The sequence below is a fragment of the Pseudomonas oryzihabitans genome, from assembly GCF_001518815.1.
Lineage (GTDB): Bacteria > Pseudomonadota > Gammaproteobacteria > Pseudomonadales > Pseudomonadaceae > Chryseomonas > Chryseomonas oryzihabitans_E.
Map to the genome: position 1 here is coordinate 3,557,581 of NZ_CP013987.1, position 228,253 is coordinate 3,785,833.

The window sequence follows — 228,253 nt, forward strand, 5'->3', positions numbered from 1 at the left end:
GCCCCCTGCCTGCTTGGAAAAAAACCTCGCGCGCTAACTGCCTGGGTGTGCGTTAAAGCCCCTCTTCACCGCGCCGATAGGGCAAGGCAAGCTAAACCCAAAGCGGCGACTGCCGTGGTGAAGACTGCCCGGATCGACGAGCTCCGGTCGGGCAGCCTTCGTTCAGTCGCGCTGGATTTCCTGCCGAGGCAACGGAATGAACAACTGGTTGGGACTCGACTTTCTCGTCGCCCCTCTCACCCAAGACCAGGTGCACCTGCACGGCCAGCATGACGCCTGGTTGGTGGCGCTCGCCTACCTGGTCGCGGTCAGCGCCTGCTATGTCACCCTGGTGTTCGCCGAGCGCATCGGCCAGACCCGTACCATGGCCCGGCGACGTGCCTGGAGCCTGATGGGCGCCCTGAGTTTCGGCTTCGGCGTCTGGGGCATGCACTTCATCGCCATGCTGGCCTTCACCGTGCCTACCCGGGTGCATTACGACCTCTTCGTCACCCTGGCCTCGCTGCTGATCGTGGTGCTGGCCGGCCTCATGGCCATGCCCGCCCTCAGCCAGCCCGACCTTACCCTCGGCCAGCGGCTCAAGGCCGGTCTGGTGCTGAGCGTGGGCATCGTGCTCATGCACTACACCGGCATGGCCGCCGCCCATACCGAAGCGGTGGTGCTCTATCGTCCGGCGCCCTTCCTGCTGTCGATCGCCATCGCCGTGGGCGCCAGCTTCGCCGCCCTGCAACTGATCCAGATCTTTCGTCGCCACTACACTGGCATCTACCGCTGGCTGCGCATGGCCACCGCCCTGGTGATGGGCCTGGCCATCGCCGCCATGCACTTCACCGGCATGTGGTCCATGGTGCTGATCGCGCCCGCCCAGGCCGAGGGGCCGCTACAAGGGGCCAGCAATTCCTGGCAGCTCGGCGTGGGCATCGCCATCATCGCCCTGCTGCTGGTGATAGGTGGCCTGGGCGCAGCCTGGGCGGATCGCCAGCTACAGCGCAAGGAAAACGACCTGGAGCGGGTCAACTCCCTGGTCGGCCAGCTCGACGAAGCCCGGGCCTCACTGCAGCAGGCGGCGCACTACGACCCTCTCACCGACCTGCACAATCGGCGCTCCTTCAACCAGGCCTTCGCCGAGATTCTCGACCGCCATGCCCAGCAGAATCGCAGCCTGGCGGTGATGTTTCTCGACATCGATCACTTCAAGCGCATCAATGACAGCCTCGGTCACGACGCTGGCGACCAGTTGCTGGTGGCCATGGCCAAGACCATCCGCGACGCGGTCCGCGACGGTGACCTGGTAGCCCGCTTTGGTGGTGACGAATTCTGCATCCTGGCCAGCCTCGCCGGGCCGGACGAGGCACGCCATCTCGCCCAGCGCATCCTGGAGCGACTGCGCAATCCGATCACCATCGGCAGCCGCCCGCTGGTGATGACCACCAGCATCGGCATCAGCCTCTATCCCCGCGACGGTGGCTGTTGCGAAGAGCTGCTCAAGAGCGCGGACCTGGCGCTCTATCTGTCCAAGGGTAACGGGCGCAACACCTACAGCTTCTTCGACGAGACCCTGCGCGAGAAGATCTCGCTGCAACTGGAGCTGGAGGCCGAACTGCGTGAGGCACTGGTCGAGGAGCGCGGTCTGCAGCTCTACTACCAGCCGATCCTCGACGTCGCCAGCGGCCACCTGGACAAGGCCGAAGCCCTGATTCGCTGGGATCATCCCCGCCTTGGCCTGCTGGCGCCCAACTTCTTTCTTGGCGTCGCCGAGGCCAATGGCTTCATCGAGGAGCTGGATGCCTGGGTACTCAAGCGTGCCTGCCGGGACCTTGCCGACCTGACCGCCGCGGGGCTCACCGACCTGCGCATCGCGGTCAACTGCTCGGCCCTGAGCCTGAGCAACGACGCCCTGCCCGGCCAGATCGCCTGGCGCCTGGACGATCACCGGTTGTCACCACGACGACTGGAGCTGGAGGTGACCGAGAACGCCCTGGTCAAGAATGTCCAGCCCACCGCCGAGTTGCTGCAACGCATCCGCGACCTGGGCGTGACGGTATCCATCGACGATTTCGGCACCGGTTATTCGTCGTTGGCCTATCTCAAGCGCCTGCCCATCGACACCGTGAAGATCGACCGTTCCTTCATCACCGGGCTGGTCGAGGGCAATGCCGACCACCAGATCGTCCAGGCCATCATCGGCATGGCTCGGCCACTCAAGCTCAAGGTCACCGCCGAGGGTGTCGAACACCTGGAGCAACTGCGCCTGCTGTGCGCCCTGGGCTGCGATTTCATCCAGGGCTATCACATCAGCCGGCCGGTACCCTTGGCCCAGGTACCCGAGGTGATCGCGCGCTATGCTAGCGGGATCTGTCCGCTAGAGGCCGCTGCCGAGGCCGGGGCGGACGCCCTGGCCCTGGCAAAGGCGCTCGGCTAGGCGCGACGATAACGCAGCCAGACGCTGCCATCGTCCTGGGCCTCGGCCGCGTCCAGCTTGAGGTACAGCGGCTGCTGCCAGACCTGCTCGGCGATTTCAAAGGACGCCGGGTGCGCGCCGCGACCATCCACCAGCGGGATGATCAGCACGCTGATCTCGTCTACCAGGCCGGCGGCGACAAAGGAGCCGCTGACGTGGGGACCGCCCTCCACCACCAGCCGCTCGATGCCCAGCTCGGTGTTGAGCAGTTCCAGCACCGCCGCCAGGTCCAGCTCCTGCTTGCCGCCGAAGACATAGGAGGCACCGATGCTCTGCAGATGCGCCAGGTAATCGTCGCTCACCGCTTCGGAGAGCACCGCCACCACGTGGGAATCCAGCGCCTCGTTCTTTTTCCAGGCCACCTTGCCCTGGGGATCGATGGCGATGGCGTACTTGCCGGCGTCGCGCCTGGCGAAATGGTGGATGCGCGGGATGGGCGCCTGGGCGACGCCCGTGGGATAACCCTCGCCGTGGGCGATCTCTTCCATGGTCACCCGGCCGCAGGCCCAGGCATCGAAGTCGAAGCGCTCGGCCAGGCGCTCGTAGGTCGTATCGGCCTGTTTCTTGAGGGTACGGTCCCAGCCGTCGGTGAGGGCGTGACCATCGACCGACGACATCATATGGCAGATCACATAGGGCTTCATGGGGGCTCCCGGCAATGGCGTGTCGCCATGACACGTCCTGCAGAAACCGACCGACCCGGCGTCGGCGGAGTTCAGCCCAGCTGGCTGCACACATGAAAAACCCGCCGGAGGGCGGGTTTTCGTGGAGCTTGCGGCGTTACTTCTCGACGAAGGCGCGCTCGATCAGGTAGTCGCCCGGATCGCCCATGCGCGGCGAGATGGTCAGGCCGAATTCGTTCAGCACGGCGCTGGTCTCGTCCAGCATGCTCGGGCTGCCGCAGATCATGGCGCGGTCGTCCTGCGGATTGATCGGCGGCAGGCCGATGTCCGCGAACAGCTTGCCGCTGCGCATAAGGTCGGTCTGACGACCCTGGTTGCGGAATTCCTCTCGGGTGACCAGGGGATAGTAGATCAGCTTCTCGCGGACCAGGTCGCCGATGAATTCGTGCTCCGGCAGGGTCTTGGTGATGAAGTCGGCATAGGCCAGCTCGTTCACGTAGCGCACGCCGTGGACCAGGATCACCTTTTCGAAGCGCTCGTAGGTTTCCGGATCCTGGATGGTGCTCAGGAAGGGCGCCATGCCGGTGCCGGTGCTCAGCAGATAGAGGTGCTTGGCGGGCTTGAGGTCACTGAGGATCAGGGTGCCGGTGGGCTTGCGGCTGACCATCAGGTTGTCGCCTTCCTTGAGGTGCTGCAGGCGCGAGGTCAGGGGGCCGTCCGGCACCTTGATGCTGAAGAACTCCAGGTGCTCTTCGTAGTTGGGGCTGGCGATGCTGTAGGCACGCATCAGCGGACGACCACCTTCGGTCTCCAGGCCGATCATCACGAACTGACCGTTCTCGAAACGCAGGCCCGCATTGCGGGTGGTCTTGAAGCTGAACAGGGTGTCGTTCCAGTGATGAACGCTCAGGACGCGCTCGGTGTACAGGTTGCTCATCGATGACTCCAGGAAAAATCGGTACAGCCCGGGGCTGGATAGAAATTGCGCGACAGTTTATAGAGGGGGAAAATATCCGTGAAATGAATAATTCGAATATAGGTTATCCAAAAGGCAGATATGAGATTCACGTTGCGTCAACTCGAGGTCTTCGTCGCCGTGGCCCGCCAGGAAAGCGTTTCCCGGGCGGCCGAGGCGCTCAGTCTGTCGCAGTCGGCCACCAGTACCGCCCTGGGCGAACTGGAACGGCAATTCGACTGCCGGGTGTTCGACCGCGCCGGCAAGCGTTTGACACTCAACGCCCTGGGTCGTCAGCTGCTGCCCAAGGCGGTGGCCCTGCTGGACCGCAGCGCCGAGGTGGAGAATCTGCTGCGCGGCAAGACCGGCTTCGGCTCCCTGGAGGTCGGCGCCACCCTCACCATCGGCAACTACCTGGCCACCCTGCTGCTGGGCGACTTCATGCAGCGGCATCCCGATTGCCGGGTCCGCCTGCATGTGCACAACACCGCCAGCGTGGTGCAGCGGATCGCCAACCATGACATCGACCTCGGCCTGATCGAGGGCGATTGCCAGCACCCGGACCTGGAGGTGCAGCCCTGGATCGAGGATGAACTGGTGGTGTTCTGCGCGCCCGGACACACCCTGGCGGGTACCCAGGCCGCGCAGGCCGAGTTGGAAGCCCAGGCCTGGATCCTGCGCGAACAGGGCTCCGGTACCCGGCTGACCTTCGACCAGGCCATGCGCCATCATGCCCAGCCACTGGACGTACGCCTGGAGCTGGAGCACACCGAGGCCATCTTGCGGGCGGTGGAATCGGGGCTGGGTATCGGTTGCCTGTCACGGCTGGCGCTGCGCGACGCCTTCGCCCGCGGCACCCTGGTACCCATCGAGACCCCGACGCTGGATCTGCGCCGGCAATTCTGTTTCATCTGGCACAAGCAGAAGTACCAGACCGGGGCCATGGTCGAATTCCTCGACCTCTGCCGGCAGCTGACCCTGGGCCTGAGCCGCAGCGATCAGATCGACACCGCGCGGCCCCGGCCAGGGCGCTAGTTACTGGCCCTGGTAGATCCGGCGATTCTCCAGCTCCCGCTGCTCGTGGCGGCGGTGGGCGCGCAGCGCCAGCAGGGCGAGGATGCCGATGACCAGGCGATAGCCCTGGGAATAGAGGTCCAGCTCGGCGGTGGCCGACTCGCCCAGCACGCCGCTGATCAGGCGTACCACGAACAGCGTCAGCTGCACGAAGGCCACCAGTAGCAGGCCGGCCGACAGCCACTCCGCCCGGCGAAAGGCCAGCACGGCGAACAGCGCCAGGGCGAACTGCATGCCGCCATACCAGACCCGCGCCTCGGCCACCGACGCCGAATCCATCAGCACCATGCCGCGGGCATTGGCCATCTCGTAGGGATAGAACCAGTGCGCCAGGGCGAGTCCAAACCAGACCAGGGCCTGCAGACCCAACACCAGACGTGCGAAGCTAAGCTCGGACATTCCCCGTTTCTCCTTGGGGCCAGAGGTGGATGACAGTCGCTCCAGTGTAGCCAGTGTGGTGTTCCAGAGGTTAACTGCACACTTTTTTGGCGGCGCCTTTTCGGCCGCAGCGGCGGACCGTCCTGGCGGCGTTGCCACTCCTCGCCATAGCCCTGCCATGACTCGTCGGGGCGCCTCGCCAATGCAAAATCACTCGCCAATTCTTGCGCGAACCGCTGAAACACCACACTAGCCGAGGCGCCCCGCGCAGGGAGCGATCCGCACTGCCGATGCAGACCGCCATATCCGGGTTAGGGTTCGCTCGAAGGGCTGGGGTAAGCTGCAGAGACTCTTCGTTTTCGGCTCGGATCGCGAGCCCGCTGCCCAGGTGACCGCCATGCCCGCCGCCTTGCCCGCCCAGCCGCCGCTGGTGCTGTCCATCCAGTCCCATGTCGCCTATGGCCACGTCGGCAACGCCGCCGCCACCCTGCCGCTGCAACTGCTCGGCCTGCAGCCAGTGGTGGTCAACACGGTGCAGTTCTCCAATCACACCGGCTACGGCGAGTTCAAGGGCCAGGTCTTTCCGCCCGAACACATCCACGACGTACTCGACGGCCTGCGCGCCCGCGGCGTCCTGGAGCGCTGCGTGGCGGTGCTTTCCGGCTACCTGGGCGACGCCGCCATCGGCGAGGTGATCCTCGGGGTGGTCCAGGAAATCCGCCGCCAGCGCAGCGACCTGCACTATCTCTGCGACCCGGTGATGGGCGACGTCGGCCGTGGCATCTTCGTCCGCCCCGGCATCCCCGATTTCCTGCGCCGCCGCGCCATCGAACAGGCCAGTCTGATCACCCCCAACCACTACGAATTCGAATTGCTGCACGGCCAGCCATTGGCGGATACCGCCGACGCCGTGAACGCCGCCCGCCTGCTGCTGGGGCGCCCGGGCCAACCAGGGCCGGCGACCATCGTCATCACCAGCCTGCGCACCCCGGACCTGCCCGCCGACGTCCTCAGCACCCTGGTGGTGGAGGCCGCGGATGCCTGGCTGGTACAGACGCCCTACCTGGACCTGCAACCACTGCCCAACGGCATGGGTGACGTCTTCTCGGCGGTGCTGCTCGGCCAGTTGCTGAACGGCCAATCGACGCCCGTGGCAGCCTCCCACGCGGTCAGCGCCCTCTACGCCCTGGTCGCCCGCACCGCTCCCGGCAGCCGCGACCTGCCCCTGATCGCCGCCCGCGACCAGATCGTGCGTCCAAGCGAGCTGTTCGAGGCGCAACGGCTTTCGTAGGTTGGGTTGAGCGTTAGCGAAGCCCAAGGGCGTCACGTTCGAGCCTGCCTGTTGGGCTTCGACGACGGAGCCGTCTCAACCCAACCTACGGCCAGTGGTTCGAGGCGCAATGTCGTGCGTAGGTTGGGTTGAGCGTTAGCGAAGCCCAACGGTGCCACGTTTGCAGCGCTCTGTTGGGCTTCGACGATGGAGCCGTCTCAACCCAACCTACGGCCAGTGGTTCGAGGCGCAATGTCGTGCGTAGGTTGGGCTGAGCGTCAGCGAAGCCCAACGGTGCCAGGCTCGACCTTGCTCTGTTGGGCTTCGACGATGGAGCCGTCTCAGCCCAACCTACGGGCGACCCTTCCTGCGCCATACCGCCCCCTCTCCCCTCGGGAGAGGGCTGGGGTGAGGGAAGCCCAGTCACCGCACCCTCACGATGACTGCATATGCCGCTCGCGCTGCTCCTGGCGTTCCTTGGCTTCGACGCCAAGGGTGGCGGTGGGTCTCAGCAGCAGTCGTGCCAGGCCGATGGGTTCGCCGGTATCCTGGCACCACCCATACTCATCACGGGCCAGGCGCTCCAGGGCCTCGTCGATCTTGTCCAGCAGCTTCTTCTCCCGCTCCAGCTGGCGCAGTTGCCATTGCCGCTGCTGCTCGGCGTTACCGACATCGGCCGGATCGCCGTGGGCGTCCATGCCACGCAGGTCTTCCACCTGCTCGTCGATCAGCCGCTGCAGATCGCCACGCTGGTCGAGCAGCAGCCGACGAAAGAAGTCGCGCTGGGCCTCGTTCATGTAGGCCGACTCGGGTTGGGCCAAGAGTTCTTCAGGGGTCATGCGACAGTGCTCCTCGATACAAGTGTTATATTATAACACTTCACGAGTGCTCTAGCCTGGGTCTTGTACCTAGCGAAGCCTTCACAAAAATCTCGTAGTGCCTTTGCCAAACCACTACACAAAGCCAAAAGGCTATGAGAAAGTAGCGCCACAACCTGTATGACAACCTTACAACCACAACAGCAGGTCTCCATGTTCGCCAAGGTCCCCGCCAATGTGCTGAGCGATAACGTCGCTCAACAGCTGCTGGACAAGATCGAAGCCGGTGTCTTCGCCCCCGGTAGCAAGATCCCCAGCGAAGCCCTGCTCTCCGAAGCCTTCGGCGTCAGCCGTACCGTGGTACGCGAAGCCATTTCGCGGCTGAAGAACGAAGGCGTGCTGCAGCCCCAGCAGGGGCGCGGCATCTTCGTTACCACCCACGCCAGCATCCGCCCACTGCGTATCGACGCCGACGAAGCCAGCCTGCCAGGTAGCGTCTTCCACCTGCTGGCCCTGCGCCGCGCCGTCGAGGCAGAGATCGCCTCCGAGGCCGCCATCAACCGCAGCGAGGCCGATCTGGTGGCCATCGACGAGGCCTTGGCCGCCATCGACGAAGACGTCGCCGACGGCCATGACGGGGTACGCGCCGACGTCGCCTTCCACCGCACCATCGCTCAGGCCGCCGGCAACCCCTACTTCATCAAGACCCTGGAATTCGTCAGCCAGTACCTGGAGACGGCCACGCGCATCACCCGTACCAACGAGGCGCGGCGCGAGGACTTTTCCCGCCAGGTGCACGAAGAACACCAGGCCATCGTTGCCGCCATCCGCCTCGGTGACCCCCTGGCCGCCGCCAACGCCGCCCGCCAGCACATCTACAACGCCGCCCGCCGCCTGCGGCAGGCCGGCTTCGCCTGACCACCTTTCTGGAGAACAACAAGATGCAAGACAACGTTGGTGTCATCGGCCTCGGGGCCATGGGTCTGGGCGTCGCCCGTTCGCTGCTGCGCGCGGGTTTCGCCGTGCACGCCTGCGATGTGCGTGCCAGCGTGCTGGAAAGCTTCGCCAGCGAAGGTGGCGTCGCCTGCACCTCTCCCGCGGCCCTGGCCGACAGCTGCGACATCCTGATCACCGTGGTGGTCAACGCCGAGCAGACCGAAGCCGTGCTGTTCGGTGAAGGCGGCGCGGTGGCGGCCCTGCGGCCGGGCAGCCTGGTGATCGCCTGCGCCACCGTGGCCCCGGCCTACGCCGTGGAGCTGGGCGAGCGCCTGGCAGAGCGCGGCATCCTGCTCTTGGACGCCCCGCTCTCCGGGGGCGCCGCCAAGGCCGCCAGTGGCGAGATGACCATGATGACCTCCGGCACCGCGGAAGCCTATGCCAAGGGCGATGCGGTCCTGGCCGCCATGGCCGGCAAGGTCTATCGCCTGGGCGATGCGCCTGGCCAGGGTTCCAAGGTCAAGATCATCAACCAGCTGCTGGCCGGGGTGCATATCGCCGCCTCTGCCGAGGCCATGGCCCTGGGCCTGCGCGAAGGCGTCGATCCAGACGCCCTCTACGAGGTCATCACCCACAGCGCCGGCAATTCCTGGATGTTCGAGAATCGCGTGCCGCACATCCTCAAGGCTGACTACACCCCGCTGTCCGCCGTGGACATCTTCGTCAAGGACCTGGGCCTGGTGCTGGATACCGCCCGCACCTCGAAATTCCCGCTGCCGCTGTCGGCCACCGCCCACCAGATGTTCATGCAGGCCTCCACCGCCGGCCATGGTCGTGAAGACGACTCGGCAGTGATCAAGATCTTCCCGGGCATCGAGCTGCCCAAGGCCGCGGAGTGATCCCAATGAGCCAGACCGAGACCCGCCCGCTGCTGGGCTGCATCGCCGACGACTTCACCGGCGCCACCGACCTCGCCAACATGCTGGTGCGCGGCGGCATGCGCACCGTGCAGGTGATCGGCGTGCCCGCGGCCGACGCCGAACTCGAAGCGGCCGATGCCGTGGTGGTCGCGTTGAAATCCCGCACCACGCCGACCGCCGAGGCGGTGAGCGAATCCCTGGCCGCCCTCGCCTGGCTGCGCCAGCGCGGCTGCCGGCAGTTCTTCTTCAAGTACTGCTCGACCTTCGATTCCACCGCCGAAGGCAATATCGGCCCGGTGGCCGAGGCGCTGCAGGAGGCGCTGGACTGCGACTTCACCCTGGCCTGCCCGGCCTTCCCGGAAACCGGGCGCACCCTGTTCCGCGGCCACCTGTTCGTGCAGGACCAGCTACTCAGCGAATCCGGCATGCAGCATCACCCGCTGACGCCCATGGGCGACGCCAATCTGGTGCGGGTGCTGCAGGCGCAGAGCCGCGGCACCGTCGGACTGCTGCGCTATGACCAGGTCGCCAAAGGCCCGGAGGCCGTGCGCGCAGCTATCGACGAGTTGCGTCGCTCGGGTCATCGCCTGGCCATCGCCGATGCCCTGTCCGACGCCGACCTGCATACACTGGGCGCGGCCTGTGCCGAGCTGCCCCTGGTCACCGGCGGCTCGGGCATCGCCCAGGGCCTGCCGGAGAACTTCCGCCGCGCCGGCCTGCTCCAGGCCCATGATGCCGCCGCCCTCGACCTGCCCGCCGGTGGCGAGGCGGTGCTGGCCGGCAGCGCCTCCCAGGCCACCAATGGCCAGGTCGCCGCCTGGCTGGAAGCCGGTCGTCCCGCGCTACGCCTGGACCCGCTGGCCCTGGCCCGGGGGGACGACTCCATCGACGCCGCCCTCGCCTGGGCGCGGGAGCAAGGCCAGGCCGTGCTGATCTATGCCACCAGTCCCGCCGACGAGGTCAAGGCCATCCAGCGCGAACTGGGCGTGGCACGCGCCGGTGAACTGGTGGAACGTGCCTTGGGATTGATCGCCCGCGGCCTGTTCGATCAGGGCGTGCGCCGCCTGGTAGTGGCTGGCGGCGAAACCTCCGGCGCCGTGGTCCAGGCCCTGGGCGTGCAAAGCCTGCGCATCGGTGCCCAGATCGATCCGGGCGTGCCGGCCACCCTCGGCCAGGTGCAGGGCGAACCCCTGGCCCTGGCGCTCAAGTCCGGCAACTTCGGCAGCCGCGACTTCTTCGCCAAGGCGTTGCGCCAGCTGGCAGGAGAGCAGGCATGAGCGTCGAAGCCCGTCTCCGCGAAGAAATCTGCACCGTCGGCGCCAGCCTCTATGCCCGCGGCTACACCGTGGGCAGCGCCGGCAACATCAGCGCCCGCCTGGAAGACGGCTGGCTGATCACCCCCACCGACGCCTGCCTGGGTCGCCTGGATCCGGCCGCCATCGCCAAGGTCGGCCTGAATGGCGACTGGGTCTCCGGCGACAAGCCGTCCAAGACCCTGGCCCTGCATCGTCAGGTCTATGATCGCAACCCAGGCGTGGGCGGCGTGGTGCACACCCACTCCACCCACCTGGTGGCCCTGACCCTGGCCGGCGTCTGGCGCCCCGACGACATCCTGCCGCCGATCACCCCCTACCAAGTGATGAAGGTCGGCCATATCCCGCTGATCCCCTATGCCCGTCCCGGCGCCGCCAGCGTCGCCGAGCAGGTGGCGCAACTGGCCAACCGGGTAAGGGGCGTGATGCTCGAACGCCTCGGCCCGGTGGTCTGGGAGAGCAGCGTGAGCAAGGCCAGCTTCGCCCTGGAGGAGCTGGAAGAAACCGCGCGGCTGTGGCTGCTGACCGAGCCGCGACCGGCGCCGCTCGATGCTGCCGCCCTGGCCGAACTGGCGGAGACCTTCGGCGCCGTCTGGTGACCTGAAGCCCGCGCTACCGCAATACCCCCACGATGGCCCTTGCCGGCCGTCGCGGGATCGGCTTGCCCTGGAAAAACAACAATAGCGAGGAAAGTGCCATGTCTTACGTCGTCAGCCCTACCCGCCTGGAGTCCCGTTCATGAGTCCATTGCTCCTGGTCCTCATCGCCGCGGCGGGCATCGCCCTGCTGCTGTTCCTGGTCCTCAAGTACAAGTTCCAGCCCTTCGTGGCGCTGATGCTGGTGAGCATCCTGGTGGCCCTGGCGGCCGGGGTGGAACCGTCCAAGCTGGTGGCCACCATCGAAGGCGGCATGGGCAAGATCCTTGGCCACATCGCCATCATCATCGCCCTGGGCGCCATGATCGGCCGCATCATCGAACTCTCCGGCGGCGCCGAGGCCCTGGCCAAGACGCTGATTGAGCGCTTCGGCAACAGACGCACGCCACTGGCCCTGACCCTTGCCGGCTTCCTGGTCGGCATCCCGGTGTTCTTCGAAGTCGGGGTGATCGTGCTGATGCCGCTGGCCTATGGCATCGCCCGCACCGCGCGCAAACCGCTGATCGTCTTTGCCCTGCCAATGTGCGCCACCATGCTCACCGTGCACGCCATGCTGCCGCCCCATCCGGGCGCCGTTGCCGCCGCCGGCCAATTGGGCGCCGACCTGGGTCGGGTGCTGCTGTTCGGCCTGCCGCTCACCGCCGTGCTGGCCCTGATCGGCTGGTGGGTGGCCGGGCGCATGACCCGTCGTCACTACCCCATGACCGACGACATCCGCAGCGACGTCTATGGTCCGCAGATCACCGACACCCATCTGCAGCAGTGGGGCCGCGGCCAGGACATGGCCCCCGGCCTGCCCAGCCTCGGCGCCGCCGCGGTCAAGGTCGACGAGACCCCGGCCGGCCTCGCCGCCGGCCTGCCGCCCGCCCCGGCCCCCGGCTTCGGCCTGGTGGTGACCCTGATCCTGCTGCCCATCGTGCTGATCCTGCTGGGCACCCTGGCCACCAGCTGGCTACCGGCCGGCAACCTGCTGCGCGACATCTTCACCGTGATTGGCGCGCCCCTGGTGGCGCTGCTGATCGACACCCTGCTGTGCGCCTATGTGCTGGGTTTCCGCCGCGGCTGGTCGCGCGAGCAGGTCTCGGACGTCATCGGCTCGGCGCTGCCCGGCGTGGCCATGGTCATCCTCATCGCCGGTGCCGGCGGCGTCTTCGGCAAGGTCCTGGTGGACACCGGTATCGGCGCGGTGGTCTCGGAGCTGCTGCGCGCCACCGGCCTGCCGGTGCTGGCGCTGGGCTTCGTGCTGACCCTGCTGCTGCGCGCGGTCCAGGGTTCCACCACCGTGGCCCTGGTCACCACCGCCGGCATCCTCGGCCCGCTAATTGCCACCCTGGACCTCTCGGCCAACCACATGGCCCTGCTCTGCCTGGCCATGGGCGCCGGTGGTCTGGCCGTGTCGCACATCAACGACGCCGGCTACTGGATCTTCACCAAGCTGGTCGGCCTGAGCGTCGCCGACGGCTTGCGCACCTGGACCGTCCTGACCACCCTGCTGGGGTGCCTGGGTTTCACCATCACCCTGCTGCTCTGGCCCTTCGTCTGACCTGGGAGACCCTCATGCCTCGTTTTGCCGCCAACCTCAGCATGCTCTACCCCGAGCATGCCTTTCTCGACCGCTTCGCCGCCGCCGCCGCGGACGGCTTCCAGGCCGTGGAATACCTCTTCCCCTACGAGCACAGCGCCGCCGAGATCAAGGCGCGCCTGGACGCCGCCGGCCTGACCCAGGTGCTGTTCAACGCCCCGCCCGGTGACTGGGCGGCCGGCGAACGCGGCCTGGCTGCCCTGCCCGGCCGCGAAGCCGAATGCCGCGCCGGTATCGACCGCGCGCTGGAATACGCCGCCGTGCTGGGCAATCGCCTGGTACACGTCATGGCCGGGCTGCTGCCCGCCGAGGTCGACCGGGCCCGCGCCCGCGACACCTACCTGGGCAACCTGACCTATGCCGCCGAACAGGCGGCCAAGGCCGGGGTGACGATCCTCATCGAGCCCATCAACGGGCGCGACATGCCCGGCTACTTCCTCAATCGCCAGGACGACGCCCAGGCCATCCGCCAGGCCATAGGCGCCAACAATCTCAAGGTGCAGTTCGACTGCTACCACTGCCAGATCGTCGAGGGTGACGTCAGCAAGACCTTCGAACGAGACTTCGCCGGCATCGGCCATGTGCAGATCGCCGGAGTGCCCGATCGCCACGAACCAGACCTGGGCGAGTTGCACTATCCCTACCTGTTCGAGCGCTTCGACGCCCTCGGCTACGACGGCTGGATCGGCTGCGAATACCGTCCGCGGGGCGACACCTCGGCCGGGTTGGAGTGGCTGCGCAAGCTCAAGGCCTGAGTCCAATACCTCGCGCTGCCTGCGCCCCTGTTGGGCTTCGACGATAGAGCCGTCTCAGCCCAACCTACCCTCCCGTAGGTTGGGTTGGGCAACGAAGCCCAACACTGCGCCCTTCCAGCTTGTAGCGTGGACAACGGCGCAGCCTTGTCCACCGTCAGGCACCTAGGCCCACAGGAAAACGCTGCGCGGTTTTCCACGCTACGGTTCTATGGCTCCATCGCGGCCATGCCAGTGCGCCGTAGCGACCGCTCCTACAGAGCTGATGTTCCTGTAGGAGCGGCCCATGGCCGCGATAGACCCACCCGCCCCTACACCTCCACCACCGCCAACGGCTGACCCAGCCGCCTCCGGAATTCCTCCAGGAAGGCCGGGGCGAAGGCTCGGGCCGGCCAGTGGTTGAAGATGAAGCCCAGGTCGGAAAAGGCGCAGGGCTGGGGGAAGTCGAAGCCGTTGATGTCGTCTTCGTGGTCGCATTCCGGGCAGGCGAAGTTATCGCTTTCCGCCGGCATCCAGACTTCCAGGTGTTCGAACAGCGCCTCGCCGATCTCGCGGCGGCAGGCGGGGCAGCGCGCCCGACCTTCGAAGCCGTCCAGCGGAGTGAAGATGCAGCGTTCGGTGACGATTTCCAGGCCGCCGTCGGCGAAGTCGCGCGGATCGTCCATGCCTGGCGCCAGGCGCAGCACCTCGGTCAGTCGCGGACCCGGCGCATGGCCACGCCGGCCGCGACTGGGCAGACAGGGCGAGGCCTCGGCCCTGACCACGCCGCTGGCGGCGAGCCAGCCGAGAATCTCCACGGCGGTGCGCTCCACCCGCGGATGGCTGGAAATGCGGGGAGCGAGGATGGTCTGGCGCAGGGTCATGGAACGCGTGTCTCGAAGGAAGGGGCGCGCAGCTTAATGGGCTGCTCGCCCCGCGCCCAGAGCTGCTAAGGTGGGGCCGACGAAAGCCACAGATAGCGCCCCATGTTCAAGGATCCCTTCGCCCGCCTCGGTCTCGACCGCGAGGTGCTCAGCGTCAGCCAGCTCAACAGCCGCGCCCGGGTGCTGCTGGAAGACGTCTTCGCCCAGGTCTGGGTCGAGGGCGAGATCTCCAACCTGGCCAAGCCGGCCTCGGGCCACCTGTACTTCACCCTCAAGGACGGCCAGGCCCAGGTGCGCTGCGCGCTGTTCCGCCAGCACGCCAGCCGGGTACGGCAAGCCCTGCGCGACGGCCTGGCGGTCAAGGTACGCGGCAAGGTCTCGCTGTTCGAAGGCCGCGGCGACTACCAGCTGATCCTCGACAGCGTCGAGCCGGCCGGCGACGGCGCCCTACGTCTGGCCTTCGAGGCCCTCAAGGAACGTTTGGCCGCCGAAGGCCTCTTCGCCACCGAACGCAAGCGAACGCTGCCCGCCCATCCCCAGCGCATCGGCATCGTTTCCTCGCCTACTGGCGCGGTAATCCGCGACATCGTCAGCGTCTTCAAACGGCGGGCACCTCAGGTCGAACTGACGCTGATTCCTACCGCGGTGCAGGGCCGCGAGGCCACTGCCCAGATCGTCCGCGCCTTGCAACTGGCCGACCGCCAGGGCTTCGACGCCCTGATCCTGGCCCGCGGCGGCGGTTCGCTGGAAGACCTCTGGTGCTTCAACGAAGAACCCGTAGCCCGCGCTCTGGCGGCCTGCCAGACCCCGGTGGTGAGCGCCGTGGGCCACGAGACCGATGTCTCCATCGCCGACTTCGTCGCCGATGTCCGCGCACCCACCCCTTCGGCCGCGGCGGAATTGCTCGCCCCCCATAGCGCCGACCTGCGCCAGCGCCTGGACGGTCTGCACCGCCAGTTGCTCCTGCGCATGCGCGAGCGCCTGGCCCGCGAGCGACTGCGCCTGGACGCCTGCAGCCGGCGCCTGCGTCATCCTGGCGAGCGCCTGCGTCAGCAGGCCCAACGCCTGGATGATCTGGATCTGCGTCTGCGGCGCGCCTATGTCATCGCCCAGAATCGTCGACGCGATCGCCTGGCCCACCTGGATACCCGCCTGGCCGGCCAGCATCCCGGGCGCCAACTGGCCTTGCTGCGCCAGCGCCTGGAGCAGCTCGCCGAACAACTACCTCGGGTCATGCAACGACAGCTGAAGGAACGTCAGCAACGCCTGGCTGGCGTGGTCCAGACCCTACAGATCGTCAGCCCGCTGGCCACCCTGGGCCGCGGCTACAGCATCCTCCTCGACGAACGCGGCCAGGCCGTGCGTGCGGCCGGCCAGGTACAGCCCGGTCAGAGGCTCCATGCCCGCCTGGCCGAAGGCGAACTGGAGGTACGGGTGCTGGACAATCACCAGGCACCGGTCACCCTGTCGTTGCTGGACTGACGCTGGCGCCTCAGGGCGCCTTGGTCCCCGGATTGCCATGCTCCACGGTGCGATCAGGCGACTGAGTGGCCGGATCGCTGCCGGGCGCGCTTTTCTGTACCACCTCGCTGCGCTGGGGCGGCGGGGTCTCCGGTGATTTGTCGCAACCGGCGAGTACCGCACTCAGGGTAAGCAGGGCCAGGCTGCTGGCGATGGGACGGAACATGGTCTTCTCCTCTGGGGTTTCAGGGAGGACCCCGGGATTTCCACGGACGTTCCCGCGCGGGCCAACGGCCAGCCGGCTGTCGGCCCTGGCGATCTTCCAGGCGGGCGGCGCAGTCGTACCTGCAGGACCGGTCCCTCCGGTCGCCCACCAGGATCCCACCATGTCCAGACCCGCCCTCAGCCGCCTCGCCTTGGCCACGCTATTGACCGCCCTGCCCCTGGCACCTGCCGCCTTTGCCGCCGAGTCCAGCGCCAAGCTGGAAAAGGTCGCCAGCTTCGACCATCAGGTCACTGGCGTTACCGTCAGCGAGAACGGTCGGATCTTCGTCAACTTCCCGCGCTGGACCGAGGACAGCGAAGTCTCGGTAGCTGAACTCAAACCCGACGGTAGTTTGGTGCCCTATCCGGATCCGGCCTGGAACGGCTGGCGCAATGCCAAGCGCGATGAGCTGACGCCAGGCAATCACTGGGTGTGCGTGCAATCCGTGGTGGCCGACGGCCGTGGCAATCTCTGGGTCATCGACCCGGGCGCCCCAGCCCAGGCTCTGGTGGTGCCAGGGGCACCCAAGCTGGTGAAGATCGACTTGGCCAGCAACCAGGTGAGCAAGGTCTACGCGCTGGACGAGAGCGTGGCGCCCCAGGGCAGCTACCTCAACGACGTCCGTCTCAGTCCGGATGGCCGCCATGCCTACATCACCGATTCCGGCGCACGCGGGGCCCTGGTGGTGCTGGACCTGGACAGCGGCAAGGCGCGCCGCGCCCTGGATGGCGATCCCAGCACCCAGGCCGAGAAGGGCGTCAAGGTCAAGGCTGACGGCAAGCCGCTGATGCGTCCGGATGGCCGTGGCGTGGAATTCTCCGCCGATGGTATTGCCCTTTCCCCGGCCGGTGACTATCTCTACTGGCAGGCGGTCAAGGGCAACACCCTCTATCGCATCGCTACCGCCAGTCTGCAGGGCGATGAGCTCGCCAGCCTGCCGGCCAAGGTGGAAAAGGTCGGCGAGAACGGCCCGGCCGATGGCCTGCTGATGGATCCGCAAGGGCGTCTCTATGTCAGCGCGGTGGAAGAGCATGCGGTGAAGGTCCGCGAGAACGGTCAGCTCACTACCCTGGTACAGGACAAGCAGCTGATCTGGCCGGACACCTTTGGCCGCGGCCCGGATGGCACCGTCTATGTCACGGATTCGCGCATCCCCGAGATGAATTTCTTCGATCCAAAACAGAAGCCGGCGCTGGAAACCGTGCTCTACAAGATCGTCCCCAACTGATGAAGAATGCCGCGGGTGCCTTGCCCGCGGCCCTTGCCTGCCCCAGCATGGGTGTTTTCGTCGCTAGAAATTCCCATGTCCCGCCTGCTGCCGCTGCTCTGCTGCCTGTTCCTCGCCCTGCCCGCCCATGCCGGTACCTACCTGCAACGCCTGCTGGACAAACCCGTGCCGGGCGGCGTCGCCGTGGTCCCTATCCCGGGTGACGCCGCGCCGCGGGTGCGCTACCAGGGCAAGCCGGTGCTGGTGGTCAAGGACGGCAACGGCTGGGTAGCCATCGTCGGTATCCCCCTGGGCACCGCAGCAGGCCGCCAGCCATTGGAAGTCATCGGCGCCACGCCCCTGGCGTTCACGGTCGGTAGCCGGCACTACGCCGAGCAGCGCATCACCCTGAAGAACCAGCGCCAAGTCACGCCCAATCCCGAAGACCTGAAGCGTTTCGAGCGCGAACTGGCCGAACAGCAGGCCGCCTACCGATTGTTCTCGTCCAACCAGCCCAGCAACCTGCTGCTGGACAAGCCCGTGGACGGTCCGCTCTCCAGTCCCTTCGGCCTGCGCCGCTTCTTCAACGGCCAGGAGCGTAACCCGCACTCGGGCCTGGACTTCGCCGTGCCTGCCGGCACCCCGGTCAAGGCCCCGGCCGCCGGCAAGGTGGTACTGGTGGGTGACTACTTCTTCAACGGCAAGACGGTGTTCGTCGATCACGGGCAGGGCCTGATCAGCATGTTCTGCCACCTCTCGCGCATCGACGTGCAGGTCGGCCAGGAGGTCCCGCGTGGCGGCGTGGTCGGTCGCGTCGGCAGCACCGGCCGCGCCACGGGTCCGCACCTGCACTGGAACGTCAGTCTCAACGACGTACGGGTCGACCCGAGCATCTTCATTGGCGCCTTCAAGCCCTGACCGGCAGCAAACAATTGGTTGCAGTCGGGGGCATTGCCAGGCGTCCGGCGCTGGCTTAAAAGGGACGCCCTCCTCCGCCCCGACCTGGAACCGCCGCCATGACCCCAAGACCCCGCTTCGGCAGCGCCCTCGGCAGCATCCTGCTGGTCACCGCGGCCTGCTACCTGCTGGTGGGCTTCTCCCAGGGCTTCGTGCTGTCGGCCTGGTCCTGGCGCACCTGGCTGGTCTTCGCCGTCATGGTGACGATCTATCCGGTCGGCCTCTTCGCCGGCTGGTGGAAAAAGCGCGAGGCAGTGGAGCCTTAGGTTCCTAGCCCCAGCCGTGGCGGGCATAGGCCCGCGCGAACCGTTCCTCTCGCGAACTGAACAGATCGCCGTCCGCCAGGCCGCTCGTGGCCAATAGCCGGTCCTCCAGCTCGGCCTGGCTTTCCAGCCGACCGTCCGGGTGGATATGAGTGACCGCCAGGCCCCGCTGCATCAGACAGGGCGCTACCAGCAATCCACGGTGACAGGTCAGGGGATCGCGCTCCGCGCACAGCAGGGCGATCCGCCAGCGCGCCTGACCTTGCTCCAGGCGTAGCAGTCCCCGCTGAAACAGCGCACTGGCGGCCAAGCGGTCATAGCGCACCTGCCCATCCTCGTAGTGCGCCGGATCCGGGCTGCGTGCGCCCAGCTCCTGGCCCAGGAACACATAGGCGATCCCGGCGGCCGCCAGCCCTTCGCGCAAGGCCTCTCGGCGATATTGGGGCACGTGTCGGCTATAGGGCTGCGAGCGCACATCGGCCACGGCCGTTACCTCCTGCGCCTGCAGCAGTTCGATATAGCGCGCCAGTGGGTGATTGGAATGCCCGAGGGTCAGGATCATGGCGTTTCAGCGTAAGGGATCGAGGCGATACAGGCCGCCGATGGGGCACTCCATCCGACTGCCCCGGGCATCGGTGGACACCAGGAAGTCGCCCGGACGCAGGCCAGCGGCCCGCGAGCGATAGCCCAGCCGATTGCCGGCGGCCAGGTTGCGGCAGGGTACGGCAAAGTCCACCAGATAAGCACGGCCAAGCCCGGTCCCCAGCGCCAGATGCCCGGCATCCAGGTAATGCCAGCCGGAGAGATCGAACCCCAGGATGGTGTCCAGGGCAGCGCCCTGCCGATAGCCCAGGTCGGCCAGGCGATCATCCAGAGTCGGCGGACCGAAGGGACGCCCGGCGCAACCGGCGAGCAGCAGTGTCGCGGCGACGGTAAGAACAGCAGCTAAGGGACGCATGGATATCTTCCTGAAAGGGCTGAACCTATGACCGACCGCAGATGACGAATACGGCAAGCAGGGCCCAGCTTTGCTAACGTGGCGTTCGTAGTATCCCGTCAAGAGACCCCCTATGCCCACGGCCCTGACCCGACTGATCGACGACCTCGAAAAACACCCCCAACTGCTCACCCTGGTAGCCTGCCTCGGCCTCCTGCTGGCCGCCTGGGTCCTCAACTGGATCGTCAAGCGCATCCTGGTGCGCGGCTTCTATCGCCTGCTGCGCAGCACCTCCTTCGGCCAGGATCACGAACTCAATCACCACAGAGTCATCGGCCGGCTGGCCAACATCGTCCCGGCCCTGGTGCTCTCGATCGGCATCGAGCTGGTGCCGGGTCGCCCCGACGCCCTGGTCACCGTGGTGCAGAACGTCTGCAGTGCCTTCATCGTGCTGACCATCGCCCTGGCCCTGGGCAGCGCCCTGAACATGGTCAACGTGCTCTATTCGCGGCGCCCTTCGGCGCGGCTCAAGCCGATCAAGGGCTACGTCCAGGTCAGCAAGATCGTCATCTACGCCATCGCGGTCATCCTGATGATCGCCACCCTGATCGACCGCTCGCCGCTGATCCTGCTCTCCGGCCTCGGTGCCATGGCCGCGGTGCTGCTGTTGATCTTCCAGGACACCCTGCTCTCCCTGGTGGCCAGCGTGCAGATCTCCAGCAACGACATCATCCGCGTCGGCGACTGGATCGAAATGCCCCAGCTCAACGCCGATGGCGACGTCATCGACATCGCCCTGCACACGGTCAAGGTGCAGAACTTCGACAAGACCATCACCACCATCCCCACCAAGAGATTCATCACCGACTCCTTCCGCAACTACCGCGGCATGCAGGAGGCCGGTGGCCGGCGCATCAAGCGGGCGCTCAACATCGACCAGAACAGCGTGCACTTCCTCAGCGACACCGAGCGCGAGCACCTGCACCGCTTCAACCTGCTGGATGACTACCTCACCGCCAAGGAAGAGGAACTGGCGGAGTGGAACCGCAAGCTGGAAAAACGCGGCCAGGAACCGGTCAACACCCGCCGGGTGACCAACCTGGGTACCTTTCGCGCCTATGTGGAGCGCTACCTGCGTGCCCATCCCGGGGTCCACCAGGGTATGACCCTGCTGGTACGCCAGATGCCGCTCTCCGGCGAGGGTCTGCCGGTGGAGATCTACTGCTTCACCAACACCACGGTGTGGGCGCAATATGAGGGCATCCAGGGGGACATCTTCGATCACCTGCTCTCCATCCTCCCGGAATTCGGCCTGCATGTGTTCCAGCACCCGAGCGGACGCGACTTCCGCGGGCGCCTGGTACCGCGCGAGGCCATGACCTCCCTAGGCGAACCGGGCACTCCGGCGCCCTGATCGTCCGTCCCCGGCCTAAGGAAAGACCATGATCATCGTCCACCACCTGAACAACTCCCGCTCCCAGCGGGTGCTCTGGCTGCTCGAAGAGCTTGGCGTCGATTATCGGGTACAGCGTTACGAACGCGCCGCCGGCGGGCTGTTCGCGCCACCGGAATTGCGCAAGGTACATCCCCTGGGCAAGTCGCCGATAATCGTCGACGGCGACCTGACCCTGGCTGAATCCGGCGCCATCGTCGACTACCTGGCACGGCGCTATGGACCGCAACTGCTGCCGGCCCAGGACAGCCCCGAGTTCGTGCGCTACACCTACTGGCTGCACTACGCCGAGGGCTCGGCCATGACACCGCTGCTGCTCAAGCTGGTGTTCGACCGTATCGCCACCTCGCCCATGCCCTTCTTCGCCAGGCCCATCGCCAAGGGCATCGCTGCCAAGGCCACCGCGAGCTTCATCCAGCCGCAACTGGACCTGCACCTGGACTACCTGGAAAGCCAACTGGGCGCCAGCGGCTGGTTCGTCGGCGACCGCTTCACCGCGGCCGACATCCAGCTCAGCTTCCCCCTGGAGGCCGCCGCCAGCCGCGCCGGCCTGGACAACGGCAAGCGCCCCAAGCTGGTGGACTTCCTCAAACGCATCCACGCCCGCCCGGCTTATCAACGGGCGCTGGAGCAGGGTGGGTCCTACGTCTACGCCTGAGGCTCGAACCCCGTAGGTTGGGCTGAAGCGGCTCCATCGCCGAAGCCCAACAGGCGCAGGGTGCCATGGTGTTGGGCTTCGCTGACGCTCAACCCAACCTACGCCGCATCCGGCTGCATCGATAGGTCCCCCTCTCCCCCTGGGAGAGGGCTGGGGTGAGGGAAGCCCCCATAGTGTGAAAAACCGCGCCAGCGTTTTCCACTGACGTCCCAACGTCCTTACCACGTCTACGCCTGAGGCTCAGACGCCGATGCCCGCACCCGTAGGTTGGGCTGAGGCGGCTCCATCGCCGAAGCCCAACAGGCGCAAGGTGCCTTGGGTGTTGGGCTTTGCTGACGCTCAACCCAACCTACGCTGCATCCGGCTGCCTCGACAGGCCCCCTCTCCCCCTGGGCGAGGGTTGGGGTGAGGGTCCCCTCCCTCACTGCCGCATCGGCATCCGATCGACCGTGCCGAACAAGGCCTTGAGCGACCACCCCTGCTCTTCGCTCACCTTGACACCACCATCCTTGCCCACCAGATAGAGCGTCGCCGGCTGCCCAGCGCGCGCGTCCAGCGCCTGGAGCAGCGCCTGGCTCTGTTCCGGGCGCAGCGGCTGGTCGTTGCGGCTGCCGGCGCCGGCCACCACGGTATAGAGCACCATGTCCCGTTCGACGAAGGCTTCGCGATTCGCTGGCTGCGCCAGTTCCTCGCGGAGCTTCACCACCTGGGGATCATTGGCCGTCGGCGCGACCAGGATCAGCGGTCGGGTCTGCCAGCGTTCCGCCTCCAGGGGGTTGTCGGCCGCCTGGGCCGTCGAGACCAGACCGGCGATCAGGGTGGTCGCCAGGCCTACCAGCGCAAGGGTCTTCATGGACGCTTTCCTTCCGTTCGGTTGCCAAGAGTCGTCCAGCATTGACCTCGGTCCGGCGTCAGGGATCGCCCTGGCGATTTCGGGTTACACAAAAACCGCGAGTTCCGTTGTTCATAAATCACCAATAGGTAGCCCTACATAGCAATAAATGGTCGACTATAGAGTCTAGACGACCATTCCTGCCAATTTTAAAAAGAACATTGCGAGCACTACCTCGAGCGGACTAACGTTAGCCCCATGCACAACGCCCATACCCTCATCCTCCTCCGGCAGCACCGCTGCCTGCGACTGGTCAGTCCACGACTGCGAAGCTCGACCGCGCTCGCTTCGTAAGTCCCGACCACGCCCAAGGAAAGAATCGCCATGACCATGCTCCAAGATCCCTCACAGAAGTACCGTCCCTTCACGCCCATCGCCCTGCCCGACCGCACCTGGCCGGACAAGGTCATCAACAAGGCGCCGATCTGGCTGTCCACTGACCTGCGCGACGGCAACCAGTCGCTGATCGAGCCGATGGACGCCGAGAAGAAGATGGCCTTCTTCAAGTGCCTGATCGCCGTGGGCCTGAAGGAGATCGAGGTGGGTTTCCCCTCCGCCTCCCAGACCGACTTCGATTTCGTCCGCGAGCTGATCGAGGGTGGACACATCCCCGACGACGTCACCATCCAGGTGCTGACCCAGGCCCGTGATGACCTCATCGAGCGCACCTTCGAGTCGCTCAAGGGGGCCAAGCGCGCCATCGTCCACTACTACAACGCCTGTGCACCCAGCTTCCGCCGCATCGTCTTCAACCAGGACCAGGCGGGCGTCAAGGCCATCGCCGTGGCCGCTGGCCAGACCATCGTGCGCCTGGCCGCCGAGCGTCCGGAAACCCAGTGGGGCTTCGAGTATTCCCCCGAGGTGTTCAGCTCCACCGAGACCGACTTCGCCGTCGAGGTGTGCAACGCGGTGATCGCGGTGTTCGCACCGACCCCGGCCAACAAGCTGATTCTCAACCTGCCGGCCACCATCGAGTGCGCCACGCCCAACAACTACGCCGACCAGATCGAGTGGTTCGGCCGCCACATCGACCGCCGCGATAGCGTGCTGATCAGCGTCCACACCCACAACGACCGCGGCACCGGCGTCGCCGCCTCGGAACTGGCGGTGATGGCCGGCGCCGATCGGGTCGAAGGCTGCCTGTTCGGCAACGGCGAACGCACCGGCAACGTCTGCCTGGTGACCCTGGCGCTCAACCTCTACACCCAGGGCGTCAACCCAGAGCTGGACTTCTCCGACATCGACGCCGTGCGCAAGACCGTCGAGGAGTGCAACCAGCTGCCGGTGCACCCGCGCCATCCCTATGTCGGCGATCTGGTCCACACCGCCTTCTCCGGCTCCCACCAGGACGCCATCCGCAAGGGCTTCGCCCAGCAGAAGCCGGATGCGCTCTGGGAAGTGCCCTACCTGCCCATCGACCCGGCCGACATCGGTCGCGACTACGAGGCGGTCATCCGCGTCAACAGCCAGTCGGGCAAGGGCGGCATCGCCTTCCTGCTGGAACAGGAATACGGCATCAGCCTGCCGCGCCGCATGCAGATCGAATTCAGCCAAGTGGTGCAGCGCGAGACTGATCGCCTGGGCCTGGAGATGACCGCCGCCCAGATCCACGGTCTGCTCGAACAGGAATACCTGCAGGCCAAGAGCCCCTATGCGCTGGTCAGCCACAAGCTGCGCGAGGAAGACGGCACCTCCACCGTCGACATCAAGGTCGCCGTCGACGGTCGCATCGAGCACTGGCACGGCACCGCCAAGGGTCCGCTGGAAGCCCTGGTCGCCAGCCTGCCCCAGACAGTGGAGATCATGGACTACCACGAGCACTCCATTGGCGCCGGCGCCAACGCCAAGGCCGCCTCCTACATCGAGGTCCGCCTGGAAGGCCAGCGTCCCCTGCATGGCATCGGTATTGACGAGAACATCACCACGGCCAGCTTCCGTGCCCTGCTCAGTGCCCTGAATCGCGCGGTTACCCAGGCGCAGGCCAAGGCGGCCTAATACTGACATTCGTCAAACTTAAGGGAATGCCCGTCGGCGTTCCCTTTTTTTATGGCGCCTCTGCATCGATACTGGCCGCTTCGAGGAATTTCCGCTTCCGCCGTGCAGCGCCACGCCGAAAGCGGTCCGTTACGGACGGTCGATGAACGTATCTTCGCTTCGGGTTCACCCCGCCCTGGGTAGCGCCTTGGCACTCAGCGGCGTGTTCCTGATCGCTTCTCTGCTGTGCATAACGCTTGCCCGTCAAGATGCCAGTTCGGTGCCCACCCTGTGGTTACCCAACGGTCTGGCCCTGGCATGGCTGCTGCGCCGTCAGCCGCAAGAGTGGCCGCTACTGTCCATTGCGGTGGTAGCCGCCGCTGTACTGGCGGATCTGCTGAGTGGTGGAACGACACTGCATGGCCTGGGGTACGGCCTGAGCAGCCTGGCCGAGATCCTGCTGGGCGCCATGCTGTTACAGCGGCAACGTCTGGCGTTCGATCGCAACATCGCCGCCATGGGCCGCCTGCTTATCCATGGCGTTCTCCTGCCGCCCCTCCTGGGCGCGGCCCTGGGTACCCTGATCATGAGTCTGGCAGGGGAGAACGAGTGGCTGACCGTGGCCGTCCACTGGTACATCGGTGACGCGCTGGGCCTGCTAGTAGTACTACCATTGGCCTTCCTACAGTGGCCGCTGACCTTGACGGTCTTCACCCGGCACGGCCTCGGGGAGTTTGTCGCGCTCCTCGTGCTGAGTCCCTTGCTGGCCATCTGTATCCTGAGTTACCTGCCCTATCCCTTCGTCTATCTGGCAATGCTGCTGTTGATGCTGACCATGCGCCTCACGGTAGAGGGTACGGCGCTCATCGGTGGGCTCAATATCTTCCTGCTGGGCAATCTCATTGCCTACGACCATGTCATCGATCTGACGGGCGCATCCCTGGTTACCCAGGCGCTCACCTATATCCCGGTGGCGCTGATGCAGATCCCCCCGCTGCTGCTGGCGTCCGCGGTGCAACAGAGTCGCCATCAGCATCAACGACTGCTGCGCAATCAGGCACGCTATCGGCACGCCATGCAGACGGCGCCCTATGGGATGGCGCTGGTGTCCACCCAGGGCCTGTTATCGGACGTCAATCCGGCTCTGGAAAGCATGCTGGGTTACTCACGCCATGCCCTCGAAGGCCAGCCACTGGGCGACCTGCTGGCCGAGCCCCATGCCGAACCCGACCTTGGCGAGCACGAGCAGACATTGCAACTCCGCCACCATGACGGCCACGCCCTATGGGTGATGATGGCCTGTTCGCCCGACCACGACGACCAGGATCTGCTGACGGGTTATCTGCTGCAGGTTCGTGATATCGATGCCGAGCGGCGCGCCGATGAGATCAATGCGCACCTGCGCGAACGCTTGCAACTGGCGATTCGCGCTAGCAACGTCGGCATCTGGGAGTGGGACAGCCGCAGTCGTCAGTTCATCGCCGACACCAAGGTCCATCAGCTCTACGGATTGCCGCTGATCGATGGCTATCACGAACTGACGACCTGGATCGGGGCCTTGCATCCTGAGGATCGCGAGGCCTCCATGACCCTCTTCCGCGAGTCGATCCGTAACCTTTCCTCCTACGAACACGAATTCCGCATCGTCCGTCCGGACGGTGTCGAGCGCCGGATCCTCTCCGAAGTGATCGCCATCGAAAGCAGCGAGGGCCACTGCCGCATGGTCGGCAGCAACCGCGACGTCACCGAGCACCACCGGTTGACCACGGCACTCTACGAAGAAAAGGAACGACTGCAGGTCACCCTCGCCTCCATCGCCGACGCCGTCCTGACCACCGACGTGGACGGTCGCGTCCTCTTTCTCAATCCGGTCGCCGAGCAGCTGACCGGCTGGTCGCTGGCGGACGCCCAGGGGCGGCCCCACGAAGAGGTGTTTCTCATCCACGACAGCCAGAGCGATGCGATCCTGCCCAGCCCGGTGGCCCGCTGCCTGCGCGACCAAACCATCACCTCGCTGGACGAAGGCGCCGTGCTGCTCAGCCGGCACGGTGAGCGACACGAGGTACAGGATTCCGCAGCGCCGGTGCGCACGGTGGATGGCCGCATCATTGGCGCGGTGCTGGTATTCCAGAACGTCACCCATGCGCGCAACCTGCAGCGCGAACTGAGCTACAACGCCTCCCACGACACCCTCACCGGCCTCTTCAACCGCCTGAAGTTCGAGCAGGAACTGGACGCCGCCTGGCAACAGGCCCAGGCCGGCACCACCCAGCATGCCTTGTGCTTCATCGACCTGGATCGCTTCAAGGTGGTCAACGACTCTGCTGGCCATGCCGCCGGCGACCTGCTGCTGCGCGAGCTGGGCACCCTGCTGCGTGACTCCCTGCGCGGCTCCGATGCCGTGGCGCGTATCGGCGGCGACGAATTCGCCCTCTTGCTGCGTGACTGCGATCTGGTGCAGGCCGAGGCCGTCGCCGAAAAGCTCATCGCCAGCATCGGCGCCGTGCGCTTCAACTGGCAGAACCGGGTCTACGACGTCGGCGCCAGCGCCGGCATCGTCGCCATCACCGCCGAGACCCGCAGCCCCGCCGAATTGATGAGTCAGGCCGATGTGGCCTGCTACACCGCCAAGCACGCCGGGCGCAATCGCGCCGCGCTCTATCGGGCCGGCAGCGAAGATGTGGAACGCCAGCACCGCGAGATCCTCATGGCCAGCGGTCTGCGCGAGGCCCTGGAACAGCATCGCTTCGAACTGCACGCGCAGCCTATCGTCGCCACGCGCGACAGCGGCCGCGACGAGCAGCATGTCGAACTGCTGCTGCGCCTGCGCGACGTCCAGGGCCAGCTGATTTCCCCGGCCACCTTCATCCCGGCCGCCGAACGCTTCGGCCTGATGAGCAACATCGACCGCTGGGTGGTGCGCCAGGTATTGATCGAACTGGTGCCCTGGCTGCAGGCGCGTCCCCAGCTGCACGTGGGCATCAATCTCTCGGGCAACAGCCTGAGCGACCCGGGCTTCCTGCCCGAACTGCTGGAGCTGATCGCCGCCTCGCCGCTGGATCCACAGCGCCTGCTGTTCGAGCTGACCGAGACAGCGGTCATCAACAAGCTGTCGGTGGCCTCCGCACTCATCAGCCAGGTGCGCGAACGCGGCTGCCGCATCGCCCTGGACGACTTTGGCGCGGGACTCAGCTCCTTCACCTACCTGAAGCACTTCCGCGTCGACTACGTGAAGATCGACGGCAGTTTCATCCGCAATCTCGATCAGGATCCTCTGGATCGCGCCATCGTCGAGTCCATCAACCAGGTCGCCCATCACCTGGGGGCCGAGACCATCGCCGAGTTCGTCGAATCCCGGGCCACCTTCGAGCTGCTCGGTACCATCGGCGTCGACTACGCCCAGGGCTATGCGCTCGGCAAACCCATCCCCCTGCTGGAGTGGTCAGGGCCGCCGCGTCTCGAACCTTGAGCCGCGGCCATCGGTCGTAACCTGCATGTCTTCCCTATCCAGATGAGGATCCCATGCAAAAACGTACCCTCGGCCACTCCGACCTGCAGGTCCCGCCCCTCTGCTTCGGTGGCAACGTCTTTGGCTGGACGCTGGACGAAGCCCAGTCCTTTCGTATGCTGGACGCGCTGCTCGACGTCGGCCTGGATTTCATCGACACCGCCGACGTCTATTCGCGCTGGGCGCCAGATAACCGTGGCGGCGAGTCCGAGACCCTGCTCGGCAAGTGGTTCGCCCGGAGCGGCAAGCGCGATCAGGTGATCCTGGCCACCAAGCTGGGCATGGACATGGGCGAAGGTCGCAAGGGCCTCAAGGCGAGCTATGTGCAGGAAGCGGTGGAAGCCTCGCTCAAGCGCCTGCAGACCGATCGCATCGACCTCTACCAGGCGCATTGCGATGATCAGGACACGCCCCTGGAAGAGACCCTAGGGGCCTTCGCCCGCCTGGTGGAACAGGGCAAGGTGCGGGTGATCGGCGCCTCCAACCATGGTGGCCAGCGCCTGCGCGAAGCGGCCCAGGTCGCCGAGCGCCTGGGCGTGCCGGGCTACCAGAGCCTGCAGCCGCACTACAATCTGCATGCGCGCAAGGACTACGAGACCGATCTGGAGCCGGTGGTCCAGGAGCTCGGCCTGGGCGTGATCAGCTACTTCTCCCTGGCCAGCGGCTTTCTTACCGGCAAGTACCGCACCAAGGATGATCTCCAGGGCGCGCGGGCAGAGATGGTCAAAGGCTATCTGGACGAACGCGGCATGGCCATTCTCGCCGGTCTCGACGAGATCGCCGAAAAGCACGACGCCACCCCGGCCCAGGTCGCACTGGCCTGGCTGATCGCCCGTCCCAGCATCACCGCCCCCATCGCCAGCGCCACCTCCCAGGCCCAGCTCGACGACCTGATCGCCGCCACTCGGCTACAGCTGCCCGCCGATGACATCACCCTGCTGGATCAGGTCAGCACCTATCGCGAATGACGCACCCAGGCCCCGCAGTAGACTCCTATCGCGGCCATGCCGGTGCGCCATAACGGCCGCTCCTACCATTCAAGTTCGATGTAGGAGCGGCCCATGGCCGCGATGACTGCAGCCGGAGATATGAAATCAAGACGTCAGTCTTGACCTTGCGAGCTCACGGATAGGAGCGCCTGCCCGGATAACCCCCTCTCCCTGCGGGAGAGGGCTGGGGTGAGGGCAACATCTCTCACCCAGCGCCAGTGGAAAAGGCTGCGCCGTTTTCCACGCTACGTATCAGCTGGAGGCTGCCGAAGCCAAACGCCTGCTCGGATAACCCCCTCTCCCTCCGGGAGAAGGCTGGGGTGAGAGCAACATTTCTCAGCCAGCGCCAGTGGAAAAGGCTGCGCCGTTTTCCACGCTACGTATCAGCTGGAGGCTGCCGAAGCCAAACGCCTGCTCGGATAACCCCTCTTCCTCCGGGAGAAGGCTGGGGTGAGCGCAACATCTCTCAGCCAGCGCCAGTGGAAAAGACTGCGCCGTTTTCCACGCTACGTATCAGCTGGAGGCTGCCGAAGCCAAACGCTAGCTTGGATAACCCCCTCTCCCTCCGGGAGAGGGTTGGGGTGAGGGCAACATCTCTCAGCCAGCGCCAGTGTAAAACGCTACGCCGTTTTCCACGCTACGTATCAGCTAGAAGCTGCCGAAGCCAAACGCCTGCTCGGATAACACCCCCCTCTCCCTCCGGGAGAGTGCTGGGGTGAGGGCATCGCGATCCGCTACCGCACATAATCCAACGGCAACGCCGTGCTGTACTTGATCTGCTCCATGGCGAAGCTGGAGCTGACGTCCAGCAGGCCGGGTACCTGAATCAGGCGCTTGTAGACACCGTCGTAGGCGGCGATGTCCGGCACCACGATGCGCATCAGGTAGTCGGTATCGCCGGCCATGCGATAGAGCTCCACCACCTCCGGAATGGCCGCCACCGCCGCATGGAAGCGCTGCAGCCAGTCCATGGCGTGCTGGTTGGTGCGCACCGAGACGAATACGGTCACCCCCACATTGAGCTGCCGTGGATCGAGCAGCGCCACCCGGGCACGAATGACGCCCTGCTCCTCCAGCTTCTGGATACGCCGCCAGCAGGCGGTGGTACCCAGGCCGATACGTTCGGCGATATCGGCCACTGGCCGGGTGCTGTCTTGCTGTAACACCTCAAGAATGGCGCGATCGAAGCGATCCATGGAATATTTTTCTCTAAAGCGGCCTTCTCCTGAAATTATATTCGCACCTGACTACCAACGAGCAGCCAGAAAGCAAATTTCTTCGAGGCTCGTGGCGTTAGCCTAGACGCATTCAAACGCCCGAGGCCGCCATGGACGCTTACCCCCTGTATTTCGATTACGCCGCCACCACCCCGGTCGACGAGACCGTCATCGAAGCCATGCTCGGCTGCATGGGTCGCCAAGGCGTCTTCGGCAATCCTGCCTCGCGTGGTCATGCCTTCGGCAACGACGCCCAGCGCGCCGTGGACAATGCCCGCCAGCAGGTAGCCGAACTGGTCGGCGCCCGGCCCGAGCAGTTGATCTGGACCTCCGGCGCCACCGAATCCAACAATCTCGCCCTGCTTGGCGTGGCCCGCCGCCGAGGCCATGGCCATCTCATCACCAGTTGCCTGGAACACCGGGCGGTCCTGGACACTGCAGCACAGCTGGAAGCCGAGGGGTTCGCCGTCACCTACCTGACCCCGGACGCAGCAGGTCTCATCACCCCCGACGCCGTCGCACAGGCTTGGAGGGAGGACACCTGCCTGGTTTCGCTGATGTTGGTGAACAACGAGCTCGGCACCCTGACCGACATCGCCCATATCGGCCAGCAGGTCCGTGCCCGGGGTGCCCTCTTCCACGTGGACGCCGCCCAGGCCACCGGCAAGGTCGCCATCGATCTGGCCAGCCTGGAGGTCGATCTGATGTCCTTTTCCGCGCACAAGACCTATGGCCCCAAGGGCATCGGCGCTCTCTATGTCGGTCCGCGTGCCGAAGGCGCCTTGCAGGCGCAGATCCATGGGGGCGGCCATGAGCGCGGGTTGCGCTCAGGGACCCTGGCCACCCACCAGATCGTCGGCATGGGCACGGCCTTCGCCCTCGCCGGTCAGGCCATGGCGCGGGAGAACGAGCGTCTCGGCCAGTTGCGCGAGCGGTTCCTGGCCGGCGTCCAGACCTTGCCCGGCATGCAGCTGAACGGCTGCGCCCGGCAGCGCATCCCCCATACCCTCAACCTGACTTTCGCTACGCCGCTCGACACCGCGGCGCTGCAGCGTCAGCTGGCCTTCTCCACCACGTCGGCCTGCAGTTCGGCCAAGGCGGCGCCCTCCCATGTATTGCTGGGCCTGGGCCTAAGCGCCGAGCAGGCTGCGCGCAGCTACAGATTCAGCCTGGGCCGCTACAGCAGCGAGGCGGACGTGGACCAGGCCGTCGCCCTGATCCACCAGCACGCCGCCCAGCCAGCGCCCTTCTGGGCCTGATCAGGCCAGGTGGAAGACGTCGGCATCGCGCTGCGCCGGAAAGCGCTCGCGATAGGCTGTGAGGGCGGTAGCCGAGAGCGTCGTGTGGAAGATGCCGGCTACTGCGCCGGCTTCCACCAGGGGTTCACCCTGGAAGTCCAGCACCTGGCTGTCACCGGCATAGGGATGGCCATTGCCGTCACTGCCGATGCGATTCACCGCCGCGACATAGCAGAGATTCTCGATGGACCGCGCTGGCAGCAGCCGATTCCAATGCCCACGCCGAGGCGCTGGCCAGTTGGCCACGTAGAGCAGCAGGTCGGTATCGTCCTGAGCGCGACTCCAGACCGGGAATCTCAGGTCGTAGCAGATCAGCGGCCGGATCCGCCACCCCTTGAGCGTCAGCACCAGGCGCTGCTCGCCAGGCGCGTAATGCTCGTGCTCACCGGCCATGCGAAAGAGATGACGCTTGTCGTAGTGCAGTAGCTCGCCTTCGGGCGTCGCCCACAGCAGCCGGTTGCGATGCCGTCCATCTTCATCCTGCACGATCAGGCTGCCCGTCACCACGGCGCCGATACGCCGGGCCTGTTCGCGTAGCCACACGGCGGTCGGCCCATCGGCGGGCTCGGCGAGGACCGCCGACTCCATGGAAAAGCCGGTGGTGAACATCTCCGGCAGGATGACCAGATCGGTCTCTCCTACCCGTGCCAGCAGTTGCTCGAAGTGGGCACGGTTGGCGGCCGGATCGTGCCAGACCAGTTCAGTCTGCAGCAGCGCCAGACGCAGGTCCTGGCCGGGGGTCAGATCGCGCATAGCCGCTCCGCTGCCTGCCGCAGGGTGTCTTCGCGCTTGGCGAAGCAGAAGCGCACCAGGCGCAGGTCCGCGGGCGGCGCCTGGTAGAACACCGACAGCGGAATGGCGGCGACGCCGTGCTCGCGGGTCAGCCATTCGGCCATGGCCACATCGTCCAGATCCGGGCGAATGTCGGAATAGTCGACCACCTGGAAATAGGTGCCGGCGGCGCGCTGGAAGCTGAAGCGCGAGTTGCCTAGGAGGTCGCAGAAGAGATCCCGCTTGGCCTGGTAGAAGCCCGGTAGTTCGCTCAGGTGCTCGGGATGAGCGGCCATGAAGTCGGCCAGGGCACCCTGGATCGGCGTAACCCCACAGAAGCTCACGTACTGGTGGACCTTGCGCAACTCGGCCGACAGTACTGGCGGCGCCACCACATAGCCGGTCTTCCAGCCGGTGACGTGATAGGTCTTGCCAAAGGAACTCACCACGAAGGCGCGGGCATAGAGCTCGTCATGGGCGATGACGCTGGCATGGCGCTCGCCGTCATAGACCAGATGCTCGTAGACCTCGTCGCTGACCAGATAGAGATCACGACCGCGAATCAGGTCGGCCAGGCGGTCCAGTTCCGCCGCGCTGACCAGGGCCCCGCTGGGATTGTGCGGGGTATTGAGCACGATGGCGCGGGTGCGGGGGCTCAGGGCCGCCTCCAGCGCCGCCCAATCGATGCCGAAGCCTGGGAGCGCCAGGGGCACGTGCACACAGCGCCCACCCGCCAGCTGCACCGAAGGCTCGTAGCTGTCATAGCAGGGATCGAAGACGATGACCTCGTCACCTGGCCGCACCAGCGTCTGCAAGGCGCAGAACAGCCCCTGGGTGGCCCCCGGCACGATGGTGACCTCGGCGTCGGCATCCACCTCACGGCCATAGAAGTGGGCGACCTTGGCGGCCACCTGCTGGCGTAGCGCCGGCAACCCGGTCATGGGTGCGTACTGGTTGTGCCCGGCCGCCACATGGCGACCGACCGCGGCCAGCAGTTCGGCGGGTCCGTCGAAGTCGGGAAAGCCCTGGGACAGATTCAGCGCACCGGTCTGGGCGGCGAGCTGGGACATGCGGGTAAAGATGGTGACGGCGAGGTCGGGAAGCTTGCTCTGGATCATCGCGCGGGCACGGGTCTGGTTGAAAGGAGATCGGCAGCCTGCGATTTTTTCCCGGCGAGGGCAAGAGAGGTAGCTTGGAAAGGGAGCGGTTCGGTTCGCGCGCCCAGCTAGACGCTCGACCCAACGCTCATCGCGGCCATGGGCCGCTCCTACAGAAGCTCGAATCCTGTAGGAGCCGCCCATGGCCGCGATCAACAGAACCTCGGGTTCCTTAGAAGCCGGACCGCCATGCCCTCGATAAGGCTGATCGCGTAGCGTGGAAAACGGCGCAGCCTTTTCCACGGGTGAAGCCGCGGGGACGTCCTCACCCCAACCCTCGCCCCCAGGCAGAGGGGGTAGCTCAGTGCATCCGGTCGCATCAGCGCACCGCCATAGCTGTGATGAGGATGTCCACCAAGATGGGTCAGGTAAAGGCCCTCATCCATACATCCCCTGGCCCTCTCCCTCTGCGAGAGGGCCAGGGTGAGGGTAACTGCACAGCCCTTTCCACTGGAGCATCCACTACGGGAATGCTGACAGAGCGCCCAACGAAAAAGGGGGCTATCAAGCCCCCTTCCTTTCGCAGCGTCCTACGGTCTAGCGCCGCTTGTCCTTGCGCTTCTTCTCGGCCTTCTTGTGGTGGCTCATCAACCGGCGCTTCTTGTTGACCTGGCGCTCGGTGAGGGTGTTCTTCTTGCCCTCGAAGGGGTTCTCGCCACCGCGGTACTCGATCCGGATCGGCGTACCCACCAGCTTGAGCACCCGGCGATAGGTCTTCTCTAGATAGCGGGTATAGGACTTGGGTACCGCATCGGTCTGGTTGCCGTGGATGACGATCAGCGGCGGGTTGGCGCCACCCAGGTGGGCATAGCGCAACTTGATGCGCCGGCCACTGACCATCGGCGGCTGGTGCTCCTGCACCGCGTCCTCGAGGATCTGGGTCAGGCGACTGGTCGGCCAGCGGGTGGTGGCCGAGGCGAAGGACTGCTGCACCGACTTGTACAGGTGACCCACGCCGGTGCCATGCAGCGCCGAGATGAAGTGGATGTCGGCGAAGTCGACGAACAGCAAGCGGCGTTCCAGTTCGGTCTTGACGTAGTCGCGCTCGCCGGACTCCATGCCGTCCCATTTGTTGAGAGCGATCACCAGGGCACGACCGGTCTCCAGCACGAAGCCGAGCAGGTTGAGGTCGTGCTCGACCACGCCTTCGCGCGCGTCCATGACGAAGATCACCACGTTGGCGTCCTGGATCGCCTGCAGCGTCTTGACCACCGAGAACTTCTCGACCGCCTCGAAGACCTTGCCGCGACGGCGCACGCCAGCGGTGTCGATCAGGGTGTAGCGTTCTTCGTTGCGCTCGAAGGGGATGTAGATGCTGTCCCGGGTGGTGCCGGCCTGGTCATAGACGATCACCCGCTCTTCGCCGAGCATGCGGTTGACCAGGGTCGACTTGCCCACGTTGGGACGGCCGATGACGGCAATCTTGATGCCGGTGGTCTCGTCGATGCCCTGGACGCGGCGGAAGACGTCACCGCCCTCTTCCGCGGCGGCACGGACCTGCTCCTCGGAGAGCTCCTCGACTTCGACCTCGTCCTTGGGAAAGACGCCCAGGGCGGCTTCCAGCAGGTTGTTCACGCCACGGCCATGGGCCGCTGCGATGGGATAGGCGTCGCCGATGGCCAGGGGGCTGAATTCCGCCCGGGCGATATCCGGGTCGACGGTGTCGACCTTGTTGGCCACCAGGAAGGTGCGCTTGTTTCGCTTGCGCAGGTGCTCGGCGATCATCTGATCGGCAACAGTCATCCCTTCGCGGGAGTCCACCAGGAACAGCACCGCATCGGATTCTTCGATGGCTTGCAGCGATTGCTCGGCCATTTTCAGGTCGATGCCTTCCTCATCACCGGAGATGCCGCCGGTGTCGACCACGATGTAGGTGCGCCCCTGCCACTTGGCTTCGCCGTACTTGCGATCACGGGTCAGGCCGGCGAAGTCGGCGACGATGGCATCGCGAGTCTTGGTCAGGCGGTTGAAAAGCGTGGATTTGCCGACGTTCGGCCGCCCCACCAGGGCAATTACGGGAACCATGCGGCTCTCCCAGAGCAGAAAACACGATGGCCGCTACCGAACTTCACGGTAGCGGCCATCGGTTGAGGATAATAATTTCTAGCGCAGACGATAGGCGACGAGTTTACCGCCATTGCCGTAAACGTAGAGCATGTCGCCGACGACCAGTGGCCGTACCCGGACGCCGTCACCATCGACCTTGGTCCGGCCAACGAAACGACCATCGACCTGGCTCAGCAGATGGATGTAGCCGGCATAGTCGCCCACCACCACATTGCTCGACCAGACCACCGGACCGGTGAGCTGGCGACGGGCCAGATCGGCGTTGGTCCACAGGGCGGAGGTCGAGGATTCCTCGACCGCTTCGACGGTGCCGTTGTCCAGGCTCAGGTAGACGTTGCCGAAGCCTTCGGCCACGCCGTCGTAGCTGGAGGCATCGCGCTGCCAGAGGATCTGGCCGTTGGCCGGATTGAGCGCGGCCACGCGACCGTTGTAGCTGACCACATAGAGGGTATCGCCCGACAGCGACAGGCCACCGTCGACGTCGACGATCCGCTCCAGTTCGGAACGGCCCTTGGGCACGGCGATCTGCTGTTCCCACAGCGGCAGGCCGCGCTGCACGTCCAGGGCGACGACCTTGCCGCTGGCGAAACCGGCCATGACCACCTGGTTGGCGATCAGGGGGGCACCGGTGCCACGCAGACTCAGCACCGGCTGGGTGTCTTCGTAGATCCAGCGACGAGTACCACTGCCCAGCTCGAAGGCCTGCAGCTTGTCGTCCTGGGACTGCACCACCACCACGTCGTCGTTGACGACCGGCGCCGATAACACTTCGCTGGATGCCTGGGCACGCCACTTCTCGTCGCCACTGCTGGCGTCGAGGGCGATCACCTGGCCCCGCAGGGTGCCGACCAGCACCAGACCGGAGCCCACGCCGACACCACCGGACACAGGCAGGTCCAGATCCTTCTTCCACAACACCTGGCCGGTCTCGCGATTCATCGCCATGACCCGGCCATCGGCATCGGCGGCAAAGATGGTTTGGCCGTCGACGGCAGGGACCAGGCGGTTGTATTCCTTGCCCTGGCCGTCGCCCACCGAGCGACTCCAGACTTCATCCAGGCGGACTTCCGCCTTGATGTCCTTGAGCTCGGCGGGGGGCAGTTCCTTTTTACCGGTGCTGCTGCACCCGACGACCGCAAGGGCGAGGCCCAGTACCGCGATAGGCTTCCAGCGCAACATCAGGCGTCTCCTTTGGCGAGATCATCGAGTTTCATCTGCAGCACGCCTTCGGCTGCATCGTTGGGCAACGCGGCGCGGGCTTTTTCATAGGCGGCACGCGCTTCGGCGGGCTTCTTCAGCGCCACCAGGAGATCACCGCGCAATTCTTCGCGATTGGCGACATAGGCCTTGGGCGCCTCGCCATCCAGCAGCTTGAGACCCTCTTCGGCCTTGCCCTGGGCAGCCAGCACCCGGGCCAGGCGCTGGCGCGCCAGCTCGCCGAGTTCGGCGTCATGGGGCTTGTCCACCACGGCCTTGAGCTCGGCGGCCGCGTCGTCCAGGCGATTGTTCTCCACCGCCACCTTGGCGACGAAGAGACTACCGTACTGGGCGTAGGCAGTACCGGAATAATCCTGCTTGAGCTTGCCGTAGGTGTCCGTCACCCGGGCGGTGTCGACCTTGCCACCGGGAGCCAACGTGGCTTCCACCAGTTGCTGATAGAGCACCGAAGCGCCTTGCGCCTGGCTGTTCTGGTAACGCTGCCAGCCCTGCCAGCCGAGCACCGCCACCAGAGCGATGACACCACCCGCCACCAGCGGCTTGCCGTTACGCTGCCACCAGGCCTTGGCGACCACCAGATTGTCGTCGTCGATGGAACTCAAATCCGTTCTCCTCAATTCCCGCGACCGGAACCGGCCAGGGGCAAAATCTCGTCCAGACGGGCGGCCAGGGCCGCGAAATCGACCTTTTCCTGGGGCGCATCGCCACGCAGCGGCTTGAGTGCCACCTGTTGCGCGGCCAGTTCGTCTTCACCCAGGATCATGGCCCAGAGCGCGCCGCTCTTGTCGGCCTTCTTGAACTGGCTCTTGAAGCTACCGGCACCGGCATTGACCAGCAGACGCAGGTCCGGACGGGCATCGCGCAACTGTTCTGCCAACTTCAGGCCGGCCAGCTCGGCCGCCTCGCCAAAGGCGCACAGATAGAGATCGGCGGGTCGCTGCAGATCGCCAGGCAGGCATTCCAGGGTATCCAGCAGCAGCACCAGGCGCTCGACCCCCATGGCGAAGCCGACACCCGGGGTGGGCTTGCCGCCGAACTGGGTGATCAGGCCGTCGTAGCGGCCACCGGCACAGACGGTGCCCTGGGCGCCCAGCTTGTCGGTGACCCACTCGAAGACCGTACGGCCGTAGTAGTCCAGGCCACGCACCAGCTTGGGGTTGATCTGGTAGCGGATCCCGGCGGAGTCCAGACGGGCCTTGAGGCCGTCGAAGTGCGCGCGGGACTCGTCGTCCAGGTAGTCGGCCAGGGTCGGGGCGTCCTGCAGCAGCGCCTGGGTCTGGGCGTTCTTGCTGTCGAGGATGCGCAGCGGATTGGTGGTCAGGCGGCGCTGGCTGTCTTCGTCGAGCTGCTCGAAGCGTTCCTGCAGATAGGCCACCAGGGCTTCGCGATAGCGGGCGCGATCGGCGCTGGAACCCAGGCTGTTGAGCTGCAGGGTCACGGCGTCGGTCAGGCCCAGGCGTTGCCAGAGGCGCGCGGTGAGCACGATCAGTTCGGCATCGATGTCCGGACCGGGCAGGTTGAACACCTCCACGCCGATCTGGTGAAACTGGCGATAGCGACCCTTTTGCGGCTTCTCATAACGGAACATGGGCCCGGCGTACCAGAGCTTCTGCACCTGGCCACCACCGGTCATGCCGTGTTCGAGCACGGCCCGCACGCAACCCGCGGTGCCTTCCGGACGCAGGGTCAGGGACTCCTCGTTGCGGTCGAGGAAGGTGTACATCTCCTTGTCCACCACGTCGGTGCCCTCGCCAATGCCACGGGCGAAGAGTTCGGTGAACTCCATGATGGGCAGACGGATCTCGTGGTAGCCATAGCCGTCGAGCAGCGTCGCGAAGGTACGTTCCAGGTAGCGCCAGGCCGGAGTCTGCTCCGGCAGGATATCGTTCATGCCACGGATGGCTTGCAGGGACTTGCTCACGAAAGGGCCTTATTCCTTGATCTTTCAGCTGCGCGCGATGAGCGCGGCATCCGCTTCGGCCTTTTCGGCCGCCTTGCGGCGGATGAGCCCTTCCAGCTCGTCCACCAGATTGTCGTTGTTCAGCTTGGACGCCGGCTTGCCATCGATGTACACCAGGTTGTTCGGCGTACCTCCGGTCAGGCCGACATGGGCTTCCTTGGCTTCGCCGGGACCGTTGACCACGCAGCCAATCACCGCGACGTCCAGGGGCACCAGCAGGTCCTCCAGGCGCCCTTCCAGCTCGTTCATGGTCTTGACCACATCGAAGTTCTGCCGCGAGCAGCTCGGGCAGGCGATGAAGTTGATGCCCCGCGAACGCAGGCGGAGGGATTTCAGGATGTCGAAACCGACCTTGATCTCCTCGACCGGATCGGCCGCCAGGGAGATGCGGATGGTGTCGCCGATGCCTTCGGCCAGCAGCATGCCCAACCCTACGGCGGACTTCACCGTGCCCGAGCGCAGGCCGCCGGCTTCGGTGATGCCCAGGTGCAGTGGCTGCTCGATACGGGTGGCCAGCTGGCGGTAGGCCGCCACGGCCATGAAGACGTCACTGGCCTTCACGCTGACCTTGAAGTCGGGATAGTCCAGCTTCTCCAGATGGTCGACGTGGCGCATGGCCGACTCCACCAGGGCTTCCGGAGTGGGCTCGCCATACTTCTTCTGCAGATCCTTTTCCAGCGAACCGGCATTGACGCCGATGCGGATCGGGATACCGCGCTCGCGGGCCGCATCGACCACCGCCTTGACCCGGTCTTCGCGACCGATGTTACCGGGGTTGATGCGCAGGCAATCCACACCCAGCTCGGCCACGCGCAGGGCGATCTTGTAGTCGAAGTGGATGTCGGCCACCAGCGGCAGGCTGACCCGCTGCTTGATGCGACCAAAGGCTTCGGCGGCGTCCATGTCGGGGACGGAGACACGTACGATGTCGGCACCGGCGTCCTGCAGACGCTGGATCTGGGCCACGGTGGCGTCGACGTCGCAGGTTTCGGTGTTGGTCATGCTCTGCACGGCGATGGGAGCATCGCCGCCGACCGGCACCGAGCCGACCCAGATCTTGCGGGACAGCCGACGTTTGATGGGCGATTCGCTATGCATGCTGGTTTCCCATGAGGTCGCCGGACGTCATTGTCCGGCCTGACCGAGTTTGATGCGGGCGGTCTCGCCCTTGGTGAAGGGCGCAAGGTCGACGACCTGACCGTTGTAGGTGATCTGGGCACCGCGCGCGAAGCCGAGACGAATGTTCACGGGCGGTTTGATCGAGGCGTAGTCGAGGCTCTCGCCACCCTTTTTCACACCGCTGAAGAGAATCTTGCCCGTGCTGTCGCTGACCTGCGTCCAGCAGTTGGCCGTGAAGCGGATGCTCAGGCTATCGCTACCCGTAGTAGGCGAGGCCGAGGCAGCCGCCGCAGTCGTCGGGCTGGCCGACGGCGTGGTAGCTGGTGCAGTGGTGGCTGGCGCGCTCGTCCCCGTCGTCGGCGTCGGTGCCGGCATCTCGCTCGGCGTGGTCATGGCGGCGATGGCGTTGGTGTCGGGCGTGGGCGTACCCACCGGCGACGGCACGCCCGGCGCCGGTGGCTGGGTGGCGACCGGGGGCTGCTCTTCCGGCTCGTCGATGGGATGGATCTCGGTCTTGCCATCGGCGCCCTCGACCTCGACATGCTCCATGCTCACGGCACTGCTGCTGGAGGCCTGACGGCTGCGCTCCTGCCACCAGAACAGACCCATGGCGATGAACAGCACCACCAGGATGAAACTGACGAACCTGAGGACATTGCGCGACAGCCGCACCGGCTCGTCGAGGCGTCCCAGGCTGTGGACCGTACTGCCCTTGGCATCGGTGCCGGTATAGCCATCGAAGGTACGCACCAGTTCGACCTGGTCCAGGCCAAGTAATTTGCCATAGGCCTTGGTGTAGCCGCGGGCGAAGGTGTGCCCCGGCATCTGCTGATAGTTGCCGGTTTCGAGCTGCTCGATGATGCGCTCGCTAAGATTGAGATTCTGGGCGACCTGAGCCTGGCTCCAGCCAAGCGCCAGGCGCTTTTGACGCAAGATCTCACCGGGATTACCCCGTCCGGCGTGTACCGCTTCGGATTGCACTGCGGTCATTTCTGCTCCGACTGAAGTTGACGATATTCAGGTGAGTTCGGGTACAGGCGCTTCAGCTGCAGGGCATAACTCGCGGCGGTGTTGCGGTCGTTGAACACTTCGGCGAGGCGGATCCCGAGCAAGAGGCTGCGGGCATCCTGGGGGCTGAGCTGGCTGAAGGCCTGGTAATAGTTCCGGGACGGCACATAGTCGCGCGTCTGGTAGGCCAGTTGAGCCAATTCGAACAGAGCCCTGGGCTGATTGCGATCCAGTCGCAGGGATTTTTCCAGATTTTCCTTGCCCAAGTCGACCTGATTGAGTCGCAGGGCGGTCAGGCCGAGATTCTCGAACACCCGGGCGCGCTCGGGGTACAGGCTGTCCTCGGCGGCCTGGGTGAAGCGCTCATAGGCATCCTTGTAGCGCCCCTGCTCATAGAGGAAGCTGCCGTAGTTGTTGAGGATGCGTGCATCGTGGGGCCGCTCGCGCAGAGCCAGGCGATACTCCTGATCCGACAGTTCCGTCTCGCCCTGGGCCTGGAAGACCAGCCCCAGCGCGGCATGGGCGTCGGCGCTGGAGGAATCCAGCTCCAGGGCCTTTTTCAGCGGCACCTTGGCCTGTTCGGTATTGCCCTGCTGGACATAGCCGAGGCCGAGCTGGATATAGGCATCACGCGCCTGCATCCGCCCCTGGCGGGTATCCATGGGATTGCGATCACCCTCGGTCACGCAGCCGGCGAGGCCGCCGACCACCAGGGCGAGCGCGACAGCCGCAAAGCGCGTGATCGCCATGGTCGCGCCCTCAGCCCTGGAGTGGCGTCACGGTTTCGGCACCGTCGAGCTGGCGGACGGCAATGTAACGCTGGCTACGGCGGGTACGGTCCATGACCTGCCCCACCAGCTGACCGCAGGCGGCGTCGATATCGTCGCCACGGGTGGTACGCACCGTGACGTTGAAACCGGCCTGCTGCAGCAGCTCCTGGAAACGACGGGTGGCGTTCTTGCTCGGCCGCTCGTATCCGGAGTGCGGGAAGGGATTGAAAGGAATCAGGTTGATCTTGCAGGGCACGTTGCGCAGCAGCTCGATCATCTGCAGCGCGTGCTCGGGCAGGTCGTTGACGTCCTTGAGCAGGGTGTACTCGATGGTCAGGACACGCTTCTCGCCCAGTTGCCCGATGTATCTCTGGCAGGCATCGAGCAGCATGGCCAACGGATACTTGCGGTTGATCGGCACCAGCTCATTGCGCAGCTCGTCGTTGGGCGCGTGCAGCGACAGCGCCAGGGAGACGTCGATGTGCTTGGCCAGCTCCTCGATCATCGGCACCACGCCCGAGGTGGACAGGGTGACCTTGCGCTTGGAGATGCCGTAGCCGAGGTCGTCCATCATGATGCGCATGGCGGAGACGACGTTGTCGAAGTTCAGCAACGGCTCGCCCATGCCCATCATCACCACGTTGGTGATGGCGCGGTCGATCTTGGCCGGTACGCTGCCAAAGGACTTGTTGGCGATCCACACCTGGCCGATCACTTCAGCGGCGGTGAGGTTGCTGTTGAAACCCTGCTTGCCAGTGGAGCAGAAGCTGCAGTCCAAGGCGCAACCAGCCTGGGACGACACGCACAGGGTGCCACGGCCGTTCTGCGGAATGTAGACGGTCTCGACGCAGCTGCCGGAGGCGACGCGGATCACCCACTTGCGGGTGCCGTCGCGGGAGATATCTTCGCTGACGATCTCGGGCCCACGGATCTCCGCGGCAGCCTTGAGCTTTTCCTTGAGCGCCTTGCCCAGGTTGCTCATGGCGTCGAAATCGTCGATGCCGAAGTGATGGATCCACTTCATGACCTGGCCGGCGCGAAAGCGCTTCTCCCCGATGGACTCGAAGAACGACTCGAGTTGCGGCTGGGTCAGGCCCAGCAGATTGACCTTATCGGTGGCTGTGGTCATGGGATCACCTCGACGAAATCTGTTTGAAGCCCGCGCGAGGCGCGGGCGGTGCCAGGAAGGCGGGCTGGCCGCTTCCCTGGCCGGCGCTCATCCTTAGCGGATGCGCTCGCAGACTTCGGTAGCTGCGAAGAAGTAGGAGATCTCGCGAGCGGCGGACGCTTCGGAATCCGAACCATGGACGGCGTTTTCGTCAATGGAGACGGCGAAGTCGGCACGGATGGTACCGGCGTCGGCTTTCTTGGGATCGGTAGCGCCCATCAGCTCACGGTTCTTGGCGATGGCGTTGTCGCCTTCCAGCACCTGAACCACGACCGGACCGGAAGTCATGAAGGAGACCAGATCCTTGAAGAAGGGACGCTCTTTGTGTTCGGCGTAGAAGCCACCGGCCTCGCGCTCGGACAGCTGGACCATCTTGGCAGCGACGACGCGCAGGCCAGCCTTCTCGAAGCGGGTGACGATCTCACCGACGACATTCTTGGATACGGCATCGGGCTTGATGATCGACAGGGTACGTTGAACAGACATGTGAACTCCGAATGTGGGAATAGAGCAAAAACGAAACCCGCGGATTATACGCGGGTCCCGGTGAAAAGCGTAGCGCGGTACGGGCGATGCGTCAGGCGGACTCGTCGATCCAGGCGGCCTGGATGGCCTCCAGCACCTTCTCGCCACCGCGCTGGGGATCGTCGTCGAACTCCGGCAGGTCCACGACCCAGTTACGCAGCTTGACGAAGTTCACGTAGCGCGGATCCACGTCGGGATGGGCGTCGTTGAGTTCGATGGCGATATCCAGCACATCGGTCCATTTCAGTGCCATGACAGCTGTCCTCAGTGACCTTCGGAAACCTGGTTGATGGTGTAGCGCGGAATCTCCACCACCAGGTCTTCGCTGCCAACTACCGCCTGGCAGGACAGGCGCGAACGCATTTCCAGGCCCCAGGCCTTGTCCAGCATGTCGTCCTCGAGTTCATCGGAAGGTTCGAGGGAGTCGAAGCCTTCCTGGACGACCACGTGACAGGTGGTGCAGGCACAGGACATCTCGCAGGCGTGCTCGATGTCGATGCCGTTGCGCATGGCCGCGGCGATGATGGTTTCGCCTTCGCTGGCTTCGAAGACCGCGCCCTCGGGCAGTGCTCGGCGTGGGGCAGCAGGGTGATCTGCGGCATGATGGAACTACTCCTCGATATCGTTGAGACGGCGACCCGCCAGGGCCGCCTTGACCGAGGCGTTCATCCGCCGGGCGGCGAAGGCATCGGTCACCTGAGAAAGACGCTTGGTCTGCTCTTCGAGCGCCTGGACGTCAGTGGCTTCCAGCAGCTCGGCCAGCCGGCCAATTTCCAGCTCGATCACCTGACGCTCCTCGGCGTCCAGCAACCGCTCGCCATCGGTGGCGACCGCGGCGGTGACCGCCTCGATCAACCGCCGCGCCTCGACCTGCTGCTCACGCAGCGCGCGGGCCTGCATGTCGTCGCCGGCGTGACGGAAGGAATCCTGCAGCATATTGGCGATCTCGCCATCGGTCAGACCGTAGGACGGCTTGACCTGGACACTGGCTTCCACCCCACTGGACAACTCACGCGCACTGACGCCGAGCAGGCCGTCGGCGTCGACCTGGAAGGTGACGCGGATCTTGGCCGCACCGGCGACCATGGGTGGGAAGCCGCGCAGCTCGAAGCGGGCCAGCGAGCGGGCGTCCTTGACCAGTTCGCGCTCGCCTTGCAGCACATGCACCAGCATGGCGGTCTGGCCGTCGCGATAGGTGGTGAAGTCCTGCCCCCGCGCCACCGGGATGGTAGTGTTGCGCGGAATGATCTTCTCCATCAGGCCGCCCATGGTCTCGAGCCCCAGGGACAGCGGGATGACGTCCAGCAACAGCAGTTCTTCGCCGGCACGATTGCCGGCCAGGGAATCGGCTTGCAGGGCAGCGCCGATGGCGACCACGCGATCCGGATCGATATCGGTGAGCGGGGTGCACTCGAACAGTTCGCCCACGGCTTCGCGCACATAGGGCACGCGGGTGGAACCACCGACCATGACCACGGCGGAGATCTCCACCGGCTCCACTTCCGCATCACGCAGGGCACGGCGGCAGGCCTTGAGGCTGCGCGCGACCAGCGGGGCGATGAGCTCCTGGAAGGTGCTGCGCTCCAGCACGCCCGACCAGTCGCCATGGCTGACCTCGACGCGCTCGGCGGCCGACAGGGCTTCCTTGGCGGCGCAGGCGCTCTGCAGCAGACGCCGCTGAGTGCCCGGATCCAGATCGCTGGACAGGCCGGCCTGCTGGACGATCCAGCCGGCGATGGCATGATCGAAATCGTCGCCACCCAGGGCACTGTCGCCGCCGGTGGCCATGACTTCGAAGACACCACGGGTCAGGCGCAGAATGGAGATATCGAAGGTACCGCCACCCAGGTCATAGATAGCGACCACGCCCTCCTCGCCCCGATCCAGGCCATAGGCTACGGCCGCGGCGGTGGGTTCGTTGAGCAGGCGCAGCACGTTCAGCCCGGCGAAGCGGGCGGCGTCCTTGGTGGCCTGACGCTGGGCATCGTCGAAATAGGCCGGCACGGTGATGACGGCGCCGACCAGTTCGCCGCCAAGGCTGGCTTCGGCCCGCTCGCGCAGCACCCGCAGGATGTCCGCGGACACCTCGACCGGACTCTTGCGCCCGGCGGCGGTATCGATGAACGGCATTTCCGATTCACCAGCGACGAAGCGATAGGGCAACTGCTCACCCAGCTGCTTGACGTCGGCGATACCACGCCCCATGAGGCGCTTGACGGAAAGGATGGTATTGAAGGGATCTTGGGCGGCAGCGGCCTTGGCGCCCGCCCCCACTTCCACACCGTCGACGGCGTAGCGCACGGCGGACGGCAGGATCACCTCGCCCTGCAGATCGGGCAGGGTCTCGGCCACGCCACTGCGGACGGCGGCCACGAGGGAATTGGTAGTGCCCAGATCGATGCCCACCGCCAGCTTGCGCTGGTGCGGCTTGGGCGCCATTCCGGGTTCGGCTATCTGCAATAGAGCCATTGGCTAGTCGGCTTATGGTTGTCGGTGCCTGAGCGACACCTGTGATTAATCGTCCAGACGCTCTTCGAGCTGGCGGATCTCGCTGGCCAGCTTGTCGAGAAACTGCATGCGACGGACCAGGCGTTCGGCAGGCTCGCGCTGGGCGGGATCCTGCCAGATCGCGGCAAAGGCCTGCTCGATGTCGCGCTGCGCGTCCTTGAGACGCTGGCGGAAGGCGGGAATGCTCGCGCTGTCGCCGGCGTCCTGCAGGTCTTCCAACTCCTCGCGCCACTGCAATTGCTGCATTAGGAAATCGGTATCCTGGATGGTCGCTTCGAGCGGCATCTCGTGCCCTTCGAGCTCCAGCAGATAACGCGCACGGCGCGACGGCGCGCGCAGCACGTGATAGGCCTCGTTGAGCTCCGCCGATCGCTCCAGCGCCTGGCGACGTTCGCGCTCGGGCGCATCGGCGAAACGATCCGGATGGATCGTGCGGGCCAGGTCGCGATAACGCGAGGCCAGACCCGCTTGATCGATCTCGAAGGCAGGCACGAGCTCGAACAGCGCAAAGTGACAGGGCTTACCCATGGAAGGCCTCAGATGTTGAAGCTTTCGCCGCAGCCACACTCGCCACGCACGTTGGGATTGTTGAACTTGAAGCCCTCGTTGAGGCCTTCACGCACGAAATCCAGCTCGGTGCCGTCCAGGTAGACCAGGCTCTTGGGGTCGATGATGACCTTGACGCCATGGCTTTCGAACACCTGATCCTCGGCCGCGAATTCGTCAACGAACTCGAGTACGTAGGCCAGTCCCGAGCAACCCGTGGTACGAACGCCCAGGCGGATGCCCTCACCCTTGCCGCGCCCATCGAGGGACCGCTGCACGTGACGGGCGGCGGACTCGGTCATGCTGATCGCCATGGATCCTCCTTAGAGCAGGCCTTTCTTCTGCTTGTAGTCGCTTACCGCCGCCTTGATGGCGTCTTCGGCAAGCACCGAGCAGTGGATCTTCACCGGCGGCAAGGCCAGTTCTTCGGCGATCATGCTGTTCTTGATCGACGCCGCTTCCTCGATGCTCTTGCCCTTCATCCACTCGGTGGCCAGGGAGCTGGAAGCGATGGCGGAGCCACAGCCGTAGGTCTTGAACTTGGCATCTTCGATGATGCCCTGCTCGTTGACCTTGATCTGCAGACGCATCACGTCGCCGCAGGCCGGAGCGCCGACCATGCCGGTACCGACATCGGGATCAGCCGCGTCGAACTTGCCGACGTTGCGCGGGTTTTCGTAGTGGTCGATGACCTTTTCACTGTATGCCATGGTTCAATCCTCGCTTATCAGGGTGGGTCAGTGGGCTTGCCACTCGACCTGACTCAGGTCTACGCCTTCTTTGAACATGTCCCACAGCGGAGACAATTCGCGCAACTTGTTGACGGCTTCGGTGACCTTGCTCGCGGCATAGTCAACGTCTTCTTCGGTGGTGAAGCGACCGAAGGTGAAACGGATGGAGCTGTGCGCCAGCTCGTCATTGCGGCCCAGGGCACGCAGGACGTAGGACGGCTCCAGGGACGCCGAGGTACAGGCCGAACCGGACGACACCGCCAGATCCTTGAGCGCCATGATCAGCGACTCGCCTTCGACGTAGTTGAAGCTCAGGTTCAGGTTATGCGGTACACGATGGATCAGGCTGCCGTTCAGGTAGACCTCTTCCAGGCCTTCGAACTGACGGTAGAAGCGATCGCTCAGGGCCTTGATACGGACGTTTTCCTGCGCCATCTCTTCCTTGGCGATGCGGAAGGCTTCGCCCATGCCGACGATCTGGTGGGTCGCCAGGGTGCCGGAACGCATACCGCGCTCGTGACCGCCACCGTGGGTCTGGGCCTCGATACGAACGCGCGGCTTGCGGCTGACGTAGAGCGCGCCAATGCCCTTGGGACCATAGGTCTTGTGCGCCGAGAAGGACATCATGTCGACCTTGAGCTTTTGCAGATCGATGTCGACCTTGCCGGTGGACTGAGCGGCATCGACGTGGAAGAGCACACCCCGGGAGCGGGTCAGCTCGCCGATGGCAGCGATGTCGTTGACGGTGCCGATCTCGTTGTTGACGTGCATGATGGACACCAGGGTGGTGTCGTCACGCAGGGCCGCCTCGACCATGTCGGGGGTGATCAGGCCATCTTCGCCCGGCTCGAGGTAGGTCACCTCGAAGCCTTCGCGCTCGAGCTGACGGGTGGTGTCCAACACCGCCTTGTGCTCGATCTTGGAGGTGATCAGGTGCTTGCCCTTGTTCTGGTAGAAGTGCGCGGCGCCCTTGATGGCCAGGTTGTCGGACTCGGTGGCACCGGAGGTCCAGACGATCTCGCGCGGGTCGGCGTTGACCAGTTCGGCCACCTGACGACGGGCGTTTTCCACCGACTCCTCGGCCTTCCAGCCGAACAGGTGGGAGCGCGATGCGGGGTTGCCAAAGTTGCCGTCCACCAGCAGGCACTCGCTCATCTTCTGAGCGACGCGCGGATCGACGGGCGTGGTGGCGGAATAGTCTAGGTAGATCGGCAATTTCATCGGTTACTCCTAATCAGACGGGCGTCTCTGCTCAGTCGATGGTGGACGCTTCGATTTTTTCGACCGCTAACGGCGATTGCTTGCTGGCACAGACCTTGTTGTCCTGACGCTTGGCAACCTGCTGGATCTCGTTGCGGGCGACCAGGTCAGCCAGGGTGATGCCACTGAGAAAGGTGTGGATCTGATCGCTCAGATCGCACCAGAGGTGGTGGGTCAGGCAGGTATCGCCCTGATGACAGCCACCGCCGCCCTGGCAACGGGTGGCATCCACGGATTCATTGACGGCATCGATCACCTGCGCCACATGGATACCGCCCATGTCGCGCGCCAGCTGATAACCACCGCCCGGACCGCGCACGCTGTTGACCAGCGAACCACGACGCAGACGTGCGAACAGCTGTTCCAGGTAGGACAGCGAGATGCCCTGCCGCTCGGAAATGTCGGCCAGCGACACCGGCCCCCGCTGAGCGTGCAGCGCCAGGTCGAGCATGGCGGTTACGGCATAGCGGCCTTTGGTAGTCAGTCTCATGACGAACTCGAGCGGGTTGCATCGGATGAGCTCGATTATCGGATTCCCGACAAAAAAGGTCAACTATAAAACCAACCAAATCACTCAGGCATTATCTATCGGAGGGATAGTCCGCGGGTGGGATTCGCCACGGGCGGCTTTCTGGGTTTCGGTCAGGATGCCGCGCAGGATGTTCATCTCCAGCTTGCTGATACCGGACCGCCCATAGAGGCGCCGCAAGCGACTCATCAGGTGGCGCGGCTTGGCCGGATCAAGGAAGCCGATCTCCACCAGGGTCTGCTCCAGGTGCTCGTAATAGAGCTCCAGCTCTTCCACCGTCACCGGCTGGGTGTTGAGCATGGCGGTAGCTTCGACCTTGTTCATCTTGGTCGGCTGGTTCTGCGCGGCGAGCCAGGCCATGCGCACTTCGTACACCAGCACCTGGACCGCCGCGGCAAGGTTGAGCGAGCCGAAGGCCGGGTCCGAGGGGATGTGCACATGATAATGGCAGCGCTGCAGCTCTTCGTTGGTGAGGCCGGCGTATTCACGCCCGAACACCAGGGCCACTTCGCCGCCCTGCTCCACCTGGGCCAGGGAAGTGGTGGCGCATTCGCGTGGATCCAGCAGCGGCCAGGGGATACGACGATCTCGGGCGCTGGTGCCCAGCACCAGGCTGCAACCGGTCAGGGCCTCTTCCAGGGTGTCGACGACGATGGCGGCATCGAGCACGTCGTTGGCCCCGGAGGCACGGGCATTGGCTTCGCCGCTGGGAAAATCCTCGGGATCGACCAGATAGAGGCGCGACAGCCCCATGTTCTTCATAGCCCGGGCGGCACCGCCGATATTGCCGGGATGGCTGGTGTTGACCAGAACGACGCGGATGTTATTCAGCACGTGGCTATCCTCGAGCGGACGCGGGAAATCGGCGCCGTATACTACGCCCACACGCGCCCGCTTGCCACGAATACCCCTTCCAGCGCCGCGAAGTCTGCTATCATTGCCGGCTTTCCTTATACAACCCAGGTGATTTATCCATGCAGCCCATGCTGAACATCGCACTGCGCGCGGCCCGCAGCGCCGGTGAATTGATTTTCCGTTCGATTGAGCGCCTGGACGTTATCGCCGTCGACGAAAAAGGCGCCAATGACTTCGTCTCCGAAGTCGATCGCGCTGCCGAGCAGACCATTCTCGCCATCCTGCGCAAGGCCTACCCCACCCACGGTTTCTACGGTGAGGAATCCGGCTACCTGGCAGGCGAAGGCGAAGGCGCCGACTACGTCTGGATCGTCGACCCGCTGGATGGCACCACCAACTTCATTCGTGGCGTTCCGCACTTCTCGGTGAGCATCGCCTGCAAGTACAAGGGCCGCCTGGAACACGCCGTGGTCCTCGATCCGGTACGCCAGGAAGAATTCACCGCCAGCCGTGGCCGCGGTGCCGCCCTGAACGGTCGTCGCATCCGCGTCACCAACCGCCGCAGCCTGGAAGGCGCCCTGCTGGGTACCGGCTTTCCCTTCCGTGCCAATGACGTCGACCACCTGGACAACTACCTGGGCATGTTCCGCAGCCTGATCGGCCAGACCGCGGGCATCCGCCGCGCCGGTTCCGCCGCGCTGGACCTGGCCTATGTCGCCGCCGGTCGTTTCGATGCGTTCTGGGAAATGGGCCTGTCGGAGTGGGACATGGCTGCGGGCGCCCTGCTGGTGCAGGAAGCCGGTGGCTTGATCGGCGACTTCAACGGTGGCCACGACTTCCTTGAGAAGGGTCACATCGTCGCCGGCAATCCCAAGTGCTTCCGTGGCCTGCTGACCCAGATCCAGCCGCACCTGCCGGCGTCGCTCAAGCGCTGAGCAGGTACCGGTCATGAAAAAGCCCCTGTCGGCGATGCTGACAGGGGCTTTTTCATGCCTGCCGCAGAGAGGCTCCGCGGCAGGCTGGCCAGGGTTACTTGACCACTTTCAGACTCGGCCGCGCGGGAGCCGGCTTCGGCGCCTCGGGCTCGCTACCGCCGTTGTCGGGACCCTGGTCATCCGGCGGGCTGGGCTCGCTGTCGAAGACCATGCCCTGGCCATTCTCCCGGGCGTAGATGGCCAGAATGGCACCGATCGGAACGTAAAGATTGTAGGCCACGCCGCCGAAGCGGCCGTTGAAGCTCACGGCTTCGTTGTCCATGTGCAGGTCACGCACGGCACTGGGCGAAGCGTTCAGCACGATCTGGCCGTCGTTGGCATAGCCCGGCGGCACGCGCACCTCGGCGTAGTCGGCGTTGACCAGCAGGTGAGGCGTGCAGTCGTTGTCCACGATCCACTCATAGAGCGCGCGGACCAGGTAGGGGCGACTGGAATTCATGGGGTTCTCCTCTAGCGCATCTCACGCTCGGTGACCGAAAGACTGGATCGGAAACTGTCGCGCGCGAACATACGATCCATGTAGTCCTGCAGCGGCTTGGCCGCTCGGGGCAATTCGATGCCCAGGCGCGGCAGTCGCCACAGGATGGGGAGCAGGCAACAGTCCACCAGGGAAAAGTCGTCGCTCAGAAAAAAGGGTTTTTCCGCGAAGATCGGCGCCACGCCGGTCAGGCTTTCCCGCAGCTCTTTGCGCGCGACAGCGAGATCGGCGCCCGGCGCAGCCTGCAGGATGGCGTCCACCAGGGTGCACCAGTCGCGCCCGATGCGGTGCATCAGCAGCCGCGACTGACCGCGGGTGACCGGATAGGCCGGCAGCAGCGGCGGATGCGGGTAGCGTTCTTCTAGGTACTCCATGAGCACCTCGGTACCGTAGAGCACCAAGTCGCGATCCATCAGCGTCGGCACGGTGCCATAGGGATTGTGCTCCGCCAGCTGCCGGGGACACTCGCCGCGGCGCACGGCGATGAACTCGCACTCGACGTTCTTTTCCGCCAGGATCAGACGGATCCGGTGGCTGTAGTGATCCTCGGGATCATGGAAACAGGTCAGGCGGGTTATGGCGCCCATGGGTCCCTCCCCCGTCAGGGGCGAAGCTGCAAAGGGGGGATTATCTCGCACCTTGCCGCCTGCCACCTAGTCTCATCGCTCACTGTCGGGCAATCGCCGCCAGAATTCGCGCTTGAGCCAGAAGGCCAGGACGGCGAACAGCAGCAGATAACCCAGCACCCAGGGCGCGAGACGCCAGGCCAGGCTGCGCTCGGGCGCCGCCGAATAGCTCAGGTAGGCGACCAGGTCCTCGACGGTGCGGGCGAACTGCTCGGGCGTCTGGGCGCCGCTGCCCGGCTCGAGGCGCAGCACGCAGCGTCCTTGGCTGCAGTCGTGCAGCTGACGCCCGCGCAGGGCGGCCAGGACGTCCGGCATGCGGGTGCCGGGCGCCGTGAGGTTATCGACGCCGAGCGGACGTCCGGGCGCCACATAGAACTCCTGCAGGAAGGCACGCAACCAGGCATCGCCACGCACGGCGGCGATGAGAGTGAGATCCGGCGGCACGCTGCCAAAGGCGCGGCGGGCGTCCTCGGGCTTGAGCAGGCCGAGCATGGGCGCGCTGGCGGTACGCCCGGGCGCCCAGCTAGCGAGATCGAGGTGGAGATCGGCGGCGACGCGGTCGAAGCGCTGGTACTCCTGGCCGTGGCAGGCCAGGCAATAGCGACCGAAGGTGATGGCCCCCGCCCGGGGATCGCCTTCGGCGCCGAAGGTCAGACCGCTGCAAAGCAGCAGCAGACCCAGTAGCAGGCCACGCATCATGACCTGAACTCCGGCGGCGTTCGCGGACGACCCAGGCGGCTGTACCAGGGCATGCCTAGCAGACTGGCGAAGTAGAGCCCGGCAGCCAGACGCGCCAGCAGCAGGCGCTCGTCGGTGAGGGCTGCCACGCCCAGCACCCCCAGAGTGGCAAAGGCCAGGCACGCCACATACAGCCCCAGCCGCGCCGGCCAGGCCTTGCGGCGTACCGAGCGGACCGCGCTGCGATCCAGCCAGGGCAGCACGAACAGCAGGGCGATGGCCAAGGCGGCCAGGCCAAGGCCGCCGGCTTTGCTCGGTACCGCCCGCAACAGCGCATAGAAAGCGGCCAGGTACCAGGGCGGGGCGATGTGCGCGGGCGTCACCAGCGGATCGGCGGGTTGCTGATTGGCCGGCTCCAGCACCAGCCCGCCCAGGTCAGGCGCCAGGAGCACCACGCCCAGGAACACCAGCAGGAAGACCGCCAGGCCGCAGAGGTCCTTGAGGGTCAGGTAGGGGTGGAAAGGCACCCCTGCCGCGCCACGCAGGTCGCGATCATCGCCCTCGGGACTGTTCGATCCGGTCTGGCGCAGGGCGACGATGTGCAGCGTCACCAGCATGACAATCAGCAGCGGCAGCCCTACCACATGCAGGGCCTGGAAGCGGCGCAGGGTGGCATCGGACAGCACCACCCCGCCCCGCAGCAGATCGGCCAGGGGCGGGCCAACCACCGGCAGCGCCTCGACCGCGCTGAGGGACACCTGGGCGCCCCAGTAGGAGAGCTGCCCCCAGGGCAGCAGATAGCCGAAGAAGGCCTGGGCCAGCAGCAGCACATAGAGCAGCACGCCAAAGGTCCAGACCAGTTCGCGCGGCGCGCGATAGGAGCCATAGAGCAGGCCCCGCAGCATGTGCAGATAGAGGCAGACGAACAGCGCCGAGGCACCCACCGCATGCAGATAGCGGATCAGCCAGCCGAAGGGCACCTCGCGCATGAACAGCTGGACCGAGGCGAAGGCGCCCTTCACCGTCGGCTCGTAGCCGAACAGCAGCCAGAGCCCCGTCAGCACCTGCAGCGCCAGAATGAAGACCAGCAGCGAACCGAACAGATAGAAGACGTTGAGGTTGCGAGGTACCCGGTATTCGCTGATATGGCGTCGCCAGAAGGCTCCGATCGGCAGCCGTCGCTCCAGCCACCCGGGCTCGTTGTCGTTCATGTCGCCCCCTCCCCATCGCTGCCGATCACCAGCAGGTTGTCGCCCCGGAAATGATAGGGCGGCACGGCGAGATTCAAGGGCGCGGGCTGGTCACGATAGACCCGGCCGGCGAGATCGAAGTGGGAGCCATGGCAGGGGCACAGATACCCCCCCTCCCGGTCCGTCCCGGACGGCGCCAGGGAGGGAATGCAGCCGAGGTGGGTGCAGATGGCGGAGACGACGAAAATGTCCGGCCGCCGCGATCTCAGGCGCGGATCGACATAGGGTGGCTGGCTGGATTCCCGGGAATCCGGGTCGGCCAGCCCTGCCTGGTCCGCCAGGAGTCGGGCCTGGTCCGCGGCGCTGCGACGCAGGACGCAGACCGGCTGGCCGCGCCACTGCAGCGTGAGCTGTTCGCCTTCGCGCAACGCTTTGAGATCCACCTCGACCGGCGCCGCCGCCACCTCCGCCGAACGACTGGGCCGCAGGGCGCAGACGAAGGGCACACTGCCCGCCACCAGTCCCAGGCCGCCCACGGCAGAGGTGGTGGCGATCAGCAGACGGCGGCGTTGGGCATCGGGCGAGTCATTGGTCACGTCAGGCTTCCCGGCTCCATGTCCAGCGTCACCCCGAAGCGCTCCCGCACCGAGACGCGAATGCGCTCCGCCAGGGCCAGGACGTCACGGCTGCTGGCGCCGCCGAAGTTGACCAGCACCAGCGCCTGGGCGGCATGCACCCCCACTGGGCCCTCGCGATGCCCCCGCCAGCCAGCCTGGTCGATCAGCCAGCCGGCGGCCAGCTTGACCGTGCCGTCGGCCTGGGGATAGGTCGGCAGGGACGGATAGCGTTGCTGCAGCGCGGCGGCTTCGGCGGCCGTCACCACGGGATTCTTGAAGAAGCTGCCGGCATTGCCCAGCACCGCGGGGTCGGGCAGCTTGCTCTGGCGGATGCTGCAGATGGCCGCACTCACGGTCTCAGGCGTCGGCTGCGTGACGCCGGCCTCGGCCAGGGCCTGGCGCACCGGACCATAGTCGAGCACCAGCCGCGGCTGGCGACTGAGATGGAAACGCACCCGCAGCACGATCCAGCGGCCGGCCTCGGCCTTGAAGCGGCTCTCGCGATAGGCGAAGGCGCAGTCGTCCGCGGTCAGGTCGTGAAGTTCGCCACTGTGGCGATCGAGCGCCGTCACCCCGGCGCATCTGTCCTTGAGCTCGACGCCATAGGCGCCGATGTTCTGGATCGGTGAGGCACCGACGGTGCCGGGGATCAGGCTGAGATTTTCCAGGCCGTACCAGCCGTTGGCCAGGGTGGTCATGACGAAGGGATGCCAGGGTTCACCGGCTTCGGCCTCGACCAGCAGGGCATCGCCCTCCTCCGCCAGCAGGCGAATACCGCGGGACGTCAGCCGCAGCACCAGACCCTCGACCCGTTCGGGCAGGACCAGATTGCTGCCACCGCCCAGCACCCGTAGCGGCACGCCAAGCTGCTGCGCCAAGGCCAGGGCCTCGTGGACCTCGGCATCGCTCGCGGCTTCCAGATAGCGATCGGCTTCCGCCACCAGGCCGAAGGTGTTGAGCCCCTGCAAGGGGACCTGCTGTTGCACCTCAGCGACCATGACGGGCAGCCACCTCGGCGACCAGGCCATCGCAGGCACTTTCCAGCAGGTCCAGGACGCGCTCGAAGCCGGCCGCGCCGCCGTAGTAGGGATCCGGCACCTCATCCACCGCCAATCCCTGACGCGCCAGGAACAGCTCGGGTACCGCACCCTGGTCGGGGCGCAGCTGTTCCAGCCAGGCGAGATTGTCCTGGTCCATGGCCAGGATCAGGTCGAAGCGCTGGAAATCGTCCGTGGTTACCTGGCGCGCGCGCAGGCCGCTGATGTCATAGCCGCGCCCCGCAGCGGCCTGGATGGCGCGGGAGTCCGGGGCCTTGCCGACATGCCAGTCACCGGTACCGGCCGAGTCCAGCGTCACCGCCTCGGCCAGGCCCGCGGCGTCCAGCTTGGTCCTCAGGATGCCCTCAGCCGTGGGTGAGCGACAGATGTTGCCCATGCAAACGAACAGGATACGCAGGGTCATCTAGGCTCCCAGCAGGCGCCTTACGCGCTCGAGGTCTTCAGCGGTATCCACGCCCGCCTGGGGCGCTTCCAGGGCATCGGCGACATGGATGCGCACACCGTGCCAGAGGGCACGCAGCTGCTCCAGGGCTTCGGTCTCTTCCAGGGCGCAGGGGCCCCAGCTGACGAAGTCGGCGAGAAAGCCGGCGCGATAGGCATAGATGCCGATATGACGGCGATAGGGAAAACCCTGGGGCATCTGCGAACGATCACCGGCGAAGGCATTGCGGGCCCAGGGCAGCGGCGCCCGGCTGAAGGTCAGCGCCAGGCCGTTCACGTCGGTGGCCACCTTGACCACGTTGGGATTGAACAGGCTGTCGACCTCCTGGATCGGCTCGGCCAGGGTAGCCACGCCGGCCTCGGGATGGGCGGCGAGATTGGTGGCCACCTGATCGATCACCGCGGGCGGAATCAGCGGCTCATCACCCTGGACATTGACCACCAGCGCATCGTCGGCCAGGCCGAGCAGCTCGGCCACCTCGGCCAGGCGATCGGTACCGGAGGCGTGATCGGCCCGGGTCAGCAGCACCCGGGCACCAAAGCCTTCGCAGGCACGCAGGATATCGTCGTGGTCGGTCGCCACCACCACCTGCTCGGCGCCACTGCGCCGGGCCTGTTCCCAGACGTGCTGGATCATCGGCTTGCCGGCGATGTCGAGCAGCGGCTTGTTGGGCAGCCGCGTGCTGGCGAGGCGCGCCGGGATGACGACGGTGAAAGCGGTGCTCATTTATCCAGGCGCTCGTCCGTGGTGATGACGCGTGCCTCGCTTTCCAGCATCACCGGGATGCCGTCGCGAATCGGGAAGGCCAGGCCCGCGGCCTTGCTGATGAGTTCGGTCTTGTCGTCGCTCAAGATCAGCGGGCTCTTGGTCAGGGGGCAGGCGAGGATGTCCAGCAGCTTGAGATCCATGGGCGATTGTTCCGTCAGTGAGAGTGTTCGGGCAGGAGTCGAGCGAGACGCCCATCCAGCCAGGCGACGAAAGCGGCCGAGGGCTGGGCGTCCACCGCCAGGTACCACCAGTCGGCGGCGGCGAAGGGCCGACACTTGACCGCGTCCTTCTCGGTCATCACCAGCGGCAGCTCGGGCGTGAAGGCCAGGTCCGCAGCGCTGTAGCTGGCGTGATCGGCGAAGGCATGGGGCAACGGCTGCCAGTGTAGTCCTTCGAGGGTAGCGAAGAAACGCCCGGGGTTGCCGATGCCGGCCAGGGCATGCAGGCGCTGCCCTGGCGGAAAGAAGTCCAGCGGCCGGGTCTCGCCGCTACGCAGATTGATCAGGGCACTGGGCTGCAGGGTCAGGCCGAAGCCGGCGGCAGGATCGGTCGCGGCGCCGTTGTGGATCACGGCATCCACCTCGGCCAGGCGCCCCAGGGGTTCGCGCAGGGGGCCGGCCGGCAGGCAGCGCCCGTTGCCGAAGCCCCGCGCCGCATCGACCATGACCAGTTCCAGATCCCGGGCCAGGCGATAGTGCTGCAGACCGTCGTCGCTGAGGATGACATCGAGCGCTTCCTCAGCGAGCAATCGCTCGACCGCGCGACCGCGGTCGGGATCCGTCACCAGCGGCACCCCGGTGCGCTGCACGATGAGCAGCGGCTCGTCGCCGGCGATGGCGGCGGTGTCGGTGACCCGTACCCGCCAGGGCAGGCTCGGCGGCGTGGCGCCATAGCCCCGGCTGACCACCCCGACCCTCAGACCGCGGGCGCGCAGATGGTCGATCAGCCAGAGGATCATGGGCGTCTTGCCGGTCCCGCCAACGGTGAGATTGCCGACCACGATGACCGGGACGGGCGCCCGATGGATGCTGCCCTGCCCCGCCAGGAAGCGCTGGCGCTTGCGCCGGGCGATCTGCCGATAGAGGGCTTCGAGCGGCGTCAGCAGCCCCAGGGCCGGATGCCCTGCATACCAGGCCCGAACCAGACGTTCGCCCAGGCTCACGGGCGTTTCGCCTGGGCCTCGAGGGTGGTGATGCGCAGCTGGCTGAAGCCCAGCTTGCCGGCGGCATCCATGGCCATGACCACCGCCTGGTGGGTGGCGCGGCCATCGGCGGTGATCACCAGCGGCAGGCTGTTGTCGCCACCGGATTCACGCTGCAGCGCGGTGGTCAGGCCGGTCAGGTCATTGCGGGCCAGGGTCTGGCCATTCAGTGCCATCTGGCCTTCGGCGGTGATGCTGATTTCCAGGGTCTTGCCCTGATTGGCGGCCGCCGCGGCGCTGTCGGCCTCGGGCAGTTCGATCTTCAGCTGGCTGGGCTTGTTGAAGGTCGCGGTCACCACGAAGAACAACAGCAGGACGAAGATGACGTCGATGAAGGAGGCCAGGTTGATATAGACCTCTTCGCGAGCGGCGCCTCCGGCGCGGCGACGGAATTTCACGCCGGGGCTCCTTCGCGCACGTCCACCTCGCGATCGCCATGGAGGATGTCCACCAGCTTCACCGCTTCCTGCTCCATGCCCACCACCAGCTCGTCGACGCGACGCAGCAGATAGCGATGGAAGAACACCGCGGGAATCGCCACCAGCAGACCGGTGGCGGTGGTGACCAGCGCCTTGGAGATACCGCCGGCGAGAATGGGCGCATTGGCCATGCCGTCGTTCATAAAGGCGCTGAAGATGTCGATCATGCCGAACACCGTGCCCAGCAGACCCATCAGCGGCGCCAGCGCGGCGATGCTGCCGAGGGTATTGAGATAGCGCTCGAGGTCATGCACCACGCGGCTGCCGGCTTCCTCGATGGCCTCCTTCATGATGTCGCGACCATGGCGGGAATTGGTCAGGCCCGCAGCGAGGATGTCGCCCAGGGGCGATCCGGCGCGCAGTTCGCGCAGCCGTTCGGCGTTGAGCTGCTTGTCCTGGATCCAGCGCCAGACCTGGGCGAGCAGTGTGGGTGGTGCGACCCGGCTGCGCCTGAGGGTCCACAGCCGCTCGGCGATGATGGCCGTGGCCAGGATGGAACTGAGGATGATCGGCAGCATCATCCAGCCGCCAGCTTTGACCATTTCGAACACGAGACCGTTACCCCTGCCGCAAAATGCGGCCACTCTAGCACGAACGCCTTAGGGTGTCGGCGAGGGGATCCGCCACCAGTGACGCTCCAGGCGCTGACCGTGCGGCGCCTCCCAGCGCCCCAGTGTCCAGCTCAGGGCACCCAGCTCGGCCGTGTCATAGGGAATCACGCCACGTTCGCGATAGCGCTGCATCACCTGCGGATGCGGATGGCCATAGCGATTGTTCAGCCCGCGGGAGATCAGCACACCGCGCGGCTGGACGGCGTCGATGAAGGCGGCGCTGGAACCGCTGCGACTGCCATGGTGCGGGGCGACGAGCCAATCCGCCGCCAAAGGCACGCCACTGGCCACCAGCTGGCCTTCGCGGCGGGCATCGATGTCGCCGGTCAACAGCAGGCGCTCGCCCCTGGCCTCGACGCTGAGTACACAGGAGGAGGCGTTGGAATCCGCATCAGGATGCCACCAGGTGGTGAAGGCGACCTCGTTCCATTGCCAATGGGCACCGTCTGCGCAGTCCTGGGCATGCAATTCCGGTTTTAGCCTACCTGCCTCACCGCTGAGCACTCGACCTGCTGGCAGGCCCCGGGCCACGGCCGGCGCACCGCCAGCGTGATCGGCATCGGCATGGCTGAGCAACATGATATCCAGGGCCCCGATGCCAGCAGCCTTCACGTTGGGCAGGACGACCCGAGCGCCGCTGTCATAGCTGCCCTGGCGCGGGCCGGCATCGTAGAGCAGCGCATGCTGCCGGGTACGTACCAGCACGGCCAGGCCCTGACCGACGTCCAGCAAGGTGATCCGCGCCAGCCCCTCCGCTGGTACGGGCGCCAGAGGAAACAGCCCGGGCAACATCAGCAGTGCGCCGAAGCCGCGCAGCGGCACACCCGCCGGCAGCAGGGCCAGCAACGCCCCGAGTCCCGCCAGCCACAGCGCCCAGGCCGGCGCGAGTACAGGCTGCCAGGCCGCGGCAAGGTGCGCCAATCCGCTCAATAGCCAGAGCAGTCCCTGCAGCAAGCCACCGGCCAGCAGGAGCGCGGGATCGCCCAGCGGCGACCACAGCAGGGATAGCAGCGTCCCCACCAGCGCCAGCGGCACGACCGCCATGTCCATCAGCGGCACGGCGACGGCGTTGGCCAGGGGACCGCTCAGGCTCAGTGGCAGGCCCAGCGCCAGCAGCAGCGGTGCCAGGCCCAGGGCCATGCACCATTGGGCCCGTCCCAGGGTGACCCACCAGGGCAGCTGTCCCAGACGACCCGCGAAGCTCCACAGCAGCAACAGCACGGCGCCAAAGGACAACCAGAAGCCAGGCAGCAGGCTGACCAGGGGATTGGCCGCCAGGACCAGCACCAGGGCCAGCAGTACGGCATCAGCCAGCCGGACCTGCTGGCGCCCCAGCTGCCAAAGCAAGCCCAGGGTAACCATGACGCAGGCGCGCTGCACCGGCACCTCGAAACCGGCCAGCAGTCCGTAACCCAGCGCGGTGGCCACGGTCAGCACGGCGGCGGATAGCCGCCAGGGGAGTCGACTCGGCCAGTAGCCACGGCGCGCCAGGATGACCACCCCGGCATAGACGCCCAGGGCGATCAGGCCGATGTGCTGCCCGGAAATCACCATGAGGTGCACCGTGCCGGTGTCCTGGAACAGCTGCCATTGGCGGTCGCTGATCCCCGAGCCGTCGCCCACCACCAACGCGGCGAGCAATCCGCCCTGCCCGGCCGGATCCCGGGTCTGCAGGTATTGGCGGATACCATCGCGCCAGGTTGCCAGGCCACTGGCGGACTGCAGCCGCTGGCCATCCTTCACGCTACCGGTAGCCCCTATGCCCTGGGCCAGCAGCCAGGCCTCGCGGTCCTGGCCCAGGGCGTTGACCAGACCTGCCGGTCCGCGTAGCTCCGCCGCCAGGCGCCAGCGCTCGCCGGTCAGGAGGCGAGGACCGCCGTGCCAGTTCAGGCGGATGTGCGCGGGCAGTTTGACGTCGCGGCGACTGGTCGCGCCACTGAGCACGAAGCCCACCGAGTCGGCATCCACCGCGGGCAGCCCGCTCACCTGGCCCTCGATCCACAATACCCGCTGCTCCAGCGCCGGATCCAGGCGATCCGCCAGGGCCCCGTGCGCAGCGAGCAGTGCCCAGGCCAGGCCGAGCCCGCAGGCGCCGAGCACGAAGAAACGGGTGCCCAGCAGCACGATGGCGACCGAGGCGAGAGCCGCCAGCAGGGGCAGTGACGGTAGCGCGGCAAAGGCGCGCAGGAGCAGCACATCCAAGGCGAAGGCAAGCAGAGCGGCACGCATCAGGACTCCATCCGTGGAGAACCAGCAGGGCTTCAGATGCGCGGATTAGAGCAGTTGGAACGCAGAAGTGCCAGGGCCAGGGGCGTAAGGTCCGTCTGGCCCGGCAGGGGATCAGTCGTAGCGCAGGGCTTCGGCCGGCGAGGTGCGCGAGGCGCGCCAGGCGGGATAGAGGGTCGCCAGGAAACTCATGCTCAGGGCCGCCACGGCGATGAGTACCACGTCTTCCACTTCCAGCCGCGAGGGCAGGTTGCTGATGAAGTACATGTCGCCGCCGAACAGCTTGTGGCCGACCAGACGCTCCAGGGCGGCGATCCAGCTGCTGACGTTGAGCGCCGCGATGACGCCCAGCACGCCGCCGATCAGGGTACCGACCAGACCGATCACCGTACCCTGGACCATGAACACCGCCATGATCTGCCCAGGCGTGGCGCCCAGGGTACGCAGGATGGCGATGTCGGCCTTCTTGTCGGCCACCACCATGATCAGGGTGGCGATGATGTTGAAGGCGGCCACCGCCACGATCAGCAGGAGCAGCAGGCCGATCATGGTCTTTTCCATCTGCATGGCCTGGAACAGGCTGCCCTGGGAGATCGTCCAGTCGCGTGCCTGGTAGCCCTCGCCTAGGGCCTTGGCCACGTCACGGGAGATACGGGGCGCCTGGAAGAGATCGTCCAGGGCCAGGCGGATGCTCTCCACCTGGCCCGGCTGCCAGCCCTTGAGCGGTGCGGCGTCGGCCACGTTGATCAGCGCCAGGGAGGCGTCCAGCTCGGCGCCGACCTTGAAGGTGCCGACCACGGTGAAGCGACGCAGGCGCGGGGTGATGCTGCCGGTGGCGCCGACCTCGGGGATGATCACCGTAACCTGGCTGCCCACTTCCAGCTGGAAGCGCCGGGCGGCGATCTCGCCCAGGACGATGCCGAATTCGCCCGGTTTGAGGGCGTCGAGGCTGCCCTGGGTCATGCGCTCGCCAACGATGGAAACGCGTTTCTCCTGGGCGGGATCGATACCGTCCACCAGCAGCGGTTGCATGCGACCGCGCACCGACAGCATGCCCTGCAACTGGGTGTAGGGCACCGCGGCCAGCACATGGGGCTGCTGCTCGGCCTTGGCCGCCAGCGGGCGCCAGTCGTCCAGCGGCTGGGCGCCGCTGATGAAGGCATGGGGCACCATGCCGAGGATGCGGCCACGCATTTCCTCCTGGAAGCCGTTCATCACCGACAGCACCAGGATCATGGCCAGCACGCCCAGGGCCAGGCCGAACATGGAGACCAGCGAGAAGAAGGAGATGAACGACTTGCGCCGCTTGGCGCGGGTGTATCTCAGGCCTATGAATAGGGAGAGCGGTCTGAACATAACGACCTCAGACCTGCCGGGCCGGCGTGGCGTCGACCAGATGGCCTTCGTCCAGGCGCAGCATCCGGTCCATCTGGCCGGCCAGCACCTGGTCGTGGGTCACCACCAGGAAGGCCGTGCGCAGCGAGGTGGACAGTTCCAGCATCAGGTCCTGGATACCGTGGGCGGTGTGCTGGTCGAGGTTGCCGGTGGGCTCGTCGAGCAGCACCAGCTTGGGCTGGTTGACCAGGGCCCGGGCGATGGCCACGCGCTGGCGCTCGCCGCCGGACAACTCGGCCGGCTTGTGCCCCAGGCGATGGCCGAGGCCGACCCGTTCCAGCAACTTGGCCGCGCGCTCACGGGCTTCGCCAATGGAGGCCTTGCCGATCAGCAAGGGCATGCAGACGTTTTCCAGGGCACTGAATTCGGGCAGCAGGTGGTGGAACTGGTAGACGAAGCCCATGGCGCGATTGCGTAGCAGACCGCGGGCCTTCTCGTTGAGCGCCGACAGCTCTTCGCCGTCGAGCCAGACGCTGCCACTGCTGGGGGTATCGAGGCCACCGAGCAGGTTCAGCAGGGTGGTCTTGCCCGATCCCGAGCTGCCGACGATGGAGACGCGCTCGCCCGGTTGCAGGGTCAGCTGAACGTTGCTCAGCACCTCGACGGTCTGGGGGCCTTCCTCGTAGCGCTTGCCCAGGTCCTGGCAACGCAAAACGGCTCGATCATTCATAACGCAGGGCCTCGGCGGGTTGGGTACGGGCAGCGCTCCAGGAGGGATAGAGCGTGGCCAGGAAGCTCAGGGCAAAGGACGCGCCGCAGATCAGCAGGACGTCGTGCAGCTGGAGCTGGGCCGGCAGGTAGTCGATGAAATACACCTCGGCGTTGAGGAACTGATGCCCGGTGACCTGCTGCACCCAGGCCAGCGCCGCACTGACGTTGAGCGCGGCCAGCACCCCCAGCAGGCAACCGATGGCGGTGCCGATGATGCCGATGAAGGTTCCCTGGACCATGAACACCGCCATGATCTGCCGGGGTGTGGCGCCCAGGGTACGCAGGATGGCGATGTCGGATTTCTTGTCGGTCACCACCATCACCAGGGTGGAAACGATGTTGAAGGCGGCCACGGCCACGATCAGCAGGAGCAGCAGGCCGATCATGGTCTTTTCCATGCCGATGGCCTGGTAGAGGTTGCCATGGGTGCGGGTCCAGTCGCGGGCGTACCAATCGTTGCCGGGCAACTGGCGGGCGATGTTCCAGGACACGTCCGGCGCCTGGAACAGGTCATGCAGCTTGAGCCGCACACCCTGAACCGCATTCGCCGGCCAGCGTTGCAGCCGTGCGGCATCCTCGATGTCGATCAGGCCCACCGAGCCATCCAGCTCGCCAGCGCCGACGCTGAAGATGCCCACCACGGTGAATCTTTTCATGCGCGGAAACATGCCGGCGGGGGTCACGGCCACTTCCGGAGCGATATAGGTGAGCTTGTCGCCAACCTTGACGCCCAGTTTCTCGGCGGCCAGGGAGCCGATGATGATGCCGAACTCGCCCGGCTTGAGGTCGTCGAGCCTACCCTCGCGCATGAAGCTGGCGATGATCGAGACCTTGGACTCCTCGGCCGGATCTATGGCGTTGAGCAAAACGGTCTGCACCGCCTTGTCGTGGGCCAGCATGCCCTGCAACTGGGTGAAGGGCGCCACCGCCGCCACCTGACTGTTTTGCAGTGCCAGCTCGCGCACGCTGCGCCAGTCGGTAACCGGCTGATAGGACTCCACCGTCGCATGGGGAATCATGCCGAGGACGCGATCGCGCATCTCGCGGTCGAAGCCGTTCATGACCGACAGCACCACGATCATGACGACGACGCCGAGGGCCAGGCCGATCATGGAGGTGAGCGAGATGAAGGAGACGAAATGATTGCGGCGCTTGGCGCGGACATAACGCAGGCCAAGGTAGATCGGCAGGGGTCTGAACATAGGCTCGCTTGCACGGCGGAAAGACGTAGGCGCCCTGCGGGTTGGACGGCGACACCGTGCCGGCTCGCCGGCTACACTCGGGGCCATCACCCACGGAGCGGCCCAACATGACCACCCCAGACGCGCGTGAACGGCGGGAATACTATCGCATCACCGACCGTATCGCACTGCAAATCAGCCCTGCAGACGGGGCCCCAGGCGAGACCGCGCCGCTGTTCGCACTCCTGAGCGAACTGCATCAGCTGGAATTCGAATCCCGTCACCTGCTGCGCAATCTGGACGAACGCGACCGCGCCGTCACCGCCTGCCTGCGCCTGGTGAACAAGCGCCTCGACCTGCTCGGCCAGGCCTTCACCTGGAATCTGCTGCACGACAGCGGCGCCACCCGTGACGTGGTGCTCTCCGAAGGTGGCCTGGCCTTCGTCGACGCCGAGCCCTATGCCCTGGGCACGCGACTCGACCTGCGCATGGCGCTGCCACCCCAGGGCCTGGGCCTGCAGGTGCTGGCCGAGGTGACCAGTTGCCAGGCAGTGGTCGGCGGTCACGAGATCGGCACCAGCTTCATCGACCTGGAAGATGCCCAGCGCCAGCTGCTGGCCCGTCATGTGCTGCGCCAGCAGGCCCGGGTGCGCCGCGCTGATCGCGGAGACGAGGCGTGAAACGCCCCTGGCTGGCCGTCCTGCTGCTCGGCATCGCCCTGCCCGGCTGGGCCGATACCTTGCAGATCCCGCTGGGTAGGCAAGGCGATGTCGGCACGCCGCTGCCCCAGCGGGGCGACAGCCGCTCCCAGGTACTGGAACGCTTCGGCCTGCCCGATCAGGAGCATCCCCCTGTCGGCCACCCGACGATCCGCCGCTGGGACTATCGGGATTTCAGCGTCTATTTTGAAAACGATCGGGTCCTGGATGCGGTCCGCGAACCGCGCCGCCCGCCCCCCTCACCCTAGCGCCAAGGAGCCCTCATGACTCTTATTTACGGACACCGCGGCGCCCGCGGCGAAGCCCCGGAAAACACGCTCGCCGGTTTCGAGCTGTGCCTGGAGCTGGGCGTCCAGCGCTGCGAGCTGGACCTGCACCTCTCCCGTGATGGCGAGCTGGTGGTGATCCACGACCCGACCCTGAAGCGCACCACCGGGCGCGGCGGCAAGGTCAGCGAAAAGACCGTCGCCGATCTGCTCGCCCTGGATGCTCGCCAGGGTGGACCGTCCTGGCCACGCCCCTGCCCCATCCCGACCCTGCGCCAGCTGTTCGAGAAGTGCCGCTTCGAACACTGGCAACTGGAAGTGAAGAGCGCTTCGCGGGTGCGAGCGGCGCAGACCGTCAAGGCCATCGCCCAGCTGGTCGAGGAATTCGGCCTGCAGGACAGGATCACCGTCACCAGTGCCTCGCGGGAGGTCCTGCGCTCCCTGCAACGCGACACGCCCCACCTGGCGCGCGGACTGGTCGCCGAATATGCCTGGCTGGATCCGCTGAAGGTGGCGGCCCACTACGACTGCCATCTGCTGGCACTGAACTGGACGCTGTGTACGCCGGAACGGCTGCTCAAGGCCCAACGCCAGGGTCTGCACGTCTCGGTCTGGACGGTGAACGATGCCAGCCTGATGCGTCGCCTGGCCGATTTCGGCGCGGACAGCGTCATCACCGACTTCCCGAGCCTGGCACGGCGCACCTTGGGGTAGTAGGACCGTCCTCCAAAAGACATCGCGGCCATGGGCCGCTCCTACAGGCACGGACGTCACCGTAGGAGCGGCCGCATCGGCGGACCACCATGGCCGCGATGCGAACCGATTCAGCGTCGTAGGTTGGGCTGAGACAGCTTCATCGTCGAAGCCCAACAGCCCAGGTTGAACCTAAGCATTGTTGGGCTTCGCTGCGCTTAGCCCAACCTACGGGTGCTGCTTGGCGTAGTAGGTTGGGTTGAGACAGCTCTATCGTCGAAGCCCAACAGCCCAAGTTGAGCCTAGGCATTGCTGGGCTTCGCTACGCTCAACCCAACCTACGGGTTATCGCGAAGAGAACCGGCCCGCTCAGAACAGCCGATTCAAGCCATCGAACGCCGCCACCCGGTAGGCCTCGGCCATGGTCGGGTAGTTGAAGGTGGTGTTGACGAAGTAGCGGATGCTGTTCGCCTCGCCTTCCTGGTTCATGATCGCCTGGCCGATGTGCAGGATCTCCGACGCCTGGTCGCCAAAGCAGTGCACACCCAGCACCTGCAGGGTCTCGCGGTGGAAGAGAATCTTCAGCATGCCCACGGGTTCGCCGGAGATCTGCGCCCGCGCCATGCTCTTGAAGAAGGCCTTGCCGACCTCGTAGGGCACCTTTTCCTGGGTCAGTTCGCGCTCGGTCTTACCCAGTGAGCTGATCTCGGGAATGGTGTAGATGCCGGTGGGGATGTCGTTGACCACCCGCCCGTTGTTGTCGTGCAGGATATTGTCCGACGCCGAGCGGCCCTGGTCGTAAGCGGCACTGGCCAGGCTCGGCCAGCCGATGACATCGCCTGCGGCATAGATGTTGGCGACCGAGGTCCGGTAGTTTTCGTCCACGGTGACCTGGCCACGGCTGTTCACCGAGATGCCGACGTTCTGCAGCCCGAGCTGGTCGGTGTTGCCGGTCCGGCCGTTACACCACAGCAAGGCATCGGCGCGCAGCTTCTTGCCAGACTTCAGGTGCAGGATGACGCCGTTCTCCTGGCCCTCGATGCGCTCGTATTCCTCGTTGTGACGGATGAGCACATTGTTGTTCTGCAGGTGGTAGCTCAGGGCGTCGGAGATCTCGTCATCGAGGAAGCTGAGCAACTGATCGCGGTTGTCGATCAGGTCCACCAGCACGCCGAGGCCGCTGAAGATGGAGGCGTATTCGCTGCCGATGACACCAGCTCCGTAGATGATCAGCCGGCGCGGGGTGTGGGTCAGCGACAGGATGGTGTCGCTGTCGTAGATGCGCGGATGGCTGAAGTCGACATCCACCGGACGGTAGGGACGCGAACCGGTGGCGATGACGACCTGCTTGGCCACCAGGCGCTCGAGGTCGCCGCGCTGGTTGACGATCTCGATGGTGTTCTCGTCGGCGAAGCTGGCCGTCCCGAAGAACAGGTCGACCCGGTTGCGTGCGTAGTAGCCGGTACGGGAGGACACCTGGCGGGCAATCACCCGCTCGGCACTGCGCAGGACATCGGGAAAGGAGAACCAGCGCGGCTCGCCGATGGAGCGGAACATCTCGTTGGTGTTGAACTGGATGATCTGCTTGACCGAATGGCGCAGCGCCTTGGAGGGAATGGTGCCCAGGTGGGTGCAGTTGCCGCCGACCACCTGGCGATTGTCCACCACCGCCACGCGGCGGCCGTTCTTGGCGGCGTTCATCGCCGCGCCCTCGCCTGCCGGTCCCGAACCCAGTACCACCACGTCGTAGCTATAGACCGCCATGCTTTCTCCTCAGAAGGTTAGCCGTCCGCAGGCGACGGCTGGAGCCGGACCGCCTCGTGAGAGGTCGCGTCCGGCGTGAGATCGCCCCAGGGGGCTGCGACCTCTTGTCACGGGCCGCTATTGTGGCGCAAAACCCGACCAAAACGAAAACGGGAGCCATCTGGGCTCCCGTTTTTTCTTGCAAGTTAGCCTTGCCTAGAACGCAAGACTCAGGCCGGGAAGGCCGGCGGATTGACGCCCGCCATCTCTTCCAGCACCCGCACGACCTGGCAGCTGTAGCCGAACTCATTGTCGTACCAGACATAGAGCACGACGCGGTTGTCGCTGACGATGGTGGCACCGGCATCGACCACGCCCGCATGGCGGGAGCCAACGAAGTCGCTGGATACCACTTCCGGCGAGTTCACGAAGTCGATCTGCTTGTGCAGCGGCGAGTGCAGCGCCATTTCACGCAGGTACTCGTTGATCTCGTCCTTGCTGGTGCCGTTCTCCAGGTTCAGGTTGAGGATCGCCATGGAGACGTTGGGCGTCGGCACGCGGATGGCGTTGCCAGTCAGCTTGCCAGCCAGTTCCGGCAGTGCCTTGGCCACGGCCTTGGCGGCCCCGGTCTCGGTGATCACCATGTTCAGCGCAGCGCTGCGGCCACGGCGATCGCCCTTGTGGAAGTTGTCGATCAGGTTCTGGTCGTTGGTGTACGAGTGCACGGTCTCGACGTGACCGTTGACGATGCCGTACTTGTCGTTGACCGCCTTCAGGATCGGCACGATGGCGTTGGTGGTACAGGATGCCGCGGTGACGATGGTGTCTTCGGCGGTGATGGTGTCATGGTTGATGCCATGCACGATGTTCTTCAGGCTGCCCTTGCCCGGTGCGGTCAGCACCACGCGGGAGACGCCCTTGCACTTGAGGTGCTGGCCCAGGCCTTCGGCATCGCGCCATCTGCCGGTGTTGTCGACCACGATGGCATCCTGGATGCCGTACGCGGTGTAGTCGACGGTGGTGGGATCGTTGGAGTAGATCACCTTGATCAGGGTGCCGTTGGCACACAGGGTGCTGTTGGCTTCGTCGACGGTGATGGTGCCGTCGAAGGAACCGTGCACGGAATCGCGACGCAGCAGGCTGGCGCGCTTGACCAGGTCGTTGTCGGCGCCCTTGCGCACGACGATGGCGCGCAGACGCAGGCCGTCGCCGCTACCCTGGTGCTCGATGAGGATGCGGGCCAGCAGGCGGCCGATACGACCGAAGCCGTAGAGCACCACGTCCTTGCCTTTGCGCTGCTCGACGCCCTGCTTGCCGACCACGGCGGACAGCTCGCTGCGCAGGAAGTCCTTGAGGTCGCGGCCAGCGCCTTCGGCCTTGAACTTGAGGCTCAGGCGGGCCAGGTCGATGGACGCGGCGCCCAGTTCCAGCTCGCTCAGGGCCTTCACCAGCGGGTAGGTGTCCTGCACGGACAGCTCGACATTGTCGATCTGGCGGGCGAAACGATGGGCCTTGAGAATGGAGATCACCGAACGGTTGACCAAACCGCGACCGTAAATGGAGGTCACAACATTGTTATTACGGTACAGCTGACCAATCAGGGGAATCATGGCCTCGGCGAGCGCTTCGCGATCGATCCATTCTTCAAGGCACTGCTCAGGCTTCTGACTCACGACAAATCCTTCCCTATGTAGGAGCTGAAAAAAGGAACTACATTATGACCGCGCTGCCTGTCCCAGGCAATCGACGCGCGTCGCTGCACTGACAGCGCGAAAGCCCGGTCGTTACAATCCCAACCCTCCCAAAATCCACCGGAGTTCCGCCCGCGTGTCAGTTTTGCGTACCCCGTCAATTCCTGAAACCGCCGGTCGCCAGCAGTGGGGCAACCTACCCGGCGCCGCGCTAGCCCTCGCCATCGCTGAAGCCGCCAAGGCCGCGACACGCCGCTTCACCCTGCTGATCACCCAGGACAGCCAGACCGCTGATCGCCTGGAGCAGGAACTGCGCTTCTTCGCCCCCGAATTGCCGGTGCTGAATTTCCCCGATTGGGAGACGCTGCCCTACGATGTCTTCTCGCCGCACCAGGACATCATCTCCCAGCGCGTCGCTACCCTTTATCGGCTGCCGGAGCTCTCCCACGGCATTTTGGTAGTCCCTCTGGCGACTGCCCTACACCGCCTGGCACCCACGCGGTTCCTGCTCGGCAGCAGCCTGGTGCTCGACGTCGGCCAGCGGCTGGACGTGGAAGTCACCCGCGCGCGCCTGGAAGCGGCCGGCTATAGATATGTGGATACGGTGTACGAACACGGCGAGTTCGCCGTGCGCGGCGCCCTGATCGATCTCTTTCCCATGGGCAGCAGGCTGCCCTACCGGATCGACCTGTTCGACGACGAGATCGAGACGCTGCGCACCTTCGACCCGGAGACGCAGCGTTCCATCGACAAGGTCGACAGCATCCGCCTCCTGCCGGCACGGGAGTTCCCGCTGCACAAGGAAGCCGTGACCGGCTTTCGCGCGCGCTTCCGCGAACGCTTCGACGTCGACTATCGCCGCTGCCCCATCTATCAGGATCTGGCCAGCGGCATCACTCCGGCGGGTATCGAGTACTACCTGCCGCTGTTCTTCGACGAGACTTCCACCCTCTTCGACTATCTGCCGGCCAACACCCAGGTGTTTTCCCTGCCGGGCATCGAGCAGGCCGCCGAACAGTTCTGGACCGATGTGCGCACCCGTTACGAGGACCGCCGGGTCGATCCGGAGCGACCGCTGCTGCCGCCGGCCGATGTCTTCCTGCCGGTGGAAGACTGCTTCGCCCGTCTGAAGAGCTGGCCGCGGGTGGTCATAGGCGCAGATGACCTGGAGTCCGGCGTGGGCCGCGAGCGCTTCACGGCGCGGGCGCTGCCGGATCTAGCCATCGATGCCAAGGCCAGCCAGCCCCTGGCGGCGCTGGAGCACTTCATCACCGACTTCCCCGGTCGCGTGTTGTTCACCGCGGAAAGCGCCGGCCGCCGCGAGGTGTTGCTGGACCTCCTGGCCCGGCTGAACCTGCGCCCCGGTCAGGTCGAAGGCTGGGCAGCCTTTCAGGCCAGCGCCGAACGTATCGCCATCGCCCTGGCACCGCTGGACGAAGGCCTGGTACTGGATGAGGCCGGCGTCGCCCTGATCCCGGAAAACCCGCTGTTCGGCCAGCGCATCATGCAGCGCCGCCGCCGCGAGAAGGGTCGTGACGCCGGCGAGAACGTCATCAAGAACCTCACCGAGCTGCGCGAAGGCGCGCCGGTGGTGCATATCGACCACGGCGTGGGCCGCTACATGGGTTTGATCACCCTGGAGCTGGACGATCAGCCCCAGGAATTCCTGCTGCTCGAATATGCCGACGACGCCAAGCTGTATGTGCCGGTGGCCAACCTGCACCTGATCGCCCGCTACTCGGGCACCGACGACGCCCTGGCGCCCTTGCACAAGCTGGGCTCCGAAACCTGGCAGAAGGCCAAGCGCAAGGCCGCCGAACAGGTACGGGACGTGGCCGCCGAGCTGCTCGACATCTATGCCCGCCGCGCCGCGCGCAAGGGCTATGCCTTCAAGGACCCGGCAGCCGACTACGCCACCTTCTCCGCCGGCTTCCCCTTCGAGGAGACCCCGGACCAGCAGGCTGCCATCGAGGCGGTGCACAAGGACATGCTGGCGGGCACGCCCATGGATCGCCTGGTCTGCGGCGACGTGGGCTTCGGCAAGACCGAAGTGGCCATGCGGGCGGCCTTCATCGCCGTGCATGGCGGGCGCCAGGTGGCGGTGCTGGTCCCCACCACCCTGCTCGCCCAACAGCACTACAACAGCTTCCGCGACCGCTTCGCCGACTGGCCGGTGCGGGTCGAGGTGATGAGCCGCTTCAAGTCGACCCAGGAGGTCGCCGCCGCCGCGCGCGAGCTGGCCGACGGCAAGATCGACATCATCATCGGCACCCACAAGCTCCTGCAGGGCGATGTGAAGTTCAAGGACCTGGGCCTGGCCATCATCGACGAAGAACACCGTTTCGGAGTGCGACAGAAGGAGCAGCTCAAGTCGCTACGCAGCGAAGTGGACATCCTCACCCTCACCGCCACGCCCATTCCGCGCACCCTGAACATGGCCGTGGCGGGCATGCGCGACCTGTCCATCATCGCCACCCCGCCCGCGCGGCGTCTCTCGGTGCGCACCTTCGTCATGGAGGAGCAGAACGCGGTGATCAAGGAAGCCCTGCTGCGCGAACTCCTGCGTGGCGGCCAGGTGTACTTCCTGCACAACGAGGTCAAGACCATCGAGAAGCGCGCCCGCGAACTGGCCGAACTGGTGCCCGAGGCCCGCGTGGGCATCGGCCACGGGCAGATGCGCGAACGCGATCTCGAACAGGTGATGAGCGACTTCTACCACAAGAGATTCAACGTGCTGGTGGCCTCGACCATCATCGAGACCGGCATCGACGTGCCCAACGCCAACACCATCATCATCGAACGCGCCGACAAGTTCGGCCTGGCCCAGCTGCACCAGCTGCGTGGCCGGGTCGGCCGCAGCCACCACCAGGCCTACGCCTACCTGCTCACGCCGCCACGCAAGGGCATGACCCCGGACGCCGAGAAGCGCCTGGAGGCCATCGCTGGCGCCCAGGACCTGGGGGCCGGCTTCATCCTGGCGACCCACGACCTGGAGATCCGCGGCGCCGGCGAACTGCTCGGCGAAGGCCAGAGCGGCCAGATCCAGGCAGTGGGTTTCACCCTCTACATGGAAATGCTGGAGCGTGCGGTCAAGGCCATTCGCAAGGGCGAGCAACCCAATCTCGAGAAGCCCTTGGGGGGCGGTCCGGACATCAACATGCGCGTCCCCGCCCTGATCCCGGAGGACTACCTGCCCGACGTCCATGCGCGGCTGATCCTCTACAAGCGCATCGCCTCGGCGCCGGACGAAGACGCCCTCAAGGAATTGCAGGTGGAGATGATCGACCGCTTCGGGCTCCTGCCGGAACCGACCAAGAACCTGGTGCGCCTGACACTGCTCAAGCTACGTGCGGAAGGCCTGGGCATCGTCAAGGTGGATGCGGGGCCCCAGGGCGGACGCCTGGAGTTCGCTGCCGACACCCAGGTGGATCCGCTGGTGCTGGTGAAGATGATCCAGGCGCAGCCGAAGAAGTACCGGCTGGAGGGCGCGACCCTGTTCAAGTTCCAGGTACCGATGGAACGCGCCGAAGAACGCTTCAACGTGCTCGAAGCGCTCTTCGATCGCCTGACGCCGGCCGCCAGCTGACCAACAGGCCGCCTCCGGGACCTCCCGGAAGCGGCCTGGAGCTATCAGCCCGCCAGCACCTCGGCCAGCACCTGGCGAACCTCGTCGATACCGCTGGCCAAGACGGCTTCGATCTCGGCCATGGTGATCTCTCGCTGCACCTTGCCGGCCGCCGGGTTCACCACCAGCGCCAAGCAGGCATAGGGCAAGCCCAGTTCGCGGGCCAGGGCCGCTTCCGGCATGCCGGTCATGCCGACGATGTCGCAGCCGTCGCGTTCCAGCCGGACGATCTCTCCTGCCGTTTCCAGGCGTGGCCCCTGGGTCGCGGCATAGACGCCGTGGTCGCTATGCGGCAGTTGCAGCTTGCGCAGTGCACCCAGCAGACGCTGACGCAAGGGCTCGTCGTAGGGAAAGCTGAAGTCGATGTGGGTGACATGGTCGAGGTCCGTGCCTTCGAAGAAGGTATGGCCACGCCCCCAGGTGTAGTCCACCAGCTGATGGGGCACGCACAGATGGCCGCTGCCCATGGCGGCGTGAATGCCGCCCACGGCATTCACCGCAAGGATGGCCTCGGCACCGGCCTCCTTGAGCGCCCAGAGGTTGGCGCGGTAGTTGACCTGATGCGGCGGGATACGATGGGGATGGCCATGGCGGGCCAGGAACAGCACCGGTCGCCCGGCAAAGCGGCCGCGCTGCACGGGTGCCGAGGGCTCGCCCCAGGGGGTGTCGAACGTCTGGGCCTCGTCCAGCTCCAGGCCGGCGAGCGCGGTGAGGCCGGTGCCTCCGATGATGGCGTAGGTGGTCATGGATACGTCCTCTAGATGAGTTCAGCCTGGCGCAACCGCCGCAGCACGTGGCTCCACTGCGGCTGCTGCCGATAATCGAGATCCACGTGGCGACGGGCTCTCATGCTGGCCAGGCGTGGCGAGGGCGAGACGCCCAGCTGCTGCACGCGGCTCAGGGCCAGTTCGGCCGCGGCGCGATCGTTGCAGACCAGCCCCATGTCGCAACCGGCTTCCAGGGCTGCCGCGACGCGCTGTCCGGCATCGCCAGCGACGTGGGCGCCGGCCATCGACAGGTCGTCGCTGAAGATGACGCCCTGGTAGCCCAGCTCACCGCGCAGGATGTCCTGCAGCCAGCGCCGGGAAAAACCGGCCGGCTGGGCATCGACCGCAGGATAGATGACGTGGGCGGGCATGACGCCGCCCAACCTCGGCAGCAGGGCCCGGAACGGCCGCAGGTCGGTGCGCTGCAGGGTGTCCAGATCACGCTCGTCGGTGGGGATGGCGACGTGGGAATCGGCTTCCGCCCAGCCGTGTCCGGGAAAATGCTTGCCGGTGGCGGCCATGCCGGCCTCACCCATGCCGGCGATGAAGGCGCCGCCCAGTTCGATCACCTGTTCCGCGTTACCAAAGGACCGCGCGCCTATGACCTGGCTGCGTTGGTAGTCGACATCCAGCACCGGAGCGAAGCTGAAGTCCAGGCCCACTGCCAGGACCTCGGTCGCCATCAGCCAGCCACAGAGCCGACTCAGTTCGACGCTGTCCGCTCGGCCGCTCAACTGCCCCATGGCCGGCAAGCGCACCACGTCGCGGCGCAGGCGCTGCACACGGCCACCTTCCTGGTCCACGGCCAACAGCAGCTCGGGCCGCACCGCGCGAATGGCGCGGCACAGCTCCCGTACCTGGCCGGGCGTTTCGATGTTGCGGGCGAACAGAATCAGTCCGCCCACCTCCGGTTGGCGCAGCAACTGGCGATCCTCGGCGGTAAGCCAGGTGCCAGCGATATCGACCATCAGGGAGCCTTGCATGGGTACCTCGTCCGAATGCTCCGGCGCATGGCGCCGTGAAAGGGACGCAAGCTTACCCCAGGCGCCCTTGGCGCCGCAGCCTAGTAGGTCTCGGCCGTCTCCGCCGCGACTGGACGTCGCGGCCGATACTGCGCCTGGGCCAGTTCGGGCTCCTGCATCGCCGTGGGTGCGCGCATGCCGGTGGCCAGGAAGGGCACCATCAGCCGCAGCACCTGGTCGGTGTGGGTATCGACGCCGAAGTCGTTTTCACCAATTGCCCGCAGCGCCTTGATGCCGGACATGCTGAACACCGCCGCGCCCAGCATGAAGTGGGCACGCCAGAACAGCTCCAGCGGCGGAATCTCGGGCACGGCTCTATTCACCAGCAGCAGGAAGCGGCGGAAGGCCCGGCCATAGGTCTGCTCGAGGTATTTGCGCAAATGGCCCTGGCTCTGACTGAACGCCAGGCCCAGCAGGCGCATGAACACCGAGAGGTCGTTGCCGTGCCGCGGTTTGATGGCCAGGGAATGATCCACCAGCAGATTGAGCAACGCCTCCAGGCTCACCTCCTCCCCGTTCTTTGGCTGCCACTGATCCAGATCCCGCTCCAGGTTGAAGCAGAAGGGATCGAGAAAGCGCGAGAACACCGCCTGGATCAGGGCCTTCTTGGAGCCGAAGTGATAGTTGACGGCTGCCAGGTTGACCCCGGCTCGCGTGGTGATGAGTCGCAACGAGGTTTCGGCGAAGCCGCGCTCGGCGAACAACTGTTCGGCGGCATCCAGAATGCGTTCAACGGTATCCGACTGCGCCATGACCTTCCTCGATAGATGAATTTCCGTTTGAAACATATGTTTCAAACGCTACCGAAGTCAATCGCGGGCTGGTCTGCGAACAGCCATGCGAAGCCTTGGAAGGCACGTCATTCCGTCATTTGAACGCTATTTGCCGTGAATCCGGCCTGTCGTCTGAAGCCAGGTGCAGCGGCCTTGCCTAGCACCTGGAGTTACTGTATATAATCACAGCATCATTAGACGACGCGACGTGCATCATGCTGAAACTGACACCGCGACAAGCCGAGATTCTGGCCTTCATCAAGCGTTGCCTCGAAGCCAATGGCTTTCCGCCTACCCGCGCGGAGATCGCGCAGGAGCTTGGTTTCAAATCGCCGAATGCGGCTGAGGAGCATCTCAAGGCCCTGGCCCGTAAGGGCGCCATCGAGATGACGCCGGGCGCCTCCCGGGGCATCCGCATTCCGGGTCTGGATACGACGCGCAAAGCCGATGAAAGCCTGCCGGTCATCGGTCGGGTGGCTGCCGGCGCGCCCATTCTGGCCGAGCAGAACGTCGAAGAAAACTGTGCCATCAATCCGGCCTTCTTCCAGCCGCGTGCCGACTACCTGCTGAAGGTCAAGGGCATGAGCATGAGAGACGTCGGCATCCTCGATGGCGACCTCCTCGCGGTCCATGTGACCCGTGAGGTGCACAACGGTCAGATCGTCGTGGCTCGGGTGGGCGATGAAGTCACCGTGAAGAGATTCAAGCGCTCGGGCAACCAGGTCACCCTGCTGGCGGAAAATCCCGAGTTCGCCCCTATCGAAGTCGATCTTTCCAGCCAGGAATTCGCCATCGAAGGGTTAAGCGTTGGCGTCATCCGCCGCTAACTTCTAGGGCTGGCCTGCGGGCCAGCCTCTTGTCACCGCCTTTTGCCTTACGCCGAAGTCTTGATCGGGGGTATCTGTTCGCGCTCCGGAAAGCGCTCAAGACCAGGCTGAGCACAGTGACGTCATGTATCCGTGGTACATGACCTCAAGTGGATTTGATCGAGTCGCCTCCAGGAGGTCGCCATGCAATTTCCCCTGATGTTCGATGCACCGCGCTCGTCCGTTCAAGAGCTGGACCTGGCACCTGAGTTCCTGCTGCAGGAACTCACCGCCTTTCTGCCCAAGTCCGGCAAGCCGGCACGGGAGCTGCCAGCCGCTCCGCTGCCGGATACCTTCAGTGAGATGTCCCTGCATGGCAGCCAGGAACAGTGCCTGCAACTGCTGGCCCCCATCCTGCGCCAACTGAGCGACAAGGACGATGCCCGCTGGCTGACCCTGGTCACCCCGCCATCGCTGCTCAGCAATGCCTGGTTGCGCAGCACTCATCTGAATCCGGAACGGGTGCTTCTGCTGCAGACGCCGAGTGCTGCCAAGACGCTGCAACTGGCCTGCGAAGTGCTCCGCAAGGGGCAGAGCCACACGGTGATCAGCTGGCTGCACGACCTGAGCGATGCGGGCAAGCAGCAATTGGCGCGCGCCGCGGCACAAGGCCACAGCCAGAGTCTGAACGTCAGATTCGCGTAGGGAACAGGCGGCGGGACGGGATGTAGCGGCGGCATTCCAGGGCGGAATGCCGGATCGAGAAAAGAATCAGTGCAGGACGCGCGGTTGATCATCGCGCTGGAGGCTATCGCCTTCGGCCAGTCGACCGGCCATCTGCACACCCAGGTTGAACATGGCCTTGGCCACCTCTATCTGCTGTCCATGCAGGAAATCCTTGGCATCGCTGGAAAACTCCAGGGTAACGAGGGCTTCCTCGTCGTCCGCACGGCGCAACACGATGCGACCATCGGAGAGTTCAACGATTTCCAGGTAGGCAGTAGTCATTCAGTATCTCCACAGCTAAGCGGATAGTGTAACAGCGTGGGGTCTGAGAGGCTGACTTGCCTGAGCCTTTTTCGACGGTCTGCAAGGCCAGCATCCTGGCAGCCTTGGATGAGTTGCTGGTGGAACGGGCCTACCACTCGGTCATGGCACCGCGGAATCTGAGCGCCGTCTGCTTGAGGCTTTCGCGCCAGGCTTCCACTTCTTCAAGACCCAGTTCCGGCTCAGCCGGTTCCAGACTGACCGCCTCGATCAGGGCCAGCGTCGGGTCCTGCTTGGTCCGTCGTGGCGCCTGGGGCGGTTGCAGCAATCGCTGGTATTCGGCGATCAGCCGTGCCAGCCAGGTCTCCGAATTGCCAGCCAACTCGACCAGCTCGCCCATCTCCGGACTAGGCGCCTCGTTCAGGGCTTCGGGTGATAGCAGAACGGCGAGCGACGTGGCCTCCATGGTCGGGTGGCGATAGAAGCCCGCCACCTCCTGACAGAGGCCCAGCAGGGCGCCATGCAGGTGGAACAGACAGGCCTCGCGTTCGGCCATGATGCGGCCCTGGCTTTGCGCTGAAGGCGCCGCCTGAGCCGAGCGCCAGCTTTCCAGGGCCAGACCGGCAAAATAGAGCTTCTGGTTGGTGCGGGTGTAACGCTCGTTGGCCATGCCCTTCTCCTGGAGCCGACTCACGCCGGCCGCCTGTCTCCTGCCAGAACCCAGGGCTCTAGCGCTTTTCTTCCACCTGCCACTTCTTGCCGTCGTAGAAGGCCTTCCAGCCGGTGGGCTTGCCCTCGACCTCGGTCTGCACGTACTGCTCCTTGGTCTTGCGGCTGAAGCGAATCACCGCCGGGCGACCTTCGGAATCCTTCACCGGAGCACTCAGCAGATAATGGTACTTGGGATCGATCTCGTCGCGATGGGGCAGCAGTTCGCTGACCAACGGCGCACGGGTTTCGCGATTCTTCGGAAAGCCGCTGGCAGCCAGGAACAGGCCCGAAGCGCCGTCACGCAACACATAGGTGTCGTCGACCTTTTCGCAACGCAGCTCCGGCATGGGCACGGCATCCATCTTCGGCGGTGCGGGCTCGCCGTTCTTGAGCAATTTGCGGGTGTTCTTGCAGGCTGGATTGGTACAGCCGAAGAACTTGCCGAAGCGGCCCGTCTTGAGCTGCATCTCGCTGCCGCACTTGTCGCACTCGAGCGATGGACCTTCGTAGCCCTTGATGCGATAGCTGCCTTCTTCGATTTCGTAGCCCGGGCAGTCCGGATTGTTGCCGCAGACGTGCAGCTTGCGATGCTCGTCGATCAGATAGGCGTCCATCGCGGTGCTGCAGATGGGGCAGCGATGCTTGCCGCGCAGAACCAGGGATTCGGACTCGCCCTCGTCGTCGTCGGCGATCTCGTCGCCCGGCACCAGGTTGATGGTGGCCTTGCAGCGTTCCTTGGGCGGCAGGGCGTAGCCGGAGCAGCCCAGGAAGACGCCGGTGGAGGCGGTACGGATCATCATCGGCCGGCCGCAGAGCTGGCAGGGAATGTCCGTCAGGGTCGGCTGATTGGCTCGCATGCCCTTCTCGCCTGCTTCGGCGTATTCCAGCTTCTGCTTGAAATCCCCATAGAATTCGTCGAGCAGATTCTTCCAGTCCCGTTCGCCCTGGGCGACGTTGTCCAGATTGCCTTCCATGTTGGCGGTGAAGCTGAAGTCCATCAGGTTAGCGAAGCTTTCGTTCAACCGGTCGGTGACGATGTCGCCCATCTTCTCGGCATAGAACCGGCGATTGTGCACCGTTACGTAGCCGCGATCCTGGATGGTGGAAATGATGGCGGCATAGGTCGACGGCCGGCCGATACCGCGCTTCTCCAGCTCCTTGACCAGACTGGCTTCGGAGAAGCGGGCCGGCGGCTTGGTGAAGTGCTGGCTGGGATCGAGCTTGACCAGGCCGAGGTCTTCGCCCTGCTTCATCTCGGGCAGGACGTCGTCGTCGCCCGGCTTGCCCTGCTGGGGCAGGACACGGGTGTAGCCGTCGAACTTGAGGATGCGGCCACGGGCACGCAGCTCGAAGTCTCCCGCCGCGGCGGTCACCGTGGTGGACAGGTACTCGGCCGGGGGCATCTGGCAGGCCAGGAACTGGCGCCAGATCAGCTCGTACAGGCGCTCGGCGTCCCGCTCCATGCCCGACAGGCTGTTGGGCTTGACGTTGACGTCGGACGGGCGGATGGCCTCGTGTGCTTCCTGGGCGCCTTCGCGGCTGCCGTAGACGTTGGCCTTTTCCGGCAGGTACTGCTTGCCGAATTCGCTCTCGATATAGCCGCGAGCCATGGCGATGGCATCACCGGACAGGTTGGTCGAGTCGGTACGCATATAGGTGATGTAGCCAGCCTCATAGAGACGCTGGGCCATCATCATGGTCTTCTTCACCCCGAAGCCCAGGCGATTGCTCGCCGCCTGCTGCAGGGTGGAGGTGATGAAGGGGGCGGAGGGCCTGCTGCTGGTCGGCTTGTCTTCACGCTTGGCGATGCGATAGCCGGCCTTCTCCAGCTTGGCCAGCGCGGCCTTGGCCTGGGCCTCGTTCAACGGCTTGAAGGCTTCACCCTTCTCGCGCACCACCTCGAAGCGCACCTGATCCTTTTTCGGGGTGGCGAGGTCGGCGTGGATTTCCCAGTATTCCTCGGGGACGAAGGCGCGGATCTCACGTTCGCGCTCCACGACCAGCTTGACCGCAACGGATTGCACCCGACCAGCGGACAGGCCACGGGCGATCTTCGACCACAGCAGCGGCGAGACCATGTAACCGACCACGCGGTCCAGGAAGCGACGGGCCTGCTGGGCGTTGACGCGGTTGATATCCAGCTCGCCGGGCTGGGAGAAGGCCTCCTGGATGGCCTTCTTGGTGATCTCGTTGAAGACCACGCGCTTGTAGCGCGAGTCGTCGCCACCGATGGCTTCCCGCAGGTGCCAGGCGATGGCCTCCCCTTCGCGATCCAAGTCGGTTGCGAGATAGACGGTGTCGGCGTCCTTGGCCAGACGGCGCAGTTCCTCGATCACCTTTTCCTTGCCAGGCAGGATCTCGTAGTGCGCCTTCCAGCCGTGTTCGGGGTCGACGCCCATGCGGGTGAAGAGCTGGCGCCGGGCCTTTTCCTTGGGTGACAGCGCGGGCGCCTCGGCGGCGGTCTTGCGCGTCTTGGCGGCGGGCTCCTTGGCGGTGCCGGCGCCGCTGGTGGGAAGGTCGCGGATATGGCCGATGCTCGACTTCACCACGTACTGGTTACCCAGATACTTGTTGATGGTCTTGGCCTTGGCCGGGGATTCCACGATGACCAGCGATTTACCCATGGGAGAGTCAGATTCCTGCTTGAAAGCGGTGAGCGAGCGAAAGGCGAGCGCCGGGACGGCGGATGGAGGACCAGAACGACTTCAGTCTGGTGCGCCGGGGGCGGTCGGCCAACGCGGCACCGCTATATATAGTGGCGATGTCGGCAAGGTCAAGGCTGGGGCGTGGTATCCAGACCCAGGGGATCGGCTTCGACGCTGATCAGCGCGAAGCGCGGCACCTGCTCGCCATCCACCTGGACGCTCTCGCGAAACATGCTCAAGGGCCGCGCCCAGAGACCGTATTCGCCGTACAGCGCCTGATAGATGACCAGCTCTTCCTCGGTCTCCGAATGCCGGGCCACGCCCAGTACTCGATATTGCTGACCCTTGTAGTGCCGGTAGAGTCCCGTCTGCAATGCCATGTTCCACCTCGAAAAAAGAAAACCGGGGCAGCCCTGGGGGCGCCCCGGTCGGATGACGCACGCCGCGGATCAGCGCAGGCGTTCGAACACCGTGGTGATGCCCTGGCCGAGACCCACACACATGGTAGCCAGGCCGAAGGTGCCGTCATTCTGTTTCATGACATTTAACAGCGTGCCTGAAATTCTGGCGCCAGAGCAACCGAAGGGGTGACCCAGGGCGATGGCGCCCCCGTGCAGATTGACCTTTTCCTCCATCTTGTCGAGCACCTTGAGGTCCTTGAGCACCGGCAGGGCCTGGGCCGCGAAGGCTTCGTTGAGCTCGATGAAGTCGATGTCGGCGATGGTCAGGCCAGCGCGCTTGAGAGCCTTCTGCGAAGCCGGGACCGGACCGTAGCCCATGATCGCCGGATCCACGCCGGCCACGGCCATGGAGCGGATCTTGGCCAGCGGCTGCAGGCCCAGGTCCTGGGCGCGCTGGGCGGACATGACCAGCATGCAGGAGGCGCCGTCGGTGATCTGCGAGGAGGTGCCGGCGGTCACGGTACCACCCTTAGGGTTGAAAGCCGGCTTCAGGGCAGCCAGGCCTTCGAGGGTGGTTTCCGGACGGATGGTCTCGTCATGGCTGAAGACCTTGAGGAAGCCGTTCTCGTCGTGACCTTCCAGGGGAATGATCTCGTCCTTGAACTTGCCTTCCTGGGTCGCCTTCCACGCCAGCTGATGAGAGCGGTAGCCGAACTGGTCCTGGGCCTCGCGGGTGATGCCGTGCATCTTGCCCAGCATCTCGGCGGTCAGGCCCATCATGCCGGAGGCCTTGGCGGCGTGCAGCGACAGCTGGGGGTTCGGATCGACGCCGTGCATCATGCCGACATGGCCCATGTGCTCCACGCCGCCGACGACGAAGACGTCGCCGTTGCCGGTCTGGATCGCCTGGGCGGCGGTGTGCAGGGCGCTCATGGAGGAGCCGCACAGCCGGCTCACCGTCTGGGCGCCGCTGGTATGGGGGATGCGGGTCAGCAGCGAGGCCATGCGGGCGATGTTCCAGCCCTGCTCCAGGGTCTGGTTGACGCACCCCCAGATCACGTCTTCCACCTCGGCCGGGTTGACCTGGGGATTGCGGTCAAGGACTGCGTCGATCAGCCGCGCGGACAGGGTCTCGGCGCGGGTGTTGCGGTGCATGCCGCCCTTGGAACGGCCCATGGGCGTGCGGGCGAAGTCGACGATGACGACGTCTCTCGGATTCAGACTCATTTCTTTACTCCAGGCTCAACCGAAGAAGCGTTGGCCAGCGGCGGCCATTTCGCGGAGTTTGGGGGTCGGGTGGTACAGCGGCCCGAGGTCGGCGTACTTGTCGGCCATGGCGACGAATTCGGCCACGCCCAGGCTATCGATGTAGCGCAGCGCACCGCCACGGAAGGGTGGGAAGCCAATGCCGTAGATCAGGCCCATGTCGGCCTCGGCGGCGCTGTCGACGATGCCGTCTTCCAGGCAGCGCACGGCTTCCAGGCACAGCGGTACCATCATCCGCTCGACGATTTCCTCGTCGGTGAATTCACGCTGTTCGTAGGTGACCGGTGCCAGCACCTCGGCCACGGCCGGATCGGCGACCTTCTTCGGCTTGCCCTTCTTGTCAGTCTCGTAGACATAGAAGCCCTTGCCGTTCTTCTGGCCGAAGCGCTGGGCTTCGTAGAGGGCGTCCACCGCGGTCTTGCGACTTTCCTTCATGCGCTCGGGGAAGCCCTCGGCCATGACGTCGCGGGCGTGGTGGGCGGTGTCCATGCCGACCACGTCCATCAGGTAGGCCGGACCCATGGGCCAGCCGAATTTTTCCATCAACTTGTCGACGCGCTGGAAATCGGCACCTTGGGCCAGCAGCGCGGCGAAGCCGCCGAAGTACGGGAAGAGGATGCGGTTGACCAGGAAGCCGGGGCAGTCGTTGACCACGATGGGGTTCTTACCCATCTGGCGGGCGTAGGCCACGGTGGTGGCGATGGCCCTTTCGCTGGTCTTCTCGCCGCGGATCACCTCCACCAGGGGCATCATGTGCACCGGGTTGAAGAAGTGCATGCCGCAGAAGTTTTCCGGACGCTTGAGCGCCTGGGCCAGGAGGCTGATGGAAATGGTGGAGGTGTTGGAGGTGAGGATGGCGTCCTCGCGTACCTGGCCTTCCACTTCGGCCAGCACGGCCTGCTTGACCTTGGGATTCTCGACCACCGCCTCGACCACCAGGTCGACGCTCTTGAAGTCGCCATAGGACAGGGTCGGCCGGATGCGATTGAGCGCCTCGGCCATCTTCACCGGCTCCAGGCGGCCCTTCTCGACACGCTTGTTGAGCAGCTTGCTGGCTTCGCTCAGGCCCAGCTCCAGAGCCTCGTCGCGAATGTCCTTCATCAGGATCGGCGTGCCCTTGAGCGCGGACTGGTAGGCAATGCCTCCGCCCATGATGCCGGCGCCCAGGACGCTGGTCAGCTTGACCGGAGCGGCCTGCTTTTCCAACACCTTGGCCTTGCGCTTGAGCGCCTGGTCATTGAGGAACAGCCCGACCAGGCTGGCGGAGACCGAAGTCTGGGCCATCTTGGCGAAGCCGGCGCCTTCGACCTCCAGGGCCTTGTCGCGACCGTAGTTGGCGGACTTCTGGATCGCCTTGATGGCTTCCAGCGGCGCCGGATAGTGCGGCCCGGCCTGGCTGGCGACGAAACCCTTGGCCGACTCGAAGGCCATCATGGCTTCGATGGCATTGAGCTGCAGCTTCTCCAGCTTCGGCTTGCGCTTGGCGCGGTAGTCCAGCTCACCGGCGGCGGCGCGGCGGACCAGGTCCAGCGCCGCGTCGAACAGGTGCTCGGGCGCGACCACGGCATCGGCCACACCGACCTTGAGCGCGGTGGCGGCGTCGTTTTCCTTGCCGGAGGCGATCCACTCGATGGCGTTGTCGCTGCCGATCAGGCGCGGCAGGCGGACGGTGCCGCCCCAGCCCGGATAGATGCCCAGCTTGACTTCCGGCAGGCCGATGCGCGCGGCAGTGCTCAGCACCCGGTAGTCGGCGGCCAGGGTCATCTCGCAGCCGCCACCCAGGGCGATACCGCCCACGGCGGCCACGGTAGGTACCGGCAGGTCCTCGAAGTCGTTGAAGATGCGATTGATCTCGGCGATGCCGGCCTGCAGCTCTTCGGTCGGCCGGCCGAACATCTCGACGAATTCGGTGATGTCGGCGCCGACGATGAAGACGTCCTTGCCGCTGGTGACGATGACGCCGCGCAGTCCGGCATGGGCTTTCAGGGCGTCCACGGCCTGGCGGAATTCACGCAGGGTGATGGCGCTGAACTTGTTGACCGATTCGCCTTGGAGGTCGAAGCGAAGTTCGGCGATGCCGTCCTCCACGTCGCGCACCGAAAGGGCTTTGCCTTCGAAAATCATCAGCGGGTCTCCCTTGAGTCCTGGTCGCAAGGCGGGCGGCAGCTTCGGATGGAAGCCGAAAGTCGCCAGCCCCGATATTGTTCTGTGGAGGGCACCGGCCGGGCCGGGGCGAAAATTCATACAACCGTTTGAACGGCTCGCACAACCTTCTGGCAAAAGCGCGCTCTTGTCAATTGGGACACAAGGGAAAGCGGCGGGTATTCGAACGACGGGTGCTTGAGCTTGCCGCGCTTCTGTGCAAGATAGCCGTGGAGCTATCCCCGACTCCTGGAGTCGAAACTACAAGTGGGCGAGCGTCTGCCTGAACAGTTGTCGAGCGAAAGCCGGTTCTGTTCAGCCAGAACCTGAAGCCCGCGAATCGAGCGCCAGCCACGGTATGGCCTGGCGCCCCATCATGAAGGAGAGATGTGTATGGCCTACCAACACATATTGGTTGCTGTCGACCTGACCGATGATTGCCAGCCGGTAATCCGTCGCGCCGTGGCCCTGGGTCAGTGCTGTGGCAGCAAGGTGTCCCTGGTGCACGTGGTCGAGCCTATGGCCATGGCCTTTGGCGGTGATGTGCCCATGGATCTGTCGTCGCTGCAGCAGCAGCAGATCGAGCAAGCCCGCGAGCGGCTGGATGGTTTCACCACCCAGTATGCCGAGCTGGCGGGCAACTGTGTGCTGGCCTACGGGCAACCGCGTCAGGAGATTCACCGCATGGCCAAGGAGCAGGGCTGCGACCTGATCGTGGTCGGCAGCCATGGTCGTCATGGTCTGGCGCTGCTGCTGGGCTCTACGTCCAACGACCTGCTGCACGGCGCGCCCTGCGATACCCTCGCGGTGGCCCTGAACAAAGACAAGGCCTAAAAGCCTGTTCAAAGTCTGCTGCGCGTCGGCCAAACTGCGTTGAAAATGGCCTGAGTCGCCAGCCCGGTCGGAATGCTCATTTACCACTCGTAAACTCGAGCGCGAGCCCGGTCCGCTTCCTCAGCCATTTTCGTGGGGCCGCCCAGGCCTTGCTTGTCTCTAGCTCGCGAGACTTTGAACGGGCTCCAAGCGCGCGGCCGGGTTGGATCACTCCAACTCGGCCCAGCGCTCGATGAGGCGATCCAGTTCCGCTTGCAACGCCTCCATGCGGGCAAGCTTGCCGCGGCTGACCTCGGCGGGCAGCTGATAGAAGCCCGGATCGGCGATGGCGGTCTGCAAGGCCTCCAGCTCGATCTCCGCGGTCTCGATGGCAGCTGGCAGAGCGTCCAGCTCGCGCTGCTCCTTGTAACTGAGCTTGCGCTTGGCTGGCGTGGCTGTAGCAGCCACGGGAGTGGCGACCGGCGCAGGTTCACTCTTGCTAGCCGGTTGTGCCGACTTGCCGTCTTCACGGGTCTGCACACCTAGCAGACGTGGCGAGCCGCCCTGGCGCAGCCAGTCGTGATAGCCGCCGACGTATTCCTGTACCCGCCCTGCCCCTTCGAACACCAGGGTGCTGGTCACCACGTTATCGAGGAAGGCCCGGTCGTGGCTGACCATCAGCACGGTGCCCTCGAAACTCAGCAACACCTCTTCGAGCAGTTCCAGGGTCTCGACGTCGAGATCATTGGTCGGTTCGTCCAGCACCAGCAGGTTGGCGGGCTTGCTGAACAGCTTGGCCAGCAACAGCCGGGCCCGCTCACCACCGGACAGCGCCTTGACCGGCGTACGGGCACGCTGCGGACTGAACAGGAAGTCCCCCAGGTAGCTCAGTACGTGGCGATCCTGGCCATTGATGGTGATGAACTCGCGACCCTCGGCGAGGTTGTCGATCACCGTCTTTTCCGGCTCCAGTTGCAGGCGCAGCTGGTCGAAGTAGGCGATCTCCAGCTTGGTGCCGTACTGGATCTTGCCGGCGGTGGGCTGCAGGTCACCCAGCAGCAGCTTGAGCAGGGTGGTCTTGCCCGAGCCGTTGGGGCCGAGCAGACCGATACGATCGCCGCGCTGGATCATCAGGGTCAGGTCGCGGATCAATGGCTCGCCACCAGGATGGGCATAGCTCATGTGCTCGGCGAGGATGACCTGCTTGCCGGACTTGTCGGCCGTTTCCAGCAGGAGATTGGCCTTGCCCTGGCGTTCGCGTCTCTCGCTACGCTCGTTGCGCATGGCCTTAAGGGCTCGGACGCGGCCTTCGTTGCGGGTACGTCGGGCCTTGATGCCCTGGCGGATCCAGACCTCTTCCTGGGCCAGGCGCTTGTCGAACAGCGCATTGGCGGTCTCTTCCGCCGCCAGCTGCTGCTCCTTGTGCACCAGGAAGCTGGCGTAGTCGCCCTGCCAGTCGATCAGGTTGCCGCGATCCAGTTCGAGGATGCGGGTGGCCAGGGCCTGGAGGAAGGCACGGTCGTGGGTGATGAACAGCACGGCGCCGGGATAGCCGCGCAGGGCGTCTTCCAGCCAGGCGATAGCGCCGATGTCCAGGTGGTTGGTGGGTTCGTCGAGCAGCAGCAGATCGGGCTCGGCCACCAGGGCCTGGGCCAGCAGCACGCGCCGCCGCCAGCCACCGGAGAGTTCGGCGAGGGTCTTCTCCGCCGGCAGCTGCAGCCGGCTCAGGGTGCTTTCCACCAGTTGCTGCAGGCGCCAGCCATCACGGGCCTCCAGCTCCTGCTGGACGTGCATGAGGCGCTCCATGTCCAGTTCACCGCTGGTGTCCTGGGTCAGGTGGTGATACTCGGCGAGCAACTCGCCGACGCCCGCGAGGCCGGCGGCCACCACGTCGAACACCGAGCGGTCGTCGGCGCGCGGCAATTCCTGCGGCAGCTCGCCGATCTTCAGCGCCGGGGCACGCCAGACCTCGCCATCGTCGGCCTGCTGCTCACCCTTGACGATGCGCAGCAGGCTGGATTTGCCGGTGCCGTTGCGGCCGATGATGCATACCCGCTCGCCCCGTTCGATCTGCCAGGACACCCCGTCCAGCAAGGGGGTGACGCCAAAGGCCAGGGATACGTTGGTGAACTTGAGCAGCGCCATGGGTTTCTCCGCGAAAAAGGCCAACCAGTCTAGCAGAGACACCTACCCCGGCGCCGGTCGACGCGAGCCGGCGAAACGCCCGGACCGCCCGACGGCAGGCCATGGCCAACGCTTTCGCCGCCTGGCGCCGGCACGTAAGCTAGACTGCCCCGTGACGGTCGGCCGCCTGCCCTGCGTAGCGCGCGCCACCCCCTCCGCATCCAGCTTTTACGGAATTCCCATGCGCGGTCGCCTGTTCGTCATCCTGCCCCTGCTCCTCGCTCCCCTGATCGGCTCCACCACCTCGCAAGCCGCTCCCCTGGAGCAGCAGCGGCAACTCTACGACCAGGCCAAGGCGGCGCTGGACCGGGGCGACGCCAGTGTCTACCTGGCCAATCGCGGCGACTTGCGCACCTATCCGCTGGAGCCTTACCTGGCTTACGACGAGCTGATCAAGCGCGTTCCTGGCGCCAGCGACGCCGAGATCGAGACCTTTCTCGCCGAGCACGGCGATCTGCCGCAATCCAACTGGCTGCGGCTGCGCTGGCTGCGCAGCCTGGCCGATCGCGGCGACTGGAATCGCTTCGAGAAATACTATTCGCCCGACTACAACTTCACCGAGCTGGACTGCCTGCACGGCCAGTACCTGATCGCCCAGGGCAATGCCAGCGAGGGCTTCAAGCTGGCGGAAAAGTACTGGCTGGTGGGCAAGGCCCAACCGACCAGCTGCGATGGCCTGTTCCAGGCCTGGGCGGCGCGCGGCCAGCTCACCGAGGAGCGGGTCTGGGAACGCGCCAAGCTGGCCGCCGACAAAGGCGAGTACGGCCTGGTGCGCACCCTCTCCGCCCAGTTACCGACCCTGTCCGGCCAGGCCCAGCGGCTGATCGACGTGGCCCAGAAGCCCCAGCAGATCGCCAATGTCCAGGCCTTCGCCCCAGCCAGCGAAAGCCTCGCCGACGTGGTCGGCCTGGGACTGCGCAAACTGGCCCGCCAGGACCCGGAACAGGCCATGGGCCTGCTCGAGGTCTACAGCCAGCGCATGCCCTTCACCCGCGACGAGAAGGTGGCCATCGCCCGCCAGATCGGCCTGACCCTGGCCAAGAACTTCGATCCGCGCGCCCTGCCGCTGATGGAGCGCTACGATCCCGAGCTGCGTGACGACGACGTCAGCGAATGGCGCGCCCGACTGCTCCTGCGCCTGGGCCGCTGGAGCGATGCCCATGCCCTGATCGAGCGCTTCCCACCGAGCCTGGCCAAGGCCAATCGTTGGGAATACTGGCGCGCCCGCACCCTGGAGCTGATGCAGCCGCAGAGTCCGCAGGTGCTGCGCGAATACGCCGAGGTCAGCCGTGAGCGTGACTACTACGGCTTCCTCGCCGCCGACCGCAGCAAGGCGCCCTATCAGCTCAACAACAAGCCGCTGATGCTCAGCGACGCGCTCAAGCGCAAGGTACGCAACACGCCTGGCGTGCAGCGTGCCCTGGAGTTCATCGCCCGCGGCGAGCCGATCAATGCCCGCCGCGAGTGGTTCTATGTCAGCCGGCACTTCAACCGTGACGAACTGGTCGCCCAGGCCCGCATGGCCTACGACATGCAGTGGTACTTCCCGGCAATCCGCACCATCAGCCTCGCCAAGTACTGGGACGACCTGGACATCCGCTTCCCTATCGCCTATCGGGAAAGCTTCGTGCGCGAGGCCCAGACCCGCGGCCTGCACAGCAGCTGGGTGTTCGCCATCACCCGCCAGGAGAGCGGCTTCATGGCCGATGCGCGCTCCGGCGTGGGCGCCATAGGATTGATGCAGTTGATGCCGGCCACCGCCAGCCATACCGCCAGCAAGTTCGCCATTCCCCTGGCCTCGCCGCAGCAGGCGCTGACCCCGGAAAAGAACATCCAGCTGGGCACCGCCTATCTGTCCATGGTCCATGCCCAGTTCAACGGCAACCGCGTATTGGCCTCGGCCGCCTACAACGCCGGGCCGGGCCGGGTGAAGCGCTGGCTGAGCGGCGCCCGCCACCTGGCCTTCGATGTCTGGGTGGAGACCATTCCCTTCGACGAGACGCGGCAATATGTGCAGAACGTGCTGGCCTATGCGGTGATCTACGGGCAGAAGCTCAATTCGCCGCAACCCCTGGTGGACTGGAACGAGCGCTTCTTCGACGAGACCTGAGCGCTCGCCGGCTAGCCCGGACATCAACATAGCGGACTCGAACGCCTGGGCGAGTCCGCTGCACAGCGGCTCTCCAGAGCACTTCTGCCATCCCGCCATGGCTTCCGGCACCGTTCAGGGGTAGGCGACGGCTGCGCAAACGAGCGCCACCCCCTATACTGCAGCCCCTTTTTTTCCGCTATTGAACCGGAGAAACCCATGCTCAAGCGTTCGCTGGCCCTGGCAGCAGGCCTGGCCCTGTCCCTGACGTCCCTGCTCTCCCACGCCGCCGACGAATTGCGCGTCTCGGCCATTCCCGACGAGGCCCCCACCGAGCTGATCCGCAAGTTCAAGCCGCTGGGTGAATACCTGCAGCAGCGTCTGGGCATGCCCGTCAAGTTCGTGCCGGTATCCGACTATGCCGGCGTGGTGGAAGCCATGGCGTCGGATCGGCTGGACATGGCCTGGTTCGGTGGCTTCACCTTCGTCCAGGCGCAGCGCAAGGCGCCGATGAATCCCCTGGTACAGCGCGAAGAAGATCAGCAGTTCACCAGCAAATTCATCACCGCCGACCCGGCCGTGAAGAGCCTGCAGGACCTCAAGGGCAAGACCTTCGCCTTTGGTTCGGTCTCCTCCACCTCGGGCAGCCTGATGCCACGCTACTTCATGCAGAAGGACGGCATCGTCCCTGAACAGTTCTTCTCGCGGGTGGCCTATTCCGGTGCCCATGACGCCACCGTTGCCTGGGTCGCGGCCGGCAAGGCCGATGCCGGGGTGCTCAACGCCTCGGTGTGGAAGAAGCTGGTCGACGCCGGCAAGGTCGACACCAGCAAGGTGCGGGTGATCGCCACCACCCCGACCTACTACGACTACAACTGGACGGTGCGGGGCAATCTGGATCCGCAACTGGCGGCCAAGATCAAGCAGGCCTTCCTCGACCTGGACCCGGCCAAGCCGGCGGACAAGGCGATCCTCGACCTGCAGGCGGCCAGCCGCTTCGTGCCGACTTCGCCGGACAACTACAAGAGCATCGAGGCTTCCGCCCTGGCAGCCGGCCTGCTCAAGTGAGTCTCGCCCTCAGCGGCGTGACGCTGGTACACGCCGACGGCTCGCCTGCCCTGGCCGATCTCGACCTGCACCTGGAACAGGGTGAACAGGTCGCCCTGATCGGCCCGTCCGGTGCCGGCAAGACCAGCCTGCTGCGGCTGCTGGCCACCGGTCTGCGGCCGGTGGCGGGTCAGCTGGAGCTACTCGGGGAGGATCCCTGGACGCTGGGCAACCGCGCACGGCGCCAGCTGCGCGCCCGCATCGGCCTCATTCACCAGGCCCCGCCGCTGCCCGCACGCCAGAGAGTCATCACCGCGGTGCTGGCCGGACGTCTCGGCCAGTGGTCGCTGGCGCGCAGCCTGATCAGCCTGGTGCATCCCCTGGATCGCGACGGCGCCGCCGCCGCCCTGGCGCCGCTGGACCTGGCCGACCGTCTCTACGCCTCCTGCGATCAGCTGTCCGGTGGCCAGTTGCAGCGCATCGGTATCGCCCGGGCGCTCTACCAGCGGCCGCAGCTGCTGCTTGCCGACGAACCCGTGTCGGCCATGGACCCGGTGTTGGCCGGTCACACCCTGGAGGTGCTGCGCGACACCGCCGGGCGCCAGGGCACCACCCTGGTCACCAGCCTGCACAATGTGGAGCTGGCGCTGCAGCGCTTTCCGCGCATCCTCGGCCTGCGCGCCGGCAGGCTGCTGTGGGACAAGCCCGCCAGCGCGGTGAGCGAGGCCGATCTCGCGGCGCTCTATGCCAATGACGGCCTGAGCACCACCCTATCGCCCGCCGCGCCGACTCCGGCCGAGACGCCGCTCGATCTGCCACGATGCTGAATCCGCCTCGTCGGGACCCCGCTGCCCGGCCCCGCCTGTTGCTTACCCTGCTGGCCCTGGTGCTGGCCTGGCCGACGCTGCGCCTGGCGGAATTCGATCTCTTCGGACTCTTCACCGGCGATAATGCCCGCACCATGGGCAACTTTCTCGCCGGCTTCTGGCCACCGGCCCATGACGCCGACTTTCTCGCCGTGCTGGGGCGTGCCACCCTGGAAACCCTGGCCATCGCCACCCTGGGCATGGCCCTGGCGGCACTGATCGCCCTGCCCGCCGCCCTGCTGGCCACCCGCGCGCTGTCGATCTCCGCGCTGCCCCGCGCCGGTCGCCCCGGTCGGTTGCCGCGCCTGCTCCGCGGGCTGGTCCGCGGGGTACTGATCGTCCTGCGCAGCGTGCCGGAGATCGTCTGGGCGCTGCTATTCGTCCGCGCCGTCGGCCTGGGCCCCACGGCGGGGGTGCTGGCCATCGCCATCACCTACGGCGGCATGCTCGGCAAGGTCTATGCGGAGATCTTCGAATCGGTCGATCCACGCCCGGCGCGGGCCCTGCTGCTGCAGGGCGCCGGGCGCCTGCAGGCCTTCGTCTATGGCGTGCTGCCCAATGCCGCGGGCGAGATGATTTCCTACAGTGTCTACCGCTGGGAGTGCGCCATCCGCGCCTCGGTGGTGATGGGCTTCGTCGGCGCTGGCGGCCTCGGCCAGCAGGTGGACCTGTCGCTGCGCATGTTTGCCGGTGGCGAGGTGGCCAGCCTGCTGCTGACCTTCCTGGTACTGGTGCTGCTGGCCGATGTGCTGAGCCGGCTGCTGCGCCAGGTGGAACGCGGCCGGGCCGGCGGCCGCGGGCTGTTGACGGTGGTGGCGATGGGCACCGCCCTGCTGGCTTCCATCAGCTACCTGGGCACGGCCTTCGGCGAATTGCTGAGCGCCCGCGCCCTGGGTCAGATGGGTAGCTTCCTGGCCGATTTCCTCAAGCCGGATTTCTCCGTCGTCCAGCTGTCGGCCGTGGTCCGGGGCGCTGTGGAAACCCTCGCGATGTCGGCCCTGGGTACCCTGCTCGCCGGACTGCTGGGGCTGCTGCTGGCCTTGCCGGCGGCCGGCCGCTTCGGCTTGGCCGCCCTGGCGCTGGCGCGACTACTGCTCAACGCTCTGCGTGCTGTTCCTGAACTGGTCTGGGCGGCACTGATGGTGCTGGCCGCCGGACTCGGCCCCAACGCCGGCACCCTGGCTCTGGCCCTGCACACCGCCGGGGTACTTGGCCGATTGTTCGCCGAAGCCCTGGAAAACACCCCCAAGGCACCGGCCGAGGCCATCCGCCTGGCCGGCGGCGGCGCGCTGACGGCCTTTCTCTACGGCACCCTGCCGGCGGTCTGGCCGCAGTTGCTGGCCTATCTGCTCTATCGCTGGGAAAACAACATCCGCATGGCCAGCATCCTTGGCTTCGTCGGCGCCGGCGGCCTGGGGCAGCAGCTGTATTTCAGCCTGAGCCTGTTCCAGCAGGCCCAGGCCGCCACCGTGATCCTCGGCATGCTGGTGCTGGTGCTGGGCGTGGATCTGCTGAGCAACTGGGCAAGGCAGCGCTGGGTGGTGCGCTGAGCCAAGCCCTAGCGGATTTCCGGTAGCAACAACTCCGGCAACTGGGCCAGGAAGGCGGCCTCGTCGTCGAGCTGGCGCAGGTCCAGCCAGAGGGCATCGGCGTCGATGCGTCCCACCACCGGGATGGGCAGCTGACGCAAGGCTTCTTCCAGCTGCCGCAGGGCGCGGCCGCGCAGGCGCTTGCTGACCTGAGGGCGGCAGCACAGCGCCGCGCCGGGCAGCCGTGCCACTGGCTGGGCGCCGCTACCGATCATACCCAATGCCGGTTCCACGCTTACCGCATAGGTCGCGCCCAGGACGGCGGCGAAGGCCGGCAGCAGGCGCTCGGCCTGGGCGGTGATGTCAGCCGCCGGGCGAGATAGCAGACGCAGGCTGGGCAGCCGCTCGGCCAAGCGATCCGGATCGCGATAGAGCGCCAGGGTCGCTTCCAGGGCAGCCAGGGTAAGCTTGTCTACCCGCAGGGCGCGCTTGAGCGGATTCTTCTTGATGCGCTCGATGAGGTCGCGCCGGCCGACGATGAGGCCACACTGGGGTCCGCCAAGCAGCTTGTCGCCACTGAAGGTCACCAGGTCCGCGCCATCGCGCAGGGCCTGCTGCACCGTGGGTTCGGCGGGCAGGCCCCAGCGGGTCAGATCCACCAGGGTGCCGCTACCCAGGTCTTCCAGCAGCGGAACCTCATGGGCACGGGCGATTGCGGCCAGCTCGGGGGTGGCGACGCTGGCGGTGAACCCCTGGACGCTGTAGTTGCTGGTGTGCACGCGCATCAGCAACGCGGTACGCGGCCCGATGGCCGCCTCGTAGTCGCGGGCATGGGTGCGATTGGTGGTGCCCACTTCCACCAGCTTGACTCCGGCGCGGGCCATGATGTCGGGAATGCGGAAGGCGCCACCGATCTCGATCAGCTCGCCACGGGACAGCACCCCTTCCTTGCGTGCGCCTATGGCATGCAAGGCCAGCAGGACCGCCGCAGCGTTATTGTTGACCACGGTCACCGCCTCGGCGCCGGTCAGTTCGCGTACCAGGTCAGCCACCAGGTCGTCGCGATCGCCGCGCTTGCCGGTGGCCAGGTCGAATTCCAGATTCATCGGCTGACGCGCGGCCTCGCTCACCGCGGCGATGGCCTCTTCCGCCAGCAGGGCCCGCCCCAGGTTGGTGTGCAACACCGTGCCGGTGAGGTTGAACACCCGCCGCACCCGCGGCTGACTGCTCAGCGCCAGACGCTCGCCCAGGCGTCCGGCCAGGACGCCCTCCTCCACCTCCACGGCGGCCAGGGTGCCCGCTCTCAAGGCCTCGCGCAGATCGTCCAGCAGGGACCGGTAGCCGCCAAGCACCTGCTCGCGACCGTGCCGCTCCTCCAGCGGACGCGAAGCGGGATGGCGCAGCAGGCGGTCGATGGATGGCAGGCGGATGGCGGTCATGAAAGCCTCTTGGGTCGAGTCGACCCCCAGTGTAGCCCGAACCCACGACGGGTCGACCAGGGTACTGGCAGACCCAAGGAGCTGCCGCAGGCGCCGCCAACCATGACCGCAGGCGCCTGGGCCCAGATCTCGGCCGTCTGGAAATGACCCCCGGGTTCCCGGTTTGCCGCGTGCCAGAGCCCGTCCTAGGATGGAAATCGAGTGCTTGCCCGACCGTCCGCCCACGACGCCGACGGCAGCGCCCTGGCCACCACGTCCACCGCCTTCGACAACAACAAAGGTGCCGTCATGTCCAAGAAAAGCTCCCTCTGGGCCAGCGATGGCCTGTTCGACCACAGCGACATCGTCAGCCTCGGCAACTTCACCTATGTGCACACGCTGAAGAGTGCCGAGGTCGCGCCACTGAAGCAGACCGCCTCGGCCAGCACCCCCACCGTCAGCGAATTTCTCAACGGCGCCATCAGCGAATACGTGCTGGGTGGCACGCCCGACGGCATGCGGCCCTTCCTGGTCGATGGCCATCAGCTGACGCTGCACAACTCGCTCAACGGCGCGACGGCCCACGCCTGGATCACCGCCGAGAACCAGGTGCTCATCACCTATGCCGGCACCACCCGCGGCGAGAATCTGCTGATCGCTCCCCTGTCCACCGCCGGTGGCCTACTGAGCGATCTGCAGATCCTCGGCCAGCAGGTGTCCAGTGCCCAGCGCCAGTCACTGGACTTCGCCCATCAAGTAATCGAGGCGGCGGCCAAACAGGGCTATGGCACCCAGGACATCTTCGTCACCGGTCACTCCCTGGGTGGCATCTCGGCGGAATACGTTGCCCAGCAGACCGGTCTGGGCGGCATCAGCTTCGAAGCCTCGGGGATTCCGCGTGACCTGCACGCGGTGGGCCAGGGAGGCAACTTCGTCAACGTGGTCACCCTCGGTGATCCAGTGGCCAACTACAGTTCCGACATCCGTGGCGAGCAACCCTTCGCACCCAGCTTCGTCAGCCAGGCCGAGGGCGGTGGCAGCCTGCCGCACTATGGCTCGCTGTTCCTGATCGGCGCTCAGGCGGATCAGCAGGACCTGGCCGAGGCGGCGGCCAAGGTGGGCCACCTGTTCAGCGGCGACAACGGCGGCCAGGTCACGCCGGTGGATGCCGCCCTGCATCCGGTCAGCGTCACTGCCGGACTGGCCGAGGCAGTACGGCTGATCGCCGAATTCCACCTGCCGGCCGCCGAGTACACCAACCTGGGCGTGACACCTACCGGCGGCTTTCTCGATACCCTGCCGGCCCATATAGGCACCGCCCACGGCCCGGTGCTGATGGTCGGCAACTACAGCGTGGCGGAGCTGCAGGCCTTTGCCGAGACCCACGCGACCTTCGGCTGAGAGCCCTCGCGGTGGCTTCTTTCGCCGCCGCGAGAGAACTCCCCCTTGCCGTTCGGGTCTGCCCTCCTATCGCCCGGGACCCTCGGGGTCCCGCCCGCCGTAGCCCAGGAGAGAACCATGACCGAAGACGGTCCCCAGCGCATGACCGATGAAGAAGCCCAGGAATTCGCCACCGAGGTGTTCAACCTCGCCCGCACCGGCAATGCCGAGGTGCTGGCTCTGGTGCTGGAAAAGGGGCTGACGCCCAACCTGCGCAACCACAAGGGCGACAGCCTGCTGATGCTGGCCAGCTACCACGGCCACCTGGAGGCCAGCCGCGTGCTGCTGGAGCACCAGGCCGACCCGAATCTGGCTAACGACATGGGCCAGTCACCACTGGCCGGCGCCGCCTTCAAGAACAACCTGCCCATGGCCGAACTGCTGCTGGACCAGGGCGCCGCCGTGGAAGGCGCCATGCCCGACGGCAAGACCGCGCTGATGATGGCGGCGATGTTCAATCACGTGCAGATGGTGGAGCTGCTCATCGCCCGCGGCGCCGATCCCAAGGCGCGCGACGCCGTCGGCAACACGGCGCTGAGCGTGGCCCGTGCCATGGGTGCCCAGGATACCCCCGCCGTACTGGAGCGCCTTGGCGGCGTCTGATCAGCGCTTCTGGTAGCGATAGAACAGATTGGGCTCGCTGACCACATAGAGGTTGCCGGCCCTATCCAGGGTGACCCCTTCCGGCTGGCGGATACGCCGTGACAGGCCGCCGAAGGGTGCCACCAGGGAGCGGGTGTCCAGGGTGCGCCCCTGGTCGTCGAGTTCGATCAGCATCCGCGACTCGTCGCTGAGCAACAGCAGGTGACCGGTACGGCGATCGACATGGACCGCGGACAGATCGCCGGTGCTCGGCGCCTGGTCCAGCCAGGCTTGGCGGTCGATGATGCGCAGGGCGAAGTCGCCGTCGAAGCTCTTGAGCAGGCCGCGGATTTCATAGAGCTTGCGCGGTGAGTGCTCCTTGACCACGAACAACCGATCGCGGACGGCGTCGTAGTCCAGGCCTTCGAAACCCTGGTTGGCGCGGGGGAAGAGATCCAGGGTCAGACTGCGGTAGTCGCTACGGCGCAGGACGTCATCTCCCTCGGGAATATCTACCAGGGTCAGGGCATTGGCGCCCTCTTCCGCCAGCAGCAGGCGATCGTTGCCCAGATAGGTCACGCCCTCTACATCGTCGAAGCCTTCCAGGCGATGCCGCTGCAGCAGGTCGCCGTCGCGACTCAGGGCCAGGAGCTCCGGCGGATTGTTGACCACTGCCCAGAGTCGATCGCGCACCGGGTCGTAGCTGAGATCGGAGAGATTCTCGGTGACGCCGGCCACCGGCTTGGCTTCCACCGCGACGCGATAACGCCCCAACTCCAGGGAAGTCCGGGGTTCGCTCTGCCACTGCTGGCCTAGCCAGAACAGCAGCTGGCTGTCCAGGTGGCTGCTGCGCAGGCCCTGGGTGAGCCCCAGCGCCAGCAGCAGGGCCACGCCCAGCCGCCAACCATTCCGCCCAACCCTGATCCGTCGTACCCACGCCGTCATCGCCTTGCCCCGTCATCGTTGTACGGGGCGGAGTATCCAGGGCTGTCTTTATGGTTGTATGACAGTCCTAACGACGGGGCTGAACGGGGTTACCTTCCCAACGCGAGTGATTTGGCAGAGTTTCGCCCTTCATCACCAGCGACAGGGGCCCCAGTTCCACGTTGTCGCCGACCCGGGCGCCATAGAGCACCACGCTGCGCGGCCCCAGGTTGATGCCGGCACCCAGCTCCACCTCGCCGACCTTCATCACCCGGTCTTCGAACAGGTGGGTCTGGGGACCGGCCAGGGCGTTGAGTTCGCCGTGATCGCCCAGCCGCACGCAATCGAACTCGGTGAGGTCGGTGGTATCCAGGTAGGTGCCCCGGCCCAGTCGGGCGCCGAGCAGGCGCAGGGCCAGGGGCAGCCAGGGCGTACCGCGCAGGGTGCCGAGCAGATTGGGCACGGCCAGGGTCTCGTAGAGGCTGGTGATGGCTTCGCTGCGCCAGACGAAAAAGGTCCACATGGGCGCCGAGCGCGGTCGATAGCGACCGACCACCAGCCACTTGAGGCCCAGCACCACCAGGAAACTGGCCAGGGCGAAGACGCTGCCGGCCAGCAGGGTCTCGCCCAGCAGCTGCAGCCAGGCTCCGGCCTGCCACAGCGGCACCAGGGCCTCGGCGATGGCGCAGCCGGCGGCGACGGTGAAGCCGGTGGGCAGCACGATGCGCAGTGCCTCGATCAGGCCACGCGCCACCCGGCGCCAGGGTGCCGGGCGGAACGTCAGACTTTCCGGGTAGCCGGTGAGGGTTTCCCGCGCCGGCAACCGCACCGCCGGCGAGCCTAGCCAGGTCTCGCCCTGGCGCAGGGGCACGCCTTCGTCGAGCCGACCGAGGACACCGATCAGGGCGTCCTCGGGGATATGGCAGCCGTCGGCGACATAGGCGCCGTTGCCGACGAAACTGCGGCGGGCGATGGAGGTGCGCCTGAGGGTCATCCAGCCCTGGGCTACCTGTTCGTCGCCTAGCATCACGGCATCGGCGATAAAGGTCTCGGCGCCCAGTTCCAGCAACGAGGACACCGGGCCCTGGGCGGTGGATATCTCCGCATCACGGCCGACCCGGGCACCCAGCAGGCGATACCAGAGGGCCGAGTACACCGTGGCATAGAGGCCCTGCAGGCTTTGCAGCGCCGACTCCTGGATCAGGTTGGCCAGCCACTTGCGCCAGTAGAAGAGGCTGTCGACCGACCACTGGCCTTCGTCCAGGCGCGGCAGGATCAGCCGGCGCGCCAGGGCGCAGCCGAGCAGGGTCAGGGCAACGCTGACCACGCCCAGTGGCAGCGCCAGCACCCCATACTGCAGGGCGTCGAGCAGCGGCGAAGAGGTGTGCCACCAGGGCAGTCCACCGAAACTTTCCAGTTCGTCGATCAGCAGCGCCAGCGGGAACAGCGGCATGAAGAACAGCACCGAGACCACCAGGCCGCTGAGGGCATAGAGGCCTTTGAGCAAGGTACGTTGAATGCGGGACACCGGGGTTGGCGGCAGGACGCGGGCACCGGCGGCACCCTGGTCGTGGGCCGGCGCGCCGCCCCAGTTGCGTCCGGCCGGGACGCGCTGACCGCTGCGCAAGGCAGACTGGGCCTGCAGGCGAGCGCCGTCACCAAGGGCGGTATCACCTTCGAGGATGGCATAGGAGCCGACCTGGGCCTCCTGGCCGAGGGTCACGGGGCCAAGCAGCAACTCGCCGCGCAGCACCCGGGCGTTCTCGAAGTTGACGCCATTGCCCAGGCTGGCGCCCTGCCCCAGGGTCAGCAGCTCGGGGACGCGCAAGGTCAGGGTGCCGACGAAGGCCTCGGCACCGACCTGGGCGCCCAGCAGCCGGAGCCAGCCACGAGCCAATGGCGAGCCGCTGAGCAGGTAGGCCGGCGCCAGGGCGAGAAAGCGTTCGCCCAGCCACCAGCGGTAGTAGGTCAGGCCCCACAGCGGATAACGACCGGGCTGCAGGCGCCCGGTCAGGCGCTTGCCTACCAGGGCCACGGCGAATTCCAGGCCGATGGCCAGAACGAACAGACTCAGGGCGGTCAGCATGGCCAGGGGCAGCGTGGTGCCGGAATGGATCAGCAGCGGGAAGGCCAGGAAAGGTGCCAACCAGCGTCCCAGGCGCAGGGTCAGGAGTGGCGGCAGAGCCGCCGCCTGGGCCAGCCCGCAACGCCAGCGGCGCCAGCGGCTGGGTGGGGCCCAGGCCTCGGTGGCCATGGCCTGGCCAGCCTCGGCGGCATCCGCCTCCAGGGCGTCGGCAATGGCGCCCAGGGTGCGACCGGAATAGACCGCCTTGACCGTGGCGCTGGCATAGCGCGAGTCCTGACGCAGGCGCGAAACCAGTCGGGCGGCAAACAGCGAGTGACCGCCCAGGTCATCGAAGAAATCCATCTCGGCGTGCAGCGCCTGGCCGGGAAACAGTTCGGCGGTGGCCGCGAGAACGGCGCCCAGGGCGCCGCTGGCCGGAGCGACCGGCGCCACCACGGCAATGGCCAGCGGCCGGGTGCGCAACTGCTTGCGGTCGATCTTGCCGGAATTCAGTCGCGGCATCTCGCCGAGCCACTCGAAACGGCTGGGCACCATGTACAGCGGCAGGCAGCCGGCCAGCTCGGTCCGCAACAGGTCGCTGCGCGGCACCGGGCCGCCATCACCGACCAGGAAGGCCACCAGTTGCTCGACGCCGGCCTCTTCGCGCAGCACCACTGCCACGGTCCCGACGCCGGGCTGCCTCGCCAGGGTGGCTTCGATCTCGCCCAGCTCGACCCGATAGCCGCGGATCTTCACCTGGTCGTCGACCCGCCCCAGGCAATGCACCTGGCCGTGTTCGTCGACCCGCGCCAGGTCGCCGGTGCGATAGAGCTTGAGGTCGTGACTGCCGGTGCTCCAGGGATTGGGCAGGAATTTCTCGGCGGTCAGTTCGGGACGCCCCAGATAGCCATCGGCGACACCCGGACCGGTGATGCAGAGTTCGCCCACCTGGTCGCGCGGCAGCAAGGTCAGCGGCTGGCTGGCATCGGCCGGCACCACCAGCAGGCTGTAGTTGGGCAGCGGGCGGCCGATGGTCACGGGTTCGCCCGCGTGCAGCTGCGCCAGACTGGCCGAGACGGTGCCCTCACTCGGACCATAGGTATTGAATAGTTGCCGCTGCGGCCGACTCCAGCGCGCCACCAGGGGCTCGGGGCACATCTCGCCGCCGAGGTTGATCAGCCGCAGGCTAGGGACGTCTTCCGGCAACAGCGCCAGCAGGGTCGGCACCACGTGCAACACGCTGATGCGATTGGCGGTCAGGGCGCGGGCCAGGGCCTCGGGGTCGGCGGTGATCTCCCGCGGCGCCAGCCAGAGGGTGGCGCCCACCAGGTAGCTGATCCAGATCTCCTCGAAGGACATGTCGAACGCTACCGAGAAGCCCTGGTAGACCCGGTCGCCGGCCTCGATGCCGAGCAGCGAATTCTCACTGCGCAAGAAGTGGCAGATGCTGTCCTGGCGGATGCCGATGCCCTTGGGTTTGCCGGTGGAGCCGGAGGTATAGATCAGGTAGGCCAGGTTGTCCGGGGAGACCTGGCCACGCCGGCGCAGGGTCTCGCCCTGGGCCAGGGCGACGCTCAGCTCGCCGGGGGTCCAGCAGCCAAGCCCGGGACGCGCCAGCAGATCGGCGAAGGGCGCTCCAGTGATGACACCGACCGCCTGGGCGTCCTCCAGGCAGAGGGCCACGCGGTCGGCCGGGGTCTCGGCATCGCAGGGCAGCCAGGCGGCGCCGGTCTTGGCGATGGCCAGTTGCATCACCAGCAGCTCGATGCCGCGCGGCAGCCAGAGGCCGACCACGCGGCCAGGCCCGGCGCCAGCCGCCAGCAGCCGCGAGGCAGCGCGATCGGCCCAGGCGTCCAGCTCGCCGTAGCTCAGGCTGCGCTCGCCTTCGAGCAGGGCGGGCCGCTCCGGCGCCCGCGTCGCGGTGGCCTCGAACAGATCGGCGAGGACTTCATCGCGGCACAGGTCGGGGTGGATGGGGCCTTCGACCAGACTGAGGGAGAGTTCGGCAAGCGCTTCCATGGGGACAGCCTCTGGGTGTTTAGCGCAGTCTGTATCCCCTCGGTTATGCGCTCCTTAAGGGGCGCTTAGGGTTTGCTTAAGGTGGGCCGGACATGGCATATCACACGCAAAAAAGGCTCTGGAATGCGCCTTAAAGGCGACTTTCCATTGATCGGCGATGAGTGGCGGATCGGTTGCGCGGACAAAAAAACGCCTCCCGGAGGAGGCGCTTCTGGTTACTACGTGGCGATCAACGCAGATCGAAACGGTCCAGCTCCATCACCTTGGTCCATACCTTGACGAAGTCCTTGACGAACTTCTCCTGGGCGTCGGCACTGCCATAGACCTCGCTCAGGGCACGCAGCTGGGCATGGGAACCGAACACCAGGTCGACCCGGGTACCGGTCCACTTCAGCTCGCCGCTCTGGCGATCACGACCTTCGAAGGTGGCCTTGTCCGGACCGGTAGCCTTCCATTCGGTGGCCATGTCCAACAGGTTGACGAAGAAGTCGTTGGTCAGGGTCTGCGGTCGCTGGGTGAAGACGCCATGCTTGGCACCGTTCACGTTGATGTCCAGCACGCGCAGGCCGCCCAGCAGTACCGTCAATTCGGGCGCGGTCAGGTTCAGCAGGTGCGCCTTGTCTACCAGCAGGAATTCCGGCTTGACCTTGAACTCCCCGCCCACATAGTTGCGGAAGCCATCGGCCCAGGGCTCCAGATGCCCGAAGGAGTGGACGTCGGTCTGCTCCTGGGAGGCATCCACGCGACCCGGGGTGAAGGGCACGCTGATCGAATGACCCGCCGCCTGGGCGGCCTTTTCCACCCCGACGCTACCGGCCAGCACGATCAGGTCGGCGATGGAGACCTGCTTGCCCTCCCCGTGGAAATCACGCTGGATGCCTTCCAGCACGCCCAGCACCTTGGCCAGTTGCGCCGGCTGGTTGACCTCCCAGTCCTTTTGCGGCGCCAGGCGCAGACGGCCACCGTTGGCCCCACCGCGCTTGTCGGAACCGCGGAAGGTGGAGGCAGCCGCCCAGGCGGTGCCGACCAGTTCGGACACGCTCAGGCCGGACGCGGCCAGCTTATCCTTGAGCGCCTTGACCTCGGCCTCGCCCAGGGGCGCGCCTTCGGCCTTGGGCAGCGGGTCTTGCCACAGCAGTTCTTCGCTCGGGGTTTCCGGGCCCAGGTAGCGGGCCAGGGGCCCCATGTCCCTGTGGGTCAGCTTGAACCAGGCACGGGCGAAGGCGTCGGCCAGTTGGTCCGGGTTCTCCAGGAAGCGGCGGGAGATCTTTTCGTAGGCCGGATCGAAGCGCAGCGCCAGGTCCGAGGTGAGCATGGTCGGCTGGTGACGCTTGTTGGGATCATGGGCATCGGGCACGGCATTGGCGCCGGCGCCGTCCTTCGGTCGCCACTGGTGGGCACCGGCGGGACTCTTGAACAGCTCCCACTCGAACTTGAACATGTTCTCGAAGTACTCGTTGCTCCAGCGGGTGGGCGTGGAGGTCCAGGTCACTTCGAGGCCGCTGGTGATGGTATCGGCGCCCTTGCCGGTGCCATAGCTGTTCTTCCAGCCAAGGCCCTGCTGCTCCAGATCGGCCGCTTCCGGCTCGGCACCGACGCTGGTGGCGGGACCTGCGCCGTGGGTCTTGCCGAAGGCGTGACCGCCAGCGATGAGGGCGACGGTTTCCTCGTCGTTCATGGCCATGCGGCCAAAGGTCTCGCGGATGTCATGGGCCGAAGCCACCGGATCGGGGTTGCCCTCCGGGCCTTCCGGGTTCACGTAGATCAGACCCATCTGCACCGCGCCCAGGGGATTTTCCAGGGTGCGCTGAGGGTTATCGTTGCGACTGTGCTCCACCGGATGCTGCTCGGGCTGTGCGGTCAGCACACCGTCACCGGGCTGCTCCATCTTCTTGTGCGCGCCATAGCGCACGTCGCCACCCAGCCAGACGGTTTCCGAACCCCAGAACACCGCATCGTCCGGTTCCCAGACGTCCTGGCGACCGCCGGAGAAGCCGAAGGTCTTGAAGCCCATGGATTCCAGGGCGACGTTGCCGGTGAGGACGATGAGGTCGGCCCAGGAGATCTTGCGCCCGTACTTCTGCTTGACCGGCCAGATCAGCCGGCGTGCCTTGTCCAGGCTGACGTTGTCCGGCCAGCTGTTCAGGGGTGCGAAGCGCTGCTGGCCCTGACCGGCGCCGCCGCGGCCGTCACCGACCCGATAGGTACCGGCGCTGTGCCAGGCCATGCGCACGAACAGCGGACCATAGTGACCGAAGTCGGCCGGCCACCAGTCCTGGGAATCGGTCATCACGGCGCGCAGGTCAGCCTTCACCGCTTCCAGATCGAGGCTCTTGAATTCGGTGGCGTAGTCGAAGTCCTCGCCCATGGGATCGGACAGGGACGAGTGCTGGTGCAGGAAGTTGAGATTGAGCTGATTCGGCCACCAATCCTTGTTGGTGGTACCACCGCCGGCGGCATGATTGAACGGGCACTTGGATTCGGTCGACATCTTCTTGGCACCTCAGGGTCTTGTTCATCCGGTTGTCAGCCGCGACGAGATCGCGGCCTGTCACAGTGGTAGTTCCGGCCAGAGTGGCCTAGCGGCCCGACGGCCAGGCTGGCGTCGGCTGTGGCAGGAGCCCTACCACGGGCAAAACGGACGTTGCGGTCATTGTTATCCCCTCATCAGATGGGCACGCCGACGAAGCGGCGCAATCTCCATACTAGACGCCTTCCCTGCGCCGCGTGATAGAAGGTTTTGTGCTCGTCGATAGACTGGCTCTGCAAGATGACCTGCGGGTGACAGCGGCGTGATAGCCCGTTCCCAGCGATGGGAGCGGCGTGCAATGGCCCTGCAAAGACTCGCGGCCTGGCATCAAAAGCGCCGGGCCGCCGCGGTTGCCGGAGGAGCGTGCCTGGTAGCCGCCGCTACCGGTAGAAGAAGGTTCGCCAGGACGACCGCCCTGCCCCGGGCGGTCGTGGCGTTCGGCCTAGCCGGGGGCGAACAGCAGGTTGGGCGCGTGGCGTTCGTAGCCCTCTTCCGCCAGGCGTACGTCCAGCGCCAGACTGGCAAGGTCGGCGGACAGGGGTTCGCTGCGAGCGTCGTAGTCGCGGTAGAGGTGCTTGAGGTAGGTCTTGCAGTGGGCGCAGGTCTCGGCGCGTAGCGGCGCCTTCTGGGCGTTGGCGTCGTCGGTGCTCAGGGAGTAGTAGCCCAGGCCCTTGCCAGTCTCGCAGTGGCTGCACTTGACCCGTACGAAGTGCCACTCGCAGGCGCACAGCGAGCAGGTGAGATACCTCAGGCCATTGGCCTTGCCCAGGTGATGGATGATGCCGGCCATGGGCGGCGCGCCGCAGCAGGGGCAGAGGGTCTGGCTGCCCTGTTCGCGCAGGGCACTGAAGTCACTGCGCTGCAGCCAGTGGGTCCAGGCTACCTGCAGGGCGGCGCCGAGGAAGGGCACCACGCCGGCGGGCACCAGCTCATAGCTGCCGGCCAGCAGGGCGATGGCCCAGGCCTTGCGCTGGCCGGCATCGGCCTGGCGCAAGGCGTCGAGGGCGGCCCGTACCGGCGCCTGCTCGACCGTGCAGGCCTCCAATAGCGCATCCAGCGCGGGCAACCAGTCACCTTCGCGGACCAGGGTGTCGTAACCCAGGGGTGGCAGACCGTGCGCCAGGCTCTGGGCGCTGCGGGCCTCGTCCAATGGCAGGGGCGCGAGCTGGTCGAAGACCCCTTGCTGGGCCTCGCACAGGTCGGCCATCAGCAGCAGGTAGTCACTCAGCGCATTGCCGGTGGCCAGCAGTCGCAGGCGGTCGGCGCGATAGCCGAACAGCTCGCCACCAGGCAGGAGGATGAAATCGGGGTTGACGGCCGCGGCTTCGATTTCGCCGGGCTCGAGGATCTGGCCCGCCATGGCAGGGCTCCTTAGGAAAACAGTGGAAGACAGCGCCCGGGGGCGAGGATTCAGGATAGCCCGAGGGCTGGGGAGATGTTGGGCTTCGCGGGGCTCAGCCCAACCTACGGTGTCGCGGCGTCGTAGGTTGGGTTGAGCGCAGCGAAGCCCAACAACAGGCTCACTTCTTCTCGCGGGTGACCTTCTCGTACCACAGCGAATGGTGCTTCTTGGCCCAAGCGCGACTGACCCAACCGGTCATCATCGCGGTCACCGAGCCCTTGATCCAGATCCCCGCATAGATGTGCACGATGATCGACAGCACCAGCACGAAGGCGGCGACGGCGTGGGCCAGGGCGCCCAGGCGGATCACCGGGATAGGGAACAGGTGGGCGAAGTACTGCCGCCAGATGACCACGCCGCTGACCAGCAGGATCAGCATGCAGGCCAGTAGCACCCAGAACAGGATCTTCTGCCCGGGGTTGTACTTGTCGATCGGCGGCAGCTTCTCCTCGCGGTTGTTCAGCACGTCGTTGATCTGCTTGAGCCACTGGGCGTCTTCGCGGCCGATCTTGTTGTGCCGCCAGAAGCGGATCACCAGAAAGGCGAAGAACAGGAACATCGCCACACCCATGAAGGGATGCAGGATGCGCGTCCAGGTGCCGCCGCCGAACAGGCTCGACAACGGAAACAGCGCGGGGTGGAACAGCGCCAGTCCCGACAGCCCGGCCATGAAGAACAGGATCGCCACGATCCAGTGGTTGGTCCGCTCGTTGGCGTTGTAACGCTGGATTTCAGGTTTCATCTCGATCTCCCAGGACGCCCCCGGCTAACCGGGGGCGTACACCTGCTAGGGCTGCTTGTCGTGCGGATCGAAGATCTGCACGGACGGACTCAGCTGCTTGACCTCGCCCTTGGGCGCATCGCCCTCGTGACGGGGCGGCGCCTCGACCACTTCGTCGTCGTTATCGGTCCGGTTGGGACCGACGCGCACGTAGTGGAAGAAACCGGCCAGCACCGCCGCGCCCATGGCGAACAGCGCCAGGGGTTTGGTGAAGCCCTTCCACAGCCCCACGGTGGGGCTGATGGTCGGATCCTTGGGCAGGTGGTTGTACAGCTGCGGCTGGTCGGCATGGTGCAGCACGTACATGACGTGGGTGCCCCCTACCCCAACCGGGTCGTACAGACCGGCGTTCTCGTAGCCGCGGCTCTTGAGATCGACGATGCGCTCGGCGGCATGCTCCTTCATCTCGTCCTTGGTGCCGAACACGATGGCGCCGGTCGGGCAGGTCTTGACGCAGGCGGGCTCCAGGCCGACCCCGACCCGGTCCGAGCAGAGGGAGCACTTGTAGGCCTTGTTGTCCTTCTTCGAGATCCGCGGGATGTCGAAGGGGCAACCGGCGATGCAGTAGCCGCACCCAATACAGTGGTCCTGGTTGAAGTCGACGATGCCGTTGGCGTACTTCACGATGGCCCCCGGACTCGGACAGGCCTTCAGGCAGCCCGGCTCGGCGCAGTGCATGCAGCCGTCCTTGCGGATCAGCCACTCCAGCTTGCCGGCCTCGTCCTCGTGCTCGGTGAAACGCATCAGCGTCCAGGAGTCCGCGGTGAGGTCCGCCGGGTTGTCGTAGGTGCCGTGGGTATGGCCCACCTCGTCGCGCAGCTCGTTCCATTCCGAACAGGCGACCTGGCAGGCCTTGCAGCCGATGCACTTGGACACATCGATCAGCTTGGCCACTTCCGCCTGATTGCGCACGGACGGATAAGCCGTAGTCGTCGCGGAGCGGGCGTAGATATCTTGGCTTGCCATCACGCTTTCTCCACGTTGACCAGGAACGACTTGAACTCGGGCGTCTGGGTGTTCCCGTCACCCACGAAGGGAGTCAGGGTGTTGGCCAGGTAACCCATCCGTGCCACGCCGGAGAAGCCCCAGTGGATGGGGATGCCGATATGGTGCACCGTCTCGCCATTGACCTGCAGCGGACGGATCCGCTTGGTCACCACCGCCTTGCAGACGATGTGGCCGCGCTTGGAGCTGACGCGTACGAGATCACCCGCGGCGATGCCCTTCTGCTTGGCCAGCACCTCGCCGATCTCGACGAACTGCTCGGGCTGGATGATGGCGTTGAGGCGGCAGTGCTTGCTCCAGTAGTGGAAGTGCTCGGTCAGGCGGTAGGTGGTGGCCGCATAGGGGAAGTCCTTGCGATCGCCGAAGTCCGCCCAGTCGTCCTTGAACACCCGCGCCGCCGGGCTGTTCAGCGCCTTGCGGTTGTTCGGGTGCAGCGGGTTGACGCCGATGGGCGTTTCGAACGGCTCGTAGTGCTCCGGGAAGGGCCCCTCGGCCATCTTGTCCAGCGAGAAGAAGCGCGCTACCCCTTCCGGGTTCATGATGAACGGACTCATCCCGTCGCCAGGCTTGCCGTCGATCTTGAAGTCCGGCACGTCGGTACCGCCCCACTTCTGCGCCTTGTCGTTCCACCAGACCAGCTTCTTGCTCGGGTCCCACGGCTTGCCGCTAAGATCCGAGGAGGCACGGTTGTAGAGGATGCGGCGGTTGTTCGGCCACGACCAGGCCCAGCCCAGGGTCTGCCCCATATGGAACGGATCGCTGTTGTCGCGCCGCGCCATCTGGTTGCCCTGCTCGGTCCAGGCGCCGCAATAGATCCAGCAGCCCGAGGCGGTACTGCCGTCGTCCATCAACTGGCCGAAACCGGCAAGTTGCTGGCCAGCCTTGGCCGAAACGGCGCCCTTGGCATCGAGCACGTCGGTCACAGCGTAGCCGTTGAACTCCTTGGCCAACTCCTCCGCCGAAGGCTCTCCTGGTTTGGCATAGGGCCAGGAAAGGCCCAGGATTGGATCAGGAAAGGCACCGCCGTCCTGGCGATAGGCCTCGCGCAATCTGAGGAACAGTTCGGACATGATGACGATGTCGCTTCGGCCCTCGGCAGGCGCTTCGGCACCCTTGAAGTGCCACTGCAGCCAGCGGCTGGAATTCACCAGGGAGCCGTCTTCCTCGGCGAAGCAGGTGGTGGGCAGGCGGAACACCTCGGTCTGGATTTCCGCGGTATTCACATCGTTGTGATCGCCGTGGTTGCGCCAGAACTCGGAGGTCTCGGTGGCCAGCGGATCCATGATCACCAGCCACTTGAGCTTGGACAGCCCGCGCATCACCTTGGCCTTGTTGGGGAAGGCGGCGATGGGGTTGAAACCCTGGCAGAAATAGCCGTTGACCTGACCCTTGCCCATCATGTCGAAGTAGCGCAGCACATCGTAGCCAGCACCCGTGACATCGACCTTGGGCAACCAGTGGTAGCACCAGTCGTTATCCTTGGTGGCGTTGTCGCCGTACCACGCCTTCATCAGGCTGACGTGAAACTTGCCGTAGTTCTGCCAGTAGCTCATCTGTCCCGGACGCAGCGGCTTGCTGGCGCGTCGGTCGATGAAGGCGTGGTAGTCCTGCTCGCCGTCGGCGCCGATGGTCAGGTAGCCCGGCAGCTGGATCGACAAGAGACCCAGGTCGGTAAGGCCTTGGATGTTGGAGTGACCGCGCAGGGCGTTCATCCCGCCACCGGGCATACCGATGTTGCCAAGCAGCAGCTGCACCATGGCGCCGGCACGAATGATCTGGGCGCCAATGGAGTGCTGAGTCCAACCTAGGGCATAGAGGATGGTCATCGTGCGACCGGGCGCCGAAGTCTCAGCAATCTCGGCCCAGACCTTCTGGATCGCCTCAACGGGCGTACCACATACCTGACTGGCCACTTCCAGGGTGTAGCGGCTGTAGTGCTGCTTCATCAACTGGAAGACGCAACGCGGGTGCTCAAGCGTTGCATCGATCTTGACGAAGCCGTCGTCGCCGATCTCGTAGCCCCATTGAGTCTTGTCGGTATAGGTACGTTTTTCAGCGTCGTAGCCGGTATACAGGCCGTCTTCGAAGGAGAAGCCTTCCTTCACGATAAAGCCTACGTCGGTGTAGTTACGGACGTATTCGTGCTGGATCTTGTCGTGAGTGATCAGGTAATTGATCAACCCGCCCAAGAAGGCAATGTCGCTGCCGGTCCGGATGGGGGCGTAGTAGTCCGCAACCGAGGCAGAACGGGTATAGCGCGGATCGACCACGATCAGCCGGGCGTTGTTGTGCGCCTTGGCCTCGGTGACCCACTTGAAACCACACGGGTGCGCTTCAGCGGCATTGCCGCCCATGATCAAGACGAGGTTAGCGTTCTTGATGTCGCTCCAGTGATTTGTCATGGCGCCACGGCCAAACGTCGGGGCAAGACCTGCCACCGTCGGGCCGTGTCAGACGCGCGCTTGGTTATCGAAGGCCAACAGGCCCAGATTCCGCGCGATCTTGTGCGTCAAATAACCGGTTTCATTGGAGGACGCCGAGGCGGCCAGGAAGCCCGTGGTCAGCCAGCGATTGACCGTCTGGCCCTTGTCGTTGGTGGCGATGAAGTTGGCATCGCGGTCTTCCTTCATCAGGGTGGCGATGCGGTCAAGCGCCTCGTCCCAGCTGATGCGGGTCCACTCGTTGCTGCCAGGCTTGCGCACCTCGGGATACTTGAGGCGATTGGGGCTGTGGATGAAATCCAACAGGCCGGCGCCTTTCGGGCAGAGGGTGCCACGGTTGACCGGATGGTCGGCGTCGCCCTCGATGTGAATGATGTTCTGGGCCACGTTCTTGGCCCGGTCACCCATGCTGTACATGATCAGGCCGCAGCCGACCGAGCAGTAGGGACAGGTGTTGCGGGTTTCCACGGTGTGCGCCAGTTTGAAATGGCGCACCTGGTCGGCAAAGGCGGCTGTGGGAGCCATGCCTAACGCCGCCAGGCTGGATCCCGCAAGGCCGACTCCAGCGACCTTGAAGAATTGCCGACGGTTCATATCCACGTTTTCTTGTCCTCGTTCAGGCTGGGCCTGGTGCATAGCCAGGCCCTGAGGCAAGAGTAACTCAATCGTTTGGCTTATTGAGCGCTTCGTCCTTGTCGCCGATCAATGGAAGTCATCCTTTTGTCCCCTAACCCGACGCTGCCTGACGAATGGCCTTGGCCTCCCGTTCAGCCGGCGCGCTGTCTGCCTGCAGGAGATTGTCGCCCCGTTCCAGCAGCCGTTCGCCAACCAGTCGCGAGCCGCTGACATTGAGGTGGTTGCCGTCCTGATACAGCGGCGTTCCGTCCAGCGCGGAATGGCGGCGCTGGGCATCGCAGGTGATCGCCTCGGGATCCAGGGTCACCCGTTACGGATAGCGCTGCTTGAGGTCGTCGAGCATCAGGAGGAAAGGCCCCTGGCGCCGCACCACGTCTTCCCGCTCGATGGAGCAGTCGTTGGCGGTATGGAACAGCCTGCTCTTGACCAGGCAGGTGTCGCGTCCGGCGCCGGTCTCAGGGATGCCGGCAAGATCACTGGCGTGGCGCCACTCTGGATGAGCGGGGCGCGCCAGGAATGCCGAGGCAGCCCCGGCAAGAAGGTGGCACGGCCACCGCTGCAAGGTTGGCTGCGCATCCCGTCGCGCAACGCGTCTTCAAGCCCTAGATCGAACAGAGATTACCGGAAAAATATACTTATAATTCAATAGCTTGAACAAGCCGACTGATGGCGATTTGCTGCCAACGAAACGGTCACCGATCTCGCTGATTCGGCAGTATCGGCAAGTCATGCTAAGCTCGCTAACTTTCCTCGCGATACCTACGGACCCTTTGCCATGTCCAATCGCCTGCCGACGCCGCCATAGTCGAGCGCGCTACCATCCTGCCTGGTAGCCGCGCCTGCGGCGCGTGACCTTTCCGTTCCGCCCTGTGGTTTCTCCGCGACCGTACCCCTCGTGCCGTCGCCTGTTCTGGATACGCCATGAAAAGTGTTTCTCCCCGCGCCGACATCCTGGCCGGTCTCACCACGTCCTTCGCGCTGGTGCCCGAGTGCATCGCGTTCGCCCTGGTCGCCCATCTCAATCCGCTGATGGGGCTCTATGGCGCCTTCTTCATCTGTACCTTCACGGCGCTCTTCGGTGGACGGCCCGGCATGATCTCCGGCGCGGCCGGCTCCATGGCGGTGGTGATCGTCGCCCTGGTGGTCCAGCACGGCGTGCAGTACCTGCTGGCCACGGTGGTGCTGGGCGGCCTGCTGATGATCGCCTTCGGCCTGCTGCGCCTGGGCAAGCTGATCCGCATGGTGCCGCACCCGGTCATGCTGGGCTTCGTCAACGGCCTGGCCATCGTCATCGCCCTGGCCCAGCTGGAACACTTCAAGCAGGGCGACACCTGGCTCAGCGGCGCCCCGCTGTATCTGATGATCGGCCTGACCCTGGCGACCATGGCCATCATCTGGCTCCTGCCCCGCCTGACCCGTGCCGTGCCGCCAGCGCTGGCGGCCATCCTTGGCGTGGGGCTGGCGGTGTATTTCCTCGACCTGCCGACCCGCACCCTGGGCGACATGGCCCACATCGCCGGCGGGTTGCCGCAGCTGGCCCTGCCCGACATCCCCTGGACGCTCGAAACGCTGCAGATCATCCTGCCCTATGCGGTGCTGATGGCCCTGGTCGGTCTCCTGGAAACCCTGCTGACGCTGAATCTCACCGACGAGATCACCGAGAGCCGCGGCCGGCCCAATCGTGAGTGCGTAGCGCTCGGCGCGGCCAATATGGCATCCGGCCTGTTCGGCGGCATGGGCGGCTGCGCCATGATCGGCCAGACCATGATCAACCTGAGTTCGGGCGGCCGCGGCCGGCTGTCGGGTCTGGTCGCGGGGATCCTGATGCTGCTCTTCGTGCTGTTCCTGTCGCCGCTGATCGAGCGCATTCCGCTGGCGGCGCTGGTCGGCACCATGTTCGTGGTCGCCCAGCAGACCTTTGCCTGGGCCTCGCTGCGCGTGCTGCACCGGGTACCGCGCAGCGACACCCTGATGATCATCGCCGTCACCGTGATCACGGTGTTCGCCGACCTCGCCACCGCGGTGCTCTGCGGCATCGTCCTGGCCGCGCTCAACTTCGCCTGGCAGCACGCCCGACGCCTCTATGCCGACAGCCATCTGGAAGCCGATGGCAGCAGGAAGTACCAGGTGCACGGGACCCTGTTCTTCGCTTCCACCGCCACCTTTCTCAACCAGTTCGATCCGGCCGGCGATCCGCCCAAGGTGGTGGTGGACTGCAGCCACCTGAGCTTCGTCGACTACTCCGCCGTGGCGGCACTGCGTACCCTGCACGAGCGCTATGCCAAGGCCGGCAAGCGGGTGCGCGTATTGCACCTGTCCGCCCGTTGCAAGCAGCTGCTGCGTCGTGGCGGCGTGACGGACGACCTCGCCCTCGGCGATTGAACCCCTGACGGCGCCTTCGGGTCTCTCCCAGCAATGTCCTGCTTTCGGAGACCCGCGGCCATGTCCAAGATCCTCGCCTGCCTCGACGGCTCCGCCGTGAGCGCCGCCGTCTGCGACTTCGCCGCCTGGGCCGGGATCGCCCTGGACGTCCCGATCACCCTGCTCCACGTCCTGGATCAGCGCCGCTTTCCCCGCCCCGGCAACGGCGTCCCGGCGCCCCTGCTGGGCAATCGCGAGCAACTGCTCACCGACCTTGCGGCCCTCGACGTCCGGCGCGGCGATCTGGCGGAAGATCAAGGCCGGCTATTGCTCGACGCCGCCCAGCTGCGGGTGGAAGAGCAGCGAGCGCGTTGCGCTGGCGCCGTATTGCAGCATGGCGATCTGATGACTTCGCTGGAGAGTCTGCAGGAGGACTTCGACCTCATCGTGCTGGGTCGCCAGGGCGAGGACAGTCCACCCAAGCGACTGATCGGCCGCCATCTGGAAAGTGCCATCCGCCTCCTGCATCGCCCCCTGCTGGTAGCCGGCCACCTGTTCGTCAAACCCAGCGGCGTGCTGCTGGCCTATGACGACAGCAGCAGCGCCCGCAAGGCAGTGACCTGGGTGGCCAACTGCAGCCTGTTCGATGGCCTCGTCTGCCACCTGGTAACCGTCGGCCGCGACCGCGAAGAGCGCCGCGCCGCCCTCACCCGCGCCGCCGACGAACTCCAGGCCCAGGGCCGCCAGGTCATCACCGCCATCACCGATGGCGACGTGGAACTGGGCCTGGAGCGCTATCGCAAGCGGCACGGCCTGGAGCTGGTGGTGATGGGCGCCTTCGGCCACTCCCGCCTGCGCCACTTCTTCATGGGCAGCAACACCCGCAACATGCTGGAGACTGCTGGCAGCGCGCTGATCGTGGTGCGTTAAAGCCGGATCGACCACACCCTAGAAATCCACCCGCCCGCGATTGGCCTTGACGCCGCTGCGGCGGGACTTGCCCTCCAGGCGGCGCTGCTTGGAACCGTAGGTGGGCTTCGTCGGGCGACGTGGCTTTTCCGGAACGTTGGCCGCAGCGATCAGCGCGGCCAGGCGTTCCAGGGCGTCGGCCCGGTTCTGTTCCTGGGTGCGATATTGCTGTGCCTTGATCACCACCACGCCGTCGCGGCTGATGCGCCCGTCGCGCAGCGCCAGCAGCCGCTCCTTGAGCGTTTCCGGCAGCGACGAGGCCTGGATGTCGAATCTCAGGTGGACGGCGCTGGAAACCTTGTTGACGTTCTGCCCACCCGCACCCTGGGCACGAACCGCGGTGAGCTGGATTTCCTGCTCGGGCAGCGTCAGACGCTCGTCGATGACCAGACTCACGCCAGGTGCGCGCCGCGGCTGAGCCAGGCGTCCAGCAGCGGTTCCAGTTCGGCCAGCGGCTGGTAGCCGTTGGTGACCAGCGCCAGCTGGCCGTCACGCTCGGCCAGCAGCGTGGGAAAGCCGGCGATACCCAGATTCAAGGCCCAGTCGAAGTCGGCCTGGGTCGCCTGGTGCGCCGGCTCGCCGTCGAACAGCGGCGCGAATTCGATGCGCGGCAGGCCACAGGCTTCGGCCAGTTCTACCAGCAGCGCCGGCTGGGTGACGTCGCGGGCTTCGACATAGAAGGCCCGCTGGATACGCTTGGCCAGTGGCCAGACCGCCTCTTCGTCGAGCTGGCGAGCGGCGACCAGGGCGCGGCAGGCCGGCTCGGTGTCGTACACCAGGCCTTCCGGCGGCCCCTGGTCCACGGCGAAGGGCTGGCCGGTGGTCTCCTGTACCGCCTGCCAGTAGGCCAGGGTGCGCACCCGGCTGGCGGTGTCCTGGGCCGCCCGCTCGCGACGCAGACCGCCGACCACCAGGCGCAGGGAGATGCCCTGGGCGGCCGCCCGCTCGGCCAGGCGCTCCACCACCGGGGCGAAGCCCCAGCACCAGGAACACATGGGGTCCATCACATAGAGCAGGCGACCGGGCATCCTAGACCTCCTCTAAGCTGGGCGTGGCGTTCAACCGCGGATCGCGGCCGATGGGATGGGGTTCGTTACGCAGGCGGGCCAGTTCGATCTGCTTTTGCCGCTCGCGGGCACCGGCACGGGTCTTTTCCGAGAGCGAATCCCAGCAGTGCGGGCAACTGATGCCGGGGCTGTAGTGCGGCGACTGCATGTCCTCGGGCGAAACCGGATGGCGACAGGCGTGGCACTGGTCGTAGACCCCTTCGACCAGCTCGTGGGTCACGGTCACGCGGTTGTCGAAGACGAAGCACTCGCCCTCCCAACGCGACTCGGCCGCCGGGACTTCTTCGAGGTACTTGAGGATACCGCCCTTGAGGTGGAAGACCTCGGGAAAGCCCTCCTGCAGCATGAAGCTGGAGGCCTTCTCGCAGCGGATGCCACCGGTGCAGAACATGGCGACCTTCTTGTGCCGGGCCGGATCGAAGTGCTCGCGGATATAGGCCGGGAAATCGCGGAAACTCTTGGTCTTGGGGTCGATGGCGCCCCTGAAGCTGCCGATGTCCACCTCGTAGTCGTTGCGGGTATCGATCACCAGTACCTCGGGGTCGTCGACCAGGGCGTTCCAGTCCAGGGGTTCGACATAGGTGCCCACGCGCTGGTTGGGATCGACGCCAGGCACGCCCAGGGTGACGATCTCCTTTTTCAGTTTGACCTTGGTGCGATAGAAGGGCTGCTCGGCGCAGTAGGATTCCTTGTGGTCGATGTCGACCAGACGCGCATCGGCGCGCAGCCAGGCGAGCACGGCGTCGATGCCTTCACGGCTGCCGGAGACGGTGCCGTTGATGCCTTCCTCGGCCAGCAACAGGGTGCCCTTGACGTCGTTCACCAGCAGGGTCTGCAGCAGGGGTTCACGCAATTGGACGTAGTCGTCCAGGGTGACGAACTTGTATAAGGCCGCCACGACAATCTTGTCGGTCATCTTCGGGTTCCCAGGGGTCGCCCTCGCAAAGGGCGGACCGGTTAGACGAAAACGCCGGCAAGGATGCCGGCGCCGGTCAAATTTTAACCAATTAGCAGGGCACCGAACAATGGCGCCCTGAACTCAACCCACCAGGTCGTGCTTGCTGCCGCCACGGCAGGTGGGCGAATCCGGCGCCTGACCCCGGGCCGCCCACTCCTCCGGGGTATAGGTGTGCAGCGCCAGCGCATGGAACTGGCCCATGAGCTCGCCCAGGGTGCCGTAGACCTTCTGATGGCGCTTCACCGAGTTGAGGCCGGCGAAGTGTTCGCTGACCACCACCGCCTTGTAGTGGGTCTCCTGGCCGCGACTGTGCATGTGGCTTTCGTCCTGCACCTCCAGGTACTCGGGTTGCAACAGGCCCAGGCTGGACTGGATACGTTCGCGCATGCTCATGGGGATACCTCGACTGTGAGAACCGTCATTCTAGCGAGCCTGGGCACCGCCCGGAAACGACAAAGCCCGGAACGGGTCCGGGCTTTGCGGCAAGGCTGAATCAGCGCTTGGCGGGCGGGGTGGCGTTGCCGGCCCCGGCCGGAGGTTTGACGCCCAGCTCCTTGTCCATCTCGGCGAGGATGCCATTGACCTTGGGCACCGCCTGCTCCAGCTTGGCCTGGGTCATCTGCGCGGACTGGGCCGACAGGCGCGGCAGCGTGGCGATCATCTTCTTGCCCAGATCCGACTGGTAGAACTTGATCAGGCCTTCCAGCTCGTCTTCGGTGAAGTTGTCGGTGTACAGCTTGACCATCTCGGGCTTGATCTTTTCCCAGCCGATGGTGCTGTCCAGCGCCTGATTGGCACGGGCGGTATAGCTTTCCAGCACGGCCTTCTTGGCCGGCGCCTTGGCCTGCTCGAAATGCTGGGCGAAGAGCTGCTGTACCTGGGCATAGACCGGCGTGGTCAGCTTGTCGGCGTTGGCCAGCTTGAGAAAGCGCTCTGCGTCGGCTGCGTGGCTTTTGGCGTCGGCCAGGGCCAGACCACTCGCGCTGGACAGCAGGACGAGGGCACCGAGCGTACGGAGAGTCTTTTTCATGGGCGTCCTTGGGGATGCGAAAAATGGACGAGAAGTCTGGCAGAGATGGGCTGAATGCCAGCTGAACTGCCCAAGACACCCTGCACAATTGAGAATACTTCCCATTTGGGAACCCTGGCGCTAAGCTGCTGCCCAATCTAGCTCGACCCACCCATTCCTAAGCGGAGACCGCCATGAGCCGTACCGAAACCGATAGCATCGGCCCCATCGAAGTGGCCGACGACGTCTACTGGGGCGCCCAGACCCAAAGGTCGCTGGAGAACTTCGCCATCGGCAACCAGCAGATGCCGCTGGCGGTGGTGCATGCCCTGGCAACGGTGAAGAAGGCCGCCGCACGGGTCAATCTGCGCCTTGGCGAATTGCCGGAAGATGTCGCCACCCTCATCGAAAAGGCCAGCAGCGAGATCCTCGATGGCTTCCATGACGACCAGTTTCCCCTGGTGGTCTGGCAGACCGGCAGCGGCACCCAGAGCAACATGAACGTCAACGAGGTCATCGCCGGCCGCAGCAACGAGCTGGCCGGCAATGGCATGGGCGGCAAGCAGCCGGTTCATCCCAACGACCACGTCAACCGCGGCCAGAGCTCCAACGACTGCTTCCCCACCGCCATGCACATCGCCACTGCCCTGGCGGTGCAGAACGACCTGCTGCCTGCCATCGCCGAGCTGTCCGGCGGATTGGCGCTGCAGTCGGCACGCTACCAGAACCTGGTCAAGACCGGTCGCACCCACATGATGGATGCCACCCCGGTAACCTTCGGCCAGGAACTGTCGGCCTTCGTCGCCCAGCTGGACCTGGCCGAGCGCGCCATCCGCAACGCCCTGCCGGCGGTCATGGAATTGGCCCAGGGGGGTACCGCGGTCGGCACCGGCCTGAATGCGCCCAAGGGCTTCGACGAAGCCATCGCCAAGGAAATCGCCGAACTCACCGGCCTCCCCTTCGTCACCGCACCGAACAAGTTCGCCGCCCTCGCCGGCCATGAACCGCTGGTAGCCCTGCACGGTGGTCTCAAGACCCTGGCCGTAGCGCTGATGAAGATCGCCAACGACCTGCGCCTGCTGGGCTCCGGTCCGCGCGCGGGCTTCGCCGAGGTCAGGCTGCCGGCCAACGAGCCGGGCAGTTCCATCATGCCGGGCAAGGTCAATCCGACCCAGTGCGAGGCGCTGTCGATGCTGGCCTGCCAGGTGATCGGCAACGACGTCACCGTCGGTTTCGCTGCCAGCCAGGGTCATCTGCAGCTCAATGTCTACAAGCCGGTGATCGCCCATAACGTCCTGGAATCCATCCGCCTGCTGGCCGATGGCAGCCGCAACTTCAACACCCATTGCGTCACCGGCATGGAGCCGGATGAACACAAGATGGCCGAGCACCTGGAGCAGGGGTTGATGCTGGTGACGGCGCTCAATCCGCACATCGGCTACGACAAGGCCGCCGAGATCGCCAAGAAGGCCTATGCCGAGAACAAGACCCTGCGTGCTGCCGCGCTGGAGCTTGGCTACCTGACCGATGAGCAGTTCGATCAGTGGGTACGCCCGGAGACCATGCTGGAAGCCGGTGGCCGTGGCTGAGGCTCGCGGCGCCACGCCGCTGGAAGGGGATGGCCGGCGCCTGCTGGTCATCCAGGGCAATCCCAAGAGCACCAGCTTCTGCCAGTCGCTGGCCGACGCCTATGTCCAGGGCGCCCAGGCCAGCGGTCAGGTGGTGCGTCAGCTCAAGCTGGCCGACGCCCAGTTCGACCCTGTGCTGCGCGAGGGCTATGACCTCTCCCAGACCCTGGAGCCGGACCTGCTGGAAGCTCAGCGGCAGATCCATTGGGCCGAGCACCTGGTGTTCATCTACCCGGTGTGGTGGAACGGCCTACCAGCGGTATTGGCGGGCTTTCTCGAACGGGTGCTGCAGCCGGGCTTCGCCTTCGCCCAGCGCGACCAGACCTGGGGCGGCGAACCCCTGCTGACCGGGCGCAGCGCCGAACTGCTGGTCACCTCCGATACCCCGCCCTCCCCCTGGCAGCGCCTGCGCAACCAGGCGCCCCATCGCCAGGTCATCCAGGAAGGCCTCGAAGCCTGCGGCATCCAGGTGCTGCAGGTGCACGAGTATTCGCCGGTGCGGGCGGCCGACGAGGAGCAGCGGCTGCGCTGGCTGCAGGAAGTGGAACGGCTGGGGCGAAACGAGTAGTCCACCCAAGGGCCTTGGTAGGTTGGGTTGAGCGCCAGCGAAGCCCAACGCAGCGGAGGCCTTGATACCGGCAGTGTTGGGCGTCGACGGTAGAGCCGTCTCAGCCCAACCTACGGTTTTTCGCGGCCATGGCGGTCCATCGATACAGCCCCTCCTACGCGGTGCTACCGGTAGGAGCGGCCCATGGCCGCGATCACACCCCGCCCCTGAATCCATCGGCATAACCAAAGCGCCTTTTATTCTTTCTCCTCCAGAACATCCGCCGTCACTATCGGCTCTCCCCTTTTGTCCGCGGAGATCCGCCATGACCCGCTATCTCATCCTGCCCGGCTGGCAGGGCTCAGGTCCCGACCATTGGCAGACCCACTGGCAGCGCCTGCTGCCTGACGCCCGCCGCGTCGAGCAGGAGAACTGGCAGCGCCCCGACCCGCAGCGGTGGGTAGCGGCGCTCGACCGGGCCATAGGGCAAGCCAGCACCCCGGTGGTGGTGATCGCCCATAGCCTGGGCTGCGTGACCGTCGCGCGCTGGGCCGCCAGCGCCCCGGTGGCCCGACGGCAGCGGGTACTCGCCGCCTTGCTGGTCGCTCCGGCCGATGTGGAGCGACCCGGTTGCCCGGTGGAACTGGTGGGGTTCGCGCCGCTACCGCGCCAACCACTGCCCTTCCCGACACGGATGGTGACCTCGGACAACGACCACGCCATCAGCCTCACCCGGGCCGAAGCCCTGGCACGTGACTGGGGCAGCGACCTGGACATCCTGCCGGGCGCGGGCCATATCAATACCCGCTCCGGGCATCGGCAGTGGGAAGAAGGTTTGCTGCACCTGGCCAAGTTGGGGGCCGCCCAGGGCCTCCGGGTCGCCTGAACGGCGCTCGGAGGTCAGAAACGTCCCATGACCTGGGTCTGGCCGGCCTTGAGCCAGCCGATGCTCTGCAGCACCGGGGCGATCTCGCTGCCGGGCTGCGCCGTACCCTGCACCTGCCCCCGCCAGTTGGCCAGGCTCAGGCGGATCTCCAGCTGATGCTGGGCCCCGCGTTCGAAGACGCCCTGCAGCCAGGGCGCCGTCTGGCAATCCACCTGCAACCGGGCCTCACCCAGGGCCAGGCGGCGGGGCACCAGGACCTGCAAGGCATCGCCTTGCCAGCTGCCACTGGCGGCCTGGCACCGGCGCCAGCTGCCTGCCAGCCGTACCTCGCCCGTCAGCCGGCCGGCCAGCAGGGCGCTGCCCGGGGCCTGCAGCCAGCGCAGATCGCCGCCGGCGAGATCGGCCTGCCACTGCCAGGGCCAGCCACTCAGGTTCATTCCCCAGGGCGCGCCCTCGGGCTCGCCTACCGTGACCTGCAGCTTGCCCGGCCAGCGCAGGTGCCACTGCCAGGGCCCGGCACCACCACCCGGCCAGGCGAGGCGCTGCATGCCGCCGCCGAGCAGGGAGCCCTGCAAGCCGACCGGCGTGACCTGGGGCGGCAGCAGGCGCGGCAGCCAGTCCGCGGCCGGCCAGTAGAGCAGGCAGCCCAGGACGAAGATCAGGCAGGCGAACAGGGTGAACGCCAGGCGCACGAGCCAGCGAGTCATGGCGCACGCTCCACCAGTACCGCCAGGACTTCCAGTTCGAAGGCCACGCCCGTCGACTGGCTGCGAATTCTCAGGGTCCGGGGTAGCCAACCCCGCGCCCGCGCCCAGGCCTGCAACCGTTCCACGGCGCCCACGTCGACCGCCTCGCCACGCACCTGCCAGACCGGCTCGGCCAGGGTCAGGACGCTGAAGGTCACGCCGTCGACCGCCCCGCGCCAGTCCGCCTCCTGCAGCGGCTGGGCGACGGGCAGCGCCCGGGCCTCTTCGGCGAGGCGCACCCAATCGGTGGTGGCTGGGCGGCTACCCGGGGTGGCGCGCAACAGCAGGATGGCGGCCAGCACCAGGATGACCAGCCCGCCAAGGGCCAGCCGCTGGCGCTCGGCTGGCAGGCGCTGCCAGTGCTGAAGGATGGTGCTCATGGTCGCTTCTCCACGGGGCTAGCCAGGCGCAGGGTCAGGCGCCCGGCCTGACGCTGCCACTGCAGGGTATCGAATTCCTGGCCGAGCCGGGTGCGCAGGGCCTTGTCCAGGCTGGCGGGACCGTCCAGCACCACGCGGATGCCCTGCTCGTCCAGCGCCCATTCCACCAGCCGCCAGCCGGGCTGGGCGCCGAGCGCAGCGCCCAGCGGACCGCTGAGGCGCTGCCAGAGGCGCCACTGCCCTTCCAGCTGCCGCTGGGCCCGGCTGGCCAGTTGGAGTTCGCGCTCGGCGCGACCGCCATCGAGGCGGTCACTGGCCAGGCCCAGGCGCTGGGCGACAACGTCCCGGTCGAGCCGCGCCAGGCGCCCGTGCTGGACCTGTTGCACGCCCAGATGCAGCAGCGCCAGCCCGGCCGCCGCGGCCATGCCCAGCAGCAGGGGTCGGGGCAGCCCCAGGGACGGCCGGCGACGGCGCTGGCCCTGTCGCGGCCAGAGGTCCTGGGGCGCCGAGCCGGCGACCGCATCGGGCCAGAGCCGCTCAGCGGACGCCGCGGGTCCCGCGTCGATCAGGGCCGCCAGGGCCGGCGGCAGATTGCCTTCGAGCGCGGCTGGCCAGGTCAGCCAGACCTCGCGGTCATCGGTGCGAGTCTTGAATCTCAGGCTGTCGCCCAGACGCAGGCCGATCCCACCCCCGGCCGATGGCTCGGGCAGGAACTGGAAGTCGACCCAGCAGGCGGCCACTGACCAGCCAACGGCGGCGCAGTGTTCGCGCCAGGCGTCCAGCAGCGCCCGGTCCAGGGCCAGCAGGCGCAGCCGTCCGGGCGCGCGACCCAGGCAGACCAAATGCTGGCCGCTGGCATCCTCCAGCAACTGATCTTCCAGCAGCAGCCCCCACTCGTGCGGGCGCAGTCCCTTGGGCGCGGCCACATCGAACAGGCTGCACTCTTCGCCGTGCAGCAGCAGGGTGACCGGCTGGGCCGCCGCCGGCAGCACAGCCATGGCCTGGAGCTGGTCATCCTGCAGATGCGCGGTCATTACCGGATTATCCGGGCCGGGCGGGCCGGGATGACGCGTGCGCAGCAGCAGGCGGTCGCCGGTACGAGCCGGGCTGAAGTCGCGGCGGATCAGGGGCAGGAGGCGCCCGAACAGTGGAGAGGCGTGCATGGCGTCAACCGGTCTGAGGCAGGGCGAAGGTGCAGACATAGCCGGCGCCCTGGAGGGTGAAGGTCAGCCGCACCCCGTTGGCGGGTTCGGCCAGCGGCGGATAGGCGAGCCAGCGCCCGCCGCCATGGAATTCCAAATTCAGGCGCTCGACGCCTGGCTGATCGAGGACCTGCTGCCAAGCGGGAGCATCCACCGCGTCCAGCTCGGCGCTACGGCTCAGCCGCAAGCGGTCGGTGCTGGCGTTCCACTCCAGACGCTGGCGGCGCAAGCGCCCGGCCCCCTGGTCCGCGCCCACCGGCAAGGCATCCAGGGCGACCCAGTCCAGTCGGTTCTCGGCGGGGTGCCAGTCCAGCACGGCGTTGTGCAGCGGCCGGCGCTGTTCCTGCAGCGGTCGCCAGACCAGTCCGGCCAGGCGCCGATCCAGCAGGCCGCAGATGTCCAGCACCCGCGCGTTGGTCGACTCCCGGGCGGCCAGCCGGCCACGCGCATCGAGCCAGAGATTGACCAGGCTACCGAGCAGCACGGCGAGCAGCGCCGTGAGCGCCATGGCCAGGAGCACCTCGATCAGGGTCATGCCCTGCTGGCGGCTCATGGGCGGGCTCCGGCATAGAGCGGCCAGTCGCCCAGCGCGCGACTAAGGGCGGCATCGGCATAGAGCGAGAGCCGCTGCGCGCCCAGGGCTCCGCCGGCGGCTTCAAGACGCCAGTAGCAGCGGTCGCCGCCCTGGCTCAATTCGCCCTGCCCTGCGGCCAGGCCTTCCACCTGCCAGCGGGCATTGAGCTCGCGGGCGCAGAGCTGGGCCAGTTCGCGGGATTGGGCGACGCCGGCGATGTCCAGCCGCTGACCGATCACCTGGCTGACGCCCACGGCCATGAAGGCGACGATAGCCAGGGCCACCAGCACCTCCAGCAGGGTGAAGCCGGTCTGCCTCATGGTCGTTCCACCGAGGCGCGGCCGTGCGCGTCCACCACCAGCAGCCACTGCCGTTCCTCTTCGGCGAAGGCGAGGCGCTGAGCACGGGTATCGCCGTTCGGCCACCAGATCAGGCGCGGCTGAGCGCTGGCCGGTTCGGCCAGGTGCAGTCCCGCCGGCCAGTGCCCGTCAGGCAGATCGGCGCTGGCCAGGGGCTGCCAGCGTGGGCCACGAGCGTCACCCACCAGCTGCAGATAGCGAAAGCCGGCGGCGTCGGCCTGCCAGCCGAGAATGCGTCCGCTGCGGCGGGCGCTGTCCCGAGCCAGCTGGAAGTCGCTCGCCAGGCTTTCCAGCCGCCACTGTCCGGCCGGACTGCCACCGCCGAGGCGCGCCACGCCCACCGCGGTCAGCAGGCCGACGATCAGCAGCACGACCATCAGCTCCAGCAGGGTAAAGCCGTCCTGGCGCGCCGACATGGGGGTTCAGAGCGTCCAGTTGCCGATGTCGGCGTCGCTGCCCTCGCCGCCTTCGCGGCCGTCGGCGCCGAGGGTATAGAGGTCCACCCGGCCGTGTTCGCCCGGAATGCGATAGCGGTAGGCGGCGCCCCAGGGGTCCTCCGGCAGGCGGCGGATATAGCCGTCGGCGCGATAGTTGCGCGGCTCGGGGGCCTGGGTCGGCTTGCTCACCAGGGCGGCGAGGCCCTGCTCGGAAGTGGGATAGCGCAGGTTGTCCAGGCGGTACATGTCCAGCGCCTGCTCCAGGCTGGCGAGATCGGCGCGGGCCTTCTGCTGCATGGCCTTGTCCTGGTTGTCCAGCACATTGGGCGCGACGATGGCCACCAGCAGGCCGATGATGAAGATCACCACCATGATCTCGATGAGGGTGAAACCGGCCTGGCGGGCGGCTACGGCATGGGAACGCATCGCGAAAGTCTCCTTGGGGCGCATCAGAGGTTGAGCGCCTGGTTGAGCTGCATGATGGGCAGCAGGATGGCGAGCACGATGGCCAGTACCACCCCGCCGAGCACGAGGATCAGTACCGGCTCGAACAGCGCCAGGGCCAGGTCCACCTGTTGGTTGAAATCCCGCTCCTGGGCATCGGCGACCCGCTCGAGCATGGCGTCGAGGGTGCCGCTGGCCTCGCCGCTGGCAACCATGTTCACCAGCAAGGGGGGAAAGACGCCGCTGCGGTCCAGCGCCCGGCCGAGGCCGGTACCGGAGGTGACCTGTTCGATGGCCGCCTCCAGGGCATCGCGCAGGACCTGATTGCCCAGGGTGGCGCGGCTGACCTGCAGACCTTCGAGCACCGGGATGCCGCTGCCGACCAGGATCGCCAGGCTGCGGGTCAGGCGGGCGCTGTCGAGGGTACGCAGCAACTCGCCCAGGCGCGGCAGGCGCAGCAGCTGGCGATGCCAGCGTCGCCGCCACTCAACCTGGCGCAACAGGCGCTGCAGACCTAAGCCGGCCAGCAATAGCAGGCCCAGCAACCAGGGCCCGAAGACCAGCAGGCCGTCACTGACGGCCACCAGGGCGCGGGTGATCCAGGGCAGTTGCAGGCCGCTGTGGATGAACTGCTCGGTGAGCTTGGGCACCACGAAGGTCATCAGCCCCGCCACCACGGCGACCGACACCAGGGCCAACGCCAGCGGATAGATGAGCGCGGTGCGCGCCTTGTGGCGCTGGCGCTGCACCCGTTCGAGATAGTCGGCCAGGCGTTCCAGCACCGGGCCCAGGCGTCCGGCCCGTTCGCCAGCGGCCACCAGGGTCAGGTACAGCGGGTCGAAGGTGCCCGGATGGCGCCCCAGGCTGTCGGCCAGGGTATAGCCCTCGCGCACCTGGCCCAGCAGATCCAGCAGCAGCGCCTTGAGCGCGGCCTGGCGACTCTGGCGCTCCAGCATCTGCAGGGCGTCGGCCAGGGGAATGGCGGCGCCCACCAGGGTCGCCAGCTGGCGGGTGAAGTCGGTGCGGCTGTTGGCATCCAGCCGTCCGGCGCGGCTGCGCGCGCCCCGCGCCGGACCCGCCGCCTGCAAGGTGCGGGGAAAGAGGCCGCGCTCGCGCAGCAACTGGCGGGCATGGCGTTCGCTCTCGGCCTGGATGACATCGCGCTGGCGACGCCCCTCGCCGTCCAGCGCCAGGTAGCGGTAGGCCGGCATCAGCGCAACGCTCCGCCGCTGGTACTACTGGTGCACCGCACGCAGCACCTCCGCCAGGCTGGTCTCGCCCGCCGCCAGACGCTCCAGGGCGTTCTCGGCCAGGCTGGCGCGGCGGCCCTCCAGCAGCCGGGCCATCTCGCCCTCCCCGGCGCCGCGATAGATGAGCTCGGCCAGTTCGGCGTCCAGGGCGACGAATTCGTAGAGACCCAGGCGACCGCGATAGCCACTGCCATTGCAGCTTGGGCAACCCTGAGGCTCGCGCAGCCGTTCGAGCCCGGCCAGCCCTGGCAGCAGCGTTTGCTCGGCCGCCCGCACCGGACGCCAGGCCGCGCAGCTGCACAGCCGTCGTACCAGCCGTTGGGCCAGCACGCCCTTGAGGCTCGACGCCAGCAGGAAGGGCTCCACGCCCATATCACGCAGCCGGGTGATGGCCCCCAGGGCGCTGTTGGTATGCAGGGTGGAGAGCACCAGGTGGCCGGTGAGACTGGCCTGCACGGCGATGCTGGCGGTCTCCACGTCGCGGATCTCGCCGATCATGATGACGTCCGGATCCTGGCGCAGGATGGCCCTCAGCCCACTGGCGAAGGTCAGGCCGGCGCGCGGATTGACCGGGGTCTGGCCGATGCCCGGCAAGGCGTATTCCACCGGATCTTCCACGGTGAGGATGCTGCGGCTGCCCTCGTTGAGCAGCCCGAGGCTGGCATAGAGGGTGGTGGTCTTGCCCGACCCGGTGGGGCCGGTGACCAGCAGGATGCCGTTGGGCTGGGCCAGGGCGCCGCGCAGGCCGGCATCGATGGCCGGCGGCAGGCCGAGGCGCGAGAGCTCCAGCAGGCTGGCCTGCTTGTCGAGGATGCGCATGACCACCCGCTCGCCATGGACGCCGGGCAGGGTCGAGACGCGGATGTCGACATCGCGCCCGCTAGCTCTCAGGGTGATGCGGCCGTCCTGGGGCTGGCGCTTCTCGGCGATGTCCAGCCGCGCCATGACCTTGATCCGCGACACCAGCATGGCCGACAGCGCCCGCGGTGGGCGCAGCAGCTCGCGCAGCACCCCATCCACTCGCACCCGTACCACCAGCGCCTGCTCGAAGGTCTCCACGTGCAGGTCGGAGGCGTCCAGGCGCAGCGCCTCGGCGAACAGGGCGTTGATCAGCCGGATCACCGGCGCCTCGCCGGCGCTGTCAAGCAGGTCCTCGACCCGGGGCAATTCCTCCATCAGCCCAGCCAGGTCGACGGTCTCGCCGAGGCCTTCCACCAGCGCCTCGGTGCTGGCCTGCCCGGCTTCATAGAGCGGCCCCAGACGCTGCTCGAAGACCTCGCGCGGGAGCCATTCGCAGCCTTGCGGGGGACCGTGGCGACGCTGCACCTCCTGCAGCAACGCCAGGTCCGCATCCAGGCGGCACAGCAGCCGATAGCCGTCGGGCACGGTGGCCAGGGCGATGCCGGCCTGGCGGGCCAGGCGATAGGGCAGCGTCGGCGTCATCAGAGGCCGTCCAGGCGCGCCCGCGCCGAGGGATAGAGACTCTGCAGGGTGGGCGCGCCGCGCGTACCCGGCGGCGTGGCCGGCAAGGCCGCGGCTGGGGCGGCGGCACGCATGCCGCGGTACTTGTCCTCGCTGATCTGCTGCACCAGCGCCGGATCCCGGAGGATGCGCGGGCGGATGAACACCACCAGATTCTGCTTGGTGCTGGAGCGGGTACGCGACTTGAAGAGATTGCCCAGCACCGGCACGTCGCCCAGCAGCGGTACGCGCTGGTCGCTGTCGTTGCCCTCGTTGCTGATCAGGCCGCCGAGGACGATGAGGCCATTGTCCTCCACCATCACCGTGGTCTTGATCTCGCGCTTGTTGGTGACCACGTCGCTGGCACGCACGTTGTCGGCCAGCGACGAGACCTCCTGGACGATCTCCATGCGCACCGTGTCGCCCTCGTTGATCTGCGGCTTGAGCCGCAGCTTCACCCCCACTTCGCGGCGCTCGATGGTCTGGTAGGGATTGGCGTTGTTGCTGGTGACCGAGCCGGTGACGAAGGGCACTTCCTGGCCGACCATGATGGAGGCCTCGGCGTTGTCCAGGGTCAGCAAGGTCGGTGTCGACAGCAGGTTGAAGCCGCTCTCGCTGCGCATGGCCTGCAACAGGGTGACGAAGTTCAGCCCGCTGCCACCGATGCGCCCGACCCCGGCGGAGATGCCCTGCATGCCCGAGAGCAGACTGCCCAGGGCACTGGTGTCCTGGTTGGCCGCGGCGGCGGCGATACCGTTGATGGGCGTGCCGTTGGTGAAGTTGACACCGCCCGCCGGCAGGTTGCCGTTGCGATCGAGGAACAGCCACTGGACGCCGAGCTGGTTGGCCTTGGTGTCGGTGATCTCGGCGATGATCGCCTCCACCACCACTTGGGCACGGCGGATGTCCAACTGGCTGATGATGCGCTTGTAGGCGGCCAGCTCTCGCGGCGGGCCGATCAGCACGATGGAGTTGGTACCCATGTCCGCTTCCAGGCGAATGCCAGGCGCGCCGGGCGCCAACGTCCCACCACCGCCCTTGGCAGGAGGAGCCTCCCCCTCCCCACCACCTTCTACAGGGGTGGTATTAACCATGGGCGGTGCCGTCACGGGAATCTCCACCCGCGCGTCCTGGGTGACCTCGCCGCTGAGCCCGCGCAGCACCTTGACCACCTCGCCGGCCTTGGCGTGGTGCAGATAGACCACCTCGGTGTCGCTGGCGGCATCGCGGGAGACGTCCAGCTCGGCGACCAGGCGGCGTACCTGGCGGCGGACGGCTTCGTCGCCGCGCACCATGAGGGCATTGCTGCGGGCGTCGGCCAGCACCTGGACCCCGCCGCCGGCCTGGCCGCGGCTGGCCAGCAGGCGCTCCACCAGGGGCGCGGTGTCGCGCGCCTGGGCATGGCGCAGAACGATCATTTCCACCGGTTCGTCGCGACCGCGATCCAGCCGCGCCAGCAGCTGGCCAATGCGGCTGAGGTTGCTGCGCCAGTCGGTCACTACCAGCAGGTTGCTGGCGGGATAGGGCGTGGCCACCCCGACCCGGGCGTCCATCAGCGGGCGGACGATGCCCAGCAACTGGTCGAGATTGCCACCGCGCACGGCGAATACCCGGGTGGCCACGGTATCCCCGGCACCGGGCTTGGCCGGGGCGCCGTCGTCCACCTCCACCGGCAGCGGCTCGGTCCGGGCCGCCTGGTCCGGCAGGATCTTCACGCTGCCATCGTCCAGCTCCACCGCGGCATAGCCATTGGCGCGCAACTGGGCCAGGGCCAGGGCATAGACGTCGTCGGCGGCCAGGGGCTGGGCGCTGCGCACCGTCAGGGTGCCACGCACCCGCGGGTCGATGACGAAGTTGGTGCCGGTGATGCGTCCCACGCTCTCGATGAACAGATCGATCTCGGTGTTCTCGAAATTGACCTCGAAGCGTTGTTCGGCCTGGGCACCGAGCAGCCAGAAGGCGAGGAGCAGGCCGCAATAGCTGCGTTTCTTCACAGGGACAGTCTCACGGGTAGGGCCAGGGCGTGACCCTGACGTTCCAGTTCCAGGGTCAGGGCGCCGGTGGCGCGCCAGTGCGGCAGGCGTTGCAGCAGCGCCCGGGTATCGGCCACGGGGACGGCATCCACCCGGCGCAGCACGTCCCCGGGCTCAAGTCCGAGGCCGCTGAAGAAGGCCGGTTCGGCGCCAGGTTGCAGGCGGTAGCCGGTCAACTCGCCATGCTCGCGGACCGGGGTGGCACGAATGCGGCGAAGCAGGCTGGCCAGGTCGCCCTCCTCCGCCACCAGCGTGGGCGGCGCCTTGACAGTGGTCGGCTTGGCCGTACCGCTGGCTGCGAGGCCCACCAGCTCACGCGGCGCGGGCCAGGGCAGCCGCTCTTCGCGGCCGGCGCGGCTGAAGACCAGGCCCTGGGCGTCGATGGCGGTCAGCACCAGGCCAGGCGCAAGGCTGTCGCCCAGGACCAGGGACCGCTGGCGATCGCCATGGCGCAGGACCACCACCGAGCCGTCGATGGGCACCGCCTTGATCGCCCCGACCCACTGGATCGGCAGGGTGCTGGGCGCCGCCTGGCTGGCGGTGCGCCAGTGGCTGGCCAGCAGATCCGTGGCGGATGACGGCTCGCTTTGGACGCTGGGCGCGGGCGTCGGCAGCCACAACAGGCGCAGATCGCAGACCACCCGCGCCGCCAGCCAGGCGGCGATGCCCAGCCAGAGCAGGGTCAGCAGCCGCAATGCCAGGGGATGGATGAGCAGCCGCGCCATCAGGCCAGCCGCTCCTGCCGCCGGCGCAAGGCGGCCAGCGGATGCCAGCCCGGATGGCCTTCGACGAACTCCAGTCGGGGCACCGGCAACGGCGCCAGGCCCCAGTCGGCGGGCCGGGCGCGTAGATAGGCTTCCAGGCGTTGCCAGAGCGCCTCGCCAGTGCCCAGGTCAGGCCCCAGGGCAAAGGTGCGACAGGTGAAGGCGGCGCCCAGGGGCACCTGCAGAAGCGGGATACGCTGGCCACGGGGGGCGCCATAGCGACAGCTCCACGGAGCACCTACCAACCGCGGCAGGTCCTGGCTGTTGTCCAGTAGCAGAGGCTCGCCGAAGCGGTTGTCGGCAGCCTCTTCCAGGAGCGTGCGCAGGCCATCGGCCGTAATAGGCAACTCCAGCACCGTGGCGTCATGGCCACCACAGAGGGCGATCAGGTGTTCACGGGTGATCCAGTCGCCCCGCCGCAGCGGCAGGTCGTATCTCAGGCCAGGCAGCAGCACCGGCTGCGCCTCGCTGCCCCCCAGGGCCGCAGCGATCAGGGCGTCCCAGCTGCCGCCGAGCAGGTCGCGGCGCCAGAGATCCATCGGCGCGCGCGCCAGGCGCTGGTCGAGCCAGCCCGCGTGGGGCGCCCGGGCCACCGCCAGCTGCCGTTGGTAGTTTTCCAGCAGGGTGCGGTCGAGCACGCGCTCGGCCTGCACCGGATGGAAGACGGCGTCCAGGCGCCAGCCATCGCGACCGCCCCGGCAGCGGATCTCGAAGATACCGATGCCCCGGGTACCGGGCAGGCAGACCGGCAAGGGGCGACCACTGCCACGCATCACCGGAATCAGCTCAGGCCAGAGATCCTGGCCGCGGGCGCACAGCAGAAGGTCCGCCTCCTTCAGGCGCTCGGCCAGCCACAGCCCAGGTCCAGTGCCGACATCGGCCAGCACCACCAGCAGATCGGCCTTGTCCCGTGCCTCGGCCAGCACCGGGCGCAGCCGGGCATACCAGTCGGCCAGGGGCGCCTGCTGGTCGCTGGCATAGGGATCGGTCACCCCGACCAGGGCGATACGCACGCCGTCGCGCTCGACCAGGGTGAAAGGAGCGACGCCCAGGTCGCTGCGCTGTTCCTCGGTGAGGGTGGCGCCCAGTACCGGACGACCGTAGCGGCGATAGAGGGCGGCGCTGCGCTTGGGCCAGAGCAGACGCTCGTCACTGCTGACCCGGGCCTCGCTGCCCAGCAACTGGCTGCCATCGACTCCAGCCTCGCCGCGGGTCAATTGCGTCAGGCCGCTGCCGTTCCAGCACTGGCCGTTCTCCAGGGTCAGGCTGCGGGTCGCGCCCTGGCGAGCACGCAGGTGGGCCAACTGGGCGGCCAGGGCGGCATAGCCACCGTAGCGCTGGCCGTCGCCACGACTGGCATCGAGCAGGGGCGCGAGCCCAGGCGCAAGACGCGCCGCATCGGCACCGGTGCGCCAGGGCGCGGCACCGATGCGGCCAGCCGGTCCCAGGCGGACCCGGGGCACCACCGGCCAGCCGGGCTCGCGGGCATCCAGGGTATCGGCGACATAGAGCAGTTGCAGATCGGCATCCACCGGGCGGCTGGAAAAGCCCTGGGCACAGCCGCCCAGCAGCGGCGCCGTGGCGCCCGCCGCGAGCCAACCCAAGACCTGGCGTCGTGCCCAGTTGCCCATCCGATGTCCGCCTTGCGCGCTAGAGAGGGCGGCATCCTAGGCGGTGAAAAGCTACAAATTCATGACAAAACAGCTGGTTACAAAATGTTACATGTCGACGAGCGGTAAATAACGACCTGTAACTTTTCGGTCACCAGACCATCACAGAGGCTTCCTAAAGTCGCCGGCTCCCGTGATCAACCAAGGAAGCTTTGCGCATGAGCACTTTCACGAGCGACGACCGTAACCGCAACGAAAGCGGCAACGAACCGCTGGACGCCGTCGTCGACCGTTACCTGTCGCGCCGCAGTGTCATGAAAGGCGGCCTGGGCGCCGCCATCGCGATGATCGCTGGCGGTAGCCTGACTGCCTGCTTCGACGGCGGTGGCGGCTCCCATGACGATCCGGCGCCCAGCCAGCCCAGCCCGACGCCGCAGCTCAAGCTTGGTTTCGAATCCATTCGCGGTGCCCATCTCGACGCCATCGTCCTGGCCGCCGGTTACAGCGCTCGCATCCTGGCGCCCTGGGGTACCCCACTGAACAACCTGGCCAATGCCTGGCGCAGCGATGGCAGCAATACCTCCACCGACCAGGCCAATGCGGCCGGCATGCACCACGACGGCATGCACTTCTTCCCGCTGAACAACTCCAGCAGCGACGGCCTGCTGGCCATCAACTACGAATACATCGACCAGAAGGTGCTGCACCCCAACGGCCCGACCACCACCAACGGCAAGCGCCCCGCCGAGGAAGTGCGCAAGGAGATCAACGCCCATGGCGCGGCGGTGATCCATATCCGCAAGGTCAACGGCAACTGGCAGGTCGTCACCAACGATGCGCTCAACCGTCGCTTCACCAGCGCCACGCCCATGGAGATCGCCGGTCCGCTGCGTGGCAACGCCAATCTGGTCACCCCCTTCTCGCCCGATGGCACCCGTACCCGCGGCACCAACAACAACTGCGGCAACGGCTTCACCCCTTGGGGCACCTACCTCACCTGCGAGGAAAACTGGCCGGGCATCTTCGTCAACAAAGGCACCCTGCCGGTGGATCAGAAGCGTATCGGCATCACCAACAAGAGCAACTACGGCTGGGAGACGGCAGCGGGTGACGCCAGCGAGGTGGACAACGAATTCCGCCGCTTCGACCTGACCCCCACCGGCGCCAGCGCCAGCCAGGACTTCCGCAACGAAGCCAGCGGCTATGGCTACATCGTCGAGATCGATCCCTATGACAGCGCCGCCCCGGCCACCAAGCGAACCGCCATGGGCCGCTTCCGCCACGAGGGCTCGGCCTATGGCGTTCCGGTCGCTGGCCAGCCGCTGGCGTTCTACATGGGCGACGACTCGCGCAACGAATACATCTACAAGTTCGTCTCCGCCGCTGCCTGGGATCCGGCCGACGCCAACCCTGCCAACCGCCTGGCCACCGGTGCCAAGTACCTGGACAACGGTACCCTCTACGTGGCCCGTTTCGACGACGGCGGCAACGGCAAGTGGCTGCCGCTGACGGTCAATGCGCCGACCAAGGACGGCCGTACCCTGGGCGCCCTCTATGGCGACCTGGCCGGCATCATCCTCAACACCCGAGGGGCCGCCGATGCGGTGGGCGCGACTCCAATGGACCGCCCGGAGTGGACCACGGTCAACCCCTTCACCGGTGAGGTCTACGTCACCCTCACCAACAACTCGGCGCGCACCGCCGCCAACGCCGCCAATCCGCGGGTACCCAACGTCAACGGCCACATCGTGCGCTGGAAGGACAACAGCAACCAGACAGACTTCACCTGGGACATCTTCGTCTTTGGTGCGGACGCCGGCGCTGCACCCGACATCAACCGCTCCGGCCTGACCGAACTCAACCAGTTCGCCAGCCCCGACGGCCTGGCCTTCGACAGCCGCGGCATCCTCTGGATCGAGACCGACAACAGCGACAACGCCGTGGCCGAGTACACCAACGACCAGTTGCTGGCGGTCATCCCGGCCCAGGTGGTGGATGGCAGCGGCAAGCAGGTCGCCATCTCGGCCACCAACCAGACCGCCCTGCGCCGCTTCCTGGTCGGCCCCAACGGCTGCGAGATCACCGGCATCACCTGGACGCCGGACCTCACGACCATGTTCATCAACGTCCAGCATCCGGACAACTGGCCCTTCAGCGAAGTCGCCACCGAGGCCACCCCGGCCGGCACCAAGGTGCGCCCCCGCGCCTCCACCGTGGTGATCCAGAAGCTCGACGGCGGCCCCATCGGCGTCTGATCGAGTCGGCGATAGCCAGGCTCCCCGGTCGGTAACGATCGCAGGAGCTTTTTGCTTTCCCGCGGATGCGAAATCCGTCGCGTAGATTGGCGAACAGCACCCGCCTCTTCTAGGTGCGCGCGGGAAAGGCTGTACCGTTTTCCACCCTACACCAGACGCTCGTCCGTAGCGTGGAAAACCGCGCAGCGTTTTCCACCAAACCCTGGGAATCGCGGCCATGGGGGTCCGCCGCTGCGGCCGCGCCTACAAGCACAGCCATAACGACTCATCGCGATCTAGCCACAGAAGCTAGAGATGATCGCCTGCTCCAACAGCCCCCTCTCCCCTGGGAGAGGGTTGGGTGAGGGCATGCCCCGCGCAACGGAGTCACCCGCGGAAAAGGCTGCGCCTTTTTTCCGCCCTACGCCGGACTCTCGTCCGTAGCGGGGAAAAGCACGCAGCGTCTTTCACTTCTGCCCGAATCGGTCATCCGCCAATCACGGCGATGCCAGTCCGCCAACAAGGCGCTCCTGCGGGCGAGGTTATAACCGCTGATCGTGATCCGGCTGGAGTTGATGGATGCAATCGCCTGCTCCGACAGTCCCTCTCCCCTTGGGAGAGGGTTGGGGTGAGGGCATGCCCCGTGCAACGGAGTCACCTGTGGAAAAGCCTGCGCTGGTTTCTCGGTCGTAGCGTGCAACACCGTGCGGCCTTTGCCACCGGTGCTCGAATCGGTCGCCAGGTGATCGCGGCCACGGGCCGCTCCTACAGGAGGTTTCAGCGCCAGACCGCCGCCCTGATAGCCGCCACCCTCAACCTACTGCAACGCCTCCGACCCACCCGGCCCAGGCACCCAAAGGGTGGTGTCCCGGGTCGCCAGCCAGCGCACCCGTTGTGCCGGTACCGCCGCGTGCCAGCGACTCACGCCCTGGGCCGCCAGCTGCCGTACCTGGCGAAAGACCTGACCATCGCGTCGCACCTCCACCCCGAGCAGAAAATCCCCACTGTTGAGCATCAGGCGCTGGGTCAACAAGGTGAAGGTCTCCTCCCCTACTCCGGGCAGGGCCTCACGCAAGGCTTCGACGTTGGCGTACCCCTGCGCCGGCCGCGCGGTGATCAGCAGCTGCAGCGTCTCCCGCGGCACCTCGCCGAGAAACAGCGCCTCCAGCAGCGGTAGTTGACCCATCCCCAGGGCATTGGCATTGAGTCGCCAGCCACCGGTGTCGGGCAGCGCACAGAGTTCGCGCAGCTGCAGATGCCGTCCGGGCCGCGCCGGCACGATCAGATCCAGCTCGCCAATCTCGGCCAGCGGCAGATTGGGCACCAGCACCGGCGGCGCCAGCCGCAGAGCCTCAGCGGTCTCCAGACCGAATTCGTGGGCTTCGCCATCGGCATCGACCCAATCAGCGAGTCGCTCGGCAAAGGCCTGGGCCGTCAGCCCCGGCTCGCCCAATCCCCCAGGACGTTGCTCCAGCAACCATTTCAGCTGCCGCAACGCCAGATCGCGCTCCGGACCGGCCAGGGCGTTGATGTTGAAGCAGCCATGCAGATCGCGTAGCTGGGCGCGGACCGTAGCGCCCTCCACCTCATAGGCCAGCACCTCGCCTCTCAGGCTCTGCCAGAACTCCGGTCGCTGCCGCGCCCCGGCCTGCACCAGCCCCTGCGTGACCACCTGCTCGGCGCCCGCCGCCAGCGCCCGCGCCAGGGTCTCGTGCTCCAGTAACCGCGCTCGCTGCAATTCGGCTCGCCCTTCGGCCAGCAGCACCGGCAACAAGGCCGCCACCAGCGCCAGCGCCCAGAGCGCCATCAGCAGCGCCACGCCCCTTTGTCGCCGCACTCCTGTTCCTCCAGGCAAAAGCGGCATTGGAACCGACGCAGGTTGCAGATTCGTGGCAATACGTGGATCAGCCTCCCCGTTGGGCTTCGCTGCGCTCAACCCAACCTACGCCCCACGTGACACCCCGTAGGTTGGGCTAAGCGCAGCGAAGCCCAACAGACGACGAAAAAACCCGCCACCAGGGCGGGTTTCGTCACGGCCAGACCGCCCCTACAACTTGGCGATGGACACCTCGGTGGATTTGACAAAGGCGATCACCTCGCTGCCCACCACCAGCTCCAGCTCCTTGACCGAGCGGGTGGTGATGACCGAGGTGACGATGCCGGCGGCGGTCTGGACGTCGATCTCGGAGAGCACCGAGCCTTCGATGATTTCCTTGATGGTGCCCTTGAACTGGTTGCGAACGTTGATGGCCTTGATGGTCATGGCAGAACTCCTTGGATGAGCGATCAGTAGGCCCAGCGCAGTTGCGTGGGCAGGGGTTGCACGATTTCCGGTAGATCGGGATTGAGCGGCTGCTGCAGCACCCGGGCCAGCACCTCGGCTTCCAGGCGCGCCAGTTGGGCGTCACCCGCGGCTCGGGGGCGTGCCAGGGTGACGTCGAGATCCAGGCCGACATGGCCGTCTTCGATGAGCACTACGCGGTCGGCCAGGGCCACCGCCTCGCCCACGTCGTGGGTGACCAGCAGCACGGTGAAGCCATGGCGGTGCCAGAGGCCTTCGATGAGTTGCTGCATCTCGATGCGGGTCAGGGCATCCAGGGCGCCCAGCGGCTCGTCCAGCAGGAGCAGGCGCGGCTGGTGGATCAGGGCGCGGGCCAGGGCCACGCGCTGCTTCTGGCCTCCGGACAGCGCCGAGGGCCACTCCTGGGCGCGGTCGGCCAGGCCGACCGCCTCCAGGGCTTCCAGGGCGCGGGGTTTCCAATCGCCCTTGAGCCCCAGGCCGACGTTGTCGATGATGCGTTTCCAGGGCAGCAGGCGCGCGTCCTGGAACATCAGCCGGGTGTCCTCGCGGTGCTGGGCCAGGGGTTCGTCCTGCCCCAGCAGGGTGCCGCCGCTGGCGCGGTCGAGACCGGCCACCAGGCGCAGCAGAGTGCTCTTGCCGCAACCACTGCGCCCCACCACGGCGACGAACTGGCCAGCCGGGATGTCCAGATTGATCCCATGGAGCACGGTGCGCTCGCCAAAGGTCTTCACCACCTGTTGCAGCTTCAGGGCGATGCCGCGGGAGAGCGGCGGAACGGCTTGCAGACTGGTCATGCGTGGGCTCCCTTCTGATAGGCCGGGTGCCAGCGCAACCAGGCGCGCTCCAGGCCGCGGGCGGCGAGATCAGCCAGCTTGCCAAGGATGGCGTAGAGCAGGATGGCCAGCACCACGATGTCGGTTTGCAGGAATTCCCGGGCGTTCATCGCCAGGTAGCCGATGCCGGAGCTGGCGGAAATGGTCTCGGCGACGATCAGCGTCAGCCACATCAGGCCGAGGGCGAAGCGCACCCCTACCAGGATGGCCGGCAGGGCACCTGGCAATACCACGTGCCAGAACAGCCGCGCGCCGGACAGGCCGTAGCTGCGGGCCATCTCCACCAGCGCCGGATCGACGTTGCGGATGCCGTGGTAGGTATTGAGGTAGATGGGAAAGAACACCCCCAGGGCCACCAGGAACAGCTTGGCCGACTCGTCGATGCCGAACCAGAGGATCACCAGCGGGATCAGCGCCAGGTGCGGCACGTTGCGCACCATCTGCAGGGTGCTGTCGAGGAGGCGCTCGCCCCACTTCGACAGCCCGGTGAGGAAACCCAGCGCCAGGCCGATGCCTCCGCCGATGGCGAAGCCAATGCCGGCGCGCCAACCGCTGATGGCCAGGTGTTGCCAGAGCTCACCGCTCTTGACCAGGCTCCAGCCGGCTTCCAGCACCGCCGCCGGTGACGGCAGGATGCGGCTCGACAGCAGGCCGCTGCTGACCGACAGCTGCCAGGCGACGAGCAGGGCCACGGGTACCAGCCAGGGTGCCAGCCGCTGCAAGAGGCGTTCGGTGGTGCTGCTCATGCCGGCCTCCCTCAGCTCTGCGCCGCTTTCTGCGGCAGGATGTCGTTGGCCACCATCTCGCCGAAGGGGCTCACGTAGTTGGCGCCTTCCACTCGGGTCGGGCGCCTGACCGGCAGGTGCGGGAACAGCAGTTCGGCCACCCGGTAGGATTCCTCCAGGTGCGGGTAGCCGGAGAAGATGAAGGTGTCGATGCCCAGGGCGGCGTATTCCTTGACCCGCGCGGCTACGGTGGGACCGTCACCGACCAGCGCCGTCCCGGCACCACCACGCACCAGGCCGACACCGGCCCAGAGGTTGGGCGCGATCTCCAGCTTGTCGCGACGCCCCCCATGCAGCGCCGCCATGCGCTGCTGGCCGACCGAGTCGAAGCGGGCGAAGGCGGCCTGGGCCTTTTCGATGGTGGCGTCATCGAGATTGGCGATCAGCCGATCAGCCGCCCGCCAGGCTTCCTCATTGGTCTCGCGGACGATCACGTGCAGGCGGATGCCGAAGCGCACCGTGCGCCCCTGGGCGGCGGCCTTGGCCTTGACCGCCTCGATCTTCTCGCGCACCGCGTCCAGCGGTTCGCCCCAGGTCAGGTACAGCTCCACCTGCTCGGCGGCCAGATCCTGGGCAGCGTCGGAGGAGCCGCCGAAATACAGCGGTGGGCGCGGTTGCTGCAGCGGCGGATAGAGCAGCTTGGCGCCCTTCACCTGGATGTGCTTGCCCTCGTAGTCCACCGTCTCGCCTTCCAGCACGCGGCGCCAGATGCGGGTGAATTCCACCGAGGCTTCATAACGCTCGCTGTGGGACAGGTGTAGACCGTCACCGGCCAGCTCGTCCGGGTCGCCACCGGTGACCAAATTGAACAGTGCCCGACCGCCGGAGAGACGATCCAGGGTGGCTGCCTGCCGCGCCGCTACCGTGGGCGAGATGATCCCGGGCCGCAGGGCCACCAGGAACTTGAGTTTCTGGGTGACCGGAATCAGCGAGGCGGCCACCAGCCAGGAATCCTCGCAACTGCGGCCGGTGGGGATCAGCACCCCGCCGAAGCCCAGGCGGTCGGCAGCTTGGGCGACCTGGCTCAGGTAGCCGTGGTCGACGGCGCGGGCGCCTTCGGCGGTACCCAGGTAATGGCCATCGCCGTGGGTCGGCAGGAACCAGAAGATGTCGAGACTCATGGGGCGTTCTCCAGGAAGCGGGATCAGGGTTGGGCAGTGGCGGTCTGCAGGCTGGCGGGTGGCGTCCACACCACGTCGCGGATCGTCAGCGGCTTGGGAATCAACTTGAGGGTGGTGAAGGCATCGGCGATCTTCTGCTGCTGCGCGGCCACCTCGGGGCTGATGAACTGGGCGCCATAGCCTTGCCGCTTGACCACTCGTTCGGCGGTGTCCAGCGGCAGGTTCAGCAGCGGTGCCACCTGGGCGGCGACCTCATCCGGGTGGGCCTTTGCCCATTCGCCCACCGAACGCACCTCGTCGACGATGGCGCCGACTTGCTCGGGATGGGCCTTGGCGAAGCTGCGGGTGGCCAGATAGAACTGGTGGTTGTCGGCCAGCCCGGTGGCATCGGTCAGGGTGCGTGCCTGCAACTGGGTCTCGGCGGCGGCCTGGTAGGGATCCCAGATCACCCAGGCGTCCACCGCACCGCGTTCGAAGGCGGCGCGGGCATCGGCCGGCGGCAGGTACACCGGCTGGATGTCACGGTAGGGAATGCCGGCCTTGGCCAGTGCCTGTACCAGCAGGTAGTGGACGTTGGAGCCCTTGTTCAGGGCGATCTTCTTGCCCTTGAGATCGGCCAGCGAGCGGATCGGCGAATCCTTGGGCACCAGGATGGCTTCGCTGGTAGGCGCCGGTGGCTCATGGGCCACATAGACCAGATCGGCACCGGCTGCCTGGGCGAACACCGGTGGCGTCTCGCCGGTCACGCCGAAGTCGATGCTGCCGACGTTGAGGCCTTCCAGCAGCTGGGGGCCGCCGGGGAATTCGGTCCATTGCACCTTGACGCCGTCCCTGGCCAGCCGCTGCTCCAGGGTGCCACGGGCCTTGAGAGTGATGAGGGTGCCGTACTTCTGGTAACCGATACGGACCGTCTCTTGCGCCTGCGCCAGGCCGGTGGCCAGGGTCAGCAGGGAAACGGCGAGCAGCGAACGCTTGAAGGAGAACTGCATGGTTGAGGCTCCGGGTCAGATGCCCCAGCGTGCCTGGCCGATGCGATCGGCCAGGAGCTCGGGGGTCAGGGGCTGGGGACGCCGCGCCAGGGCCGCGTGGAATTGTTCGAGGGATTCGTAGAGACGCTGCTCCAGCGCCGGGATCAGGGCGACACCGGTCTCGGTGTAGCTGACCTGGCTGTCGTCGGCGAAGACGCCGTTGAGGATTTCCTGGGCCTTGAGCGCCGAGAGCACCGGCTTCAGCGCGTAGTCGATGGCCAGGAGATGACCGCTGGAGCCGGCGGTGGCCAGGGGTAGCACCACCTTGTGGCTCAGGGCGCGCTCGGGCAGCAGGTCCAGCAGGGTCTTGAGGGCGCCGGCCAGGGAGGCCTTGTAGACAGGAGTGGCGATCACCAGGCCATCGGCGGCCTGCAGCTGGGCGATCAGCTCCACCACCGGTGGGCTGTCGAAGCGGGCACCGATGAGGTCGGCAGCGGGAAAGTCCTGGATACGCCAGCGCGACAACTCCACGCCGCGTGCTTGTAGCCAGTTCGCCGCCAGATCCAGCACGCCGGTGGAGCGCGACCGCGCTCCCGGACTGCCCGCCAAAGTCACCACCTGCATCGCCGCCTCCAGGATAAAAGGAGCGGTGTCGCGCCGCTCGAAAAGGATTGAGCGGACCTTAGCAAGGGCTTCTTATTCCCTAAAAATATCCTTTAGGCACTTAGTTATAACCAGAAAAACAAAACCCCGGCCTGAGCCGGGGTTTTCTTGTCACCCGAGATGTCAGCGATTGGGCTGGGGGGTCAGGCGCAGATAAGGTTTGACCGCGGTATAGCCCTTGGGAAAACGCCGCTTGAGTTCTTCCTCGTCCTTGAGCGACGGCACGATGACCACGTCATCGCCATCCTTCCAGTTGCCCGGGGTCGCAACCTTGTGATTGTCGGTGAGCTGCAGGGAATCGATCACCCGCAGGATCTCGTCGAAGTTGCGACCGGTGCTGGCCGGATAGGTGATCGACAGCCGCACCTTCTTCTGCGGATCGATGATGAACAGCGAACGCACCGTCAGGGTGTCGTTGGCATTGGGATGGATCATGTCGTAGAGGGTCGAGACGCTGCGATCGGCGTCGGCCAGGATCGGAAAGCCCACGGCGGTGGCCTGGGTTTCCTCGATGTCCTTGATCCAGCCCTGGTGCGATTCCAGGCCGTCCACCGAGAGGGCGATCACCTTGACGTCGCGCTTGGCGAATTCGTCCTTGAGCTTGGCGGTGAGGCCCAGCTCGGTGGTGCACACCGGGGTAAAGTCGGCGGGATGGGAGAAGAGCACGCCCCAGCTGTCGCCCAGCCACTCATGAAAGCGGATGCGGCCCAGGCTGGAATCCTGTTCGAAATCGGGGGCGATATCGCCCAGACGGATGGTCATTGGCAGTTCTCCTGATGCAGGTAGGGATAGCGGCACTATGCCGCTCGCCAGAGCGAGCGGGAAAGATCGGATCACGCTGTGGTTATAACGCGAAAGCCACCTGGTTCAGGGCTATCTCCACCCGGCGAGGTCCTGTGCCGCGTGACCACTCTCACAATTTCGGCGGGCTTTTTCCACCCAAGCGCAGCGGCCGCTAGGGTGCTACACCTAAGGAAGACCAACGGACAGGAAATCGGCCGAGCGGGGCAACCCGCAGCGCTCGGCATGGTCTGTTGGCAAGACGAGGAGGAGATTCTCATGTTCGGCAAACGCAATGACGACCCCGGTGCCAGCACCCATTTCCGTAGCGAGCGCGTCAGCGTGGTCAACGGTCAATTCTTCTTCACCACCCGCGAAGGCACCCTGGAAGGCCCCTTCTTCAGTCGCGAAGAAGCCCTCAACCAGATCGACCGCTATGTCGAACGGCTGCAAACCGCACAGGGCCTGATGCGCCAATCCGTCAGCAACGTCTGACCGGCTGCCCCTGATCCATTAGACTGCGCGCCCTGAATTCCAGGCCGCGCCGCTCATGACCGATTTCCAGCACGCCCAGCTCGACTGGGATGCCTCCGGGCAACCCCTCTCCCGCGCCTATGGCGATGTCTATTTCTCCCGCGCCAGCGGCCTAGAAGAAACTCGCTACGTCTTCCTGCAACAGAATCGGCTGCCCGAGCGCTTCGCGGCGCTGTCGGCGGGCGACGTTTTCACCATCGGCGAGACGGGCTTCGGCACCGGCCTCAACTTTCTATGCGCCTGGCAGCTGTTCGAGGCCCTGGCCCCCAGGGTGCGCGCCTGCATTTCGTCAGTGTCGAGCGCTTTCCGCTGACCGCCGCCGATCTCGCCCAAGCCTTGACCCTCTGGCCGGAACTGGCGGCCTACAGCACAGCGCTGCAGCAGCAGTACCAGGCCATCCACCCAGGCTTTCAGCGACTGATTCTGGGTAACGGCCGTATCACCCTCACCCTGCTGATTGGCGATGTACTGGAGCGCCTGCCCGAGCTGGATGCCCGTTGTGACGCCTGGTTCCTGGATGGCTTCGCCCCGGCGAAGAATCCCGAAATGTGGACGCCTGCGCTGTTCGCCGAGCTGGCGCGCCTGTCCCATCCCGGCACCACCCTGGCCACCTTCACCTGTGCCGGCTTCGTCCGTCGAGGCCTCAACGAAGCGGGCTTCGCCATGGCCAAGGTGCCGGGTTTCGGCCACAAGCGGGAGATGCTGGCCGGCGTGCTGGAGCGTCCTGCCATCGGCGCGAGCGTTCCCTGGTATGGGCGTCCGCCGCGGTGCCAGGGTCCGCGAACGGCGATCGTGATAGGCGCAGGACTCGCCGGGTGCGCCACCGCGGCCAGCCTCGCCCGCCGCGGCTGGCAGGTCAGGGTCATAGAGCGCCACGGGGCGCCCGCGCAGGAGGCCTCCGGCAATCCCCAGGGCGTGCTCTACCTCAAGCTGTCGGCCCATGACACCTCGCTCAGCCGGCTGATCCTGGACGGGTTCGGCCTGACCCTGCGCGAGCTGCAGGCCCTGCCGCCGGGAGCGGCCTGGTCGCCCTGTGGGGTGTTGCAACTGGCGCTGACCGCCAAGGATGCCCAGCGCCAGGCCCAGTTGGCGGCGCACTTTCCCAGCGATCTGCTGCAACCGCTGGACCGCGACGCCGCCAGCGCCCGTGCAGGGATCGGCCTGACCGCAGGCGGCCTGTTCTTTCCAGAAGGCGGCTGGGTCCATCCACCGGCGCTGTGCGCGCACTGGCTGGCGCATCCCAACATCGAGCTGATCACCGGGACCGTCGTGACCGCGTTGCAGCAAATCGCGACCGGTTGGCAGGTAGTCACTGATCGTGCGGACCTGCAGGCGACGGTCGTCGTGGTGGCCAGTGCCGCCCAGGCCAGAACACTGCTACCCGAGCTGCCGCTCAAGGCGATTCGCGGACAGCTGTCCAATCTGCCGGAAACCCCAGCCAGTCAAGCGCTGGCAACCGTAGTATGTGGCGAAGGCTATCTTGCCCCGGCGCGTGAAGGCCGCCACTGTCTGGGCGCCAGCTTCGTCTTCGATCGCGACGACACCGAGCCCAGTCAGGCGGAGCACCTCAGCAACCTGCAACTGCTCGCCGAGCTGTCGCCAGAACTGGCGGCCAGTCATGAGGCGCACGCCCTGGAAGGCCGCGTCGCTTTCCGCTGCACGTCGCCGGACTACCTACCCCTGGTGGGCCCGGTCGTGGACGAAGCGCTTTTCGCCCAGCGATACCAGGCGCTGGCCTACGATGCCCGCCAGGTACCCGAGCAGGCGGCTCCCTGGCGCGCGGGCCTCTATCTCAATCTGGCCCACGGCTCGCGCGGTCTGGTCACCACGCCACTGGCCGCCGAACTGCTGGCGGCCTGGCTGGACGACGAACCCCTGCCCGTGGCACGGCGGGTGGCCGAAGCCTGCCACCCCAACCGCTTTCCCCTGCGTCGGTTGATCCGCGGCGGCTAGATGATCGCCAGCGGCGTCTTGCTCTGAGGTGGCGGGAAGGCACCATCGAGCAGCGCCAGATCGTCATCAGTCAGACGCAGATCCAGGGCGCGAGCGTTTTCCTCGAGGTGACCGGCATCGCCCGCTTTGGGAATGGCGATCACCCCCGGTTGGCGCAACACCCAGGCCAGGGCGATCTGCGCAGGCGTAGCCTGGTGTCGCTCCGCCAGGGTGGCCAACGTAGGATGGCGCAGGAGGTCACCGCCCTGCCCCAGCGGACAGTAGGCCATCACCGGCATCTGCTGACGTTGGCACCAGGGCAGCAGGTCATGCTCGATGCCACGCTGTTCCAGGTTGTAGAGCACCTGGTTGGCGCTGCAACGGTCGTCGCCCAGCTCCAGCATGTCGCTGGTATCGAGATTGGAAACACCCCAGTGGCGGATCTTGCCTTCGTCGCGCAGCTTCTCCAGCGCCATCACCGTCTCGATCAGCGGCACCTGACCACGCCAGTGCAGCAGATAGAGATCGATGACATCGGTGCCCAGCCGCTTGAGGCTACGCTCGCAGGCCAGCGGTACCCCTGCCTCGGTGGCGTTCTTGGGATAGAACTTGCTGACCAGGAAGACCTCGTCACGCCGCCCGGCAATGGCCTCGCCGACCAGTTCTTCGGCGCGGCCTTCGCCGTACATTTCAGCGGTGTCGATCAGGGTGAGCCCCAGGTCCAGGCCCTGACGCAGGGCGCTGACCTCCTGACGATGCAGGTCGGCGTTCTCGCCCATGCGCCAGGTACCCTGTCCCAGCGCCGGAACGGTAGTGCCATCGGGCAAACGAACGGTTTGAGCGGTATTCATGGACGCATCCTTCTTATGGGTGTGCCTTGTTGGAACGTCAGCGCGCCGCCGATTCTCCCGGTCATCCGCCAAACGGCAGCCAGAGGCTTCCCACAGGCCCTGCGACCCGACGTCGCACTGGTAAAGTACGCCCCGACAAGGAATCCAAAACAGCCTCCAGGAGCTCTCATGAAGTCGTCTATCCTGGGCCTCTGCGCCCTGCTGTCCGTTGCCCTGCCCCTGACGGCCGCTCAGGCCGACGTCATCACCCTGAGGTTTTCCCATGTGGTAGCGCCGGACACGCCCAAGGGCAAGGGCGCCCTGCTGTTCCAGCAGCTGGTGGCGCAGCGCCTCGCCGGTCAGGTACAGCTGGAGGTGATGCCCAGCGGCACCGCCTTCACCGATGCCAACGAACTGCAGGCCCTGCAGGATGGCAAGGTGGACATCCTGGCACCGGCGATCAGCAAGCTCACCGACCTCAGCCCCAAGCTCAAGCTGTTCGACCTGCCCTTCCTCTTCGAGAGCCGTGCCGCCCTCGACCACTTCCAGTCCCGGCCCAGCGGCCGGCAACTGCTGCTGAGCCTGGAACCAAGCGGCATCATTGGCCTGGCCTATTGGCCCAACGGTCTCAAGCAGTTGTCGGCGCGCAAGCCACTGCGCGAGCCCGGTGACGCCAAGGGCCTGGTGTTCCGCATCCAGAATTCCGATGTGCTGCAGAGCCAGTTCGAGGCGCTCGGCGCCACGGCGGTCAAGCTGCCCTTCAACCAGACCCCGAAGGCAATGGCCAGCGGCACCGTCAACGCCACCGAGAACACCTGGTCCAACTACTGGAGCCAGCGCCTCGATCAGCAGCAGCGCTACTTCACCGAAAGCAACCATGGTGCTCTGGACTACATGCTGATCGTCAAGGCCGACCGCTGGCGTACACTGCCCTTCGCCGTGCGCAGCGCCCTGGAAGAAATCATCGACCAGGTGACCTTCGAAGTGAAGAAGCAATCCGAGGCGGAAAACCAGCGTGATCGCGCGCGCCTGGTCGCCGCCGGCAGCAGCGAGATCCTGACCCTCACCCCCGAGCAGCGGGCGCGCTGGCGCGAGGCCATGCGTCCGGTCTGGCAGCACTACGAAGGTGAGATCGGCGCCTCGCTGATCAAGGCAGCGGAAAGCTCGAACTAGAATCGCTGCTGCGGTGGCTCCGCCCAACGGCGCAGCGACACGCTACCCGGTTCACGGCATTGCAGGTCGCGAAAGGGCCCCGCCACCTTGATCCAACCCGGACCCGGCGGGGTCTGGGTGCAGAATTCCTGATTGTCCGTGGTGCTGCGCCAGCGCCAGTAGGCAGCCGGCCCGGCCAGGACGTCCGTCGCCAGCAGTCCCAGCAGCGCGATGGCCAGCGTCTTGCCAGTAGTCCGCCGGAACCTCTCGCGCGCTAACCCTGTCGGTTTAGAGGTAAGCCTCTCGAATTCGCACAGGATTTCCGCCATGCCGCTTTCCGTCTTGCGTAGCAAACCTACCCTCCTCGCCCTGGCCCTGGTGGGCGCCGGCATCGCCCTGGCCGGCTGCGCCCGTGATCCGGATAAACGTTCGCTGGGTGCCGAGGCGGTCAGCAATGCCAAGAGCATGGCACGTACCGATGCCGACATGCAGAAGGTACTGAACAAGTACGCCAGCTTCGATCCCAAGGCGATCGAAAAGCTGACCGCCCAGCAGGCCCGGCAACAGCCTACCATCGCCGATGCCGTCAAAGGCGTCCTGCAGGACGAAGGCCGACCCACCCAGGCCGAGGCACTGGTGCCTGGCGTGACCAGCGTCGACCGTGCCGTGGACGGCGCTGCTGGCGTGCTGCCCGCTCGCATCTACACCCCTGAAGGTCAGGGCCCCTTCCCGGTCATCCTCTATTTCCACGGTGGCGGCTGGGTCTTCGCTGACCGTAACGTCTACGATGCTGGCGCCCGCGGCCTGGCCAAGCAGGCCAATGCCATCGTGGTCTCGGTGGACTATCGCCAGGCCCCGGAATACAAGTTTCCTGCCGCTCACGATGATGCCCTGGCGGCCTATCGCTGGGTGACCACCCACGCCGGCTCGCTCAATGGCGATCCCCAGCGCTTGGCGCTGGCGGGCGAAAGCGCTGGCGGCAACCTGGCGGTGGCGACCGCTGTCGCCGCACGCAAGGCCGGTCTCACCGCGCCCAAGCACGTGCTGTCGGTCTATCCGGTAGCCCAGACCAACACCCATACCCAATCCTACGAGCAGTACGACGACGCCAAGCCGCTCAATCGCCCCATGATGCTATGGTTCATCGATAAGGTGACCCGGTCGTCCGATGACCTCAAGGACCCGCGCCTGGACCTGACCAAGGCCGATCTCGACGGGCTGCCGCCGGTCACCATCGTCAACGCCGAGATCGACCCCCTGCGTGATGACGGTGGCTTCCTGGAAACCGCCCTGCGCCAGGCCGGAGTCCAGGTGGAGCGCAAGGTCTATCCAGGCGTCACCCACGAGTTCTTTGGTACCGCTGCGGTCGTGCAGAAGGCCAAGGACGCCCAGGCCTATGCCGGCAGCCGACTCAAGGCCGACCTGGATAAGAAATAGCGCTGACCTGCTCGTCTCGACCACCGCCGGCCCTGTGCCGGCGGTGTACCTTCAGCCGGGAAACAGCAAGGGGCCCGCCTCGCGCATGAAGATCTCGCAGGTCTTGGGGCCTACGCCCTTCAATGTCTGCAGGCGCCGCTCGAAATCTTTCCGGTCAGCACTGGCATCACGCAGCCGAGCGAAGCTGCCACCATGTTCCTCCTGCAACCAATGGCAGGCGTCCAGCAAGCGCGTCGCGGTGCTCTCGTCATAACGCCGGTAGTGACCTTCCCCCAGATAGTTGACCAGTTGCTGCCAGCTCAGGTTGAGCAGCTTGCGCGGTGTATCGCGGCCGTATTTGCGATAGAGCACTGACCACGCCTGGGCAGCGATGCTCTGGGAAATGCGCTTGCCGAACAGATAGCTCGCCAGAAACCAGCCGAAGAACGCCTGTTCATCATCCGCGGTGAGGGTCAGGCCGAGGTCGGCCGCCGAAGTCGTCTTGCTCAAGAAGCATCCCTCCCGAGGGTGTATAGCCTAGGGAGAACTCCGAGCAGGCCTGGTTCGAAACCGGCGACGACTGGCAGGCTACTGGCGGATCACCTGGCCGCGCTGCGGTGCGAGTCGCGCCAGCAGGGCATTCTGCGCCCGCTCCGCAATACCCTCGTGCTGCATGGCCAGCTGCAGGTCTTCCACCAGCGCGTTGAAGTCGGTTGGCTGCAGATTCAGCCCTTTATGACTTTCCGCCATGCTTGCCCCGGTATAGCGACAGGGACCACCAGCGTCAGCGCAGAATTTCTGGATCAACTGGCCACGCAGCCGGGCGATGTCGACTCGGACGAAGTAGTGCCGGATTCGGTCATCACGCGCCACATTGAGCAGCATCCCCTCGACGATCCGAGTGATGCCCGGTTGGCCGCCCAGCTCCTGATAGAGCCGATCACCTGAAGGTTGCTGGGGCGTGCACCCCAGCAGCGTCAGCAGCAGGGCCAGCAGTGCCAAGGGGCTCGCCTTCATCAGTAACTCCCCTGCAGCGACAGATAGAGGCCCTGCTGATGGTCGAGGGTGGCGATCTCACCCAACCAGGCGTAGGCCAGCACCACCGATAGATGCTTATTGGGGAAGTAACCGACGAAGGTATCCACCCAGTCGCTCTCCCCGGTGAAAGACAGATTGTGCGGCTTCTGGCGATATTCCGCCCCAGCCGCCCAGCGCGGATTGAAGAACACCGCGGCCGAGCCTTCCTTGAGCCACTGACGATGATCGTTGCGATCGCCACCGAAGCCCAGCAGACCCATCTCGTTGGCGCGGCTGTATCTGAGTCCGGCATTGACCAGCAGGTTGTAGCCGAAGGCACCGCCCAGAAACAGCCGGCTGGCGCCCAGGTAGCCTTCGACGTCGCTGTCGCGGCGGGCACCCACCGCGGCAGGAATGGCGAAATCGCGCTGGTGCTTGTACTGGATGCCCAGCGCCAGCTGTGGCAACCGGTCATAGATCAGGTCACCGGCGAGACGCACCTTGGCGCCGACGACGTCCTGGCTGAGGCTGTCCTCGGCAAGGTTCAGGCGCCGGCGCAGGGTCGGCATCTCCAGTCGCTGCCGCGCGTAGGACAGTTCCACTCGATTGTCGTAGGCCACCGCTGCGCCCGCCACATCCAGGCGGTAGTCACCGGTCCAGACCCGCGTGGCGAAGGCCGTCGCGCCGGGCTGACCGCTTTCCCCGTAGCCACCAATCACCGCCCAGGGGGTAATGCCACCGCCTGCCGCGCCTTCCAGACTGCTGGCCCCGCCGGTGGCCAGCAACTTGCCGCCATCGGCCTGTGCCCCCGCGGCCAGCAGCAACAAGCCAACGCCCCAGGCACGGGTCACGAGAGCAGCTCCGCCGCCGGTACGCTTTGCCGCTCCATCCAGGCTTCGAACTCCGCGGCAGGCACCGGGCGGCTGATGTAGTAGCCCTGAATCACATCGCACCCCCAGTTGCGCAACAGGGCCAGCGCCTGCGCCTCTTCGACGCCCTCGGCAACCACCTCCAGGCCCAGGTTGTGGCCCATTTCGATGGTCGAGCGGACGATGACGGCATCGTCATTGTCCGGCGCCAGTTCCTTCACGAAGGACTGGTCGATCTTCAATTCGTCCACCGGCAGCCGCTTGAGGTGAGCCAGGGATGCCTGGCCGGTCCCGTAGTCATCCACCGACAGCCTTATGCCCAGGATGGACAGCCGGGTGAGCAAGGCGATGGCAGCCTCTGGATCGGCCATGATGGCGCTCTCGGTGATCTCGAAGGTCAGTTGCCGCGCCGAGACGCCGGCGTCATCCAGCCAGCCGATCACCCGCTCGGGCAGGCGATTATCGGCCAGGTCGACGGCGGAAACGTTCAACGACACCTTCACCTCGCGTCCCTGGGTCTGCCAGAGCGCCAGCTGCCGGATCGCCGCCTGGATCACCCAGCGGGTGAGGCCGGCCATGCTGCCGCTCCGCTCGGCCAGGGGAATGAACTCGCCCGGCGAGACCATGCCCAATTCGGCATGGCGCCAGCGCAGCAGGACCTCGGCTTGATAGGGGCCGCTGCCATGCAGGGCGATCTTGGGTTGGAACACCAGCATCAATTCGCCCCGCTCGCCCGCCAGCGGCAGATCGTGTACCAGCTGCAGCCGTCGCTGCTGGGCCGCATCCCGACCTTCATCATAGACCCGCAGGCGATCCGGCATATGGCCGGCATCGAGCATGGCGCTGCGCGCCCGCTCGATCAGCTGGGTCGGGTCGTCACTGTGGCGCGGATACTCGGCGAGGCCGATGCGGCAACTGAGGCGGAACAGCTGCCCTTCCCACTCGATCGGCTCCGCCAGCGACAGCCGCAGCTGCTCAGCGAGTCCCACCGCGCCCTCCAGCCCCATGCGGCAGACCTGAACGAGAAACTCGTCGCCCACCGGGCGCGACACGCAGCCACGACCGGCCAGCAGGACCTGCGCCCGTTCGGCTACCATCCTGAGGATCCGGTCGCCACCAGCCACCCCGGCGGACTCGTTGATCGCCTGGAAGCCGTCCAGCCCCAGGTACAGCAGCGACACCTGGGACTGGCTAGCGATGAAGACCCGCAGTCGTTCCTCGGCCAGGATGCGATTCGGCAGCCCGGTCAGGGCATCGTGCAGGGCGTTGTGCTTGAGTCGCTGCTCACGCTCGGCGATCCCCTGGCGCATGTCCTCGAGCACCTGCGCCAGCTGGCCGAATTCGTCCTGCCGCTGTACATCCACCTTGACCCCATAGTCGCCCTGGCCGATCCGCCAGGACACCACGGACAGCTGACGCAGCGGCTGGACCAGATTGCGAGCCAGCCACAGCGCGCCCAGCAGGGCTGCCAGCAGCGCACCGCAGGCGATTAGCGCAAGCTGCCTGAGCAGGGGTTCGAACTCGGCCAGGGCCACGTCGAGGGAACGTAGCAGATAGACGTAGACCGGGCTGTCGCGGGTACCCAGGGCCAGGCGCTTGACCTGATAGAGCCGACCGGCCAGCGTCATCTGCCAGGTATCGCCCCCTTTGGTTGAACTCGTCAGCTCCTTCACCAGCAACCGCCCTTGCTCGTCCGGCAGCGTGCTGGCCATGATCGTAGCTTCGCCAAGAAAGACCACGTCCAGGTTGATCAGCGAGCGAAACTCCCGGGCCATGGCCTGATCCATGACGAAACTCATCACCACCTGGGCAATGGGCAGCGGCGCCCGCACCGGAACGGTGACCCGCAATTGGGGCAAGCCGGTACCTGCCAGCACGCAGCTGCCGTCATTGGCCGCCGGTGCCGACGCGGGCAGACGCTCGCCCTCGCTATGGGCCGCAACGGTGCTGGCGATCAGTCGACCGTCCATATCCAGCAGATAGGTATCGCCCGCGCCGACCCGCGCGCCATGGTTGGCCAGCACCGACCTCAAGGTCGGCACATCGCCATTGGCCACCGCATCGCGAAAGCCGAAGTCGGCGGCGAGCACGCGCACGGCATCGTTCAGCCGGCGGCAACGACCGTCCAGCACCTGGCGGAACACCCGGGCGCCGGTGTCGAGCTGATCGTAGGACTGACGGATCGCACTGGCCTCGGTGGCGGCCTTGACCGTCAGATAGACCAGGGTGATCACCACCAGCATCAGCAGGAAGAGGCTGCCGGCGATGCGGGTCTGGAAACTATGGATGAGCTTCATCGTGCGCCGCCTTGTGGAAGGCGTCCTCGAATGCCGTGTTTGCCGGTTCTGCGGACTGAGGCTTCGGCTGGACCGCCAGCTGGAGCGCCAGGGTCACGGGCTGCCCCTTTACGTCCAGGTCGGGCTGGGCCACTTCCTGCTTGTCACTGAGGTCGGGATGCCAGAGCGCCAGCCGATAATGACCCTCCGGCGCCTCCAGCCGCGCCTGACCCTGACTGTTGGTCACGGCGGAACGTCCCGCAGCGGTCACATAGATGTAGCCCACCATCCAGTCGTGGATGTTGCAGCCGACCACCACCACGCCGGGCTGGTCGAATACCACCGGCGCGCTGGGAATGCCGTGATACAGCGGCAGCTCGAAGTGCTTGGGCGAGGAAAAGGAATAGACCTGGTGACGGATATCGTCGGAATTGGGAAAGCTCACCGCCGTCCCGGCAGACACGGCCAGGACATGGGGCACGAAGCGACGATTCTGCTGGTCGATGGCCGCCGGACGCCGCTCGGGGACCAGGCCCTGTCCTGACAGCATCACCACCGCATCGACCAGGGGCGCGCCCTGGCTATCAGTTACCTGGACCTTGATCTCCGCCGCCTGCGCGGTCCCCAGCCCCAAGGCCAACAATCCCGCCACTACCCGTTGCTTGTTCACCCACTGCTCTCCACCGCGTGACCTTCGGATCTCTCGCCGGCTTCGCGGCGTGACTTCAGCTTTAGCGGCAGTCACGAACGAATCTTTATCGTGGCAGAGCCTTCTCGTTTGCCCGGTCGTCGCACTTCGAGTGGTACCTGGCGGTCAAGAAGGACAGGTCCATGCCTGCGTTGAAAAAGCGGCGCCCTCGCCCCATGTTGGCTTCACATCCAAGCCCAAGGTACGCCAATGAGCGATCAGGACAATCAAGCGGACATCCTCAGCGAAGAAGCCGGCCAGACCGGTCTGGTGCTGCCTGGCCAGAATCTTCCCGACAAGCTTTACGTCATCCCCATCCACAACCGGCCCTTCTTCCCGGCACAGGTCCTGCCGGTCATCGTCAACGAAGAGCCCTGGGCCGAAACCCTGGAGCTGGTGGCCAAGACCGATCACCACTGCCTGGCGCTGTTCTACATGGATCAGCCGCCCGAGGATCCCGAAGGCTTCGATCCCGACCAGCTCCCTCAGCATGGCACCCTGGTACGTATCCACCATGCCACTCGTCAGGACGGCAAGCTGCAGTTCGTCGCCCAGGGGCTGTCGCGGGTACGCATCCGCGGCTGGCTCCGTCGCCAGCGCCCGCCCTATCTGGTGGAAGTCGAACACCTGCGCCCCAACCCCGATCCCAGCGACGAGGTAAAGGCCTACGGCATGGCGCTGATCAACGCCATCAAGGAGCTCTTGCCGCTCAATCCACTCTACAGCGAAGAGCTGAAGAACTATCTCAACCGCTTCAGTCCCAACGATCCCTCGCCGCTGACCGACTTCGCCGCCGCCCTCACCACCGCCCCAGGCGATGAACTGCAGCAGGTGCTCGATACCGTGCCCATGCTGCAACGCATGGAAAAGGTCCTGCCGCTGCTGCGCAAGGAAGTCGAGGTCGCTCGCCTGCAGAAGGAGCTCTCCGCCGAGGTCAATCGCAAGATCAACGAACGCCAGCGCGAATTCTTCCTCAAGGAACAGCTCAAGCTGATCCAGCAGGAGCTGGGCATCACCAAGGACGATCGCAGCAGCGATATCGAAAGCTTCCGTCAACGGTTGGAAGGCAAGCTCCTGCCCGAAGCAGCGCAGAAGCGTATCGACGACGAGCTGAACAAGCTGTCCATCCTCGAAACCGGCTCGCCGGAATACGGTGTCACCCGCAACTACCTGGACTGGGCCACCGACCTCCCCTGGGGCGTCCATGGTCAGGACAAGCTCAATCTCAAGCACGCACGCAAGGTGCTGGATCGCCACCATGCCGGGCTCGACGACATCAAGAACCGCATCCTCGAATTCCTCGCCGTGGGTGCCTTCAAGGGTGAAGTAGCCGGCTCCATCGTGCTGCTGGTGGGCCCGCCCGGCGTGGGCAAGACCAGCATTGGCAAATCCATTGCCGAATCCCTCGGCCGCCCCTTCTATCGCTTCAGTGTCGGCGGCATGCGCGACGAGGCGGAGATCAAGGGTCACCGACGCACCTACATTGGCGCCATGCCCGGCAAGCTCGTCCAGGCCCTGCGCGACGTCAAGGTCGTGAACCCGGTCATCATGCTCGACGAGATCGACAAGATGGGCCAGAGCTACCAGGGCGATCCGGCCTCAGCGCTATTGGAGACCCTGGATCCGGAACAGAACGTCGACTTCCTCGACCACTACCTGGATCTGCGCCTGGATCTGTCCAAGGTGCTGTTCGTCTGCACCGCCAACACCCTCGACTCGATCCCCGGCCCCCTGCTGGATCGCATGGAGATCATCCGCCTTTCCGGCTACATCGCCGAAGAGAAGCAGGCCATCACCAAGCGCCATCTCTGGCCCAAGCAGCTGGACAAGGCTGGGGTACCCAAGGATCGCCTGACCCTGACCGACAGCGCCCTCAAGGCGCTGGTGGAAGGCTATGCCCGCGAGGCCGGCGTGCGCCAGCTGGAGAAGCAACTGGGCAAGCTGGTGCGCAAGGCGGTGGTCAAGCTCATCGAGGAACCCAAGCTCAAGATCAAGATCGGCGCGTCGGACCTCGAGGACTATCTGGGCAAGCCGCCCTTCCGCAAGGAGCAGCTGCTGTCCGGGGTCGGTGTCATTACCGGCCTGGCCTGGACCAGCATGGGCGGGGCCACCCTACCGATCGAGGCGACGCGCATCCATACGCTGAATCGGGGCTTCAAGCTCACCGGCAAGCTGGGTGATGTCATGAAGGAGTCCGCCGAGATCGCCTATAGCTACGTTACCGCGCATCTCAAGGACTTCAAGGGCGATCCGAACTTCTTCGACCAAGCCTTCGTTCACCTGCATGTCCCCGAAGGCGCCACCCCGAAGGACGGGCCCAGTGCCGGTATCACCATGGCCTCAGCCCTGCTGTCACTGGCTCGCAACCAGGCCCCGAAGAAGAACGTGGCCATGACCGGTGAGCTGACCCTGACCGGCCAGGTGCTGCCCATCGGCGGGGTACGGGAAAAGGTCATCGCGGCACGGCGGCAGAAGATCAGCGAGCTGATCCTGCCAGAGCCTAACCGTGGTGACTTCGAGGAGTTGCCGGCCTATCTCAGGGAGGGCCTGACCGTGCACTTCGCTCGCCGCTTTGCCGACGTGGCCAAGGTGCTCTTCTAGTCTAACCGTTCGACCTCTTGGGGTATGCTCTGCGTTTTGCCGTCATACCCTGGAGGTTCCCATGTCCCCGCGTCTTCTGTTCTGCAGCTGCCTGTTGCTGGCCGGTTGCAGCAGTACCCAGCCGAGCGGCAACCTGGTTCTCGGAGATGACAGCGACTGCACGCCGCTGGCCATGCATACCGGCCAGGAACTGACCCTGACCCTGCCCAGCGACCCTACCAGCGGCTACCGCTGGGCCATCCTCCAGCGCAGCGACAACCTCAGGCAGCTCGGCCCGGAAGTCTTCCGCGAAAGACGCCAGGACCAGGGCGGCATCGGTAGCGCCGGCCAGTCCCTCTGGCGTTTCCGCGCCGAGAGCGCCGGCAGCGCCCACCTCGAACTCCAGGCCCGCCAACCCTGGGATGCCGAGGCCGAGCCCCAGGCGCGCTTCGACTGCCGCATCGAAATCCGCTAAAGCCGCGTCCCGCACTACCTGCCGGGGGTACAATGCCCCCTTTCGATTTTCCAGGTACCGCCCATGAGCGAAGCCGACCGCCTGTTCGCGTCGCCGCAGCCTCCTGCCGACTTCACTTTCAACGAAGATGTAGTGCGTGTCTTTCCCGACATGATCAAGAGATCCGTGCCGGGCTACCCCACCATCGTCGAAAACCTCGGCGTCATCGCCGCGCGCTTCGCCCAGCCCAACAGCCGTCTCTACGATCTTGGCTGTTCCCTTGGCGCCGTCACCCAGGCACTGCGCCGCCATGTCCGCGTCGAAGGCACCCGCGTGGTAGCCATCGATAATTCCTCCGCCATGGTCACCCGCTGCCGCGAATACCTGAGCGCCCAGGATTCCATGCATGAGGAGTTGCTACCGGTTGAGGTGGTGGAAGCCGACATCCTTGAGGCTCCGCTCGAAGCGGCTTCGGTGATCGCGCTCAACTTCACCCTGCAGTTCATCCCACCGGAACAACGGCTGGACCTGCTCAGCCGCCTGCGTGCCAGCCTGCTGCCCGGTGGCGCCCTGCTGCTGTCGGAAAAGATCCGTTTCCCGGAAGCGACCAACCAGGAGCTGCTCAATGGCCTGCACCTGGACTTCAAGCGTGCCAATGGCTACAGCGAACTGGAAATCGCCCAGAAACGTACCGCGCTGGAAAACGTCATGCTGACCGACACCCTGGACGAACACCGGGCGCGCCTGCAGGCCGCCGGCTTCGCCACCGTCGTCCCCTGGTTCCAATGCCTCAACTTCACCTCCCTGATCGTCCTGCCATGACCCAACCGGCCTATCTCGCAACACTGCAACAGGCGCTGGCAGATACGCCACTGGCCCCCTGGTCTCGAGACCTCGAAGGCGTTCTTGCCGCCAAATACGCGCGCGGCCATGGCGACCTCCAGCGCTGGCAAGCCGGTGTCGATGCCTTGCCCGACATCAAGGTGGAAGGCGTCGAGCTGCATGAGACCGTGCGCCTCGATGGCACTCCATCGATGGAGCAACAGCAGGCGCTGCGCGAAGCGCTGCTGCAGCTGCGGCCCTGGCGCAAGGGCCCCTTCCAGTTGTTCGACGTACACCTGGACACCGAATGGCGTTCGGACTGGAAATGGGATCGGGTCGCCCCCCACCTGGATCTGCAGGGTAAGCGTGTCCTAGACGTCGGCAGCGGCAACGGCTACTACCAGTGGCGCATGCTAGGTGCTGGAGCCGGCCTGGTGATAGGTGTCGATCCCAACTGGCTCTTCCACTGCCAATTCCAGACCCTGCGCCGCTATCTACCCGAGCTGCCCACCTGGCACCTGCCGCTGACTCTGGAAGAGCTGCCACCATTGGAAGGTGGCTTCGATACGGTCTTTTCCATGGGCGTGCTCTATCACCGTCGCTCGCCCATCGACCATCTCCTGGACCTGAAGAACTGCCTCGACAGCGGTGGCGAGTTGGTCCTGGAAACCCTGGTCGTCGACGGCGATGCCACTACCGTCCTGGTACCCGAGGACCGTTACGCTCAGATGCGCAATGTCTGGTTCCTGCCCTCTGCTGCCGCCCTACAACTCTGGCTGCAACGCGCCGGCTATCGTGACATCCGTCTGGTGGACCTTACCTCGACGACTGTGGACGAACAGCGCTCCACGGAGTGGATGGGCTTTCAGTCACTACCCGACTTCCTCCATCCCGAGGATCCCAGCCGCACCGTCGAAGGCCTTCCCGCCCCCTTGCGCGCGACCCTTATAGCTCGCAAACCCTGAACGCAAAAAGCCCGGCACATGCCGGGCTTTTTATTGCTCTGTTATTTGATCTCGTAACGCTGCCGTAGATTGGGCTGAGCACAGCGAGGCCCAACATCCAGCTATATGATCAGGGCCATGGCGGTCCGCCGATGCGGCCGCTCCTACGGTATGACTTCCTGTAGGAGCGGCCCATGGCCGCGAGGGCCACAACAGCCCGGCGTAGCCGGGCTGTTTTTGCTTTTGCTCTTGCAGACCTCAAGCCGCACCTGATCCAGCAAGCGACACTTAAGCCTCAGCTGCACGGCTTCTAGGCCCCTCCCCCCTGGGAGAGGGTTAGGATGAGGGCAGCCTCAACCGCATGGCTTACCAGCTTTCCAGCTTCCGCCTGCAGGCCCCTCCGCCCAAGTCCCTTGGCACTCCCGCCAAAACTTTTCCCGCCCCAAAGGCAACACCCCCGCCAGAATGAACTGAGCGGGGGTGCTGGGTGTTAGGCGCTTGACGATGACCTACTCTCACATGGGGAAACCCCACACTACCATCGGCGATGCATCGTTTCACTTCTGAGTTCGGGAAGGGATCAGGTGGTTCCAATGCTCTATGTTCGTCAAGCAATTCGGTTGGCTGGCCAGGCGATGGGGCTGCCTGGCTGGCCCAATTGGGTCTGTGATTGAAGTAGACAATTCGTCTTGGGTCTTGCGAACCCACGCGCCTGTTTTCGGCGTCGTCTTCCTCACGCTCTGACCTGCGGTCAGATTGTTTGGGTGTTATATGGTCAAGCCTCACGGGCAATTAGTATCGGTTAGCTCAACGCCTCACAGCGCTTACACACCCGACCTATCAACGTCGTAGTCTTCGACGGCCCTTTAGGAAGCTCAAGGCTCCAGTGAGATCTCATCTTGAGGCAAGTTTCCCGCTTAGATGCTTTCAGCGGTTATCTCTTCCGAACATAGCTACCCGGCGATGCCACTGGCGTGACAACCGGAACACCAGAGGTTCGTCCACTCCGGTCCTCTCGTACTAGGAGCAGCCCCTCTCAAATCTCAAACGTCCACGGCAGATAGGGACCGAACTGTCTCACGACGTTCTAAACCCAGCTCGCGTACCACTTTAAATGGCGAACAGCCATACCCTTGGGACCGGCTTCAGCCCCAGGATGTGATGAGCCGACATCGAGGTGCCAAACACCGCCGTCGATATGAACTCTTGGGCGGTATCAGCCTGTTATCCCCGGAGTACCTTTTATCCGTTGAGCGATGGCCCTTCCATACAGAACCACCGGATCACTAAGACCTACTTTCGTACCTGCTCGACGTGTCTGTCTCGCAGTCAAGCGCGCTTTTGCCTTTATACTCTACGACCGATTTCCGACCGGTCTGAGCGCACCTTCGTACTCCTCCGTTACTCTTTAGGAGGAGACCGCCCCAGTCAAACTGCCCACCATACACTGTCCTCGATCCGGATAACGGACCAGAGTTAGAACCTCAAGGTTGCCAGGGTGGTATTTCAAGGATGGCTCCACGCAGACTGGCGTCCACGCTTCAAAGCCTCCCACCTATCCTACACAAGCAAGCTCAAAGTCCAGTGCAAAGCTACAGTAAAGGTTCACGGGGTCTTTCCGTCTAGCCGCGGATACACTGCATCTTCACAGCGATTTCAATTTCACTGAGTCTCGGGTGGAGACAGCGCCGCCATCGTTACGCCATTCGTGCAGGTCGGAACTTACCCGACAAGGAATTTCGCTACCTTAGGACCGTTATAGTTACGGCCGCCGTTTACCGGGGCTTCGATCAAGAGCTTCGCTTGCGCTAACCCCATCAATTAACCTTCCGGCACCGGGCAGGCGTCACACCCTATACGTCCACTTTCGTGTTTGCAGAGTGCTGTGTTTTTAATAAACAGTCGCAGCGGCCTGGTATCTTCGACCGGCATGAGCTTACGGGGTAAACCCTTCACCCTCACCGGCGCACCTTCTCCCGAAGTTACGGTGCCATTTTGCCTAGTTCCTTCACCCGAGTTCTCTCAAGCGCCTTGGTATTCTCTACCCGACCACCTGTGTCGGTTTGGGGTACGGTTCCTAGTTACCTGAAGCTTAGAGGCTTTTCCTGGAAGCATGGCATCAACCACTTCTCCTTCTAAAAGAAGGATCGTCATCAGTTCTCGGCCTTAACTGTCCGGATTTACCTAAACAGTCAGCCTACCACCTTAAACTTGGACAACCATCGCCAAGCTGGCCTAGCCTTCTCCGTCCCCCCATCGCAGTAACTAGAAGTACGGGAATATTAACCCGTTTCCCATCGACTACGCCTTTCAGCCTCGCCTTAGGGACCGACTCACCCTGCGTCGATTAACGTTGCGCAGGAACCCTTGGTCTTTCGGCGTGCGAGTTTTTCACTCGCATTGTCGTTACTCATGTCAGCATTCGCACTTCTGATACCTCCAGCAAGCTTCTCAACTCACCTTCACAGGCTTACAGAACGCTCCTCTACCGCATCACCAAAGGTGATACCCGTAGCTTCGGTGCCTGGTTTGAGCCCCGTTACATCTTCCGCGCAGGCCGACTCGACTAGTGAGCTATTACGCTTTCTTTAAAGGGTGGCTGCTTCTAAGCCAACCTCCTAGCTGTCTAAGCCTTCCCACATCGTTTACCACTTAACCAGGACTTTGGGACCTTAGCTGACGGTCTGGGTTGTTTCCCTTTTCACGACGGACGTTAGCACCCGCCGTGTGTCTCCCATGCTCGGCACTTCTGGGTATTCGGAGTTTGCATCGGTTTGGTAAGTCGGGATGACCCCCTAGCCGAAACAGTGCTCTACCCCCCAGAGTGATACATGAGGCGCTACCTAAATAGCTTTCGAGGAGAACCAGCTATCTCCGAGCTTGATTAGCCTTTCACTCCGATCCACAAGTCATCCCCTGCCTTTTCAACGGAAGTGGGTTCGGTCCTCCAGTCAGTGTTACCTAACCTTCAACCTGCTCATGGATAGATCGCCCGGTTTCGGGTCTATTCCCAGCGACTAGACGCCCTATTAAGACTCGCTTTCGCTACGCCTCCCCTATTCGGTTAAGCTCGCCACTGAAAATAAGTCGCTGACCCATTATACAAAAGGTACGCAGTCACCCAACAAAGTGGGCTCCCACTGCTTGTACGCATACGGTTTCAGGTTCTATTTCACTCCCCTCTCCGGGGTTCTTTTCGCCTTTCCCTCACGGTACTGGTTCACTATCGGTCAGTCAGGAGTATTTAGCCTTGGAGGATGGTCCCCCCATATTCAGACAGGGTTTCTCGTGCCCCGTCCTACTCGATTTCATTGATAAGAGCGTTTCGCGTACAGGGCTATCACCCACTATGGCCGCACTTTCCAGAGCGTTCCGCTACTCTCAAATCAACTTAAGGGCTGGTCCCCGTTCGCTCGCCACTACTAAGGGAATCTCGGTTGATTTCTTTTCCTCAGGGTACTTAGATGTTTCAGTTCCCCTGGTTCGCCTCTTAACCCTATGGATTCAGGTTAAGATACCTAGCTTATGCTAGGTGGGTTTCCCCATTCAGAGATCTCCGGGTCACAGGTCATTTGCCACCTCACCGAAGCTTATCGCAGGCTATCACGTCTTTCATCGCCTCTGACTGCCAAGGCATCCACCGTATGCGCTTCTTCACTTGACCATATAACCCCAAGCAATCTCGCCGGCGTCACAAGGACGCTACCGATCTGCAGGGCGTTAGATGAGTGAAGACGACATTTCGCCGAAAACTTGCGCTTGAGTTCGCAAGATTTTACCTTGACGACACTAACTGCCAGTGAAAACAGTTAATGCAGTCTACTTCTATCACTTTCCCAATTTTTTAAAGAACAGTTCTGATCAAAGACCAGACATCAGAGTTTGGGCTACACCGGATGGTGCATCAAACGCTCATGTCTGAGCTTTTCAAGCAATTGCGTTAGCGGTTAGGTGGAGATGGTGGAGCCAAGGAGGATCGAACTCCTGACCTCCTGCGTGCAAGGCAGGCGCTCTCCCAGCTGAGCTATGGCCCCATCGATTGGTGGGTCTGGGCAGATTCGAACTGCCGACCTCACCCTTATCAGGGGTGCGCTCTAACCAACTGAGCTACAGACCCAATCGTCTTACCTTGAGTCTAACTAACTCAATTGCTCTTCTATCAGTGAATCAAGCAATTCGTGTGGGTGCTTGCCAGCAAGCTGACATCTTTCGATTAAGGAGGTGATCCAGCCGCAGGTTCCCCTACGGCTACCTTGTTACGACTTCACCCCAGTCATGAATCACTCCGTGGTAACCGTCCTCCCGAAGGTTAGACTAGCTACTTCTGGAGCAACCCACTCCCATGGTGTGACGGGCGGTGTGTACAAGGCCCGGGAACGTATTCACCGTGACGTTCTGATTCACGATTACTAGCGATTCCGACTTCACGCAGTCGAGTTGCAGACTGCGATCCGGACTACGATCGGTTTTATGGGATTAGCTCCACCTCGCGGCTTGGCAACCCTTTGTACCGACCATTGTAGCACGTGTGTAGCCCTGGCCGTAAGGGCCATGATGACTTGACGTCATCCCCACCTTCCTCCGGTTTGTCACCGGCAGTCTCCTTAGAGTGCCCACCATAACGTGCTGGTAACTAAGGACAAGGGTTGCGCTCGTTACGGGACTTAACCCAACATCTCACGACACGAGCTGACGACAGCCATGCAGCACCTGTGTCTGAGTTCCCGAAGGCACCAATCCATCTCTGGAAAGTTCTCAGCATGTCAAGGCCAGGTAAGGTTCTTCGCGTTGCTTCGAATTAAACCACATGCTCCACCGCTTGTGCGGGCCCCCGTCAATTCATTTGAGTTTTAACCTTGCGGCCGTACTCCCCAGGCGGTCAACTTAATGCGTTAGCTGCGCCACTAAGATCTCAAGGATCCCAACGGCTAGTTGACATCGTTTACGGCGTGGACTACCAGGGTATCTAATCCTGTTTGCTCCCCACGCTTTCGCACCTCAGTGTCAGTGTTAGTCCAGGTAGTCGCCTTCGCCACTGGTGTTCCTTCCAATATCTACGCATTTCACCGCTACACTGGAAATTCCACTACCCTCTACCACACTCTAGCCAGACAGTTTTGGATGCAGTTCCCAGGTTGAGCCCGGGGATTTCACATCCAACTTATCAAGCCACCTACGCGCGCTTTACGCCCAGTAATTCCGATTAACGCTTGCACCCTTCGTATTACCGCGGCTGCTGGCACGAAGTTAGCCGGTGCTTATTCTGTTGGTAACGTCAAAACTCACAGGTATTCGCTATGAGCCCTTCCTCCCAACTTAAAGTGCTTTACGACCCGAGGGCCTTCTTCACACACGCGGCATGGCTGGATCAGGCTTTCGCCCATTGTCCAATATTCCCCACTGCTGCCTCCCGTAGGAGTCTGGACCGTGTCTCAGTTCCAGTGTGACTGATCATCCTCTCAGACCAGTTACGGATCGTCGCCTTGGTAGGCCGTTACCCTACCAACTAGCTAATCCGACCTAGGCTCATCTAATAGCGTGAGGTCCGAAGATCCCCCACTTTCTCCCGTAGGACGTATGCGGTATTAGCGTTCCTTTCGAAACGTTGTCCCCCACTACTAGGCAGATTCCTAGGCATTACTCACCCGTCCGCCGCTGAATCAGAGAGCAAGCTCTCTTCATCCGCTCGACTTGCATGTGTTAGGCCTGCCGCCAGCGTTCAATCTGAGCCATGATCAAACTCTTCAGTTAAGTAGACTGATCGGGTTTTGAGAAAACCCTAAACTTGGCTCAGCAATCGCAAAAAACTCATGAATTCACGAGTTACTTGTGTTGCTGATAATCTTGCGACATCAGACTTATCTCACAAGCACCCACACGAATTGCTTGATTCAACTTGTTAAAGAGCAGTGGCTGCGACCGTGTCGCTAACCGAGGCGCGCATTCTACGCTGTCCTCACATCCTGTCAAGCGTTGATTTGAACTTTTTCGTTTCAACTCAACCACTTGCGCTTGCCTGACCGGTCTAACCAATCTCGGCAGCGGGAGGCGAATCCTACAGCATCCTGAGACGCTGTCAACCCCTCCGCTTCATTTCGTCATCACCCGAAGGCAAGAACCAAATGGCGAAGAATCCGTGGACCCCTCGCCCGACTCAGACCTAAGTGCTTGATCTTCAAGCCGCTTCAGCATCTGCGCCGGAAGTGGGGCGCATTATAGGAGAGTTTCAAAGGGCGTCAACAGCTAATTTCAAACTATTTCAATACAGGGGCATGGGTGCCAGGTAATAACCACCCTCGGTGGCCACGATGCGGTACTGCTTGATCTCACCAGGCGCCAACAGGATGGACTGGGAAGGCGTGGTCGCCATGGGCGCAGCGCAGTAGCCCTGCCCTGCCGACGTCAGGCTGACGACGACCTCCCCCGGTGGCAGATTGTAGGAGGCACTTTGCCCGGGCATCAGCGTTCCCATGAGTCGACCCTGCACTCTCACCCCAACATCACATCCAGAGGCGGAATAGGTATCGCCGCGCGTGATCATGAGGATACCGGGCGCGGCACCACTGGTGGCGGGTGGCACCTGCGCCTGCACCTCAGCCATGCCGAAGAGAAAACCGAGCAGACAACCTGCAACTCGCTTCATATCGTATTCCTGCTGATGAAGCCCAACCTTAGCACTCCTGCAGCGCCCTGTTAGCCAGGCGCACCTGGGCAATCCTCTGTCCTTATCGATAAGGGGTCTAGCCAGGACAGGGAAAACTCCTAGAATGCGCGCCCCTGTACGAATCGGTAGCGGATATCGGGATTCGTGCGTGCGCTTTCAGGAGAACGAATGAACAAGAGCTTCACGGCTGCAGCCCTGGCAGGCAGCGTCATCATGAGCAGTCAGGCGATTGCGGCGGATAGTCCATTGCTGTGGCACGGCGAAAGCCTCACCTATCTATATGGCAAGAACTTCAAGGTCGATCCGCGCATCCAGCAGACGGTGACCTTCGAACATGCCAGCGCCTGGACCTGGGGGGACCTTTTCCTGTTCGTCGACAGCATCTGGTTCAACGGGGCCACCAATGCCAATGATGGCCACCACGGCTTCTATGGCGAACTCAGTCCGCGCCTGTCCTTTGGCAAGCTATCGGGCCGGGACCTGTCGCTGGGGCCGATCAGCGATGTGCTGCTGGCTACCACCCTGGAATACGACCAGAACGACGGCCCAGGCGCTGGACGGGATCAGCGCAACTATCTCGTGGGCCCGGGCTTCGACCTGAAGGTACCCGGCTTTGACTACTTTCAGCTGAATTTCTACTACCGCAAGCCCGATGGCGGCAGCGCGCCTTCCGGTGCCTGGCAGGTGACGCCGGTGTGGGCCTATACCCTTCCCGTTGGCAACTCGGACGTGCTCATCGACGGCTATGCGGACTGGGTGATCAACAACAAAGGCAGCTATCACGCCAACCTGCACGTCAATCCGCAGATCAAGTATGACCTGGGCAAGGCGCTGGGCTATGACGCCAAGCACCTCTATGTGGGTACCGAATACGATTACTGGTCGGACAAGTACGGCATCAAGGACAGCCAGGCCTTCCATACCGACCAGAGCGTCTTCAGTTTTCTGGTCAAATACCAGTTCTGATCCAGGCGGGATGGCGGATCCGCCCAGGACGCCCCGCACGCTCTGACCCGGGACGACTTGTGTCGCGGGTCGGGGGTGCGCTATTGATGCCCGTCCGTGCCTTCAGACCTTGCAGTGGCCAATGACCCTACTCGTACCCGCGCACCATGCTGGCCAGGACAAGCCGGCCGGACGCATCCGGCAGAAGAATGAGGAGGCGATCCTGAGCGCGGCGGAGGAGGAATTCGCCCGCCATGGCTTCAGGGGCACCAGCATGAACACCATCGCGCAACGTGTCGGGCTGCCCAAGGCCAATCTCCATTACTACTTCACCAACAAGCTCGGCCTCTATATGGCGGTGCTGGGCAATATCCTCGAGCTCTGGGACAGCACCTTCAACCACCTGACCGTCGATGACGATCCGGCCGAGGCCCTGAGCCGTTATATTCGCGCCAAGCTGGAGTTCTCGCGACGCCAACCGCTGGCCTCGCGGATCTTCGCCATGGAGATCATCGGCGGTGGCCACTGCCTGTACGAGTATTTCGATCAGGACTACCAGACCTGGTTTCGCAGCCGAGCGGCAGTGTTCGAGGCCTGGATCGCCGCCGGCAAGCTGGATCCGGTGGATCCGGTCCATCTGATCTTTATGCTGTGGAGCAGCACCCAGCACTATGCCGACTTCGCCAGTCAGATCTGTCAGGTGACGGGGCGTGCGCGCCTGACCCGACAGGATTTCGACGAGGCGGCCCAGACCCTCACCCATATCATCCTCAAGGGACTGGGTCTCAAGGCATCATGACTTTTACCCTGACTCAGGACGCCTCTTTCGAAGAAGAGGTACGCAAGAGCCGTTTCCTCGCCCTCGCCGCCCCAGTCGCGACTGCGGAAGCGGCCATGGCCTTCATCGAGCGCGTGAACGTGCCGACCGCGACCCACAACTGCTGGGCCTGGAAGCTCGGCAATCAATACCGTTTCAATGACGATGGCGAACCCGGAGGTACGGCTGGCCGGCCCATTCTGGCGGCCATCGAAGGGCAGGATTGCGACCAGGTGGTAGTGGTGGTCATCCGCTGGTACGGCGGCATCAAGCTGGGTACCGGCGGCCTGGTACGGGCCTATGGCGGTTGCGCCGCCCGCTGTCTGCAGCAGGCGGACAAACAGCCGCTAGTGGTGCGGCAGGACTATGGCTTTGCCTGCACCTATGCGGAATGGCCGCTGATCAAGGCGCGCCTGGCGGGCCTGGCGGTGCTGGTGCTCGAAGAGGATTACCAGGCGCTGGAGATCGCCCTGCGGATTGCGGTGGAGCCACAGCGTCGGGATGAAGTGGCGACGCTGCTGAGCAATCTGAGCAGCGGTCGTATCGTCCTGCGCTCGCTCTAGCGGCACGACCTTTGCTGTCTGGTGGTGCACGCCCTTCCGTTTCGCACTGCCCTGGCGCATCCCTGCGTCAAATCCACGTTGCGTTTCGCCTGGCGGCAAGACTGAACCTGCCGAGAGCTGTTGCGCGCCCCAAAAGCGCGCACCAAGCAGCCGCCAGGCATGTTTTTGGTGCAACCCTTTCAGACGACTGCCCTGATGAACGAATTGCCTTCTGCCGTGGCGACCCTGGTCCACAGTGCCAATACCCTCTTCCTCCTGCTCGGCGCCGTGATGGTGCTGGCCATGCACGCCGGCTTCGCCTTTCTCGAAGCCGGTACCGTGCGGCACAAGAACCAGGTGAATGCCCTGTCCAAGATCCTCGCCGACTTCGCCATTTCCACCCTGGTGTACTTCTTCGTCGGCTACTGGATCGCCTATGGCGTGACCTTCTTCGCTCCGGCCCAGGTGCTGACCGCCGACAGTGGCTATGGACTGGTGAAGTTCTTTTTCCTGGCGACCTTCGCCGCGGCCATTCCGGCGATCATTTCCGGCGGCATCGCCGAGCGGGCGCGCTTCGTACCACAGCTGTGCGCCACCGCGCTGATCGTGGCCTTCGTCTATCCCTGCTTCGAGGGCCTGATGTGGAACAACAACCTGGGGCTGCAAGACCACTTCGAGAGCCTGTTCGGCGCACGTTTCCATGACTTCGCCGGCTCCGTGGTGGTGCATGCGGTGGGTGGCTGGCTGGCGCTGGCCGCGGTGATGTTGCTGGGCCCGCGCCAGGGCCGCTATCGCGAAGGCCGACTGGTGGCCTTTCCGCCCTCGAACATTCCCTTCCTGGCGCTGGGTTCCTGGATCCTGATCGTCGGCTGGTTCGGCTTCAACGTGATGAGCGCCCAGAGCCTGGCGGGCGTCAGCGGTCTGGTGGCGCTGAACTCGCTGATGGCCATGGTCGGCGGGACGGCTGCCGCCCTGCTGCTGGGACGCAATGACCCTGGCTTCCTGCACAACGGCCCTCTGGCCGGGCTGGTCGCCATCTGTGCCGGTTCCGATCTGATGCACCCCATCGCCGCGCTGGGGACCGGCTTGGTCGCGGGAGCCCTGTTCGTCTGGGCCTTTACCGCAGTGCAGACACGCTGGAAGCTGGACGACGTCCTGGGGGTCTGGCCGCTCCACGGCCTCTGCGGTGCCTGGGGCGGCATCGCCTGCGGCCTGTTCGGCCAGACCGCGCTTGGAGGTCTGGGCGGTGTGAGCCTGCTGGCGCAGCTGGCCGGCACCGCACTGGGTATCGCCGTTGCCCTGCTCGGTGGCCTGGCGGTGTACGGGCTGCTCAAGGCCGTGCTGGGGCTGCGCCTGAGTCAGGAAGAGGAATACCAGGGCGCCGACCTGTCGATCCATCGGATCGCCGCCAACAGCCACGACGGCTAGTCGCTCAGGTTACCCACAGGGACCGTGTACAGTGATGTGGATAACCCGTGCATGAAGTCACGAGAACGCCACAGAGACCGGGCTGGCGGCGACTGGTGAAGAAATGAACACGCTACCGATGTCGTGGGGGCAACCAGAGACGGCGGGACTCAGGTAGCCCACTGGCAACCGGAATCGGTAGAGTGGGCGACCCTTCTCCCAGGAGCGTTCCATGCCCGCCCTTTCGACCCTGCTGCCCTGGCTCCGTGAGGTGGACCGCACCACCCTGAAGGCGGATCTGGGTGCGGGTCTGCTGGGGGCGGTCCTGGCACTGCCCCAGGGCGTCGCCTTTGCCACCCTGGCCGGACTGCCACCGCAATATGGCGTCTATGGCGCTGTGGTGCCCTGCATCGTCGCTGCCCTGGCGGGCTCCAGTCGCCATGTGGTGACCGGGCCAACCAATGCCAACTCCCTGGCCCTGCTGGCGGCGCTGTCGCCACTGGCGCTAGCCGGCTCTGGCCCCTATATCGATCTTGCCCTCGCGGTGACCCTGCTGGTCGGTCTGCTGCAATTGACCGTGGGCGCCCTGCGGCTCGGCGCGGTGGCCAACTTCATCTCACCCTCGGTGCTGCTCGGTTTCATGAGTGGTGCCGCCGTGCTCATCGGGCTCTATTCGCTCAAGGACCTGTTCGGGCTGTCGCCGCCGCTGGGCACCTCGGCTTTCGGCGTGCTCGGTTACGTACTCGCTCATCCCCTGGCGATCCATTGGCCCTCACTGGTGATCGGTGTGGTGACCCTGGTCGCCACCCTGCTGCTGCGCCGGCTGCGCCCGCGCTGGCCGACCATGCTGCTGGGCCTGCTGGCCGGCTGCCTGAGCGCCTGGGTGCTGGAGCGCAGCGTGCCGGGTGCGGCCCAGGAGATCGCCACGGTCGGCCGCATTCCTTCGGCGCTGCCGCCCTTCCATCTGCCCAACGTCACCCTGCAGGACCTGGGCAATCTTTCCGGGATCGCCGTGGCCCTGACGCTGGTGGCACTGGGGCAGTCGCTGTCGATCGCCAAAGCGGTGGCCCAGCGCTCCGGGCAGCGGCTGGACGTCAATCGCGAATTCCGTGGCCAGGGGTTGGCCAACCTGGTGGGCGGCTGCTTTTCGGCCTATGTCTCCTGCGGCTCGCTGAACCGCTCCATGCCCAATTTCGAAGCCGGCGCCCGCACCCCACTGGCGGCGGTGTTCGCTGCCCTGCTGGTGGTGGCGCTGGTGGCGTTCGGGGGTGCCTTGATCGCCGCCATTCCCCTGGCAGCCATCGCCGCTACCCTGCTACTGGTGGCGCGCGGCCTGCTGGATCTGGGGCGCTGGCGCGAGGTTCTGAGGGTCAGCCGCACCGAGGCCTTGGTCGCGGGAGTGACCTTTCTGGCGACCCTGACCATTGCCCTGGACCGGGCCGTGCTGCTGGGCACCCTGGTATCCCTGGTGGCCTATCTCTATCGCACTTCGCATCCGGCCATTCGTCCTCTGGTACCGGATCCACGCACGCCCGAGCGCCGTTTCACCCCGCTGGACGAACTGGGCCAGCCGGCGCAGGAGTGTCCGCAACTCAAGCTGGTGCGGGTGGAGGGCTCGGTGTTCTTTGGCGCCGTGCCCCATGTCGGGGATCAGCTGGACGGCTTTCGCAGCGCCCAACCCGGGCAGAAACATGCCCTGTTCATGACCAAGAGCATGAACTTCATCGACCTGGCCGGTAACGACCTGTGGCGCCGCGAGTGGCGGGAGCGCCGGGCCCTGGGCGGCGATCTCTATTTCCACCGCCCTCGTACCCCAGTGCTGCAGCTGTTCGCCAAGACCGGCTTTCTCAAGGAGCTGGGCGAAGGCCATGTCTTCTCGTCCAAGGATCAGGCCTTGCGCAGCATCTATCCACGCCTGGATCCGGAGGTCTGCCGGACCTGCACCGCACGGACCTTCGTCGAGTGCGCGGCGCGTGCCGCGGAACAGGCTCCAGGCGCGGACGCCGCCCGGACGGACTGCTAAGCTGGCGGTTTCCTTCTGCCGCTGGAGATCTCCATGACCGCTGTCATGCGTCACGCTCGTCGCCTCGCTCTGACCTGCCTGCTGCTGCCGGGGCTGACCCTGGCCCATGGTCACCTCAAGACCGCCGAGCCTGCACCCGACAGCACCAGCCAGGCGCCGAAACAGTTGAGCCTGAGCTTTTCCGAAGGCATCGAGGCGTCCCTGAGCCAGGTGCAGCTGCAACGTCTGGATGGTCAGGCCAGCACGGCCATCACCACGGGCAAGGTCATTTCCGGCCGCGACGAACGCACCCTGGACGTTCCGCTGGAGGCGCCGCTGGCGCCGGGCCGCTATCAGGTGAAATGGCGCGTACTGGCCAAGGATGGGCACAAGACCCAGGGCGACTACCGCTTCACCGTCCAGTAACGATGGATGGCGGACTGGCAACGCCCGACGCCTGGCGTCCGCTCGCCCGTGCCATCTTCCTGTTGCCGCTGCTGCTGGCCTGGGGCTATTTGGCGCTGGCGCTCTGGCTCGGTCGCCCTGGACTGCGCACCTGGCTGTTGGAACGCGCGCGAGCCAGCGCCCGTCTGCTGGGGGCGCTGTTGCTCCTCGGGGTACTGAGTCAGCTGCCCTTGCAGGCGGCGCTGGTGGGTGATGGCTGGGGAGATGCCTTCAACCTGCCCTTGTGGCAACTCTACCTGGGCACGGCGGCCGGCCACGGCTGGCGCTGGCAACTGCCTCTGGGCTTGTTGCTGTCTCTGTGGCTGCTAGTGGGGCCATGGGTCCGCGGCAGCCGCTGGCTGTGGGGATTCAGTGGCCTGCTGCTGGCTAGTCTGGCCCTGGGTGGCCATGCCGCCGCGACGGCCGGCTGGCTTGGCGGAGTGCATCAGCTGAATCAGGCGCTGCATCTGCTGACCACGGGTCTCTGGTTAGGCAGTCTGCCCGGGGTGCTGCTGTGTCTGCAGCAACCGCCGAGCGCCCTGCGCGATGACGTTCAGCAGCTGCTGCGCAGCTACTCCCTGCCCGGTCAGATCAGCGTGGCGCTGGCGCTGCTCAGCGGTGTCTTCAACAGCCTGTTGATCCTGGGCCCGGATGGGCTGCTGCAGCTGACGCCCTACTCCGGCCTGCTGCTTGGCAAGGTGCTGGTGGTTGCGGCGATGGTTGCCCTGGCCCTGGCCAATCGTTATCTGCTGGTACCCCGCCTGAGGCGGCAGGCGCCTGCCTTGACGCTGTTGCGCCGGGCCACCGCCGCGGAGATCATTCTGGGCGTGGTCGCCGTGGCGCTGGTGGCGACCTTCTCGGGCCTGGACCCCTACGGCTGAAGAAGACCGGGACGACCGCTGTCGCCCCGGCGGCGCTTTAGAAATAGACGTTCATACCCACATAGATTTCCTTGCTGCTGTCGAGCCGGCTGGAACCGAGCTTCGCGCCATCCTGGTCGATGTCCGGCTTGGCGTTGCTGCGCAGATAGCGGTAGCCGGCTTCCAGGGAGGTGCGCTCATTGACCTGCTGCAGAATGCCCGCCTGGACGCCGGCCACATAGCCGGTGTCGCTCTCGTGTCCAAAACTGGAACCGTCCTGGGTGACCCGGGCGACGCCCAGGGTGCCACCGCCGAACAGCTTGGTACTGCTGCCCAGGGGGCAGAAGGCATCGTAGCTCCCCGTGAGATCCTGCTGCTTCAGCCCCAGGCCATCGCTGCTGCCGCTCGCCTGGTCGAGGGTGGCGTAGTAGCGACCGGCAGCGTTCTGCTGACCGACGCGCAGCCCCCAGGTGTTGCTGCCATCGATGGCGCCATCGGTGTCAGGGCTGTTCAGGTTGCCATCGAGGGCGTGGCTGTTGCTGAAGTTGTCGTAGCTCTTGCCATAGGTGAGGCCGGCGAAATTCTGGGTATCGGCGGCAAAAACCTGGTGGCTGGCCAGGGCCAGCAGGCCGAAGAGGACGACACGGGATTTCAAGGCGTTCATGGTGAAAAGATCCTCACACGATTCGAATACAGCCCGACCGGCTGTGCGGCCATCTTTGGCGGACGCGGATTAGCAGCGGATTAAGGGGACTGAATCGGAGCTGAACGGGTGAGGCGACAAGCGAACCGGACCGCCCGTTGCAGGCGGCCCGGCAGGAGGGATCAACGCTGACGGTGGTACTCGGTCACGCGCTGGACTTCTTCCTTGGAGCCCATGAACACGGCCACGCGCTGGTGCAGGCCGTCGGGCTGGACGTCGAGGATGCGCTGGTGACCGTTGGTGGCGGCACCACCGGCCTGCTCGACCAGCATGGACATGGGGTTGGCCTCGTACATCAGGCGCAGCTTGCCGGGCTTCTCCGGCTCACGGGCATCGCGGGGGTACATGAAGATGCCGCCGCGGGTAAGGATGCGATGGACGTCGGCCACCATGGAGGCGATCCAGCGCATGTTGTAGTTCTTGCCCAGGGGGCCTTCCTTGCCAGCCAGCAGCTCGTCCACGTAGCGCTTGACCGGGGCTTCCCAGTGACGCTGGTTGGACATGTTGATGGCGAATTCGGCGGTGGACTCGGGAATGGTGATGTCTTCGTGGGTCAGGACGAAGCTGCCCAGCTCGCGATCCAGGGTGAAGCCCTTGACGCCGTCGCCTAGGGTCAGCACCAGCATGGTCTGGGGACCGTAGATGGCGTAGCCGGCAGCGACCTGCTCGGTACCCTTCTGCATGAAGGCTTCTTCGGTCACATCACCGGTGGTGCTGCTGACGAAGTCCTTGCGCAGGATGGAGAAGATGGTGCCGACGGAGACGTTGACGTCGATGTTGGACGAGCCGTCCAGCGGGTCGAACATCAGCAGGTAGGCGCCCTTGGGGTAGTGACCGGGGATCTGGTGAACCTGGTCCATTTCCTCGGAGGCCATGCCGGCCAAGGTGCCACCCCACTCGTTGGCTTCCAGCAGAATCTCGTTGGACAGCACGTCCAGCTTCTTCTGCACCTCGCCCTGGACGTTCTCGGTGCCCATGCTGCCGAGCACGCCACCCAGCGCCCCCTTGGACACCTCGTAGCTGATGCGCTTGCACGCCCGTGCCACGACTTCGATGAGGAAGCGCAGGTCGGCCGGGGTCTTGTGGCTGCGGGTCTGCTCGATGAGGTAACGACTGAGGGATATCCGGGACATCGCGGTGCTCCTTGTAATGATGGGCGCGAGTGTAGCGCCAAAGCTCAAGCTCCGTCTCAAGCAGAGCGGACCGACAGGCCGGGTCTGCCAGCCAGTGCCGATTTGCCGCTTCCTCGACCAGGTGAGAAAGCGATCAGCGCTGACGGCCGACCGGGAACGGGCGCCTAGGGCGCGTCCGGGGTCTCCACGGCCAGCAGTACGCCTCGGCCAACACGGAGGTTTTCGGCGCTGGGATAGACTGCCGAGTCCGGTTCCAGTTCAGGCCGACGGCTGTCCAGCTGTATCACCCAGTGATGTCCGTCACGTGACTGGGGCAGACGCAGCTCGATCTCCTCCCGACGTGGCTGGAAGGCCAGCCAGATTCGCGCCGCCTCGGGCTGATCCTCGCCATCGAGGGATTCCAGGGTGAGCGCAAGCGGCAAGCGGCCCCCGGCTTGCCAGCGACCGTCATCCATCGACACGCCATCGGCATCGAGCCATTCGATCCTCACCCAACCACGGGAATCGGGGCGGCCCAGCAGCCGCTGTGCCTGCAAGGCCGGCAATTCCTGGCGTAGCGCCATGAGGCGGCCGACGAAGGCGCTCTGCCGTTGCCCGGCGGGGCTGGCGGCCTGCCGCCAATCCAGCCAGGACAGTTCGTTGTCCTGCACGTAGGCGTTGTTGTTGCCCTGCTGGGTACGACCGAATTCGTCGCCAGCGGTGAGCATGGGTTCACCCCCGGCGAGGATCAGGGTCGCCAGCAGGGCGCGCTGATCGGCGGCACGGGCCTCTTGGATGGCGGGATCGTCGCTCGAGCCCTCCGCGCCGTTGTTCCAGCTCTTGTTGTCGGTGGTGCCGTCGCGATTGTCTTCGCCGTTGGCGTCGTTGTGCTTTTCGGCGTAGCTGACCAGGTCGGCGAGCGTGAAACCGTCGTGGGCGGTGATGAAGCTGACGCTGGTGCGCAGCGGGCGATCGCCCGTGCCGAACAGATCGGCACTGCCAGCCAGGCGGGTCGCCAGGGCACCACGCAGGCCTTCGTCGCCGCGCCAGAAGCGGCGGACGTCATCACGAAAGGCGTCGTTCCACTCCTGCCAGGGCGCGCGGAAAGCACCGACCTGATGACCACCGGGGCCGATGTCCCAGGGCTCGGCCACCAACCGCACCTGGCGCAGGACCGGATCCTGGGCCAGCGCCTGGAGCAGTGGTGCGTCACGATCGAAACCGCTTTCCAGGCGACCCAGCGCCGGCGCCAAGTCGAAGCGGAAGCCGTCGACGCCGGCGGCGGTGACCCAGTGGCGCAGGCTGTCCAGGGTCAGGCGCAGCGCTGGCGGGCTGTAGAGTGCCAGGCAGTTGCCGCAACCCATGTCGTTGATGTAGCGCGCCGGATCGTCTGGCTGCAGGCGGTAGTAGCCGGCGTTGTCCAGGCCACGGAGGTTGAAGGTCGGGCCCAGTTCGTCGCCTTCGCCGGTGTGGTTGAAGACCACGTCGAGCAGCACCTCGAAGCCGGCCGCCTGCAGGGTGGCCACGGTCTCGCGCAATTCGCCCAGGGCATCGCGCCCGGCCAGGCGAGGATCGACGGCGGCCATGACCACCGGGTTGTAGCCCCAGTAGTTGGCCAGCCCTAGGGCCGGCAGATGGCGGTCGTCGGCCCAGGCGGCGATGGGCAGCAGTTCCAGGGTGGTGACGCCGAGACGCTGCCAATGCTCGATCAGCGCAGGATGCCGCAACGCCGCCAGGGTGCCGCGCTGGCGGGCTGGGACCTTTGGATGCAATTTGGTCTGGCCGCGGACGTGCAGCTCGTAGATCAGTCCGGCGTCGCGACGCTTGGGTGCGGGCGTCAGGGCGTCGAGCGAAGGCAGGACGATGGCCTTGGGGACATGGGCGCCGCTGTCGCGCTCGTCCGGGCGGTTGGGGTCTTCGGGGTGGAAGCCATAGGTACTGGGGTGCAGCTGGAACGGCCGGTCCACCGCCAGGGCCCAGGGATCCACCAGCAATTTTTGGGCATTGAATCTGAGCCCATCCTGGGGCCGATAGGCGCCCTGGGCGCGCAAGCCGTACCTCAGGCCTGGCTTGGCGCCAGGTAGAAAACCATGCCAGACGCCGCCCTCATGTTCGCGAAAGGCCAGGCGCTGGGTCTCGGCCTCACCCTTGGCATCGTAGAGGCAGAGTTCGACGGCTTCGGCGGCAGGGGACCAGACGGCGAAGTTGATCCCGCCGTCGACGACGGTGGCACCGTAATGGGCTGGATTGCCCGCTTCGAGGCGGGTGAAGGTACGGGGCATGGGGGCTCCAGATGAACGCTTGCGAGGCGGAGGCTGCAAGGATGTAGACGTCGTGGAAGGCGGGGGTTCTCAACTGGGGGTAGTTGATCGCGGCCATGGCCGGCCCCCGTAGGTTGGGTTGAGCGTAGCGAAGCCCAACATCACCTCGGAGCTGGCAATGTTGGGCTTCGACGATAGAGTCGTCTCAACCCAACCTACAGCCAACGTAGGTTGGGTTGAGCACAGCGAAGCCCAACGTGGCCTCGGGGACCGGCAATGTTGGGCTTCGACGATAGAGTCGTCTCAACCCAACCTACAGCCAACGTAGGTTGGGTTGAGCACAGCGAAGCCCAACGTGGCCTCGGGGACCGGCAATGTTGGGCTTCGACGATGGAGCCGTCTCAACCCAACCTACGGTCTATCGCCGCCATGGCCGCGAAACGTACTCGGCTACAACGCCCTCCAGATCTCCGTGGCGTATTCGCGGATGGTACGGTCCGACGAGAACCAGCCCATGCTGGCGGTGTTGATCACCGCCGATTGCCACCACTTGTCCGGCTGCTGCCAGCGGGTTTCGACCTGGCGTTGGGCATCCCAGTAGGCGTCGAAGTCGGCGCAGACCAAGAAGCGATCGTGCCAGGTCAGGACGTCCAGCAGGCTGTTGTAGCGCGCCGGCTCCTCGGGCGAGAACTGCCCGGCGCGCAGCCCGGCCAGTACCTGGGCAAGCCGGGGCGAATTCTCGATGATGTCCGAGGAGATGCCACCACTGCGCTGGCGCTCTTCCACCTCGGCCGCCTTGAGGCCGAAGATGAACATGTGCTCCTCACCGATTAGCTCGCACATCTCCACGTTGGCGCCGTCCAGGGTGCCGATGGTGAGGGCGCCATTGAGGCCGAACTTCATGTTGCTGGTGCCCGAGGCCTCCATGCCGGCAGTGGAAATCTGCTCGGACAGATCCGCCGCCGGGATGATGACCTCGGCGAGGCTGACGTTGTAGTTGGGCAGGAAGACCACCTTGAGCAAGTCGCGGGTCAGGGGATCGTTGTTGACCACCTTGGCCACGTCGTTGGCCAGCTTGATGATCAGCTTGGCCTGGTGATAGCTGGCCGCAGCCTTGCCGGCGAAGATCTTCACCCGCGGCGTCCAGTCGCCATTGGGGTTGTCGCGGATGGCCTGGTAGAGGGCAATGGTCTGCAGCAGATTCATCAGCTGCCGCTTGTACTCGTGGATACGCTTGATCTGGACGTCGAACAGCGCGCCGGGATCGAGATCGATTTCCATCCGCTGCTTCACCAGACCGACGAAGGTGTCCTTGTTGCGCTGGCGCTGCAGGGCGAAACGCTCGCGGAAGTTGCTGTCGTTGGCATAGGGCTTGAGGTGCGGCAGGGTCTTTTCGGGATCGTGCAGCACGCCCTGACCGAGGGTATCCACCAGGAGGTCGGTGAGCGCCGGATTGGCCTGGTGCAGCCAGCGGCGGAAGGTGATGCCGTTGGTCTTGTTGTTGATGCGATCTGGATAGAGCCGGTGCAAGGAGCGGAAAACCGTCTTGCGCATCAGATCGGTATGCAGCCCGGACACGCCGTTGATGCTGTGGGAGCCGAGGAAGGCCAGATTGCCCATGCGTATCCGGCGGCCCTGGCTTTCGTCGATCAGGGAGACATAGGAGATCATGGCGCCATCGGTCTCGCCGCGGGCGCGCAGGGAGTCAAGGAACTGGGCGTTGATCAGGTAGATGATCTGCATGTGCCGCGGCAGCAGACGCTCCATCAGCTGCACCGGCCAGGTCTCCAACGCCTCGGGCAGCAGGGTGTGGTTGGTGTAGCTGAGGGTGCCGACGGTGGTGCTCCAGGCGGCGTCCCAGGGAATGCCGTGGACGTCCACCAGCAGCCGCATCAGCTCGGCCACGGCAATAGCCGGGTGGGTGTCGTTGAGCTGGATGGACACGTGCTCGGGCAGGCTGAGCAGGTCGTTGTGCTGCTTGAGATGACGGCGGGTCAGGTCGGCGAGGGAGGCGGCGACGAAGAAGTACTCCTGGCGCAGGCGCAGCTCCTGGCCGGCTTCGCTGCTGTCGGCGGGATAGAGCACCCGCGAGATGCTCTCGGCGCGGGCCTCGTTGGCCACGGCGCCGACGTGGTCGCCGGCGTTGAAGGTTTCCAGGTGGAGGATCTCCAGCGGCCGCGCACGCCACAGGCGCAGGGTATTGGCGCCCTCCCCGCCCCAGCCGATCACCGGGGTGTCATAGGCCACCGCACGGATGCGCTCGCCGGGCGTCCACACCTGGCGCCGCGGATCGCCTTCGCCATAGGGGGCGACATGGCCGCCAAAGCCGATCTCGTACACCACCTCGGCGCGTTCGAATTCCCAGGGGTTGCCGAAATCCAGCCAGTTTTCCGGTTGCTCCAGCTGGAAGCCATCGGCGATCACCTGGCGGAACAGGCCGTGCTCGTAGCGAATGCCGTAGCCATGGCTGGCGATGCCCAGGGTGGCCATGCTCTCCATGAAACAGGCGGCCAGGCGACCGAGGCCACCGTTGCCCAGGGCGGCGTCCGGCTCCAGCCCGCGGATACGCTCCAGGTCGACACCCAGGTCGGCCAGGGCGCGGCGGGTCTCTTCGAGGATGCCGAGGTTAGACAGGCTGTCGATCAGCAACCGACCGATGAGGAATTCCAGGGAGAGGTAGTAGACCCGTTTCTGACCGGTGCGATAGGCGTCGCGGGTTCGACTCATCCAGCGATCGACGATGTAGTCGCGGGCCGCCAGGGCGGTGGCCTGGAACCAGTCGTGGTCGAGGGCGTTGTCGGGGTCCTTGCCGACGGCGTAGGTAAGCTTGGAGAGGATGTTGGTACGGAGCGCGGAAACTTCGTTGGGCGAGATGAAGCGGGGTCTTGTCATCAGGATTGACCTCTGCAAGCGCTTGAGCTTTGTCTGAAAAGTACCTGCGCATCGGTGATGCTGCGTTAAAAATCAACTCAGAATGCTCATTTACCGCTCGTAAACTGCGCTTCTTCGCTGATTTTTGTTTTGCCTCACCTTCACTCGGTGACTTTTCAGACAAGCCTGGGAATCAGATCGCGAAGTGGCCGCGGATAATGCGGCGCGTGCCGTTCGCCTTACTTTTAGGCGAAACGAAGGGGACGTCCAAGCTTTTTTCGACCCATCAGACGGTTAGACGTTACCCCTCTTCTCTCTCTAGACCGAGGTTTCCATCATGCGCAAGACCCTGCTCATCACCGGTGCGAGTCGCGGTATCGGCCGTGCCACGGCCATTGGCGCCGCCGCCCGCGGCTGGAATGTCGCCTTCAACTATCGTCAGGATGAGGCCGCGGCCCAGGCCACCCTGGCCGAGATCGAAGCCCAGGGTGCGGAAGGGTTGGCCTTGCGTGCAGACGTCGCCGATGAAGCCGAGGTGGTGGCGCTTTTCGAGCGCACAGTGGCGCGCTTCGGCGGGCTGGACGGCTTCGTCAACAACGCCGGCATCGTCGACCGCTCGCAGCCGCTGGTGGAGATGAGCGCCGAGCGCTTGCGACGGATGTTCGAGGTCAACGTCTACGGCGCCTTTCTCTGCGCCCGCGAGGCGGCCCGCCACCTGTCCCGCGAACGGGGCGGCCGCGGCGGCGCCATCGTCAACGTGTCGTCCATCGCCGCGCGCCTGGGCTCGCCCAACGAATATGTCGACTACGCCGCCAGCAAGGCGGCGCTGGATACCCTGACCCTCGGCCTGGCCAAGGAACTCGGGCCCCACGGGGTGCGCGTCAATGCCGTACGACCGGGCGTCACCCTCACCGACATCCACGCCAGTGGCGGCCAGCCGGGACGCGCCGAGCGCCTGGGCGTGACTACTCCGCTGGGCCGCGCGGGTGAGGCCGAAGAGATCGCGGCCGGCATCCTCTGGATGCTGTCGGACGAGGCCTCCTACACCACCGGCGCGCTGCTGGACATCGGTGGCGGGCGCTAGGGCCTAGTTCCGCCGGGGCGTGAGGGCATTGAGCACCTGCTGCGACAGCGCATGGTAGAGCGGCACCGGCATCAGCCAGCCGGAAACGGCAGCGGCCAGCAGGCAAGCCGCCAGCACCGGCAACGCCATGTCCGGGCTATGGGCCAGCTCCAGGGTGATGACGGTGGCGGTCAGCGGCGTGCGGGTGACGCCGGCGAGATAGGCGGCCACCCCCAGCAGGGCGCATTGCGCCAGGCTGATACCGGGCAGCCAGTCGACCAGCCAGGGCCCCAGGGCCGCACCGACCGCTAGCGAGGGCGAGAACAGGCCACCCGGCACCCCGGCCAGATAGGAAACGACGTTGGCGAGGAATTTCCACAGCAGGAAGTCGCCCCCGGTCACCGGCTCGCCGGCCAGGATGGCATGGGTCTCGGCATAGCCGGTACCGAACACATGCTGACCGGAGATCAGCCCCAGGGCCGCCAACACCAGCCCGCAGCCTGCGGCGAAGGCGACCGGGCGTCGACCACGCAGGGCGTTGAGGCGACCGAGCCAGCCCTGGTCGGTGGGCAGCACCAGGCGACCGTAGCAGCCACCCAGCAGTCCACCGACGACCCCGATGACGGCTACCCCGATCCAGCCCAGGCCCCAGGTCAGGCGCAGATCCAGGGCGCCGAGGTAGCTGTAGGGGCCGACGATACCCAGGGTGACGATGCCGCCGAGCAGTACGGCGGTGAGCACCAGGCCGCTGAAACGCTGCTCGAAGGTGTGAGTCAGCTCCTCGATGGCGAAGACCACCCCGCCCAGGGGCGTGTTGAAGGCCGCGGCGATTCCGGCGGCGCCGCCGGCGAGGATCAGTCCGGACAGGGTTCTGCGCCCATGCAACCCGAGACGCTTGCCGAAGCCATAGAGCAGGGCCGCGCCGACATGCACGGTGGGCCCTTCACGCCCCACCGAGCCGCCCACCAGCAGGGCACCGGCGGTAAGCAGCAGCTTGGCGAGGGCGATGGGCGGCGCCAGCAGGCGCGCACGCAGGTCCGCTTCGGGTCGTTCGAGGGTGGCGATGACCTGAGGAATGCCGCTGCCGCGGGCATCGCGCAGCGCGCCTTGCGTCAGCCAGACTAGCAGCGCAAAACCCAGGGGTGTCACCAACCAGGGCCAGATCGCACTGTGCTGCAGCATCTTTTGAAAGAGGCCGAAGGAGGCATCGGCCAACCAGGCGAAGGCCAGACCGGCCAGACCCACCAGCACCGCGCCGACCCAGAAGGCGATGCGCTGGCGCCACTGGCGCAGCCGACGCCGTCGGCGATGGCGCAGCAGATGCAACCGACGCCGGGCGGCGACTTCGGGATCGGTATCGGGAAAGACGGGATCGGACATGGAGACGAGGACACCAGGAGGCGGAAGCCTCCCAGTGTAACCTCTTGTTACCGCGGTATTGCCAGCGCCTGGATCAGGCGGCGGGCACCAGCTCCGTTGCCGCTTCGTGACGCTTGAGCACCGCGTAGATGACGCCGGTAACCAGACTGCCGGCGGCGATGGCGCCCAGGTACAGCCAGGCATGGCTGATGGCATTGGGGATCAGCAGCACGAAGAGGCCGCCGTGCGGCGCCATCAGCTTGCAGTTGAACAGCATCACCAGGGCACCGGTAAGGGCCCCGCCGATCACGCTGGCCGGGATCACCCGCAGTGGGTCCTTGGCGGCGAAAGGAATCGCACCTTCGGAGATGAAGCACAGGCCCAGCACCGAGGCCGCCTTGCCCGCCTCGCGCTCGCTCTGGGCGAACTTGTGCCGCGCCAGCAGGGTGGCGATGCCCATGCCGATGGGCGGCACCATGCCGGCAGCCATGGTGGCGGCCATCGGCCCGTAGGTCTTGGACGCCAGCAGGCCGACGGTGAAGGCATAGGCCGCCTTGTTGATCGGGCCACCGAAGTCGATGCACATCATGGCGCCGAGGATTAGGCCGAGCAGCACGGCGTTGCTGGTGCCCAGGTTGTTGAGGAAGTCGGTGAGACGACTCAGGGCGCCGGCCACCGGGGTGCCGACCAGATAGATCATCACCAGGCCGACGATGAGGCTGGCGAAAAGCGGGATGATCAGGATCGGCTTGAGCGCCTCGACGCTGGCGGGCAGGCGAACGTGCTGGGCGATGGCCTTGGCCACGTAGCCGGCCAGGAAGCCGGCGATGATGCCGCCAATGAAGCCGCTGCCCAGACTGGCCGCCAACCAGCCGCCGATCATGCCGGGTGCAAGTCCCGGGCGGTCGGCGATGGAATAGGCGATGTAACCGGCCAGTACCGGTACCATCAGCTTGAAGGCCGAGTCGCCACCGATCTGCATCAGGGCCGCCGCCAGGGTGCCCTGCTCCTTGAAGGCCTCGATGCCGAAGACGAAGGACAGCGCGATCAGCAGACCGCCCGCCACCACCATCGGTAACATGTAGGACACCCCGGTGAGCAGGTGCTTGTAGACACCCGCACTCTCTTTCTTCGCGGGCTTGGCGCCCTCGCCCGCTGCCGGCGCGGCGCTGCCGGCCAGGGTCTCGCCTTCGGCCAGGGCCTTCTTGATGGTCGCCTCGGGTTGCTTGAGCGCCACACCAGTCCCACAGCGATAGACGCGCTTGCCGGCGAAGCGCTCGACGTTGACCTCGATGTCGGTGGCCAGCAGCACCACGTCGGCCTCGCGGATGGCCTCGGCCGGCAGCGGATTGCGCGCCCCCACCGAGCCCTGGGTTTCCAGATGCAGGCGATAACCAAGCTTCTTCGCCGCGTTCTGCAGCGCCTCGGCGGCCATGAAGGTATGGGCGACCCCGGTCGGGCAGGCGGTGATGGCCACCAGCCGTGGCGTCTCGCTGGCAGTGGCCGACGCGCTAGGCGCAGCGCCAGTGGCGGTCGGTGCCTGCTCCAGCACCTTGGCTTCGCTGGTGGCACGTTGCAAGAAGGCATCGACGTCGCGCAGGGCCTCTGCCGGGGCGGCGCGGTAGACGCGCTTGCCGACGAAGCGCGACAGATCGACTGCGCCGGTGTGGACCACCACCACCAGTTCGGCGCGGGCCACCTGGTCGTCGGTCAGCAGGGTGGCCTCGGGGCCGTCATGGATCTCGACACTGGTGGTCCAGCCGCGGCGCTGGGCGGCGGCGTCCAGCAGACGTGCGCTGAGCACGCTGGTGACCATGCCGGTCGGGCAGGTCGTGACGATAGCGATGTTCATGGGGTTACCCCTGATTCTTGTTCTAACGGAAAGTCGGGAAGGACACGCACCTGCACCTGCTCTTCAAAGATGGCGAGTTGCGCGGGATCGTTAATGCCGAAGCCGATCTGGGTGACCGCCAGGGCCGCGATGGCGGTGGCCGTGGTCAGGGTGCGTTCGGGCGACTGGCCGGTGAGCAGGCCGTGCAGCATGCCGGCCAGCAGGGAATCCCCTGCGCCAACGGTGCTGGCCACGGTGACGGTTGGCGGCTGCGCCTCCAGGGTCTGGGCGCCATACCAGCGCACGCCGTCGGCGCCCTGGGAGATCACCAGGTGCTCGATGCCCAGGGCGCGCAGCTGTTCGACCAGCAGCGCCTGCTCGGTAGCGGTCTCGGCCGGGGCACCACAGGCTTCGGCCAGCTCTTCGGTATTGGGCTTGATCAGCCAGGGGCCGGCGGCCAGGGCGGCACGCAAGGCGGCGCCACTGGTATCCAGCGCCACCGGCAGGCCCAGCGACTTGAGGCGCCCGACCAGGGCGGCCAGCCACTCGGGGGTCACCCCGCGCGGCAGGCTGCCCGCCACCACCACGGCGTCATGGCCGGGGGCCAGGCGATCCAGGGTTTCCAGCAATTCCTGCTGGGCGGCGGCGGACACCTCAGGGCCAGGCCCGTTGATGTCGGTGATGCGGCCAGCGGCCTCGGCCAGCTTGAGGTTGCTGCGGGTCTCGCCGGGCACCCGGACAAAGGCGTCGGTGAAACCGCGACGGGCGAACAGGGCCTCGAAGGCGCCGGCGTTGTCGGCACCGAGAAAGCCGCTCACCGTCAGTTCGTGGCCGAGATCGGCCAGCACCTGGGCGACGTTGATGCCCTTGCCGGCGGCATGGACGATCACCGCCTCGCTGCGATTCACCGCGCCAGGCTTGAGCGCCGGCAACTGCACGGTGAGGTCCAGCGCCGGGTTGAGGGTCAGGGTGAGGATGCGGCTCATCGCAGGGCCTCCACGCTTTGCCGGACTTCGTCGGCGGTGGCCAGCTCCAGGGCTCGCGCAGCGCAGGACTGCACCAGGCGCAGTTCCAGTTCGCGCACCCGGGCCTTGACCAGCGGCACACTACGCGCCGAGACCGACAGCTCGTCCACGCCCAGGCCGACCAGGACCGGCACCGCCAGGGGATCAGCCGCCAGCTCGCCGCAGACGCCCACCCACTTGCCGTGGGCATGGGCGGCGCGCACCGTCATGTCGATCAGGCGCAGCACGCTGGGGTGCAGGCCATCGGCCTCGCCGGACAGCAGCGGGTGGCCGCGATCGATGGCCAGGGTGTATTGCGTCAGGTCATTGGTACCGACGCTGAAGAAGTCCACTTCCGGAGCCAGCACCGGCGCCAGCAGCGCGGCCGAGGGCACCTCGATCATGATGCCGACCTGCAGATCGGTGGTAGGGATCTCCTGGCGCAGGCGGTCGAGCACGTCGCGCGCCTGGCGCCACTCCTCCACCCGCCCGATCATGGGGAACATGATCCGCAGCGGCCGGCCATCGGCGGCCTTGAGCAGGGCGCGCAGCTGGGTTTCCAGCAGTTCCGGGCGGCGCAAGGTCAGGCGGATGCCGCGGATGCCGAGGAAGGGATTCTCTTCCGGCGGCAACGGCAGATAGGGCAGCGGCTTGTCGCCGCCGACGTCCAGGGTACGCACCACCAGCGGCTTGCCGGCGAGACCATCCAGCGCGCGGCGGTATTCCTGCTCCTGGGTCGCCTCATCGGGCGCAGCGTCATGGCTCATGAACACCAGCTCGGTGCGCAGCAGGCCGACGGCTTCGGCGCCCTGCTCCACCGCGGCGGCGGCCTGGGCGGTATCGCCCAGGTTCACGGCGATCTCGACCTGATGGCCGTCGCGGGTGGTGGCGCTTTCGAAACGGCGGGCCTCGGCGGCGCGACGGCGCTCGGCCTGGACCTCGCGCTCACGCTGCACGGCTTCGATACGACTGGCATCCGGGGCGATTTCCAGGGTGCCCTTGTCGCCATCCAGCAGCAGCACGCTGCGTGGCGCCAGATCCAGCACGCGGCGACCGGCACCGACGATGGCCGGAATGCCCAGGGCGCGGGCGACGATGGCGCTGTGGGAGCTGGCGCCGCCGCGGGCGGTGAGGATGCCGCAGACGCGCTCGCGATCCAGTCGGGCGACATCGCCCGGGCCAACCTCGTCCATCACCAGCACATAGGGTTCTTCGGGTTCGCGGGCGGATTCGACGCCACACAGCTGGGCCAGCACCCGGCGACCAACGTCGCGCAGATCGGCGGCGCGTTCGGCGAGCAGCCGATCGTGCAAGGCCTCCTGCTGGCTGGCCGCCGCTTCGATCTGGGCATCCCAGGCAGCCGCGGCGCTGGCGTTAGCCTTGAGCCGGGCCGTGATGCCCTGCTGCAGGTCCGGGTCTTCCAGCATCTCCAGGTGGGTCAGGAAGATCTCGCGCAGGGCACTGGCCTCGCTGCGCGCGATAAGCGCTTCAATATCGGTGCGCACCACGGCCAGGGCGGTATCCAGCCGCTGCCGTTCGGCGGCGGCGCCTTCCCCGGTGGCGGGATAGTCGAATTGCTGGGGCGCCACCACATGGGCTGGCCCCACGGCCAGACCCGGTGCGGCGGCCACCGCCTGGGCGTGATCGCCCGGGGCCAGCGGCAGTTGTTCGGAGGGGTCCACCAGGCTGATGGCGGTGACCCGGGCGGCAGCGGCCGTTGCCGGGGCGCTGGCGGTGACCGGCTCGACCTCTTCGCCAAGACCAGCCTGCACCGCGCCGATCAGATCGTTGAGCGCGGCTTCGGCTGGGGTACCGGGTTCGACCAGGAATTCCAGGGTCTGGCCGCGCCGAGCACCCAGGGCCAGCAGGCGCGACAGGCTCTTGGCCGAAACCGGGGCGCCCGCGTCGACGCGCACGCGGATCTCGCCGTCATAGGCCTTGGCCAGACGCGCCAGCTCCTTGGCCGGACGGGCATGCAGGCCATGGGCGTTGGCCAGCACCACCTGGGCGCTGGGCCAGTCGGGGGCCACTTCGCCCCCCAGGGCCTGGAGCACGGCACGACGCGAGGTGGCCTGGGCCAGTTCCTGACCACGGCCGGCGACGAGCAGATCGCAGAGACGTTCGAGCAGCGCGCGATGGCCCTCGCCGAGGCTGGCCAGGCAGAACAGGCCACGCACCGGCTGGTCTTCGAGCTGCAGGGTCTGGAGCGGGGTGACGAACGCCAGGCCGGGACGCTTCACGGCGGTTTCGCTGTTCAGCCACCAGAGGCCATCGCCCAGGGGCAGCGGCTGGCTGGCCTGCAACGCACCGGCGAAACCGGCGCCTACGCATTCCATGTGCTTGAGCATGCGCGCGCCCTGCCAGGCCAGGTCTTCCAGGTCCTCGGCGTCGATGGCCAGCTGCACCAGTTCTTCGTCCAGCGCCAGCGCCTGGGGCGCGCCCTGCAACAGATCGAGGATCTGCTGGGGCTCGCGGGCATCGCGCAAGGCCTGCTGCAGCTCGCTTTCGCCCAGGGCGCGGGTCAGCAGCTGCAGGATGCGCAGGTGCTCGTCCGACTTGGCGGCGATGGCGATGGCGAGGTAGGTCAATTGACCGTCGCCCCAGTCCACCCCGTGCGGAAACTGCATCATCCGTACGCCGGTGACATGCACCTGGTCGCGGGTCTGAGGCGTACCGTGGGGAATGGCGATACCCTGGCCGAGGTAGGTGGAGCCCTGGGCCTCGCGGGCCTTGAGCCCCTCGAGATAACCCGGGGCGACCAGGCCATCGGTCACCAGGGACTCGGCGAGCATGGCCAGGGCGGTCGCCTTGTCCGGCGCCTGCTGGGCCATGCGGATATGCTGGGCATTGAGTTCGAACATGGAAGGATACCTCCGGCGCCGCGCGCCCGATCCTGGCGCCGTGCCTTTCTTGTAATAGATGCTTGCCGGCTCGCTCAGCCCTGCAATCGCGTCGGGAGAGGCGTGGCAGGGCCCTTGGCAGATTCGTGCCAGCCCTCGGACAACAGAAAGCTGAAACGTTTCACCCAATGGGACTGGAACGTTACTCGATAATCGCCGATCCTTGAAGCACAACACACAATAAAGACCGTCTCGTTCATGGCGTACAGCACAGGCGATTCAGGTCCGATGAGGAACAGGCGTGAAACTCAGCGACATCGCCCAATTGGCCGGCGTATCCCTTACCACCGCCAGCTATGTCATCAATGGCAAGGCAGCGCAAAGGCGCATCAGCGCCGCGACCGTGGCGCGAGTCATGGCCGTGGTCGAGGCCCACGGCTATCAGCCTGATCAACGCGCTGCCGGCCTGCGCCGCGGGGCGACCCACACCCTGGGCTTTCTGCTGCCCGACCTGGAAAACCCAAGCTACGCCCGTCTGGCCAAACAGCTGGAGCGACGTGCGCGAGCGCGTGGCTATCAGTTGCTGATCGCCTGCACCGACGACAATCCCGACAGCGAACGCCAGCTCATCGCGCTGTTTCGCGCCCGTCGCTGCGATGGCCTGTTCACCGCCAGTAGCCTGGCCGAGGACGACGCGCCCTACCGACAGCTGCAGGAACACAACATCCCGATCATCGCCATCGATCGCCAGCTCGATCCCGCGCAGTTCTGCTCGGTGGTCAGCGACGACCACACCGCCGGCCGCCAGCTGGCGGCCACCTTGCTGACCCCGGACACCCACAGCATCGCCCTGATCGGCGCCCGCCCGGACCTGGTCATCAGCCGCGAGCGCGCCGCCGGTTTCGCCGCCGCCCTTGCCGATCACCCGGCGCGCCACTGGGAGCGTCATGCCCCTCACTACAGCCGCGACGGCGGCCGCGCTCAGGCCCAGGCGATGATCGAGGAACTCGGCCACTGGCCCGACGCCCTGCTGGCCACCTCCTATGTGCTGCTGCAAGGTGTGCTGGACGTGCTGCGCGATCATCCGCTGGCCGAGGGCAACACCTTGCGCCTGGCGACCTTTGGCGACACCCAGTTGCTCGACTACCTGCCGTTCAAGGTCAACGCCATCTCCCAGCAACACGAGGTCATCACCGAGCGGGCCCTGGAGCTGATGCTGGACGCCCTGGAAAACGACCACTACCTGCCCGGTGTCCAAGCCATTCCAAGGGTTCTCAAACGCCGCCTGTCATGAGCCTGCTGATCGACACCCACAACCACCTGGACTACCCGGGCTTCGACGCCGAGCGGCCCGCGCTGCTGGCCGAATGCGCGCGAATCGGCGTGGTGCGCCAGGTACTGATCGGTGTCGAGCGCAGCCAGTGGCCGCAACTCTGGAGGGTTGCAACAGCCCATGACGGCCTCTATGCGGCCCCAGGCCTGCATCCGCTATACCTGCACCGCCATCAGGAGGCCGATATCGAGGCGCTCAGGACCTTCTGCCTGGACCATCGGCCAGATCCCCGCCTCTGCGCAATCGGCGAGATCGGTCTGGACTATTTCATCGAGACGCCGGACAAGCCGCGCCAGGCCTGGTTCTTCGAGCAGCAGGTGCGCCTGGCCATGGAGCTGGAGTTGCCGGTGCTGCTACACGTGCGCCGCGCCCATGCCGATGTGGTCAAGATTCTGAAACGCCTCAAGCCGCCACGCGCCGGCATTGCCCATGCCTTTTCCGGCAGCTACGAAGAAGCCCGTGAATACCTGCGCCTGGGTTTCAAGATCGGCCTGGGTGGCGCCCCCACCTGGCCCCAGGCCAGACGGCTGCAGCGCGTGCTGCCGCAGCTGCCACTGGATGGCATCGTGCTGGAAACGGACGCGCCCGATATGCCACCGGCCATGCACCCGGACGTGCGCAACAGTCCGACCCATCTGCCAGCCATCTGCGCCGCCCTGGCGCCGCTGTGGCAGGTCTCTGCCGAGACCCTGGCCGCCGCCACTACGCGCAATGCCTGCGCGGTGTTCGGCTGGGAGGCAGACCCGCCGGCCTAATCCTCGCCAGGCTGCAACTCGGCCTCCAGGCGCTGCCAGTCGAAGGCTGGCCCCGGATCGGTCTTGCGCCCCGGCGCGATGTCGCTGTGGCCCTGGATACGCTCGGCGGTGATCGCCGGATAGGTTCGCTGCAAGGCCCTCGTCAACCGCCCCAGGGCACGGTACTGAGCATCGGTGTAGGCCAGCTCATCGGTGCCTTCCAATTCGATGCCGAGGGAAAAGTCGTTGCAGTTCTCACGACCGTCGAAGCAGGACACACCAGCGTGCCAGGCCCGCTGTTCGCAGGACACGAACTGGGTCACCACCCCATCGCGCTCGATGAGAAAGTGGGCAGCCACCTTCAGCTCGGCGATTTCCGCGAAGAAGGGATGGGCCGAGTGATCCAGGCAGTTCTGGAAGAAGGCCTGGACGCAACCGGTGCCGAACTGCCCGGGCGGCAAGCTGATGTTGTGGATCACCAGCAGGGACACCTCCGTCCCGGGCGGTCGTTCGTTATGGTTGGGCGAAGGGCAGAGTCGCGCCTCGCGATACCAGCCATCGACGAACACCCTGTCCATCAGCGCGCCTTGGCCTTGAGCGCGTCGCGCAGGGCATTGGCGTCGCTGAATTCGCGCTGACTGACGAAGCGCCCATGATCGAGGGTCACCCAGAGCACCTTGTCGGCATCCCCTGGGAAGCGCGGCACGACGCGCGATTCGCGATCGAGCAGCACCCGGTAGCCGTACTTGCGCATGGCCGGCACGGCGAACATCCGGGTAATGGCAGCCGGCATGCTGCTGATGTCGGCGATATAGGCCACCCGGGTGCCGTCGATATAGTTCGCGGGCTGGTCGCGCATGGCTTCCTTTACCAGCCCGGAGCCGCTCATGCTGCGGGCGACCAGCAACACCTGCAACTGATCGTCGAAGGTATAGGGCTGATCCCGCTGGTCGAGCAGGGTGAAGGGCGAGACACGTTCGCCCGGCTCGAGCGCCAGGGCGGACAGCGGCAGCAACAGACACGACAGCAACAACGCCAGAACTCTTGCGCGCATGGCATCTTCTCTTGAGCGATCTATCAGGGCCGCTATCCTGCCCTACCGCCCAGGCTTGCACCACCCATCGCATCGAGGAGCCCCATGATTCCGCTCAAAGAACTGCTCGCCCAGGTTCCCCAGTCCGGCGAGGTGCGCTGGATCGGTGTGCGACCCGCCTCGCGCGCGCCCATGGTCGAGATCGAGGCCGTGGAGGCGCGCCGGGATGCGGGTCTTACCGGCGATCATGCCCGCCCTACCCCACGCAACCAGCGCCAGGTCACCCTCATTCAATGGGAGCATCTGCCAGTGGTCGCGGCCCTGATCGGCACGCCCGTGGCGCCGGCGGATCTCAGACGCAGCCTGGCCATCGCCGGAATCAATCTCTTCAGCCTGAAGAATCGCCGCTTCCGTATCGGCCAGGCGGTGCTGGAAACCACCGGCTGGTGCCAGCCCTGCGCGCGTCTGGAAGAACGCCTGGGCGCAGGTACCTTCCAGGCCATGCGGGGTCATGGCGGACTCACCGCCCGGGTGCTGGAGAGCGGCATCATCCGCCTGGGTGATCGAGTACAGGTGCTGGATTGACCCCAGTTTCCCTAGGGTCGAATGGCCGGGCCAGCCCGGTTAAACTAGCGCCACCTCTCGTCGCCGCGGACATCGCCGCCTGGGTAGATGCAGGCTGTTTCCCTTGAAAACCACCAGTTCTCGCCCATCTTCCTCTTCAGATACCGCGATCCCCATACGGCGCGACGACCCCTGATTTCGTCCGGCCCGGGACTGCGCCCGCTTGCGGCGACGCGCCCGGACCGGCCAAGGCTTTCCTTCTCCAAGAGTACTCTCCATGACCCATCGCATCGTTATCGTCGGCGGCGGCGCCGGCGGCCTGGAACTGGCTACCCGCCTGGGCCGCAGCCTGGGCAAGCGCGACCAGGCGCAGATCGTGCTGATCGACGCCAACGCCACCCACCTGTGGAAACCCCTGCTGCACGAGGTGGCCGCCGGCTCGCTCAATTCCACCGAGGACGAGCTGAGCTACGTTGCCCAGGCCAAGTGGAACCACTTCGACTTCCAGCTCGGACGCATGACCGGTCTGGATCGCGAGCGCCGCAAGGTGCAGCTGGCGGCGATCGAGGACGACGGCGCCATCCTGGTCCCGGAGCGGGAGATCGGCTATGACTCCCTGGTGCTGGCCATCGGCAGCACCACCAACGATTTCGGCACCCCGGGCGCTGCGGAAAACTGCATCTTCCTCGACACCCGTGCCCAGGCCGAACGCTTCCACCGCAAGCTCCTGACCCACTACCTGCGCGCCCACGTCAGCGAGCAGCCGGGTGAATTCATCGAGGTGGCCATCGTCGGTGCCGGCGCCACCGGCGTGGAGCTGGCCGCCGAGCTGCGCAATGCCGCCGAAGAGCTGCAGGCCTATGGCATGGACCGCATCCGTCCCGAAGACCTGCGCATCACGCTGGTCGAGGCTGGCCCGCGCATCCTGCCGGCCCTGCCGGAGCGCCTCGCCGGCCAGGCGCAGCGGACCCTGGAAAAACTCGGTGTCCGGGTGCTGACCAGTTCGGCGGTCAAGGAAGTCCGGGCCGACGGCCTGCAGACCGCTGGCGAATTCGTCCCGGCCAGTCTCAAGGTCTGGGCCGCCGGTATCCGCGCACCGGCCTTTCTCAAGGACCTGGCTGGCCTCGAGACCAATCGCATCAACCAGCTGGTGGTGAATTCGACGTTGCAGACCACTCGCGATCCCGATGTCTTTGCCCTTGGCGACTGCGCGGCCTGCCCCCTCACCCCGGGCGACACCCGTACCGTACCGCCCCGCGCCCAGTCCGCCCACCAGCAGGCCTCGCTGCTGGTCAAGACCTTCAAGGCGCGCCTGGAAGGCAAGCCGTTGCCCGACTATGTCTACAAGGACTACGGCTCGCTGATCTCGCTGTCGCGCTTCAGCGCGGTAGGCAATCTCATGGGTGGCGCCCTCGGCAGCCTGACCCTGGAAGGCTGGCTGGCGCGGACCTTCTATGTCTCGCTCTACCGGATGCACCAGGTCGCTCTCTATGGCCCGCTGCGGGCCCTGGCGCTGTTTGCCGGCGATCACCTGAGACGCAAGACCGAGCCACGCCTGAAGCTGCACTGAGCCCCTGACTCAGGCATAAAAAAAGCCGTCCTTGGGACGGCTTTTTTCATTCCACAACGGTTTCAGGACGGCGACTGACCACGCAGGTTGCCGATCACCGAGGTCATGGCGCGATCAAACAGCAGGGCATCGTCGAGCAGCCGTACCCGGCCTTCCTGGTAATCCAGCGCCAGTTCCTCGCGAGTGCGATCCAGGACCTTCATGCCGGTGCGATTGACGAACACCAGCCGCCCCATGGGGCGAATGACCGCGGCCAGCTTGCAGCGCAACTTCTGCTCGACGTCGAGGATTTCCAGCCAGGCGCCAACCGACAGGTTATCCACCCACTCCAGGGACTCGGCGGTCAGGCCTGCGATCCGTTCGCCTGCCCGAGGCAGCTCGAAGGGTTCGTCGGCAGGGACCGGCGTCGGCGCGGCCGTCACCACATCCGGAGTCGCCGACGCTTCCGCCAGCTCGGGGCGCGTCTGCTGAAAGGTCTGTACGTGCAGGGACTCGAGCTCGGTGAAGAATTCAGAGGTGGAAAAGGGATCGAAGGCCGCGCTGGCCAGGCCTTCGCGCAAGGCCTTGAGCAGACCGGGTACCATTTCCAGCAGCCGCTGCCGCGAGGCCACGTCGTGGTGCGGCTGGATGCTCCAGATCAGATCGTCCATGGTCTTCAGGGCCGCGCGCCATTCGCTGGAGTCGTAGCCTTGCTTCAGGCAGGTCAGCAACAGCACCTGGCTCCAGGCCTCGCGCAAGACGCGCTGCACGGCGCCTGGCAACTGATGCTCCTGCAGGCGCTGACTCAGCACGTGCTCCACCTGCAACCGGGCGATCTCGGCACGGGCCCGGCCTTCCTCGGCGTCACGGGTGCGCTGTTCCAGCAGCTCGCTACGGCGCTGTTCATCGCTGACATAGGCCATGAAGTCGGCCAGCAATTCGGCGAAGATCTCCGGATCGTCGACGAAGTCGCTCAACAGACGCTGCACGATCTGCTCGATCTTCTGATAGAGACCGTCGCGCTGCAGATCGCTTTGTTCACCCCAGCCCAGGGAGGCCGCGGCGATCTCGTTGAGCAGGCGGCGCGCCGGATGGCTGCCACGGCTGAAAAAGGTCTTGTCGAGGACCGCCACTTTGAGCATGGGGATCTGAAGACGGGCGATCAGGGCCTTGAGCGAGTCCGGCAGGGTGAGGTCATCGAGAATGAATTCGAACAGCATCGCCACCAGATTGATGACGTCTTCGTCGACCTGCCCCACCACGCGCTTTCGACCCGAGCGCTCGCTGATGCGGCCCAGCGCCACGCCCAGCTGCGCCTTCAGGTCGTAACCGTCCACGGACTGACTGGATATCTGCTGTTGCAGGTGCGACAGCAGACGCATGAGGTCGTAGCTGGTGATGACCTGGCCATCGCCGCTCGCGGCGCCCTCGTCGCTGGCCCTTCCGCCACCCAGGGTGGCACTGCCCGGGGATCGCAACTGGGCCAGCAGGCCCTGCAGGGTGCCGAAGAGCTCCTGACCATCGTCTTCGCTATTGACGTGGGCCGGCGTGCGCCCGCTGTACCCCTTGGACGAGCGGCCCGGTACCTGCTGGGGAATGGCCTTGAGCTGGGGCAGTACCCCGGCATCGACCAGTTGCCGATTGGATTCCGCGTACAGCTGACCAAGGCCGTTGAGCACGAAGCGCTCGAACAGCTTGTAGATGATCAACTTGACCTTGATGTCGGTATCGAGATCGCGGCAGGCCTCGACGAAGGCCTCGCACAGGCGGCGCGGCCCCAGGGGATGAGTCGCGTCATCCAGCTTGCTGGACAGCTGGGTGTTGAATCTGATGGTCAGGTGGCTGATGGCCATGGCGTTGTTGCTGAGCGCCTTGGCCACCATGGTGTCCACCGCCACGCTCTCTTCCAGGGCGTCGTTCTGCACCAGACTCAAGTCTTCGTAGGAGACGCTGTCCAGGCGCATCTCTGGCTTGCTGCCAACGAGATTATTCAGCGCGGCGAAGCGTTCGAAATATTGCTGGAGAAAGCTGCGCTCGATGCTCTTGCGTCTCAGGCGCAGATCACGCATCGCTTCGAAGTAGAGGCTTTGTTCTTGGTTGCTGCCGGCCCGATCGGCCATTTCGAAGAGGGCATCGTCGGCATTGTCGAACAGCTGCTGCAAAGAGGTGTTGAGTCGCTGAGCGGCGCGATCCCTGACCGGTAAAAGCACAGCAGGCAATCGGGAAGAAGATTCCCCGAGCGCCTTGAAATGAACCACATTTACGTCGTTCTGCACCACCGCCTCCCACAACCGTCCTTGCGTTCGGCTGAATCGCGTTCCACTACAGGAGCATTGAACAACGTTGGCCGCCCTGGCCGCGAGGTGAAACGTTGTCGATGTGCCATTATTTGCTCTGCAACGGCATCGACCAATCGGCATCTGCGCAGTACATGACCGGGTTCACAAGGCACCTGTCAGCCAGCGCCTGCCCTTCGAATGATTCAACGTTGTCTATCTCAGATCGTCAACCTCCCCTAAAGTTGCCCGTCCGCTTCCTGCAGCCCCCTATCGGAGTCCCTCAATGTCCAGCGCTACCCTGTCCGATCTTGCCCAGGTCATCACTGAAAACGTCGCCGCAGCCCTGCGCGAAGACGTTGGCAGCGGCGATCTCACGGCGGGCCTGATTCCCGCCCAGCAGCACGCCCGGGCGCGCGTTATCACCCGAGAAGCGGCGGTCGTGGCAGGCAGCGCCTGGGTCGACGAGGTGTTCCGCGTCCTGGATCCGCAGGTGACCGTCAGCTGGCAGGTGGCGGATGGTGACCGGGTCGCCCCTGACCAGGTGCTGTTCGAACTCCAGGGGCCGGCGCGGGCCCTGCTCACCGGCGAGCGCAGCGCCCTCAACTTCCTGCAGCTGCTGTCCGGCACCGCCACCCGCTGCCGGCACTATGCCGACTTGGTACAGGACACGGCCGTGCGCCTGCTGGACACTCGCAAGACCCTACCTGGCCTACGCCGCGCCCAGAAATATGCGGTCACCTGCGGCGGCTGCTACAACCACCGGATCGGGCTGTTCGACGCCTTCCTGATCAAGGAAAACCACATCGCCGCCTGTGGCGGCATCGCCCAGGCCGTGGATGCCGCTCGCCACTTGGCACCGGGGCGCCCGGTAGAGGTCGAGGTGGAAAATCTGCAGGAACTGGAACAGGCCCTGGCCGCGGGTGCGGACATCGTCATGCTGGACGAACTGAGCCTGGCCGACATGCGCACGGCAGTGGCCCTGACCGCCGGCCGGGCCAAGCTGGAGGCCTCGGGGGGCGTCAACGAAGACACCCTGCTCGGCATCGCCCAGACCGGCGTCGACTACATCTCCATCGGCACCCTGACCAAGGACGTCAAGGCGATCGATCTGTCGATGCGGATCCTCGCGTGAGCGGGATAGGCAAAGGGCGTCGCGGCGGCTAGACTCCGCAGCCGCGCCAAGCGCGCACCGGCTTCGAGCGGTCCCCGCGACCGCTCGCCCCTCGCGATACTCGAACAAGATCGAACCCGTGACCAAAGATCAACTGCGCGCTGAACTGGAACGCCAGGCCCAGCGCTATCAAGATGTCTACGGTGGCGAAATCGTCACCTACGCCGCTCAGCCCAAACCCGATCGCAAACCCTGGAAGAAGCGTCCTACCGTGCAGGACGAGGTATTCGCCTCGGAAGTGCGCAAGATCGCCGACCACAAGGCCAAGACCGCTGCCGAAGCGACCGCTCAGGACGACTGAGCGGAGCCGTTGGAATGCGCGTCATCTGGCGCTGCATCCGCGTGGCCTGCCGACGCCTGTAGCTGACGCCAGAGCGCGGCCGCTGCGCTGAAGTCCGCGCCGTCCTCGTCCGTCATGGCCTGCAGGTCATAGCGGGCGAGGCAGCCTTCGCCCAGGCGCGGCGGCGGCTCCGCAGTGCCGGGCGCCGCCTGGACATCGCGGTCAGTCGAAGATGACGGTCTTGTTGCCATGGACCATGACCCGCTCTTGCAGGTGGTATCTCAGCCCACGCGACAGCACCATCTTCTCGACGTCCTTGCCCAGCCGCACCATGTCCTCGACATTGTCTCTATGGCTGACACGTTCCACGTCCTGCTCGATGATCGGGCCGGCATCCAGCTCTTCGGTCACATAGTGGCAGGTGGCGCCGATCAGCTTCACGCCCCGCAGCGCGGCCTGGTGATAGGGCTTGGCGCCGACGAAGGACGGCAGGAAGCTGTGGTGGATGTTGATCACCTGATGGGCGTAGCGGGCGCAGAGATCGGGCGGCAGGATCTGCATGTAGCGCGCCAGCACCACGGTATCCGCCTGGTGCAGATCGATCAGCCGCGAGACCTCGTCGAAGGCCGGCTGCTTGTTGGCGGGATCGACCGGCACATGGAAAAAGGGAATACCGTGCCATTCGACCATGCTACGCAGGGTGTCGTGGTTGGAGATGACACAGGGAATCTCGCAATCCAACTCGCCGCTGTGCCAGCGGTGCAGCAGGTCCGCCAGGCAGTGGGATTCGCGGCTGGCCATGAGCACCACGCGCTTGCGCTGGGCCGAGTCGGTGATCCGCCATTGCATGGAGAACTCTCGCGCGATGGGCGCGAAGGCCTGGCGAAAACCTGCCAGATCGAAGGGCAGTGAATCGGCGCGGATCTCATGGCGCATGAAGAACCAGCCACTCTCCGTATCCGAATGATGACTCGCTTCGGTAATCCAGCCGTTATAGGTCGCCAGGAAGTTGCTGACCTTGGCCACGATACCTACCCCGTCCGGACAGGCGATCACCAGACGAAACGTTTGCATAGCACAACCTCGAGCGAAAAGGGGCTGCATTCTAGGCGCAGTCGCTGGCAGCGTCGAGCGGCGCCGGGCTCCGCACACAGGCCCCAGGAGACCAGTGGATAATCGAAAGCGGCCAGTCGTCACCTGACAAGTTCCATGGATATTCCGTTTAAAGTTGCAGGCGACTTGGCAAATCCATTAATGCCGCACTCAAATGACTAATGAACGCCTATATCCAAGACCGTTTACTTATCCCGATAGCCAATCTATGATTGCTGCAGACTTTCACCTCTGCATCATTTCAGAACAAAGGCCGTTTATGTCACTCATCAATGAATACCGCCAGACCGAAGAAGCCATCAAGGAACTGCAGGAGCGCCTGAAGTCGCTGCAACAGGATGACAAACTGCAGCGCGAACTGGAGTTCGAAAAGAAACTGCGTTCGCTGATGGGTGAGTATCAGAAGTCCCTGCGCGACATCATCGGCATTCTCGACACCGAAGCCAAACCCGCGCGTCAGGCTCGCACCAACAAGGCCAGCAACACTGCCACCCCCAAGCGTGCGCGCAAAGTTAAGCAGTATAAGAATCCGCACAATGGCGAAGTGATCGAAACCAAGGGCGGCAATCACAAGACCTTGAAAGAGTGGAAGGCCAAGTGGGGCTCCGACGACGTCGAGTCCTGGGCTACCCTGCTGGATTGATCGGAAAACGCCGGCTTGCCGGCGTTTTTCTTGCCTTCTTACCAGCGCTACGGCCAGTGCAGGGCCTCAGGCGCCAGCAATACCTGCTCCTACCCTGCGCACGTTCAGCAACCTGCTCAAACCTCCACCTACTCGTGCCCATTCCCTAGTCTGCCAGGGTGGCGAGCAGGATTAGGCAGATCACCTCATCGGTTTGCCGATCCAAGCCCTTTCTTTATCCGTGCTTCTCTTGATCGGTGACAAAGCGCCGCGACTTTAGGTCGCAGTGGTAACGTCGCTATCCAGTTGCTGGATCAGGCTGCGCACATGAGCGGACCAGGCATCGAGAATGGGTAGCACATCGACGGACACTTCAAGACGCAATTGTTCGCTCAAGGCAAGGAATTGACTACAGGTCATATGTCCTTGTCCGGCTTCGCTCAGCAATCGCTGCCGACAGAATTGCCGCCAGCGTATCTCCTCTTCCGCCGTCAGCAATTCAGGAAAGTTACGTGCGCGGTAGCGAAAGAACAGTTCCGGATGACGCTCATCCTGAAAGGCCCAGGTTCGAGTACCAAGTTGCTCGGCGGAACAATGACGAACTTGATCGCAGAGTTGCCGTTCCTCAGCCGCGATGAAACCGTCATACAGTCTTAGCTCGGCGTCCTGTTCCTGCTCGGAAAAACCGGATGGCTCGCTATAGATCGCCTGCACCTTGGGCTGCCAATTCGCACGCTGATCGAGAATCCGGCGAACGGTGCGCCAGACGGCGGCCAGATCGAACTGCAGGCGTTCCGTGTCCGCAGGACGCAGGACGCTGAAGGGCGCCAGGATCGGGCACTTGTTGATCTGCACCAGCTTGAGGGGGACCGGCAGTTCGCCTTCGGCGAGGGCATCGCGCCGAGTGTAGAGGCGCTGGCGCAGATTATCGGCATCGAGGTCGAACAGCGGATCCGGCGCTGCGCCGAGATCACAGACGATCAACGCGTTGCGGTTGACCGGATGCCAGGCCAGCGGCAGGACGGGAGCAAGAAAGTGACGCTCGGCGCTGAAGCGACCGGAGACATGCAGCAAGGGCTCGAGCAGACGAATGCGTGCGAGTGCCGCCTTCTTCTGACGCTGCGTCCAGAGATAGTCGTAGAGCCGCGGCTGGCGCTGCCTGACCAGCCGTGCCAGGGCGAGGGTCGCACGGACATCGGCCAGGGCGTCGTGCGCCTGGCTGTGCTCGATGCCGTTGGCCAGGGTCAACCGGTCGAGGCGCAGGGACAGCCGCTGGTTTTCCTCGGGCCAGGTGAGGCCCTCCGGGCGAAAGGCATAGACTGCCCGGATCAGGCCCAGCACATCCCAGCGACTGTTACCCTGCTGCCACTCACGGGCATAGGGATCGTGGAAGTTGCGGTACAGGCTGTGCCGCACCATTTCGTCATCGAAGCGCAGGTTGTTGTAGCCAACGGTGCAGGTGCGCGGGCGGCTGACTTCGTCATGGAGACGCTGCACGAAATCTCGCTCGCGCAGCCCCAGGCGCTGCAGGGTAGCCGGCAGGATACCGGTGACCAGGCAGGCCGAGGGATGCGGGAGGACATCCGGGCTCAGCTGGCAATGCAGATTGAGCGGTTCGCCAATTTCATTGAGTTCAAGGTCGGTACGAACCCCTGCAACCTGCAACGGACGATCCCGCCGCGGATCGATCCCCGTGGTCTCGAAGTCGTACCAGAAGATACTGTCAGTCACACCGCCCTCCTCTGGAATGGCCGCAGTCTAGCATCGCCAAGCGTCTTGCTCCCGATCGCCCGCACCCGCTAGGCTCTGGACTTATCCCCCTGTATTGCCACCACCCATGCGTTCAGTCGATCGGCTCTCCCTTCGCGCCAGATGCCGATTCATCGGTAGCCGCCTGAGCGTCGCGTTGTGGGCGCTGACGCTGTCCGCTGCCTGCCTCGCCCAACAGCCGCCCCTGTCCTGCCCGCTACCGCCACAGGCCGACAGCGGACCGGCCAGCCTGCGACTCATCCATCAGGCAGTCGACAGCCGCACCGCCCGCCAACTCGCCACCCAGCTCGCCGCAGCGAACGCGACCGATGCCGACCCGCTGTCCCTGGCGGCGGCCTATCTAAGCCACTTCGGTAGCCTGGTCCGGCGCAGCCGTCCCGAGCAGCTCGCCGAACTCCCAATGAGCGGGGGCGTGCGACTCTGGCTGGCCGGCAATCCACCGCTGTCGGAACAGGATGCCGAAAGGCTGCTGGACTGGGTCGCGTCGGGAGGGCGGCTGGTGGCCATTGCCGATGACAGCACCCTTGCCCTGACGGCGACCCTGGGCGTGCGCCCCATGCCGACCCGGGAGCTGAGTGGCGCCGCCCAGCCGATCATGGCGCTGCCACTCTGGCCCAATCTGACCCAGCTCTACCTGGCCGAGGACGATGCCCCTGCCTACCTGGGCTTCGACGACAGTCGTCATCTGTTCGATGTCGGCGATCAGGCGGTGGCCTGGGCGAGCAGCGCCAGCGCCACCCATCTGCTGCTGCTGCCCTGGGGCGACGGCAGCGTCACCCTGCTGTCGGATACCGAGCTCTGGAGCAACGCCCGGCTCCCTCAGTACGACAATGCCTGGTTGCTGTGGTACCTGACCCAAGGCGCGCCGGTGACCCTCGTTGCCCCGGCACCGCCCGTCCCCCTCTGGCTCGAAGTCCTGCAACGCGGCGGCCTGGCAGTCGTGCTACTGGGTCTGGCGCTGGCCTTCTGGTGGCGACAGCGGGAGACCCACCCTGCAGGGCGCGGGGCGGAGCTGATCAGCGTCCTGCAACGCGATATCCAGCGCGAGGTACAACGCCGCCGCCCGGAACTCGCCGACCAGGGGGTGGCCGAGCGCTGGCAATATCTCGCCCGCCTGAGCGGCCTGAGCACCCGGGTAGTGGGCGAAGCGATGCGTCCCAGCCCTGCGCGCCTATCCGGTCGAGACTTCACCCGCCGTGTCGCTCAGTTGCGCCACCTGCGCCTGGCCGTGCGTCCCACCGTTCTTGAGGAATCCCGATGACCGACACCTCCCCTTCCGACGCTGCCCCGGCGGACGCTGGCGAAACGGGCGTCAAGGCCCGCGCCCTGACCCGCCTGCAGGCCCTGCGCCAGGCCCTGCTCAAGGTGCTGCCGCAGCAGGATGCCGCCGTGGACGGATTGCTCGCCACCCTGCTGGCCGGCGGTCATCTGCTGCTGGAAGGCCCGACCGGGGCCGGCAAGACCCTCCTGGCCCGGACCCTGGCTGCCAGCCTGGAGGCCGGCTTCGCCCGATTGCATTGTCATCCCGCACAGAATCCGGCCGACGTGGCGGGCGAAATCGTCATGGACAGTGGCAGCGACAGCGCCCGTCTGCGCCGCGGACCGCTGTTCAACTCCCTGGTGCTGATCGAGGACCTGCACCGCGCGCCGGCCCCGGTCCTCACTCTGCTGGACGATGCCCTGCAGGGCCGCCAGCTGAGCCTGGAAGGCCGCCAGGTGCCTCTGCCCACGCCCTTCATGGTGATTGCCACCCGCGCGCCGGGCAGCGACCTGCCCCTGGCAATACGCGATCGCTTCCTGGTGCAACTGCGCCTGGAGTGGCCGGCCGAGCCTCAGGAGCTCGCCGCCTTGCGCCAGGCCGTACAACTGGGCCACGCCGATCCCTTGGAGGCGGCGGCCCTGCGCCCTCTGCTGCAAGCGCGGGACTTGCCAGCCCTGCAGCGCCTGGTAGCAGCCCTGCCGATAGCGGAGCCGGTGCTGGAGCATGCCTTGCGTCTGGTGCGCCTCACCCGGGAATGGCCAGCTTTCGAGCAGGGCGCCGGACCGCGGGCGGCGCAAGCACTGCTGCGTCTCGCCCAGGCCCAGGCCTTCCTGCGGGGCGGCGACAGCGTCGCCGCCGAGGATGTACGTACGCTGCTGCCCGCCGTGCTGCGGCCACGCCTGCGGCTGACGCCGGAGCGGGAATTCGAGGGTGACAGCCTCGACGGCCAGATCCTCAAATTGCTGGGACAGTGTCCGGCGCCGCGTCCATGATCGCGCGTCGCCACCTCCCGCTGGCGCTGGCCAGCCTGGCCCTGATCAGCCTGATCCTCGGTCTGGCCGCGCCACCGTCGTGGCAGGGACTGCCCGCGGCAGGCGCGGGACTGCTCCTGGCCGTTGCCTTGCTGGAGCGCCTGCGCCCACGCTGGCGAGGGCTAGGCCTCTGGCAACGTCCGCCGGCATGTCCTAGCCTGACCCAGGCACGGCGCCGCTCTAACACCACCCTGCACCTGCTGATCGCGAATCAGGCCCCGCACGGACAGACCGCCTGGCAAAGCGACCGCGACCAGGCCCTGGGCTTCTGGCAGAGTCTCGCGGCCAGTGGCAACGAGGTGCGCCTCTACGGCTTCGATCCCGAATTGCGCCTCGTCGCGGCGGCTACGCCAACCCGCGCACTGGACTCATCGGTCACCATCGACCCTGCCTCGGGCCCGGCGGGCGATCTCAAGGCAGCACTGGCACGACTCTGCAGCCAGGCGCGAGCCGGCAGTATCCTGGTGGTGGTGGCACCACTGGAAGAAAGCGCGGTGGACTGGCTTGCCCGGCTGGATCTGCAGCGACGCGGCCTGGCGCTCTGGCTGGTCGGCACCTCGCTGCGGCAAGTGGCGGAGCCCGGCGAGATTCGCGATTGGCGTAGCGCCTGGCGCTATGCCGAGGCCTGGCAGGCGCAGATCCGCAGTGAGCGACTGGCCGCGCGGCTAGGTAGACGGGGGATCCGCTGGCTAGCGGCCAGCGAAACGGCGGATCTGCACATCCGCCTGCTGCGACTCTGGGAAGACGACGGCCTTCAGATCGCCGACTGAGACAGGCGGCCGAAGGTGAAATAGTGCTGCAGCACGCCGATCAGTTCGGCGAATTCGGCCGGCGGCTCGGCGACGCTGAAGCCGGAATCGTAGTTGCCCGGGGTCACGTCTTCGTTGCTCCACTGGCAGCGAGCGTCGAAATCGACGAAGTGCAGCTGCCCATCCTGGCCTGGAATCTTCAGCCGAAGTTCGAAACTCGCGTTCACCAGCATGGGCAGCTGACTGATCATCAGGAGCCCTTCCCGGGAGATGTTGCCGATATAGCCCATGGGCTTGTCGGTGAAACGGTTGAACACCTTCAGGTAGTAGGGCAACTGATGGCGTTCGATACGACGATTCTGAGTCATGGTGCGATTCATCCTGCACACGGTAAAGCCACTTTACCGACAACGTCCTGGAAAGCTCAGCGCTGCGGTAGGTTTCGCACCGGTTGGGGCGTCGCAACGGCCGTTCCGCCATCTAGCCCCATTTGGCGCAGGGTGTCCAGTCGGGCCTGGGCCCGAAAGGCGTATTCACTGGCCGGATAGCGGGCCTGGATGAAACGATAGGTCTGGGCGGCGTCGCCGTACAGCTGCTGCTGCTCCAGGCACTGACCACGCAGCATGGACATCTCCGGCTGCAGCCAGGGCCGCGCCCGCCCCTTGCGCTCGGCCTGGGAGATCTGCAGCAGAGCGTTGGTGCAGTCGCCTTCGGCATAGGATTTGTAGGCGGCATCGAGATAGGAATTCATCGAAACGCTGGTACAGCCGGTGAGGCCGAGCAGCAGGAACAGGCAGAGATAAGGGCGCATGGAAAGTCCTCCTGTTCGCTAGATCGGCGCCGAGGCCAGCTTCTTGAGGCCAAACGACCATTGGTGTGACGAACCTGTAAAAAGCCGTCATGTGCTGGCCACTCGACGGCGCTACAATGAAGCGCGCTCCGTGTTCTACGTCGACTCGTCGCCGAGGACCTGTTCACCATCTCGCGAGCTAGAGGCAAACAAAGTGAAAATGCTTGAGGAAGCGAGTTTACGAAGGGTAAATGAGCACTCCGAGGGCATTTTCAACGTCGTTTGGCCGACGCGCAGCAGATCGTGAACAGCTTCTGAGGTGTCGACTCATGATTGCAATCCGCTAAAGGAAAGACTGCATGATTTATCGCCGTACCAAGATCGTCGCCACCCTAGGCCCGGCCAGCAATTCTCCGGAAGTCCTCGAGCAGCTCATCATCGCCGGCATCGACGTCGCCCGCCTGAACTTCTCGCATGGAACGCCCGACGAGCACCGTGCCCGTGGTCAGCTGGTACGGGATCTCGCCGCCAAGCACGGTCGTCACGTCGCCCTGCTCGGCGATCTCCAGGGTCCGAAGATCCGTATCGCCAAGTTCGTCAACAAGCGCATCGAACTCAAGGTCGGCGATCCCTTCCGCCTGTCCATCGCCCATCCCCGCACCGAAGGCACCGAAGAAGTGGTCGGCATCGACTACCCGGGCCTGGTCACCGACTGCCGCGTGGGTGACGAACTGCTGCTGGACGATGGCCGTGTGGTCCTGCGCGTAGAAGGCATGACCGCTACCGAACTGCACTGCACCACCTTGATCGGCGGCCCACTGTCCGATCACAAAGGCATCAACCGACGCGGTGGTGGCCTCACGGCGCCGGCACTGACCGACAAGGACCGCGAAGACATCAAGCTGGCTGCCTCCATGGAGGTCGACTACCTGGCCGTGTCCTTCCCGCGTGACGCCGAAGACATGAACGAAGCCCGGCGCCTGATGGAAGCCGCCGGCGGCAAGTCCTGGCTGGTGGCCAAGATCGAACGCGCCGAAGCCGTGGCCTGCGACGAAGCCCTGGACGGCCTCATCCATGCCAGCGACGCCGTGATGGTGGCCCGGGGTGATCTAGGTGTGGAAATCGGCGACGCCGAGCTGGTCGGCATCCAGAAGCGCATCATTTCCCACGCCCGTCGCCTCAACAAGGCAGTGATCACCGCGACCCAGATGATGGAATCGATGATCAGCAGCCCGATGCCGACCCGTGCGGAAGTCTCCGACGTAGCCAACGCCGTGCTGGATAACACCGACGCCGTGATGCTGTCCGCCGAGAGCGCCGCCGGCCAATACCCGGTGGAAGCGGTCAAGGCCATGGCGCGCGTCTGCGTCGGCGCCGAGAAGCAGCCCACCAGCAAGCTGTCCAGCCACCGCCTGGGCCAGACCTTCACCCGTTGGGACGAGAGTATCGCGCTGGCCTCCATCTACGTGGCCAACCACTTCCCCGGCGTGAAGGCCATCATCAGCCTGACCGACACCGGCTACACCCCGCTGATCATGTCGCGCCTGCGCTCCTCGGTGCCGATTTTCTCCTTCGCGTCCAGCCGCGCCACCCAGGCCCGCACCGCGCTGTTCCGCAACGTGCACACCATCCCCTTCGACCCGACCACCATGCCGGCGAACAAGGTGAGCCAGGCGGCGGTGGACGAGCTGCTCAAGCGCGGTATCGTCGAGCACGGCGACTGGGTGATCCTGACCAAGGGCGACAGCTACACCAAGCGTGACGGCACCAACACCATGAAGATGTATCGCGTGGGCGACCTGCTGGTCTGATCCCGCCACCGGTCCTCGACCGGTGCCAACGACGAAAGCCCCGAACAGGTGACTGCTCGGGGCTTTTTCATGGGCAGGGCTAAAGGTCGCCTGGGATCGGCAAGAGTTGGCAGGCCTAGAAACCGCCAGAGGCGAGGTAGGCAAGGTGCAGGGCGGCCGCGCCCAGCACGCCCAGGCTGCAGACGATAAGGATGCAGCGCTGCAACGAGCGCAATCGCCCTTCTCGCCGGGCCTGCAGGCGGCTGGCCGTGATCAGGGCTACGCTGGCTAACGGTTGTTCACGCATCGTCCCACTCCTCACCCCATTAAATGCACTATATTCTCATTCTCACATAGATCAAGGGAGTCCGACGAGCGTCCGGCCGACTGTGGCAGAATAGCCGGTTTGGTGCGAACAGCCTGGGTGAACGATGGCGTTACGTTTCGAACGGCTCAAGTGGCAGGACTGGAAAGGCGCCTTCACGGAGCGCAACTACGAGCGCGGCCGGCGGCTGGCGCTGGATGGGCTGGTGCACCTGCGCTCGGCGGTCAAGGGCCAGCTCTATGCGGAGTGCAGCAGCCCAGCGGGGCCTGCGTATCGCCAGGCGATCAGCCTGCGCCCGGGCGAGACCGCCTGGCGCGTCGACGCTCGCTGTACCTGTCCGGTCGGCCGCAATTGCAAGCACGCGGCTGCCGCCCTCATCGAACTCGAACGGCTGCAGCGCAGCGAGGCCGAACTGCCGGCCACGCCGGTGGCCAATCCGGAGTTACCGCAACCGGTACTGATCCTCGGCAGCCATACCCAGATCGATTACGACCGCCATATCGGCAAGATGCGGCCCACGGTGCGCCATCGCGCCGCCCTGGCGTTCGCCTATGGCCCGCGGCGGCTGTTCGGCCCCCTGCCCCGCACCCCTGATTCCAGCTACCCCGCGCGCCAGCTGCAGGCGGAACAACGCTGGCGGCAGACGCTGCTCGATCATGGCCTGCGCCTGGCGACCCGGCGCAGCGCCGCGCTGCCCGACGACAGCGGCGAGATGTTCGAACTGCCCGACGACCCCGCCTGGCTCAGATTCGTGCAGCAGATCATCCCCCGCCTGCGCGAGGCCGGCTGGCAGATCGAGGCTCACCCGGAATTCACCTTCGACCTGACGCCGGTAGAAGGCTGGTACGGCCATCTCCAAGAGGTGGAAGATCAGACCACCACCAGCGGTCTGTTCGACGTCGAACTGGGCATCCGCCTGGGCCAGCGCCGCGTCAGTCTGATTCCGTTGCTGATCGACGCCATTCGCCGCGAGCCTTCCCAATACGAGCCGGCGATGCTGGCCAAACGCGCCGACGACGAACCCGTCCTGCTGCGTATCGATCCACCACGCCTGGCGGGCCAGCAGGGCCGGGTGCAGCGAGTCGCCGTGCCCCTGGGTCGGCTCAAGCCAATCCTGCAGATCCTTGGCGAGCTCTATGCCACGGATCGCCTCACCAGCGAGCGGGCCCTGCGCCTGCCGCGCCTCGACGCCGCCCGCCTGGCGGAGCTGGATGAGCGCCTGCCGCTGGAGTGGGAAGGCGGCGAACGCCTGAGAAGCTTTGCCGAGCGCCTGCGCAGCTATGCAGCCGAGCCGGTGGTCCTGCCCGATACCCTGCACGCCGAATTACGCCCCTATCAGCGCGAGGGCGTGGCCTGGCTGCAGGCGCTGCGGGAACTGGAAGTCGGCGGCATCCTGGCCGACGACATGGGCCTGGGCAAGACGTTGCAAACCCTGGCGCACATCCTCGTCGAACAGGCGGCAGGACGGCTGACCGCGCCGGCACTGATCGTCATGCCCACCAGCCTGATTCCCAACTGGCAGGACGAGATCGCCCGCTTCGCGCCTGGTCTGCGCGTACTGACCCTGCAAGGCAGCGCCCGCAGCAGTCGCTTCGACCGCATACCCGAACATGACGTGGTGCTTACCACCTACGCCCTGCTCCCCCGTGATGCCGAGCGCCTGGCCGACTATGACTTTCACCTGCAGGTACTGGACGAAGCCCAGTCGATCAAGAATGCCGCCACCAAGGCCGCTCAGGCGGCGCGACACCTGCGGGCCCGCCATCGCCTCTGCCTGACCGGTACGCCGCTGGAAAACCACCTGGGCGAGCTCTGGTCGCAATTCCACTTCCTGATGCCCGGCTGGCTGGGGGACGAGAAAGGCTTCAAGCAGGCCTATCGCATCCCGGTGGAGCGCGAAGGTGATGTGCAGCGCCTGGCAGCGCTCAAGGCCCGGGTGCGGCCCTTCATGTTGCGCCGCACCAAGCAGCGGGTCGCCAGCGAATTGCCGCCCAAGACCGAGATCGTCCAGCTGGTCGAACTGAGCACGGCGCAACGCGAGCGCTACGAAGACCTGCGGCTGCTGCTGGACGAACGCGTCCGCGCCGAGATCGCCCGTCAGGGGATCGGCCGCAGCCAGCTGTTGATCCTCGATGCCCTGCTGCGCCTGCGCCAGGTCTGCTGCGATCTGCGGCTGGTGCCTAACGAAGACGACAGCGTGGCCAAGCCCTCGGCGAAGCTGGCAGCCCTGAACGAAAGGCTCGACGCCCTGCTTCCGGGGGGCAGCCGCGTGCTGGTGTTCTCCCAGTTCACCAGCATGCTCGACCTCATCGCTGCCGATCTCGACCAGCGCGGCATCGAGTACGTCACCCTGACCGGCGAGACCCGTGATCGGCGCACCCCGGTGCAGCGTTTCCAGAATGGCGAGGTACCGGTGTTCCTGCTCAGTCTCAAGGCGGGTGGCAGCGGTCTCAACCTGACCGCTGCCGACACGGTGATCCACTTCGATCCCTGGTGGAATCCGGCGGCCGAGCAGCAGGCCAGCGACCGTGCCTATCGGATCGGTCAGGATCGCCCGGTGTTCGTCTACAAGTTGATCGCCCGTGGCACCCTGGAAGAACGCATCCAGCAGCTACAGCAGGAAAAGGCGCGCCTCAGCGCCGGCATCCTCAGCGAGAACAGCGGCGACTGGCGCCTGACCGAAAGCGACCTGGCCCAGCTGCTGGCACCGCTGGACCGCTAGGCTTCAGCCGGTTGGTCGCTCTGACGGCGCGGTACCTGGCTTGGCCAGCCGCGTCGCCAACGGCGAAGCGGATAGGTGCTGCGCACGCTACTTGTCGCCCTCGCCCACCACATCGCCCGTCGCATCGAGCACCTTGCTGGAAGGAAACTTGTTCGAAGCGACCCTGACCGCCAGCACCGAAAGCGACAGCAGAAAGATCCCACCGCAGAGATACAGCAGGCCGATATCAGGCGGCCGATGGTGCGACACATCGCCGATCAGATAGCGGGTCAGGGCGGTGATGGCGATGTAGAGCAGAAACCGGATGGGCAGGTGATTGGTCTTGAAGTAGATGCCCACCATGGCACCCAGCTCCAGATAGATGAAGAGCAGGAGAATGTCATCGATGCTGGCCTGCCCCTTGTCGACCATACCCATGAAGGCCATCACCGAGGCCCAGGCCGTGGCTGCCCCGATGGCGAACAGACCAAAGTAGTGGAAACCTTCCACCATCAGGTTGCCGAGCGAATTCGCCCCGTCATGCATACGTTTGCGGCTGCTATCGGCCCATTTCATATACGGTTACTCCATTCAGGCACTGGGACTACCAGGCCTGCTAGCCAGCAGATCGCGGAAAGGTGTGAACTGGCAACGTCAGGTCGCTCTTGAAGAGAATGCCGACCCGGACGACCCGGCGATGACGCTTCCAATGGCTTAGCCATTCGCTCAGGGATTCGCCCAAGCTGGAATTCCCGTTCTCAAGGTTGCTCTGGCACCAGCTCGCTCTTATAGCGAGAAGCCGGACGGTCGACCAGTGCGCGACTGTCGCAGACTGGACGGCCAGGCGCCGGCAGGCTAAAACCTGAGAGAAAGCCCAAAGGGCCTGGAGTCTATCTTGGAACCGCGTCTTTCTTGCCTCGCCTGCCTGGACCGGCCCGACCCTCGGCTGCTGGAAGCCGCGCTCTGGATCGCGGCTGAGCACCATCAGGAGGTCGATCCTCACGCCCTGCTGCATTCACTGGACGATCTGGCCCTGCGTCTGCTCGCCACCCTGGATGGCGATGCCAGTCACTCCGAGCGTGCCCAAGAATTGTTACGGCAGTTGTGCGACGCCGGCTTTCGCGCGGCCGATTGGCCATTGAATCCGACCGCAGCCCTGCTCGACGAAGTCCTGACGCGCCGCCGCGGGCAACCCCTATCGATCGCCCTGGTGGCACTGGAGCTGGCCCGGCGCCTGGAAATCGATCTGCAGGGCATCGGCTTTCCCGGCCATTTCCTGCTGCGCGTCCCGGGTGCGGATCACCTGCTTGAACCCTTCGGGGGGCGGCGCCTGTACATGAACGACTGCCGGCAGCTGCTGGTGGAGCAATTCGGCCCCGCCGCGCAACTGCAGGCGAGCTACCTGGCGCCACTGGGTCCGCGGCAGATGATGCAGCGGCTTTCGCGCAATCTGCGCGAATTACATCGCCAGGGCGAGCAACCACTGGCAGCGCTCAAGGATGCCCAGCGGGTCATCGAACTGGGGGCGGTAGGTGTCATCGATCACCTGGCGCGCGCCGATCTGTATCGGCAACTCGAGTGCCCCCAGGCCGAGCGCTACGACCTGCAGCACGCCCTGCTGATCAGCGAAGACGAAACCGAAAGGGAGCAGGTGCGGCGGCGCCTGAAACAGCTCGGCGCGCCTTCCGCCACGCTGCACTAGGTTCCGCACGAAACGTCATCGAGTGCAGGCCCCTCATCCGACCTAACCGCGCAGCAACCAGAGCACCAGCTGGGCCCCCAGCAGATTGCTCAGACCCGCCAGCACCATGACCAGCCCGGCCACAGTGCCCTCTTCCAGACCAACCTCGTAGGCCTTGCTGGTGCCCACACCATGGGCGCCCATGCCGAACAGGGCGCCGCGGGCCAGCGCCGACTTGAGTGGCAACAGCTTGATCAGCAGGCTACCGAGGATGGCGCCACCCAGCCCGGTGATCATCACGAAGGCCGCGGTCAATTCGGGGACGCCGCCCACGGTGGCGGACATCGGCATGGCGAAGGGGGTGCTGATGGAGCGCGGCAGCATGGACAGCAGCACCCGGTCGTCCAGCAGCAGCAGCCGGGCCAGCAACCAGGAGCTGCCGATGGCCACGCCACTACCCACGCAGAGTCCGGCCAGCAGCGCCTGCCAATAGCGCGCCAGGAGCCGGCGCTGTTGCCAGATCGGCACCGCGAAGGCCACCGTCGCCGGTCCCAGCAGGGTGATCAGCCAACGGCTGTAGTGGGCATACTGGGCATAGCTCACCTGCTGCCAGAGCGTGGCGGCATAGAGCAGCACCGTGACGAAGATGATCGGACTGACCACATACCAGCGCAGACGCGCATAGAGCAGGCGGCTCACCACGTACCCGGCCACCGTCAGCAACAGCCAGAAGAGCCCGGGCAGATCAAGCATCGCGACGCCCCCGACGGCGGAACATCCAGTCCACGGTATAGGCGGTGGCGACCATGGTCAGTACGGTACTGAGCAGAATCGCCAGCAGAATGCGCACGCCCTCCTGCCGGAGCAAGGGGCCGTAATCGAGCAGACTCAGCAAGGCGGGAATGAAGAACAGCAGCATTTCGCCCAGCAGCAGGCGCACCCCATTCTGCAACCACTCGGGCTCGACGATGCGCGCGGCCAACAGCAACAGCAGCATGGCCAGACCTACTACACCGCCCGGTACCGGCAAGGCGAAGGAGGTCGCCAGCCAAGTACCCACGCCCCACAGCGCGCCCAATCCGCACAGCTCCAGAGCCAGGCGCAGATATCTATTCACCCAGGGCTCCATCTCAAATCATCATCAGGCGCTCAAGGATACCGAGGCTGAGGTGACGAGGACAGCCGACCGGGCCCAGCGGCGGGATCAGCGCGAGTAAAGCAGCTTTGCTCACTGGGCAAGATCAGCCCAGCGCGGCGATGACCTCGGCGATCCAGCCCTCGGCGTCTTCGTCCGGCGTCACCGTCTCGCTGGCATCGATGCGCAGCATGGGCAGCAACTCATGCAGTCCCAGCTCGGCGAACAGCTCCTGCATCAGCTCGCCACCGCCGCAATAGGTGTCGCCATAGCTGGAATCACCCAGCGCCAGCACGGCACCTGGCCGTCCCTGCCAGGGCGGCAGGCGATCGCGCAGCTGGAAGTACAGTGACTCCAGGTTGGCGGGCAGCTCGCCCATGCCCGTGGTGGAAGTGATGGCCAGCAGGGCCTCGGGCGCGAAGGCCTCCAGACTGGCAAGATCGGCATTCGGCTGGTGCCAGACCTCATGGCCCGCCGTGGCCAGACGCGCCTTCACCTGGCGCGCGATATCTTCCGCGGTGCCGTATACCGAGCCATTCAACAATGCGACTTTCATACAAACCTCTTGCGTGGAATCCCACCCAGTATGCCTGGCGCGACTGTCGTTGGCGCTCCGTCTGCGCCGCTGCTCCGCTGGCAACCACCGCTGCTGCCAAGGGTCTCAAGGCTTGTTATGCTAGCGCCGCCTGCTACCCCAGGCGTTTTCGCCACCTGCCCGCCTACCCGGCGGCGTGACGGCATCCGGCCTATCCGGCCTGATCGCCCGGAGTTAGAGCATGAATCAGCCTGTTACCCTCATGGTCGCGCGGCGCGTGGCGGCCGGCCAATACGACGCCTTTCTGGTCTGGCTGCGCGAAGGCGAAGCCCTGGCCACTGCCTATCCCGGCTATCTCGGTTCGGGTGTCCTGACCCCGCCACCGGGCGATAACCTGGTACAGATCATCTTTCGTTTCGCCTGCCCCCAGACCCTCGACGAGTGGGAACATTCGGACACGCGGCGCCTCTGGCTGGAGCGGGGCCAGGGTCTGTTCGAAGCCCCCCAGGCACGCCGCGCCCAGGGCATGGACGACTGGTTCGGTGCCGGCATCCAGCCGCCGCCGCGCTGGAAGCAGAGCATCGCCGTCTGGCTGGCGTTCTTTCCCATCTCGCTGCTGTTCAATGCCGCCTTCGGCGATCACCTCGCCCATCTGCCATTGCTGCCGCGTATCCTGCTGAGCACCCTGATCCTCACTCCGGTCATGGTCTGCGTCTTCATTCCGCTGATTACCCGGGCGCTCAAGGGCTGGCTGCACAACGCCTCCTCGCGGGCCAACGACTGGCGCAGCAGCGCCCGCTAGATCGCAAGGGATCGGCCTGCATCCTGACGAGTCGAATGCGTACAATGGCGGACAGCCTTCTGGCCGCTTCGCTCATCAGGATCGGGTACCCTCATGTCCGCAACCCTTCCCCTTCTGGTCACCGGTGCCAATCGCCGTGTCGGTCTTGCCTTGACCCGCCGGCTGCTGGCAGAGGGTCAGCCCGTCATCGCGGTCTACCGCGACGATCCGGGGCCCCTGCGCGAACTCGAAATCGAAGCCTATCAGGTCAATCTGGCGGAAGAGTCGCAGCGCGATCTCCTGCTGCAGCAGTTGCATGAACGCCACCGGGCATTGCGCGGCATCGTGCACAACGCCTCGGTCTGGGCCGAAGACGGCCTGGACAATCTGCGCCTGCTCTATCGCCTTCACCTGGAAGCGCCTTACCACCTCAACCTGGGCCTGCAGGAGTTGCTGCTGGCTGCGCCGCGCGCCGACATCATCCATATCGGTGACGACAGCGCGACCCGGGGCAGTCGCAATCACATCGGCTACGCCGCCACCAAGGCCGCCCTGCACAACCTGACCCTGTCCTTCGCCGAAGCCCTGGCGCCCACCGTTCGAGTCAACACCATCGCCCCAGGCCTGCTGATTTTCAAGGAAGGCGCGGACGAGGCCTATCGCCAGGCGACCCTGGACAAGGCGCTGCTGGATTTCGAACCCGGCGCCGAGCCTATCGTGGATACCGTGCTCTATTTGCTGTCGACCCAGTACGCGACCGGCAGCACCTTTACCGTCAACGGCGGGCGCCACCTGCGCCACGGCCGACGCTAGCAAGAGGAATCAGCCATGACCGAACAAGACCGCCTGGAACTGGAAGCCGCCGCCTTCCGTACCCTGGTCCAGCACCTGCGCAAGCGCACCGATGTCCAGAACATCGACCTGATGAACCTTTCCGGTTTCTGCCGCAACTGCCTGTCCAAATGGTACAAGGCCGCCGCGGATGACAAGGGCCTGGAGCTGAGTCTCGATGACGCCCGCGAAGCCGTCTATGGCATGCCCTATGCCGACTGGAAAGCCCAGCACCAGACCGAAGCCACGCCAGCTCAGGCAGCCGCCTTCCAGGAGCAGCAGAGCAAATGAGCGACCTGTCCAGCTTTCGCGCCAGCCTGGCCAGTGGCGATCATGCCTTCGCCGACACCCTGGCCTTTGTCACCGAGCACTACCACTACCAGCCTACCGCCTTTCGCAACGGTGACGTCGACAATGCCGCCGGCCAGAACGAAGGCTCCTGCAAGACCCTGGGGTTGGCCACACTCGAAGGCCTGAGCGATCAGGAAGCCCTGTTGGCCTTTGGCGAGCACTATCGCAGTGTGCTGCAGACGCCCGAGGGCAGTGACCACGCCAACATTCGCGCCCTCCTCGCCAACGGCCTGGCCAAGGTGCACTTCCAGGGCGAACCCCTGAGTCGTCGCTAGGGTTTCTGGCGGCCATAAAAAAAGCCCTGCGGATGCAGGGCTTTTTTGTAGAACCGGGCTCAGACGGCAGCCGCGGGTCTCATATAGGAAATGGGTGCCAGACCGGAATCTTCGAAGGTGACCACTTCCCAGGCATCACGATCGGCCAGCAGCGCACGCAGCAGACGATTGTTCATGGCGTGGCCGGACTTGTAGCCGCGGAACTCGCCGATGAGGCTCTTGCCAAGCAGATACAGGTCACCGATGGCGTCGAGGATCTTGTGCTTCACGAACTCGTCTTCATAGCGAAGACCGTCTTCGTTCATCACGCCCTTCTCGTCCACCACGATGGCGTTGTCCACGCTACCGCCCAGGGCCAGGTTGTGCGAGCGCAGGAATTCCAGGTCCCGCATGAAGCCAAAGGTACGGGCACGACTGACCTCCTTGAGGAAGGAGGTGCTCGAAAAGTCCACCGAGGCTTTCTGGGTACGGTTGTTGACCACCGGGTGATCGAAATCTATTTCGAAGGTCACCTTGAAGCCATCGAAAGGCACGAAGGTGGCGCGCTTGTCACCGTCGACGACGGTCACTTCCCGCTTGATGCGGATGAACTGCTTGGGCGCTTCCTGTTCCTGCAGACCCGCGGACTGGATCAGGAACACGAAGGGGCCGGCGCTGCCGTCCATGATCGGTACTTCGACCGCGGACAGCTCGACGTAGGCATTGTCGATACCCAGACCGGCCATGGCCGACAGCAGGTGCTCAACGGTACCCACCTTGACGCCACTGTCACTGAACAGGTTGGTCGACATGGTGGTTTCACCCACGTTCTCGGCCCAGGCCGGGATTTCCACGACCGGATCGAGATCGGTGCGACGGAACACGATTCCCGTATCGACCGGAGCCGGCTTCAGGGTCAGGTAAACCTTCTCCCCCGAGTGCAGGCCTACGCCAGTGGCGCGAATGGTGTTCTTGAGGGTGCGTTGTCTAATCATGCCAGGGCCGCTCGGTCGCAGGGTGCGAATGGTGTTCAACGAAGTCGCGATGATAGCAGATGCGAAAATCGATGCCCACTAATCACACCCTGGCTTGTGATATACCCGATCAATCAGCCTGACGACGCAGGAAGGCCGGGATGTCCAGGTAATCCAGGTCGTCGTTGGGATTGACCTTGGTCGCTGCTGCCGAGCCGCCATGATTCTGGCTGCCACGACCGGAGCGCATCGAGGTCGGGTACTTGAGGTCGTCGTAGTTGACCGGACCCGCTTCCTGACGTGCAGCGGCCAGGGTCTGAGCGGTGTTGTCCACCACCTTGACCGGCTTCTCGATGCGCGCACCCAGGCCGGTGGCGACCACGGTGACATGCAGCTCGTCGCGCATTTCCGGATCGATCACCGCGCCGACCTTAACGGTGGCGTGCTCGGACGCGAAGTCCTCGATGATCTCACCCACGGCGGCGTATTCACCCAGGGACAGGTCCAGGCCGGCAGTGATGTTGACCAGGATGCCACGGGCGCCGTGCAGGTTGACGTCTTCCAGCAGCGGGTTGCGGATGGCCGCTTCGGTGGCTTCACGTGCACGGTTCGGACCGCTGGCGTGACCAGTACCCATCATGGCCATGCCCATCTCGCCCATCACGGTCTTGACGTCGGCGAAGTCGACGTTCATCAGGCCGGGACGCTGCATGATGTCGGAGATACCACGGACGGCGCCGGCGAGAACGTCGTCAGCCTTGGCGAAGGCAGCCAGCAGGCTGGCGTCCTTGCCCAGAATGGTCAGCAGCTTCTCGTTGGGGATGGTGATCAGCGAGTCGACACATTCGGACAGGGAACGGATACCTTCGTCGGCGACCTGCATGCGCTTGCGGCCTTCGAAGGGGAAAGGACGGGTGACCACGGCAACGGTCAGGATACCCATTTCCTTGGCCACCTCGGCAATGATCGGCGCAGCACCGGTACCGGTGCCACCGCCCATGCCGGTGGTGATGAAGACCATGTCGGCGCCTTCGAGGACTTCGGCGATACGCTCACGATCTTCCATGGCCGCCTGGCGGCCGATTTCCGGGTTGGTGCCAGCACCAAGACCCTTGGTGACACCCGGGCCGAGTTGCAGCACGGTACGGGATGTGACGTTCTTCAGGGCCTGGGCGTCGGTATTTGCACAGATGAATTCGACGCCTTCAACACCGCTTTTGACCATGTGGTTAACGGCGTTGCCACCGCCACCGCCCACGCCGATGACTTTGATCACGGCGCTTTGTGGAATGTTGTCTACGAGTTCGAACATGGTCCCCTCTCTTTCCTTTCGGATCTTCGCCTACTGCCGCGGTTTAATTGTGAATTACAAGTTGCCCTGGACCCAACGCTTCATGCGTTCCAGGACTGTGGATTTGGTTTCGCTGCTATATCCGCCAGAAACAACCGGCAGGGGATCGGTCTGCTTTTGCAGACCATAGAGCAACAGGCCGACGCCTGTGGAATAGATCGGGTTGCTGATTACATCAGTCAGACCCTTGACCGTCTGGGGCACCCCCAGGCGTACCGGCATATGGAAAATCTCTTCCGCCAGTTCGACCGCGCCTTCCATCTTCGCGGTACCACCGGTGAGTACGATCCCTGCGGGGATCAGATCCTCGTAACCACTGCGGCGCAGTTCCGCTTGCACCAGTGTGAATAGCTCATCGTAACGGGGCTCGACCACTTCCGCGAGGGCCTGACGCGACAATTCTCGCGGCGGACGATCACCCACGCTGGGGACCTTGATGGTTTCACCCGGGCCAGCCAGCTTTGCCAGGGCACAAGCATACCGAATCTTGATTTCTTCGGCATATTGCGTCGGGGTTCTCAAGGCCATGGCGATGTCATTTGTGACTTGGTCGCCAGCAATAGGTATCACCGCCGTATGGCGGATGGCGCCTTCGGTAAAGATGGCAATATCGGTAGTGCCGCCACCGATGTCCACCAGGCAAACGCCCAATTCCTTTTCATCATCTGTCAGCACCGAATAAGCCGAAGCCAGCTGCTCCAGAATGATGTCGTCAACTTCCAGTCCGCAGCGCCGTACGCACTTCTCGATGTTCTGCGCGGCATTGACGGCGCAGGTCACCACATGGACCTTGGCTTCCAGTCGGACGCCAGACATGCCCAGGGGCTCACGCACGCCTTCCTGGTTGTCGATCACATAGTCCTGGGCCAGGGTGTGCAGCACGCGCTGATCGGCAGGAATGGCCACCGCCTGGGCGGCATCGAGTACCCGCTCGATGTCGGCGGGGCTCACTTCACGGTCGCGGATCGCCACGATGCCGTGGGAATTCAGACTGCGGATGTGATTGCCGGCAATGCCGACGAAGGCCGAATGGATTCGGCAACCGGCCATCAGCTGGGCTTCTTCGATGGCCCGCTGGATGGAGGCGACGGTGGATTCGATGTTGACCACCACGCCTTTCTTGAGCCCGCGCGACGGATGGGTGCCGATTCCGACGATCTCGATCTGACCATCGGAAGACACCTCGCCGACCAGAGCCACGACCTTGGAAGTGCCGATGTCGAGGCCGACGATCATCTTGCCGCTTTGCACGCTTGCCATAGTAAAAAACTTCTCCTCAATGCTTGGCCGGTTCGGTCACGGGGGTGGCAGCGATAGCGGGATCACGCCAGGCCACGGCCAGACCGTTCGGATAACGCAGATCGATCCGCGCGATATTGTCCATCTGTGCCTTGAGCACCTGATCGTACAGGCGCATGAAGCGCCGCATCTTTTCCACCAGCTGGTCGCGGCCGAACACCAGTTCCAGGCCCTGACCAGTGGTGAGGTACCAGCTGCCGCGCTCCTGCATTTCCAGGCGTGCCACGGTGTAACCGAGCGGCCGGAGCATCTGGCTGAACATCTGGTACTGCTGCATCACTTGCTGCTGGGCCCGTTTGGGGCCATACAGTCGCGGTAGATTGTCATAGTTGGCCAGATCCTGTGGGGCAAAAGCCTCACCCTGGTTATTCAGCAGCGCCTCGTCACCCCAACGGGCGATGGGCATCTGCTCTTCCAGGCGGATGCTGATCTCGTCAGGCCAGACCCGACGCACCTCGGCATGGGCGATCCAGGGCATGGTTTCCAGTTCGTGGCGCATGTCGGCCAGGTCGACCTGGAAGAAGGTGGTACCCACGAAGGGAGCGATGCGCTGCTGCACCGCTCCCTGACTGATATAGGACAGATCGCCCTTGACGCTGACCTTGGCGATTGGCCGGTCGGCATAAGGCAGCAGCTTCTGGGCCCCTTCGTAGGTGCCAAAGCCCAATCCCAGCAGCAGGAACGGCCAGAGGATGCGCTTGAGCAGGCCCAGGCTTGGGCGCGGCAGGCGCGTCGACAGCGGCTCTTCGGCGACCAGGCGACTGGCGCCCCGCTGCTCGACATTGCGCGAACGGCCAAAGCCGGGCTGGTTGTGACGTAGGGTGGCGACCAAGGTTCAGCCCTCCACGTGCGCGCCGGCAGCAGGAACTGCCAGCAATAGGTTGGATGGATGACGGCTCATGCCGAGCTCCCAGCGGTCGCGGCGGTGGCGAACAGCGGGTGGTTGAGCAGTTGCGGCGCCAGCGCACCGATGTCGCCCGCGCCCTGGCACAGCAGGATGTCGCCTGGGCGCAGCAGCGGTTTGACCAGCGGGGCGATGTTGCTGCCACGCTCCACATAGATCGGATCGAGCTGGCCGCGCTGGCGAATGCTATGGCAGAGCTGACGGCTGTCCGCCCCGGGGATCGGCTCTTCGCCGGCCGGATAGACTTCCATCAGCAGCAGGACGTTGGCATCGGCCAGGACCTGGACGAAGTCCTCGTAGAGATCGCGGGTGCGGCTGAAACGGTGCGGCTGATAGACCATCACCAGCCGGCGCTCGGGCCAGCCACCGCGTACGGCCTTGATCACCGCGGCGACTTCACGCGGGTGGTGACCGTAGTCGTCGACCAGCATGACGCTGCCGCCAGCGACCGGCAGTTCGCCGTAGACCTGGAAGCGCCGCCCGACCCCTTGGAAGCCGGACAGACCATTGAGGATGGCCTCGTCGCTGACGCCTTCGTCGGTGGCAATGGCGATGGTGGCCAGGGCGTTGAGCACATTGTGCACGCCCGGCATGTTGACCGAGACCGCCAGCGGTGCACGCCCCTCACGTAGGACGGTGAAATAGGTGCGCATGCCTTCCTGGCGGATATCCACGGCGCGTACGTCGGCGTCTTCGGCGGTGCCGTAGGTGACGGTGGGACGAGCGACCTGGGGAATGATCTCGCGCACCACCGGGTCGTCGACGCAGAGCACGGCCAGGCCATAGAACGGCAGGTTGTGCAGGAAATCGACGAAGGTGCGCTTGAGCCGATTGAAGTCACCTTCGTAGGTGCTCATGTGGTCGGCGTCGATGTTGGTGACCACGGCGACCATGGGCTGCAGGTGCAGGAAGCTGGCGTCGCTCTCATCGGCCTCGGCGACCAGATAACGGCTGGTGCCGAGCTGGGCGTTGGTGCCGGCGGCGTTCAGACGTCCCCCGATGACGAAGGTGGGATCCAGACCCTCGGCGGCGAACACCGAGGCGATCAGGCTGGTGGTGGTGGTCTTGCCATGGGTGCCGGCGACGGCGATGCCATGACGATAGCGCATCAGCTCGGCGAGCATCTCGGCGCGAGGCACCACGGGAATGCGCTGTTCGAGGGCAGCGGACACCTCGGGATTGGATCTGTTGATGGCGCTGGACACCACCAGAACGTCGACCTGATCCAGGTTTTCCGCGCGATGGCCGATATAGATGCGCGCACCGAACTGCTGCAGGCGTGCCGTGACCGCGGACTCCTTGAGGTCGGAGCCCGAGACTTCGTAACCCAGATTCAGCAGCACCTCGGCGATACCGCACATGCCGACGCCACCGATACCGACGAAATGGATGCGCCGAATGCTGCGCATGCGCCGAACCTCGGCCTGAATGGCACTTTGCGACTTAACCACGGGCAACCTCCAGACAGGCGTCGACGACGGCACGGGTCGCATCGGGTTTGGCCAGGGCACGGCTGCTAGCGGCCATGTCGGCAAGACGTTCGGGATGCATCAGGACCTCGGTAAGCTGCGCGGCGAGATCCGCCGGGCGGGTGGAATGTTGGGGCAGCACCACACCGGCACCGGCACGCTCCAGGAAGCGGGCGTTGCTGGTCTGGTGGTCGTCGATGGCGTGAGGCAGCGGAATCAGCAGCGCCGGCAGGCCGGTGGCCGTCAGCTCGGCGACGGTCAGGGCACCGGCCCGACAGATCACCAGATCGGCCCAGGCATAGGCAGCGGCCATGTCGGCGATGAAGGGCTGGACATCGGCCTCCACCGCGGCATTGGCATAACGCTCGGCGGTCACCTCGGCATGCTGGCGGCCGGCCTGGTGGCGCACATTGGGCCGCAGACCAGCGGGCAACTGGGCCAGCGCCTCGGGCAACAGCTTGTTGAGCGGCTCGGCGCCCAGGCTGCCACCTAGCACCAGCAGGTTGGCGGCGCGCTCGTCCAGCGGTGCGCGGGTCACCGGGGCGAAGAGTTCGGCGCGCACCGGATTGCCGGTGGACAGGCGTTTGGCGGAGGCCGGGAAGGTATCGGCGAAGCCTTCGCACACGCGCGCGGCCAAGGGCACCAGCAGGCGATTGGCGGTGCCGGCATGGGCGTTCTGCTCGTGGATCACCAGCGGAATATTGCATAGCTTGGCCGCCAGGCCACCGGGACCGGTGACAAAGCCGCCCAGGCCCAGTACGCAGATCGGCTTGAGCCGGCGCATGAGACCTATGGCCTGCATCAGGGCGCCGCTGAGTTGCAGAGGCGCCTTCACCAAGGAGCGCATGCCCTTGCCGCGCAGACCGGTGACTGGAATGTGGTGCAGGGTAATGCCGGCCTTGGGCACCACATCGTTTTCAATACCGCGCGGGGTGCCCAGCCAGTGGACGGTATAGCCGCGGGCTTCGAACTCGCGGGCGCAGGCCAGCGCCGGGAAGACGTGCCCGCCTGTGCCACCCGCCATGATGAGGACGTTAGCGGACATCAGCGAAATCCTCCTCGGTGAATTCCACATCCTCGGTATCCGCGAGCGTTCGCCGTTCCCACTCGATGCGCAGCAACAGCCCCATGCTCACGCAGCAGATCACCAGGGAACTGCCGCCATAACTGAGGAAAGGCAATGTCAGGCCCTTAGTCGGCAGCAGGCCGACGTTCACCCCGATGTTGATCAGAAACTGACCGATCCAGAGCATCGACAGACCATAGGCCACATAGGCCGAGAAGAACTGCTTGGACTGCTCGGCCCAGTGGCCGATGAACAGGCCACGGACGCAGACGAAGAGGAACAGGCCGACGGTGGCCATGGCGCCGATCAGCCCCAGCTCTTCGGCCAGCACGGCGAAGAGGAAGTCGGTGTGGGCTTCGGGCAGATAGAACTGCTTCTGGATGCTGTTACCCAGGCCCAGACCGGTCCAGCCGCCGCGACCGAAGGCGATCAGCGCCTGGGTCAGCTGGTAGCCGGAACCGAACTGGTCGGCCCAGGGATCGGTAAAGGTGATCAGGCGCTGCATCCGGTAGGACTGGGTCTGCACCAGGACGAACACCGCCAGTACCGCCAGGGCGACCATCAGCATGAAGCGGAACAGGCCGACACCGCCGAGGAACAGCATGGCGCCGGCGGCGCCCATCATCACCACGGTAGCGCCGAAGTCGGGCTCGCGCAGCAGCAGCATGGCCATCGGCAGGAGCACGATGAAGGGCTTGAAGAAACCGGCCCAGGTATGGCGCACCTCGTGCTGACGGCGCACCAGGTAACCTGACAGATAGAGCACCACGAAGACCTTGGCGATCTCCGAGGGCTGCACGTTGAAGATGCCGAAGCCGATCCAGCGCAACGAGCCGTTCACCTCGCGACCGATGCCGGGCACCAGTACCGCCACCAGCAGCAGGAAGGCGATGATCAGCAGCGGAAAGCCGAAGCGCTGCCAGGTGGCCATGGGGATCAGCATCACCACGCCGCAGGCAACGAAGCCGATGGCCAGGTAGACCAGGTGGCGATACATGAAATACAGCGGATTGCCGGATTGAGCCGCGGCGACCTCGGACGAAGCCGAGGTCACCATCACCAGGCCAAGGCCGAGCAGCAACAGACAGCCGGCCAGCAGCGGGAAGTCCAGGTCGATGCCATGACGGCTGGCCAGCGGCGAGGGATAGGGGCGCAGCAGGCTGAGAATCATGACAAGCCCTCCACGGCCTGGGCGAACAGCCGTCCGCGTTCCTCGAAGTTGCGGAACATGTCGAGACTGGCACAGGCCGGCGACAACAGCACGGCATCGCCTGGCTGGGCCAGGCTGCGGCTTTCGCGCACGGCTTCCTCCAGCGTAGCAACGTGCACCTGCTTGACGGCCGGAGGCAGTATCTCGGCGATCCGCGCGGCATCGCGTCCCAGCAGTACCACGGCGCGGCAATGGCGACCGATGGGTTCGCGCAAGGCGCTGAAGTCGGCGCCCTTGCCATCGCCACCGGCGATCAGCACCAGTTGGCCGACGATGTCGTCGCCCAGGCCTTCGACGGCCGCCAGGGCAGCGCCGACATTGGTCGCCTTGGAATCGTTGTAGTAGCTGACGCCTGCGACCTCACCCACCCACTGGCAGCGGTGCTCCAGACCAGGAAAGGCACGCAGCGCCTCCAGCATGGGCGCCAGCGGCAACCCTGCGGCCTGACCGAGCGCGAGCGCGGCCAGCGCATTACTGTGATTGTGAGTGCCACGGATCTTGAGTTCCTCGACATCCAGCAGGTTGTCGAAGGCCAGCGCCAGATAGCGGCGACCCTCCTCCTCGCGAATGCCGAAGGCACGGAAATCCGGACGCCCCAGGCCAAAGGTCAGGCAGGGCACGCCCTCGCCGATCAGTGGCCGCGACAGCGCATCGTCGCGATTGACCACCACCTGGCGGGCGCCCCGGAAGATGCGGTGCTTGGCCTGGTGATAGGCCGGCATGCCGGTATAGCGATCCATGTGGTCTTCGCTGAGGTTGAGCACCGTGGCCACCTCGGCGTCCAGCCGCTCGCAGGTCTCCAGCTGGAAGCTCGACAGCTCCAGCACATAGAGCTCGACGTCATCGGCCAGCAGATCCAGCGCCGGAGTGCCCAGATTGCCACCCACGGCGACGCGCTTGCCGGCGCGCCGGGCCATGTCACCGACCAGGGTGGTGACGGTGCTCTTGGCGTTGGAACCGGTGATGGCAACGAGGGGCGCGCGGGCATGGCGCACGAAGAGATCGATGTCGCCGGACAGCCGCACGCCACGGGCAGCGGCCTGTTGCAGGGCCGGCGTTTCCAGCGCCAGGCCCGGACTCACATAGAGCTCGGCAGCCCGGGCGAGGAAGTCGACGTCCAGCTCACCGCAGCACACCTCGATCCCGGGGTACTGGGTTCTCAGGGTCTCCAGTTCCGGCGGCTGTTCCCGCGTGTCGGCCACGGCAAAGGGCACGCCCCGGCGCGCGAGAAAGCGCACCAGCGACATGCCACTCTTGCCGAGGCCGACGACGATACGGAACTGGTCGGAAGCGATGAGCACTGCGGTTACCTCAGTTTCAGGGTGGCGAGACCGAACAGCACCAGGATCACGGTGATGATCCAGAAGCGCACGATGACCCGCGGTTCGGGCCAGCCCTTCAATTCGAAATGGTGGTGGATCGGCGCCATGCGGAAGACGCGCTTGCCGGTCAGCTTGAAGGAGGCGACCTGGATGACCACGGAGAGGGTCTCCATGACGAAGACGCCGCCCATGATGAACAGCACCACTTCCTGACGGACGATCACGGCGATGGTGCCGAGGGCAGCGCCCAGTGCCAGGGCACCGACGTCACCCATGAAGACCATGGCCGGATAGGTGTTGAACCAGAGAAAGCCCAGGCCCGCCCCGATCAGGGCGCCGCAGAAGACGATCAACTCGCCGGAGCCTTCCACATAGGGAATCAGCAGGTAGTCGGCGAATTTCACGTTCCCCGACAGGTAGCAAAAGATACCCAGGGCGCCGCCGACCATTACGGTGGGCATGATCGCCAGGCCATCGAGACCGTCGGTGAGGTTGACCGCGTTGCTGGAGCCGACGATGACGAAGTAGGTCAGCACAACGAAGAAAATCCCCAGCGGGATTTCGATGTTCTTCAGCAGGGGCAGGATCAGCGTGGTTTCGATGGGCGCCTTGGCCGTGACATAGAGGAAGATCGCCGCCCCCAGGCCGAACACCGATTGCCAGAAGTACTTCCAGCGGCTTGGCAGACCCCGGGAGTTCTTTTCGATCACCTTGCGATAGTCATCGACCCAGCCAATGGCGCCGAACAGGAAGGTCACGGCCAGCACGGTCCAGACATAACGATTGTGCAGGTCGGCCCACAGCAGGGTGCTGATGCCGATGGTGGTCAGGATCAGGGCGCCGCCCATGGTGGGGGTGCCGGATTTGGACAGGTGCGACTGGGGGCCATCGTTGCGTACGGCCTGGCCGATTTGACGGATCTGCAGGGTGCGGATCATCCAGGGGCCGAGCCACAACGACAGCATCAGGGCGGTCAGGACGCCCAGAATGCCGCGCAGGCTGAGGTATTGGAAGACAGCGAAGCCCTTGTAGAATTGTTGCAGGAACTCCGCCAACAGCAGCAGCATCAGTGTTTCTCCTCGGTGTTGATAGCGCAGAGCGCGGCGACGACCTTGTCCATCGCGGCGCTGCGGGATCCCTTGATCAGCAGGGTGGTTCCGGCCCGGTCCTCGTCCGCCAGGGCCTCGATCAATTGTTCGCGATCGGCGAAATGCCGGGCCTCGACGCCATAGGCGCGCGCCGCATGGGCCATCGAAGGACCGACGCTATAGAAGGCGTCCACCTTGCCGCGGGCATGCTCGCCCACCTCGCGATGGCCCTGTTCGGTCCATTCGCCCAACTCGGCGATATCGCCCAGGACCACCACGCGACGACCCGGCAAGGCCGCCAGCAAGTCGATCCCGGCTTTCACCGAAGCGGGGTTGGCGTTGTAGCTGTCGTCGATGACCTGTGCGCCGCGCTGGCTGGTGCGGGTCAGGGTGCGCCCCTGGACCGGTGCCGCAGCGGCAAGGCCTCGGGCAACGATGGTCAGGTCCAGGCCGAGGCTGAGCGCTGCAGCGGCAGCGGCCAGCGCATTGCCGACGTTGTGGGCACCCAGCATCTGCAGGGTGATGCGCGCGTCGTCTTGCGCAGTGTGCAGGATGAAGCTCGGACGACCCTGGCTATCCAGGCTCACCTCGGTGGCGCGGACGTCGGCGCGGGCATCCAGGCCGAAGGAAAGGATCTTGCGACCGGCCGCGCGGCGCTGCCAGGTTTCGAACGCCGCGTCGTCACGGTTGAGCACCACGGTGCCCGCCTCGCCCACGCCTTCGATGATCTCGCCCTTGGCTTCGACGATGCGGTCGACACCGCCGAATTCGCCCACATGGGCCTGGCCAGCGTTGGTAATGATAACGACATCCGGGCGTGTCAGGCTCACGGTATAGGCAATGTCCCCCACATGGGAGGCGCCCAATTCGATGACGCCAAAGGCGTGCTCGGCAGCGAGTTGCAGCAAGGTCAGGGGCGCGCCCAGATCGTTGTTCAGATTGCCCTGGGTAGCCAGGGTGGCACCTTGCTGACGCAGGATGGCGGCGAGCAGTTCCTTGACCGTGGTCTTGCCACTGGAGCCCGTCACGGCGGCAATCTGACCTTGGAACAGGTCGCGATTGAAGGCACCCAGGCGACCCAGCGCCAAGCGAGTATCGGCCACCACCAACTGGGGTAGATGGACCTCGGGCACGGCCCGCTCCACCAGGGCTGCCGCAGCGCCCTGGGCGGCCACGTCGGCCAGATAGGCATGACCATCGAAGCGTGGCCCGGCCAGGGCGACGAACAGCTGCCCGGCCACGGCCTTGCGGCTGTCGGTGCCAACGCCGTCGAACAGGGCATCGGCGCCCAGCAGGTTGCCGGTCAGGGCCTCGGCCACTTCGGTAAGGGTGAAGGATCTAAGCATGCTGTCGCTCCCAGGCGGTCAGGGCCCGCTCGGCCTGGTCGAGATCGGAAAAGGGATGCCGGACCCCAGCGATTTCCTGGTAGGGCTCATGGCCCTTGCCGGCCAGCAGGACGATGTCGTGCGGATTCGCCTCGGCGATCGCCTGGGCGATGGCCACCTCGCGACGCCCGGCGAAGCGCACCTGATGGGGCTGCTGGAAGCCCGCACGGATGTCGGCGACGATGGCGGTGGGATCTTCAGTACGCGGATTGTCGTCGGTCACTACCACCCGATCGGCCAGCCGCTCAGCCAGCGCGGCCATTTCCGGTCGCTTGCCACGATCGCGGTCGCCGCCGCAGCCAAACACGCAGATCAGTCGGCCCGAGCTACTGACATGGGGCCGCAGCGCGGTGAGCACCTTGTCCAAGGCATCGGGAGTGTGGGCGTAGTCCACCACTACCAACGGCCGCCCGGCGCCACCCAGGCGCTGCATGCGCCCGGCAGGCCCCTGCAGCTGCGGCAGGATGGCGAGGATATCGGCCAGTGGATGACCCAGGCCCAGCAAGCCACCGATGGCGGCCAGCAGGTTGCTCAGGTTGAAGCGCCCGATCAACTGACTGCGCAATTCGCCCGTGCCCTGGGCGGTGACCAGACGTGCCCGTACACCGTGATCGTCGAATCGTGGATCCTGGCAATAGAGGCTGGCAGCCGGATCACTCAGGCTGTAGGTCAGGGTCGTGGCCGAGCTGGCGCGACTCGCCAGCTCGCGCCCGAAGGCGTCGTCCAGATTGAGGACGCGGGTGCCAAGCGCCGGCCAGGCGAACAATTGGGCCTTGGCTTCGCCATAGGCTTCCATGGTGCCGTGGAAATCGAGGTGGTCGCGGGTCAGATTGGTGAAGACCGCGACCTTGAAGGCCAGGGCGGCCACGCGCCCTTGAGCCAGGCCATGGGACGAGACTTCCATGGCGACGGTGGAAGCGCCCCCCTCGGCCAGCTCGGCCAGGGTCGCCTGCAACTTGAGGGCATCCGGGGTGGTGTGGCGGCCTTCAGCGAGAGCGCCATAGAAGCCGTTGCCCAGGGTACCGACGATACCGCAGCGCTGACCGAGCAGGTCACAGGCCTGGGCAATCAACTGGCTGACACTGGTCTTGCCATTGGTGCCGGTCACGCCAACCAGGGCCAGGCGCTGACTGGGCTCACCATGGAAGCGACCGGCGATGGCGGACAACTGCTCGGCAAGGCCCTCGATGGCTATCATCGGGATATCCAGGGCCGGGAGCGCCGGAGCGTCTTTCGCCTCATAGGCGATGGCGGCAGCCCCCTGCCCGCCAGCGGCCGCGACATGAGCGCGGCCATCGCTATGGGCACCGGGAATGGCCAGGAACAGAACGCCTGGGCGGACTTCACGGCTGTCCAGGGCCAATCCAGCGATCTCGACGGCAGGACAGCTGACGGCCAGCAACTCGGACAGTAGGCGGCTCATCGGTCACGCTCCCCTACCAGCAGGGGCTTGGCCGCGGCCTGGGCCTGCTGTACCGGCAGCGGCTGGAGGTTGTCCGGCTGGATGTTCATCAGGCGCAGGGCACCGGACATCACGCGACTGAATACCGGAGCCGAGACCACGCCACCGTAGTAGCCACCCTTGCTCGGGCGATCTATCACCACCACTGCTGCCAGGCGCGGATTGCTGGTGGGGCCGAAACCGGCGAACAGCGAGCGATAGGAATTCTCGGCATAGCCGCGGGTACCGGTGCTGGTCTTGCGCGCGGTACCGCTCTTGCCGGCGACGTGATAGCCAGGCACCTGGGCACGGAAGGCCCCACCGGGCGCTTCCACGACCTGTTGCAGCATGCCTTGCAGGGTTTTGGCAACGCGCGCGTCCACTGCCTGATCGCTGTCCGGCGCCTTGTCCAGACGCACCATGGACAGGGGCACCGAGCGACCGTCGTTGGCCAGCACCGAATAGGCATGAGCCAGCTGCACAGCGGTCACCGCCAGGCCGTAACCATAGGACAGGGTCGCCGTCTCGGCCGGACGCCAGGTGCGATGGTTGGGCAGGTTGCCGACCCGCTCGCCGGGGAAGCCCAGACCGGTGTCCTGGCCCAGCCCTACGGCGCGCATGGCGTTGTAGATGTTCTCGCCGCCGACGTCGAAGGCGATCTTGCTCATGCCGACGTTGCTGGACTTGATGAGGATGCCGGTCAGGTCCAGGGCGCCATCGCTGTGGGAGACGTCCTTGATGGTGTAGCGACCGATCTGCAGCGAGCCGGGATAGACGTTGACCTTGTCACTAGGCTTCCAGCGACCGCTGGCCAGCGCCGCGGTCATGGAGATCGGCTTCATCACCGAGCCGGGTTCCATGACGTCGATCATCGCCCGGTTGCGCATGGCAGCCGGTTCGAGTGTGCGTCTGTTGTTGGGGTTGTAGGTGGGCATGTTGACCATGGCCAGGACCTCACCGGTCTTGACGTCGACGATGGTCAGGCTGCCCGCCTCGGCTTCGAACTGGGTCAAGGCATTGCGCAGCTCGCGGGCGGCGAGATACTGCAGGCGCAGGTCGATGGACAACGCCAGGGTGTTGCCCGGCTTCGCGTTCTTGGCCACCTGCACGTCCCGGATCAGGCGACCACGGCGATCCTTGACCACCTGCCGACGGCCCGGCACGCCCGACAGCCATTCGTTGAAGGCCAGCTCGATGCCTTCGCGTCCGTGATCGTCGATGTCGGTGAAGCCGACCACGTGGGCTGCCACCTCTCCAGCCGGATAGAAACGGCGAAATTCCTCGATGTCGTAGACCCCGGGAATCTTGTGCGCCTTGACCTGCGTCATCACCGCCTCGCCCTGCTCGGGCGTCAGGCCTCGGGCCAGGTAGAGGAATTCCTTGCTGGCGTTCTGCTCGATGCGCTTGGCCAGGTCCGCACGGGGCTGGCCAACGGCGTCGGCCAGGATCGCCCAGCGATCTTCAGCGCCGAGCAACTCCTTGGGATTGATCCACAGGGTGGTGACCGGCGTGCTGACCGCCAGAGGTTCACCATTGCGATCGGTGATCAGGCCGCGATGCGCTGGAATGGGAATGGTGCGGACACTGCGTGCGTCGCCCTGCCCCTTGAGGAAGGCCCGGTCGATCACGTGCAGATCGACGATGCGCCAGATGATGGTGCCGACCATGACCAGCAACAGCCCGATAATGAGGCTGAAGCGCCAGGGCAGGCGCGCGACCAGGCCTTTCACGGATTGACCATCCGGATTTCGGTCGGGTCGGGAATACGCATCTGCAGTTGGCCGCTGGCCAGGGCCTCGACCCGGCTGTGGGCGGTCCAGGTGCTCTGCTCCAGCAGCAGCCGACCGTACTCGGCCTGGGCCTTGTCGCGGATGGCCATCTCGCCATAGAGGGTGTTGAGCAGCTGGCGATTCCAGTGGGCACTGTAGGCCACGGCCACCGCCGAGAGCAGCACGCCCACGAAAAGCACCAGCATGACGCTGCTGCCCAGCGGCAGCTTCTTCACGAAGAGGCGGCTCATTTCAGTTTCTCGGCGACGCGCATCACGGCGCTGCGGGCCCGGGGGTTCGCGGCCAGCTCGCCTTCGCCGGCATAGACCGGCTTGCCGAGCAGGCGCAGCGAGGGTTCGAACACGGTTGCCCGGATGGGCAGGTCGCGCGGCAACTGGTCGGCCTCGCCCTTGGCCAGCCGGCGCATGAACTGTTTGACGATACGGTCTTCGAGGGAGTGGAAGCTGATCACCACCAGCCGGCCGCCTACGGCCAGTTGCTCGTAGGCCGCCTGCAGCCCCTGCTCCAGGTCGCTCAGTTCGCGATTGATGTAGATGCGCAGCCCCTGGAAGGCACGGGTGGCGGGGTGCTTGCCCTTTTCCCAGGCCGGATTGGCCTCGGTGAGCACCTTGGCCAGATCGCCGGTGCGCTCGAAGGGTTGGACTTCGCGACGCTGCACCACGGCGCGCGCCATGCGTTTGGCGAAGCGCTCTTCGCCGAATTCCTTGAACACCTGGGCGATGTCGGCCTCGGTGGCGCTGGCGATCCAGGCTGCGGCGCTCTGGCCCCGACTCGGGTCCATGCGCATGTCCAGCGGACCGTCCTGCATGAAGCTGAAGCCGCGCTCGGGATCGTCGAGCTGTGGCGAGGACACGCCCAGATCCAGCAGCACACCATCGACCTGGCCGGACCAGCCACGACTGACGAGTTCATCGCCCAGTTCGGCGAAGCTGCGCTGGACGATCTCGAAGCGCGAATCCTCGACAGCCAGGGCCTGGCCGGCAGCGATCGCCTGCGGGTCCTTGTCGAACCCCAGCAGCCGCCCTTCCTCACCCAACAGGCGCAGCACGGCCCGGCTGTGTCCGCCGCGGCCAAAGGTGCCGTCCAGATAACGACCGGCAGGCTGGATCGCCAATGCCTGTACGG

Annotated in this window: 206 protein-coding genes, 2 tRNA genes, 3 rRNA genes and 3 pseudogenes (1 of these 214 cut by a window edge); 73 read left to right on the plus strand and 141 right to left on the minus strand. The window is 65.5% G+C overall.

Annotated elements, in window-relative coordinates; all coding sequences use genetic code 11:
- Positions 1–196: 196 nt before the first annotated feature.
- Positions 197–2,422, plus strand: coding sequence for a putative bifunctional diguanylate cyclase/phosphodiesterase (locus APT59_RS16200; RefSeq protein WP_059315797.1), 2,226 nt, complete (start codon positions 197–199; stop codon positions 2,420–2,422).
- On the opposite strand, the gene APT59_RS16205 is transcribed toward APT59_RS16200, so the two are convergent.
- Together APT59_RS16205 and fpr are read right to left on the minus strand one after the other, a co-directional pair.
- Positions 2,419–3,105, minus strand: coding sequence for a dihydrofolate reductase family protein (locus APT59_RS16205; protein ID WP_059315798.1), 687 nt, complete (start codon positions 3,103–3,105; stop codon positions 2,419–2,421). The genes APT59_RS16200 and APT59_RS16205 overlap by 4 nt on opposite strands.
- Positions 3,106–3,241: 136 nt before the next feature.
- Entirely contained in the window at positions 3,242–4,021 is a 780-nt protein-coding gene (fpr, locus tag APT59_RS16210) for a ferredoxin-NADP reductase (RefSeq protein ID WP_007160677.1), read from the minus strand.
- A 120-nt stretch (positions 4,022–4,141) separates the two neighbouring features.
- Between fpr and APT59_RS16215 the strand changes: the two genes are divergently transcribed.
- The gene (locus tag APT59_RS16215) at positions 4,142–5,074 is read left to right on the plus strand and encodes a LysR family transcriptional regulator (RefSeq protein ID WP_059315799.1); all 933 of its coding nucleotides are present in this window, start codon (positions 4,142–4,144) and stop codon (positions 5,072–5,074) included.
- On the opposite strand, the gene APT59_RS16220 is transcribed toward APT59_RS16215, so the two are convergent.
- Entirely contained in the window at positions 5,075–5,512 is a 438-nt protein-coding gene (locus APT59_RS16220) for a DUF4345 family protein (protein WP_059315800.1), read from the minus strand.
- Between the two features lie 376 nt (positions 5,513–5,888).
- Here APT59_RS16220 and pdxY point away from each other — a divergent pair, with 376 nt between their 5' ends.
- Complete coding sequence (pdxY, locus tag APT59_RS16225) at positions 5,889–6,782, plus strand: pyridoxal kinase PdxY (protein WP_059315801.1); 894 nt, start codon at positions 5,889–5,891, stop codon at positions 6,780–6,782.
- A gap of 413 nt (positions 6,783–7,195) precedes the next feature.
- On the opposite strand, the gene dksA is transcribed toward pdxY, so the two are convergent.
- Positions 7,196–7,600 (minus strand): RNA polymerase-binding protein DksA, encoded by a 405-nt coding sequence (dksA, locus tag APT59_RS16230; protein ID WP_059315802.1) that lies wholly within the window; start codon positions 7,598–7,600, stop codon positions 7,196–7,198.
- Between the two features lie 192 nt (positions 7,601–7,792).
- On the opposite strand from dksA, the gene APT59_RS16235 reads away from it, so the two are divergent.
- From APT59_RS16235 to otnI, 6 genes are all read left to right on the plus strand, one after another.
- The gene (locus APT59_RS16235; RefSeq protein WP_017638637.1) at positions 7,793–8,497 is read left to right on the plus strand and encodes a FadR/GntR family transcriptional regulator; all 705 of its coding nucleotides are present in this window, start codon (positions 7,793–7,795) and stop codon (positions 8,495–8,497) included.
- A 23-nt stretch (positions 8,498–8,520) separates the two neighbouring features.
- Complete coding sequence (gene ltnD, locus APT59_RS16240) at positions 8,521–9,414, plus strand: L-threonate dehydrogenase (RefSeq protein ID WP_059315803.1); 894 nt, start codon at positions 8,521–8,523, stop codon at positions 9,412–9,414.
- Between the two features lie 5 nt (positions 9,415–9,419).
- Positions 9,420–10,712 carry a 3-oxo-tetronate kinase gene (gene otnK / locus APT59_RS16245; protein ID WP_059315804.1) on the plus strand — a complete coding sequence of 431 codons (1,293 nt, stop codon included), beginning with the start codon at positions 9,420–9,422 and terminating at the stop codon, positions 10,710–10,712.
- The gene (locus APT59_RS16250; protein WP_042138545.1) at positions 10,709–11,347 is read left to right on the plus strand and encodes an aldolase; all 639 of its coding nucleotides are present in this window, start codon (positions 10,709–10,711) and stop codon (positions 11,345–11,347) included. The genes otnK and APT59_RS16250 overlap by 4 nt, the downstream gene beginning before the upstream one ends.
- Positions 11,348–11,486: 139 nt before the next feature.
- Positions 11,487–12,947 (plus strand): SLC13 family permease, encoded by a 1,461-nt coding sequence (locus APT59_RS16255; RefSeq protein WP_059315805.1) that lies wholly within the window; start codon positions 11,487–11,489, stop codon positions 12,945–12,947.
- A gap of 14 nt (positions 12,948–12,961) precedes the next feature.
- Positions 12,962–13,741 (plus strand): 2-oxo-tetronate isomerase, encoded by a 780-nt coding sequence (otnI, locus tag APT59_RS16260; RefSeq protein ID WP_059315806.1) that lies wholly within the window; start codon positions 12,962–12,964, stop codon positions 13,739–13,741.
- Positions 13,742–14,049: 308 nt separating this feature from the next.
- Here the strand turns inward: otnI and APT59_RS16265 are convergent, their stop codons facing one another.
- Complete coding sequence (locus APT59_RS16265; protein ID WP_059315807.1) at positions 14,050–14,601, minus strand: hypothetical protein; 552 nt, start codon at positions 14,599–14,601, stop codon at positions 14,050–14,052.
- 102 nt (positions 14,602–14,703) lie between these two features.
- On the opposite strand from APT59_RS16265, the gene xseA reads away from it, so the two are divergent.
- Positions 14,704–16,083: an exodeoxyribonuclease VII large subunit gene (gene xseA / locus APT59_RS16270; protein WP_059315808.1), complete on the plus strand. Its 1,380-nt coding sequence runs from the start codon at positions 14,704–14,706 to the stop codon at positions 16,081–16,083.
- A 10-nt stretch (positions 16,084–16,093) separates the two neighbouring features.
- Here the strand turns inward: xseA and APT59_RS16275 are convergent, their stop codons facing one another.
- Entirely contained in the window at positions 16,094–16,288 is a 195-nt protein-coding gene (locus tag APT59_RS16275) for a hypothetical protein (RefSeq protein WP_059315809.1), read from the minus strand.
- A 160-nt stretch (positions 16,289–16,448) separates the two neighbouring features.
- Between APT59_RS16275 and APT59_RS16280 the strand changes: the two genes are divergently transcribed.
- From APT59_RS16280 to APT59_RS16290, 3 genes are all read left to right on the plus strand, one after another.
- On the plus strand, positions 16,449–17,555 hold the full coding sequence (locus APT59_RS16280; RefSeq protein ID WP_059315810.1) for an L-dopachrome tautomerase-related protein: 1,107 nt from the start codon (positions 16,449–16,451) through the stop codon (positions 17,553–17,555).
- Positions 17,556–17,630: 75 nt separating this feature from the next.
- Positions 17,631–18,452 (plus strand): peptidoglycan DD-metalloendopeptidase family protein, encoded by an 822-nt coding sequence (locus APT59_RS16285; protein WP_059315811.1) that lies wholly within the window; start codon positions 17,631–17,633, stop codon positions 18,450–18,452.
- A gap of 98 nt (positions 18,453–18,550) precedes the next feature.
- A complete protein-coding gene (locus APT59_RS16290) occupies positions 18,551–18,757 on the plus strand; it encodes a hypothetical protein (RefSeq protein WP_059315812.1) in 207 nt (68 codons plus the stop codon).
- Between the two features lie 4 nt (positions 18,758–18,761).
- On the opposite strand, the gene APT59_RS16295 is transcribed toward APT59_RS16290, so the two are convergent.
- Both APT59_RS16295 and APT59_RS16300 read right to left on the minus strand, forming a co-directional pair.
- Positions 18,762–19,316 carry a DUF488 family protein gene (locus APT59_RS16295; RefSeq protein ID WP_059315813.1) on the minus strand — a complete coding sequence of 185 codons (555 nt, stop codon included), beginning with the start codon at positions 19,314–19,316 and terminating at the stop codon, positions 18,762–18,764.
- A 6-nt stretch (positions 19,317–19,322) separates the two neighbouring features.
- Positions 19,323–19,712 (minus strand): DUF6491 family protein, encoded by a 390-nt coding sequence (locus APT59_RS16300; RefSeq protein WP_059315814.1) that lies wholly within the window; start codon positions 19,710–19,712, stop codon positions 19,323–19,325.
- Positions 19,713–19,824: 112 nt separating this feature from the next.
- On the opposite strand from APT59_RS16300, the gene APT59_RS16305 reads away from it, so the two are divergent.
- A complete protein-coding gene (locus tag APT59_RS16305) occupies positions 19,825–21,105 on the plus strand; it encodes a mechanosensitive ion channel family protein (protein WP_059315815.1) in 1,281 nt (426 codons plus the stop codon).
- Between the two features lie 28 nt (positions 21,106–21,133).
- Positions 21,134–21,802 (plus strand): glutathione S-transferase family protein, encoded by a 669-nt coding sequence (locus APT59_RS16310; protein ID WP_059315816.1) that lies wholly within the window; start codon positions 21,134–21,136, stop codon positions 21,800–21,802.
- Between the two features lie 421 nt (positions 21,803–22,223).
- Here the strand turns inward: APT59_RS16310 and APT59_RS16315 are convergent, their stop codons facing one another.
- Complete coding sequence (locus APT59_RS16315) at positions 22,224–22,655, minus strand: DUF4174 domain-containing protein (protein ID WP_059315817.1); 432 nt, start codon at positions 22,653–22,655, stop codon at positions 22,224–22,226.
- Positions 22,656–23,018: 363 nt separating this feature from the next.
- On the opposite strand from APT59_RS16315, the gene leuA reads away from it, so the two are divergent.
- The 3 genes from leuA (at position 23,019) to APT59_RS16330 (ending at position 29,144) form a co-directional block, all read left to right on the plus strand.
- Entirely contained in the window at positions 23,019–24,689 is a 1,671-nt protein-coding gene (gene leuA / locus APT59_RS16320) for a 2-isopropylmalate synthase (protein WP_059315818.1), read from the plus strand.
- A gap of 142 nt (positions 24,690–24,831) precedes the next feature.
- Entirely contained in the window at positions 24,832–28,137 is a 3,306-nt protein-coding gene (locus tag APT59_RS16325) for an EAL domain-containing protein (RefSeq protein WP_059315819.1), read from the plus strand.
- A 53-nt stretch (positions 28,138–28,190) separates the two neighbouring features.
- A complete protein-coding gene (locus APT59_RS16330; protein WP_059315820.1) occupies positions 28,191–29,144 on the plus strand; it encodes an aldo/keto reductase in 954 nt (317 codons plus the stop codon).
- A gap of 755 nt (positions 29,145–29,899) precedes the next feature.
- Here APT59_RS16330 and APT59_RS16335 read toward each other — a convergent pair.
- A complete protein-coding gene (locus APT59_RS16335; RefSeq protein ID WP_059315821.1) occupies positions 29,900–30,361 on the minus strand; it encodes an Lrp/AsnC family transcriptional regulator in 462 nt (153 codons plus the stop codon).
- A 131-nt stretch (positions 30,362–30,492) separates the two neighbouring features.
- Here APT59_RS16335 and APT59_RS16340 point away from each other — a divergent pair, with 131 nt between their 5' ends.
- On the plus strand, positions 30,493–31,641 hold the full coding sequence (locus APT59_RS16340; RefSeq protein WP_059315822.1) for an aminotransferase class V-fold PLP-dependent enzyme: 1,149 nt from the start codon (positions 30,493–30,495) through the stop codon (positions 31,639–31,641).
- On the opposite strand, the gene APT59_RS16345 is transcribed toward APT59_RS16340, so the two are convergent.
- The 20 genes and pseudogenes from APT59_RS16345 to trmJ all read right to left on the minus strand — a co-directional run bounded on the left by APT59_RS16345 (position 31,642) and on the right by trmJ (position 49,851).
- On the minus strand, positions 31,642–32,433 hold the full coding sequence (locus APT59_RS16345; protein WP_059315823.1) for an amidohydrolase: 792 nt from the start codon (positions 32,431–32,433) through the stop codon (positions 31,642–31,644).
- Complete coding sequence (locus APT59_RS16350; protein ID WP_059315824.1) at positions 32,421–33,569, minus strand: pyridoxal phosphate-dependent aminotransferase; 1,149 nt, start codon at positions 33,567–33,569, stop codon at positions 32,421–32,423. The genes APT59_RS16345 and APT59_RS16350 overlap by 13 nt, the downstream gene beginning before the upstream one ends.
- 576 nt (positions 33,570–34,145) lie before the next feature.
- A complete protein-coding gene (gene der / locus APT59_RS16355; protein ID WP_059315825.1) occupies positions 34,146–35,633 on the minus strand; it encodes a ribosome biogenesis GTPase Der in 1,488 nt (495 codons plus the stop codon).
- Between the two features lie 78 nt (positions 35,634–35,711).
- The gene (gene bamB / locus APT59_RS16360) at positions 35,712–36,854 is read right to left on the minus strand and encodes an outer membrane protein assembly factor BamB (RefSeq protein WP_059315826.1); all 1,143 of its coding nucleotides are present in this window, start codon (positions 36,852–36,854) and stop codon (positions 35,712–35,714) included.
- On the minus strand, positions 36,854–37,495 hold the full coding sequence (locus APT59_RS16365; RefSeq protein ID WP_017639744.1) for a tetratricopeptide repeat protein: 642 nt from the start codon (positions 37,493–37,495) through the stop codon (positions 36,854–36,856). Before APT59_RS16365 ends, bamB begins: the two co-directional genes overlap by 1 nt.
- Before the next feature lie 11 nt (positions 37,496–37,506).
- Positions 37,507–38,814: a histidine--tRNA ligase gene (gene hisS / locus APT59_RS16370; protein WP_059315827.1), complete on the minus strand. Its 1,308-nt coding sequence runs from the start codon at positions 38,812–38,814 to the stop codon at positions 37,507–37,509.
- 24 nt (positions 38,815–38,838) lie between these two features.
- Positions 38,839–39,951, minus strand: a complete 1,113-nt coding sequence (ispG, locus tag APT59_RS16375) for a flavodoxin-dependent (E)-4-hydroxy-3-methylbut-2-enyl-diphosphate synthase (RefSeq protein WP_058759998.1) — start codon at positions 39,949–39,951, stop codon at positions 38,839–38,841.
- Positions 39,952–39,978: 27 nt separating this feature from the next.
- Complete coding sequence (locus tag APT59_RS16380; protein WP_059315828.1) at positions 39,979–40,962, minus strand: RodZ domain-containing protein; 984 nt, start codon at positions 40,960–40,962, stop codon at positions 39,979–39,981.
- A complete protein-coding gene (gene pilW / locus APT59_RS16385; protein ID WP_059315829.1) occupies positions 40,959–41,729 on the minus strand; it encodes a type IV pilus biogenesis/stability protein PilW in 771 nt (256 codons plus the stop codon). The genes APT59_RS16380 and pilW overlap by 4 nt, the downstream gene beginning before the upstream one ends.
- Before the next feature lie 10 nt (positions 41,730–41,739).
- Positions 41,740–42,879, minus strand: a complete 1,140-nt coding sequence (gene rlmN / locus APT59_RS16390) for a 23S rRNA (adenine(2503)-C(2))-methyltransferase RlmN (RefSeq protein WP_059315830.1) — start codon at positions 42,877–42,879, stop codon at positions 41,740–41,742.
- Between the two features lie 93 nt (positions 42,880–42,972).
- On the minus strand, positions 42,973–43,404 hold the full coding sequence (gene ndk / locus APT59_RS16395) for a nucleoside-diphosphate kinase (protein WP_007162425.1): 432 nt from the start codon (positions 43,402–43,404) through the stop codon (positions 42,973–42,975).
- Positions 43,405–43,495: 91 nt separating this feature from the next.
- A complete protein-coding gene (iscX, locus tag APT59_RS16400; RefSeq protein ID WP_017639750.1) occupies positions 43,496–43,696 on the minus strand; it encodes a Fe-S cluster assembly protein IscX in 201 nt (66 codons plus the stop codon).
- Between the two features lie 11 nt (positions 43,697–43,707).
- Positions 43,708–44,045: pseudogene (gene fdx, locus APT59_RS16405) on the minus strand (ISC system 2Fe-2S type ferredoxin).
- Between the two features lie 7 nt (positions 44,046–44,052).
- Positions 44,053–45,912 (minus strand): Fe-S protein assembly chaperone HscA, encoded by a 1,860-nt coding sequence (gene hscA / locus APT59_RS16410; protein WP_059315831.1) that lies wholly within the window; start codon positions 45,910–45,912, stop codon positions 44,053–44,055.
- Positions 45,913–45,957: 45 nt separating this feature from the next.
- Entirely contained in the window at positions 45,958–46,479 is a 522-nt protein-coding gene (gene hscB, locus APT59_RS16415) for a co-chaperone HscB (protein WP_059315832.1), read from the minus strand.
- 8 nt (positions 46,480–46,487) lie between these two features.
- Entirely contained in the window at positions 46,488–46,811 is a 324-nt protein-coding gene (gene iscA / locus APT59_RS16420) for an iron-sulfur cluster assembly protein IscA (protein WP_007162420.1), read from the minus strand.
- Positions 46,812–46,820: 9 nt separating this feature from the next.
- Positions 46,821–47,207, minus strand: a complete 387-nt coding sequence (gene iscU / locus APT59_RS16425) for a Fe-S cluster assembly scaffold IscU (protein WP_007162419.1) — start codon at positions 47,205–47,207, stop codon at positions 46,821–46,823.
- A 27-nt stretch (positions 47,208–47,234) separates the two neighbouring features.
- Positions 47,235–48,449: an IscS subfamily cysteine desulfurase gene (locus APT59_RS16430; protein WP_059315833.1), complete on the minus strand. Its 1,215-nt coding sequence runs from the start codon at positions 48,447–48,449 to the stop codon at positions 47,235–47,237.
- A 31-nt stretch (positions 48,450–48,480) separates the two neighbouring features.
- Complete coding sequence (gene iscR / locus APT59_RS16435) at positions 48,481–48,978, minus strand: Fe-S cluster assembly transcriptional regulator IscR (protein WP_059315834.1); 498 nt, start codon at positions 48,976–48,978, stop codon at positions 48,481–48,483.
- An 84-nt stretch (positions 48,979–49,062) separates the two neighbouring features.
- Positions 49,063–49,851 carry a tRNA (cytosine(32)/uridine(32)-2'-O)-methyltransferase TrmJ gene (trmJ, locus tag APT59_RS16440; protein ID WP_059315835.1) on the minus strand — a complete coding sequence of 263 codons (789 nt, stop codon included), beginning with the start codon at positions 49,849–49,851 and terminating at the stop codon, positions 49,063–49,065.
- A 140-nt stretch (positions 49,852–49,991) separates the two neighbouring features.
- Between trmJ and suhB the strand changes: the two genes are divergently transcribed.
- Complete coding sequence (gene suhB, locus APT59_RS16445; protein WP_059315836.1) at positions 49,992–50,807, plus strand: inositol-phosphate phosphatase; 816 nt, start codon at positions 49,992–49,994, stop codon at positions 50,805–50,807.
- A gap of 94 nt (positions 50,808–50,901) precedes the next feature.
- Here suhB and APT59_RS16450 read toward each other — a convergent pair whose 3' ends face one another.
- From APT59_RS16450 to APT59_RS16525, 16 genes are all read right to left on the minus strand, one after another.
- Entirely contained in the window at positions 50,902–51,306 is a 405-nt protein-coding gene (locus APT59_RS16450) for a ClpXP protease specificity-enhancing factor (protein WP_059315837.1), read from the minus strand.
- Positions 51,307–51,317: 11 nt separating this feature from the next.
- The gene (locus APT59_RS16455) at positions 51,318–51,932 is read right to left on the minus strand and encodes a glutathione S-transferase N-terminal domain-containing protein (RefSeq protein ID WP_059315838.1); all 615 of its coding nucleotides are present in this window, start codon (positions 51,930–51,932) and stop codon (positions 51,318–51,320) included.
- Positions 51,933–52,004: 72 nt separating this feature from the next.
- Positions 52,005–52,670, minus strand: a complete 666-nt coding sequence (locus tag APT59_RS16460) for a cytochrome c1 (RefSeq protein WP_059315839.1) — start codon at positions 52,668–52,670, stop codon at positions 52,005–52,007.
- A complete protein-coding gene (locus APT59_RS16465) occupies positions 52,667–53,860 on the minus strand; it encodes a cytochrome b (RefSeq protein ID WP_059315840.1) in 1,194 nt (397 codons plus the stop codon). Before APT59_RS16465 ends, APT59_RS16460 begins: the two co-directional genes overlap by 4 nt.
- On the minus strand, positions 53,857–54,435 hold the full coding sequence (gene petA / locus APT59_RS16470; protein WP_059315841.1) for a ubiquinol-cytochrome c reductase iron-sulfur subunit: 579 nt from the start codon (positions 54,433–54,435) through the stop codon (positions 53,857–53,859). The genes APT59_RS16465 and petA overlap by 4 nt, the downstream gene beginning before the upstream one ends.
- Positions 54,432–55,454: a UDP-N-acetylmuramate dehydrogenase gene (gene murB, locus APT59_RS16475; RefSeq protein WP_059315842.1), complete on the minus strand. Its 1,023-nt coding sequence runs from the start codon at positions 55,452–55,454 to the stop codon at positions 54,432–54,434. Before murB ends, petA begins: the two co-directional genes overlap by 4 nt.
- The gene (locus tag APT59_RS16480) at positions 55,444–55,911 is read right to left on the minus strand and encodes a low molecular weight protein-tyrosine-phosphatase (protein WP_174523171.1); all 468 of its coding nucleotides are present in this window, start codon (positions 55,909–55,911) and stop codon (positions 55,444–55,446) included. The genes murB and APT59_RS16480 overlap by 11 nt, the downstream gene beginning before the upstream one ends.
- Before the next feature lie 6 nt (positions 55,912–55,917).
- On the minus strand, positions 55,918–56,682 hold the full coding sequence (gene kdsB, locus APT59_RS16485; protein WP_059315844.1) for a 3-deoxy-manno-octulosonate cytidylyltransferase: 765 nt from the start codon (positions 56,680–56,682) through the stop codon (positions 55,918–55,920).
- On the minus strand, positions 56,679–56,864 hold the full coding sequence (locus APT59_RS16490) for a Trm112 family protein (RefSeq protein WP_059232294.1): 186 nt from the start codon (positions 56,862–56,864) through the stop codon (positions 56,679–56,681). The genes kdsB and APT59_RS16490 overlap by 4 nt, the downstream gene beginning before the upstream one ends.
- Positions 56,865–56,878: 14 nt before the next feature.
- The gene (lpxK, locus tag APT59_RS16495; RefSeq protein WP_059315845.1) at positions 56,879–57,886 is read right to left on the minus strand and encodes a tetraacyldisaccharide 4'-kinase; all 1,008 of its coding nucleotides are present in this window, start codon (positions 57,884–57,886) and stop codon (positions 56,879–56,881) included.
- Positions 57,883–58,323 carry an ExbD/TolR family protein gene (locus tag APT59_RS16500; protein WP_059315846.1) on the minus strand — a complete coding sequence of 147 codons (441 nt, stop codon included), beginning with the start codon at positions 58,321–58,323 and terminating at the stop codon, positions 57,883–57,885. The genes lpxK and APT59_RS16500 overlap by 4 nt, the downstream gene beginning before the upstream one ends.
- Positions 58,320–58,955 carry a MotA/TolQ/ExbB proton channel family protein gene (locus APT59_RS16505; RefSeq protein WP_059315847.1) on the minus strand — a complete coding sequence of 212 codons (636 nt, stop codon included), beginning with the start codon at positions 58,953–58,955 and terminating at the stop codon, positions 58,320–58,322. The genes APT59_RS16500 and APT59_RS16505 overlap by 4 nt, the downstream gene beginning before the upstream one ends.
- 48 nt (positions 58,956–59,003) lie before the next feature.
- Entirely contained in the window at positions 59,004–61,244 is a 2,241-nt protein-coding gene (locus APT59_RS16510) for a DNA internalization-related competence protein ComEC/Rec2 (protein WP_059315848.1), read from the minus strand.
- A gap of 111 nt (positions 61,245–61,355) precedes the next feature.
- Entirely contained in the window at positions 61,356–62,597 is a 1,242-nt protein-coding gene (locus APT59_RS16515; RefSeq protein WP_059315849.1) for a lipoprotein-releasing ABC transporter permease subunit, read from the minus strand.
- Positions 62,598–62,604: 7 nt separating this feature from the next.
- Positions 62,605–63,306: a lipoprotein-releasing ABC transporter ATP-binding protein LolD gene (lolD, locus tag APT59_RS16520; RefSeq protein WP_026083696.1), complete on the minus strand. Its 702-nt coding sequence runs from the start codon at positions 63,304–63,306 to the stop codon at positions 62,605–62,607.
- On the minus strand, positions 63,299–64,549 hold the full coding sequence (locus APT59_RS16525) for a lipoprotein-releasing ABC transporter permease subunit (protein ID WP_059315850.1): 1,251 nt from the start codon (positions 64,547–64,549) through the stop codon (positions 63,299–63,301). The genes lolD and APT59_RS16525 overlap by 8 nt, the downstream gene beginning before the upstream one ends.
- 107 nt (positions 64,550–64,656) lie before the next feature.
- Here APT59_RS16525 and APT59_RS16530 point away from each other — a divergent pair, with 107 nt between their 5' ends.
- From APT59_RS16530 to APT59_RS16540, 3 genes are read left to right on the plus strand one after another with little or no spacing between them, the layout of a single operon-like run.
- The gene (locus tag APT59_RS16530; RefSeq protein WP_059315851.1) at positions 64,657–65,208 is read left to right on the plus strand and encodes a PilZ domain-containing protein; all 552 of its coding nucleotides are present in this window, start codon (positions 64,657–64,659) and stop codon (positions 65,206–65,208) included.
- Positions 65,205–65,495 carry a hypothetical protein gene (locus tag APT59_RS16535; protein WP_059315852.1) on the plus strand — a complete coding sequence of 97 codons (291 nt, stop codon included), beginning with the start codon at positions 65,205–65,207 and terminating at the stop codon, positions 65,493–65,495. Before APT59_RS16530 ends, APT59_RS16535 begins: the two co-directional genes overlap by 4 nt.
- 15 nt (positions 65,496–65,510) lie before the next feature.
- A complete protein-coding gene (locus tag APT59_RS16540) occupies positions 65,511–66,227 on the plus strand; it encodes a glycerophosphodiester phosphodiesterase (protein ID WP_059315853.1) in 717 nt (238 codons plus the stop codon).
- A gap of 348 nt (positions 66,228–66,575) precedes the next feature.
- Here the strand turns inward: APT59_RS16540 and sthA are convergent, their stop codons facing one another.
- Together sthA and APT59_RS16550 are read right to left on the minus strand one after the other, a co-directional pair.
- Entirely contained in the window at positions 66,576–67,970 is a 1,395-nt protein-coding gene (gene sthA / locus APT59_RS16545; RefSeq protein WP_059315854.1) for a Si-specific NAD(P)(+) transhydrogenase, read from the minus strand.
- Positions 67,971–68,179: 209 nt separating this feature from the next.
- Positions 68,180–69,622 carry a glyceraldehyde-3-phosphate dehydrogenase gene (locus APT59_RS16550; RefSeq protein WP_017639775.1) on the minus strand — a complete coding sequence of 481 codons (1,443 nt, stop codon included), beginning with the start codon at positions 69,620–69,622 and terminating at the stop codon, positions 68,180–68,182.
- 154 nt (positions 69,623–69,776) lie between these two features.
- Between APT59_RS16550 and mfd the strand changes: the two genes are divergently transcribed.
- On the plus strand, positions 69,777–73,226 hold the full coding sequence (gene mfd, locus APT59_RS16555; RefSeq protein ID WP_059315855.1) for a transcription-repair coupling factor: 3,450 nt from the start codon (positions 69,777–69,779) through the stop codon (positions 73,224–73,226).
- A gap of 44 nt (positions 73,227–73,270) precedes the next feature.
- On the opposite strand, the gene APT59_RS16560 is transcribed toward mfd, so the two are convergent.
- From APT59_RS16560 to APT59_RS16570, 3 genes are all read right to left on the minus strand, one after another.
- Complete coding sequence (locus tag APT59_RS16560; protein ID WP_059315856.1) at positions 73,271–74,011, minus strand: S-methyl-5'-thioinosine phosphorylase; 741 nt, start codon at positions 74,009–74,011, stop codon at positions 73,271–73,273.
- 11 nt (positions 74,012–74,022) lie between these two features.
- The gene (gene nagZ, locus APT59_RS16565) at positions 74,023–75,015 is read right to left on the minus strand and encodes a beta-N-acetylhexosaminidase (protein ID WP_059315857.1); all 993 of its coding nucleotides are present in this window, start codon (positions 75,013–75,015) and stop codon (positions 74,023–74,025) included.
- 80 nt (positions 75,016–75,095) lie between these two features.
- Positions 75,096–75,806 carry a TetR/AcrR family transcriptional regulator gene (locus APT59_RS16570; protein ID WP_059315858.1) on the minus strand — a complete coding sequence of 237 codons (711 nt, stop codon included), beginning with the start codon at positions 75,804–75,806 and terminating at the stop codon, positions 75,096–75,098.
- Positions 75,807–76,042: 236 nt separating this feature from the next.
- Between APT59_RS16570 and lexA the strand changes: the two genes are divergently transcribed.
- Positions 76,043–76,654 (plus strand): transcriptional repressor LexA, encoded by a 612-nt coding sequence (lexA, locus tag APT59_RS16575; protein WP_059315859.1) that lies wholly within the window; start codon positions 76,043–76,045, stop codon positions 76,652–76,654.
- A gap of 183 nt (positions 76,655–76,837) precedes the next feature.
- Positions 76,838–77,338: an SOS-induced cell division inhibitor SulA gene (gene sulA, locus APT59_RS16580; RefSeq protein WP_059315860.1), complete on the plus strand. Its 501-nt coding sequence runs from the start codon at positions 76,838–76,840 to the stop codon at positions 77,336–77,338.
- 66 nt (positions 77,339–77,404) lie between these two features.
- Here the strand turns inward: sulA and APT59_RS16585 are convergent, their stop codons facing one another.
- The 6 genes from APT59_RS16585 to fadB all read right to left on the minus strand — a co-directional run bounded on the left by APT59_RS16585 (position 77,405) and on the right by fadB (position 84,767).
- Positions 77,405–77,641, minus strand: coding sequence for a hypothetical protein (locus tag APT59_RS16585; RefSeq protein ID WP_007162387.1), 237 nt, complete (start codon positions 77,639–77,641; stop codon positions 77,405–77,407).
- 130 nt (positions 77,642–77,771) lie between these two features.
- Complete coding sequence (locus tag APT59_RS16590) at positions 77,772–78,290, minus strand: DUF6586 family protein (RefSeq protein ID WP_059315861.1); 519 nt, start codon at positions 78,288–78,290, stop codon at positions 77,772–77,774.
- Between the two features lie 58 nt (positions 78,291–78,348).
- Positions 78,349–80,955, minus strand: coding sequence for a type I DNA topoisomerase (gene topA, locus APT59_RS16595; protein ID WP_059315862.1), 2,607 nt, complete (start codon positions 80,953–80,955; stop codon positions 78,349–78,351).
- A 149-nt stretch (positions 80,956–81,104) separates the two neighbouring features.
- Positions 81,105–81,356: a DUF1653 domain-containing protein gene (locus APT59_RS16600; RefSeq protein WP_059315863.1), complete on the minus strand. Its 252-nt coding sequence runs from the start codon at positions 81,354–81,356 to the stop codon at positions 81,105–81,107.
- 69 nt (positions 81,357–81,425) lie between these two features.
- Positions 81,426–82,604 carry an acetyl-CoA C-acyltransferase FadA gene (gene fadA, locus APT59_RS16605; RefSeq protein ID WP_059315864.1) on the minus strand — a complete coding sequence of 393 codons (1,179 nt, stop codon included), beginning with the start codon at positions 82,602–82,604 and terminating at the stop codon, positions 81,426–81,428.
- Positions 82,605–82,619: 15 nt separating this feature from the next.
- Positions 82,620–84,767 (minus strand): fatty acid oxidation complex subunit alpha FadB, encoded by a 2,148-nt coding sequence (gene fadB, locus APT59_RS16610; protein ID WP_059315865.1) that lies wholly within the window; start codon positions 84,765–84,767, stop codon positions 82,620–82,622.
- 411 nt (positions 84,768–85,178) lie between these two features.
- Here fadB and APT59_RS16615 point away from each other — a divergent pair, with 411 nt between their 5' ends.
- Positions 85,179–85,619, plus strand: coding sequence for a universal stress protein (locus APT59_RS16615; RefSeq protein ID WP_059315866.1), 441 nt, complete (start codon positions 85,179–85,181; stop codon positions 85,617–85,619).
- A gap of 207 nt (positions 85,620–85,826) precedes the next feature.
- Here the strand turns inward: APT59_RS16615 and APT59_RS16620 are convergent, their stop codons facing one another.
- Positions 85,827–87,743, minus strand: a complete 1,917-nt coding sequence (locus tag APT59_RS16620) for an ATP-binding cassette domain-containing protein (RefSeq protein ID WP_059315867.1) — start codon at positions 87,741–87,743, stop codon at positions 85,827–85,829.
- Positions 87,744–87,963: 220 nt separating this feature from the next.
- Between APT59_RS16620 and APT59_RS16625 the strand changes: the two genes are divergently transcribed.
- The 5 genes and pseudogenes from APT59_RS16625 to phnE all read left to right on the plus strand — a co-directional run bounded on the left by APT59_RS16625 (position 87,964) and on the right by phnE (position 93,334).
- Positions 87,964–89,892 carry a transglycosylase SLT domain-containing protein gene (locus APT59_RS16625; RefSeq protein ID WP_059315868.1) on the plus strand — a complete coding sequence of 643 codons (1,929 nt, stop codon included), beginning with the start codon at positions 87,964–87,966 and terminating at the stop codon, positions 89,890–89,892.
- A gap of 198 nt (positions 89,893–90,090) precedes the next feature.
- Positions 90,091–90,939, plus strand: a complete 849-nt coding sequence (locus tag APT59_RS16630) for a putative selenate ABC transporter substrate-binding protein (protein WP_059315869.1) — start codon at positions 90,091–90,093, stop codon at positions 90,937–90,939.
- Positions 90,936–91,745, plus strand: a complete 810-nt coding sequence (locus tag APT59_RS16635; protein WP_059315870.1) for a phosphonate ABC transporter ATP-binding protein — start codon at positions 90,936–90,938, stop codon at positions 91,743–91,745. The genes APT59_RS16630 and APT59_RS16635 overlap by 4 nt, the downstream gene beginning before the upstream one ends.
- Positions 91,739–92,551: pseudogene (locus tag APT59_RS22750) on the plus strand (PhnE/PtxC family ABC transporter permease); the annotation flags it as partial. The gene APT59_RS16635 and the pseudogene APT59_RS22750, both read left to right, overlap by 7 nt.
- A gap of 51 nt (positions 92,552–92,602) precedes the next feature.
- The gene (gene phnE / locus APT59_RS22755; RefSeq protein ID WP_237140621.1) at positions 92,603–93,334 is read left to right on the plus strand and encodes a phosphonate ABC transporter, permease protein PhnE; all 732 of its coding nucleotides are present in this window, start codon (positions 92,603–92,605) and stop codon (positions 93,332–93,334) included.
- Between the two features lie 8 nt (positions 93,335–93,342).
- Here phnE and selA read toward each other — a convergent pair whose 3' ends face one another.
- Positions 93,343–94,752, minus strand: coding sequence for an L-seryl-tRNA(Sec) selenium transferase (selA, locus tag APT59_RS16645; RefSeq protein ID WP_059315872.1), 1,410 nt, complete (start codon positions 94,750–94,752; stop codon positions 93,343–93,345).
- 201 nt (positions 94,753–94,953) lie between these two features.
- Between selA and APT59_RS16650 the strand changes: the two genes are divergently transcribed.
- Positions 94,954–96,132, plus strand: coding sequence for a lipase (locus tag APT59_RS16650; protein WP_174523146.1), 1,179 nt, complete (start codon positions 94,954–94,956; stop codon positions 96,130–96,132).
- A 117-nt stretch (positions 96,133–96,249) separates the two neighbouring features.
- Positions 96,250–96,774: an ankyrin repeat domain-containing protein gene (locus APT59_RS16655; RefSeq protein ID WP_059315873.1), complete on the plus strand. Its 525-nt coding sequence runs from the start codon at positions 96,250–96,252 to the stop codon at positions 96,772–96,774.
- Here the strand turns inward: APT59_RS16655 and APT59_RS16660 are convergent, their stop codons facing one another.
- From APT59_RS16660 to APT59_RS16705, 9 genes are all read right to left on the minus strand, one after another.
- On the minus strand, positions 96,775–97,698 hold the full coding sequence (locus tag APT59_RS16660; protein WP_059315874.1) for an SdiA-regulated domain-containing protein: 924 nt from the start codon (positions 97,696–97,698) through the stop codon (positions 96,775–96,777). It abuts the gene before it with no gap.
- A gap of 67 nt (positions 97,699–97,765) precedes the next feature.
- Entirely contained in the window at positions 97,766–101,761 is a 3,996-nt protein-coding gene (locus APT59_RS16665; protein ID WP_059315875.1) for a Pls/PosA family non-ribosomal peptide synthetase, read from the minus strand.
- Positions 101,762–101,990: 229 nt separating this feature from the next.
- Complete coding sequence (gene katG / locus APT59_RS16670; RefSeq protein WP_059315876.1) at positions 101,991–104,252, minus strand: catalase/peroxidase HPI; 2,262 nt, start codon at positions 104,250–104,252, stop codon at positions 101,991–101,993.
- A 481-nt stretch (positions 104,253–104,733) separates the two neighbouring features.
- Complete coding sequence (gene fdhE / locus APT59_RS16675; RefSeq protein ID WP_059315877.1) at positions 104,734–105,651, minus strand: formate dehydrogenase accessory protein FdhE; 918 nt, start codon at positions 105,649–105,651, stop codon at positions 104,734–104,736.
- 160 nt (positions 105,652–105,811) lie between these two features.
- A complete protein-coding gene (locus APT59_RS16680; RefSeq protein ID WP_059315878.1) occupies positions 105,812–106,435 on the minus strand; it encodes a formate dehydrogenase subunit gamma in 624 nt (207 codons plus the stop codon).
- Positions 106,436–106,480: 45 nt separating this feature from the next.
- The gene (fdxH, locus tag APT59_RS16685; RefSeq protein ID WP_059315879.1) at positions 106,481–107,440 is read right to left on the minus strand and encodes a formate dehydrogenase subunit beta; all 960 of its coding nucleotides are present in this window, start codon (positions 107,438–107,440) and stop codon (positions 106,481–106,483) included.
- Positions 107,440–110,520, minus strand: coding sequence for a formate dehydrogenase-N subunit alpha (gene fdnG, locus APT59_RS16690; protein WP_156428969.1), 3,081 nt, complete (start codon positions 110,518–110,520; stop codon positions 107,440–107,442). Before fdnG ends, fdxH begins: the two co-directional genes overlap by 1 nt.
- A gap of 127 nt (positions 110,521–110,647) precedes the next feature.
- A complete protein-coding gene (locus tag APT59_RS16700) occupies positions 110,648–110,863 on the minus strand; it encodes an SGNH hydrolase domain-containing protein (protein ID WP_059315882.1) in 216 nt (71 codons plus the stop codon).
- A gap of 3 nt (positions 110,864–110,866) precedes the next feature.
- Positions 110,867–111,118, minus strand: coding sequence for a hypothetical protein (locus tag APT59_RS16705; protein WP_059315883.1), 252 nt, complete (start codon positions 111,116–111,118; stop codon positions 110,867–110,869).
- 359 nt (positions 111,119–111,477) lie between these two features.
- Here APT59_RS16705 and APT59_RS16710 point away from each other — a divergent pair, with 359 nt between their 5' ends.
- Both APT59_RS16710 and APT59_RS16715 read left to right on the plus strand, forming a co-directional pair.
- A complete protein-coding gene (locus APT59_RS16710) occupies positions 111,478–112,938 on the plus strand; it encodes a SulP family inorganic anion transporter (protein WP_059315884.1) in 1,461 nt (486 codons plus the stop codon).
- Between the two features lie 60 nt (positions 112,939–112,998).
- On the plus strand, positions 112,999–113,847 hold the full coding sequence (locus APT59_RS16715) for a universal stress protein (protein WP_059315885.1): 849 nt from the start codon (positions 112,999–113,001) through the stop codon (positions 113,845–113,847).
- Between the two features lie 18 nt (positions 113,848–113,865).
- On the opposite strand, the gene arfB is transcribed toward APT59_RS16715, so the two are convergent.
- The 5 genes from arfB to APT59_RS16740 form a co-directional block, all read right to left on the minus strand.
- Positions 113,866–114,276, minus strand: a complete 411-nt coding sequence (gene arfB / locus APT59_RS16720; RefSeq protein ID WP_059316930.1) for an alternative ribosome rescue aminoacyl-tRNA hydrolase ArfB — start codon at positions 114,274–114,276, stop codon at positions 113,866–113,868.
- Positions 114,277–114,278: 2 nt separating this feature from the next.
- The gene (locus APT59_RS16725) at positions 114,279–114,914 is read right to left on the minus strand and encodes a DsbA family protein (protein ID WP_059315886.1); all 636 of its coding nucleotides are present in this window, start codon (positions 114,912–114,914) and stop codon (positions 114,279–114,281) included.
- A gap of 1 nt (position 114,915) precedes the next feature.
- On the minus strand, positions 114,916–115,869 hold the full coding sequence (locus APT59_RS16730; protein WP_059315887.1) for a rhodanese-related sulfurtransferase: 954 nt from the start codon (positions 115,867–115,869) through the stop codon (positions 114,916–114,918).
- A gap of 123 nt (positions 115,870–115,992) precedes the next feature.
- On the minus strand, positions 115,993–116,304 hold the full coding sequence (locus tag APT59_RS16735; RefSeq protein WP_059315888.1) for a BolA family protein: 312 nt from the start codon (positions 116,302–116,304) through the stop codon (positions 115,993–115,995).
- A gap of 100 nt (positions 116,305–116,404) precedes the next feature.
- Positions 116,405–116,941, minus strand: a complete 537-nt coding sequence (locus APT59_RS16740) for a DUF2059 domain-containing protein (RefSeq protein WP_059315889.1) — start codon at positions 116,939–116,941, stop codon at positions 116,405–116,407.
- Positions 116,942–117,114: 173 nt separating this feature from the next.
- Between APT59_RS16740 and APT59_RS16745 the strand changes: the two genes are divergently transcribed.
- The 3 genes from APT59_RS16745 to APT59_RS16755 all read left to right on the plus strand — a co-directional run bounded on the left by APT59_RS16745 (position 117,115) and on the right by APT59_RS16755 (position 119,981).
- The gene (locus tag APT59_RS16745; protein WP_059315890.1) at positions 117,115–118,509 is read left to right on the plus strand and encodes a class II fumarate hydratase; all 1,395 of its coding nucleotides are present in this window, start codon (positions 117,115–117,117) and stop codon (positions 118,507–118,509) included.
- Positions 118,496–119,116, plus strand: a complete 621-nt coding sequence (locus APT59_RS16750; RefSeq protein ID WP_059315891.1) for an NAD(P)H-dependent oxidoreductase — start codon at positions 118,496–118,498, stop codon at positions 119,114–119,116. The genes APT59_RS16745 and APT59_RS16750 overlap by 14 nt, the downstream gene beginning before the upstream one ends.
- 304 nt (positions 119,117–119,420) lie before the next feature.
- A complete protein-coding gene (locus APT59_RS16755) occupies positions 119,421–119,981 on the plus strand; it encodes an RBBP9/YdeN family alpha/beta hydrolase (protein WP_059315892.1) in 561 nt (186 codons plus the stop codon).
- A 14-nt stretch (positions 119,982–119,995) separates the two neighbouring features.
- Here APT59_RS16755 and APT59_RS22470 read toward each other — a convergent pair whose 3' ends face one another.
- From APT59_RS22470 to APT59_RS16815, 12 genes are read right to left on the minus strand one after another with little or no spacing between them, the layout of a single operon-like run.
- Positions 119,996–120,688, minus strand: coding sequence for a hypothetical protein (locus APT59_RS22470; RefSeq protein ID WP_059315893.1), 693 nt, complete (start codon positions 120,686–120,688; stop codon positions 119,996–119,998).
- Positions 120,685–121,107: a hypothetical protein gene (locus APT59_RS16765; RefSeq protein ID WP_059315894.1), complete on the minus strand. Its 423-nt coding sequence runs from the start codon at positions 121,105–121,107 to the stop codon at positions 120,685–120,687. The genes APT59_RS22470 and APT59_RS16765 overlap by 4 nt, the downstream gene beginning before the upstream one ends.
- On the minus strand, positions 121,104–122,270 hold the full coding sequence (locus tag APT59_RS16770) for a type II secretion system protein GspL (RefSeq protein WP_059315895.1): 1,167 nt from the start codon (positions 122,268–122,270) through the stop codon (positions 121,104–121,106). The genes APT59_RS16765 and APT59_RS16770 overlap by 4 nt, the downstream gene beginning before the upstream one ends.
- A gap of 4 nt (positions 122,271–122,274) precedes the next feature.
- A complete protein-coding gene (locus tag APT59_RS16775) occupies positions 122,275–122,862 on the minus strand; it encodes a prepilin-type N-terminal cleavage/methylation domain-containing protein (protein ID WP_059315896.1) in 588 nt (195 codons plus the stop codon).
- The gene (locus APT59_RS16780; RefSeq protein WP_059315897.1) at positions 122,859–123,203 is read right to left on the minus strand and encodes a type II secretion system protein; all 345 of its coding nucleotides are present in this window, start codon (positions 123,201–123,203) and stop codon (positions 122,859–122,861) included. Before APT59_RS16780 ends, APT59_RS16775 begins: the two co-directional genes overlap by 4 nt.
- Positions 123,200–123,658 carry a GspH/FimT family pseudopilin gene (locus APT59_RS16785; protein ID WP_059315898.1) on the minus strand — a complete coding sequence of 153 codons (459 nt, stop codon included), beginning with the start codon at positions 123,656–123,658 and terminating at the stop codon, positions 123,200–123,202. Before APT59_RS16785 ends, APT59_RS16780 begins: the two co-directional genes overlap by 4 nt.
- Positions 123,659–123,664: 6 nt before the next feature.
- The gene (gene gspG, locus APT59_RS16790; protein ID WP_059315899.1) at positions 123,665–124,105 is read right to left on the minus strand and encodes a type II secretion system major pseudopilin GspG; all 441 of its coding nucleotides are present in this window, start codon (positions 124,103–124,105) and stop codon (positions 123,665–123,667) included.
- Positions 124,106–124,128: 23 nt separating this feature from the next.
- Positions 124,129–125,334: a type II secretion system inner membrane protein GspF gene (gspF, locus tag APT59_RS16795; RefSeq protein ID WP_059315900.1), complete on the minus strand. Its 1,206-nt coding sequence runs from the start codon at positions 125,332–125,334 to the stop codon at positions 124,129–124,131.
- Positions 125,335–125,358: 24 nt separating this feature from the next.
- Positions 125,359–126,816: a GspE/PulE family protein gene (locus tag APT59_RS16800; RefSeq protein WP_059315901.1), complete on the minus strand. Its 1,458-nt coding sequence runs from the start codon at positions 126,814–126,816 to the stop codon at positions 125,359–125,361.
- A complete protein-coding gene (gspD, locus tag APT59_RS16805) occupies positions 126,816–128,828 on the minus strand; it encodes a type II secretion system secretin GspD (RefSeq protein WP_059315902.1) in 2,013 nt (670 codons plus the stop codon). Before gspD ends, APT59_RS16800 begins: the two co-directional genes overlap by 1 nt.
- Positions 128,825–129,592 carry a hypothetical protein gene (locus APT59_RS16810; RefSeq protein WP_059315903.1) on the minus strand — a complete coding sequence of 256 codons (768 nt, stop codon included), beginning with the start codon at positions 129,590–129,592 and terminating at the stop codon, positions 128,825–128,827. The genes gspD and APT59_RS16810 overlap by 4 nt, the downstream gene beginning before the upstream one ends.
- Positions 129,592–131,262, minus strand: coding sequence for a hypothetical protein (locus APT59_RS16815; protein WP_059315904.1), 1,671 nt, complete (start codon positions 131,260–131,262; stop codon positions 129,592–129,594). The genes APT59_RS16810 and APT59_RS16815 overlap by 1 nt, the downstream gene beginning before the upstream one ends.
- Before the next feature lie 197 nt (positions 131,263–131,459).
- On the opposite strand from APT59_RS16815, the gene APT59_RS16820 reads away from it, so the two are divergent.
- The gene (locus APT59_RS16820; RefSeq protein ID WP_059315905.1) at positions 131,460–133,496 is read left to right on the plus strand and encodes a PhoX family protein; all 2,037 of its coding nucleotides are present in this window, start codon (positions 131,460–131,462) and stop codon (positions 133,494–133,496) included.
- 796 nt (positions 133,497–134,292) lie between these two features.
- Here APT59_RS16820 and gspK read toward each other — a convergent pair.
- From gspK to APT59_RS16860, 8 genes are all read right to left on the minus strand, one after another.
- Positions 134,293–135,312, minus strand: coding sequence for a type II secretion system minor pseudopilin GspK (gene gspK, locus APT59_RS16825; protein WP_237140532.1), 1,020 nt, complete (start codon positions 135,310–135,312; stop codon positions 134,293–134,295).
- 210 nt (positions 135,313–135,522) lie between these two features.
- Positions 135,523–135,738: a TOBE domain-containing protein gene (locus APT59_RS16830; protein WP_010795839.1), complete on the minus strand. Its 216-nt coding sequence runs from the start codon at positions 135,736–135,738 to the stop codon at positions 135,523–135,525.
- Between the two features lie 23 nt (positions 135,739–135,761).
- Positions 135,762–136,571, minus strand: coding sequence for an aliphatic sulfonates ABC transporter ATP-binding protein (gene ssuB / locus APT59_RS16835; protein ID WP_059315907.1), 810 nt, complete (start codon positions 136,569–136,571; stop codon positions 135,762–135,764).
- Entirely contained in the window at positions 136,568–137,356 is a 789-nt protein-coding gene (gene ssuC, locus APT59_RS16840) for an aliphatic sulfonate ABC transporter permease SsuC (protein WP_059315908.1), read from the minus strand. The genes ssuB and ssuC overlap by 4 nt, the downstream gene beginning before the upstream one ends.
- Before the next feature lie 11 nt (positions 137,357–137,367).
- Positions 137,368–138,516 (minus strand): FMNH2-dependent alkanesulfonate monooxygenase, encoded by a 1,149-nt coding sequence (gene ssuD, locus APT59_RS16845; protein WP_059315909.1) that lies wholly within the window; start codon positions 138,514–138,516, stop codon positions 137,368–137,370.
- Positions 138,517–138,539: 23 nt separating this feature from the next.
- The gene (locus APT59_RS16850) at positions 138,540–139,505 is read right to left on the minus strand and encodes a sulfonate ABC transporter substrate-binding protein (RefSeq protein ID WP_059315910.1); all 966 of its coding nucleotides are present in this window, start codon (positions 139,503–139,505) and stop codon (positions 138,540–138,542) included.
- Positions 139,506–139,520: 15 nt separating this feature from the next.
- Positions 139,521–140,108 carry an NADPH-dependent FMN reductase gene (gene ssuE / locus APT59_RS16855; RefSeq protein ID WP_059315911.1) on the minus strand — a complete coding sequence of 196 codons (588 nt, stop codon included), beginning with the start codon at positions 140,106–140,108 and terminating at the stop codon, positions 139,521–139,523.
- Positions 140,109–140,270: 162 nt separating this feature from the next.
- Positions 140,271–140,909 (minus strand): peroxiredoxin, encoded by a 639-nt coding sequence (locus APT59_RS16860; protein ID WP_059315912.1) that lies wholly within the window; start codon positions 140,907–140,909, stop codon positions 140,271–140,273.
- Positions 140,910–141,206: 297 nt separating this feature from the next.
- Between APT59_RS16860 and APT59_RS16865 the strand changes: the two genes are divergently transcribed.
- The gene (locus APT59_RS16865; RefSeq protein ID WP_059315913.1) at positions 141,207–141,422 is read left to right on the plus strand and encodes a DUF6316 family protein; all 216 of its coding nucleotides are present in this window, start codon (positions 141,207–141,209) and stop codon (positions 141,420–141,422) included.
- A gap of 55 nt (positions 141,423–141,477) precedes the next feature.
- Positions 141,478–143,414: pseudogene (gene mnmC / locus APT59_RS16870) on the plus strand (bifunctional tRNA (5-methylaminomethyl-2-thiouridine)(34)-methyltransferase MnmD/FAD-dependent 5-carboxymethylaminomethyl-2-thiouridine(34) oxidoreductase MnmC).
- Here mnmC and APT59_RS16875 read toward each other — a convergent pair.
- Positions 143,411–144,244 carry an aldo/keto reductase gene (locus tag APT59_RS16875; RefSeq protein ID WP_059315914.1) on the minus strand — a complete coding sequence of 278 codons (834 nt, stop codon included), beginning with the start codon at positions 144,242–144,244 and terminating at the stop codon, positions 143,411–143,413. The pseudogene mnmC and the gene APT59_RS16875 overlap by 4 nt on opposite strands.
- Positions 144,245–144,412: 168 nt before the next feature.
- Here APT59_RS16875 and APT59_RS16880 point away from each other — a divergent pair, with 168 nt between their 5' ends.
- Positions 144,413–145,396, plus strand: a complete 984-nt coding sequence (locus APT59_RS16880) for a DctP family TRAP transporter solute-binding subunit (protein ID WP_059315915.1) — start codon at positions 144,413–144,415, stop codon at positions 145,394–145,396.
- Here the strand turns inward: APT59_RS16880 and APT59_RS16885 are convergent.
- Positions 145,393–145,704, minus strand: coding sequence for a hypothetical protein (locus APT59_RS16885; protein WP_237140533.1), 312 nt, complete (start codon positions 145,702–145,704; stop codon positions 145,393–145,395). The genes APT59_RS16880 and APT59_RS16885 overlap by 4 nt on opposite strands.
- On the opposite strand from APT59_RS16885, the gene APT59_RS16890 reads away from it, so the two are divergent.
- A complete protein-coding gene (locus APT59_RS16890) occupies positions 145,703–146,812 on the plus strand; it encodes an alpha/beta hydrolase (protein ID WP_082696377.1) in 1,110 nt (369 codons plus the stop codon). The two genes, APT59_RS16885 and APT59_RS16890, sit on opposite strands and share 2 nt — an antisense overlap.
- Positions 146,813–146,863: 51 nt before the next feature.
- Here the strand turns inward: APT59_RS16890 and APT59_RS16895 are convergent, their stop codons facing one another.
- From APT59_RS16895 to APT59_RS16915, 5 genes are all read right to left on the minus strand, one after another.
- Positions 146,864–147,301: a hypothetical protein gene (locus APT59_RS16895; protein WP_059315916.1), complete on the minus strand. Its 438-nt coding sequence runs from the start codon at positions 147,299–147,301 to the stop codon at positions 146,864–146,866.
- Between the two features lie 78 nt (positions 147,302–147,379).
- Entirely contained in the window at positions 147,380–147,808 is a 429-nt protein-coding gene (locus tag APT59_RS16900; protein WP_059315917.1) for a group I truncated hemoglobin, read from the minus strand.
- Positions 147,808–148,659, minus strand: coding sequence for a DUF3034 family protein (locus APT59_RS16905; protein ID WP_059315918.1), 852 nt, complete (start codon positions 148,657–148,659; stop codon positions 147,808–147,810). Before APT59_RS16905 ends, APT59_RS16900 begins: the two co-directional genes overlap by 1 nt.
- Positions 148,656–150,974, minus strand: coding sequence for a putative bifunctional diguanylate cyclase/phosphodiesterase (locus tag APT59_RS16910; protein WP_059315919.1), 2,319 nt, complete (start codon positions 150,972–150,974; stop codon positions 148,656–148,658). Before APT59_RS16910 ends, APT59_RS16905 begins: the two co-directional genes overlap by 4 nt.
- The gene (locus tag APT59_RS16915) at positions 150,958–151,623 is read right to left on the minus strand and encodes a methylamine utilization protein (RefSeq protein WP_082696378.1); all 666 of its coding nucleotides are present in this window, start codon (positions 151,621–151,623) and stop codon (positions 150,958–150,960) included. The genes APT59_RS16910 and APT59_RS16915 overlap by 17 nt, the downstream gene beginning before the upstream one ends.
- A 228-nt stretch (positions 151,624–151,851) precedes the next feature.
- Here APT59_RS16915 and lon point away from each other — a divergent pair, with 228 nt between their 5' ends.
- The 4 genes from lon (at position 151,852) to cmoB (ending at position 156,462) form a co-directional block, all read left to right on the plus strand.
- Positions 151,852–154,242 (plus strand): endopeptidase La, encoded by a 2,391-nt coding sequence (gene lon, locus APT59_RS16920; protein ID WP_059315920.1) that lies wholly within the window; start codon positions 151,852–151,854, stop codon positions 154,240–154,242.
- Between the two features lie 61 nt (positions 154,243–154,303).
- A complete protein-coding gene (locus APT59_RS16925) occupies positions 154,304–154,696 on the plus strand; it encodes a protease inhibitor I42 family protein (protein ID WP_059315921.1) in 393 nt (130 codons plus the stop codon).
- Between the two features lie 63 nt (positions 154,697–154,759).
- Positions 154,760–155,497 (plus strand): carboxy-S-adenosyl-L-methionine synthase CmoA, encoded by a 738-nt coding sequence (gene cmoA / locus APT59_RS16930; RefSeq protein ID WP_059315922.1) that lies wholly within the window; start codon positions 154,760–154,762, stop codon positions 155,495–155,497.
- Entirely contained in the window at positions 155,494–156,462 is a 969-nt protein-coding gene (gene cmoB / locus APT59_RS16935) for a tRNA 5-methoxyuridine(34)/uridine 5-oxyacetic acid(34) synthase CmoB (protein ID WP_059315923.1), read from the plus strand. The genes cmoA and cmoB overlap by 4 nt, the downstream gene beginning before the upstream one ends.
- A 475-nt stretch (positions 156,463–156,937) precedes the next feature.
- Here the strand turns inward: cmoB and rrf are convergent.
- The 6 genes from rrf to APT59_RS16965 all read right to left on the minus strand — a co-directional run bounded on the left by rrf (position 156,938) and on the right by APT59_RS16965 (position 163,084).
- A 5S ribosomal RNA gene (gene rrf, locus APT59_RS16940) occupies positions 156,938–157,053 on the minus strand.
- A gap of 159 nt (positions 157,054–157,212) precedes the next feature.
- A 23S ribosomal RNA gene (locus tag APT59_RS16945) occupies positions 157,213–160,105 on the minus strand.
- 294 nt (positions 160,106–160,399) lie between these two features.
- Positions 160,400–160,475, minus strand: a tRNA-Ala gene (locus APT59_RS16950).
- Between the two features lie 6 nt (positions 160,476–160,481).
- Positions 160,482–160,558 (minus strand) — tRNA-Ile (locus APT59_RS16955).
- Between the two features lie 97 nt (positions 160,559–160,655).
- A 16S ribosomal RNA gene (locus APT59_RS16960) occupies positions 160,656–162,192 on the minus strand.
- The 16S, 23S and 5S rRNA genes sit together here with 2 tRNA genes alongside, the layout of an rRNA operon.
- A gap of 508 nt (positions 162,193–162,700) precedes the next feature.
- Positions 162,701–163,084, minus strand: a complete 384-nt coding sequence (locus APT59_RS16965; RefSeq protein WP_059315924.1) for a hypothetical protein — start codon at positions 163,082–163,084, stop codon at positions 162,701–162,703.
- A 189-nt stretch (positions 163,085–163,273) separates the two neighbouring features.
- Between APT59_RS16965 and APT59_RS16970 the strand changes: the two genes are divergently transcribed.
- From APT59_RS16970 to copD, 7 genes are all read left to right on the plus strand, one after another.
- A complete protein-coding gene (locus tag APT59_RS16970; protein WP_059315925.1) occupies positions 163,274–164,071 on the plus strand; it encodes an outer membrane protein OmpK in 798 nt (265 codons plus the stop codon).
- 121 nt (positions 164,072–164,192) lie between these two features.
- Complete coding sequence (locus APT59_RS16975; protein ID WP_059315926.1) at positions 164,193–164,849, plus strand: TetR/AcrR family transcriptional regulator; 657 nt, start codon at positions 164,193–164,195, stop codon at positions 164,847–164,849.
- Positions 164,846–165,430: an IMPACT family protein gene (locus tag APT59_RS16980; protein WP_059315927.1), complete on the plus strand. Its 585-nt coding sequence runs from the start codon at positions 164,846–164,848 to the stop codon at positions 165,428–165,430. The genes APT59_RS16975 and APT59_RS16980 overlap by 4 nt, the downstream gene beginning before the upstream one ends.
- A gap of 195 nt (positions 165,431–165,625) precedes the next feature.
- Positions 165,626–166,837: an ammonium transporter gene (locus tag APT59_RS16985; protein ID WP_059316934.1), complete on the plus strand. Its 1,212-nt coding sequence runs from the start codon at positions 165,626–165,628 to the stop codon at positions 166,835–166,837.
- 211 nt (positions 166,838–167,048) lie between these two features.
- Positions 167,049–168,839, plus strand: coding sequence for a SulP family inorganic anion transporter (locus APT59_RS16990; RefSeq protein ID WP_059315928.1), 1,791 nt, complete (start codon positions 167,049–167,051; stop codon positions 168,837–168,839).
- A gap of 33 nt (positions 168,840–168,872) precedes the next feature.
- The gene (copC, locus tag APT59_RS16995) at positions 168,873–169,244 is read left to right on the plus strand and encodes a copper homeostasis periplasmic binding protein CopC (protein WP_059315929.1); all 372 of its coding nucleotides are present in this window, start codon (positions 168,873–168,875) and stop codon (positions 169,242–169,244) included.
- 2 nt (positions 169,245–169,246) lie between these two features.
- Positions 169,247–170,143 carry a copper homeostasis membrane protein CopD gene (gene copD, locus APT59_RS17000; RefSeq protein ID WP_059315930.1) on the plus strand — a complete coding sequence of 299 codons (897 nt, stop codon included), beginning with the start codon at positions 169,247–169,249 and terminating at the stop codon, positions 170,141–170,143.
- Between the two features lie 37 nt (positions 170,144–170,180).
- Here the strand turns inward: copD and APT59_RS17005 are convergent, their stop codons facing one another.
- From APT59_RS17005 to APT59_RS17020, 4 genes are all read right to left on the minus strand, one after another.
- Entirely contained in the window at positions 170,181–170,786 is a 606-nt protein-coding gene (locus tag APT59_RS17005; protein ID WP_059315931.1) for a hypothetical protein, read from the minus strand.
- A 161-nt stretch (positions 170,787–170,947) separates the two neighbouring features.
- The gene (locus tag APT59_RS17010; RefSeq protein WP_059315932.1) at positions 170,948–171,958 is read right to left on the minus strand and encodes a class 1 fructose-bisphosphatase; all 1,011 of its coding nucleotides are present in this window, start codon (positions 171,956–171,958) and stop codon (positions 170,948–170,950) included.
- 164 nt (positions 171,959–172,122) lie between these two features.
- Positions 172,123–174,219 (minus strand): glycogen debranching protein GlgX, encoded by a 2,097-nt coding sequence (gene glgX, locus APT59_RS17015; protein ID WP_059315933.1) that lies wholly within the window; start codon positions 174,217–174,219, stop codon positions 172,123–172,125.
- Between the two features lie 429 nt (positions 174,220–174,648).
- Positions 174,649–177,090 (minus strand): glycogen/starch/alpha-glucan phosphorylase, encoded by a 2,442-nt coding sequence (locus tag APT59_RS17020; protein WP_059315934.1) that lies wholly within the window; start codon positions 177,088–177,090, stop codon positions 174,649–174,651.
- Between the two features lie 316 nt (positions 177,091–177,406).
- On the opposite strand from APT59_RS17020, the gene APT59_RS17025 reads away from it, so the two are divergent.
- Entirely contained in the window at positions 177,407–178,153 is a 747-nt protein-coding gene (locus APT59_RS17025; protein ID WP_059315935.1) for an SDR family oxidoreductase, read from the plus strand.
- 3 nt (positions 178,154–178,156) lie between these two features.
- On the opposite strand, the gene APT59_RS17030 is transcribed toward APT59_RS17025, so the two are convergent.
- The 4 genes from APT59_RS17030 to ptsP all read right to left on the minus strand — a co-directional run bounded on the left by APT59_RS17030 (position 178,157) and on the right by ptsP (position 185,187).
- Positions 178,157–179,512: a chloride channel protein gene (locus tag APT59_RS17030; RefSeq protein WP_059315936.1), complete on the minus strand. Its 1,356-nt coding sequence runs from the start codon at positions 179,510–179,512 to the stop codon at positions 178,157–178,159.
- A 73-nt stretch (positions 179,513–179,585) separates the two neighbouring features.
- Positions 179,586–181,343 carry a PTS fructose-like transporter subunit IIB gene (locus APT59_RS17035; RefSeq protein WP_059315937.1) on the minus strand — a complete coding sequence of 586 codons (1,758 nt, stop codon included), beginning with the start codon at positions 181,341–181,343 and terminating at the stop codon, positions 179,586–179,588.
- Entirely contained in the window at positions 181,340–182,308 is a 969-nt protein-coding gene (gene pfkB / locus APT59_RS17040) for a 1-phosphofructokinase (RefSeq protein ID WP_059315938.1), read from the minus strand. The genes APT59_RS17035 and pfkB overlap by 4 nt, the downstream gene beginning before the upstream one ends.
- Positions 182,305–185,187 carry a phosphoenolpyruvate--protein phosphotransferase gene (gene ptsP / locus APT59_RS17045; RefSeq protein WP_059315939.1) on the minus strand — a complete coding sequence of 961 codons (2,883 nt, stop codon included), beginning with the start codon at positions 185,185–185,187 and terminating at the stop codon, positions 182,305–182,307. Before ptsP ends, pfkB begins: the two co-directional genes overlap by 4 nt.
- Before the next feature lie 280 nt (positions 185,188–185,467).
- Here ptsP and cra point away from each other — a divergent pair, with 280 nt between their 5' ends.
- Together cra and APT59_RS17055 are read left to right on the plus strand one after the other, a co-directional pair.
- On the plus strand, positions 185,468–186,460 hold the full coding sequence (gene cra, locus APT59_RS17050; protein WP_059315940.1) for a catabolite repressor/activator: 993 nt from the start codon (positions 185,468–185,470) through the stop codon (positions 186,458–186,460).
- Positions 186,457–187,254 carry a TatD family hydrolase gene (locus APT59_RS17055; RefSeq protein ID WP_059315941.1) on the plus strand — a complete coding sequence of 266 codons (798 nt, stop codon included), beginning with the start codon at positions 186,457–186,459 and terminating at the stop codon, positions 187,252–187,254. Before cra ends, APT59_RS17055 begins: the two co-directional genes overlap by 4 nt.
- Here APT59_RS17055 and ampD read toward each other — a convergent pair.
- Together ampD and APT59_RS17065 are read right to left on the minus strand one after the other, a co-directional pair.
- Positions 187,251–187,811 (minus strand): 1,6-anhydro-N-acetylmuramyl-L-alanine amidase AmpD, encoded by a 561-nt coding sequence (ampD, locus tag APT59_RS17060; protein WP_059315942.1) that lies wholly within the window; start codon positions 187,809–187,811, stop codon positions 187,251–187,253. The two genes, APT59_RS17055 and ampD, sit on opposite strands and share 4 nt — an antisense overlap.
- Positions 187,811–188,287 carry an FAD/FMN-containing dehydrogenase gene (locus APT59_RS17065; RefSeq protein WP_174523147.1) on the minus strand — a complete coding sequence of 159 codons (477 nt, stop codon included), beginning with the start codon at positions 188,285–188,287 and terminating at the stop codon, positions 187,811–187,813. The genes ampD and APT59_RS17065 overlap by 1 nt, the downstream gene beginning before the upstream one ends.
- Positions 188,288–188,371: 84 nt before the next feature.
- On the opposite strand from APT59_RS17065, the gene APT59_RS17070 reads away from it, so the two are divergent.
- Together APT59_RS17070 and APT59_RS17075 are read left to right on the plus strand one after the other, a co-directional pair.
- On the plus strand, positions 188,372–188,851 hold the full coding sequence (locus tag APT59_RS17070) for an MOSC domain-containing protein (RefSeq protein WP_059315944.1): 480 nt from the start codon (positions 188,372–188,374) through the stop codon (positions 188,849–188,851).
- A gap of 256 nt (positions 188,852–189,107) precedes the next feature.
- Positions 189,108–190,400 (plus strand): NAD(P)/FAD-dependent oxidoreductase, encoded by a 1,293-nt coding sequence (locus tag APT59_RS17075; protein WP_059315945.1) that lies wholly within the window; start codon positions 189,108–189,110, stop codon positions 190,398–190,400.
- Positions 190,401–190,462: 62 nt separating this feature from the next.
- On the opposite strand, the gene APT59_RS17080 is transcribed toward APT59_RS17075, so the two are convergent.
- Complete coding sequence (locus APT59_RS17080; protein WP_059316935.1) at positions 190,463–192,655, minus strand: DUF1631 domain-containing protein; 2,193 nt, start codon at positions 192,653–192,655, stop codon at positions 190,463–190,465.
- A gap of 286 nt (positions 192,656–192,941) precedes the next feature.
- On the opposite strand from APT59_RS17080, the gene nadC reads away from it, so the two are divergent.
- Complete coding sequence (gene nadC, locus APT59_RS17085; RefSeq protein WP_059315946.1) at positions 192,942–193,790, plus strand: carboxylating nicotinate-nucleotide diphosphorylase; 849 nt, start codon at positions 192,942–192,944, stop codon at positions 193,788–193,790.
- A gap of 118 nt (positions 193,791–193,908) precedes the next feature.
- Positions 193,909–194,130 (plus strand): hypothetical protein, encoded by a 222-nt coding sequence (locus APT59_RS17090; protein WP_059315947.1) that lies wholly within the window; start codon positions 193,909–193,911, stop codon positions 194,128–194,130.
- On the opposite strand, the gene APT59_RS22260 is transcribed toward APT59_RS17090, so the two are convergent.
- Together APT59_RS22260 and purU are read right to left on the minus strand one after the other, a co-directional pair.
- Positions 194,118–194,360, minus strand: coding sequence for a hypothetical protein (locus tag APT59_RS22260; RefSeq protein WP_082696379.1), 243 nt, complete (start codon positions 194,358–194,360; stop codon positions 194,118–194,120). The genes APT59_RS17090 and APT59_RS22260 overlap by 13 nt on opposite strands.
- Positions 194,332–195,183 (minus strand): formyltetrahydrofolate deformylase, encoded by an 852-nt coding sequence (purU, locus tag APT59_RS17095; protein WP_059315948.1) that lies wholly within the window; start codon positions 195,181–195,183, stop codon positions 194,332–194,334. Before purU ends, APT59_RS22260 begins: the two co-directional genes overlap by 29 nt.
- Before the next feature lie 298 nt (positions 195,184–195,481).
- Between purU and mvaT the strand changes: the two genes are divergently transcribed.
- The gene (mvaT, locus tag APT59_RS17100) at positions 195,482–195,865 is read left to right on the plus strand and encodes a histone-like nucleoid-structuring protein MvaT (protein WP_059315949.1); all 384 of its coding nucleotides are present in this window, start codon (positions 195,482–195,484) and stop codon (positions 195,863–195,865) included.
- Between the two features lie 255 nt (positions 195,866–196,120).
- Here the strand turns inward: mvaT and sbcB are convergent, their stop codons facing one another.
- The gene (gene sbcB / locus APT59_RS17105; protein ID WP_059315950.1) at positions 196,121–197,575 is read right to left on the minus strand and encodes an exodeoxyribonuclease I; all 1,455 of its coding nucleotides are present in this window, start codon (positions 197,573–197,575) and stop codon (positions 196,121–196,123) included.
- A 106-nt stretch (positions 197,576–197,681) separates the two neighbouring features.
- Here sbcB and APT59_RS17110 point away from each other — a divergent pair, with 106 nt between their 5' ends.
- Genes APT59_RS17110 through APT59_RS17120 form a run of 3 tightly spaced genes read left to right on the plus strand, consistent with a single transcriptional unit; the run spans position 197,682 to position 200,676 of the window.
- Positions 197,682–198,875, plus strand: a complete 1,194-nt coding sequence (locus APT59_RS17110) for a DUF4350 domain-containing protein (RefSeq protein WP_237140534.1) — start codon at positions 197,682–197,684, stop codon at positions 198,873–198,875.
- A complete protein-coding gene (locus APT59_RS17115) occupies positions 198,872–199,867 on the plus strand; it encodes an AAA family ATPase (protein WP_059315951.1) in 996 nt (331 codons plus the stop codon). Before APT59_RS17110 ends, APT59_RS17115 begins: the two co-directional genes overlap by 4 nt.
- Positions 199,864–200,676 (plus strand): hypothetical protein, encoded by an 813-nt coding sequence (locus tag APT59_RS17120; protein WP_082696380.1) that lies wholly within the window; start codon positions 199,864–199,866, stop codon positions 200,674–200,676. The genes APT59_RS17115 and APT59_RS17120 overlap by 4 nt, the downstream gene beginning before the upstream one ends.
- Here the strand turns inward: APT59_RS17120 and APT59_RS17125 are convergent.
- Positions 200,661–201,023, minus strand: coding sequence for a PilZ domain-containing protein (locus APT59_RS17125; protein ID WP_059316936.1), 363 nt, complete (start codon positions 201,021–201,023; stop codon positions 200,661–200,663). The two genes, APT59_RS17120 and APT59_RS17125, sit on opposite strands and share 16 nt — an antisense overlap.
- Before the next feature lie 56 nt (positions 201,024–201,079).
- Positions 201,080–201,466, minus strand: coding sequence for a tetratricopeptide repeat protein (locus APT59_RS17130; RefSeq protein WP_059315953.1), 387 nt, complete (start codon positions 201,464–201,466; stop codon positions 201,080–201,082).
- A 338-nt stretch (positions 201,467–201,804) separates the two neighbouring features.
- On the opposite strand from APT59_RS17130, the gene pyk reads away from it, so the two are divergent.
- Positions 201,805–203,256 carry a pyruvate kinase gene (gene pyk, locus APT59_RS17135; protein WP_059315954.1) on the plus strand — a complete coding sequence of 484 codons (1,452 nt, stop codon included), beginning with the start codon at positions 201,805–201,807 and terminating at the stop codon, positions 203,254–203,256.
- A gap of 115 nt (positions 203,257–203,371) precedes the next feature.
- On the opposite strand, the gene APT59_RS22585 is transcribed toward pyk, so the two are convergent.
- A complete protein-coding gene (locus APT59_RS22585) occupies positions 203,372–203,542 on the minus strand; it encodes a hypothetical protein (RefSeq protein WP_167348567.1) in 171 nt (56 codons plus the stop codon).
- Between the two features lie 124 nt (positions 203,543–203,666).
- Here APT59_RS22585 and APT59_RS17140 point away from each other — a divergent pair, with 124 nt between their 5' ends.
- Positions 203,667–206,282, plus strand: a complete 2,616-nt coding sequence (locus APT59_RS17140) for a DEAD/DEAH box helicase (RefSeq protein WP_059315955.1) — start codon at positions 203,667–203,669, stop codon at positions 206,280–206,282.
- An 87-nt stretch (positions 206,283–206,369) separates the two neighbouring features.
- On the opposite strand, the gene APT59_RS17145 is transcribed toward APT59_RS17140, so the two are convergent.
- A complete protein-coding gene (locus APT59_RS17145; protein ID WP_059315956.1) occupies positions 206,370–206,837 on the minus strand; it encodes a phosphate-starvation-inducible protein PsiE in 468 nt (155 codons plus the stop codon).
- A 319-nt stretch (positions 206,838–207,156) separates the two neighbouring features.
- Here APT59_RS17145 and APT59_RS17150 point away from each other — a divergent pair, with 319 nt between their 5' ends.
- Entirely contained in the window at positions 207,157–207,963 is an 807-nt protein-coding gene (locus APT59_RS17150; RefSeq protein WP_059315957.1) for a SirB1 family protein, read from the plus strand.
- Between the two features lie 42 nt (positions 207,964–208,005).
- Here the strand turns inward: APT59_RS17150 and APT59_RS17155 are convergent, their stop codons facing one another.
- From APT59_RS17155 to APT59_RS17165, 3 genes are all read right to left on the minus strand, one after another.
- Positions 208,006–208,695, minus strand: coding sequence for an LrgB family protein (locus APT59_RS17155; RefSeq protein WP_059315958.1), 690 nt, complete (start codon positions 208,693–208,695; stop codon positions 208,006–208,008).
- Complete coding sequence (locus tag APT59_RS17160) at positions 208,688–209,071, minus strand: CidA/LrgA family protein (protein ID WP_059315959.1); 384 nt, start codon at positions 209,069–209,071, stop codon at positions 208,688–208,690. Before APT59_RS17160 ends, APT59_RS17155 begins: the two co-directional genes overlap by 8 nt.
- 112 nt (positions 209,072–209,183) lie before the next feature.
- Positions 209,184–209,633, minus strand: coding sequence for a flavodoxin (locus APT59_RS17165; RefSeq protein ID WP_059315960.1), 450 nt, complete (start codon positions 209,631–209,633; stop codon positions 209,184–209,186).
- A gap of 220 nt (positions 209,634–209,853) precedes the next feature.
- On the opposite strand from APT59_RS17165, the gene APT59_RS17170 reads away from it, so the two are divergent.
- The 4 genes from APT59_RS17170 to APT59_RS17185 all read left to right on the plus strand — a co-directional run bounded on the left by APT59_RS17170 (position 209,854) and on the right by APT59_RS17185 (position 211,850).
- Positions 209,854–210,414, plus strand: a complete 561-nt coding sequence (locus APT59_RS17170; RefSeq protein WP_059315961.1) for a hypothetical protein — start codon at positions 209,854–209,856, stop codon at positions 210,412–210,414.
- A gap of 93 nt (positions 210,415–210,507) precedes the next feature.
- The gene (gene folM / locus APT59_RS17175) at positions 210,508–211,206 is read left to right on the plus strand and encodes a dihydromonapterin reductase (RefSeq protein ID WP_059315962.1); all 699 of its coding nucleotides are present in this window, start codon (positions 210,508–210,510) and stop codon (positions 211,204–211,206) included.
- Positions 211,207–211,221: 15 nt separating this feature from the next.
- Complete coding sequence (locus APT59_RS17180; protein WP_059315963.1) at positions 211,222–211,515, plus strand: DUF1244 domain-containing protein; 294 nt, start codon at positions 211,222–211,224, stop codon at positions 211,513–211,515.
- The gene (locus APT59_RS17185; RefSeq protein ID WP_059315964.1) at positions 211,512–211,850 is read left to right on the plus strand and encodes a HopJ type III effector protein; all 339 of its coding nucleotides are present in this window, start codon (positions 211,512–211,514) and stop codon (positions 211,848–211,850) included. The genes APT59_RS17180 and APT59_RS17185 overlap by 4 nt, the downstream gene beginning before the upstream one ends.
- Before the next feature lie 59 nt (positions 211,851–211,909).
- Here APT59_RS17185 and lpxC read toward each other — a convergent pair whose 3' ends face one another.
- The 14 genes from lpxC to rsmH all read right to left on the minus strand — a co-directional run.
- Positions 211,910–212,824 (minus strand): UDP-3-O-acyl-N-acetylglucosamine deacetylase, encoded by a 915-nt coding sequence (gene lpxC, locus APT59_RS17190; protein WP_059315965.1) that lies wholly within the window; start codon positions 212,822–212,824, stop codon positions 211,910–211,912.
- 109 nt (positions 212,825–212,933) lie between these two features.
- Positions 212,934–214,115 carry a cell division protein FtsZ gene (ftsZ, locus tag APT59_RS17195; RefSeq protein ID WP_059315966.1) on the minus strand — a complete coding sequence of 394 codons (1,182 nt, stop codon included), beginning with the start codon at positions 214,113–214,115 and terminating at the stop codon, positions 212,934–212,936.
- 54 nt (positions 214,116–214,169) lie between these two features.
- A complete protein-coding gene (gene ftsA / locus APT59_RS17200) occupies positions 214,170–215,414 on the minus strand; it encodes a cell division protein FtsA (protein ID WP_007162051.1) in 1,245 nt (414 codons plus the stop codon).
- A 16-nt stretch (positions 215,415–215,430) separates the two neighbouring features.
- Positions 215,431–216,285 (minus strand): cell division protein FtsQ/DivIB, encoded by an 855-nt coding sequence (locus APT59_RS17205; RefSeq protein WP_059315967.1) that lies wholly within the window; start codon positions 216,283–216,285, stop codon positions 215,431–215,433.
- 65 nt (positions 216,286–216,350) lie between these two features.
- Entirely contained in the window at positions 216,351–217,766 is a 1,416-nt protein-coding gene (gene murC / locus APT59_RS17210; RefSeq protein ID WP_217265999.1) for a UDP-N-acetylmuramate--L-alanine ligase, read from the minus strand.
- Positions 217,767–217,800: 34 nt separating this feature from the next.
- On the minus strand, positions 217,801–218,871 hold the full coding sequence (gene murG / locus APT59_RS17215) for an undecaprenyldiphospho-muramoylpentapeptide beta-N-acetylglucosaminyltransferase (protein WP_059315969.1): 1,071 nt from the start codon (positions 218,869–218,871) through the stop codon (positions 217,801–217,803).
- The gene (ftsW, locus tag APT59_RS17220) at positions 218,861–220,060 is read right to left on the minus strand and encodes a putative lipid II flippase FtsW (protein ID WP_156429007.1); all 1,200 of its coding nucleotides are present in this window, start codon (positions 220,058–220,060) and stop codon (positions 218,861–218,863) included. The genes murG and ftsW overlap by 11 nt, the downstream gene beginning before the upstream one ends.
- Positions 220,060–221,349, minus strand: a complete 1,290-nt coding sequence (murD, locus tag APT59_RS17225; protein ID WP_059316937.1) for a UDP-N-acetylmuramoyl-L-alanine--D-glutamate ligase — start codon at positions 221,347–221,349, stop codon at positions 220,060–220,062. Before murD ends, ftsW begins: the two co-directional genes overlap by 1 nt.
- 59 nt (positions 221,350–221,408) lie before the next feature.
- Entirely contained in the window at positions 221,409–222,491 is a 1,083-nt protein-coding gene (gene mraY, locus APT59_RS17230; protein WP_059315971.1) for a phospho-N-acetylmuramoyl-pentapeptide-transferase, read from the minus strand.
- Positions 222,491–223,858 (minus strand): UDP-N-acetylmuramoyl-tripeptide--D-alanyl-D-alanine ligase, encoded by a 1,368-nt coding sequence (locus tag APT59_RS17235; RefSeq protein WP_059315972.1) that lies wholly within the window; start codon positions 223,856–223,858, stop codon positions 222,491–222,493. The genes mraY and APT59_RS17235 overlap by 1 nt, the downstream gene beginning before the upstream one ends.
- On the minus strand, positions 223,851–225,320 hold the full coding sequence (locus tag APT59_RS17240) for a UDP-N-acetylmuramoyl-L-alanyl-D-glutamate--2,6-diaminopimelate ligase (protein ID WP_059315973.1): 1,470 nt from the start codon (positions 225,318–225,320) through the stop codon (positions 223,851–223,853). Before APT59_RS17240 ends, APT59_RS17235 begins: the two co-directional genes overlap by 8 nt.
- Positions 225,317–227,005, minus strand: coding sequence for a peptidoglycan D,D-transpeptidase FtsI family protein (locus APT59_RS17245; protein WP_420480522.1), 1,689 nt, complete (start codon positions 227,003–227,005; stop codon positions 225,317–225,319). Before APT59_RS17245 ends, APT59_RS17240 begins: the two co-directional genes overlap by 4 nt.
- 59 nt (positions 227,006–227,064) lie before the next feature.
- Entirely contained in the window at positions 227,065–227,358 is a 294-nt protein-coding gene (gene ftsL, locus APT59_RS17250; RefSeq protein ID WP_059315975.1) for a cell division protein FtsL, read from the minus strand.
- A protein-coding gene (gene rsmH, locus APT59_RS17255) for a 16S rRNA (cytosine(1402)-N(4))-methyltransferase RsmH (RefSeq protein WP_059315976.1) crosses the window boundary here: on the minus strand, positions 227,355–228,253 show its 3' portion. Its footprint extends 43 nt past the window's final position; only the last 899 of its 942 coding nucleotides appear in the window; the start codon falls outside the window, past its right edge — the gene reads right to left on this strand; it ends in the stop codon at positions 227,355–227,357. Before rsmH ends, ftsL begins: the two co-directional genes overlap by 4 nt.

Bases quoted from the DNA above. Each gene is read 5' to 3' on its own strand.
- APT59_RS17240 (WP_059315973.1), bottom strand. From the start codon at position 225,320: ATGAGCCGCCTACTGTCCGAGTTGCTGGCCGTCAGCTGTCCTGCCGTC.
- APT59_RS17185 (WP_059315964.1), top strand. From the start codon at position 211,512: ATGAGCGACCTGTCCAGCTTTCGCGCCAGCCTGGCCAGTGGCGATCAT.
- lon (WP_059315920.1), top strand. From the start codon at position 151,852: ATGAGCGATCAGGACAATCAAGCGGACATCCTCAGCGAAGAAGCCGGC.
- rlmN (WP_059315830.1), bottom strand. From the start codon at position 42,879: ATGACCACAGCCACCGATAAGGTCAATCTGCTGGGCCTGACCCAGCCG.
- APT59_RS16215 (WP_059315799.1), top strand. From the start codon at position 4,142: ATGAGATTCACGTTGCGTCAACTCGAGGTCTTCGTCGCCGTGGCCCGC.
- APT59_RS22260 (WP_082696379.1), bottom strand. From the start codon at position 194,360: ATGGCAACAAGACCGTCATCTTCGACTGACCGCGATGTCCAGGCGGCG.
- APT59_RS16340 (WP_059315822.1), top strand. From the start codon at position 30,493: ATGGACGCTTACCCCCTGTATTTCGATTACGCCGCCACCACCCCGGTC.
- APT59_RS17170 (WP_059315961.1), top strand. From the start codon at position 209,854: ATGAATCAGCCTGTTACCCTCATGGTCGCGCGGCGCGTGGCGGCCGGC.
- APT59_RS16250 (WP_042138545.1), top strand. From the start codon at position 10,709: ATGAGCGTCGAAGCCCGTCTCCGCGAAGAAATCTGCACCGTCGGCGCC.
- APT59_RS17120 (WP_082696380.1), top strand. From the start codon at position 199,864: ATGATCGCGCGTCGCCACCTCCCGCTGGCGCTGGCCAGCCTGGCCCTG.
- APT59_RS16900 (WP_059315917.1), bottom strand. From the start codon at position 147,808: ATGAAGGCGAGCCCCTTGGCACTGCTGGCCCTGCTGCTGACGCTGCTG.
- selA (WP_059315872.1), bottom strand. From the start codon at position 94,752: ATGACCGCCATCCGCCTGCCATCCATCGACCGCCTGCTGCGCCATCCC.
- APT59_RS16515 (WP_059315849.1), bottom strand. From the start codon at position 62,597: ATGTTCAGACCGCTCTCCCTATTCATAGGCCTGAGATACACCCGCGCC.
- APT59_RS16910 (WP_059315919.1), bottom strand. From the start codon at position 150,974: ATGAAGCTCATCCATAGTTTCCAGACCCGCATCGCCGGCAGCCTCTTC.
- APT59_RS16615 (WP_059315866.1), top strand. From the start codon at position 85,179: ATGGCCTACCAACACATATTGGTTGCTGTCGACCTGACCGATGATTGC.
- mraY (WP_059315971.1), bottom strand. From the start codon at position 222,491: ATGCTGCTGCTGTTGGCGGAGTTCCTGCAACAATTCTACAAGGGCTTC.
- APT59_RS16585 (WP_007162387.1), bottom strand. From the start codon at position 77,641: ATGACTACTGCCTACCTGGAAATCGTTGAACTCTCCGATGGTCGCATC.
- xseA (WP_059315808.1), top strand. From the start codon at position 14,704: ATGTTCAAGGATCCCTTCGCCCGCCTCGGTCTCGACCGCGAGGTGCTC.
- APT59_RS16295 (WP_059315813.1), bottom strand. From the start codon at position 19,316: ATGATCCTGACCCTCGGGCATTCCAATCACCCACTGGCGCGCTATATC.
- APT59_RS16530 (WP_059315851.1), top strand. From the start codon at position 64,657: ATGACCACCCCAGACGCGCGTGAACGGCGGGAATACTATCGCATCACC.
- APT59_RS16810 (WP_059315903.1), bottom strand. From the start codon at position 129,592: ATGGCGCGGCTGCTCATCCATCCCCTGGCATTGCGGCTGCTGACCCTG.
- otnK (WP_059315804.1), top strand. From the start codon at position 9,420: ATGAGCCAGACCGAGACCCGCCCGCTGCTGGGCTGCATCGCCGACGAC.
- APT59_RS16725 (WP_059315886.1), bottom strand. From the start codon at position 114,914: ATGCCCGGTCGCCTGCTCTATGTGATGGACCCCATGTGTTCCTGGTGC.
- nagZ (WP_059315857.1), bottom strand. From the start codon at position 75,015: ATGCAAGGCTCCCTGATGGTCGATATCGCTGGCACCTGGCTTACCGCC.
- iscA (WP_007162420.1), bottom strand. From the start codon at position 46,811: ATGGCGATCAGCATGACCGAGTCCGCCGCCCGTCACGTGCAGCGGTCC.
- APT59_RS16985 (WP_059316934.1), top strand. From the start codon at position 165,626: ATGAACGAATTGCCTTCTGCCGTGGCGACCCTGGTCCACAGTGCCAAT.
- katG (WP_059315876.1), bottom strand. From the start codon at position 104,252: ATGTCGACCGAATCCAAGTGCCCGTTCAATCATGCCGCCGGCGGTGGT.
- APT59_RS16540 (WP_059315853.1), top strand. From the start codon at position 65,511: ATGACTCTTATTTACGGACACCGCGGCGCCCGCGGCGAAGCCCCGGAA.
- APT59_RS16990 (WP_059315928.1), top strand. From the start codon at position 167,049: ATGCCCGCCCTTTCGACCCTGCTGCCCTGGCTCCGTGAGGTGGACCGC.
- APT59_RS16465 (WP_059315840.1), bottom strand. From the start codon at position 53,860: ATGAACGACAACGAGCCCGGGTGGCTGGAGCGACGGCTGCCGATCGGA.
- leuA (WP_059315818.1), top strand. From the start codon at position 23,019: ATGACCATGCTCCAAGATCCCTCACAGAAGTACCGTCCCTTCACGCCC.
- ftsL (WP_059315975.1), bottom strand. From the start codon at position 227,358: ATGAGCCGCCTCTTCGTGAAGAAGCTGCCGCTGGGCAGCAGCGTCATG.
- ftsA (WP_007162051.1), bottom strand. From the start codon at position 215,414: ATGGCAAGCGTGCAAAGCGGCAAGATGATCGTCGGCCTCGACATCGGC.
- APT59_RS16305 (WP_059315815.1), top strand. From the start codon at position 19,825: ATGCCCACGGCCCTGACCCGACTGATCGACGACCTCGAAAAACACCCC.
- APT59_RS16290 (WP_059315812.1), top strand. From the start codon at position 18,551: ATGACCCCAAGACCCCGCTTCGGCAGCGCCCTCGGCAGCATCCTGCTG.
- APT59_RS16285 (WP_059315811.1), top strand. From the start codon at position 17,631: ATGTCCCGCCTGCTGCCGCTGCTCTGCTGCCTGTTCCTCGCCCTGCCC.
- murG (WP_059315969.1), bottom strand. From the start codon at position 218,871: ATGTCCGCTAACGTCCTCATCATGGCGGGTGGCACAGGCGGGCACGTC.
- lpxC (WP_059315965.1), bottom strand. From the start codon at position 212,824: ATGATTAGACAACGCACCCTCAAGAACACCATTCGCGCCACTGGCGTA.
- purU (WP_059315948.1), bottom strand. From the start codon at position 195,183: ATGCAAACGTTTCGTCTGGTGATCGCCTGTCCGGACGGGGTAGGTATC.
- APT59_RS17155 (WP_059315958.1), bottom strand. From the start codon at position 208,695: ATGCTTGATCTGCCCGGGCTCTTCTGGCTGTTGCTGACGGTGGCCGGG.
- APT59_RS16310 (WP_059315816.1), top strand. From the start codon at position 21,134: ATGATCATCGTCCACCACCTGAACAACTCCCGCTCCCAGCGGGTGCTC.
- lexA (WP_059315859.1), top strand. From the start codon at position 76,043: ATGCTGAAACTGACACCGCGACAAGCCGAGATTCTGGCCTTCATCAAG.
- APT59_RS16430 (WP_059315833.1), bottom strand. From the start codon at position 48,449: ATGAAATTGCCGATCTACCTAGACTATTCCGCCACCACGCCCGTCGAT.
- APT59_RS16600 (WP_059315863.1), bottom strand. From the start codon at position 81,356: ATGGCATTGCAGACGGGACTCTACCGGCACTACAAGGGTCAGCAATAT.
- APT59_RS16765 (WP_059315894.1), bottom strand. From the start codon at position 121,107: ATGAGCACCATCCTTCAGCACTGGCAGCGCCTGCCAGCCGAGCGCCAG.
- ltnD (WP_059315803.1), top strand. From the start codon at position 8,521: ATGCAAGACAACGTTGGTGTCATCGGCCTCGGGGCCATGGGTCTGGGC.
- APT59_RS16625 (WP_059315868.1), top strand. From the start codon at position 87,964: ATGCGCGGTCGCCTGTTCGTCATCCTGCCCCTGCTCCTCGCTCCCCTG.
- ssuC (WP_059315908.1), bottom strand. From the start codon at position 137,356: ATGAGCAGCACCACCGAACGCCTCTTGCAGCGGCTGGCACCCTGGCTG.
- cmoB (WP_059315923.1), top strand. From the start codon at position 155,494: ATGACCCAACCGGCCTATCTCGCAACACTGCAACAGGCGCTGGCAGAT.
- APT59_RS16735 (WP_059315888.1), bottom strand. From the start codon at position 116,304: ATGAGCATGCGCGAACGTATCCAGTCCAGCCTGGGCCTGTTGCAACCC.
- sthA (WP_059315854.1), bottom strand. From the start codon at position 67,970: ATGGCGGTCTATAGCTACGACGTGGTGGTACTGGGTTCGGGACCGGCA.
- APT59_RS16800 (WP_059315901.1), bottom strand. From the start codon at position 126,816: ATGACGCCGACGCTGCCCTATCGCCTGGCCCGCCAGGCCGGCATCGCC.
- hscA (WP_059315831.1), bottom strand. From the start codon at position 45,912: ATGGCTCTATTGCAGATAGCCGAACCCGGAATGGCGCCCAAGCCGCAC.
- APT59_RS16630 (WP_059315869.1), top strand. From the start codon at position 90,091: ATGCTCAAGCGTTCGCTGGCCCTGGCAGCAGGCCTGGCCCTGTCCCTG.
- APT59_RS17115 (WP_059315951.1), top strand. From the start codon at position 198,872: ATGACCGACACCTCCCCTTCCGACGCTGCCCCGGCGGACGCTGGCGAA.
- APT59_RS16620 (WP_059315867.1), bottom strand. From the start codon at position 87,743: ATGGCGCTGCTCAAGTTCACCAACGTATCCCTGGCCTTTGGCGTCACC.
- gspF (WP_059315900.1), bottom strand. From the start codon at position 125,334: ATGCCGGCCTACCGCTACCTGGCGCTGGACGGCGAGGGGCGTCGCCAG.
- APT59_RS17035 (WP_059315937.1), bottom strand. From the start codon at position 181,343: ATGAACATCGCTATCGTCACGACCTGCCCGACCGGCATGGTCACCAGC.
- APT59_RS16730 (WP_059315887.1), bottom strand. From the start codon at position 115,869: ATGACCGACAAGATTGTCGTGGCGGCCTTATACAAGTTCGTCACCCTG.
- APT59_RS16265 (WP_059315807.1), bottom strand. From the start codon at position 14,601: ATGACCCTGCGCCAGACCATCCTCGCTCCCCGCATTTCCAGCCATCCG.
- der (WP_059315825.1), bottom strand. From the start codon at position 35,633: ATGGTTCCCGTAATTGCCCTGGTGGGGCGGCCGAACGTCGGCAAATCC.
- APT59_RS16925 (WP_059315921.1), top strand. From the start codon at position 154,304: ATGTCCCCGCGTCTTCTGTTCTGCAGCTGCCTGTTGCTGGCCGGTTGC.
- APT59_RS17055 (WP_059315941.1), top strand. From the start codon at position 186,457: ATGAGCCTGCTGATCGACACCCACAACCACCTGGACTACCCGGGCTTC.
- APT59_RS17075 (WP_059315945.1), top strand. From the start codon at position 189,108: ATGACCCATCGCATCGTTATCGTCGGCGGCGGCGCCGGCGGCCTGGAA.
- ssuB (WP_059315907.1), bottom strand. From the start codon at position 136,571: ATGACCAGTCTGCAAGCCGTTCCGCCGCTCTCCCGCGGCATCGCCCTG.
- APT59_RS16330 (WP_059315820.1), top strand. From the start codon at position 28,191: ATGCAAAAACGTACCCTCGGCCACTCCGACCTGCAGGTCCCGCCCCTC.
- APT59_RS16860 (WP_059315912.1), bottom strand. From the start codon at position 140,909: ATGACCATCCGTCTGGGCGATATCGCCCCCGATTTCGAACAGGATTCC.
- APT59_RS16350 (WP_059315824.1), bottom strand. From the start codon at position 33,569: ATGATCCAGAGCAAGCTTCCCGACCTCGCCGTCACCATCTTTACCCGC.
- suhB (WP_059315836.1), top strand. From the start codon at position 49,992: ATGCAGCCCATGCTGAACATCGCACTGCGCGCGGCCCGCAGCGCCGGT.
- APT59_RS17065 (WP_174523147.1), bottom strand. From the start codon at position 188,287: ATGCGCGCAAGAGTTCTGGCGTTGTTGCTGTCGTGTCTGTTGCTGCCG.
- APT59_RS16335 (WP_059315821.1), bottom strand. From the start codon at position 30,361: ATGGATCGCTTCGATCGCGCCATTCTTGAGGTGTTACAGCAAGACAGC.
- APT59_RS17030 (WP_059315936.1), bottom strand. From the start codon at position 179,512: ATGTCCGATCCCGTCTTTCCCGATACCGATCCCGAAGTCGCCGCCCGG.
- APT59_RS16205 (WP_059315798.1), bottom strand. From the start codon at position 3,105: ATGAAGCCCTATGTGATCTGCCATATGATGTCGTCGGTCGATGGTCAC.
- APT59_RS17160 (WP_059315959.1), bottom strand. From the start codon at position 209,071: ATGGAGCCCTGGGTGAATAGATATCTGCGCCTGGCTCTGGAGCTGTGC.
- hscB (WP_059315832.1), bottom strand. From the start codon at position 46,479: ATGGGTAAGCCCTGTCACTTTGCGCTGTTCGAGCTCGTGCCTGCCTTC.
- APT59_RS16560 (WP_059315856.1), bottom strand. From the start codon at position 74,011: ATGACCACCTACGCCATCATCGGAGGCACCGGCCTCACCGCGCTCGCC.
- pilW (WP_059315829.1), bottom strand. From the start codon at position 41,729: ATGGCGATCACGCGCTTTGCGGCTGTCGCGCTCGCCCTGGTGGTCGGC.
- APT59_RS16455 (WP_059315838.1), bottom strand. From the start codon at position 51,932: ATGGGCGCCATAACCCGCCTGACCTGTTTCCATGATCCCGAGGATCAC.
- pdxY (WP_059315801.1), top strand. From the start codon at position 5,889: ATGCCCGCCGCCTTGCCCGCCCAGCCGCCGCTGGTGCTGTCCATCCAG.
- ispG (WP_058759998.1), bottom strand. From the start codon at position 39,951: ATGCATAGCGAATCGCCCATCAAACGTCGGCTGTCCCGCAAGATCTGG.
- APT59_RS17165 (WP_059315960.1), bottom strand. From the start codon at position 209,633: ATGAAAGTCGCATTGTTGAATGGCTCGGTATACGGCACCGCGGAAGAT.
- APT59_RS16815 (WP_059315904.1), bottom strand. From the start codon at position 131,262: ATGGGCAACTGGGCACGACGCCAGGTCTTGGGTTGGCTCGCGGCGGGC.
- ndk (WP_007162425.1), bottom strand. From the start codon at position 43,404: ATGTCTGTTCAACGTACCCTGTCGATCATCAAGCCCGATGCCGTATCC.
- APT59_RS16880 (WP_059315915.1), top strand. From the start codon at position 144,413: ATGAAGTCGTCTATCCTGGGCCTCTGCGCCCTGCTGTCCGTTGCCCTG.
- ssuE (WP_059315911.1), bottom strand. From the start codon at position 140,108: ATGCAGGTGGTGACTTTGGCGGGCAGTCCGGGAGCGCGGTCGCGCTCC.
- APT59_RS17010 (WP_059315932.1), bottom strand. From the start codon at position 171,958: ATGTCCCGGATATCCCTCAGTCGTTACCTCATCGAGCAGACCCGCAGC.
- mvaT (WP_059315949.1), top strand. From the start codon at position 195,482: ATGTCACTCATCAATGAATACCGCCAGACCGAAGAAGCCATCAAGGAA.
- APT59_RS16380 (WP_059315828.1), bottom strand. From the start codon at position 40,962: ATGACCGCAGTGCAATCCGAAGCGGTACACGCCGGACGGGGTAATCCC.
- murD (WP_059316937.1), bottom strand. From the start codon at position 221,349: ATGTCGCTGGTGCGCTTTCTCGCGCGCCGGGGCGTGCCCTTTGCCGTG.
- APT59_RS16780 (WP_059315897.1), bottom strand. From the start codon at position 123,203: ATGAGGCAGACCGGCTTCACCCTGCTGGAGGTGCTGGTGGCCCTGGCT.
- APT59_RS22470 (WP_059315893.1), bottom strand. From the start codon at position 120,688: ATGACTCGCTGGCTCGTGCGCCTGGCGTTCACCCTGTTCGCCTGCCTG.
- APT59_RS16280 (WP_059315810.1), top strand. From the start codon at position 16,449: ATGTCCAGACCCGCCCTCAGCCGCCTCGCCTTGGCCACGCTATTGACC.
- APT59_RS16490 (WP_059232294.1), bottom strand. From the start codon at position 56,864: ATGGATCTCAAGCTGCTGGACATCCTCGCCTGCCCCCTGACCAAGAGC.
- APT59_RS16775 (WP_059315896.1), bottom strand. From the start codon at position 122,862: ATGAGCCGCCAGCAGGGCATGACCCTGATCGAGGTGCTCCTGGCCATG.
- ssuD (WP_059315909.1), bottom strand. From the start codon at position 138,516: ATGAGTCTCGACATCTTCTGGTTCCTGCCGACCCACGGCGATGGCCAT.
- otnI (WP_059315806.1), top strand. From the start codon at position 12,962: ATGCCTCGTTTTGCCGCCAACCTCAGCATGCTCTACCCCGAGCATGCC.
- nadC (WP_059315946.1), top strand. From the start codon at position 192,942: ATGTCCAGCGCTACCCTGTCCGATCTTGCCCAGGTCATCACTGAAAAC.
- APT59_RS16965 (WP_059315924.1), bottom strand. From the start codon at position 163,084: ATGAAGCGAGTTGCAGGTTGTCTGCTCGGTTTTCTCTTCGGCATGGCT.
- APT59_RS16755 (WP_059315892.1), top strand. From the start codon at position 119,421: ATGACCCGCTATCTCATCCTGCCCGGCTGGCAGGGCTCAGGTCCCGAC.
- APT59_RS16655 (WP_059315873.1), top strand. From the start codon at position 96,250: ATGACCGAAGACGGTCCCCAGCGCATGACCGATGAAGAAGCCCAGGAA.
- APT59_RS16770 (WP_059315895.1), bottom strand. From the start codon at position 122,270: ATGCACGCCTCTCCACTGTTCGGGCGCCTCCTGCCCCTGATCCGCCGC.
- folM (WP_059315962.1), top strand. From the start codon at position 210,508: ATGTCCGCAACCCTTCCCCTTCTGGTCACCGGTGCCAATCGCCGTGTC.
- APT59_RS16785 (WP_059315898.1), bottom strand. From the start codon at position 123,658: ATGTCGGCGCGCCAGGACGGCTTTACCCTGCTGGAGCTGATGGTCGTG.
- APT59_RS17110 (WP_237140534.1), top strand. From the start codon at position 197,682: ATGCGTTCAGTCGATCGGCTCTCCCTTCGCGCCAGATGCCGATTCATC.
- APT59_RS16875 (WP_059315914.1), bottom strand. From the start codon at position 144,244: ATGAATACCGCTCAAACCGTTCGTTTGCCCGATGGCACTACCGTTCCG.
- dksA (WP_059315802.1), bottom strand. From the start codon at position 7,600: ATGACCCCTGAAGAACTCTTGGCCCAACCCGAGTCGGCCTACATGAAC.
- iscX (WP_017639750.1), bottom strand. From the start codon at position 43,696: ATGGCACTGAAATGGACCGATGTGCTGGATATCGCCATCGAACTCAAC.
- pyk (WP_059315954.1), top strand. From the start codon at position 201,805: ATGATTTATCGCCGTACCAAGATCGTCGCCACCCTAGGCCCGGCCAGC.
- gspG (WP_059315899.1), bottom strand. From the start codon at position 124,105: ATGCGTTCCCATGCCGTAGCCGCCCGCCAGGCCGGTTTCACCCTCATC.
- APT59_RS16970 (WP_059315925.1), top strand. From the start codon at position 163,274: ATGAACAAGAGCTTCACGGCTGCAGCCCTGGCAGGCAGCGTCATCATG.
- APT59_RS16345 (WP_059315823.1), bottom strand. From the start codon at position 32,433: ATGCGCGATCTGACCCCCGGCCAGGACCTGCGTCTGGCGCTGCTGCAG.
- APT59_RS16740 (WP_059315889.1), bottom strand. From the start codon at position 116,941: ATGAAAAAGACTCTCCGTACGCTCGGTGCCCTCGTCCTGCTGTCCAGC.
- APT59_RS16525 (WP_059315850.1), bottom strand. From the start codon at position 64,549: ATGTTCAGACCCCTGCCGATCTACCTTGGCCTGCGTTATGTCCGCGCC.
- bamB (WP_059315826.1), bottom strand. From the start codon at position 36,854: ATGTTGCGCTGGAAGCCTATCGCGGTACTGGGCCTCGCCCTTGCGGTC.
- APT59_RS16220 (WP_059315800.1), bottom strand. From the start codon at position 5,512: ATGTCCGAGCTTAGCTTCGCACGTCTGGTGTTGGGTCTGCAGGCCCTG.
- copD (WP_059315930.1), top strand. From the start codon at position 169,247: ATGGATGGCGGACTGGCAACGCCCGACGCCTGGCGTCCGCTCGCCCGT.
- cmoA (WP_059315922.1), top strand. From the start codon at position 154,760: ATGAGCGAAGCCGACCGCCTGTTCGCGTCGCCGCAGCCTCCTGCCGAC.
- APT59_RS16255 (WP_059315805.1), top strand. From the start codon at position 11,487: ATGAGTCCATTGCTCCTGGTCCTCATCGCCGCGGCGGGCATCGCCCTG.
- lolD (WP_026083696.1), bottom strand. From the start codon at position 63,306: ATGAATGATCGAGCCGTTTTGCGTTGCCAGGACCTGGGCAAGCGCTAC.
- APT59_RS16745 (WP_059315890.1), top strand. From the start codon at position 117,115: ATGAGCCGTACCGAAACCGATAGCATCGGCCCCATCGAAGTGGCCGAC.
- kdsB (WP_059315844.1), bottom strand. From the start codon at position 56,682: ATGAGCACCGCTTTCACCGTCGTCATCCCGGCGCGCCTCGCCAGCACG.
- APT59_RS16665 (WP_059315875.1), bottom strand. From the start codon at position 101,761: ATGGAAGCGCTTGCCGAACTCTCCCTCAGTCTGGTCGAAGGCCCCATC.
- APT59_RS22585 (WP_167348567.1), bottom strand. From the start codon at position 203,542: ATGCGTGAACAACCGTTAGCCAGCGTAGCCCTGATCACGGCCAGCCGC.
- APT59_RS17245 (WP_420480522.1), bottom strand. From the start codon at position 227,005: ATGGTCGGCACCATCATCTGGCGCATCGTCGATCTGCACGTGATCGAC.
- copC (WP_059315929.1), top strand. From the start codon at position 168,873: ATGACCGCTGTCATGCGTCACGCTCGTCGCCTCGCTCTGACCTGCCTG.
- APT59_RS16820 (WP_059315905.1), top strand. From the start codon at position 131,460: ATGAGCACTTTCACGAGCGACGACCGTAACCGCAACGAAAGCGGCAAC.
- APT59_RS16200 (WP_059315797.1), top strand. From the start codon at position 197: ATGAACAACTGGTTGGGACTCGACTTTCTCGTCGCCCCTCTCACCCAA.
- fdhE (WP_059315877.1), bottom strand. From the start codon at position 105,651: ATGGCGGGCCAGATCCTCGAGCCCGGCGAAATCGAAGCCGCGGCCGTC.
- APT59_RS16450 (WP_059315837.1), bottom strand. From the start codon at position 51,306: ATGAATTCCAGTCGCCCCTACCTGGTCCGCGCGCTCTATGAGTGGATC.
- phnE (WP_237140621.1), top strand. From the start codon at position 92,603: ATGGGCACCGCCCTGCTGGCTTCCATCAGCTACCTGGGCACGGCCTTC.
- APT59_RS16850 (WP_059315910.1), bottom strand. From the start codon at position 139,505: ATGCAGTTCTCCTTCAAGCGTTCGCTGCTCGCCGTTTCCCTGCTGACC.
- pfkB (WP_059315938.1), bottom strand. From the start codon at position 182,308: ATGAGCCGCATCCTCACCCTGACCCTCAACCCGGCGCTGGACCTCACC.
- APT59_RS16710 (WP_059315884.1), top strand. From the start codon at position 111,478: ATGAAAAGTGTTTCTCCCCGCGCCGACATCCTGGCCGGTCTCACCACG.
- murC (WP_217265999.1), bottom strand. From the start codon at position 217,766: ATGCGCAGCATTCGGCGCATCCATTTCGTCGGTATCGGTGGCGTCGGC.
- APT59_RS16315 (WP_059315817.1), bottom strand. From the start codon at position 22,655: ATGAAGACCCTTGCGCTGGTAGGCCTGGCGACCACCCTGATCGCCGGT.
- glgX (WP_059315933.1), bottom strand. From the start codon at position 174,219: ATGCCCCGTACCTTCACCCGCCTCGAAGCGGGCAATCCAGCCCATTAC.
- iscU (WP_007162419.1), bottom strand. From the start codon at position 47,207: ATGGCATACAGTGAAAAGGTCATCGACCACTACGAAAACCCGCGCAAC.
- APT59_RS16715 (WP_059315885.1), top strand. From the start codon at position 112,999: ATGTCCAAGATCCTCGCCTGCCTCGACGGCTCCGCCGTGAGCGCCGCC.
- APT59_RS17025 (WP_059315935.1), top strand. From the start codon at position 177,407: ATGCGCAAGACCCTGCTCATCACCGGTGCGAGTCGCGGTATCGGCCGT.
- iscR (WP_059315834.1), bottom strand. From the start codon at position 48,978: ATGAGACTGACTACCAAAGGCCGCTATGCCGTAACCGCCATGCTCGAC.
- ftsZ (WP_059315966.1), bottom strand. From the start codon at position 214,115: ATGTTCGAACTCGTAGACAACATTCCACAAAGCGCCGTGATCAAAGTC.
- APT59_RS16275 (WP_059315809.1), bottom strand. From the start codon at position 16,288: ATGTTCCGTCCCATCGCCAGCAGCCTGGCCCTGCTTACCCTGAGTGCG.
- APT59_RS17005 (WP_059315931.1), bottom strand. From the start codon at position 170,786: ATGAACGCCTTGAAATCCCGTGTCGTCCTCTTCGGCCTGCTGGCCCTG.
- APT59_RS17070 (WP_059315944.1), top strand. From the start codon at position 188,372: ATGATTCCGCTCAAAGAACTGCTCGCCCAGGTTCCCCAGTCCGGCGAG.
- fadA (WP_059315864.1), bottom strand. From the start codon at position 82,604: ATGAGTCTGAATCCGAGAGACGTCGTCATCGTCGACTTCGCCCGCACG.
- APT59_RS16590 (WP_059315861.1), bottom strand. From the start codon at position 78,290: ATGGCCAACGAGCGTTACACCCGCACCAACCAGAAGCTCTATTTTGCC.
- APT59_RS16830 (WP_010795839.1), bottom strand. From the start codon at position 135,738: ATGACCATCAAGGCCATCAACGTTCGCAACCAGTTCAAGGGCACCATC.
- APT59_RS16570 (WP_059315858.1), bottom strand. From the start codon at position 75,806: ATGGCGCAGTCGGATACCGTTGAACGCATTCTGGATGCCGCCGAACAG.
- APT59_RS16890 (WP_082696377.1), top strand. From the start codon at position 145,703: ATGCCGCTTTCCGTCTTGCGTAGCAAACCTACCCTCCTCGCCCTGGCC.
- APT59_RS16975 (WP_059315926.1), top strand. From the start codon at position 164,193: ATGACCCTACTCGTACCCGCGCACCATGCTGGCCAGGACAAGCCGGCC.
- APT59_RS16680 (WP_059315878.1), bottom strand. From the start codon at position 106,435: ATGAAACCTGAAATCCAGCGTTACAACGCCAACGAGCGGACCAACCAC.
- APT59_RS17235 (WP_059315972.1), bottom strand. From the start codon at position 223,858: ATGCTTAGATCCTTCACCCTTACCGAAGTGGCCGAGGCCCTGACCGGC.
- APT59_RS16510 (WP_059315848.1), bottom strand. From the start codon at position 61,244: ATGCGTGCCGCTCTGCTTGCCTTCGCCTTGGATGTGCTGCTCCTGCGC.
- fadB (WP_059315865.1), bottom strand. From the start codon at position 84,767: ATGATTTTCGAAGGCAAAGCCCTTTCGGTGCGCGACGTGGAGGACGGC.
- APT59_RS17125 (WP_059316936.1), bottom strand. From the start codon at position 201,023: ATGACTCAGAATCGTCGTATCGAACGCCATCAGTTGCCCTACTACCTG.
- APT59_RS16325 (WP_059315819.1), top strand. From the start codon at position 24,832: ATGAACGTATCTTCGCTTCGGGTTCACCCCGCCCTGGGTAGCGCCTTG.
- APT59_RS17140 (WP_059315955.1), top strand. From the start codon at position 203,667: ATGGCGTTACGTTTCGAACGGCTCAAGTGGCAGGACTGGAAAGGCGCC.
- APT59_RS16885 (WP_237140533.1), bottom strand. From the start codon at position 145,704: ATGGCGGAAATCCTGTGCGAATTCGAGAGGCTTACCTCTAAACCGACA.
- ptsP (WP_059315939.1), bottom strand. From the start codon at position 185,187: ATGTTCGAACTCAATGCCCAGCATATCCGCATGGCCCAGCAGGCGCCG.
- topA (WP_059315862.1), bottom strand. From the start codon at position 80,955: ATGGGTAAATCGCTGGTCATCGTGGAATCCCCGGCCAAGGCCAAGACC.
- murB (WP_059315842.1), bottom strand. From the start codon at position 55,454: ATGGTCGCTGAGGTGCAACAGCAGGTCCCCTTGCAGGGGCTCAACACC.
- fpr (WP_007160677.1), bottom strand. From the start codon at position 4,021: ATGAGCAACCTGTACACCGAGCGCGTCCTGAGCGTTCATCACTGGAAC.
- APT59_RS17130 (WP_059315953.1), bottom strand. From the start codon at position 201,466: ATGCGCCCTTATCTCTGCCTGTTCCTGCTGCTCGGCCTCACCGGCTGT.
- APT59_RS16300 (WP_059315814.1), bottom strand. From the start codon at position 19,712: ATGCGTCCCTTAGCTGCTGTTCTTACCGTCGCCGCGACACTGCTGCTC.
- fdxH (WP_059315879.1), bottom strand. From the start codon at position 107,440: ATGGCAAGCCAAGATATCTACGCCCGCTCCGCGACGACTACGGCTTAT.
- APT59_RS17145 (WP_059315956.1), bottom strand. From the start codon at position 206,837: ATGAAATGGGCCGATAGCAGCCGCAAACGTATGCATGACGGGGCGAAT.
- APT59_RS16460 (WP_059315839.1), bottom strand. From the start codon at position 52,670: ATGATGCGTGGCCTGCTACTGGGTCTGCTGCTGCTTTGCAGCGGTCTG.
- ampD (WP_059315942.1), bottom strand. From the start codon at position 187,811: ATGGACAGGGTGTTCGTCGATGGCTGGTATCGCGAGGCGCGACTCTGC.
- sulA (WP_059315860.1), top strand. From the start codon at position 76,838: ATGCAATTTCCCCTGATGTTCGATGCACCGCGCTCGTCCGTTCAAGAG.
- APT59_RS16235 (WP_017638637.1), top strand. From the start codon at position 7,793: ATGTTCGCCAAGGTCCCCGCCAATGTGCTGAGCGATAACGTCGCTCAA.
- APT59_RS16865 (WP_059315913.1), top strand. From the start codon at position 141,207: ATGTTCGGCAAACGCAATGACGACCCCGGTGCCAGCACCCATTTCCGT.
- APT59_RS16980 (WP_059315927.1), top strand. From the start codon at position 164,846: ATGACTTTTACCCTGACTCAGGACGCCTCTTTCGAAGAAGAGGTACGC.
- APT59_RS17020 (WP_059315934.1), bottom strand. From the start codon at position 177,090: ATGACAAGACCCCGCTTCATCTCGCCCAACGAAGTTTCCGCGCTCCGT.
- APT59_RS16660 (WP_059315874.1), bottom strand. From the start codon at position 97,698: ATGACGGCGTGGGTACGACGGATCAGGGTTGGGCGGAATGGTTGGCGG.
- APT59_RS17180 (WP_059315963.1), top strand. From the start codon at position 211,222: ATGACCGAACAAGACCGCCTGGAACTGGAAGCCGCCGCCTTCCGTACC.